Consider the following 230,686-nt stretch of genomic DNA (forward strand, 5'->3'; position numbering starts at 1 on the left):
GCTGGACGGATGCAAGGGTCCAGACGACACCTCTTCTCGATGACCCCCGCGCGTTCCTTTACCGCATGGCTATCAACCTCGTTGCCGATCATTACCGCACTAGACTTCGCCGGCAGCGGCGTGATGGCCTCTGGGTGGAGTGTACTGGACCAGTAGCAATCGGCAGTTTCGAAGCATCAGCCGAAACGACCTTGATCGTCCGCGAGCAACTCAGCGCTGTCGAAGGCTGGCTGACCACGATGGGCGCGCGCGCATCCGCCATATTCAAGCGCTATCGTATCGAAGGTGCCAGCCACGCCGAAATTGCACGGGAACGGGGCATCACGGTGAGCGGCGTCGAGAAGCACCTCTGCCGATGCTATCGCGCGCTGGAGCATTTACGCTGCGACCTCGCAGTTTAGATCCAGCGACAACGCCGCGGCGTACCTCGCATTACAGGGTTCAAGGATCGGGATATAAGGATGCCGCCCCCCAGCAAAACTGTACCAGCGCAGTTGCGCGCGATCCTTCAATTCGACGCGTATGCCGCCTTGATCCCTTTGCCGGGTATGGCGCTGCTGCTGTTCGGGGGAGTCCAGCTCCATGAGCAGATCGCCGCTGGAATTGCGGCGGGCGCAGCCTATTCCGTCGGCTTTGGCGTAACCAAGAAATTTTGGCGAAGTCGTAGCTACGCAGTGGTTCTTACCGGCACTGGTATGACGGCGGTGGCGTTCATTGGCACGCTTGTCGGCAATGACCCGATCGTCGAGCTTGCCGCCACCGCTATACTGGGCGCGTGCTGCGGCGCGCTATCACGCCGTAACGCAGACCATTGGTGGGCGTGCCTGCAGATCATCATCGCCTTTCTGCTGGCCGCAAGCTTCCCAGGTACGGTTACGGATGGGGCGCTTCGTGCCGCAATCGTTGCCGGAGGTGCGGCGCTTCAGTGCGTCAGCGTCATGGCGATGATACATCTCATTGGCGAACCCCGTCCGACAATTCCCGGCCCCGCCGATCATTCGAGCACGGTCGAAGTCCGATTTCACGCGTTGCGCGCGGCCATCTGCATATCGGTCGCACTCCTAGCAAGCCGAACGGCTGGCTTCGCCCACAGCTATTGGGCGCCCATGACCGCGATGCTCGTTCTGAAGCCGGGACTGCGTGATACCGCCGGCCAGGGACTGGAACGTATCGCCGGGACAATCGCAGGGATCATCGTTGCGTCGGGCCTGACGCGTATCGCACCCTCCGACGCCTGGACGGCAACCTTTGCAATCCTCACAGCGAGCGTTTCATTCGGTCTCCAGCAGGCACGATATGCCGTGTTTAGCGCAGCCATCACGACCAGCGTTCTTCTGATGATCGCTTTGGCGGGTGGAGCCTTACCAGGCGCAGACCGGGAAAGGCTGCTGGCCACGTTGCTGGGTGGGGCGATCGCCTTGGCCGGTGCCGCAATCGCCCCGCGCCGGCGCACCAACAAGAACAGCGGCGGCGATCACCTTTGAACGAACAGTCCATGCATGTGAGGAGACCGCAGCATCGACCCCCGTTCCAGTAACGGAGCACCGAGAGAGATGTACACCCCCACCGGACTCGTTCCGTTGCTGGAAACCCTACGCTGATACAAGATCGTGCTGACCGTATAATGAAATGCGTCGTTCCGAGGCGAACGACACGTATCGACGACGATCGGCACGAGATCGCCCTTTCATGCCTATCAATAGATTTTGCCTGATCACTATACAGGTTAGATTTTCAGATATGTTGATTGATATACCTTTGTATACTTGGGCAGCACCCGGACATTCTAATAGATGGAACCTATTAGCACGCATAACGGACGCAATCACACGCTTGCTAGTGATACCCACAACCGATACTTGGCCAAGAAAGATCATCCTCCATGAAATTCCGGTCCAAACTCGTGCTTGCAGCCAGTGCTTTACTGGCGACGACTCCAGCGGTGGCTAGCGCCGAAACCGTCAAGAACATCGTTCTTGTCCATGGCGCATGGGCGGATGGCTCGGGATGGAAACCGGTGTTCGATATCCTGACGCGCAAGGGCTATCACGTCACGATCGTTCAAGAACCGCTGACGGACTTTCATGCGGATGTCGCCGCAACCACGCGCATTCTGGCTGCCCAGGACGGGCCGACGATCCTCGTCGCGCATAGCTACGGAGGATCGGTTATCACCGTCGCGGGAATGGACTCGCACGTCGTGGGCCTGGTCTATGTCGCGGCACACGCGCCCGACGTCGGCGAGAACGAGGCCGCGATGGGTGCCAAGACGCCAAGTGCCTTGAAGAACTCGCCGGCAGCCACGCAAAAGACTGCGGACGGCTTCACGTATTTGACCCGGTCGATGTTCCCCGCATTCTTCGCTGCCGACCTGCCGCGCGAACAGGCCGTTTTCGAGGCGCAATCGCAGGTTCTGACGGCGGCAAGCGTCTTCACGACACCGATGACCGCCGCCGCATGGAGATCAAAGCCCAGTTGGGGCATCATTGCCGGATCGGACAAGATCATCAGTCCAGAATTGGAAGCATTCTACTATCGGCGCGCCAACAGCCACACCTCGACACTCGTGGGCGCCAGCCACTCGGTATACGAGTCTAGACCAAACGAAGTCGCAGCGGTTATCGAAGCGGCCGCGAAAGGCGCTTCAGGGAAGACGAGCGACGCCCGGCCTTGATAAGTGGCTTAGCGAGAAAACGTTCCTCGCGAAATCAGTTTGGCGGTTGCCATCATTCCGCTTGGTACAAGTCGCTCTTTGTCAGGCAGCAATACTGGTGCTGCACCATAGCGCGGTCGAGACTTACCACGATTTACGCCGTTGCTTCATGGCAGGAAAGTCTGAGCGGGTAATGCGATCGATCGCTGAGAAGCCACCAGATGCTGCAGACCGACGCCCCCCTTGATCCAGCCAAGGCGAGGTCCTCTCTTGGTCGCAGCAGAGTTGCCCTACCGCTGCTCGCGTTCGGGGCGGGTGCCGCAGATGCCTTTGCTTTCTCGATGTTGGGCGGAATCTTCACCGCGAACATGACTGGCAACGCCGTATTGGAAGCAATGTTCGAGCAACCGACTATGGCACGGTCTTGATCGACGCCTTTTCCGCAACAACTGGCTTCACCATTGCCCTTTCATTGGATTTCGGCTCACCCGTTCACGGCATGGCAACCCCGTCCATGCGGCACTAACGGCGGCGGCTGGATGCCATGTGATGGTAGCCCTGTTGTGGTGGTTTGGACCGCACACCCGCGGGTTCGTTTGCCTTCTGCTTTCTGGGTCCGCTGCTGGCATGGCCCTACAGACGGTTGCTGTGAAACGTGGCGGAGTCGAGCATGGCCCGCCAACGACGTATGTAACCGGTGTCCTGACGGATTTAGTACACGATATCGTCGACGGGAATGCTAGCTGGACGAACTCCCGATGGCTGCCGCTTGCCGCCTTGCCTTGCGGCGCAATCGCCGCTGTTCTGGTGACGACGGCGGCGCCCCTCACTGACGCCGCTCATCCCCACGCTGACTACTTTTGCGTGCATCGCGTTGATCTCGCGACATGTCGAGCCAGGACGGACGCCCCTCGGCCCTCAATCGCAATAGTCGTCGTAGACCTGATCGTCAGGGTCCCAATAGGGGCAGTTCTGATCGTCGCCGTACGGATAATATCCGCCATACCCGAGCAAGTTGACGCCAAATCCGTAACCCAGCGGATAGCCGGAATATCCACCATAGCCGTAACCCGGATAATAGCCGCGTCCATAGCCATCACGATACCCGTGCCCACCATGATATCCATGCCCCCCCGTTGGCAAATCCGTAGCCACCCCCAGGGTGGTATCCTCCACCGCCGGGCTGTCCACCATAGCCATGATTGCCACCACCATGGCCGTCACCACCGCCGCCGTGAAATCCTCCACCATCCGGCGCTCCCCCCGCGTGCGAACCACCGCCACCGTGCGAACCACCGCCACCATGCTGGGCCAGCGCTGGTGTTGCTATCAGAACCGCCAAACCGGATAAGGCGGCGAACAGGCCGTTGAATGTACGCATTTCCATTCCTTCATTTATCTCCCGATCGATCTACATAGGCAGTGCCGAACACCATAAACATGGAACGTGCTTCAGCTTTTCGTATAGTTGAATTAGTTCATACAGCGCCGGAATGTTTCTTCGCCAAACAATCGCGCAGGTATGTTCGCACATTACCGATGGCGGGATTCCATACTGGGTGCTTTAACTGATCGGCACGAGATTAGAACTAAACTGGTGGGACGCGAGAGTTTTTCCTTATCCGACCGGAAGAGTGCCGCACCAAGTACCCAAACGTTCGTATAGTGTCTTGAACGACATCATCGGCTCAAGGTCATCTTCAAACAGAGGATGTACCATGACCGAACGCCGTCCAGAGGGTATCCGAGAGTATGATGCGCCGGCCGGCGGCTGGGGATCGGTGCGGGCGCTGGCGCAGACGCTTCGACACCAGGACGTCGTCGTTCAGGGGATCAGTACGCTCCTGAAAGCGAACCAGCCGAACGGCTTCGACTGTCCCGGCTGCGCATGGCCCGACCCCAAGCATACGTCCTCGTTCGAATTCTGCGAGAACGGCGCAAAGGCCGTCACATGGGAGTCGACCGCACGTCGCATCGGTCCCGACTTCTTCGCGGAGCATACGGTCGCCGAACTCTGGGAGCGGTCCGACCATTGGCTAGAAGATCAGGGCCGCGTCACTCACCCGATGCGCTACGATGCCGCGACCGACCATTATCTGCCGATATCGTGGGACGCTGCGCTGGCGGAAATCGGTGCCGGACTGAGCGCGGTCGGCGATCCGGACCAAGTCGAGTTCTATACCTCGGGACGGACATCGAACGAAGCAGCGTTCCTGTTCCAGCTGTTCGCCCGGCTATACGGTACGAACAACTTCCCCGACTGCTCGAACATGTGTCACGAGGCGACGTCTGTCGGCCTCCCGAAGTCGATCGGCATCGGCAAAGCCACAGTCACGCTCGAGGATTTCGACGCTGCCGACCTGATCATCTCGATGGGCCACAATCCTGGCACCAACCATCTGCGGATGATGACACCCCTGCGCGATGCGTCCCGCAGGGGTGCGACGATCCTGGTCTTCAATCCGCTGAAGGAACGAGCGCTCGAACGGTTCGCGGCACCGCAATCGCCGATCGAAATGGCGACATACTCGTCGACGCCTATCGCGACGACATATCTTCAGGTGAAGGTCGGTGGCGATGCCGCAGCACTGAAGGGCGTCTGCAAGGCGCTGGTGGCAATGGATATCGCGGCTCGGGCGAACGACACCGCACCGGTTCTCGATCACGCCTTCATCGCTGGCCATACAGCGGGATTCGAGACGTACGCCGCGGATCTCGCGGCGACAGACTGGGCAGCGGTCGAACGCGCGAGCGGATTGCGTCGCGCCGATCTCGAGATGGTCGCCGTCGCCTATGCCAAGGCTGACGCGACCATTCTCTGCTACGGCATGGGGATCACGCAACACCGGACCGGTACTGAAAATGTGCAGCAGATCGCCAATCTGCTGCTGCTCAAGGGTAATATAGGCCGGGCAGGCGCCGGCATTTGTCCGCTTCGTGGACATTCGAACGTGCAAGGCGATCGTACGGTCGGCATCACCGAAAAGCCGTCGACCGCCTTCCTGGACCGGATGGCCGATGTCTTCGACTTCGAACCGCCGCGGCGGCACGGCCATTCGGTCGTCGAGGCGATCCAGGCCATGCTGGATGGCCGGTCCAAGGCGATCGTCTGCCTCGGCGGCAATCTGGCGGTGGCGGCATCCGATCCTCAAGCCTGCTTCAAGGCGTTCAGGCGCCTCGAACTGTCCGTCCACATCACGACCAAGCTCAACCGCACGCACCTGCTGACGGGGCGGGCGACCTACATCCTGCCCTGCCTTGGTCGTACGGAGGCGGATCTCCAGGCGACGGGGCCACAGGCGGTGACGGTGGAAGACTCCATGTCGATGGTGCATGCCTCGCGCGGGTTTCTGAAACCGGCCGGCGACCAGCTTCGCTCCGAGCCGGCGATCATCGCCGGGATTGCCAAGGCAACGGTCGGATCGCGAGCACGGGTCGACTGGGATGCGCTGGCCGGGGACTACGCCTTGATCCGGGAGGACATCGAAAAGGTCTTTCCCGAATTCGAGGCCTTCAACGATCGGATCCGGACACCTGGTGGGTTCCAACTGCCGAACTCGGCGGCAATGCGGGTGTGGAAGACGAAGACCGGCAAGGCCAATTTCCTGATCTTCGACGGACTGGAGGAAGATGCGCTTGTGTCGGAACCCGACGTCCTGCGACTGACGACGCTTCGATCGCACGATCAGTACAATACGACGATCTATGGACTCGACGACCGGTATCGCGGGGTGTTCGGCCGTCGCGATATCCTTTTCATGGGCACGACGGACATCGAACGGTTGGGGTTCGCCGAGGGTGACGTCGTCGATCTCTGGACCGCGCTGGATCATGCCCGACCTGACCGGGTCGTGCGCAATCTCACGATCGTCCGCTATGCTCTGCCCGACGGATGCTGCGCGTCCTATTATCCCGAGACGCAGCCGCTGATCGCGCTGGACCACAGCGATCCGCAAAGCCTGACGCCGTCCTACAAATCCGTGCCTGTCCGCCTGACGCGGTCCGCCGGGACCGAAGAACCGGACCGAATAGTGGGCCACGCCGGCGTATCGGGTCGCACCGTCAGCAAGGATCTTTGAGCATGTATCAGCCCAGCATCGTCCATTTCGCCGAGTTGGCCAAGGAAAAGGCGGCTGGCCTCAACCGCTCGCCCGTCGGCTTTTTCATCGGCGCCATGCTCGCCGGCAGCTATATCGGCATCGCCATGATCTTGTCGCTCAGCGCGGCTGCCGGGGTCCCGCCGGGCGTCCGGCCGCTGCTGATGGGAGCGGTGTTCGGCATCGGCCTGATCCCTTACTGTATTCGCGGGAGCCGAGTTGTTCACGGGTTACGTGATGTATGTAGGCTTCGGCCTCGCACGACGCAGCATTTCCTGGAATGATGCAATTCGCCTGATGATAGTGGTGTGGATGGGGAACCTTGCGGGTGCCTTGGTCCTCGCGGCCATATTCTCTGCAGGCGGCGGCGGCGCGATCTTTGCGGCGGGTGCGGAAAATCTGCACGCCTATGTCGCACACAAGGTCGAAGCCAGCGCGATGGCGCTCATTGCCAGGGGCATCCTCTGCAATTGGCTCGTGTGCCTCGCGCTTTGGACTGCGGTGCGGGTCGAGGGCGATACAGCCAAAATGGTGGCGCTGTCGTGGACGCTCTTCGCGTTCGTCACTGCTGGGTTCGAGCATTCCGTCGCGAACATGACGGCCTTGAGCCTTGGTCTCTTCGTTCCGGCAGCCACGATCGATCTCGTAGGCGCGGCACGAAACCTGCTGCTGGTGACCGTTGGTAACGTCGTTGGTGGCGTCGTATTTGTCACCGGCGCGTACCTCGCCGCCGCGCGAACCGATCCAGCGGGACGTCCCCAGCATGACGTAGGCCCACTACCTGTGTCGGCGCGCACCGGTTGAGTACGAACGTCACGCTTATCACGCGGATCACTCCGGCAAATACTGCTACACTTGAAAGACCGGCCCAGTCTGCACGGCACGCCCGTTGGCGATCACACGGAACTACGCCCTTTCAGGGCCGTACTTGAATAGGTAAATGGCGGAGAGGGTGGGATTCGAACCCACGGTACCCTCGCGGGTACGCCGCATTTCGAGTGCGGTACGTTCGACCACTCTGCCACCTCTCCGCAGGTCATCCGAAGCTCTGCGAACAGCGCCTCCGATCGGTCGAAGCGCGGCCTCTAATGAAAGGGCCCCAGCGATGCAAGAGGGTTTTGGAGCTCGAAGCGCCGCTCGACGCGTTTTCCTTGTGCGGCGCAAAACAAACCCTAAATTGGCCGATATGCCCCGACACGACAGTATCGCTCACGACATCACCCGCCCGATCGTGCCCGCCGAGGTGGTCGCACCGCCGATCTCGCACGCAAATTTCTCGATCGGCGACGTCGTGCGGCATCGGCTGTTCGATTTTCGCGGGGTGATCTTCGACGTCGATCCCGTGTTTGCGAACAGCGACGAATGGTATGCGGCGATCCCCGAGGACATCCGTCCGCGCAAGGACCAGCCTTTCTACCATCTGCTCGCGGAGAACATGGAGTCGAGCTACGTCGCCTATGTGAGCCAGCAGAACCTGGTGCCGGACGATAGCGACGAGCCGGTCGACCATCCGGCGATCGATGGGCTGTTCAGTGAATATGCGGATGGTCGGTACGCGCTGCGGCAGGTTCATCGGCACTAAGGGCGAATCACTTTGATCCAGTGAAGTTTGTTCTCCCGCGAAGACGGGCGGCCAGTCTGGGCCCCGCCTTCGCGGGGAAAATCTTGTGCAGTTGTGGTGGACGACCCTACGCGCCCCCTCTTTCCCGCCCCTTCGCGGTTGACAACTCTCCCCCCCTCGCTTAGCTGCCCGGCTTCTTCCGGCGGACCCTGCGTTCGTGGGATACACGTATTTGGAAAGTGACAAGGGCCATGTTCGCAGTCGTGCGCACGGGCGGCAAGCAGTATCGCGTCGCCGCCGGAGATAAGATCGTCATCGAGAAGATCGAGGGCGATGCAGGTGCGTCGGTGACGCTGGGTGACGTTTTGCTGGCGGGCGAAGGCTCCGAGCTGCGGTCCGTCGAGGGCTTCGTCGTCGCTGCAGAGATCATCGCGCAGGCGAAGGCGGACAAGGTCATCGTCTTCAAGAAGCGTCGTCGTCATAACTATCGTCGTAAGAACGGCCATCGCCAGCAGCATACGATCCTGAAGATCGTCAGCGTTGGTGGCCAGACCGCCAAGCAGACCGAGGCTGATGCCCCGGCCGCTCAGGCATAAGGAGTAGCTTCAGATGGCACATAAGAAAGCAGGCGGCTCTTCGCGCAACGGTCGCGATTCGGCCGGTCGTCGCCTCGGCGTCAAGAAGTTCGGTGGCCAGGCGTGCGTCGCCGGCAACATCCTCGTGCGTCAGCGCGGGACGAAGTTCTACCCGGGCACGAACGTCGGCATCGGTACCGACCACACGCTGTTCGCGCTGGTCGATGGCCGCGTCGTGTTCAGCCAGGGCAAACTCGGTCGCAAGTTCTGCTCGGTCGAGCTGGCAGCGAACGACACGGCAGAGATGCCGGTAGCAGCCGAATAACATCGGGTAACCATCCGGGTTGCCCACCAGGGTGACCCGGGTCGCGAAAGCGAACCTGAATAAGGGAGACGGGTCACCCCGGCTCCCTTTTTATTGCTCCCTCCACGCGGCTGTCGCGGTCCCGTCATCCCGACGTGGCATGCGCGCAGCCAATGACGCGATAGGAGAGAGCCGTGTTCGCGCGCACCAAGAGACTGACATTGCGGCCGGGTTGGCCGGAAGATGCGCCTGCATTGGCGCGGGCGATCGGCCATGAGTCGGTGGTCGCCAAGCTGGCGCGGGCGCCCTGGCCGTATGCGCTGGGGGATGCCGAGGCGTTTCTGGCGCAGCCGCGTGGGCCACATGATCCCCATTTCATGATCGAAGCGATGGAAGCGGGTACGCCGCGACTCGTCGGCGGGATCGGTATCCGCGCGGCGGATGCGGGGCATGAGCTTGGCTATTGGCTGGCGCCGGATGCCTGGGGCCGCGGGTATGCTACCGAGGCTGGTGAAGCCGTGGTGGCGATGGCGCGGCATGCGCTTGGTTTGCGGCGGCTGGATGCGTTTCATTTTGTCGATAACCCGGCGTCGGGGCGCGTGCTGGCTAAGCTCGGGTTTCGGCCGACTGGGCGGGTTGAGGCTCGGACCTCGCGCGGGCGTGGGGGTGAGGCTCCTGCGGTGATGTTCGAGCTGGATTTGGATAACGACCGATGTGCGCCGATGCCTTTGGCGGCGTAAGTCGGAGATTCGCTACCCTCTAAAGGTACGCCACCCCGGCGAAGGCCGGGGCCCAGTTGGGGGACGTCTCTAACAGAGGATATCCCTCCGTTACTGCAACCTTTCCAACTGGGCCCCGGCCTTCGCCGGGGTGGGGTGTATGTTTAGGCGGGCAGTTGCTCTTCACTAACTGTTCCCCCCGCGAAGGCGGGGCTCCAGGAATCACAGGCGGTGTCGTTTGGTATCCTGGGCTCCCGCCTTCGCGGGAGAACTAGGAGGGAAGGGAGAATTCGAAGCCCAAGGCTCAGGCCACCGCGACCACCCGCTTCGCCGATGGCAGAACCGCCGCCTCATACTCGCTCTCCGCCAAGCCGATCAGCGCGCGGTCGTCGTGCTTCCACGGATGGAAGCCCGGCAGGAAATACGCGGCCCAGACGCCCGCGATCTTGCGCGCCATCCCCGGGTTGCCGAACGCGTACCACGCCATCCGCGCCCAGACGCGAGGCCCGGTCAGCCCGTCCTGCCGCAACAATTCCGCCATACCCCTCGCGCGACCGGTGAAGAAGCGCCACGTCGTGATCAGCATCACCAGCGACTTCACCCGCCAGCGCGTGAAGCGCGGCCAATCGCGAGTTGCGTGCAGCCATGTGTCGTAGGCGACACCCTTGTGCTCGATCTCCTCGGCGGCATGCCATAGCCAGAGCGCCGCCGCCTGCTGGTCGCCACCCGCGAGGTGTTTCGGATTCGCGATCAGTTCGTGCGCCAGCATCGCGGTAAAATGCTCGAGCGCGGTGGTGGCGGCGAGGCTCGCGATCTCGGGGCGGCCCTTGGTCAGCGCCAGTGCCGCATCGACATCCACGATTAGCGGCGCGACGTCATAGCCCTGGTCGGTGACGTGCCGGTTGAACGCGACGTGCTCGCGGGTGTGGATCACCTCCTGCTTGATGAAGGCGTTGATCTCGGCATGGAGTTTCGGCGGCGTGCCTTCGCGAAACTTCCGGACGCTGTCGACGAAATAGCCTTCGCCCTTCGGAAACGTCACCGACAGCGCGTTGTAGAACGCGGTCGCAATGGGATCGTCGTTCAGCCACCAACGGCGAATCGCGGCACCGCGGCCGAAGCGGCGGTCGCGCGGGGTGATCGTCAGATCGGCAGGCGTGGTTGCTTTCGCCACGGAAACCTCCAAACAGGAATGAACACTCGTTACTTACATTGATGTAAATAGGTTTCCCGGTCCGTGACGTCAACACCGCGCAAGCGCCTCTCCCCCACCGAATCGCGTGAAGCTGCCGTCGAGGCTGCGCGGGCCCTGCTCGTCGAGAGCGGTCCCAGCGCCGTCACACTCAAGGCCGTGGCAGGCCGCGTCGGGCGGACGCATGCCAATCTCCTGCATCATTTCGGCTCGGCGGAGGCGCTGCATACCGCGCTGATCACGCGGATGGCGGCGGACATCGTCGGGACGATCGGCGCGGCGGTGCTGCGCGTGCGGGCGGGCGAGCTCGACCCGCGCGAGGTGGTGGAGATGACCTTCGATGCATTCGGCAAGGGCGGCGCGGGGGCGCTGGCGAGCTGGATGATCCTGTCGGGCAATACCAACGCGCTCGATCCGATCCTGACCGCGATCCACGATCTCGTCGACGAACTGGCGGAGGGCGACATGCCCGGCGACCAGCCTATCCAGGAACAGACGTTGACGCTGGTGCTGATGGCGCTCGGCGACGCACTGATGGGGGCACCGATGGCGCGCGCGCTCGGGCTGCCGGTCGGCAAGGCACGCGAACTGGCGCTTGACGCACTGCTCGCCAGCAAGGACGCCGCCGCCCCTCCCCGCTGCTGAGCGGGTCGAACCAGAGGGCAAATCGCGAGCCGAATCGCAGAGGGTGGAGATTTTCGCCAATTTCGCTATGGGGCGGCGATGCATTTTCTAGACCAAGCCAAGATCTACGTACGTTCGGGTGAGGGCGGCCCCGGTGCCGTCAGCTTCCGCCGCGAGAAATATATCGAATATGGCGGCCCCGATGGCGGCAATGGCGGCAAGGGCGGCGACATCGTGTTCGAATGCATCGCCGGCCTGAACACGCTGATCGACTTCCGCTACACGCAGCATTTCCGCGCGCCGCGCGGCTCGGGCGGGTCGGGTTCGAACCGCACCGGCGCGGGCGGCAAGGACCTCGTCATCCGCGTTCCGCTCGGCACGCAGGTGCTGGCCGAGGATAAGGAAGAGGTGCTGATCGACTTCACCGAGGTCGGCCAGCGCGAAGTGCTGTTCCGCGGCGGCGACGGCGGGCGCGGCAATGCGAGCTACAAGACCTCGACCAACCGCACCCCGCGCCAGCACGGTACCGGCTGGCCGTTCGGCGAGGCGTGGGTCTGGCTGCGGCTGAAACTGCTCGCCGACGCGGGCCTCGTGGGGCTGCCGAATGCGGGCAAGTCGACCTTCATCAACCAGGTGACGAACGCGCAGGCCAAGGTCGGCGAATATGCCTTCACGACGACGCGTCCGCAGCTGGGCGTGGTGCGCCACAAGCAGCGCGAGTTCGTGGTCGCGGATATTCCGGGGCTGATCCAGGGCGCGGCCGAAGGTGCGGGGATCGGCGACCGGTTCCTCGGGCATATCGAGCGGTGCCGGGTGCTGCTGCATCTGGTCGATGCGAACGACCGTGACGTGGCCGAATCGTACCGGATCGTGCGCGACGAGCTGGAGAATTACGGCGAGGGGCTCACCGACAAGAAGGTGATCGTCGCGCTGAACAAGATCGACATGCTCGATCCGGAACTGATCGCGGCGCTGTCGGCGGAACTGGCCGAAGCCAGCGGTGCCGAGGTGATGGCGATTTCGGGGGCGAGTGGCGCTGGCATCGAGGCAGTGCTGGACCAGCTGATCGAGGCGATTGGGCCGGCGCCGGGCGCGGCGAAGGAACTGGAAGAAGGCGAAGTGCCGGTCGCATGGTCGCCGCTGTAGGCGCCGTCTTGGCCCCTCTCCCCGCGGGGAGAGGGGTTGGCTTTCGATTTCTCCCCACCCGCTTGCGGGAGGGGGTCGGGGGGAGGGCTTTCTTGCCGACAGGTCACGCCCGCCCCTCCCCTAACCCCCTCCCGCAAGCGGGAGGGGAATGCATGATGTTTCCACCGTCGTCTTGCCCCCGGCTGATCGTGAAGATCGGATCGGCGTTGCTGGTCGATCGTGATGGGAGCGTTCGGCGGGAGTGGCTGACCGGTCTCGTTGCCGACATTGCCGCCCGGACTGGTGAAGGCCAGCAGGTCGCGATCGTGTCCTCCGGTGCGATCGCGCTCGGCGCGCGGCGGCTCGGCTTGTCGAAGGGCGGCCGAGCAAGTCTTGAAGACGCGCAGGCTGCGGCGGCCACGGGCCAGATCGCGCTCAGTCAAGTCTGGGCCGAACTGCTCGCCGCGCAGGGGCTTAACGCGGCGCAGATCCTCGTCACGCTGGACGACCTCGAAGACCGCCGCCGCTATCTCAACGCCGCGGCCACGCTCAACCGGCTGCTGTCGCTAAAAGTCGTGCCCGTCATCAACGAAAACGACAGCGTTGCGACCGCGGAAATCCGGTTCGGCGACAATGACCGCCTCGCCGCGCGCGTGGCGCAAGCCGCCAGCGCGCAGGGCGTTATCCTGCTGTCCGACGTCGATGGGCTCTACACCGCCAATCCGCATGTCGATCCGTCCGCGACTCATATTGCTAGCGTAGGCCGGATCGATGCGGTTGCGGGGATGGCGGACGACGGGTCGGGCTCGGGGATGGGTTCGGGCGGGATGGCCTCGAAGATCGCCGCGGCGCGGATAGCGACCGGCGCTGGTATTCCGCTGGCGATCGCGTCGGGGCGGATCGAGCATCCGCTGTCCACCCCCTGCCCGTCATACGATCTTTACGGCCGAGCGGACGGCGTCTGCACGGAAGGCTTGGCTGGCGGGGGGGCTGACCGCGAAGGGGGGCGATTCATGTCGATGCGGGAGCCGCGGCTGCGCTTGGACGGGGGGCGGAGTTTGCTCGCCACGGGCGCGACACGGATCGACGGCGGTTTCACGCGGGGCGACCTCGTGACGATCGAAGGGCCGGCCGGGACTGTCGCGCGGGGCCTTGCGGAGTATGACGCGGCGGACACAGCACGCCTGCTCGGACGTCATAGCGACGATCATGCGGCCATCCTCGGCTACGCTCCAAGATCCGCACTCGTGCACCGCAATCACCTAGCGCTCGTATGATGGGCCGCACCTTGTTCACCCGCGAAGGCGGGTGCCCAGACTGGGCACCCGCCTTCGCGGGTGAACATACTTCTACTGCTACCTCGGGAGCGCCGTCATGATCTTGGCAATCACCGGCGGCACCGGGTTCGTCGGCAGCCATTTGATCGATCATGCGCTGGAGACGGGGCACACGGTTCGTGCGCTCGCGCGGAAGCCACAGGCCAAGCGCATCGGCGTGACTTGGATCGAAGGTGCGCTCGATCGTCCCAAGAGCCTCGCGACCTTGGTCGAAGGCGCGGACGTGGTGATCCACGTTGCCGGTGTCGTCAACGCGGCCAACCGTGCGGGCTTTGCCGAGGGCAACGTCGCCGGCACCGAAGGCATCCTTCAGGCGACGCGAGCGGCCGGCATTCGCCGCTTCGTCCACGTCTCCTCGCTCGCCGCGCGCGAGTCGACGCTGTCGAACTACGGCTGGTCGAAGGCCGAAGCGGAGACGCGCGTCCAGACATCGGGGTTGGACTGGACCATCGTCCGCCCACCCGCGATCTTTGGTCCGCGCGATCATGATATTCTCGATCTCTTCAAGGCGGCCCGGTCGGGGTATCTGCCGATGCCCCCGGCAGGCACGCGCGTCTCGCTGCTATATGTCGAGGACCTGACCACGCTGTTGCTCGCGCTCGCCGAAAGTGCTGACGCGCCGTCTATCATGGAGCCCGACGACGGGGTGCCGAACGGCTGGGACAACCGCGACTTCGCACGCGCGATCGGCGTCGCGGTCGGCAAGCCGATAAAGGTGATCTCCACGCCCCGGGCCATCATGACGCTCGCCTCCGCCGCCGACCGGCTCATCCGGCGCGGCAAGGCCAAGCTCACGCGCGACCGGGTGAGCTATTTCTGCCACCCCGACTGGGTCTCGCACAAGCCGCCGCCGGCCGCGCTGTGGACGCCGTCCGTTCCGACCCCGCAGGCGCTCGCGCAAACCGCGGCGTGGTATCGCGCCGCCGGGCTGCTATAGCGCCGAAAAGCCGCCGCAATTCCCTGTCAGGACTGCGCCGACACTCGGAAGGATTACGATGAGCGACCGCCAGCAGATCTACGATACCGTCACCGCGCAGATCGAGCCGTTCAACAAGAAGGGCGTCGCCCTCGCCGATGCGACGACGTTCCAGGGCGACCTCGAGTGGGACAGCCTGACCGTCATGGATTTCGTCGCCGCGATCGAGGACGAATTCGACATCATCATCACGATGAACATGCAGGCCGAGATCGAGACGGTCGGCCAGCTGGTCGACGCGGTCGCGAAGTTGAAGGCCTGACCCCCCTTGCCGTTCGTGCCGAGTAGGGATCGAGCGTAGCCGAGAGCCCGTATCGAGGTACATGTCCTTCGATACGCCATCTCGACACGCTCGACGGCTACTCGGGACGAACGGTTGGGATACACATTCCAACCTCATGGAATCAATAGAATGACCGAAGCCGCCACCACCGCCCACGCCCTCCCCGTCGACGCTCCGGAGGTCGCCCCCGAACGCGACCTGATGTCGAAATTCGACGCGCTGATCGCTGAACGCGAGGCGCTGATCGCCAGTGGCGTGCGCAATCCGTTCGCGATCGTGATGGACGAGGTGAAGGGCCCGACGCAGGCGGTGATCCGCGGCAAGGACACGATCCTGCTCGGCACGTACAACTACATGGGCATGACGTTCGATCCCGACGTCATCCAGGCGGGCAAGGACGCGCTCGACGCGTTCGGGTCGGGCACCAACGGCAGCCGGATGCTCAACGGCACGTTCCACGACCACATCGACGTCGAACAGGCGCTGCGCGAATTCTACGACATGACCGGCGCGATCGTGTTCTCGACCGGGTACATGGCCAATCTCGGGATCATCTCGACGCTCGCCGGCAAGGGCGAATACGTCATCCTCGACGCCGACAGCCACGCGTCGATCTACGACGGCTGCAAGCAGGGCAATGCCGAGATCGTCCGCTTCCGCCACAATGACGTGACCGATCTCGACAAGCGGCTCGGCCGCCTGCCGAAGGAAGCCGGCAAGCTGGTAGTGCTCGAAGGCGTCTATTCGATGCTCGGCGACATCGCGCCGCTGAAGGAGATGGTCGCGGTCGCCAAGAAGCATGGCTGCATGGTGTTGGTCGACGAGGCGCATTCGATGGGCTTCTTCGGCCCCAACGGTCGCGGCGTGTACGAGGAGATGGGGCTGACCGACGAGGTCGATTTCGTCGTCGGCACCTTCTCGAAGTCGGTCGGCACGGTCGGCGGGTTCGTCGTGTCGAACCACCCGAAGTTCGAGATGGTGCGCTTCGCATGCCGTCCGTACATCTTCACCGCGTCGCTGCCGCCGTCGGTGGTCGCCACCGCCGCGACCTCGATCCGCAAGCTGATGACCGCGCACGACAAGCGCGCGCAGCTCTGGAAGAACGCACGCCGGCTGCACGGCGGGCTGAAGGCGATGGGCTTCAAGCTCGGCACCGAGACGTCCGACTCGGCGATCATCGCCGTGATCCTGACCGACCAGCAACAGGCGATCGCGATCTGGCAGTCGCTGCTGGAGGGCGGGCTGTACGTCAATATGGCGCGGCCGCCGGCAACGCCCGCCGGGACGTTCCTGCTGCGGTGCTCGCTGTGCGCGGAGCATACCGATGAGCAGATCACGACGATCCTCGGCATGTTCGAGACGGCTGGCCGCGCCGTCGGCGTGATCGGCTGACGGTTTCCCTCCTCCCGCGGGGAGGAGGAAACATCCGTGAAATGTTCGATCCGTACCGGCATTCCAGGTCATTGCGTGTGGGCAACGACGCGTTAGGATGCCGGCCGTGACGCAAGACGAGGTCGAGATGGCGGCCCAGGGAGGCGGGGCGAGATGGCGCATAGCCATGCTGGTCGTGATGGGCCTGCTCGGTGCGGCGGTGCTCATTGCGCTGATCGTGACGCTCGGCCACGCCAATCGCCAGCGCGACCGTGCGCTCGAACTACAGGCGCACAGCTATGACGTGATGATCCTCGCGCGGACGCTGTCCGGGACGATCGCGCGGTCGGAGGCGTCGCTGGGGCGGTACGTCATCAGCGGCGACAAGCAACTGGGGCAGCTCTATTTCGACGAATGGTTGCTCGCGGGGACGCAGATCGACCGGCTCGACCAGATCACCAACGACAATCCCGAGCAGCAGCCGCGAGTCGATCGGCTGCGTGCCGCCTATGACGCGCGCGGGCGGGAATTGTCGCTGACGGCGCTCAACACGCGCTACGGCAAGAACGGCCAGGCGCTCGCACGCTATTACCAAGGGCGAAAGGCGCCGACGCTCATCGAGATCAACACGACGCTCGATACGCTGATCGCACGCGAGCGCGCGTTGCTCGACGACCGGACGGCGGCGGCCTTGGGGTCGGTCGAGCGGTCGAGCTGGGTCGCGGGGGTGCTCGCCATCTTCGGTGTGCTGATCGTGCTCGGCGCGATCCTGCTCGGCTGGTTCACGATCCGCGCGGTCGGCGAGCGGGCGACCGCGCTGGCCGATGCGGAGCTGGAACGCGAGCGCGCGGACGAGCTGACCACCGCGGTCGCTGCCGCCACCGCCGAACTGCGCGTGCAGGGAGGCCAAGCTGCGCCAAATCCAGAAGATGGAGGCGGTCGGGCAGCTGACCGGCGGGATCGCGCACGACTTCAACAACATGCTGGCGGTGGTGCTGGGCGGCCTAGAACTGGCGCGCCGCAATCTCGCGAGCGATCCGGCCAGCGTACGCCGCCATATCGACAGCGCGACCGAGGGTGCGAACCGCGCCGCAGCGCTGACTCGCCGGCTGCTCGCCTTCAGCCGCGAGGATTCGCTGAAGGCCGAGACGATCGACGCGGCGGCGCTGGTCTCCGGGATGTCCGACCTGCTCGACCGCACGCTGGGGGACGCGATCACCGTTATCGTGCGCGACGATGCGGTCGGCGGGTGCGTCCGCGCCGACCGCGTCCAGCTGGAGAACGCGGTGCTGAACCTGGCGGTCAACGCGCGCGACGCGATGAACGGACGCGGCACGCTGACCGTCGCGACCGGCACGATAACTTTGGCAGCGGAGCAGGTCGGGCGGTGCGCGGCGGGCGATTACGTCACGATCATGGTCGGCGACGATGGCTGCGGGATGGCGCCCGACGTCGCCGAGCGCGTGTTCGAGCCGTTCTTCACCACCAAGGAAGTCGGCAAGGGCACCGGGCTCGGGCTCAGCCAGATCTTTGCGCTGGTCCAGCAGTTGCACGGCGAGGTCGGCATCGTTTCTGCGCCGGGCGAAGGGACGACCGTCACGCTCTATTTCCCGCGCGCCGCCGAGCTGGTCGCGACGCCCCTGCCGACCGTCCCGATCGCGATGGTCGAGCCGATCGCGCCGACGATGCCCGAGACGTTGCAGATCCTGGTGGTCGAGGACGATCCGCGCGTGCTGGCCGCGACGACCGGCGCGCTGGAGGAGATCGGGCATCATCCGATAGCGTGCGACGATCCGCTTGCGGCGCCGGCGCTGCTGGCGGCGAACCCGGGGATCGGGCTGATCATTTCCGACGTGCTGATGCCGCGCCAGACCGGACCGGAGATGATCGCCGCGCTCTCGCCGCTCTACCCGCACGTCGCGGTGCTGTTCGTCACGGGCTTTGCCGGCGAAGTGAACGTCGCGCAGTTCGGCGGACACGAGGTGCTGCGTAAACCGTTCACGCTCAACGGACTGGAGCGCGCGGTCATGACGGCGATGGCCACGGAGCGCCGCGAGACGAACCACCCGATCGCCGCGGAATGATCGTTCACTGACGCGTTGCGATTGAGGATGACGCCTCGCCCCGGCGCCCCTATACCCGCGCGACCCAGCATACCGAGCCCAACCCGCGCATGAAATCCATCGACCGCTACATGGCCCGGCTGATCGCGGTGCCGCTCTTTTCGACGCTGCTGATCGCCGTCATGCTGTTCGTGCTCGATCGCATGCTCGGGCTGTTCAATTTCGTCGCGACGCAAGGCGGGCCGATCAGCGTCGTGTGGCGAATGCTCGCCAATTTGCTGCCCGAATATTTGGGGCTCGGTATCCCGATCGGGCTGATGCTCGGCATTCTGCTCGCGTTCCGCCGGCTGTCGACCTCGTCGGAGCTGGACGTCCTGCGCGGCGTCGGCATGAGCTACAACCGGCTGCTGCGCGTGCCGTACATGTATACGATCGCACTGGCGCTGCTGAACCTTGCGATCGTCGGCTATGTTCAGCCGATCGCGCGCTATTATTACGAAGGCCTGCGGTTCGAGCTGCGCACGGGTGCGCTCGGCGCGTCGATCAAGGTCGGCGAGTTCACCAATCTCGGCGACCGCATGACGCTGCGGATCGAGGAGAGCAAGGACAAGGGCCGCGAGCTGTCCGGGATCTTCGTCCATGCGTCGAGCCAGAATGGCGACTGGCTGGGGGTGACCGCGGAGAAGGGCAAGTTCCTCGCGACCGACGATCCCAACGTCATCATCTTCCGCCTTGCGAACGGCACGCTGATCCACAACCGGCCCGAGTTCAAGACGCCGCGCGTGCTGACCTTCAGCAGCCACGATCTGCCCATCAACCTGCCCAAGTTCGAAAGCTTCCGCAGTCGCGGGGGGCGCAATCTCGAATATACGCTGCCTGAACTCGCCAAGCAGGGTCAGCGCGGCGCGACGCTGGAGCAGCGCGACGGCAGCCGGTCGGAGTTCCATTTCCGGCTTGCCGAGGTCGCGACGATGTTCCTGTTGCCGCTGCTCGCGCTCGCGCTCGGCGTGCCGCCCAAGCGATCCTCGTCCGCGCTCGGCGTGTTCCTGTCGATCGTGATGATCGTCACCTATCACAAGGTGAACCAATACGCGGCGGACGTCGGCGAACTCGGGCGGATCGATCCAATCATCGCGCTGTGGGTGCCGTTCACGATCTTCGCCGGGCTGATCCTGTGGATGTACTACACGATCGCCTATGTCCCCGGCGGGCAACCGATCGGTGCGCTCGAACGTGTCTTCTCGAAGACGTTCAAGGCGATCACCAAGCGTATCCCGGGCTTCCGTAAGAGCAAGGCCGCATGAACATCGTCAGCTTCTTCCCGTCGCGGACGGTCGCGATCTACATGGGACGGATGTTCCTGGTGCGGACGTTCGCGGTGCTCGCCGCGCTCGTGCTGGTGCTCCAGGCGCTCGACCTGCTGAGCAACTCCGGCGACATCCTCGCCTTTCCCGGCAATGGCGATGCGCAGGTCTGGCAATATGTGTCGCTGCGCGCGCCGCAGATCGTCTCGCGGTTCCTGCCGTTCTCGGTCCTGCTCGGCACCATCCTGACGCTGATCACGATGAACCAGAACAGCGAGATCGTCGCGCTGAAGGGCTCCGGCCTGTCCGCGCACCAGGTACTGGCGCCGTTGCTGGTCGCGAGCCTCGGTGTCGCGGTGATCAGCTTCGTGTTCAACGACCGCGTAGTGGCGCGCGCGACGGCGACGCTGAACCAGTGGCAGAAAGTGAATTACGGCAAGCTGCCGATCGATCGCGGCGACCGCGCGAACGTGTGGGTGCGCGACGGCGACGACCTGATCGAGGTCGCGCAGATCCGCGGGCGCGGCGACGCGACGCGGCTTGGCGGCATCACGCTGTATGATCGCACCGGCGGCAACCTCGTCGCGATCCTGCGGGCGGATCATGGCAGGCGCGTCGCGAGCGGCTGGGAGGTAAGCCCTGCGACCCGGTTCGACGTGAAGAGCGGCAACGTCCGCCCCTTGGGCGCGGTGGTGATCGCGAAGGACGTGCGGCCGGACCAGTTCACGCTGGCGAGCGTCGATGCGGACGGACTGTCGTTCGGCGCGCTGAAGGCGGCGATCGCCGACTTGTCCGACGCGGGGCGGCCGACCAAGGCGCTCGAAGGATCGTTGTGGCACAAGCTGTCGGGGCCGCTGTCGTCGGTGCTGATGCCGTTGCTCGGCGCGGTCGCAGCGTTCGGGATCGCGCGATCGGGCAAGCTGTTCGTGCGCGCCGTGATCGGCATGGGGCTCGGTTTCGCGTTCTTCGTCGCGGACAATTTCGCGCTCGCGATGGGCAATCTCGGCGCCTACCCGCCGTTCCTCGCCGCGTGGGCGCCGTTCCTGCTGTTCTTCTTCATCGGCGAGGCGGTGCTGATCCGGTCGGAGGAATAGGGCGCCGCCGGTCGGTCGTACCCTTTCACGCCACCGCCCCCGTCCCTATCTGCTGGTCCGAACAACCCTCGGAGCAAGCATGAAATACCTCCACACGATGATCCGCGTGACCGACCCGGCGAAGACGATCGCGTTCTTCGAGACGCTGGGGCTGAAGGAGGTCCGCCGGATGGAGAACGAGAAGGGGCGGTTCACGCTCATCTTCCTGTCGGTCCCCGGCGACGAGGGCGCGGAAGTCGAACTGACGCACAATTGGGATCCGGAGGAGTATGGCGAGGGCCGCAATTTCGGTCACCTCGCCTACCGCGTCGACAATATCTACGACACGTGCCAGCGGCTGATGGATTCGGGCGTGACGATCAACCGGCCGCCGCGCGACGGCCACATGGCGTTCGTGCGGACGCCCGACAACATCTCGATCGAGCTGTTGCAGGCGGACGGCGCGCTCGATCCCGCCGAGCCATGGGCGTCGATGCCCAACACCGGCAAGTGGTGACACGCTGATGCTCGATATCGTCCGCGTTCCGGTGCTGGCTGACAACTACGCCTGGCTGATCCACGACACCGTCTCAGGCGAGACGGTGGTGGTCGATCCGGGCGAGGCGGGGCCGGTGATCGCCGCCGCGAAGAAGCGCGACTGGCGCATCGACCGGGTGTGGACGACGCACTGGCATCCCGATCATACCGGCGGCAATGCCGAGATGAAGGCGTATGGTGCGACCGTCGTCGGGCCGGCGGCGGAGGCGGACAAGATCCCGACGCTCGACGAGCAGGTCGGCGAAGGCGATGTCGTCCGTCTTGGTGTACACGAGGCGAGTGTGATGACGGTGCCGGGGCATACGCAGGGGCATATCGCGTTCCACTTCGCCGACGATGCGGCGATCTTCACCGGCGACACGCTGTTCGCGATGGGCTGTGGGCGGCTGTTCGAGGGCACGCCGGCAGACATGTTCGCGAACATGCAGCGCTATGCGACGCTGTCGGACGAGACCGAGGTGTTCTGCGGGCATGAATATACGCAGAGCAACGGGCGCTATGCGCTGGTCGCCGAGCCGGACAATGCCGACATCGTCGCGCGAATGATCGAGGTCGATGCGGCGCGGGCGAAGGGCGAGCCGACCGTGCCGACGACGATCGGGCGCGAGCGGGCGACCAATCCGTTCCTGCGGGCGACGTCGGTCGAGCAGCTTGCGGGATATCGTGCGGCCAAGGATGCGTTTCGCGGGTGAAGCGCGTATAAGGGCGATGGGATTTTGAGGAGCGTTGCGATGCGTATGCGGACCCTGCCACTCTTGATGCTGCCGGCGCTGATGCTGGGTACGTGTACGCAGACCCAGGCGGAAGTCGAGCGCGCGCAGGTCCGCGAGGCGGGCGTGCAGGAGAAGCTGGCGAAGGAACTCGCTGGGCTCGTGCCGGGCAAGCCCGAGTCGTGCATCAGCCAGTTCCCGCAGAAGCAGAGTTCGGGTTACGGCGCGACGATCCTGTACCGGGTGAATAGCGGGCTCGTGTACCGCAGCGATACCGTCGGCGGGTGCGAGGGGATCGCGCGCGGCGATATCCTCGTGACGCGGACGCCAAGCGGGCAGCTGTGCCGCGGCGACATTGCGCAGACGTTCGACCAGGCCTCGCGCTTCCCGACCGGGAGTTGCAGCTTCGGCGACTTCGTCCCGTATCGGAAGCCGTGATGCGCGGGGCGGTTCTCGCGGCGGTGGCGCTGCTGATGGTGGGGGGTGCTCGGGGCTGGCAAGTCCGACCCGCTGGAGGGCCGGGTTGCGGGGGCGCCGGTGCGGTGCATCGACCTTCAGCAGCTCAATGGGCCTGAAATCGTCGACTCGCAGACGATCCTGTATCGGCAGTCGGGCAAGCGGATCTGGAAGACGGGGCCGGTCGGCGAGTGTCCTTCGTTGCGGCCATTGGATACGTTGATTGTCGATGTTTACGGCGGGCAATTGTGCCGAAACGATCGGTTCCGGACGGTGTCGGTCGGTATGTCAATTCCGTCTGGGTATTGCCGGTTCCGGGATTTCACGCCGTATGACAAGGTGAAGTAGACGCATCCACGCTACACATTCGCCACCCCGGCGGAGGCCGGGGCCCAGTTGGGGGACGCTGATGGCGTAAGACAGCGCTCCGTTACAACGACCTTTCCAACTGGGCCCCGGCCTTCGCCGGGGGTAGAAGTAGGGTTGAACGTCGCCCTTCTCTCGTCACCCTGACGGAAGGGTGGGCTCAGTCCGCGAACACTGCCGCCCGCTTTTCCATGTTGGCCCGCACCTGTTCTACTTGGTTCGGCGTGCGGATGACCTTGAGTTGCTCTTCGGTTTCCGCGTGCAGCACTGCCGCCGCGTCCGCATCCGCCGCGAGGTTATAGAGCGCTTTCGACCCGCGGATCGCGTGGGGGGTTCCTCGCCGCGATCTCGCGGGCGAGCATCATCGCCTCGCCGAGCGGGTCTTCGGACAGGCGCGTGACGAAGCCGTGCCGCAGCGCTTCCGCGCCATCGAACTCGCGGGCGGTGTAGGTGAGTTCCCGCAGCACGTCGTCGCGGGCGAGCGTGCGCCAAAGCGCGATGCCGGCCATGTCGGGGACCAAGCCCCAGTAGGTTTCGCGGATTGCGAAGCGGGCCCTCGGGTGAGCGATGCGGATGTCGGCGCCCGACATGATCTGGAAGCCGCCGCCGAACGCGACGCCGTGGACGGCGGCGATCACCGGCATCGGCAAGGTCCGCCAGCCCCAGGCGACCTGCTGGACGAGGTTGGCACCCTCCTCGGTCCGGTCGCCGAGCGCCAACCCGGAGCCACCGTTCGCCATCGATGCCATGTCGAGGCCAGCGCAGAACGCCTTGCCTTCGCCGGAGAGGACGACGCAGCGGACTTCGGTCATCCCCTTGAGTCGGTCGATCGCGGCGGCGATGCCCTCGAACATCGCCGGGTCGATCGCGTTCATCTTGTCGGCGCGCGCGAGGCGGACGTCGGCGATGCCCTCGGCGACGGTAATCGTGACCCGGTCGTTCATTCTGGCGATCCTCTCGATCTTTGCGCGGACGCTAACCGGCCCCGCCCTCCCCCGCAATGTTGCGCGCGGCCACCCGGCGTGTAGAGGCGGGCAATGGCTGGTTTTGATCCACAATGGTTTGCGACGCGCGGGTTCGGCGGGCACGGCGCCGCGCTGGGGATGCGCTATCATGCGCATGGCGACGACTGGGCGGAGCTTTCGCTGCCGTATGACGAACGGCTGATCGGCGACCGCGCGAGCGGCGTGATCGCGTCGGGGCCGATCATCACGATGATGGACATGGCGACGAGCCTCGCGATCTGGATCAAGCGCAACGCGTTCGTGCCGCACGCGACGCTCGACCTGCGGGTCGATTACCTGCGGCCGGCGACTCCGGGAAAGACGGTGATCGGGCGCGGTGAATGCTACCGGATCACGCGCTCGATCGCGTTCGTGCGCGGGCAGGCGCATGACGGCGACCCGAACGATCCGCTCGCGCATGTCGCGGGGACGTTCATGGTGGTGGGCGATGTCGCCGGCATGGGTCTCAACAGGAGGATCGAGGCATGACGATCGGCCTGCCGCCCTATGCGGAGATTCTCCGCGTGTCGGTCGAAGCCGAGAACGGCGCGCCGCCGGTATTGCTGATGCCGTTTGCCGACGACGTGCTGGGGCGGCCGGGGTTTTTGCACGGCGGCGCGATCTCGGGGTTGCTGGAGATGGCGGCGATCGCGGCTTTGCAGCATGCGCTGGAGGCCGAGGGTGGCGGGCGGATCAAGCCGGTCAACGTTACCGTCGATTTCATGCGGGGTGGTCGGGACAAGCCTACGCGGGCCGCGGGCGTGGTGACTCGGTTGGGCACGCGGGTGGCCAATGTCGAGGCGACCGCGTGGCAGGACGAGCGCGACAAACCGATTGCGGCTGCGCGGATGAACTACCTGATCGTGCGGGATTAGCGCACTTCTACTCCCCCTTCCGCTTAGCGGGAGGGGTCGGGGAGGGGTGTGCCTCACAGACCGGACGCCAGTACGTACGTCGCGCCCTCCCCTAACCCCCTCCCGCAAGCGGGAGGGGAATTTAGGTTACTTCGCGGTCAGTTTGATCAGGCGGCCTTGTGAGTCGCCGCCGTCTTCGAGGACCCAGATCGCGCCGTCGGGGCCTTGTTCGACTTCACGGATTCTTGCCCCCATGTCCCATTGGTCGCCCTTGGCGGCGTTGGTACCGGTGAGGTGGACGCGGACGAGGGACTTCGAGGACAGACCGCCGATGAACGCGTCGCCCTTCCACTCCGGGAACATGCTGCCCGAATAGATCATCAGGCCGCCGGGCGAGATCACCGGGTTCCAGAACACCTTGGGAGGTTCGTAGCCATCGCCGGGCTTGTGATCGGGGATATCCGAGCCGTCGTAATTGCTGCCGTTCGAGGCGTTGGGCCAGCCATAGTTGAGGCCGGGCTTGATGAGATTGACCTCGTCGCCGCCCTTGGGGCCCATCTCCTGCTCCCAGAGATTGCCCTGCGCATCGAACGCGATGCCAAGCAGGTTGCGGTGGCCGTAGCTCCAGATTTCGGGTGCAAAGCCCTTTGCCACGAGCGGGTTGCCGGGGGCGGGTTTCCCGTCGAGCGTCAGGCGCAGCACCTTGCCGAGCGTCATCTTCGGGTCCTGCGCAGGGGGTGAACTTCTGGCGCTCGCCGTTGGTGAAGAACAGGTATTTGCCGTCGGGCGAGAAGGCGATGCGGCCGGAGTAGTGGCCGTTGCCCTCCACGAACGGACGCGCACTGAACAGCGCTTCGATCTCGCCGAGACGCGTGCCGCCACCACCATCCGGACGCAGGCGGCCGCGCGCGAGGACGACGCCCTTGCCGCCCTCGCCTGCGGTCGAATAGCTGAAATACACGCGGTTGCTGGTCGCGAAATCGGGGGCGAGGACGACGTCCATCAAGCCGCCCTGCCCGGCCGAATCGACCGTGAGCGTCGCGACCGTCTGGCGCGACTTGCCGTCCGCGGAGACTAGCAGCATCTGGCCCTTCTTCTCGGTTACTAGCATGCGCTTGTCGGGCAGGAACGTCATAGCCCAGGGCGATTCGAAATCGGCGACTACAGTTTCCTTGAACGGCTTGCCCGCCGCGGCCGGTTGTGCCGAACAGGCGGTCGAAGCGAGCAGCGTGGTTGTCAGCAACCCAGTGGCGAACAGCGTTTTGCGAATCATGATCTTCTCCCGGAAATCCCTGCGCTAACGCAGCGTCCTAAACGAAGGTTGCTCCCGCTTGCGGAGCAGCGCCACCCCGCGTATAGAGGCACCACTTCTCTACATCGCCAGATGAAGAGGCTGCGGGGCTTGCTCCGCGGCGGCAATCACCTGTGCTTTGGCCCTGTTTGGAATTTCGATGGCGAATATCGCCCTGCTGACCGACCTGATCGAACCCGAGGCGACCGCGCTCGGCCTCAGCCTCGTGCGCGTGCGCATGCAGGGCGGCAAGTCCGATCCGACGTTGCAGGTGATGGCCGAGCGCCCCGACACCCGCCAGCTGGTGATCGAGGATTGCGCCGAGCTGTCGCGCCGGATCTCGGACAAGTTCGATGCGCTCGAAGCCGAGGGCAAGGATCCGGTCGGCGAGGACGCGTATCGTCTCGAGGTGTCGAGCCCCGGTATCGATCGCCCTCTGACCCGGCTCCAGGACTTTGCAGACTGGGAAGGCCAGGAGGCACGCATTCGCCTGGTCGAGCCGTTCGAGGACCGCAAGCAGATCTCGGGTAACCTGATGGGCGTCGAGGGGACGAAGATCACCGTCGACGTCAACAAGCACAAGCTCATGACGATCGACTTCAGCCAAGTCGCCGACGCCAAGCTCGTCATGACCGACCGTCTCATCGCCGCGACCGCGCCGCTTTCGATCGAAGGCGCGGACGAGGTTTTCTATCAAGATACGCCCACCGATGAGCCCGATGCTCACGAGGCCGACACCGAAGAAGGACAGCATTGATGGCCACGGCAGTCACCGCAAACCGCGCGGAACTGATCGCGATCGCGAATTCGGTCGCGTCGGAGAAGATGATCGACAAGGCGATCGTGATCGAGGCGATGGAGGACGCGATCCAGCGCGCCGCCCGCTCGCGCTACGGCGCCGAGAACGACATCCGCGCCAAGCTCGATCCGAACACCGGCGATCTGCGCTTGTGGCGCGTCGTCGAAGTGGTCGAGGCGGTCGACGATTATTTCAAGCAGGTCGACGTCAAGGGCGCACAGAAGCTCCAGAAGGACGCCGCACTCGGCGACTTCATCGTCGATCCTTTGCCCCCGATCGAGTTCGGCCGCATCGCCGCACAGGCCGCCAAGCAGGTCATCTTCCAGAAGGTCCGCGACGCCGAGCGCGAGCGCCAGTTCGAAGAGTATAAGGACCGCGCCGGCGAGATCATCACCGGCGTCGTCAAGCGCGTCGAGTTCGGCCATGTCGTCGTCGACCTGGGCCGCGCCGAGGGCGTCATCCGTCGCGACGCGCAGATCCCCCGCGAAGTGGTGCGCGTCAACGACCGCATCCGCTCGCTGATCCTCAACGTCCGCCGCGAGAACCGCGGGCCGCAGATCTTCCTCAGCCGCGCGCACCCCGACTTCATGAAGAAGCTGTTCGCGCAGGAAGTGCCCGAGATCTACGACGGCATCATCGAGATCAAGGCCGCGGCCCGCGATCCGGGTTCGCGCGCGAAGATCGGCGTCATCTCGCATGATTCGAGCATCGATCCGGTCGGCGCATGCGTCGGCATGAAGGGCTCGCGCGTCCAAGCCGTCGTGCAGGAAATGCAGGGCGAGAAGATCGACATCATCCCCTGGTCGCCCGACATCGCGACCTTCGTCGTCAACGCGTTGCAGCCGGCATCCGTGTCGCGCGTCGTGATCGACGAGGAAGAAGAGCGCATCGAGGTGGTCGTTCCCGATGATCAGCTTTCGCTGGCGATCGGACGTCGTGGCCAGAACGTGCGGCTTGCGTCGCAGCTGACCGGCAAGGCGATCGACATCCTCACCGAGGCCGATGCGTCGGAGAAGCGCCAGAAGGACTTCGTCGAGCGTTCGGCGATGTTCGAGAAGGAGCTCGACGTCGACGAGACGCTGGCGCAGCTGCTGGTTGCCGAAGGGTTCACGAACCTCGAAGAGGTCGCCTATGTCGAGGTCGAAGAGATCGCCGGCATCGAGGGCTTCGACGAGGATCTGGCGGGCGAGTTGCAGAACCGCGCGACCGAGGCTTTGGAGCGTCGCGACGCGGCGAGCCGCGAAGAGCGTACCGCGCTCGGCGTCGAGGACGCGCTGGCTGGCATGCCGTATCTCAACGAGGCGATGCTGGTCACGCTCGGCAAGGCGGGCATCAAGACGCTCGACGACCTCGCCGATCTCGCGACCGACGAGCTGGTCGAGAAGAAGCGCGTCGAGCCACGTCGTCGCAACGAGGACGCGCCGAAGCGGCCTGAGCCCAAGGGCGGGATTCTCGCGGAATATGGCCTGAGCGACGAGCAGGGCAACGAGATCATTATGGCCGCTCGCGCGCACTGGTTCGAGGACGAGGCTCCCGAGGCTTCGGCTGACGAAGTCGAGGCGGACGAGACTCCGGTGGAAGAGGCTTCGGCTGACCACGCTGCGGTCGAGGAGGCTGCAACTGAAGAGCCGACGGCCGACGATGCCGTGGCTGAGGACTCTTCGGCGGACGACGCTTCGGTCGAGGACGCTTCGGTTGAAGACGCGGCGGACAAGACCGACACGAAGAGCGAGGGCGACAAGGCCTGATGCCCTTCGTCAGCATCCGCATCTCGGGGTCCGCCACCAAGGACCAGAAGTCCGGCATCGTCGCCGACGTCACCCAGTCGCTCGTGCAGCGGCTGGGGAAGAACCCGGCTGCGGTGCAGATCGTGATCGAAGAGGTCTCGACCGAGAATTACGGCGCGGGCGGCCAGCTGCTGGTCGAGCGCGACGCTCCCAAATCTCCGGCGCAGGAGGACGCACATGCGGAACCCTCCCGATGACACTGCGCCGTTAAACTCCCCTCCCGCTCGCGGGGAGGGGTCGGGGAGGGCAGCCACGGCTGCCGCCCCTGCGGATAGCCCCCCCCCTGACCCCTCCCGCGAGCGGGAGGGGAATGAGCCCGTTCGCAAGTGCATTCTTTCCGGCGAGCGCGATGTGCGGCCGCATTTGGTGCGACTCGCGTTGTCGCCCGATGGCCAAATCCTTCCCGACGTGCGCGCCAAGGCTCCGGGCCGCGGCGCGTGGATCGGTGTCACGCGAGTCGAGCTCGAAGCCGCGATCAAGAAGGGCAAGCTCAAGGGCGCGCTCGCACGCGCGTTCAAGACCGGCGAGTTCACCATCGATCCCGAGCTTCCCGCCAAGATCGAAGCCGCGCTGGAGCGTAACGCGCTCGACCGGCTCGGGCTCGAATCGCGCTCGGGGACGGTGCTGATCGGCTCCGACCGGATCGAGCAGAACGCGCGCCAGGGCAAGCTGAAGGCGCTGTATCACGCGTCCGACGCCGCCGAGGACGGCAACCGCAAGCTCGATCAGGCGTGGCGCATCGGCAACGATGAAGAAGGCTCGGGTTTGCGGGGGTTGGCACTCCCTGTGTCACGCACCATATTGGCGTTGGCGCTGGGGCGGGAAAATGTGGTACACATTGGCCTGACCGACCGCGCTGCAGCAAAGCGGGTGAGCGAAGCGCTCGACCGTTGGCTGCATTTTATCGGCCCCGAACCTTCTTCCGTGTCTTGCGAAACGGCCTCGCAGGGCGCATCGGCGTCACCACAAAATGGGGCGCCACCGATACAACAGGCGTCCGGATCGACCGGAACACGCCCGGCCGTGGACATGACTGAGGAATTTGAGTGAGCGACACGGACAACGAGAAGCCGAAACTTGGCATGCGCGCACCTTTGGGTGTGAAGCGCACGGTCGAGACCGGCCAGGTGAAGCAGAGCTTCAGCCACGGCCGATCGAATACGGTGATCGTGGAAACCAAGCGCGCGCGCGTCCTGCGCCGTCCGGGCGAGCCCGACGTGCAGGTCGCGGATGCCGCACCGGTTGCCGCGCCCGCCCCGGCGGCTGCGCCCGCAGCCCCGGCACCGCAGGCGCGCGCACCGCAGCCTGCGCCTGCCCCCGTGCGTCAGCAGCAGAGCAATCTGTCGCCGCAGGAGCGCCAGGCCAAGCTGCTCCGCGAGGCCGAAGAGCAGCGCATGAACACGCTGGAAGAAGGGCGTCGTCGCCAGGAAGCCGAGCGCGCCAAGGCGATCGAAGACGAGCGTAATCGCGTCGCCGATCGTGCGCGTGCCGAGGCTGAGGCCAAGGCGCCGAAGCCCGTCGAAGCCCCTGCGCCCGCACCGGCCCGTGGGGTCGAAGCGGCTCCCGCTCCGGTCGCGGCTCCCACGCCAGCGCCTGCGCCGACTCCGGTCGAAGCCCCCGTTGCTGCAACTCCTGCGCCGGCTCCGGTTGCCGCGGCACCTGCGCCTGCACCGAAGCCGGCTCCGGTAGTGGCTGCTCCGGCGCCGGCTCCCAAGCCTGCGCCGGCACCCGTTACTCCGCCGGCACCGCCACCCGTCATCGAACTGACTCGCGATCCGGCGTTCCCGGCACCACGCCGGTTCTCGCCGGTGGCGCGTCCCGAGCGTCCCCCGCCGCCGCCAAAGCCTGTCGCAGCACCCGCTGCCGCAGCGCCGACCACGGCTGCGAATGCCGGCACGACCGCGGCGCGTCCCGGCGCGACCGGTGTCAATGCTCCGGCCGGTGGCGTCCGTCGCGACGCAGTGCCAGCACGTCCGCAGCAGCGTGACCGCAAGGGTGACGATCGTCGCACCTCGGGCAAGCTCACCGTCAACCGCGCGCTCGGCGATGGTGATGGTGCACGCGCCCGTTCGCTCGCCGCACTGAAGCGTGCCCGCGAGAAGGAGCGTCGTGGCACCGGTGGTCCGCGCGAGGCGCAGGCCAAGCAGATCCGCGACGTCGTCGTCCCCGAGGCGATCACGGTGCAGGAACTCGCCAACCGCATGGCCGAGAAGGGCGCCGACCTCGTCAAGGCGCTGTTCAAGATGGGCATGCCCGTCACGATGACGCAGACGATCGACCAGGATACCGCCGAGTTGCTCGTCACCGAGTTCGGCCACAACCTGACGCGTGTCAGCGATGTCGACCAGGATCTGGCCAACGACACGATCGACGATGCCGAGGAGACGCTGAAGCCACGTGCCCCGGTCGTCACGATCATGGGCCACGTCGATCACGGCAAGACGTCGCTGCTCGATGCCCTGCGCGGCACCGACGTGGTGCGCGGCGAAGCGGGTGGCATCACCCAGCATATCGGCGCGTATCAGGTTACGCTGAAGGACAAGTCGAAGATCACCTTCCTCGACACGCCAGGCCATGAGGCGTTCACGCAGATGCGTGCGCGTGGCGCGGACGTCACCGACATCGTCATCCTGGTGGTGGCGGCGGACGACGGCCTCATGCCGCAGACGGTGGAGGCGATCGCCCACACCAAGGCGGCGGGCGTGCCGATGATCGTCGCGATCAACAAGATCGACAAGGAAGGCGCCAATGCCCAGAAGGTGCGCGAGCGCCTACTGAGCGAGGAGATCGTGGTCGAGGACATGGGCGGCGACGTCCAGGACGTCGAAGTCTCCGCGACCAAGAAGATCGGTCTCGACGCGTTGATCGAGAAGATCCAGCTCCAGGCCGAACTGCTCGAACTGCGCGCCAATCCGGATCGCGCGGCCGAGGGTACGGTGATCGAGGCCAAGCTCGACAAGGGCCGTGGTCCGGTCGCAACCATCCTCGTCAACCGCGGTACGCTGCGGGTCGGCGACATCTTCGTGGTCGGTGGCGAGAGCGGCAAGGTCCGTGCGCTGGTCGACGACAAGGGCAAGCAGATCAAGGAAGCGGGTCCGGCGATGCCGGTCGAGGTGCTCGGTCTGTCGGGTGTTCCGCAGGCGGGCGATCCGTTCCAGGTCGTCGAGAACGAGGCACGGGCCCGCGAAGTCGCGGAATATCGTCGCAGCGTGAAGACCGACAAGCGGACCGCATCGGTTCCTGCCAGCCTCGAGAGCATGTTCTCGGCGCTGAAGGAAAAGCAGGCGATCGAATATCCGCTGGTCGTGAAGGCGGATACGCAGGGCACGGTCGAGGCGATCGTCGGGGCGATCAACAAGATCTCCACCGACCTGATCAAGGCGCGCGTGCTGAGCTCGGGCGTCGGCGGCATCACCGAGTCGGACGTCACGTTGGCGGCCGCATCGGGCGCACCGATCATCGGCTTCAACGTTCGTCCGAACGCGAAGGCACGCGAGATCGCTGAGCGCCAGAAGGTCGCGTTCAAATATTACGACGTGATCTACGACCTGATCGACGAGATCCGGGCCGGGATGGCAGGCGAGCTTGGGCCGGAAGCGTTCGAGACGGTCGTCGGTCGTGCCGATATCCGCGAGGTCTTCTCGGCGGGCAAGCACGGCAAGGCGGCGGGTCTGCTCGTCACCGAGGGCAACATCCGCAAGGCGCTCAAGGCACGTATCACGCGCAACGACGTCATCATCTACCAGGGCGAAATCGCATCGCTGCGTCGCTTCAAGGATGATGTCGCCGAGGTCCGTGCGGGGCTTGAGTGCGGCGTGACGTTCACGTCGAACTTCGTCGACATCAAGGCCGGCGACGTCCTCGAGACGTTCGAAGTCGAGATGCGCGAACGTACTTTGTAACTACTAAAGCCCTCTCCCCTGCGGGGAGAGGGTTGGGTGAGGGGCTGTCCCAGGCGCTGGCGTATGCGGCGCCCCTCACCCGCCCTCTCCCCGAGGGGGAGAGGGAGCTTAAGATGAAGACCGATACCCCAGAAGCAAAAGCCGTCCGCTCGCTACGAGTCGGCGAGCAGGCGCGCCATGCGCTGTCCGACATCCTCGCACGCGGCGACGTCCACGATCCGGTGCTTGAAAAGCACCTCGTGACGATCACCGAAGTCCGCATGTCGCCGGACCTCCGTCACGCTACCGTCTTCGTGAAGCCGTTGCTCGGCAAGGACGAGGAAAAGGTGCTGAAGGCGCTCCGCACCAACACCGCCTACCTCCAGCGCGAAGTCGCGAACCGGGTGCAGATGCGGTATGCCGCCAAGCTGAAATTCCTCGCAGACGAGAGCTTCGACGAGGGTACGCACATTGACCAGTTGTTGCGGGATCCGCATGTTGCGCGGGATCTAGCTGAAGATTGATTTTGAGGGGCTGCGAGTACCTCGCTTGCAGTCAGTAAGGGCTTTGCGGCGATTGGAATGAAGCGCCTCCTACGTCCTATCCCGTTCCGAACCTTCTGCGCTCCTCGTGCCCTTCCCCCTCCCCCCGTTCGTGGTGAGTAGAGACCGAGTAGGCTCGAAGAGCCGTATCGAGGGCTCGTATCGAAGCACAGGTCCCCCGCTCCAACCCATCCTTCGATACGCCGCTTCGACAAGCTCAGCAGCTACTCAGGACGAACGGATGGTGGTTGGGCAGCGGGTGGTGAGAGGTGGTCTTGCGGCAGCGGCATTGGGAATTCCAAGCCATAGTGCACCGCTCCTCTGGACATCCTCCCGCGTTCCCGCTCTTTGCCCCCCATGGCCAAGCTGTATTTCTACTACGCCTCGATGAACGCGGGGAAGTCGACGAACCTGTTGCAGGCGGACTTCAACTATCGTGAGCGGGGGATGCGGACGATGCTGTTTACCGCCGCGATCGACGACCGGTTCGCGGCGGGGACGATCACGTCGCGGATCGGGCTGGAGGCGCCGGCGATCGCGTTCGATGCGGGGACGGATATCGGGGCCTGCGTGGTTCGGCAGCATGGCGAGGACGCGATTTCGTGCGTGCTGGTGGACGAGGCGCAGTTTCTGACGTCTGCGCAGGTGGATCAGCTCGCGCATATCTGTGATGTGGTCGGGATACCGGTGCTGGCTTACGGATTGCGAACCGATTTCCAGGGGGGCGCTGTTTCCGGGGTCGGCGCGGTTGCTGGCGCTGGCGGACTCGCTGGTGGAGATCAAGTCGGTTTGCGGGTGTGGGCGGAAAGCTACGATGAACCTGCGGGTCGACGGGAACGGGCGGGCGATCGCCGAGGGGCAGCAGACCGAGATCGGCGGGAACGATCGCTATGTCGCGCTGTGTCGGCGGCATTTCTGCGAGGCTTTGGGGTAGCCCCCTTACCCACCCTCGTCATCCTGACAAAAGTCAGGATCCAGAGTTACGAACCGCAGCGGACATGGCTCTGGATCCTGACTTTCGTCAGGATGACGGAGTAGATGGGTGGCCCCTCCCGCCTCAATTGAATTCTAGGACTTATTCGCATGCATGGCTGGATCATTCTCGACAAGCCGCTGGGGCTTGGCTCGACGCAGGGCGTTTCGGCGGTGAAGCGTGCCTTGCGGAGCGGCGGGTATGGGAAGTTCAAGGTGGGGCATGGGGGGGACGCTCGATCCCCTCGCTACCGGGGTTTTGCCGATTGCCGTCGGGGAGGCGACCAAGCTGGCCGGGCGGATGCTCGATAGCGACAAGATCTATGATTTCACGGTGATGTTCGGGGTTCAGACGGATACGCTGGATGCTGAAGGCGTGGGCATCGCTACGTCCCATGTTCGGCCGACTCTGGCGGCGGTCGAGGCTGTGCTCGCGCAGTTTACTGGGCCGATTTCACAGGTGCCGCCGGCGTATTCCGCGCTGAAGGTGGATGGCGAGCGGGCTTATGATCTGGCTCGGGCTGGGCATGAGGTGGTGCTCGCGAGCCGGGATGTGACGATTCATTCGCTATCCTCCCCGGTACGGGGAGGGGGGACCAGCGCAGCTGGTGGAGGGGGCTTCCGCGAGCGTTCCGCTGTTGGCGAGTCCCCCTCCACCCCCGTCCAAGTGGACGGCGGCCCCCCTCCCCGTGCCGGGGAGGAATTGCGGGATGCGCCCCTACCCCATACTCCCCTTGAGGAAGTCACTCTCACCGCGCATGTGTCGAAGGGCACCTACATCCGCTCCCTCGCGCGCGACATCGCGATCGCCCTCGGCACCGTCGGCCACGTCACCATGTTGCGCCGCACCAAGGCCGGTCCGTTCGACCTCACATCCGCGATATCGCTGGACAAACTGGACGAACTCGCTAGAGGCAACGCGCTTGAAGATGTACTTCTGCCCTTGAGGGTGGCGCTGGACGACATCCCGGCTCTCTCCCCTCACCCCCGACCAGGCAGGGGCGCTCCGACAGGGGCGTATCTTGGCCGGGATCGCCGCAGACGATGGCCAATACTTCGCCGAACTGGACGCTGTCCCGGTCGCGCTGGTCGAGGTCGAGGACGGAGACGTCCGGGTCGTTCGCGGTTTCAATCTGTGATGTCGAGGACATGAATTCATGACGATTACCGCTGAACGCAAGACCGAGCTCGTCAAGGAGCATTCGCGCGCCGAGGGTGACACCGGTTCGCCGGAAGTCCAGGTCGCGATCCTGACCGAGCGCATCAAGAACCTGACCGAGCATTTCAAGGGCCACAAGAAGGACAACCACTCGCGTCGTGGTCTTCTCATGATGGTCAACAAGCGCCGGACGCTGCTGGATTATCTCCGTCACAAGGACGGCCAGCGCTATCTGGATCTGATCGCGAAGCTCGGTCTCCGCAAGTAACTTAGACGGCTCCCCTCGGGGGGCCGTTTTCGTATATAGGGTTTTGATTCCGCGCATTTCGCGCGGAGGCAAACGCCAGGACACAATTCGGTGCACTGGCAAGGAGCGACAACTCGCTCCACACCGCCGCGGGCCGGCTAAGCCCGCACACCAGGCTTCCATGAAAGTACTACTTTCATGGAGACCTCAACGGCCCCGTTCGCATCTGGCGACCGGAGTGAAGGAAAAAAGAATGTTCGATACCAAGACCGTAAGCGCCCAGTGGGGCGGCAAGACGCTGACGCTCGAGACCGGCCGCGTTGCGCGCCAGGCCAATGGCGCAGTGCTCGCCACCCTCGGCGAGACCGTCGTTCTGTGCGCCGTGACGGCTGCACGGACCGTCAAGGAAGGGCAGGATTTCTTCCCGCTCACCGTCCATTACCAGGAGAAGTTCTCCGCAAGCGGCCGCATTCCCGGCGGCTTCTTCAAGCGTGAGCGTGGCGCGACCGAAAAGGAGACGCTGACCAGCCGTCTCATCGATCGCCCGATCCGTCCCCCTCTTCCCAGAGGGTTTCTACAACGAGATCAACGTGATCTGTCAGGTTCTGTCGTATGACGGCGAGAACGAGCCGGACGTCCTCGCGATGGTCGCGGCCTCCGCAGCCCTGACGATCTCGGGCGTACCGTTTATGGGCCCGATCGGCGCGGCACGCGTCGGCTATGTCGATGGCGCGTACATCCTCAACCCGACTCTCGAGGAAGCCAAGGCTGGCGATCTCGACCTCGTCGTCGCCGCCACCGGCCAGGCCGTGATGATGGTCGAATCGGAAGCCAAGGAGCTCTCGGAAGAGATCATGCTCGGCGCCGTGCAGTTCGCCCACAAGGCCTGCCGCGAAGCCGCGAACCTGATCATCGATCTGGCCGAGATGGCTGCCAAGGATCCTTGGGAAATGGCCGAGCAGGCCGACCTCTCGACCGCCAAGGACAAGCTGAAGAAGCTGATCGGCAAGGACATCGCGGCCGCCTACAAGGTGACCGACAAGTCCAAGCGTTCGGACCTGCTGAACGCCGCTCGTGCGAAGGGCAAGACGGCATTCGCCGATGCCTCGCCGCAGGACCAGATGGCAGCCGGCAAGCTGATGAAGAAGCTGGAGGCGGAGATCGTCCGCGGCGCCATCCTCAAGGACGGCACCCGCATCGATGGCCGCACCACCACGCAGATCCGTCCGATCGAGGCGATGGTCCACTTCCTCCCGCGCACGCATGGCTCGGCCCTGTTCACGCGCGGCGAGACGCAGTCGATCTGCACCACCACGCTCGGCACGCGCGATGCGGAGCAGATGATCGATGGCCTCAACGGCCTGTCGTACGAAAACTTCATGCTGCACTACAACTTCCCTCCCTATTCGGTTGGTGAAGTCGGTCGCTTCGGTGCGCCGGGTCGTCGCGAGGTCGGTCACGGCAAGCTCGCATGGCGCGCGCTGCACCCGGTGCTGCCGACCAAGGAAGAGTTCCCGTACACGATCCGCGTCCTGTCGGACATCACCGAGAGCAACGGCTCGTCGTCGATGGCGACCGTCTGCGGGGGTTCGCTGAGCATGATGGACGCAGGCGTTCCGCTGAAGCGTCCAGTGTCGGGCATCGCGATGGGCCTGATCCTCGAGGGCAAGAACTTCGCGGTTCTCAGCGACATCCTCGGCGACGAGGATCACCTCGGCGACATGGACTTCAAGGTCGCGGGCACGTCCGAGGGCATCACCACGATGCAGATGGACATCAAGATCGCCGGCATCACCGAAGAGATCATGGGCAAGGCACTGGCGCAGGCCAAGGAAGGCCGCGCGCACATCCTGGGCGAGATGGCCAAGGCACTCGACCACACCCGTGAGGAACTCAGCGCCCACGCACCGCGCATCGAGAGCTTCCAGATCGACAAGTCGAAGATCCGTGAAGTCATCGGCACCGGCGGCAAGGTGATCCGCGAGATCGTCGCGCAGACCGGCGCCAAGGTCGACATCGACGACGAGGGCGTGATCAAGGTGTCGTCGTCCGACCCCGCGCAGATCGAAGCCGCGATCAAGTGGATCAAGGGCCTCGTCGAGGAAGCCGAAGTCGGCAAGGTCTATGACGGCAAGGTCGTCAACCTGGTCGATTTCGGGGCGTTCGTGAACTTCATGGGTGGCAAGGACGGTCTCGTCCACGTGTCCGAAATCAAGAACGAGCGCGTCGAGAAGGTGTCGGACGCCCTGACCGAAGGCCAGGAGGTCAAGGTCAAGGTTCTCGAGATCGATCCGCGCGGCAAGGTTCGCCTGTCGATGCGCGTCGTCGACCAGACGACCGGCGAAGAGCTGGAGGACACGCGTCCTGCACGCGAGCCCCGCGAAGGCGGTGATCGTGGTCCGCGCGGTCCGCGTCGTGACGGCGATGGTGGTCGTGATGCTGGCGGCAATGGCGGCGGCGGCGGCGGTGGCCGTGGTCCCCGCGGCGAAGGCGGCGGCGGTCGTGATGGGGGTGACCGCGGCTCGCGTGGCCCGCGTCGTGACGGCGATGGCGGCCGTGACGCAGGCGGCAACGGCGGTGGCCGTGGTCCGCGTCGTGATGGCGGCGGAAACGGCGGCGGCGAGCGCGCTGCACGCACCGACGGCGACAAGGCGCCGGAGTTCGCGCCGGCGTTCCTGACCGGCGATCGCGACTAAGCCTTTGCGGCCTAGCGGCGAAGGAGGAAGGGGCTCGGGAAACCGGGCCCCTTTCTCATGTCAGGCTCGCTTTGCCCCGTTATGCCTTGAGAACATGACTTATATTGGAACGGAGCGGCATGCCGGATGTTCGAACCGGTATGAATGCCATTGCGAAGTCCGTTATTCTCGTCGTCGATGACGATGCCCTCGTCCGGGTCCATTCCAACCTCGCGCTGGAGGATGCCGGCTATGAAGTCGTCGAAGCCAGCAACGCGGCCGACGCCTTGGCGAAGCTCGAAGAGCGGCCCGATATCGCCGCGCTGTTCACCGATGTCCGCATGCCCGGAGACCTGAACGGCATCGACCTTGCCAATGCCGTGCATGCGCAACGTCCCGATATTGCGATCCTGGTCACGTCGGGCGCCGACAACGGCACCACTGACGCGTTGCCCAAGGCCGCGCGTTTCGTGCAGAAGCCCTATACCGGCGCACAACTCAGCAAGCTTCTGCAACTCTGAGCAGTTTACGGACTGGAAGAGTATTCAGGATCTTACATCTACTAGTCTAGGCAGTCCTCATTCGTCATAAGTATTGCCCGTTATCAGTATTAGGGCCATCGTCCGTCGCTTGAGCATCGACTCGCGGGGGGCGGTCCAATGGCATCGTTAAATAGTGTACGGCCTGCGCAACGGACTGTCGTCGCGAGCGAGCGTCGCTTCTTCCTCGGCATGGCGATAGCGATCGCCGTCACGGTGATCTTCGGGTTCACGCTGAATGCCGCGCGGATGAACTGGACGTTTCTCGAACTGCCCTTGCAAGTTCATCTGCATGCCGCCGCCTTCCTGGCGTGGATCATTCTCTACGTCGTGCAGAACTGGCTGGTCGTTCGGGGGATCGATCACTTGGCATCGACAACTCGGCGTACTCGGCGCTGTTATTGCAGCGTCGATGGTCGTGCTGGGCATCGTCACCACCGTTGCAGCGATCCAGCAGCACCGCGTCCCGCCGTTCTTTCCGCCTGGGATATTCCTCGTGCTAGATGTGCTGGGTGTGATCGGCTTCGGTATCCTCACCGCCTGGGCGATCGCGCTGCGGAAACAGGCCGCGTGGCACAAGCGACTGATGTTGTGTGGCACGATCCTGGTCATGTCGCCGGCGCTCGGGCGGATCCTGCCGATGCCGCTGCTCGGCCCGTTCGCGCCGCTCGCGGTGTTCGCGTCGATGGCGGTGTTCGTCATCATGGCAATGATCTTCGACCTGCGCCTACGCGGGAAGATACATCCGGGCTATTACTGGGGTGGCGGCGTGCTGGTCGTGACTAACGTGCTGGTTGGTCCGCTCGGATTGAGCCCGCCGGTGCTGCGGCTGGTCGAGCGCCTTGCTGCCTGATCGGAGCTGCGTGATGAGACCAAGTGTCGGGTTAGTGGGGAGCTTCTGTTGCTCGGTGCCCCCCGTACCGCCGGTGTCCACTTCTGTTGCCCGGTGTGGCCCGAACCGCGCTTTCGTCCGTATAACCTAGGTCGTTAGACCGTCAGTTATGCGGCAATTGCGAGTGCTTCGTTATCGTTGGCACTTGTGTATGGGCCGTTGCGGTGGTCCCATTCCGAGCGAAACATAGCGTCGTTGAACACACGTCGATCCTAGTTCGACCCCGTCATCGTCCCCCTCTTTCGAAGAGGGCGGTGGTGGAGTCGCCGGGTACTGCCCCCGGGTCCGCTGTGTCTATGACACGCCACGGTTTATCGCCATAGCCGCCAAAAGAAGATTCCCCCCGACGGCATCAGCGATATAGGGGGGGCCGCATCGATCTGAAAAGCCCGGCCGAATGAAAAGACTGGCGCGATGGCAGCACCCTCCCGGATAAATCTCCGATGGGTCAGCACACAGCGTGCCAAACCGCCTTCCGCTCGCCACAAAGCGCGTGCATAGCAACCTGCATTATGTTGACGCAGCGCTCCCGCTACGCGCTCCGCGCGATGATCTTCCTTGGCGGCGCCCCCGTCGGTGGCCCTCCCATCCCGATGACCCGCATCGCCGCCGAGGCGAACGTGCCCCGCAAATTCCTCGAGCTGATCCTCGCCGACCTGCGCGAGTCCGGCCTGTTGCACAGCCATCGCGGCAAGATGGGCGGGTACCGCCTGTCGCGGCCGAGCCATCTGATCTCGCTCGGCGAGATCATCCGGATCATCGAGGGGCCGCTCGCCCTGGTACCGTGCGTAAGCCGGACTGCGTACCGCCCATGCCTCGATTGCAAGAGCGAGGCAGACTGCGCGATCCGCTTTGCGATGATGCGCGTGCGGGACGAGACCGCGCGGATTCTGGACGGGACTAGCTTGGCGGATGCGAACGCCGAGGAACTGGTAGCGGCGTAACCCTATCCTTCTTCCCTCGGGGGAGAAGGTGGCGCGGCAGCGTCGGATGAGGGGGAGTTGGGATGTAACGTCCCGAGCCTCAAGCCCCTCACCCTTCCGTCGCCTACGGCTCCTCCCTCCCTCTCCGCACAGGGGGAGAGGGACAGCAGGTCGCGTAACCCTATCCTTCTCCCCCCGGGGAGAAGGTGGCGCGGTAGCGTCGGATGAGGGGGAGTTGGGATGTGACGCTCCGAGCCTCAGGCCCCTCACCCTTCCGTCGCCTACGGCTCCTCCCTCCCTCTCCCCGACGGGGAGAGGGACAAAGCGATCACCCCCGCGCCTTCAGCTCGTCGCGGATCTCGCGAAGCAGCGCGATCTCGACCGGCTCCGGCGCAGGTGCGACGACAACCGCCTCTTCCTCGCGCTTCAACCTTGCCGTCTCGCGCTCGATCAGCGCCGCGGTCCGGTTCACCACACGCAGGATCATGAAGATGATCCCCGCGACGATCACGAAATTGACCAACTGCGTCGCGAACGCGCCATAGCCGAGCAGCGGCACGCCGGCCTTCTTCAACGCCGCGTAATCGCTGAGCGAACCTGCGTAGTTCGCCGGCACCGGCCCCATCCGCCAGAAATAGCTGGAGAAATCGAGCCCGCCGAAGATCTTGCCGATCACCGGCATCAGCACGTCGTCGGTCAGCGACGTGACGATCTTGCCGAATGCCGCGCCGATGATCACCGCGATGGCGAGATCGAGCACGTTGCCGCGCATGATGAACGCCTTGAATTCCTTGAGCATCTACGCCCCCCTCTGTTGCCCCACCGACGCTAACCATCGATTTCGGTTTCGCCAACCCTGCGGACTGTCCTATGAGGGTGACACAGGTATTTAGGAGAGCCCCGATGTCACGTGCCCCAATCGCCCGCGGTACCGCCGCGATCCTTCTCGCATCGGCGCTGGCCGGGTGCGGGATCAACAGCATTCCGACAGCCGAAGAGACCGCGAAGGCGCGCTGGGCGGACGTCCAGAACAATTATCAGCGCCGCGCGGACCTGATCCCCAACCTCGTCGCGACCGTGAAGGCGGCGGGCGCGCAGGAAAAGGACATCCTCGTCCAGGTGACGCAGGCACGCTCCGCCGCGAACTCGGTGCAGGTTTCGGCCGCCGATCTCTCCGATCCGGCGAAGATGGAGCAGTATCAGCGCGTCCAGGGTGCCGTCGGGCTGTCGCTGCAGCGCTTGCAGGAGGCGTATCCCGAGCTGAAGAGCCAGGGCAACTACACCACGCTGATGAGCCAGCTGGAGGGCACCGAGAACCGCATCACGATCGCCCGGCGCGACTACAACGGCGCGGTGCAGGCGTATAATACCAAGATCCGCACCTTCCCCGACGCGGTCGGCGCGAAGATCTTCTACGGCGCCAAGCCGATGGTGCCGTTTGCGGCGACCACGCCCGGCGCCGAGACCGCACCGACGGTGAACTTCGGCAACGCGAGCTGATCGGGGCATCATGCTCCGCCATCTCCTGACGCTGGCGTTCGCGGTGCTGCTCGGTAGCAGCGCGGCGACCGCACAGGCGCTTCCCAAGTTCACCGGCTTCGTCGTCGATGCGGCAAACGTGATCCCGCCCGATCAGGAAGCGGCGCTGACCAAGCGGCTCGACGATCTGCAAAAGGCGACCGGCAACCAGCTGGTGGTCGCGACCGTGACCGATCTCGACGGCTATCCGATCGAGGATTACGGCAATCGGCTGATCCGAAGCTGGGGAGTCGGTTTGAAGGACGCGAACAACGGCGCGATCCTGCTGGTCGCGCCGAACGACCGGAAGGTGCGGATCGAGGTCGGTTATGGCCTGGAGCCGGTGCTGACCGATGCGTTCTCCAGCGTCGTAATCAACCAGCAGATCCTGCCGCGCTTCAAGGCGGGCGACATCCCCGGCGGGATCGTCGCGGGGACGAACGCCGTGGCGGACCAGCTCGCGCTGCCCGATGCGGAGGCGCGCGCGAAGGTGACCGCAGCGGCGGCGGAGTATGACAAGACGCATCGTCGCTCGAACGCGGGTGGCGGCGGCGTGCCGATCGGGCTGATCTTCTTCGGGATCGTACTGGCGGCGATCGTCATTCCGATGATCTCGCGGCGCGCGGGCGGCAAGCATTACGTCGATGGCGGCAGGCGGAGCGGCGGCAGTGGCGCCTTGCCGATCGTGTTGTGGAGCATCGCCGACGCGATGACCCGTGGCGGCGGTGGTGGCGGCGGCGGAAGCTGGGGTGGTGGCGGCGACAGCGGTGGTGGCGGCTGGAGCGGCGGTGGTTTTGGCGGCGGCGGCGGTGGATCCGGCGGCGGCGGCGGCGCATCGGGGGGATGGTGACATGCGGTTGAGCGACACCGACCACGACCGCGTTACGGCGGCAGTCACCCAGGCGGAGACCGCGACGACCGGCGAGATCGTCACGATCGTCGCGCGGCAGTCGGATGCGTATCACGACGTGTCGATGCACTGGGGCGTGCTGGCGATGCTGCTGACGCTGGCGCTGCTCGCGTACCACCCGGTCGCGGCGGACCATATCTACGCGCGGGTCGATCCCTGGCAGGCGGCACCGCAGGGTGCGCTGTACGTGGTCGCGCTCGTGCTGGTGACCTTGGTGTTTCTGGCGGTGCGGCTGGTGCTGGCATGGACGCCGGCGCGACTCGCGCTGACGCCGGGCGCGACCAAGGCGCGGCGGGTGCGGCGGCGGGCTTTACTCCTGTTCCGTGCGGGCGCCGAGAAGCGCACCAAGGGTTCCACCGGCGTCTTGCTGTACCTGTCGCTCGCCGAGCACCGTGCGGAGATCATCGCCGACGATGCGATCCACTCGCGCGTGCCGAACGAAACCTGGGGTGCGGCGATGGCGGCGGTGCTGGCCGGCGTCCGCGACGATCGTCCCGCCGACGGCATGGCGGATGCCGTCGCGCAGATCGGCGCGGTGCTGGCCGAGCATTTTCCGCGGACCGGTGCGCCGGTGAACGAACTTCCGGACAGGCTGATCGAACTATGAGCAAGACCGTATGGGCCGGGAAATTCCTGACCGTGCAGACCGAGGGCACGTGGGAATTCGCCGCGCGCCAGGGCGAGATCGCGGCGGCGGTGATCATCGCGATCGACGACGGCGACGTGATCCTGGTCGAGCAGTTCCGCGTGCCGCTGGGCCGCGCCTGTCTCGAACTGCCGGCCGGGCTGGTCGGTGACGAAACCGCGGGCGAGAGCGTCGCGGTGGCGGCCGGCCGCGAGCTGGAGGAAGAGACCGGCTACCGGGCGGACGCGATCGAGGACCTGGGGGTGTTCTATTCGTCGCCGGGGATGACGTCGGAATGCTTCACGCTGGTCCGCGCCACCGGGCTGACGAAGGTGAGCGATGGCGGCGGCGATGGCGACGAGAACATCACCGTGCACCGGGTGCCGCTGGCGGACGTGCCGGCGTTCGTGGCCGAGAAGCGGAAGGCTGGCGTGGCGATCGACACCAAGATGCTGCTGATCCTGGCTGGGTCGATCCTCTAATCAGGACCTGTTTCCCCGCGAAGGCGGGGACCCAGACTGCGCTCCCGCCTTCGCGGGAGAACAAGGAGGTGCGGGAGGGCCTAGCGCCGCTCCCCAGCTTACTTGAAGTTATCCGCGTAGCTCTGCAGCTTCAGCGTCTTCTGCGGCGCCGGCACCACCGTGTAGCCGAACCCCTCGCGCTCGCAGTGCGCGATCGCCGCTTCGGCGGTCGGGAACAGCAGGCGCAGCTGGTCGCGCGTGTCGCCGCTGCCGGCCCAGCCGGTGAGCGGGTCGGGCCGCTTGGGCTCCGACGGTTCGAATTCGAGCTGCCAGGCGTCGGTCCGGTGCTTGCCGGACTGCATGGCGTTCTTGGGGCGCTGGAAGATACGGGCGGTTGGCATGAGCCCCCCTTATCGCGAACCGGCGGCCCTTGCATCCGCCTTTTTCGTGCGCAGCGTGGCGGACGCCGCGGCGGGGTCGTCGGGCCAGGGATGCTTGGGGTAGCGGCCGCGCATTTCCTTCGCCACCGCGGTCCAGCTGCCGGCCCAGAAACCGGGCAGGTCGCGCGTCGTCTGGATCGGGCGGCCCGCAGGCGATGTGAGGCTCAGCACCAGCGGTACGCGCGCCTCGCCGATCGTCGGATGGACCGCGAGGCCGAACAAGGTTTGCGCGCGGAGTTCGACCCGGGGGCCGCCTTCCGCAGCGTAGTCGATCGCGTGCGTGCTGCCGGCGGGGCTGGTGAAATCGGGCGGGGCCAGGCGGTTGATCGTCTGCATCGCGTCCCAGCCGAGCAGGTTGCGCAGCGCTTCGGCAAGCGCGCCGGGGGCGATCGTGTCGAGTCGGCGTTTGCCGGTTAGCAGGGGCGCAAGCCATTCGTCGGCGCGGTCGAGCAGGGCGGCGTCGTCGAGCGGGACGCCAGCATAGGCGGCGCGGTCGCGCAGCGCTTGGGCGCCGTCGCTCCAAGGTAGCAGCGCGAGGCCATGCTCGCGGACGCCGTCGATGAGTGCGGCAAGGATCGCGTCGGGGTCCGCGCCACTGTCGGGGCCACTCGACAGCCGGATCGCGCCAAGGCGGCGTTCGCGGAGGGCTTGGATGCCGCCGGTGGTTGGGTCGAACGCCACGGTACGGCGGGATTCGATACGGTCGGCGAAGAGGATTTCGATAGCGGCCTGGTCGATCGCCACGGCGGAGAGAATGCGCGCGCCGGCGGCCGAGCCCTGCGTGTCGGCGACGGCGAGCCATTCGGAGCGGGCGAGTGGCGAGGTGGGATCGAGCTTGAACCCTCGGCCGCCGACCGACGCCCAGGTTTCGCCGGACGGGTCGCGCCGTCGCGCGCGACGCGGTCGGGGAAGCCAAGCGCGACGCATACTTCTGCTCCCCTTCCGCTTGCGGGAGGGGGTCGGGGGAGGGGCTGACCCAGCAGTGCCGCGCGCTTGGGATATGTCGCGCCCTCCCCCGACCCCCTCCCGCAAGCGGGAAGGGAGCAAGGCGTGCCCACCTTTCGGCCATTGCTCTTGCCGCTTGCGCCTTGGGTCCGCGTTCGGTTTTCCAGCGGCGGAGGCGGGTTTCCAGATCGACGTCCTGTCCACCGATGCCGCGCTCGCCGAGCAGAACCGCGATTTGCGCCGCTACGTTCGCCAAGCCGCGTTCCCCCGCCCTCAGCAGCATATGCGCGAGTCTCGGCGGCATCGGCAGCTTCGCGATCGCGCGGCCGTGTGACGTCGGGCGACCGTCCTTGATCGCCTCCAACGTCGTCAACCGCGCCATCGCCTCGTCGATCGCGGCGGCGGGGGGGCGGGTCGATCCAGCGGAGGTCTCGCGGATCGCCGACGCCCCAGAGTGCGCAAGCCAGCACCAGCGCGGACAGGTCCGCCTCCAAGATTTCCGGCGGGTCGTAGCGCGGGAGGCCGGCGGTCGCCGCTTCCTCCCACAAGCGATACGCTACGCCCGGTCCTAGCCGCGCGGCGCGGCCGGCGCGTTGGGTAACGGCTGCCTGGCTCGCGCGCTCGGTGACCAGGCGCGTCATGCCGGCGGCCCGGTCGTAGCGCGGTCGCCTCGCTAGCCCGGAGTCGACGACGATGCGGATGCCGTCGAGCGTCAAGCTGGTCTCGGCGATGCTGGTGGCGAGCACGACTTTGCGCCGACCATCCGGCTCGGGGAGGACCGCGGCGCGCTGGGCTGCGGGGTCGAGGCTGCCGTGGAGCTCATGCAGTACGATGTCGTCGGACAGGTTGGTGAGGCGGTCGGCGGTGCGTTCGATCTCCGCCACGCCGGGGAGGAAGGCGAGCACGCCGCCCCCCGCTTCGCCGAGCGCGCGGCGGATGGCGCTAGCGACCGAGTCCTCGATGCGGAGTTCGGCTTGGCGACCGATGTGGCGAAGGGTGAGTGAATAGCTGCGGCCTTCGCTTTCGATGACGGGGGCGCCGTCCATCAAGGCTGCGAACCGTGCGCCGTCGAGCGTTGCGGACATCGCGACGATGCGGAGGTCGGGGCGAAAGCCGGCCTGGACGTCCAACGCCAGCGCGAGGCCAAAGTCGCCGTCGAGGCTGCGTTCGTGGACTTCGTCGAACAGGACCGCGGATACGCCGGTGAGTTCGGGGTCGGCCTGGATGCGCGCGACGAAGATGCCTTCGGTGATGACCGTCACGCGGGTTGCGGCAGAGCGCTTGCTGTCCATACGGGTGGCGTAGCCGAAGGTCTGGCCGACGGGCTCGCCAGCGGTGGAGGCCATGCGTTCGGCGGCCGCGCGGGCGGCGAGGCGGCGGGGGGAGAGGAGGAGGATCTCGCCGGTGCACCAGGGTTCGGTAAGGAGAGCCGGCGCTACTGCGGTGGTTTTGCCGGCGCCTGGGGGCGACGAGGACCGCGGAGGTGCGGTCGCGGAGGGTGGCGAGGAGGTCGGGGAGGACGGCTAGGATCGGGAGCGGCGGCGGCGTCATGCACGCCTGCTGCCACAGTAGCGGGGTTGGCGACAGGTTTTGCTTGGGCGGTCCCTTGGGAAGGTGCGGGTTCAAACCGATGATCGCGCGCTTTCGATCCTCCCCCGCTCTGGGGAGGTGGCAGGCACTTGCCTGACGGAGGGGGAGGTAAGGGAAACCGATGTTTCGTATCCTCCCCCTCCGTCGCTTGCGCCACCTCCCCCTGGCGGGGGAGGATCGCTGGGCTCGGTGGAAGTCGATGGCTTACCCAACCGCCAACGGCACCGCCCCGGCGAAGGCCGGGGTCCAATTGGGAAACGGCGGTGAAGGCCGTTGCGCTCCGTTACTGCCACCTCTCCAATTGGGCCCCGGCCTTCGCCGGGGTGGTGCGCATATGCGGACGGATCGGGCACCGAACGAGTTTTTCGCTGACGAACGCGTTGCGACAGCCGCCCCCGCCCCTATCCCACCGAAGGCTGGCAAGCGCCCGCGAACCTGCTAGACGCTCCACCAGTAATCATGGCGTCCGATCCCTCCCCCCACCTCGACGACGGCGACAGGCCGCACTTCCGACCGGCTGCGCGGCAGGGTCGCGCGTGCCTGGGCGAGTCGGTGGACCAAGGCGGCGCTGGTGCTGGTGGTGCTTGGCTTCGTCGCGATCTTCGCGTTCTGGTTCGCGGTCATGCGTGACCTGCCTTCCGTGGACACGTTGCGCACCTACGAGCCGCCGCTGCCGACCAACGTCCGCGGGATCGATGGCGCGCCGATTCATTCCTACGCACGCGAACGGCGCGTCGAACTGAGCTACGCCGAATATCCGCCGCTGCTGGTGAAGGCGTTCCTCGCTGCCGAGGACAAGTCGTTCTTCGAGCATCACGGCGTCGATTATCCCGGCCTCGCCGGCGCGGTGTATGATTATGCGACCAAGCTCGGCACCGGCAAGCGCGCCAAGGGCGGCTCGACGATCACGCAGCAGGTCGCCAAGAACCTGTTGATCGGCAACGCCTATTCCCCGTCGCGAAAACTGCGCGAGGCGGTGCTGGCGTACAAGATCGAGGATACGCTGACCAAGGAGCAGATTCTCGAGCTGTACCTGAACCAGATCGCGCTCGGCCGCAACGCGTTCGGCGTCGAGGCGGCGAGCCATGCGTATTTCGACAAGGAGCTCGACCAGCTCGATCTTGCGCAGATGGCGTATCTCGCGATCCTGCCCAAGGGTCCGTCGAACTACGACCCGGTGCGCAACACCGAGCGCGCGATGATACGCCGCAACTATGTGCTCAACCGGATGCTCGACAACGGCTTCATCACGCGCGCGCAGCATGACCAGGCCAATGCCGAGCCGCTCGGCGCGGTGATGCGGCGGACGCCAAAGTTCGAGAGCGTCGGCGGCTATTTCGTCGAGGAAGTCCGCCGCCAGCTGATGGCGAAGTTCGGCGAGAACGCGAAGGACGGACCCTACAGCGTCTATTCGGGCGGGCTGTGGGTGCGGACCTCGTTCGACGCGAAGTTGCAGGATCTGGCGCAGCAGGCCTTGCGTGACGGTCTCGTGCGGTTCGACAGCGGGCGCGGGTGGAACGGGCCGATCCGTCATGTCGAGATCGAGGACGACAACTGGCTCCAGCCGTTGCTCAACAGCAACATCGCGCTCGATTACCGCGATTGGGTCGCGGCGATCGTCACGGGCAAGGACGGCAATGCCTGGAGCCTCGGCTTCCGCACCGGCAAGACCGGCACGCTGCCGCGCTATGCTGCGCAGATGCCGGTGCGCGGCGAGGGCGGCAACGCGTTCGGTGCGATCGAGGTCGGCGACATCATCGCGGTGGCACCGGACGGTGGTTCGTTCGCGTTACGGGCGATCCCCAAGGTCTCGGGCGCGTTCGTCGTCGAGGAGCCGGCATCGGGCCGCGTGCTGGCGATGCAGGGCGGCTTCGACGACCGGTTGCAGGCGTTCAACCGCGCGACTCAGGCGATGCGCCAGCCGGGTTCCACGATCAAGCCGATCGTCTATTCCGCCGCGCTCGACAACGGCATGACGCCCGCCTCGATCATCATCGACGGGCCGTTCTGCGTCTATCAGGGCGCGCGGCTGGGCCAGAAATGCTTCCGCAACTTCGGCAATTCGCGCGGGTCCGGCCCGCACACGATGCGCTGGGGCATCGAGCAGTCGCGCAACCTGATGACGGTGCGCGCCGCCGCGCAGACCGGCATGCCGAAGGTCGTCGCGACGATCAAGAAGATGGGCGTCGGCGATTACGCGCCCTATCTTTCCTACGCGCTCGGCGCCGGCGAGACGACCGTCGGGCGGATGGTCAACGCGTATTCGATCCTCGCCAACAACGGCAAGGGCGGCCCGCCGTCGCTGATCGACTTCGTCCAGGATCGTCACGGCAAGGTGATCTGGCCCGAGAACTGGCGGCCCTGCGATCGCTGCAACGCGCCCGACTGGGACGGCAAGCCGATGCCGCGGCCGATCACGCGCCAGCGCCAGGTGCTCGACGCGATGACCGCGTACCAGATGGTCCACATCACCGAGGGCGTCGTCCAACGCGGCACCGCGGTGACGTTGCGCGATCTCGATCGGCCGATGTTCGGCAAGACCGGGACCAACAATGGCCCGACCGACGTGTGGTTCGTCGGGGGCACGCCGCAGTTCGTCGGCGGACTGTATATCGGGTTCGACACGCCAAAGAACCTCGGTGGCGCAGCACAGGGCGGCACGCTTGCCGCGCCGATCTTCAAGCAGTTCGCGGTCAAGGCGTATGAGGATTTGCCCAAGCTGCCGTTTCGCGCGCCCGCCGGGATTCGCATGGTGCGGATCGATCGCGGCAGCGGCCGGCCGGTCTATGGCACGTGGCCCGACACCAGTGATCCGAAGCCCGCGGTAATCTGGGAAGCGTTCAAGCCCGAGAGCGAACCGCGGCGTGCCGCACGACGCTCGGATGTCGCCCCCAGTACTGCTACGACGACGACCGCGGTGAAGAAGGCCGAAGCCCCGCGCGACAGCGATTTCTTGCAAAGACAAGGCGGAATCTACTAGCGCGCTTATATAGACGTCATCCCGGCGCCCGCCGGAGACCCGCCCCGCTCGCTTGGGACGGCGATCCCGGCCTCCGCTGGGACGACGGAATTTTTGGAGAATATCATGCGCGCCGAAGCGCAGGCTCACGTAGACACCATCAACGACGCGCTGGCGCTGCTGCGCCGCTTCCTCGACTGGGACCGCGCGCTGCGTCGTCTCGACGAGCTGAACGCGCGCGTCGAGGATCAGGCGCTCTGGTCCGATCCCAAGGCCGCGCAGGAGGTGATGCGCGAGCGTCGTCGTCTCGACGAGGCGATCAGCGCGACGCGCGCGATCCAGAGCGAATTGTCGGACACCGCTGAGCTGATCGAGATGGCCGAGGCTGAGGGGTGATACCGAGATGGAGGCGGACGGCGTTGCGTCGCTCGCCGAACTCGCCGCGCGTGCCGACAAGGACAAGATCAAGGCGTTGCTCGCGGGCGAAGCCGACGCGAACGACACCTATATCGAGGTCAACGCCGGCGCCGGCGGGACCGAAAGCCAGGACTGGGCGGGCATGCTCAGCCGGATGTATTCGCGCTGGGGCGAGCGCCACGGGCTGAAGGTCGAACTGGTCGACCAGCATTCGGGCGAGCAAGCCGGGATCAAGTCCGCCACGCTGCTGCTCAAGGGCGAAAACGCGTACGGCTATGCCAAGACCGAGAGCGGCGTGCATCGGCTCGTGCGGATCAGCCCGTACGACTCGGCGGCGCGACGGCATACGTCGTTCGCGAGCGTCTGGGTGTACCCGGTCGTCGACGACAATATCGAGGTCGAATACAACGAGAGCGACCTGCGCATCGACACCTACCGCGCGTCGGGCGCGGGTGGTCAGCACATCAACACGACCGATTCGGCGGTGCGCATCACGCACATTCCGACCGGCATCGTCGTGCAATGCCAGAACCAGCGCTCGCAGCACAAGAACAAGGCCGAGGCGTACAACCAGCTTCGCGCGCGTCTGTACGAGCGCGAACTGGCGATCCGCGAGACTGCGGCGAACGCCGAGAACGCGGGCAAGACCGATATCGGCTGGGGTCACCAGATCCGCAGCTACGTGCTCCAGCCGTACCAGATGGTGAAGGACCTGCGCACCGGCGTGGTGTCGACCAGCCCGTCGGACGTGCTCGACGGCGACCTCGAAATGTTCATGGCGGCGGCGCTGTCGCAGCGCGTGACCGGCGAGGCCGTCGAGGTGGAGGACGTCGATTGAGCTTGCGGGGTGCCCTTGCCCTGATGGTCCTGCCGATACTCGTTCTGGGGGGCTTGCGACGGCAGCAAGCCGCTGATCAAGCGCGAGCCCAAGGAGCCGGTGTTCCCCGCCGCCGACCGTCCGGTCGCGTCGATCGTCTCGACGCGCTGGTCGAACGAGGAAGCGCGCGACCGGCTGAACGAGGCCGGCGAGGTCATGAACAAGGGCGAGATCCGCAAGGGCATGACGGTCGCGGATATCGGCGCGGGCGAAGGCTATTACACGATCCGTCTCGCGGCCCGCGTCGGCAAGGACGGCCGTGTGCTCGCGGAGGACATCATCCCGGCGGTGCGCGACCAGCTCGCGGAACGCGTCGCGCGCGAGGATCTGGCGAACGTCAGCGTGAAGCTCGGCGAGGCGAACGATCCGAAGCTGCCCGAGGCGAGCTTCGACCGGGTGCTGATGGTCCACATGTACCACGAGATCGAGCAGCCCTACGAGTTCCTGTGGCGGCTGCGGCCGTCGCTGAAGCCCGACGGGCTGGTGGTGGTGGTCGATGCGAACCGCCCGACACAGAACCACGGCACGCCGCCGGCGCTGCTGAAGTGCGAGTTCGCGGCGGTCGGGTATACGCAGGTGGATACCGACGACATGCCCTCGGCCGGGGGCTATATCGCGACGTTTCGCGCCAGTGGGCCACGGCCAGCGCCGGAAGCGATCCGGGCGTGCCGGCTCGGGTGAGCTTTGGTTCGGGTCATGACTCAATCAATCACGCCACCCCGGCGAAGGCCGGGGCCCAGTTGGGAAGGCAGCGGTAACGGCGTTCGGCGCTAAGTTGGCGACGTCTCCCAACTGGGCCCCGGCCTGCGCCGGGGTGGTAAAATTAGGAGGCGAGCGCTCCTCACACCACGCCGACTGCCGCCGACTTGTAAACCGGCCGTATGCAATCCGACGGCAGCCCACACTTCCTTGTTCTCCCGCGAAGGCGGGAGCCCAGTCTGAGTCCCCGCCTTCGCGAGGAAACAAACTCTCTGCCTCCATCGGGAAACTTCGCTCAATAAGGTGATGTCGACCACAGGTCCGATGGGGATGGCCGCAGGACACTAAACCACCCCCATCGTGCGCAGGCTCGTCACCTGTTCCCCAGCGATCACTAGGTGATCGAGCAACATCACCTCCAACGTCCGCAACCCAGCGGCCAGCGCCCGTGTGAACGCCACATCCCGCGCGCTCGGCGTCGCGTCCCCGCTCGGATGGTTGTGCGCGATGATCACCCCGTGAGCACCGAACGCCAGTGCATCCACCGCGACCGTCCGGATCGAGATCACCACCTGATCCCGCCCCCCGACGACGTGCCGCATCCCGAGAAGCCTCCGATTCGGATCAAGATACGCCACCGCGACCGTCTCGACCGTGGCATTACGTAGCCCAGCGAACAGCGCGCGCGCCGCATCGAGGTCGGCAATACGAGGGGAAGGCACGGGCGACGGCGGCACATACCTGCCTGCCCCACGTCACCGGCGACCGCACGCGCAACTACATCCGCTTGAGCCCCCGCCCCCGCACCGCTACGCAAACCCGATGCGCCAATATCTAGACCTCATGGACCGCGTGCTCTCGACCGGCGTCGAGACGATGGACCGCACCGGCACCGGCACGCTCAGCGTGTTCGGCGCGCAGATGCGGTTCGATCTCGCGCAGGGCTTCCCCGTGCTCACCACCAAGAAGCTCCACCTCCGCTCGATCATCGTCGAACTCCTGTGGTTCCTCCGCGGCGACACCAACGTCCGCTGGTTGCAGGAGCGCAAGGTCGCGATCTGGGATGAGTGGGCGAACGAGAATGGCGACCTCGGCCCGGTCTACGGCAAGCAGTGGCGCGACTGGGTCGCCGCGGATGGACGCCACATCGACCAGATCGCCGAGCTGATCGCGCAGATCAAGACCAACCCCGCCTCGCGCCGCCAGATCGTCAGCGCATGGAATCCCGGCGACCTCCACGCGATGGCGCTCGCGCCGTGCCACTGCCTGTTCCAGACGCACGTCGCCAACGGCAAGCTCTCGCTCCAGCTCTACCAGCGCTCGGGCGACATCTTCCTCGGCGTGCCGTTCAACATCGCCAGCTACGCGCTGCTCACGCACATCCTCGCGCAGCAATGCGGGCTCGAGGTCGGCGAGTTCATCTGGACCGGCGGCGATTGCCACCTCTATTCGAACCACCTGGAGCAGGCGCAACTGCAACTGACGCGGTCGCCGGGGCCTCTCCCGCGCCTTGAGATTCTCCGAAAGCCGGCTTCGATCGACGCGTACGAGTATGAGGATTTCGTCCTCCACGACTACGTCGCGCAAGCGCATATCAAGGCGCCCGTCGCGGTCTGAACAGAGAGCGAATCGCAATAGGAACCCCGGGCAACGCACGCGGTTCTGATGCGCATGGATATCACACAGCTCATTCTCGACGAACACGCGCAGCAGCGCGCACTGTTCGCGCAGATCGATTCGATCGACGCCAAGGACACCGAGGCGCTGTCGGCGCTCTGGACCCGCCTCAAGAACCTGCTCGACGCGCATGCCGAGGCGGAGGAGCGCTTCTTCTACCCGCGGCTGATGAAGATCGGCACCGGCGGCAACGACGCCGACTCGGCCGCCGAGGAGACCGAGGATGCGATCGAGGATCACAACGACATCCGCGAGACGGGCGAAGCGGTCGACAAGCACCCGGTCGGATCGGACGCATGGTTCGCAGCGGTCGGCGAGTGCAACAAGGCGAATAGCGATCACCTGGCGGAGGAAGAACGCCAGGGCCTGACCGACTTCCGCAAGCATGCGACGCTCGAAGAGCGGCATGAGCTTGGCGTGCGGTTTGCAGCGTTCGAGGCGAACCACCTGAACGGGGTGAAGGTCGTCGAAAAGGATCCCGAGGCGTATGTGAAGGAGCATGCGCCGGGTTGACCAGATAGCTTACCACCCCAGCGAAGGCCGGGGCCCAGTTGGAAGTTCGGGAGTAACGGGGCTCAGTGCTAAGTTAGCGACGTCTCCCAACTGGGCCCCGGCCTCCGCCGGGGAGGCGCTGTGGGTTAGGTTTGGACGTGATTAACGGAGTAGTCCACCGCCCTCCAATCCCCCATAACCGCCGCCATGATAACCTTCTACCTCGCCCGCGCCAGCAACGGTGTCATCGGCCGCAACGGCCAGCTCCCTTGGCGCATCCCCGCAGACCTCAAGCGCTTCAAGGCGCTGACGATGGGCAAGCCGATGGTGATGGGGCGCAAGACATTCGAGAGCTTCCCGAGCCCCCTGCCCGGTCGTCGGCATATCGTCCTGACGCGGGGGGGCTTGGACGGCTCCAGGCGCCGAGGTCGCGCATTCGGTCGAGCAAGCACTGAAGATGGCGGGCGATGACGTCGCGGTGATCGGCGGCGCGCAGATCTATGCGCAGTTGCTCCCCCATGCAGACCGGATCGAACTGACCGAAGTCCATGACGAACCCGAGGGCGACGCTGTGGTCCCCGCGTTCGAGGGCTGGCGCGAGATCGCCCGCGAGGACCACCCAGGCGAAAAGCAACGGCCCGCTTATAGCTTCGTCACCCTCACCCGCCCCTGAGACGTGTTCTCCCGCGAAGGCGGGAGCCCAGGCTGGACTCCCGCCTTCGCGGGAGAACAAGAAGTGTAGCGCCGCCCTTCCGCCCCCCTATAGCCCGCCTCCATGCAGCGGCTCGACGGCGGCGCGTCCATTCCTTCGCATCTCGCGAACGGGATCGTCGCGCTGGGCAATTTCGATGGATTCCACCTCGGTCACCAGGCGGTGGTCGCGCGCGCGATCGCCTGGGCCAGAGCCGAAGGTCGCCCTGCGCTGGTGGCGACGTTCGATCCCCATCCGGTCCGCCATTTCCGCCCCGACACCGCGCCATTCCGCCTCACCACGCTCGACCAGCGCGAGCGGCTCTTCGCGGAGGCCGGCGCCGACGCGATGGTGGTGTTCCATTTCGACGGCGATCTCGCCGCGCTGACCGCCGAGGAGTTCATCGCCCAGCGGCTCGAGGACAATCTCCGCGTCGGCGGCGTTGTCACCGGCGAGGACTTCACCTTCGGCAAGGGCAAGGCCGGCACCGTCCACACGCTCGCCTCGCGCGGCCCGGTCCACGGGTTCCGCGCGGAGACCGTCGGCGCGGTCGCGCTGAACGGCGAGACCGTCTCGTCGACGCGCATCCGCGACGCGTTGCGCCGCGGCGACATGGCGACCGCGACGCGGCTGCTCACGCGGCCATTCGCGATCGAAGGCGTGGTGCAGCACGGCGACAAGCTCGGCCGCACGATCGGCTATCCGACCGCCAATCTCGACATGGGGAATTACCTCCGCCCTGCGTACGGGATCTATGCGGCGACCGGGCGGCTGGATGACGGCCGCGTGCTCAAGGGCGCGGCGAACCTCGGCATCCGCCCGAGCTTCGATCCGCCGAAGGAATTGCTTGAACCGTATTTTTTCGACTTCTCGGAGGATCTGTACGGCCGTCGCGTCGAGGTATCGCTGGTCGAGTATCTTCGGCCGGAAGCGAAGTTCGACAGTCTCGAAGCCCTGACGACCCAGATGGACTCCGACTGCGCGCGAGCCCGGGCGATCCTCGGTTCCTCCCCCTCCCTGAAAGGGGAGGGGGTTGGGGGTGGGTCGGTCGGTTGGCTTATGTCCGTCCCCGCCTCAAGCCGACCCACCCCCGGCCCCCTCCCTTCCAGGGAGGGGAGCAGAAGCCACCACAGCAACTACGCCCCAGTCTGATCCGCATCCTCCTCGCGGAGGGAGGAGGGATGGCAACGTGCGGCCCTGTCGGCTAAGTGCGCCGTACTTATGACCGATACCCCTGCGCCCGCCCGCGATTACCGCGACACCGTCTTCCTGCCGAAGACCGACTTCCCGATGAAGGCGGGCCTCGCCGCCAAGGAGCCGGCGATCCTGGAGCGCTGGGCCAAGCTCGGCATCTACGACCGGCTCCGCGAACAGCGGCTCGGGCGCGAGCGGTTCATCCTGCACGATGGTCCACCGTACGCGAACGGCGACATCCACATGGGCCACGCGATGAACAAGGTCCTGAAGGACATCATCGTCCGCTCGCAGTCGCTGATGGGCAAGGACGCGCCGTACGTCCCCGGCTGGGACTGCCACGGCCTGCCGATCGAGTGGAAGGTGGAGGAAGCGTACCGCGCGAAGAAGCTCAACAAGGACGACGTCCCCGTCGATCAGTTCCGCGCCGAATGCCGCGCCTATGCCGAGAAATGGGTGGCGGTGCAGAAGGCCGAGTTCGAGCGGCTCGGCGTGATGGGCGACTGGGCGGATCCGTACCTGACGATGAAATATGAGGCGGAAGCCGCCATCGTCGGCGAACTGCTGAAGTTCGCCGAGAGCGGCCAGCTGTACCGCGGCGCCAAGCCAGTGATGTGGTCGCCGGTCGAGAAGACCGCGCTCGCCGAGGCCGAAGTCGAGTATGAGGACATCGTTTCCACGCAGATCGACGTGGCGTTCGAGATCGTGGACGCGCCGAACGCGCCCGAACTGGTCGGCGCCTATGCGGTGATCTGGACGACGACGCCGTGGACGATCCCGGTGAACCAGGCGCTGAGCTATGGTCCTGAGATTGATTACGCCGTGTGCAAAGTCACAATCAGTGGCTCGTTAGTTGGCAACGTGGACGAGAACCTCGAACCACGGGTGATGGAAGCACAGCGATCACATCCTTGGCGGAACGTTGATCGCGTTATCGTTGCACAACCTCTCGTTCAGATGCTCCAAGAGCGCGCCAGAACAAACGATTTTTCAGTTTCGTTGGACGTTGAATCGATCATCCAGGGTTCGCAACTCGAAGGCGCAACCGCACGGCACCCGATGCACGCACTCGGCGGGTTCTTCGCGAAACCGCGCCCGTTCCTCCCCGGCGAGTTCGTCACGACCGACGCGGGCACCGGGCTCGTCCATATGGCGCCGGACCACGGCGAGGACGATTTCGAACTCTGCAAGCAATACGGCATCGACCCGGTCTTCGCGATCGACGGCGCCGGGATGTACCGCGCCGACTGGGCATGGCTCGGTGGCCAGGGCAGCGTCATCAACAAGAAGTTCGTGAGCGCCGACGGCCTGATCTGCACCGACCTGCGCGAAGCTGGCGCGTTGCTGGCCGCGAGCGACGACTTCAAGCACAGCTATCCGCATTCGTGGCGCTCGAAGGCGAAGGTGATCTTCCGCGCGACCCCGCAATGGTTCATCCCGATGGACTCGTCTCCTCCTGCTCCCTCTCCCCTCCGGGGGAGAGGGTCGGGGTGAGGGGCAGCCCAGCAATGCTGCGCCCGGAACAGCCCCTCACCCCAGCCCCTCTCCCCGACGGGGAGAGGGAGTCAAGCAACGGCGCCACCCTCCGCGAGATCGCGCTCGACGCGATCGCCGCCACCACCTGGATCCCCGCGCGCTCCGAAAACCGGATCACGTCGATGGTGCAGGGCCGCCCCGACTGGGTCATCTCGCGCCAACGCGCCTGGGGCGTGCCGATCGCGCTGTTCGTCGACCGCGTCACCGGCCAGTACCTCAACGACCCCGCCGTCAACGCGCGGATCGTCGAAGCCTTCCGCGAGAGCGGCGCGGATGCGTGGTACGCCGACGGCCACCAGGCACTGCTCGGCCCCGACTACGACCTCGCCGACTATGAGGTCGTGAAGGACATCCTCGACGTCTGGTTCGACTCCGGCTGCACGCACGTCTTCACCGTCGAAGCACGCTACGGCGAAGGAACGCGCGCGAACCTGTATCTCGAAGGCTCGGACCAGCATCGCGGCTGGTTCCAGTCGTCGCTGCTCGAAAGCTGCGGCACGCGCGGTCGCGCACCGTATGACGCGGTCCTGACGCACGGCTTCGCGCTCGACGGCCAGGGCCGAAAGATGTCGAAGTCGCTCGGCAACGTCGTCGATCCGCTCAAGATCATCGGCGAATCCGGCGCCGACATCCTCCGCATGTGGGTCGCCTCGACCGACTATTTCGACGACGTGAAGATCGGCAAGGAAGTGCTCGCCACCGCCTCCGACGCATACCGGAAGCTGCGCAACACGTTCCGCTACATGCTCGGCGCGCTCGAAGACTTCGATGAGTCGGAGCGCGTCGCCGTGTCCGACATGCCCGAGCTCGAGCGCTACGTGCTCCACCGCCTCGGCATGATCGACACCGAACTGCGCCAGGCGGCGGAAGCCTACGAGTTCAACCGCTACACCCGCCTGCTGACCGACTTCGCGAACGAGGACCTGTCCGCGTTCTTCTTCGATATCCGCAAGGACTCGCTCTATTGCGACGCGCCGAGCGACATCAAGCGCCGGTCGTACCGCACGGTGCTGGACGTGTTGTTCCACGCGCTCATCCGCTACGCCGCGCCGGTGCTCTGCTTCACCGCCGAGGAAGTGTGGCAGTCGCGCTTTCCGAGCGACGACAGCTCGGTGCACTATCTCGAATGGCCGTCGCTGCCCGAGGTGGAGGACGGCGTCGATGTCGGGAAGAAGTGGACGCGAATCCGTGCACTTCGCGAAACGGTTACCGAAGCCATCGAACCCATGCGTCGCGAAAAGACCGTGCGTTCGAGTTTGGAGGCAGAGGTTACGATCCGATCGATGTCGCCTCTCGCGCCGACTGAAGCAGCGGAATTGGCCGAGGCCTTCATCGTCGCCAAGGTTACGCCCGGCGACACGGTCACCGTGACGCGCACCGACTTCCGCAAATGCGGCCGCTGCTGGCGTCACCTTCCCGAAGTGAGCGTCGATGGCGACCTGTGCAACCGGTGCGACGAGGTGGTGGCCGATGCGTAACCTGCCAAAAGCCGGGTTCGGCGCGGCGATCGCGCTCTTCCTCGCCGACCAGCTCAGCAAATGGGCGGTGACCAAGCCGCTCGCGATCGATTCGCTCGGCGAGTCGCAGACGATCACGTCGTTCTTCGACCTGCGCTTCGTGCCGAACATCGGCATCTCGCTCGGGCTGCTGCCCGCCGACGGCCACCTGACCCGCTGGGCGCTGGTGCTGCTCACCGGCGCGATCGCGATCGGCGTCGCGGTGTGGATGACGCGCGAGAAGAACCCCGCCGATCAAGTCGCCTTGGGCTTCGTGCTCGGCGGGGCGATCGGTAATATCCTCGACCGGATCCGGCTCGGCTATGTGGTCGATTTCTGCGACCTGCATATCGGCGAATGGCGTCCGTTTTTGGTCTTCAATGTCGCCGATGCAGCGATTACTGTCGGCGTGCTCGTCCTGCTTGTTCGGGCGCTTCTCGTGCGCGAGAAGCCCCCTGTGGAGAATTCCCATGCGTAAGTTCGTACCCCTGGCCGCCGGCCTCACATGCGTCGCGCTGCTCAGTGGTTGCGGGGCAGGCCGAAGCCTCGACCGTGCACGCCCGGACGAGTTCGCCGTCGCGCGCCAGGCGCCACTCGTGATCCCGCCCGACTTCGCGCTGGTCCCGCCACAGCCCGGCGCCGCCCGTCCGCAGGACACCGCGGCCAACGCGCAGACGCTCGACGCGCTGTTCGGCGGGGCCGCAGCACGCAGCCCGGCCGAGTCGGGTGTCGTCGCTGATGCGGGCGCCGACAACGACGATCCCGGCATCCGCTCCAGCGCAGGCGATCCCGGCACGACGGTGGTCGACAAGGGTTCGACCACGCGCGACATCGTCGCGGCGCCGGAGGGCGACGGCCAGGACGCGAAGACCACCGCGAACTGATCGAGTCCTAGCGGCTGACGAAAATGGGCGGCTCCTCGCGGGGCCGCCCTTTTTCGTATCTGACGATCTCGTTCCGCTGCCACCCCCCGTCATCCTGACGAAAGTCAGGATCCAAAGCCATGAGCGCGACGCGTGCGGCTCTGGATCCTGGGTCGAGCCCAGGATGACGGGTCGGGTGGGGCGATCAAAAAAGTTGAAGGCCCTGACGCAAGCTCGGAGCGCCCTTCCTTGTTCTCCCGCGAAGGCGGGAGTCCAAACTGGGTCCCCGCCTTCGCGGGGAAACAAGCTTTCATGTTGGAGGGCGCGGAAAGCTCGCCGCGCCCCTCTCCTCAGGCGTTCAAAACGCCGCCGTCAGCGACACCAGCACCTTGCCGCCAGCAATCGAGCCGGTGCCGTCCTGGCCACGGCTGAAGCTCGGCTGGAGATACGCCGACTCGCGCTTCGAGATGTCGGTGTCGACATACGCCACGCCCAGCGTCAGCGGGGTCGTCGGGATCACGTAGTCCGCACCGAACAGCCAGTCCCAATACTCGCCGGTCGGCGACACGCTGGTCGCGAACGGCCCGAGGCCCTTGTTGCCGTTCGAATGGCCGACATGCGCCTTCACGGTCAGCCCGGTGTTGGGGATCCCGCTGCTGATATCGCCCCAGAGGTACAGATTGTCGTCCTTGGCGTTGACGCGGTCGTACACCCCGTTCGCAGCCGACGTGCCGTTGACATACCAAGGCCCGAGCGCCTGCTGCTTGGGCGCATAGGCGACGCCCGCGAGCAACGCGACCGGGCCGACGGTGCCCGACAGCTTGGCATAGGGCTCGATGAAGTCAGTGTTGTCGAAGCCGCCCGGATACATGTACCAGGTCGCGCCGACGTCGATCGCGCCGCCGCCACCGATCGGCGTCTTGTAGCCGGCGATCAGGTCGAGCTCCATGTTGGAACCGCCGAACGTGCCCCAGCCTGCGAGATTCGACCCCCAGGTGCCGATATACACGCCGCTCTTGTGCGCGATCGTGATGCCGCCCTGGACGGCGAGATTCTCGTCCGATTGCGACACGCCGCGAAAGCGATAGTCGTTGGTGAGGCCGACCGAGCCGGAGACGGTGACCTCCTTGGGAGGCGCCGTAGCCGCATCCTGTGCGAACGCTGGCGTAGCGACGGCAGCCAAAGCAATGCCGCCGAGAAGAAGTGTGGTGAAGCGCATCGTTTCCCTTTCGATACCGGAAGTCGATGTCCGCCCTGCATCCGTGGACGCCGCATCTTTCGGGGCCGAACCCCAGTGCGGTCTTTCCAACGGTGACACCGCGATGACAGCCCATGGTGCGCCGCACAAGCGAATCTTGCGTACAATCGGGCTTTGACAGCACGCATGTTGCGCAACCGCCACAGTGCCGCCGGACAGTTGAAGCGGTTATTTTGCGTGCCTCAGCGCACCACGATGTTGATCGAACGCCGTTTTTCCCAGCCTTCGCGCTCCAGTTCCGGCGCAATCGCCTCGATTTCGGGATATCCGACGCAAAGATAGGCCACGAGGTGCCAGGTCTCGGGCACGTCGAGAATCGTACGGATGTGCGAGGGGTCGAGAATCGAGACCCAGCCGAGGCCGACCCCTTGAGCGCGGGCGGCCAGCCACAGCGTATGGACCGCGATAACCGCGGAATAGGCGACGGCTTCGGGCATGGTCCGGCGGCCGAGACCGTGGCCTTGATCCGGATCGGGTTCGACGAACACCGCGACATGGCACGGCGCCCGTTCGAGCCCGGCAAGCTTCAGCCGCGCGTAGCTAGCGGCCCTCGCCCCCCTCCTCCGTCGTCAACGCCGCCGCATTGCACGCCTCGAAATCCGCGCGGACCGCGGCGCGGCGGGCGGGGTCGTCGACGGTGACGAACCGCCACGGCTGGCTGAGCCCGACCGACGGCGAGGCGTTGGCGATCTCCAGCAACCGGTCGAGCAACCCGGCCGGCAGCGGGTCGCATCGAAAATGCCGGACATCGCGGCGCCAGCGGAACAGCGTTTCCAGTTCGGCTTGAAACGCTGGCGCGAAGATCGGTGCTTCGGTAGTCGCCCCCGCGCGCGCGCCTTGGCCGGAAATCGCCTAGGTCCGCGCGGCAGAGAAGGCCGCGAGCCCGGCTTCGAGATCGGCGATCAGGTCGGCCGGGTCTTCGAGGCCGATCTGGAGGCGGACCATCGGGCCTGCGGCGTCGCGCTTCGTGACGCTGCGGTAGCGCTGCGGGTCGGCGGGGATGGCGAGGCTTTCGAAACCGCCCCAGCTATAGCCGATGCCGAATAATTGCAGCGTGTCGATCAAGGCGGCGCGCGATGTCTCGTCACCGCCGTTCAGGACAAACGAGAAGAGGCCGCTGGAGCCCTTGAAGTCGCGGACGAACAGGTCGTGGCCGGGGCAATCGGGGAGCGCAGGGTGGAGCACCTGCGCGACTTCGGGCCGCGACTGCAGCCATTTGGCGATGGTCAGCGCGCTCGACTGATGCTGCGCGAGGCGGACCGCCATCGTGCGCAGGCCGCGGCTACCAAGCCAGCAATCGTCGGGGCTGGCGACCTGGCCGAGCTGAAAACTCGTCTCGCGCAGTTTCTTGAAATGACCGGGCGCCGCGGTGACCGAGCCGAGCATGACGTCCGAATGGCCGACGACGTATTTCGTGCCAGCGAGGATCGTCAGGTCGACGCCGCGCTCGATCGCCGGGAAGAACAGCGGGGTGGCCCAGGTGTTGTCGAGCAGGGTGGTCACCCCCCTCGCCTTCGCGGCGGCGACGATCGCGGGGACGTCCTGGACCTCGAAGCTCAGCGATCCAGGGCTCTCCATGAAGATGGCGCGCGTCTTGTCGCCGATCAGGTCGGCGATGCCCGCGCCGATCATCGGGTCGTAATAGCGCGTGGTAATCCCGAACCGCTTGAGCAGCCCGCCCGCCATCCCGCGCGTCGGATCGTAGGCGCTATCGACCAGCAGCAGTTCGTCGCCGGGCGAGAGCACCGACAGCAGAGCCGCCGCGATCGCCGCGACGCCCGAGCAATAGAGGAACGTCCCCTCCGCGCCGGGCTCGAGCGAAGTCAGCGCGTCGGCGAGGCTCCACTGCGTCGGCGTTCCCTTGCGCCCGTAGAACAGCCGGTGATGCGTATCGCGCGTTGCGCTTTCGCGGAGGTGGCCGACCGAATCGTAGAGGATCGTCGAGGCGCGCCAGACCGGCGGGCTGACGATACCTTGAGTCCATTCCGGGCGACGACCTGCGAGGACGACCTTGGTCGCGTCGCCGACCGGCTTGTTCGTGTCGCTCATGCCGTGCCTGTCGCCTTTGGTGTCTCGGGATCGCCACCCCATTCGGACCAGCTGCCATCGTACAGCGCCGCGTCGCTACCGAGCAGGTGCGCGCCGAACGCGAGCACCGACGCAGTGATGCCCGAGCCGCAGGTCATCACGATCGGCTTCGCAAGGTCGATGCCAGCGTGCTCGAACTCCGCCTTCAACGCGTCGCCGGTCTTCCACGTCCCGTCCGCGTTGAACACCGCGCCCTGCGGCAGGTTCTTCGAGCCCGGAATATGGCCCGGTGCCGTGCCCGGCCGCGGGTCTTCCTCGGCACCGGTGAAGCGTGTCGCCGAGCGCGCGTCGAGCACCTGTTCCGCCCCGCTTGCGACGTTCGCCTTCATCTGGTCGAGATCGCGCACGCCCTTCAGGTCCGCCCAGGTCGTGAAGTGACGATGCCGCGGCGTCTCTTTCCCCGTCGCGATCTCGCGCCCCCTCGGCCTGCCATTTGGCAAGCCCGCCATCGAGGATCGCGACGTTATGCGCGCCGAACAGCCGCAGCAACCACCACGCGCGCGCCGCCGTATGCCAGGGCGAGCTGTCGTACAGCACGATCCGACTGCCATCGCCGAGCCCCAGCGTCTGCATCCGGCTCGCGAACTTTTCCGCCGACGGCAGCGTGTTGGGGAGGTCACTGTCGGTATCGCGCAATTCGCTGAGGTTCATAAACACCGCGCCGGGGATATGCGCCGCCTCATACTCCGCTGCCGCATCGCGGCCCTCGGCATAGGTCGCGTCGACGATCCGCAGATCGCTCGCGCCCAGTTCGTTCGCCAGCCATTCGGTGCTTACCAACGCGTCCATATGCCGCTCCTTGTGCTCGATCGGTCAGTAGCCAGCCGGGCCGCTCGCGTCGAGGGGAGGCGAGGAACCCCGCGGCCTGCGCACGCGTCGCCTCGCGGTCCGCCTCGGACTGTTTCGCCCAGTTGCGATACGGCATCGCCAGCCGGTTGTTGCGCCCCAGCTTGTCCTCGTGCCGCGCGAGGAAATCCCAATACAGCGCGTTGAACGGGCACGCATCGGGCCCGATCCGCTGCTTCACGTTGTACCGGCACGTCCCGCAATAATCGGACATCCGGTCGATATACGCGCCCGACGAGATATACGGCTTCGACCCCAACAAGCCGCCATCGCCGAACTGGCTCATCCCCAGCGTATTAGGCAACTCGACCCACTCGTAGGCGTCGACATACACCTCAAGATACCAGAGGTGCACCTTGGCCGGGTCCGCGCCGATCAGCAGCGCGAAATTGCCCGTCACCATCAACCGCTGGATATGGTGCGCGTGCGCGGTCTCCAGCGTCTGGCCGATCGCCTCGCGCAGGCAGTGCATGTCGGTCTCGCCGGTCCAGTACCAGCCGGGCAGCTCGCGGTGGTGGTCGAGGAAGTTGCGCTCGACATAGTCCGGTCCCTCGCGCCAGTAGATCCCGCGCATATATTCGCGCCAGCCGATGATCTGACGGATATAGCCCTCGACCGCGTTGAGCGGCGCACGACCGGCACGATATTCCGCCTCCGCGCGCCGGCACAAATCGAGCGGATCGAGCAGCCCCGAATTGATGTACGGCGACAGGATCGAGTGCCACAGATGCCGCTCGCCGGTGAGCATCGCATCCTCGTAGTCACCGAACTGCGCGAGCGCGTGCTTGAAGAAATTCGCCGCCTGCCGCTCCGCATCCTTGGCGGTCACGGCGTATTCGAACCCGTCGAGGCTCCCCCGGATGATCCGCGAACCGCTCCGCCACCAGCGCCAGCACACCTTGCGTGATCGCGTCCGGCTTGAACACCAGCGGACGCGGCATCAGCAGGTCGTTCTTCGCGGGCTTCCGGTTCTCCTTGTCGAAGTTCCAGCGATCACCCTCGGGCTTGCCGGCGGTCATCAACAGACCGGTGCGCGTCCGCATCTGGCGATAGAACCACTCCATCGTCAGCGACTTCCGCTCCGCCGCCCAGGTCTCGAAATCGGCATGGCTGGCGAGGAAGCGGTCGTCGCTGCGGATCTCGACGGGAATGCCGAACAGCGTCTCCCAGCTTTCGAGCATCGCCATCACGCGCCACTCGCCGCCCTCGGTGACGACGATCCGTTCGGGGTCATGCCGCTCGACCGCGCGCGCGATCTCGCCGGTGAAGCTGCCCGCATTGTCGGGGTCGTCGAGCTGCGTGTATTCGACTGACCATCCAGCCTCGCGCAGCGCCTCCGCGTGGTGCCGCATCGCCGACAGGATATACGCGATCTTGCGCTTGTGGTGACGGACGTAGGTCGTCTCCTCGTCGACCTCCATCATCAGCACGATCGTTGTCGCCGGGTCGCAGTCCCGCAACGAAGCGAGGTCGATCGTGAGCTGGTCGCCGAGGATCGGTACGAGTGTGGTTTTCTTGCGCGTCATCGCATCCTACATGGCGGCACATGACCGCTCCCCAGAACCCATTGCATCTCGGCCGGAACAGCGCCCCTCCCCGCCTCTCCAGAAGAGGCCGTGCTCGATTATGTTCCGAACCCGCGGCCGGGCCGGACGTATCTGGTGCGGTTCGCGGCGCCCGAGTTCACGTCGCTGTGCCCCGTCACCGGCCAGCCCGACTTCGCGCACCTCGTGATCGACTACGTCCCCGGCGAGACGATCGTCGAATCCAAGTCGCTGAAACTCTTCCTGAGCAGCTTCCGCAACCATGCCGGGTTCCACGAGGATTGCACCGTCGGCATCGGCGAGCGCCTGTTCGACGAGATGAAACCGGTGTGGCTGCGCATCGGCGGTTACTGGTATCCGCGCGGCGGAATCCCGATCGACGTGTTCTGGCAATCGAGTGCACCGCCGCAAGATCTGTGGCTGCCGGACCAGGGAGTCGCCTCCTATCGCGGTCGCGGATGAGGCACGCGTAAAACCGGTTTGATCTGGGTTGATAGTATTCCCGTGCTGCACTGCAGTATGTGATGAAACTTTATGCTACCTGAACCGTTCAAATGGATGCGCGACCGGGTTCTCCCAGAAGTGCGCGCTCAAACGAGGGACAGGGTATGGTGAAACCGGCGGACGGTGGGAATATCGCGCGACTGGCGCTGATCGGTAATTTCCTGCCGAGACAGTGTGGCATCGCCACCTTCACGACCGACGTTTTCACGGCCATGCGCGCGCGCTTCCCCGAGATCGCCGTCGACGTCTATGCGATGGACGATCATCCCGGCAAATACGACTATCCGGCCGAAGTCACCGGCACGATCCCCGAGCCCGAACTGTCGGCATACATCGACACCGCGCGGAAGATCGAGGCCAGCGGCGCACAGGCGATTTGGCTTCAGCACGAGTACGGCATCTTCGGTGGCCCGGCAGGCGAGCACATCCTCGCACTGCTCGATCGCACCACTCTGCCGGTCATCGTCACGCTGCACACGATCCTCGAAAAGCCCAACGCCGATGAGCGTCGCGTGCTCGAAGGCCTGCTGCGTCGCGCCGCCCGCGTGATCGTGATGGCCGAGCGTGGCCGCGACATTCTCCAGCGCGTCTACGGCGCCAATTCGCGCCAGATCGTCATGATCCCGCACGGCGTGCCCGATCGCGACCTGCTCGATCCGGCCGTGCTGAAGGACAAGTTCGGCTGGGAAGGCCGCAAGGTCATGCTGACGTTCGGCCTGCTCGCTCCCAACAAGGGGATCGAAACGGTCATCAACGCGCTCCCCGCGGTAATCGCGAAGCATCCCGACCTGTTGTACGTCGTGCTCGGCGCGACCCACCCGAACCTCGTCGCGTACGAGGGCGAGAAGTACCGCGACAAGCTGAAGGCGCTCACCGCCGAGAAGGGCGTCGCCGACAACGTCTCGTTCGTCGATGCCTTCCTCGAGCATGGCGAACTGCTCGATTATCTCCAGGCGTCGGACGTCTATGTGACTCCGTACACAAACCCCGCGCAGATCACGTCGGGCACGCTCAGCTACGCGATCGGCGTCGGCAAGCCCGTCATCTCGACGCCGTACGTGCACGCGACCGAGATCCTCGCGGATGGTCACGGTGTGCTCGTGCCCTTCGGCGATGTCGATGCGTTCGCGCGCGAGATCGATGCGCTGATGTCGAACGACCGCGATCGCAACCGTCTGGCCGAGCGTGCCTATGCGCGCGGCCGCACGATGATCTGGCCGAAGCTCGCCGAAGCGATGATGACGGAGATCCGTGCGATCGTGGCGGCGCGCCCTTTTCGCCTCGCCAAGGTGCCAGCCCCGCTAAAGCAGCTGACGCCTGATTTTGCCGCGGTCGAGCGGATGAGCGATTCGACCGGCATGCTCCAGCATTCAATCTATTCGATCCCCGATCGGCGCCACGGCTACTGCATCGACGATAACTGCCGCGCGCTGATGTTGATGAGCGCGATGCCGGGTCTCGACGACGTGACGCGCGACAAGTGGATGACGATCTACGCGTCGTTCGTGCAATACGCTTGGAACCCGGACACGCGCCGCTTCCGCAACTTCATGAACTTCGATCGCACCTGGTGCGAGGATTCGGGCTCGGAAGATTCGAACGGCCGCACGCTCTGGTCGCTCGGCGTCACTGCGCGCGATGCGCAGGCTGCCAAGCACCGCGACTGGGCGACCGCGATGTTCGATTCGACTGCGTCCATGGCGCTCGAACTCGGCTCCTTGCGTGCCCAGGCGTTCGCGATGCTCGGCGCGGCGGCGATGCTGGAGGCCAAGCCCGGTCATCAGCTGTCGCTGTCGATCCTCGAAGCGTTCCCCAAGGTCCATCTCGACCTGCTCGCCAAGGCACGTCGTCCGGAATGGCAGTGGTTCGAGATCGTCCTTGCCTACGACAATACGCGCCTCCCGCAGGCGCTGATCCGCGCAGGCCAGGCGCTCGGGCGTCAGGACCTGATCGACTGCGGCCTCGCCACGCTCGACTGGATCGTCGCCAAGCAGACCTCGCCGGAGGGTCGTTTCCGTGCGGTCGGGTCGGAGAGCTTCAACCGGCCCTATGCCGAGCCGTTGCAGTTCGACCAGCAGCCGCTGGAGGCGCAGGCCACCGTCGATGCGTGCGCCGCGGCGTATGACGCGACCGGCGACGTGCGCTGGCGTGACGAGGCGTTGCGCGCCTACGGCTGGTTCCTCGGCGTCAACGACCTCGACCTGCCGCTGGCGAGCGTCGCGGATGGCGGTTGCTATGACGGCCTGATGCCCAACGGGCTCAACCGAAACCAGGGTGCCGAGTCGATTTTGGCGCTCCAACTCGCAAGTTGTGCGATTTCAGGGGTATCAAAGGCAGCGCAAAGCGTGGCAGGAGCGGCGCGCGTCGTCGCCTAGCCACGCTAGAGACAGCCTGACAGGCGACGGTGCGCTGAGTGGAACGACGCGGGGCACTGCTACGATGGATCTGTTCAACCACCAGCTGCGGCTGCACGCGGACCCTTCGCGTGTCGTCGTGCGGCCGTTCCATATCGCCTGGGGCGGTCATGGCGGCGCACCGAGCCGCACCGAGCGGCTCGTCGGCGAAGTCCTGGAAATGTCGCCCGCACAGGCGCGCGCGCAGCTCGAGGTCGTGCTGAAGGATTTCGAGGCACGCCACTGGCAGACGCGGCGCGTGTTCATGACGCGCTACGACCAGATCGAGGACATGCTCGGGCTCAACGGCGCGGAGATCGGCGACGAGAAACGCCAGCTGATCGGCGCGTATTTCTGCCACGAATACAGCTATGCCGCCGCCGCGCTGATGAACCCCAGCGCGGTGCCGCATTTCGACCAGTCTGGCATGCCGCCGGGCTCGATGCGCATTCTCATGTCGTTGCGTGCGGTCGGCGAGGGTCACATCTCCTCAGTGGCGTTCCGCGAGGGCATCATCACCTGCGAAAACCAGATGAAGCTCGCGCCCGAGCCCCCGTTTGCGACTGCGACCGATGCGGTCGGCAGCGGCGAGGACGAGATGCCGATCGGCCCCGTCACCGTCTATCGCCACCGCGACAGCACGCTGAGCGGCACGGTGATCTTCCCGATCACGCAGGCGCAGTCGAAGGGCCTTGAGGATCTGCGCATCGTCCGCTTCCAGCACGAGGACGGCGACTATGAGTGGATCGGCACCTACACCGCGTACAACGGCTCGGTGATCCAGTCCGAACTGATGCGCACGCGCGATTTCCGCGCGTTCGACCTCGTGCCGATGACCGGCCCCGCCGCGCGCAACAAGGGCATGGCGCTGTTCCCGCGGAAGGTGAACGGCCAGTACATGATGATCGGTCGGCAGGACGGCGAGAATTTGTTCCTGCTAAAGTCGGACACGCTGACCGACTGGGACGACGGCGAGAAGATCCTGACGCCCGAATATCCGTGGGAGCTGGTGCAGATCGGCAATTGCGGCCCGCCGATCGAACTCGACGAGGGCTGGCTGCTGCTGACCCACGGCGTCGGCGCGATGCGCAAATACTCGATCGGCGCGGTGCTGCTCGACAAGGACGATCCGTCGAAGGTGATCGGCCGAACGAGCCAGCCGATTTTGGCGGCGAAGGATCAGGACCGCGAGGGGTATGTGCCCAACGTCGTCTATAGCTGCGGTGCGTTGAAGCATGGGGATACGATCTTCATGCCGTACGGGATCGCCGACAGCTCGGTCGGCTTCGCCTTCGTGCCGATCAAGGACATGCTCGCTGCGATGAAGTGAGCGAGGGCGTGGCTCAAATGGAGCGGGCGCTCACCCGTCCTCCGTTGCGCCCGTCCTCCGTTCCGTCTCCTCTTCCGTCCCCCTCTTCGTTCCCCCCTCTTCCGTTCGTCCTGAGTAGCCATCGAGTAGCTGCTCTTGCAGCGTATCGAGAGGGCGTATCGAAGGACAGGTTGGCGCGCGGAACGCATGCTTCGATACGCGCCCTCGATACGCTTCTTCGAAGCTACTCGGTCGCTACTCGGCACGAACGGGAGGGGGTCTGGTTATCCCGCGAAGGCGGGACCCCGGTCTGGATCCCCGCCTTTGCGGGGAAACACGCTCACTTACCCCCTCTCCCCTATGGGGAGAGGGAAGGGCCCCGCCCGGCACTTGCCGGGTGGGAAGGGGTGAGGGCACGTGCCTAGCGCGAAGCCGCCATAGTCCGCCGGTACATCACCCACGTCAGCACGGCGAACAACAGCGTCCCGCCAACCAGCGCCACGCTCGCGAACCCATCACCAACCAGCGCCAACGGCGTCTCCTTGTTGGTCAAATACACGATCCCCGCAAAGCCAACGCCCCACAACGACTCTCCGACGATCATTCCGGTAGCGGTCAGCACCCCCATCCGTTTCGCAAGCTCAGGATCCCGAGCCCGATCCGCCCAGCGATCATACGCAAACCCCACGACCGCCCCGATCGTGACCGGCAACGTAACCGACATCGGCAGATACACGCCGAGCCCAACGCCCAGCGGCGGCAACCGCAACTTCCCCGCCTTGCCGAGCAACTCGTCGACCGCGATCACGGCCACACCGGTAAGCGCCCCATACCCGATCATAGCCCAGTTGAGGTTCCCCCGAGCACGCCCTTCGCGAGCGCCGAGATCAACGCCGCTTGAGGCGCCGCCAGCGCATTCGGCCCCGCCCCCGGCGCACCCGCAAACCCCAGCGTGCTCCCGAGCAAGTTCAGCACCGGCGGCACGACGATCGACCCGAACACCACGCCGATCAGCAACGCCACCTGCTGCTTCCACGGCGTCGCGCCGACCAGCTGACCCGTCTTCAGATCCTGCAGATTGTCATTCGAGATCGTCGCGATTCCGAACACGATACCCGTGACTATCAGCCCGTAGGCGACCAACGCCTGCGTCGTCCCCGGCTCGACCGCGCGGCCAAACCACGACACCAGCAGGATCGACGCCGCCAGGATGGCCAAGATACCGATCCCCGACACCGGCGAGTTCGATGCACCGATCAGCCCCGCCATGTACCCGCAGACCGCCGCGATCACGAGGCCGATGACGAGGATGAACACCAGGCTGCCCGCGATCAGCCCGATCGCCGACGCCTCCAGCGGACCACCCTGAAGCACGGTCCACAGCAGGACACCGATCGGCACCAGCATCGCCAGCGAACCGATCCCGACGATCCCGATCGGAATGTCGCGCTCTTCGAGGGCCAGCACTTCGCCGCCCCGCTTCGCCGCCGACGCCGCGAGCGCCGAGCGGACACCGCCAACCACCGGCCCGGCGATCTTGAGCAACGTCCAGATCGCCGCGACACCGATCACGCCAGCGCCGAAGAAGCGGACGTCCGAGCGGAACACGGTGTTGGCGATCACCTCCGCGGTCCCAGTGACGCTGCCGCCTGAGGTCAGGATCGGCAGCAATATCCACCAGCCGATCACCACACCCGCGAACATCGCCATGCCGACCGAGATGCCGACCAGATGCCCCGCGCCGAGCAACGCGAACGACAGCCCGCCCGAGATCCCCGTCGCGCCCGCACCGACGCGAAACCACGTCGCGGCCTCCGCGGCGGCGAGCTTGGTCTGCGTCAGGATCGCGAACCCGGCCGAGACGACCGCGTTGGCGACGATGATGCCGAGCCCGCGCGCGCTTTCCTCGCCGCCTTCGCGACTGCCCGCGCCGACCTTCAGAACCTCGGCGGCCGCGCGGCCCCTCCGGGTACGGCAGCACGGTGTCGACAACGAGCGCACGGCGCAGCGGCACCGAGAACAGCACGCCGAGCACGCCGCCGAACATCGTGATCGCCGCGGTCGTGAAGAACGGAAAGCCCTGCCACCAGCCGATCATCACCAGGCCTGGCAACACGAAGATGATTGCCGCCAGCGTGCCCGCGGCGGACGCGATCGTCTGGACGATGTTGTTCTCGAGGATCGTCGAATCCTTGAACAGCCGCAGCACCGCCATCGAGATCACCGCCGCCGGGATCGACGTCGCGAACGTCAGCCCGATCTTGAGCCCGAGATAGACGTTGGCCGCGGTGAACAGCAGCGTGATGATCCCGCCGAGCACGATCCCGCGAAACGTAAGCTCGCGCATGCTGGTCTCGGGGCCCGTCTCGGTTACGCCCCGCGTCGCGTCGGTCATCTGATGTGTCCTGAAAATTCAGGTACCCGAATGCCGCGTAAGCTGTTGTAGCGCAACTACCGCCGCCCCTCCGTCATGCCGGGCTCGTTCCGGCATCCACCGTTCCGCAAGATTGAGAGACGTGAGTTCGCGGAACCGTGGACCCCGGAACAAGTCCGGGGTGACGAAGGGCTGAGGAATCCATTCGTGTATCAGAACAGGGAGGAAGGGACCGACCCGTCCTCGGAAGCGAACCCTACCGCGTTGCCATCCGCCGCGCGAAATGCACCTCGACCGCCCGCGTGACGCTCTCCGCGATCCGGTGCCGCCCTTCTTCGCTGTCGAGGAACGCCGCGTCCTGCGGGTTCGAGATATACCCCGTCTCGAACAAAATCGACGGCATGTCCGGCGCCTTCAGGACCATCAACGACGCCATCCGGTGGAAGTTCGCCTTCAACGGCATCAACGGCTTGGCCTCGCGCCCCAGCAACCGCGCAAACGTTGCCGACGCGTTCATCGTCTCGCGCTGCGTCAAGTCGATCAGGATCGACGACACGTCCGCCGGCGCCTCGCCGAGGTTCACGCCGGAGATCACGTCCGCCTTGTTCTCGCGCGCCGCCAGCCGTGCCGCCTCCTTGTCCGACGCCACCTCGGACAGCGTGTACGCAGTCGCGCCGGTAGCGTTCTCCGATCCCGTGCTGTCACAGTGGATCGAGATGAACAGATCACCCTTCAATCGCCGAGCAACCCCGTACCGCTCGCGCAAGATCAGGTAGCGGTCGTCGTTACGCGTCAGCGCCACGCGGACGCGCCCCGATGCGAGCAACTCGTCGCGGATCGCCTTGGCGACCTTCAGCGTCACGTCCTTCTCGCGCAGTCCGTTCGGCCCGATCGCGCCGGGATCGACACCGCCATGCCCCGCATCGATCACCACCAGCGGCCGCGTATCGTCGCCCTGCACGCGCGGCAGTTTCATGCCTCGCGCCTTGGGCGGCACCGGCACCGACACCCTGTACTTCGGCCGCGAAGCCGCCCCGAAATTGAACGGGAAGAAGTTCAGCGGCCCGGCGATCCCGGCTTCCGCGAACTGGTCGTAATCGACCGTGCGCAACGCCAGCGTCAGCTCGCGTCCGTCGGAGTCGAACCCGCCGTCGGTGACGATCGCCGGCTCGGCCAGATCGAACACCATCCGCATGCCCGACCGCCCGCTGCGCATCTGCGTGACGCCGGTCACCAACCCGCGCGCGGCGACCTCGCGCCCCGGCGTAGCGCCCGACACGTCGACCGCGATCTGGCGCGGGCCGGTCAGCACGCGGCTGGCGGCATCGCCGACCGCCTCGTCGAAGCGGATGACGATCCGCCCGTCCCGGATCGCGACGCTCTGCACGGTCGCTGCCCACGCGGGAACGCTCGCCAGCCAGCCGGCGATGAGGGCGATGACCGTCAACACCTCGCGTCTTTGCCGTGCGGCCCTGCCGCCGGTCCAGCGAAAACCCATGCTACACCCCTTTGATCGATACATCCGATCTCTGCGAGCGAGCGATAGCGCTTCGCATCACAAGACGCGGTTGCGCAGTGCGGTTAATTTGCCGTTTGCCACGTATTGGCCGGCAAGGCTCTGCCGCCCCGGCAAGTCTGCGTCCCCCCGCCCCTAATTCGAGCCGAAACGCCCGCGAAAGCGACGGTTCCGGGGCTAGTTGCGAGATCGGGTATGCAGTGCTAGTCCTGTCGTACAGCCGTGTGTCGCCTGGATTTTACCAGCGACGCGCCGGTCTCGACGCCCGCCAGCGGATTCTCGCCGGCGCGGCAATTCAGGTTGACGCTCGAATGACGCATTCCCCCCCGCCCCGCACTCCGACCGGCCTTCGCCGACGGACTCGCGGTCGTGCGGGCGCCGCAGGGAGAGTTCCCGCGGCATGCACTTCGCGCAGAGGCAGTTTCGCATACCATCCGCGAGTCCGGGCGTCCGTGCCCGACCGCACCACCATCAAGCGCGCGACGGCTGCCGACAGGCCCGGCGCGCGCGCGGAGAATCTATAATGACAACGCGCATGCTGATCGACGCACGCCACCGGGAAGAGACCCGGATCGCAGTCGTCAAGGGTAACCGGATCGAGGAATTCGATTTCGAGAGTGCCGAACGCAAGCAGCTCAAGGGCAATATCTACCTCGCCAAGGTCACGCGGGTCGAGCCGTCGCTCCAGGCGGCGTTCATCGATTACGGCGGCAATCGCCATGGCTTCCTCGCGTTCAGCGAGATCCACCCCGATTACTACCAGATCCCCAAGGAAGATCGCGACGCGCTGCTCCGTGAGGAGGCAGAGCATGCCGCCGAGGAAGCCGCCCTGCGCGCCGACTACGATTCGGACGACGAAGAGGGTGACGACGAGGACGACATCGAGCGCTTCGAGGACGATGGCGGGGTAGATCCCGACGTCGCCGAGGAACTCGAAGGCGGCGAAGCGGGCGAAGCCCCCCCGTCGCAAGCGCAAGCCGAGCGCCGACGATGCCGCGGTCGAGGACCTGCGCGAGCGTCGCATGAACCTGCGTCGCCGCTACAAGATCCAGGACGTGATCCATCGCCGCCAGGTGCTGCTCGTCCAGGTCGTCAAGGAGGAGCGCGGTAACAAGGGCGCGGCGCTCACCACGTACCTGAGCCTCGCCGGTCGCTACTGCGTGCTGATGCCGAACACGTCGCACGGCGGCGGCATCTCGCGGAAGATCTCGAACGCGGGCGATCGCAAGCGCCTCAAGACGATCATGGCCGACATGCAGCTGCCGCCGTCGATGGGCTGCATCGTTCGCACCGCGGGCCTCCAGCGCTCGAAGGTCGAGATCAAGCGCGACTTCGATTACCTCGCCCGCCTCTGGGACGGCATCCGCGAAGCCACGCTGAACGCGTCGGCCCCGGCGCTCGTCTACGGCGACAGCGACCTGATCAAGCGCGCGATCCGCGACATCTACAACAAGGGAAATCGAAGAGGTCATCGTCGAGGGCGAGGACGGCTATCGCCAGGCGCGCGAGTTCATGCGCCTACTGATGCCGACGCACGCGCGGCGCATCAAGCATTACGCCGACCCCGTGCCGCTGTTCCAGCGCGCCGGCGTCGAGGATCAGCTCGCCGCGATGTACCACCCCGTCGTCCAGCTGAAGTCGGGCGGCTACCTCGTCATCAACCCGACCGAGGCGCTCGTCTCGATCGACATCAACTCCGGCCGTTCAACGCGCGAGCACAGCATCGAGCAGACCGCGACCGCGACCAACCTGGAAGCAGCCCAGGAAATCGGCCGCCAGCTCCGCCTGCGCGACATGGCCGGGCTCGTCGTCATCGACTTCATCGACATGGATAACAATTCCAACGTCCGTAAGGTCGAGAAGGCGATGAAGGAGGCGCTCAAGAACGATCGCGCGCGCATCCAGATCGGCCGCATCTCGTCGTTCGGCCTCATGGAAATGAGCCGCCAGCGTCTGCGCACCGGCGTGCTCGAAGCGTCGACGCGCGCCTGCCCGCATTGCGAGGGCACTGGCCTCGTTCGCACCGCATCGTCGTCGGGCATCTCCGCATTGCGCCTGATCGAGGACGAAGCGGCACGTGGTCGCGGTTCGCTGCTCACCCTGCGCGCGAGCCAGGAAGCCGCGGTCTACATCCTCAACCGCAAGCGCGCCGACATCGCCGAGATCGAGGATCGCTACGGCGTGATCGTCGAGATCATCCCCGGCCAGGACGAGGAAGGCGCGCACATGACGGTCGAGGCCAGCGGCCCACCGCCCGCGCACGCGCCGAAGTTCGTCCAGATCATAGAGGAAGACGAAGACGACCTCCCCGAGGAGATCGAAGACGAGATCGAGGAAGAGGAAGTCGAGGAGGCCGAGGCTGAGCAGCCGCGCCGTCGTGAGGCTCGCGAAGGCAATGGCGAGCAGCGTGCGCCCCGTGAGGCTCGCGATGCGGATGGTGAAGGCGGCAAGAAGCGCCGCCGTCGTCGCGGTCGTCGCGGTCGTGCACGTCCCGGTGAGGAAGGTGCAGCAGAGGGCGTCAACGAGGACGGCACGTTCGAGGACGCCGACACCAACGTCGAGGAGATCGACGAGGTCGAGGGCGACATCGTCGAAGTCGGCGGTGGCGAAATGGTCTCGGCTGGTGCGCCATCCGGAGCAGGCCAACGGCGTCGAGGGCGAAGGCCGTCGTCGTCGCGGTCGTCGGGGACGTCGTGGCGGTCGCCGCAACGAGCAGGGTGCCGAGAACGGCCAGTCGGTCGCCGTCAGCAGCGTCGACGATGCCCAGCTGATCGCCGAGGCTCCCGGAGCCGGAACCGTATGAGCCGGTCGAGATCGACCTATGCCGAGCCGCCTTACGAGCCCGCGTTTGAGCCGGTCGTCGAGGAAACCCCGGTGGCGGAAGTCGCCGAGGGTCCGAAGATGCGCCGTCGTCCACGTGCCCGTGCGGCAGCCGCAGCGGCGAACATCGCCGAGGCGGTGGCCGATGCAGCACCCAAGGCACGCCGTGGTCGCAAGCCGCGTGCGGTCGAGGCGGAATCCGAGACGGTTGCACCGGAGCCGGTGGTTCCGGCGCCGATCGCTCCGGAGCCGGTCGCGGCCGAGCCGGCTGCACCGAAGCCCGGTCGTCGCCGCCGCGAAGCCGTTGCAGAGGCGACGATGGACGAGGTGAGCGCAACGCCCGCCGAGACCATCGAAGCGTCGGCGCCCAAGCCCAAGCGTGCGCGTCGCAAGGCGTCGGATGCAGTGGTCGAAGCCCCAGCGGTTGAAGAGGCGGTCGTCGAGGAAGCCCCCGTCAAGGTCGCCAAGCCCCGCGGTCGCCCGCGGAAGACGCCGATCGTCGAAGTCGGCGACGCTGCGCCGACCAGCGAGCCCCTCGCCGAGCCGATCGCAACCACCCCGCCCAAGGCCGAAGTCCAGCCCCAGGACGTCGCGACCCCCCGTACCGACGACGGCGCCAACGACGACCCCGACGGCGCCCCCCGCCGCGGCTGGTGGCAGCGCACCTTCGGCTAACGCCGCACGCTGTGACTAAAGAACGGGCGCGACCGAAAGGCCGCGCCCGTTTTCGTTTGTAGGGGGCGGGAGGGGCGTGAGACCGCACGCTATCCGTCACCATCCAAAGCTTCCCGTGGTAACGGCGAACAGCAAAAAGCTTGTATCCCCGCGAAGGCGGGGACCCAGACTGGGCACCCGCCTTCGCGGGTGAACAAGACACGAGAGCGACGCAAGGTTTGGGTTCCAGCGCCCAAAGTGAGACACTTCGGCTTTCCCTCACACCCAACCACCCCGGCGAAGGCCGGGGCCCAGTTGGAAAGGTGGCAATAACGGAACGCTACCCTCAGTTAGGGACGTCCCAACTGGACCCCGGCCTCCGCCGGGGAGGTGCCACATCATGGCGGCCCGAATCCCGCGAGCGCAGGCAAATACGAGCGAGCCGCGCCACAGCGCCCCCCGCAAACCCCTGTCCTACACACCCAAACCCTGCTCCCCTCCCCCAATGCCACCCACACTCCAACCAACCGCAAAGCCGCTCCCGGCGTCTGCACTTCCTATACTTCACTCCACCGCACGCCCGACCGCACGACCATTGCCCCCCCGCCCCCAATCGACGATACCCCGTAAAATGAAGCGCCTAGTAGCCGCCGCAGCCACCGCCCTCCTCCTCTGGACGACGCCCCTCCAGGCCCAGTCGATCCTCCGCGACGCCGAGACCGAAACCATGTTCGCGGAGATGTCCAACCCGCTGATCAAGGCGGCCGGGCTCTCGACGCGCGACGTGAAGGTCGTGCTCATCAACGACGAGTCGATCAACGCGTTCGTCGCCGGCGGGCAGACCGTCTACGTCCACTCAGGACTCATCCAGGCCGCCGACAATGCCAACGAAGTCCAAGGCGTCATCGCGCACGAGCTCGGCCACATCGCCGACGGCCATGTCGTCCTCGCCGATCGCGGCACCAAGCCGGCAATGGGCATGTACCTGCTCTCGATGGTACTCGGCCTCGCCGCGATGGCAGCCGGCAGCGGCGAGGCCGGCGCCGGCATCATGGCCGCGGGTCAGCAGGCGGCGATGGGCACCTACCTCTCGTTCAGCCGAGTCCAGGAATCGACAGCCGACGCGACCGGCGCGAAATTCCTCCGCGAGGCGAACATCTCCGGCCGCGGCATGCTCAGCTTCTTCAAGAAGTTGCAGCAGCAGGAATACCGCTTCGGCACCGCCAACATCGATCCGTTCATGCAGTCGCACCCGCTCTCGGGCGAACGCGTCGCGACGCTCACCGCCGACCTCCAAGCCTCGCCCGCCTGGGCCAACAAACCCGACGCGGCACTCGAGGAACGCTTCCGCCGCGTGAAGGCCAAGCTCGCCGGCTACGTCATGCCCGCCGACCAGACGCTACAAGCCTTCCCGCCTTCGAACCAGTCGATCTACGCCCACTACGCCCGCGCCTACGCGTATCACAAATCCGGCTACCCCGAGAAAGCCGACGCCGAGGCAAACGCCCTCGTAAAGGCCGAACCCACCGACCCGTATTTCCTCGAGATAAAAGGCCAGATCCTGCTCGAAGCGGGCAAGCCGGTCGACTCGCTCGTCCCCCCTGCGCGAAGCCACGGAGGGCTCGCGCAACAACCCGCTGATCGCCACCACCTTCGGCCACGCGCTGATCGCGACCGAGAACAAGGCGAACTACCCCGAGGCGACCAGGGTCCTGCGCACCGCGGTCGGCCGCGACGACCAGAACCCGTTCGCCTGGATGCAGCTAGGCACAGTCTACGAGCTGACCGGCGATACCGCGCGCGCCGCGCTCGCCACCGCCGAGCGCGCGAGCATGGGCGGCGACATGCGGACCGCGTCGGCGAGCGCGCAATATGCGCTGGCGAACATCCCGGCGAACACCACCGACTGGATCCGCGCGCAGGATATCGCGATGGCCGCGCAGAACGAGATGGACGACAACCCCAAGCAGTATAAGCGCCGCAAATGAGCAAACTTACATTCCCGGCGATCGCGGTCGCGGGCGCCGTCATCGGAGGCCTCGCGGTCTGGGGCTATGACCGCCAGGGCGGCGGCGTCGAGCGCGCGCAGGTCGAAGCGATCGTCCACGACTATGTCCTGGCGCACCCCGAGATCCTGCCCGAGGCGATGGAGAAACTGCGCGACCGCGAGTCGGGCAAGACGGTCACCGCCAACCGGGACGCGATCGTCACCCCGTTCGGCAGCGCCTGGGCCGGCAACCCCAAGGGCGACGTCTCGCTCGTCGAGTATTTTGATTACAATTGCGGATATTGCCGCGCGAGCCTGCCGATGATCGCCAAGCTGATCGCCGCCGACCCGAAAGTCCGCGTCGTCTTCCGCGAACTCCCGATCCTCAGCGCCGAAAGCCGCATCGCCGCGCGCGCCAGCCTGGCGGCCGCACAACAAGGCAAGTTCGCCACCTTCCACGACGCGCTCTACGCCGGCGGCCCCGTCAGCGACGCCTCGATCGCCGCCGCTGCGAGCAAGGCCGGGGTCGACACCACGCAGGCGAGCTTCACCAAGACCGCCGACGCCGAGATCGCCAAGAACATGGAAACCGCCGCGAAACTCGGCATGACCGGCACGCCAAGCTGGGTGGTCGGCGACCGAGTCCTGTCGGGCGCGTTGCCGCTAGAGGACCTGCAAAAAGCCGTAGCAGCAGCGCGCGCCGGTTGACGCCCCCCTCCTTGTTTCCCCGCGAAGGCGGGGACCCAGCCTGGGCTCCCGCCTTCGCGGGAGAACAAGAAGGCGCGGGAAGGCCTATCATTCACGCCCCGCCACCCCCATCTTCCCCTCACAAAAAGGGGTGCCAATGACCGAACCGATCCTGTCCATCGCGGGCGTCACCAAGACCTACAAGAGCGGCACCACAGCCCTCCACCCCGTCGACCTCGACATCCGGAAAGGCGAGATCTTCGCCCTCCTCGGCCCCAACGGCGCGGGCAAGACGACGCTGATCAGCATCATCTGCGGCATCGTCACGCCGTCCGCCGGGACGATCAAGGTCGCGGGCTACGACGCGATCCGCGATTATAAGCAGGCCCGCAGCCGCATCGGCCTCGTGCCGCAGGAACTCAACGTCGACATGTTCGAGACGGTGCTCGCCACCGTCACCTTCAGCCGCCGCCTGTTCGGCCGCTCGGGGCATAGCGCGTACATCGAACAGGTGCTCCGCGACCTCTCGCTCTGGGACAAGCGCGACGCGAAGATCCGCGAACTTTCCGGCGGCATGAAGCGCCGCGTGCTGATCGCGAAAGCCCTCGCGCACGAACCCGAAATCCTGTTCCTCGACGAGCCCACCGCGGGCGTCGACGTCGCATTGCGTCGCGACATGTGGAAGCTCGTCCACCGCCTGCGCGAAGGCGGCACGACGATCATCCTGACGACGCATTACATCGAGGAAGCCGAGGAAATGGCCGACCGCGTCGGCGTCATCGACAAGGGCAAGCTGCTCCTTGTCGACGACAAGGCGTCGCTGATGAAGAAGCTCGGCAAGCGCGAACTCGACATCGCGCTCCAGGACCCGATGATGGCGCTTCCCCCGGAACTCGCCGACTGGGACCTGTCGCTGGAAGACGACGGTAAGCGCCTGCGCTACGTGTTCGACGCGCAGGCCGACCACACCGGAATCCCGTCGTTGCTGCGCAAACTCAGCGAACTCGGCATCGGCTTCAAGGACCTCGAAACCAGCAAATCGAGCCTCGAAGACATCTTCGTCGATCTCGTCGGAGAACGCGCATGAATACCCACGGCATCTGGGCGATCTATCGCTTCGAAATGGCGCGCGCGCTGCGCACCCTGTGGCAGAGCCTCGTCACCCCGGTCCTAACGACGTCACTCTACTTCATAGTTTTCGGCGGTGCGATCGGGAGCCGCATGCAGCAGGTCGGCGGCGTCGGCTATGGCAGCTTCATCGTCCCCGGCCTGATCATGCTGTCGCTGCTCACGCAGAGCATCTCGAACGCGTCGATCGGCATCTACTTCCCCAAGTTCACCGGCACGATCTACGAACTGCTGTCGGCGCCCGTCTCGGCGATGGAGATGGTGATCGGCTATGTCGGCGCGGCGACCACCAAGTCGGTGATCCTCGGGCTGATCATCCTCGCCACCGCATCGTTCTTCGTGCCGCTGCGGATCGAACACCCGTTCGCGATGATCGCGTTCCTGATCCTGACCGCGGTCGCGTTCAGCCTGTTCGGGTTCATAATCGGTGTGTGGGCCAACGGCTTCGAGCAGCTGAACTTCGTCCCCGCGCTGCTGATCACGCCGCTGACGTTCCTCGGCGGCGCGTTCTACTCGATCGACATGCTGCCCCAGCCGTGGCGCACGTTCAGCCTGTTCAACCCGGTCGTCTATTTGGTCAGCGGCTTCCGCTGGAGCTTCTTCGGGGTCGGTGATGTCGCGGTCGGGGTGAGCCTCGCGGTCACGGCCGGCTTCCTCGCGGTATGCCTCATCGCGATCGCCTGGATCTTCAAGACCGGCTGGCGGATGAAGAACTGACCGAAGAACCATGTTTCCCCGCGAAGGCGGGGACCCAGTCTGGGCTCCCGCCTTCGCGGGAGAACAAGCTTTTTACCGCATAACCGGCAACGTGATCCGCGAGCCCGCACAAACCCTCTGCGTCGCCTTCACGTAATCCGCCGGTTTCGCCCGCGCGATATTCGGTACGAACGACTGCGGGTTGCGGTCGATCATCGGGAACCAGCTCGACTGCACTTGCACCATGATCCGGTGCCCCGCCTTGAACACATGGTCATGGTCGCGCAGCGGCACGTCCCACGCGACCACCTTCCCCGGCACGAGAGGCTGCGGCGCCGTATCGCTCGCCAGGAAGCGCCCGCGCCGCACCTCCATCGCGATCGGCAGCTGGTACCCGTTCAACGTCTTCGCGTAATCGCCAGGCCGGGCCTGAGACTTGTCGAACGCCTCGGTATCGTCGGGCAGCACGTCGATCAGCTTCACCACGAAATCGCTGTCCGTCCCGCTCGTCGAAGCCTGCAACGTCGCGGACAGTGCTCCCGTCACGGTCAGGTCCGTGGTCAGGGGTTCCGACACATACCCCAGCACATCGGGCCGATGATCGACGAAGCGCTGGTCGTCCGCCTCCCACCACGCCCAGTCAGGGCTGGCATAGGTCGCCGACATCGGGCGCCGGCGAAACGGCACCGGGTTCGCCGGATCGGACACGTAATCGCGACACCCCTCGCCCGCGGCCGGCGCGGTGAATGACAGGCTGCCGTCCGCATGCAGGTAAAGCTCGGTCGTCTTCGCGCCCGTCGGAGGCCAGGCGGCATAGGTCTTCCACACGTTCGACCCCGACTGGAACATCTTCGCCGCAAAGTCCGGCCGGGGGCCCTTGCCGTGCAGCCAGTATGCAAAGAACAGCGCCTGGATTCGCTCCTGGAACTGCGTGCCGCTCGCCGTGCCTAGCGGGATCGGCCCGAGATGATCCGCCACGCCCTGCCACCCGCCATGCCGCCACGGCCCCGCGACCATCTGCGCCAGATGATCCGGATCGTTGCGTTTCTGCCGCGCGTAGATCTGCCACGAACCCCAAGGATCCTCCTGATCCCAGAACCCGGCGACGTTCAGCGTCGGCACCGTCGTCTTGCCGAGCGCATCGGTCCAGCGCTGCGCGGTATAGAAAGTATCGTGATTGGGATGATCGAGCAGCGCCATGAACATCGGCACCCGCCCCTTGAAGACATTCCTGTCGATCGCCTCCGCCGAGCCAACCTTGAGGAAATAGTCGTAGGTATCGCTCGGATACGCGAAGTCGGAATTCTTCATCTTGTCGAGTTGCAGCGACGACACCCAGTCGGTCGCATAGCTCAGCCGCAGCGCGCCGTTGCGGTGGAGGTCGTCCGACTGCCAGTAATCGATCCACGCCGCTTGCGGGGAGACCGCCTTCAGCGCTGGATGCGGGTTCGCCAGCGCTACGGCGGCGGCGAACCCCGGATAGGACACGCCCCACATGCCGACCTTGCCATTGTTGGCTGGGACGTTCTTCACCAGCCAGCCGACGGTGTCGTAGGCGTCCGTAGCCTCGTCGACCGCTTTCGGATCGCCCGGGTGGACCGCGGTCGAGAGCGTGAAGACGCCGTCCGACTTGAACCGCCCGCGCATCGACTGGAACACGAAGATATAGCCGTCCTTCATCAACGGTCCGAAGCGATCGGCGGTGGCGAATGGCGCATCGGGCACGCCGTAGGGAGTCCGCTGGAGCAGGATCGGCAGCGGCCCGGTCATCCCGCGCGGCCGCATGATGACCGTCTGCAACTTCGCGCCATCGCGCATCGGCACCATCACCTCTTCGAAGGTAAAGGGGGATTGGGTCGCGGTTTGCGGCGCGGACTGCGCGAGCGTGGCGGCCGGGACAGCTGCGGTGACGGCAAGCGCAAACAGGAAAGCGTTACGCGACATGGAATTCCCTTCGTAGACCGTGCCACGATTGGACGAACCCGCGCCTGCGAAGTCAAGCCGCGCGCCACGCTCCGGTCAACATCGGGCGCAATACCAGCGAGTTGAGATCGATCAGCGCGTGCAGGACCATCGCCAGCCACAGCTCCCCGGTCATCAGATACACCGCCGCCATCAGCGCGCCGACGAGCGTGGTCGCGATCACGCCCGCCCGCCCCCTGATACAGATGCATCGCGCCGAACGCCGCCACCGCGACGCCGAACGCGACGAACGCGCTGCCGGAGACGAGCGCGACCAGCAGCGGCAGGAACAGGCGAAAAGCGAGCTCCTCGGAGATGCCCGCCGCGATCGACATGGCGGCGGCATGCGCGATCTCCCGCCGGTTGCGCGGGAGCAGCGAGCCGACATTGCCGATCGTCTTGAGGATACGCCAGTTGCCCCGCGTCGCGAGCACCGCGCCGACGATCAGGCCGCCAAGCGCACTGCCGCCGATCATGCCGAGCAGTTCTACGCGGCTGTCGCCTTCGAAGCTGGGGAGGAACGTGCGGAGGGCATCGAACTCGGGCGGCACCGTGACAAGCGCGTCAAGGCGTCCGAGCAGGGCTAGGCCGATCGCTGCCGGCAGGACGAAGGCGATCGCTGCCTTGGCGATCCACAGGCGGTAGGTCTTCTGGCGCGACGCGGTGTCGGGGAGGCGCTTGATACGGCGGTAGCCGAGGAGGTCGCCCTTGAGGAACCAGACGAGGCTCATGATCGTGACGATGAGGAGGGCGTTGGGAAGGATCATGCCGACACTTCGCCCTTCCTGCGTTCCACCGCTCGGCCTTTATGTTCTCCCGCGAAGGCGGGAGCCCAGTCTGGGTCCCCGCCTTCGCGGGGACACATTGTTGGCTGATGCGACATTCCACCGAAGGCGCCACCCCGGCGAAGGCCGGGGCCCAGTTGGGGGACGTTGCTAACTACGGACAACGCTCCGTTACTCCGACCTTTCCACCTGGGCCCCGGCCTTCGCCGGGGTGGCGCCCCTACTCAGTCGGCCAAATCAATCAGTCCGATGCTCACCCTTGACCCAACGCACCGTCCCCGAAGAAGCCCGCATTACCACGCTCTCGGTGGTCATCTTGCCCTTCTTCCGCTTCACGCCAGCCAGCAACGAGCCATCAGTAACCCCGGTCGCCGCAAAGATGCAGTCGCCCTTCGCCAGTTCCGACAGGTCATACTGCTTGTCGAGGTCCGTAATCCCCCACTTCGCCGCACGCCCGCGCTCGTCGTCGTTCCGGAACAGCAAGCGTCCCTTGAACTGCCCACCGACACAGCGCAGTGCCGCGCATGCCAGCACGCCCTCGGGGGCACCACCCGACCCCATATACACGTCCACCGTGGTCTCGGGATCGGACGTCGCGATCACGCCGGCGACGTCGCCGTCACCGATCAGCATGATCCCGCAACCGACCTGGCGCAGTTCGGCGATCAGCGCCTCGTGACGCGGCCGATCGAGCACGCACACGATCAGGTCGCGCGCGGGCACGCCCTTGGCGGCGGCGACGGCGTTGATGTTCTCGGTCGGCGTCTTGTCGAGATCGATGATGCCCTCGGGATAGCCCGGCCCGACCGCGATCTTGTCCATGTAGACGTCGGGCGCATTGAGCAGCCCGCCCTCTTCGGCGATCGCCAGCACGGCGAGGCTGTTCGGCCCCGCGGTCGCGCAGATCGTCGTGCCTTCGAGCGGATCGAGCGCGATGTCGATCTTCGGGCCCTTGCCGATTGCCGAGCCGACCTTCTCGCCGATGAACAGCATCGGCGCCTCGTCGCGCTCGCCCTCGCCGATCACGACGGTGCCGTCCATGTAGAGCGAGTTGAGCGCCTCGCGCATCGCCTCGACCGCGGCTGCATCCGCCGCCTTCTCGTCACCGCGCCCGACGAGCGTGGACGCGGCGATCGCCGCCGCTTCAGTCACGCGGACCATTTCGAGGACGAGTACGCGGTCGAGAACCTGGCTGGCGGCAGCGGTCAAAGTCTATCTCCTCGGTATGTTTCGACCCGGATAGGCAGCGCCTGCCGGGTTGTCGACCCGATCAGTCCCTCAGCAGGTCGTTGATCGAGGTTTTGGAACGAGTTTGCGCATCGACACGCTTGACGATCACCGCGCAGTACAGGGCTGGCTTACCGTCACCGCCACCGATCGAGCCCGGCACGACGACGGAATAGGGCGGCACTTCGCCCTTGAACACTTCGCCGGTCGCGCGGTCGACGATCTTGGTCGAGGCGCCCAGATACACGCCCATCGACAGCACCGCACCCTCGCCGACGCGGACGCCCTCCGCCACTTCAGCGCGCGCGCCGATGAAGGCGCCATCGCCGATGATGACGGGGTCGGCCTGCAATGGCTCGAGCACGCCACCGATGCCGGCGCCGCCGGACAGATGCACGTTCTTGCCGATCTGCGCGCACGATCCGACCGTCGCCCAGGCGTCGACCATCGTCCCCTCGCCGACATAGGCGCCGATGTTGACGAAACTCGGCATCAGGATCGCACCCTTGGCGATGAAGCTCCCGCGGCGAGCGACCGCACCGGGCACGACGCGGATGCCAGCCGTACGGAACTCGGTCTCGCCCCAGCTCGAGAACTTCGACGGCACCTTGTCGAACCCCGGGGACCCCGCCGAACCGCCATCGATCACGACGTTGTCGTTGAGCCGGAACGAGAGCAGCACGGCCTTCTTCAACCACTGGTTGACCTGCCAGCCATCAGCCGTCGGCTCGGCAACACGGGCCGTACCCGCGTCCAGCATCGCCAGCGCGGACTCGACGGCGTCGCGAACCTCGCCCTTGGTATCCAGGCCAAGGTTCGCGCGGTCGTCCCAGGCGGCGTCGATGATGGTCTGCAAGGTCATGATGTCTCCAGGATGGTTTCGAGCCATGGCGCAAGCACCGGCACGGTGAAATCGATGTGATCGCGCGCCGCATCGGGCGACTGCTCGGAGCCGTTGTCGATCCAGACTGTGGTCATCCCGATCGCCTTGGCCGGCGTCAAATTGCGCGCCATGTCGTCCGCGAACAGCGACTCTCGCGGATCGATGTCGAACGCAGCGCAGAACCCTGCATAGGCCGACGCATGCGGCTTCGGCATCAGGTTCATCGCGTGGATGTCGTGGATCGCCTCGAAGCTCTCGCTCAGCCCGAGCCGGTCGAGGATTTTCAGCGCATAGGGCTTGTCGCCATTGGTGAAGACGAGTTTCCGCCCCGGCAGCTTCGCGATCGCGGCGACCAGGGGCGCGTCGTGCTCCAACACGTCCATCTCGATGTCGTGGACATGCGCCAGGAACGCGTGCGGATCGACGTGATGCTCGGCCATCAGCCCCGACAGCGTCGTGCCGTGATTGTGGAAATACCCCTTCTGCACGCGCGCGCGCTCGTCATGCTCGAGCCCGAGCAGGTCCTGGATGAACCCGGTCATCCGCGCGTCGACCTGCGCGAACAGGTCCGCGCTCGCCGGGTACAGCGTGTTGTCGAGATCGAAGATCCAGTTGCGGACATGGTCGAGGCGGGGGGTCAAGGCGGGCAAGCATCGGCCGGAACCTCTACGGACCGCCGCGCGCGGCGACAAGCGGGGTGCGACACTGCCGACCTTCAGGGCCGATGTTTACGATCGCGTAAGGCTTTGCATTCCAGTATGTTACGGAAAATTACAAAAGGGCGGACTGGATGCGCGGCACGAAGGCGGGGCTGCTGAGAACGGCGGCGGTGGCAAGTGGCCTGCTGCTCGCCGCTTGCGGAGGCGGCGGCGGTGGTGGCGTCAGCAGCACGCCCGCCCCCCTCCCACGGTTTCCACCCCGACGCCGACTCCGCTTCCGACCCCAGCGCCCACCCCTGCCCCGACTCCCGCGCCAACACCGACACCGTCCAGCAACGACACCAGCGAATATCGCGCGACCGTCGGCGCGGTCTCGATGAACGCGCTGGCCGCGTACAATGTCGGCGCGACCGGCAAGGGGATCGGCGTCGGCGTGATCGACAGCGGCATCGACCTGCAAAGCCAGGAGTTCGGCAGCCGCGTTTCGTCCGCCTCGCAGGACGTCGCCGGCAATAGCTCGATCGACGACGAAGGCGGCCATGGCACCGCGGTCGCCTTCACGCTGGCGGGCCGGAGGAATGGCGCGGGCTCGCACGGCGTGGCGTTCGACGCGACGTTGATCGTCCTCCGCGCGGACCGCCCCGGTACTTGCGCCACCGCCAGCAAGGACGACGAGGATTCGGGCTGCAAGTTCGGCACCGACGCGATCACGCGTGGGCTCGATGCGGCACGCACGGCCGGTGCGAAAGTCGTCAACATCTCGCTCGGCGGCTCCGAGATGCCGCAAAGCCTGAAGGACGCGATCGGCCGCGCGACTGCCGCCGGGCTGGTCGTCGTGATCGCCGCGGGCAATGACGGTTCGGTCAATCCCGATCCGTTCACCAACGTCGCCGGCGAAGCGCAGGGCCGCAACCAGGTGATCATCGCCGGCTCGGTCGGCGCGAGCGACGCAATATCCACCTTCAGCGACCGCGCGGGGACCGGCGCCGCGCACTTCCTCACCGCGGTCGGCGAAAGCGTCCGTGCGCCCGACGCGACCGACACCGCCTATCTCTGGTCGGGCACGTCGTTCGCCGCGCCACAGATTTCCGGGGCTGTGGCGCTGCTAGCCCAGGCCTTCCCCAACCTGACCGGCGCGCAGATCGTCGACATCCTGTTTCGCAGCGCACGCGATGTCGGCGCGCCGGGAGTCGACGCGGTCTACGGCAACGGCGTGCTCGACCTGACGCGCGCGTTCCAGCCGCTTGGCATGACCTCGATCGCGGGGTCGAAAGCGGTCGTCTCGACGACCGGCAACGCTAGCCTGTCCGCGCCGATGGGCGACGCAACCCAAGGCGAACTCGGCGCGGTGATCCTCGACGGCTACAGCCGCGCGTTCGCGATCGACCTCGCCAAGACGATCGCGCGCCGCAGCCCGGAACGATCGCTCGGCGGCGCGCTCCAGTCACGGTTCCGCACGGTCGCGCTGGCGCAGGGCGGCATGACCGTATCGATGACGCTAGCGCCGCGCGCGAACGGCGACGTCGCGCTCGATCGCACCGCGCTGTCGAGCGCCGACGCGACCAGCGCGCGCGCGATCGCTGGGATGGTGACGCAGAAGCTCGGCAGCACTTTGTCGTTCGGCTTCGGCTTCGCGCAAGGCTCGGGCGCCCTCAGCGCACAGCTCTCGGGCCAGTCCGAACCCGCCTTCCTGATCGCCAACACCGGCGGCTTGGGCTTCGACAGCACCACGCGAGCGTCCAGCGCCATGCGGCAGAGCGTCGGCGGGTTCGGGTTCACCGCAGGCATCGAGAATGGCGACGTCCTGACACAGCGTGACAGCGATCTCCGCCTGCGCGACCGATGGCAACGCTCGGGCTACAACCGCGTCTCGCTTGCAGTCGACCGACGCTTCGGCGCGCTCTCGACGATGGTCGCCGCGACGCGGATGGACGAGCGCGACACCGTCCTCGGCGCGCGCTTCGACGCCGCGCTTGGCGGGGCGCGCGGAGCGACATGGTTCGTGGACACCAAGACGCGGTTCGATGCTGGCGACGGCTGGAGCATCGGCGGTTCGATGCGCCAGGGCTGGACACAAGCAGCCGTCCGCGGAGGGCTAAGCGGCGACGGCCTCGTCCGCACTAACGCCTTCGCGGCCGACATCGGCAAGGACGGCATCTTCGGGCACGACACGCTCGGCCTTCGCATCGCACAGCCGTTGCGAGTTGCGCGCGGCGGGATCGACCTCGGCCTGCCGACCTATTTCGACTACACGTCCGGTACCGTCACCGACTGGACCACGCAACGCCTCAACCTCGCCCCACAAGGTCGCGAACTCGATGTCGAGATGCGCTACGGCATCCCTGCATTCGGCGGTGGCCTAGACACCAACCTGTTCTACCGCCGTGACCCCGGCAACTTCGCCGCGCTCCCGAACGACTACGGCATGGCGATGCGGTACAGCCTGGGCTTCTGACTCCTTCCCCCCTCCCTGAAAGGGGAGGGGCCGGGGGTGGGTCGGCCCGATCGAGCCACTACCCGGCGAACATGCGGAACCCGACCCACCCCCAACCCCCCTCCCTTCCAGGGAGGGGAGCCGAAGCCAAACAAACCATTCGACCCAAACACTGGATAAGCTACCGCTCGGTACCTATCTCTGCCGCATGACACGCTATTCCCTGCTCGATCTGGTCCCCGTCATCGAAGGCGGCACCGTCTCCCAATCGCTCGCCAACGCGGCCGACCTCGCGCGGCACGCCGAGAGCGTCGGATTCCAGCGCTATTGGGTCGCCGAACACCACGGCATGACCGGTATCGCATCGGCCGCGACCGCCGTCGTGATCGCGCACATCGCCGCCGCCACGAAGACCATCCGCGTAGGCTCGGGCGGCATCATGCTCCCCAACCACGCGCCGCTGACGATCGCCGAGCAGTTCGGCACGCTCGACGCGCTGTTCCCTGGCCGCATCGACCTCGGCCTCGGCCGCGCACCAGGTTCCGACCAGCGCGTCGCGCGCGCAATGCGTCGCACGCTCGAAACCGACGCCAACGCCTTCCCGCAGGACGTCATGGAGCTCCAGAGCTACTTCGCCAACGACGGCCAGACCGGCATCGTCGCGACCCCGGGCGCAGGCGCGGACGTCGAGATGTGGATCCTGGGCTCCAGCACGTTCGGCGCGCAATTGGCCGCGGCGCTGGGCCTGCCCTACGCGTTCGCCTCGCACTTCGCGCCCGACGCGCTCGACGCCGCGCTCGCAATCTACCGTCGCGATTTCCGTCCTTCTGCGCGCCTGTCGAAGCCCCACGTCATGGCCGGCTTCAACGTGTTCGCAGCCGAGACCGATGCGGAGGCGGAACTGCTCGCCACCTCGCAGCAACAGTCGTTCGTCGCGCTCCGCACCGGCAACCCCGGCAAGATGAAGCCCCCCCTCGCCGGCTACCGCGAGTCGCTCGGTGCGCAGGGCAACCGGATCCTCGACCACGTCCTGCAATGCTCGGCAGTCGGCAGCCCGGCCAAGGTCGCGCGCGGGATCGCGGCGTTCGTCGAGCGGACCGGCGTCGACGAGGTCATGGTGACCAGCGCGATCTACGACCACGAAGCGCGCAAGCGGAGCCTCTCGATCACCGCCGACGTGATGCAGGACTTGAAGATCGCGGCGTAACACCGGGCCAGTGGTCACGGACTGAACGCGGATCACGCCGCGTTCAGTCCGCTCAGCCTCCACCAGCTTCGACATACTCGAAATAGCTGAAATCGGCCGGTTCGCCGGCTCCCGACATATCCTGGCACGCCATCCCGACAAAGGCACCGGTGAAGTTGGGCAGGCCCGGCAGAGTCGCCTCGTCCGACAGGATACTCGCGTCGAACCGGTCGGCGAGCCAGGTCCACGCGCTCGATCCCGCACTCCGGTAACCGAAGCGAAGGCTTTCGTGATCCACCTCGACCCGCAGTCCGATCGGTCCCGCGTCGATCGCGATCGGCTGGGTGATCACGCTGCTGCCGAGGGGAGTCGGGATCGCCGACAGCACCTGCAGCACGCGCCGGCCATCGTCGTCGGCGGTGACGTGCAGATAATGGAACTTGGTCGAATTATAGTAGCAGACCAGCCCCGCCGCCTGCTGGAAGTGACGCGGTTCGAACGTGACGAGCGTCTCGGCGACGTAGGCGAACGCCTGCTGCCGGCGCGCAACCAGCGACTGCGTGAAGTAGCTCCCGATCGTCTCGCGGCCGTAAAGGCGCAGATAGCCGGGACGCGCGGTCAGGCTGAACAACCGGTCGGCATCCGGGGTCCGCAGCCACTGGAAAGCCTCGGGCAGGGTCGCGGTATCGAACACACTACGCTCGCGCCGCGGTTCGGGCGCGGCCGACGCCGTGCCATCCTCCACGATCAGCGCCGGACTCGCGTCGCCATCGAGCGTCCGCAGCCAGCCGTCCTCGCCCCAGCGCATCGGCTGGATCGCGGTCTCGCGGCCCAGCACGCACCGATCACTGACGGGCAGCGGCCGCCCGCACAGATACACCATCCAGGTTTCGCCGGTCGGCGTTTCGACCAGATCGCCGTGCCCGGTTCGTTGCAACTGCACGCCCTGCTTGCCCGCCGCGGTCAGTACCGGGCCATCGGGATGCACTTCGTACGGGCCAAACAGCGACCGTGACCGCGCCATCACGACGGCATGGTTGCGCTCTGTGCCGCCCTCCGCGACCAACAGGTGATACCAGCCGTCGCGCTTGTAGAGGTGCGGGCCCTCGGTGAAGCCAAGCGACGTACCCTCGAAGATCATGCGACGGTCGCCGAGCATGTCGCCCGTCGCGAGATCGATCTCCTGCGCGACGATCCCGGCAAAGCGACGCCCCCCGGCCGGTGGTCCCACAGCATATTGAGCAGCCAGCTCCGCCCATCATCGTCATGAAACAGCGCCGGGTCGAAGCCACTGCTGTTGAGGTGGACGGGATCGGACCACGGTCCGTCGATATGCTCCGCCGTGACCCAGTAATTGTGGAAATCCCGCAGCGACGCGCCCCGCGCACCGTCGATCGTGGTCTGGCCGTAGCGCTTCACGTCGGTATAGATCAGGTGGAACCGGCCGTTCGCATGGCTCAGGTCCGGCGCCCATACTCCGCACGAATCCGGGTTGCCGCGCATGTCCAGCTGGCTCGCGCGGTTGAGCGGCCGCGTCACCAGCCGCCAGTTCGCAAGGTCGCGCGAGTGGTGGATCTGGACGCCGGGATACCATTCGAAGGTCGAGGTCGCGACGTAGTAATCGTCGCCGACGCGGACGATCGACGGGTCCGGATTGAAGCCGGGAAGGATCGGGTTGCGAATGGTCATGCGGGCTTTCGTATCAGGACCCAGAGGAGTGCGGCGCCGACCAGGTCGAGCAGTCCGAGCAGGATGAAGAACGGCTGGTAGCCGACCTCCGCGACCATCGAGCCGAGCACCAGCGTGAAGATCAGCACGCCGAGATTGGCGGCGGTGCCCGACATTCCCGTCGCGGTCGCCACCTGGTCCTGCGGGAACAGGTCCGACGACAGAGTGATGACCGTCACCGAAAGCGTCTGGTGCGCGAAACCGCCGAGGCACAGCAGCGCGATCGCTGCGATTGGGCTGGTCACCGTGCCGACGAACATCATCCCCGTCATCAGCACCGCACCTACCGTGAAGGCGCCACGCCGCGCATCGATCAGGTCGACACCGCGCCGTTGCAGCCACGCCACCACGATCGGCCCGAACAGGCATCCGAGGTCCGCCGCCAGGAACGGCAGCCACGCGAACATCGCAATCTGGCCGAGATCGAAATGGCGCACCTGCACCAGGTATAGCGGCATCCAGAACGACAGCATGCCCCACACGGGATCGGCGAGGAACCGCGCCGCCGCGATCGCCCACAGGTTACGACGCCGCAGCAGTTCGCCGAGCGGCGGACGCTTGCGATGCGTGGCGAGCGATGCCTCCTGTCCTTCGACGATCAGCGTGCGTTCCGCCGGCGACAGCCGTCGATGTTTTGCGGGCGGCGCATACCAGAACAGCCACGCGATCACCCACACCAGCCCGAGCGCGCCGGCGATGAAGAAGGCCGCGCGCCAGCTATGGTTGAGCACCGCCCAGGCCACCAGCGGCGGCGCGAACACCGCGCCGAACGAGGCCCCGATCTGATAGATGCCGCCCGCGACACCGCGCTCTCGTGCCGGAAACCATTCGGCGACCAGCTTCATACCCGCGGGCTGCGCCGATCCCTCGACCAGCCCCAGCGCGCCGCGCAGGCCGGCGAATCCCATCCAGCCGGTCGCCAGTCCGTGCGCCATCGTGATCAGCGACCAGACCGTGACGAACAGCGTGAAGCCGATCTTCAGCCCGACCACGTCGAGCACATAGCCGGCGAGCGGCTGGAACATGATGCCGATCTGGAATGCGCCGGTGATCCAGGAATATTCGGCCGCGCTGATATGCTGCTCGGCCATGATCGCCGGCGCCGCGACGCCGAGCACGCTGCGTGCGAGATAGTTGATAACCATCGCCACCACGAACAGGCCGATGATGGTCCAGCGGATATTCCTGAAGCGCCGCACCCTCACCCCCTCGGTAACGTTATCATCGCGTGGTAGCCGCCGACGCTCGCCTTAGGCAAGCATTGCTGCAGCAAAAACGCGTCGAAATGCGGTCGAGAGCTACTGGAGACATGCGCGGCGCGGTCGCGGTCCGGCTCAGTGCGCCGCCGCGATCGGCATTTCGTAAATCGCTGCGGAAATCGCCGGTACCATCACGGTGCGTGTCCCCGCCACCTTGCTTTCGGCGATCGTCACGCCGTTCGGGGAGGCGATCGTGTTCGCCGCCTCCACCGTCTTGCCCGTCATGACCCAGCGCCTGCCGCCGCCGCGCAGCCTCATGCCGGAAAGCGCAAGGTTCAGTCGCTGCGGCTGGACCGTCGCGTTCACCACTGCGAGGCGCAGTTTGGTGCCGTCCGGCGACAGCCCCGCGATCACGTCGAGCGGATAGGTCGGGCTGCCCGCGCGCACCTTGGGATGGGCATGGCCGACCGGGTATTTTGGCTCTGGTTGCGGTACATCGCCATCGACCTTCAGCGGAACCGTCCCGGCGCCGAAATGCTCGCCGTATAGCTTGAACACGGTGCCGGTGGCGTTGAGGGTCGCGGCGGATGGCGAGATGTCCATCGTCGAAACGCCGGTCGTGAACGCCGACATCGTCAGGAAATCGGTGTGGCGGAGCATCTCCTGGAATACCATCGCATAGGCCAGCGAGGATTTCAGCGTCGGCGGCCCCGCCATGTACGCGTGTTCGTCGATCGACAGGAACGTCTTGGCGGCGCGGATTCTCGGGAACTTCGTCTCGTAGATCGCCCATTCCTCCGCCTCCATGCGGACGTGGTTCGAGGGCGAACGGACGAACTCGATAAGCTCGTCGGCGGCCGGCGCATCGGGTCGTTTCTCCGCGCGATCATACCAATGCTCGGTGATGCCGTCGAAATTGCCCCATGCCTTGGCGAAGAAGCCACCGGTCCAGTCCTCCTCGGTACCGAACTTCGCCTGGATGCTCTCGATCGACGAGTTCTGCTGCACGCCCTTCGGATGCAACTGGTCGGGCATCGCGCCCGATGCGATCAGCGTTATCGACGGGTCCTTGGCCCGCATCGCCTTCGCGAATTCGTTGTGCTTGATCATGAAGTAATCGAGCGAGGTCTTGCCGATCTGCCACCAGCCGAACGGTTCGTTGCCGATGTTCCACCATTTGACGCGGTATGGCTCGGGATGACCGTTCGCCGCACGCTTGGCGCCCCATCCGGAGGTCGCCGCGCCGTTGAGATATTCGACCTCCTCCGCCGCCGAGTTCGCATCGCCCAGCCCGGCATTGACCGTGACATAGGGTTCGACGTCCAGGATACGCGTCAGGTCCATCCATTCGTCCATGCCTAAATCGTTCGGCTGCATCGCGCTCCAGGCGTGATCGAACATCGGCGGGCGTGCATCGCGGGGCCCGATCGCCTCGTGCCAGTCCCAGTCGGACAGGAAGTTTCCGCCAGGCAGGCGCCAGAAGCCCGAGTTCAGCGACTTCGCGATCGCAGTCGTATCCGCACGCCAGCCGTTGACGTTGTCCGCCGGCATCAGCGACACCACGCCGACCCGGAATGCGGCCGTACCGGTGGAGGGGCCAGTGCCGGTGATCTCCAGCCGTGCATCGGTCGCCGCCGCGGTCGGCGTGAACGCAAAGCTGGCCTCGCTCCAGTCCGCGCCGGGCGTCGGCAGCGGCACGACCTGCCGATCCTGCGGCCGATCGCCCCAGACCAACGCCACCGTCACCGCCACGCCCTGCTCGCCGCTCAGTCTAAGCTTGCCGACATACCGCCGGCCGCGGACGACCTCGATCCCGCTTTGGCCGATGCCGGTGACATGGTCGGCGGACACTGCGATCCGCGCGCTCTGCGTGCCGACGTACGGATGCTGCGTGTCCATCGTCACGGCCGCGTCGCCGCCGATCGGGCGCCATTTGCGGTAGACGACACCGGGCCGCCCTTCGGCGTTGACGGGTGGCGGCGCGTCACTCGCCGCAGGACCTATCGGGTAATAGAATTTCCGGTCGTCGAGCATCTCCGCCCACAGCGTCCGCGCGACCAGTCCGCCGATCGGCTCGATGAACATGCCGTATTCATAGGGTGTGACGGGCGCCGACCGAGCCGTTGCGTCGATCCGGACGGCGATCGGCTGCACCCTTTGTGCCTGGCTCGAGCCGGTGACCGTGACTTGACCCGCGAACAGGACGAACGCTGCGACGACCGGTTTCATCGACCTCTCCCCTTTTGTGCGTGCTCGCCATTGCGGCGATGATCGCGACGCGCCGGTTCGATCCCGACGTCGCAGTGCGTATCCCGATAGATTACGCAGACTAATGATAACGTCAACATGAGTGTTCGGCGGGTCGGCATACTTTGGTCGAGATCCGACCAACTTGCATCGCGGGGCCAAAGGTCTAGGTCGCTTCGTCGTGTATGGTTAGTATTGAGAGGCTCGACGTGACGATCGTCGGGCGGGGTTGAAGGGATCGGTGTGAAGGAACGCGCTCGGCGCTCGCGCAGCCCGACGATCATCGATGTCGCCGCGCAGGCCGGGGTATCGCCGATGACCGTGTCGCGCGTCATCAACGGCCGCGCCAGCGTCGATCCGACCACGCGCGCCAGCGTTCAGGACGCGATCGACGCGCTCGGCTACACGCCGAACCTCGCCGCGCGCAGCCTGGTCACGTCCACCGAACTCAAGATCGGCGTGATCTACGCCAACCCGAGCGCGGCGTTCATGAGCGACTTCCTCACCGGCGTGTTCGAGGAAGCCTCGATCCGCGGCGCGCGCCTGATCCTGCTGAAGGGCGAGGACGGCCGTCCGCCGAGCCCCGCCGCGCTGGAAAGTCTGGTCGCGTCGGGTATCTCAGGCATGATCTGCGCACCGCCGTTGAGCGAATCCGCGGCGGTCCTCGACGTGTTGCGCAAGGCGCGCGTGCCGGTGGCGGCGGTCGGCGCGCACGATGTCGACAACGTGATCTGCGTCCGTATCGACGATCGCCTCGCCGCGTACGAGATGACGCGCGAGCTTATCGCGATGGGTCACCGTCGGCTCGGGTTCGTCGTCGGCAACCCAGACCAGGTCGCCAGTCTGAAGCGGCTCGACGGCTTCTACGCTGCCGTCCGCGAACATCCGGGCGTTCGCGCGACGATCGCTCAGGGCGATTTCAGCTTTGCCTCGGGACTCGCCGCCGGCGACCAGTTGCTCCAGGCCGATCCGCCCCCCACCGCGATCTTCGCAAGCAACGACGACATGGCCGCCGCCGTCGTGTCGGTCGCACATCGGCGACAACTGGACGTACCGCGCGAACTGACGGTCGTCGGGTTCGACGATACCACCGCCGCCGTGATGCTGTGGCCGCCGCTGACGACGGTGCACCAGCCGGTCCGCCGACTCGCCGCGGAAGCGCTCGGCCTGCTGGTCGCGGAGATCGCCACGCCGCCGAGAACCCCTGCAAAGCGTGCCGACCGGGTGCTGGACCACGAAATCGTCAAGCGACAGTCGACGTCGCCCCCCGCAGGACGACGCCACGCCTTAACGCCGTCTGCCGTTTCTGCGGACGCCAACGATCTCCGCCTATTCCATCGATAGTATGAGTATTGACTCCTCCGCCATGTCGACGCATTCTTGCGTGGTAACGTTATCAAACAGCAACATCGAGTTGCGGGATGACGTTGCGGGAACGCCGGTAAATCGGTGCGCCGTAAAAGGGGGTAGGATGCAATGGTTTCCAGAATCACGACTCTGTCGGCTCACGTCCGCGCCAGCGTTTGGGCGCAAGAGACATCGCGTTTAACAACAGCGCCACGTTCGATTTCTACCATTTCCAGTCCGACTACACGGCAACGGCGCACCCTCATCGCCGGATCGAGCAGCATCGCCGCGCTTATCCTCTCGCTATACGCAGCGCCGTCTTTCGCACAGGTCGCCACTCCACAAACCACCGACACCGTCGCCTCCGCAGAGCCGGTCGCCGAGACGCCCAGGCCCGCAGAACCCGAAGCCGTCAGAACCGCCGACATCATCGTCACCGGCTCGCGGATCCAGTCGAGCGGCTTCACCGCCCCGACGCCGACCACGGTCATCAGCGAAGCCGACATCCAGAACAACGCGCAGCCCAACGTCTTCACGACGATCGCGCAGCTGCCGTCGTTGCAGGGATCGAGCGGCTCGACGACCAACACGTTCAGCACGTCGAGCGGCCAGCAGGGCCTGAGCTCGTTCTCGCTCCGCGGCCTGGGCACGATCCGCACGCTCACCCTGGTCGACGGCCAGCGCGTCGTCGGCGCCTATTATACCGGCGTCACCGATGTCAGCCTGCTCCCGCAATTGCTGATCAAGCGAGTCGACATCGTCAACGGCGGCGCGTCCGCATCCTATGGATCGGACGCGGTCGGCGGCGTCGTCAACTTCATCACTGACACCCATTTCCAGGGCTTCAAAGGCAACATTCAGGGCGGCATCACCAATTACGGCGACGACGGCCAGGGGCTTATCCAGCTTGCCGCGGGACGGAGCTACCTGAACGATCGGCTCCACCTCGTCGTCAGCGGCGAATATGCCAAGGAAGCAGGCGTCGGCCCCGGTGATTTCGGCACCGATCTCGCCGGGGGTCGCGACTGGTTCACGCAGACGACGATGATCAACCGCAACGTCGTCGACGACGGATCGCCGCAATATGTCCTGCGCGATTTCGCCCAGCCGTATAACTTCACGAAATACGGCCTCATCACCGCCGGTCCGCTGCAGGGCACCGCGTTCGACCAGAGCGGCCGCCCCTTCCAGTTCCAATATGGCTCGAATGGCGTGCCCGCCCGCGACAATTCCGGCGCAGTCAGGGGCTGCCTGCCCGGCTTCTGCGTCGGTGGCGACCTGTCGGGCAACATCGATACCGGCCGCACCTTGCAGTCGGCGATCCAGCGCCTCGATAGCTATGGTCGGATCGGCTACGACTTTGCGACCGACAACGAGGTCTATGTCAGCGTCAATGTCGGGCAGGTGAAGACCCACAACCAGCCGACCAACGGCGCCAACCGACCCGGCCTTAGGCTGCAGTGCGCCAACCCGTTCGTCCCGGCGTCGATCCAGGCGGCGTGCGCGACGGCGGGGATCACGGACTTCCAGTTCGGCGCCAGCGTCGCGATCCTGCCGAACACCATTGTCCATACCGACCGCCGCCAATACCGTGTCGTCGGCGGCCTGAAGGGCAAGTTCGATATCGGTGGGTCGCCCTGGACCTATGACGCCTATTACGAGCGCGGCATCACCGATACCGCGATCGACGTCGACGACATCGTCCTCACGCCGCATTTCAACCAGGCGATCCAGGCGATCACGCTCAACGGCGCCATCGTCTGCGCCAATCCGATCGCACGCGCCAATGGCTGCATCCCGCTCAACATCATCGGCGGCGCGACACCCTCCGAGTCGGCACGCCGGTATGCCCAGCCCGAGAACGGCCCGATCCAGCGCCTCCACTTGACGCAGGACGTCGCGAGCCTCGCCTTCTCGGGCACGCCCGTCGAGCTCTGGGCGGGTCCCCTGTCGGTCGCGTTCGGCGGCGAATATCGCAAGGAATTCTACAAGGTCCGCGCGGACGCATACGGCGCCGGCGTTTCCACGCTCAGTCCCTATACCAGCGAATACCCTGCCGACCCGACCCTGCTAACCGCGGGCAACAACTGGTATGCCGGCAACTACAAGAACGGCACCGGCGCCTACGACGTCAAGGAGGCGTTCCTTGAGCTCGACGTCCCACTCTTCAAGTCGGACATGATGGGCAGGGCCAACATCAACGGCGCGGCCCGCATCACCGACTACAGCACGTCGGGCCGTGTCTGGACGTGGAAGATCGGCGGGACATGGGACACGCCGCTCAACGGCCTGCGCCTGCGCGGCGTCACCTCGCGCGACGTTCGCGCACCCAATCTGTCCGAGCTGTTCGCCGCTCCGGTGACGACCACGCTGCCCAACTTCCTCGACCCCGCGCGCAACGTCAACGTCGTGGCGATCCAGAACGCGATCGGCAACCCGGCGCTCACGCCCGAGATCGCGCGCAATACCGAGGTCGGCGCGGTATACGCCAACCCGTCCTGGCTGCCGGGGTTCAGCGCTTCGGTCGATTACTATAACATCAAGGTCACCGACGTGATCTCCAGCCTTGGCGCCGCCCAAATCGTCGACCTGTGCTTCCGCAACATCCTGCCCGAAACGTGCAGCACGTATAATTTGAACAACACTGCCGGCCCCAATTTCATCAACACGCAGGCATTTAACCTCGCCTCGATCAAGACCGACGGCTTCGATATCGAGGCAAGCTATCGGTGGCGGCGCCCGCTCGGCATCGACGGCACGTTCACGCTCCGCGGCCTGGCGACGCACATCCGGAAGTTCGTGACGGATACCGGCCTGCCGGGGACGATTCCGACCGATGGCGCCGGCGTCAACCTCGGCGCCACCCCGCGCTGGAAGCTGCTCGCGGTACAGGCGTTCAGCAACGACCGCTTCAGCCTGACGGTGCAGGAACGCTGGTTCAGCGACGGCAATTACGGGAATCAGTACGTCGTCTGCGCGCCCGGAACCTGCCCCAAATCGACCACGACCGCGCCGACGATCGACCGCAACTTCATGCCCGGCGCCTTCTATCTCGACGTCGGCGGAACGTATACCATCACCAAACAGGTGTCCGGGTATTTCAAGGTCGACAACGTTTTCGATCACGACCCGGCCGCGTCGCCCCAAAGCGCCAACCCGGCCTTGTACGACATCGTCGGGCGCATCTACCGTGTCGGCGTCCGCTTCTCGTTCTGACGCCCCACGCCTACCAATACGGAGATCCAGCATGCGCGCTCTCGCCCTTCTGATTGCCGGCACGATGCTGGGTTCGCCCGCGATCGCGCAGACCGCTGACGGCGCGGCGGCGCAATCAGCGCCACTGGAACGCGGGTCGGGCACGTACCCCGCGATCTTCGAGGAACGAGCGGACCTGCCCGATCATGTCGTCTACCGCCCGGCGAATCTTGGTGCGCTGGGTCGGGCCAAGCTCGGGATCTACGTCTTCGGCAATGGCGGCTGCAGCGCAGACGGTACGAGTTCGCGCAACCACCTGCTGGAGATCGCCTCGCACGGTTACCTCGTCATCGCGTCGGGCACGATCCCCAAGCCGAAGTCCGACGCCGCGACCAAACCCGCCCAGACCCCCGCTCCAGCGCCCGGCACGAAGCTGACCTCGGCAACGCTGACACGCGCGCTGACCGACGCGATCGACTGGGCACAACGTGAGAATGCCCGCGCCGACAGTCCATTCAAGGGGCAGGATCGCCACCACCGAGATCGCGGCGTCTGGCTGGAGTTGCGGCGGCTTGCAGGCGCTATCCGCCGCACAGGACCCGCGCGTGACGACCGCGGTGATCATGAACAGCGGCTTCTTTCCCGAGGGCGCGAACCCGATCGGCGGCGTGGTGTCCGACAAGGCGTTGCTGAAGAGGCTGCACGGCTCGATCCTCTACGTCCTCGGCGGCCCGACCGACATCGCGGTCGCGAACGGTACCGACGATTTCCAGCGGATCGACCATATCCCCGCGGCGCTGGTCAACATACCGGTGGGTCATGGCGGCACCTATATGCAACCGCATGGCGGTATCGCGGCGGAAGTCGTGACTGCCTGGCTGGACTGGCGGCTGAAGAACGATCGCACCGCCGCCACACGCTTCGTCGGCAAGGACTGCGGGTTCTGTCAGGACAAGCGGATCACGATCGAGCGCAAGCACTTCGACTAAGCGAGCCGTCCGCACCATGACGGACGGAGGAGAGGGAAACCACGGTTCCCGAAGGTCGACGTCGGTAACCCAAACGAGGATGATCGCCGGGAGGACGCTGCGCCGTCCCGTCAGAACCAGCCGGTTCGACACCAGGGCGCGCGCTTGCCCCCCACCATAACGCCGCGCGAGCCCGGTTCGTACCAGCGCCTCGCCGAGCGATTTCCCGTCACGCTCGACGATGCGCAGTTTGCGGCCATAGCGATCGACGTCGCGCTTGATCGGGACCAGCGTGAAGGGGCCGGCGTTGAGCAGCGCCTGCATCTTGAGCGTGGCGGCCTTGCCGGCGCGGGCTTCGGACGCGCAACGGGGCGGATGGGTTTCGGGCGTGTCGATGTCGGCGATGCGGATCTTGGTACCTGCCATCCAGAAGGTGTCGCCGTCGACCATACAGTCAATCCGCTTGGCATGGCCGCATATCGTGAAGCGCGCGGATACCGCCTTGCCGCCCGACAGCGCGGAGGCGGCGGCAGCGGCGGTCGACGCCGCACTCGCGACGCCTGCCGCTGTGGCCAGCGCCCCGGTGGTGGTGGAAGCGGCGGCGGCGGCAGCGTTTGCCGAGGACGACGCGTCCGCCGCGGCAGCGTCCGCAGCCTTGCTCCAGCCGCCGGGCACACGCAAATGACCGGCGGGCCAGGCGATGCCGAACCCGCTGGGCCATTCGACCTTCAAACCCGGCGGCACCAAAGCGGCCCAGTCGATCTGGCGGATCACCGGCACCATCAGCCCGAGCAGCACGCCGTAGAATACCAGGCGGAGTTGCAGCAGGACTCCGGGCGCCGGGCGTCGACCGGATCCACCGCGGCGCGTGGCGCCAGCGCGATCGCCACTCAGCAACCGCATGAAATCAAACACATACTCCATCGTCCCTCGCGCGTACGCGCGCGCGCGACGATGTCACCTCGCGGCGGCGAAGGTTGCGACGGGCGGAGTCGGAAATAAGGCGAACGCATCGTGAACATCGCAAGGTACGTGTCTCGGGTGCGACAGCCGATGCGCATCGCGGCACCAGCGTCGTGGCGGAGCAACCTCAGGGTGGCGTTCAGCAACCCGAATGCGGACGACAACCCCAGTCGACGACCGCGCCACCCGCACGAGCGATGCTGCTGTCCTACATCGCCGAGCCGTGATCAGATGCGGCGTGAGCATGGCATCCATCCGCATCCGGACGACCGATTACGACGCTGTCGCGCGATGTGCACAACCGCGCCAGCGTGTGAACTTTGTGCACTTCCGCGCAATCCGGGCATCGGCAACACCGCGATGGCAAGCGTTCGAACCGCTCGATCTCGGCCCGAAAACCCAACGACTCCAGACGCACGAAGGGCGGGAAATGACCCTAGCCACTCCCCGCCCCCGTTACGCGTCCAGCATTTCCCTCTTGCGAGGCAAAGGCTTAGAAGTGCGTGATGATGCCGAGCATCGGACGGAAGCTCTGGGCGTCGCCGAAGGTGTTGACCTCGGCGCGGATGCGGAAGCCTGCGTTGCCGGTGATGCCCTTCAGGCCGATGTTCTGCGGACCGACTTCTGCGCCGATGCCGTAGGTGATCGCGCTGTAGTCACGACCGGTGTCTGCGACGACGTTAGAACGACCCGAGAAATGGTCGAAGTTGACCCACTGGTAGCCGACCTTGCCGTAGATCAGGCCGCTATCGCCAGCGCGGAAGCCGAAGCGGCCTGCTGCGCCGTATTCCCAATCGATGTTGCCATCGATGCCCTTGATCACGTTGCCTTCTGCGCCGACGAAGACCGGGCCGAGCGGCACGTTCACGCCGAGCACGCCCTGGACCAGCGAGCCCGATGGCTTGTAGCTGCGACGGGTCGAACCGTCAGCGTTGATCGCCTGCGGAATGCCGTGGCCGCGCTCGTTGTCGAACTGCTCCCAGCCGCCCATCACGCCGAAATACGGCTCGATGCCGAATGCCTTCGAGCCGTCGGGCGCTGCTGCTTCGCCGGGCTGTGCGCTGTTGTCGACAGGTGCCGGTGCCGACATGTCCTGCGCGAAGGCGGGAACTGCGACCGTTGCGGCGGCGAGGGCGATTGCCAGGGAAAGCTTACGCATGAGTTTGACCTTATACCGTGTTGTTGCGTGGATCGCCGACTGCACGGTGCGTCGGTTCGGTCCAGGCAAGCCAAACCGGTCGGCGAGCACATGGTTGCACAAAAAACGTCACATTCCGGGAACTGTTCCGCTGTGTTGCGTTACAGCAACGGTTCCTGTCATTTGGATGAACGAACCATGGCCGCGGCGGGGCGGACTAGGCATGAATACAGCGGAAAAGCGGCAAAAAGCAGCCGCGCTCGGTGTTAACGCCGTCCGTTTACCCTCTGGTGACAACCAGTGTGCGATGCAGCATCGATGGGGTTTTCACGCCTGTTCCGCAGCCGCTGGGCGGCGCTCTTCTGGTCGGCGGGAATCGTGTGGACGGCCTATGACGTCGCGAGCGACGCACCGGAACCGGCCGCAACAAACGCGACTTCGGGTAATACGGTGGAGCGACCGACCGACGCCGCCGGTGCTGCATTCAACGCAGACGATCTCGCGATCCTCGCGAATGCCGCCGGCTGAGAGCGACGCGCCTGTCAGAGGCGCGTCGCGGATAGTTCAGGGCTTCAGCGCGACGTCGTCGGCGTCCTTCAGGTCTTCATCGTCGTCGATCGTGTCGTCGTCGAGCTCGTCCTGGACGTCGTCCTCGTCCATGTCGGCTTCGTCCATCGTCACCGACGAGTCCGTCTCGCCGACTTCTTCCGAATCCATCTTGGTCTCGTCGATCGACTCGTCGTCGGTGTCGTCTTCGCCCAGATCGGGTTCGAGGTCGGTCAGGATGATACCGTCGCTCGGCCCGTTGCGCGTGGCCTCGAGGATCTCGGCGCGCTGGCTCTCGTCATAGCCCTCTTCGTCGTAGCCGTCGTCGCCCGATCCGGCACTCGGCACCTGATGTCCGCCCATGGTCACACTCCCTCGTTCCAGGACGCCCGCGTTTTGCAGGCCTACCAGATGCGAACGGTGGACGCGTGCGGTGGTTCCTTCAAGCGCGGACGGGCGCCGTCGATGCGGGCCGGAACAGCCGCCCGCGTTCGGTCACCAGAATCGACAGGAGTGCGGCGAGCCCTGCGAGCAGAAAACCGCCGACCAGCGGCACGGTGGTGCCGTTGAAGGCCTGGCCGATCAAGGCGCCGAACACCGCGCCAATGGTCACGCTCAAGAACCCCTGCACGCTCGACGCAGTCCCGGCGATCCGCCCCATATTCTCCATCGCCATCGCCGAGAAATTCGACGTCGCCAGCCCGAAACACCCAAGCGTCAAAGCCTGGAAGACGGCGAAGCTGACCAGCGTCTCGAACCCGACCTCGATCGCAAACAGGTGGACGAGCGACACCAGGATCATCAGCGACAGCGCACCATGGCTGATCAGCCGGGTCCCCAGTCGCATCACGATCCGCGAGTTGAGCAGGTTGCAGATCGCCATCGTCACCGACGTGGTGGCAAAGATCAGCGCCAGCAGCGACGGCTTGTGGAACACGTCCGCCATGATCTGCTGGATCGAATTGAGATAGCCGTACAAGGAGCCGAGCAGCGCGGTCGAGGCGAGCGTATAGCCAAGCGAATTGCGATCGCCGAGCGTCTGCCGCCAGTCGCTGAGGATCCGCCCCGGCGTAATCGGCAGGACGTTCTCGGGCGCCAGCGTCTCAGGCATCCGCAGGTAGAACCAGACCAACACCCCCAGCGTCAGCACCGCCACGGTCCAGAAGATCGCACGCCAGTCGCCGAACTGGAGCACCGCCCAGCCGAATGTCGGCGCCAATATCGGCACAATCATGAACACCATGAACGCGATCGACATGACCCGCGCCATCGCTCGCCCATGATAGCAGTCGCGAACCAAAGCGATCGTCGCAACCCGTGCCGCGGCGATCACCGCGCCACCAAACACGCGCGCCGTCAGCAACAGCGCGAAACTGCCCGCGGTCGCGCACGCGACGTTGGCGATGATGTACAGGACGAGCGACCAGAGCAGCACCGTCCGCCGCCCAAACCGATCCGCGAGCGGCCCGTGGACGAGCTGCGCCACGCCGAAACCGATCACGAACGCGGTCACCACGAACTGCCGGCCGTTCTCGGTCGTGACACCGAGCGAGTCGCCGATCGCCGGCAGCGCGGGCAGCATCGAGTCGATGCCGAGCGCGGTCAGCGACATCAGCGAGGCGACAAGCGCGACGAACTCGACGAAACCGATCGGCGCGCCGCGCATCGCTGGCGCGTCGGATTGGGGATCCTGGGTCTGCATGATGCGTGCGCCTTTACCCGCTCGGCCGGTCTTGCGGAACCCGCTAACCAGCGCAGGGCTGATGATTGCGCGATGCGCCGCCGCCCCCTATCTGTATTGTCAGAACAACACACTTCGGAGACAGCCATGATCCGTCCGCTCTTTCTCGCCACTGTCGGCCTTACCAGCGTGCTCGCTTTGTCCGCCTGCGATCGCTCGAACGAGGGCGCGTCGGTCTCGATCAACGCCGATGGCGGGAACGTCCTCGGCGCGATCAACGGCGAGACCGGCGAGATGAAGATCGACGTTCCCGGCTTCCAGGGCTCGGTGAAGCTGCCGAAGATCAAGATCGACACGGGCAATTTCGATCTCAACGGCGTGCGTCTGTATCCGGGGTCATCGATCAAGACGCTCAACATAGTCGGCGACGACAAGGCCGGCGGGTTGCGCGTCGCCTTCGCCAGCCCGGCAACACCCGCTGTCGTCCGCGACTGGTTCGCACGGCGGCTCGGCAAGGTCGGCTACCAGGTCCATCCCGAGGGCGCGAACCTGATCGGCACAACCGACGAGAACAAACCCTTCCGCCTCGAACTCGCTCCCGACGGCAAGGACAAGGCGACCGGCACGATCGTCATCAGCGGCTAGTCTACGATCGTCCCTCGCCAAGGGGGAGGATTGAAATCTCGCCCCACCCTAATCCAGGCATTTGGCACGCCACCCCCGATCGCCTATATCGGGCATCCCCCAAACCGGACACGCACCCCATGCTCGATACGCCCGCCGCCCAGGTCCCGACGCTCAGCCTTGCCACGCAGGACACCGACCCCGACGGTTTCGCCGCCGCGTTCGGCGAATCGTTCGAGCGCTACGGCTTCGCGATCGTCGCCGACCACGGCATCCCCGCCGACCTGATCGAGCGCGCCTGGGCCGAAACCAAGCTCCTGTTCGTCCTGCCCGAGGACGAGAAGCGCGGCTATCACATCCCCGGCGGCGGCGGCGCACGCGGCTACACGCCGTTCAAGACCGAGATCGCCAAGGACGCCAAGGTCGTCGACCTCAAGGAATTCTGGCACGTCGGTCGCGAACTCCCCGAGGTGCATCGCTACGCGGACACGATGGCGCCGAACGTTTGGCCGACGCGGCCCGAGGGCTTCAAACCGGTCTTCCTGGAACTGTTCGCCGCGTTCGACCGCGCAGGCGACAAGCTGCTCTCGGCGATCGCCCGCCACCTGAAGCTCAAGCCCGACTGGTTCGATCCCGCGGTCAATGACGGCAACAGCATCCTTCGCCTGCTCCACTACCCGCCGATCCCCGCCGACGCCGAGGGCGTCCGCGCCGGCGCACACGAGGACATCAACCTCATCACGCTGCTGCTCGGCGCCGAGGAAGCCGGGCTCGAACTGCTCGACCGCGCGAACGGCCGCTGGCTGTCGATCAAGCCGCCCGAGGGCGCGATGGTCGTCAACGTCGGGGACATGCTCCAGCGGCTGACCAACAACGTGCTGCCCTCAACCACGCACCGCGTCGTCAACCCGCCCCCCGAACGCCGCGGCCACTCGCGCTATTCGATGCCGTTCTTCCTGCACCCGGCGCCGGACTTCCTGATCGAGACGCTGCCCGGCACGATCACGCCGGACAACGCGAACCGCTATCCGAACCCGATCACCGCGCATGATTACCTGTACGAGAGACTGGTCGAGATCGGGCTGATCAAGAAGTAGAGGCATCTTGTTCTCCCGCGAAGGCGGGGATCCAGACTGGGCTCCCGCCTTCGCGGGAGAACAAGGTGGGGGCCTGGTGGGTCAGGTATCTTTCATCACATCTCCACCCCGGCGGAGGCCGGGGCCCAATTGTGGGACGGTGATAACGAAGCGCAGCGCGCCGTTACGACCACCTTTCTAATTGGGCCCCGGCCTTCGCCGGGGTGGTGTCCGCGCGGGACCGCTAAAAGCCAGCCAAACACCCCACCGCTTTTCTCCAGACCTGATACCCAACAACCACGCTTCGCCCATTGGTGCGGGCCCCCGCATCCGCTAGACCGCGCGCGATGCCCCATCTCTATCTCGTCGACGGCTCCGGCTATATCTTCCGCGCCTATCACCGGCTGCCGCCGCTCACCAACAAGCATGGCGAGCCGGTCGGTGCGGTGTACGGCTATACGACGATGCTGTGGAAGCTCGCCGACGAGGTCCACGCGGCCGACGGCCCCACGCACATGGCGGTCATCCTCGACAAGTCGTCGAAGACTTTCCGCAACGATCTCTACGACAAGTACAAGGCGCAGCGTCCGCCGCCGCCCGAAGATCTCGTCCCCCAGTTCCCGATGATCCGCGACGCCACGCGTGCCTTCTCGCTGCCGTGCATTGAGACCGAGGGACTCGAAGCCGACGACATCATCGCCTGCTATTCGAAGGCCGCGCTTGCCCAAGGCTGGGAAGTCACGATCGTCAGTTCCGATAAGGATCTGATGCAGCTGATCGAGCCCGGTCTCGACATGTACGACACGATGAACAACCGCCGGCTCGGCGCGGAACATGTCGCGGAGAAATTCCACGGCGTCACCCCCGCGCAGCTCGGCGACGTTCTCGCGCTGATGGGCGACAGCGTCGACAACGTCCCCGGTGTCCCCGGCGTCGGCCCAAAGACCGCGGCGAAGCTGATCCTCGAACACGGCGATCTCGAATCCGTGCTGGCGGCCGCCGACGGCATGAAGAAAGGCAAGCTGCGCGACAACCTGATCGAGCATGCCGAGATGGCGCGGCTGTCGAAGGTTCTCGTCACGCTCAAATGCGACGTCGCGCTGCCCGAACCGCTGGAGGAGCTCGAACTCAAGGGCATCCCCGACGCGCCCTTGCGCGCGTTCCTCGAACATCACGGCTTCAAGTCACTGATCGCCAAGCTCTCTGCGGTCGCCGAAGCCCCCGTCGCCGAGCCCGCGAGCACAGCCGAGTTCGACGAGGACGAGCCCTGCAAGCACGACGACTATGAAACCGTCGTCGACGAGGCCGCACTCGATCGCTGGATCACCGTGGCGAAACACCAGGGCTGGATCGCGATCGACACCGAGACCACCGGCATCGACGCGACGCGCGCGGACCTGGTCGGGGTGAGCATGGCGCTGCATCCGAACCTCGCCTGCTACGTACCTATCGCGCATGGCGGCACTGATTTGCTCGCAGAAAACCCGGTCCAGCTCGATCGCGCGCTCGTGCTGGAGAAACTGAAGCCGTTGCTGGAGGATCCGAGCGTCCTGAAGATCGGCCACAACCTCAAATACGACATGATCGTCCTCGGCCGCGCCTACGCGTCCACCGGCGGCGTGAACATCGCGCCGTTCGACGACACGATCGTGATGAGCTTCGATCTAGACGCGGGGCTGCACGGCCACGGCATGGACGAACTCGCCGCCACGCATCTCTCGCACAGCTGCATCGCGTTCAAGGATGTGGTCGGCACCGGCAAGACACAGCGCACCTTCAACGAAATCGACCTCAAGGCCGCGACGCGCTACGCCGCCGAGGATGCCGACGTGACGCTCCGCCTCTGGCGCCGGTTCAAACGCCGCCTGCCCGCGGAAGGCTCGACGCGCGTCTACGAGATGGTCGATCGTCCGCTCGTCCCCGTCATCGCGCAGATGGAGATGCACGGGATCAAGGTCGACGCCGCCAAACTGTCAAAGCTCTCGACCGAGTTCGCCGGCCAGATGGCGAGCCTGGAGACCGAGATCCACGCGCTCGCGGGCGCGCCGTTCACGATCGGCAGCCCAAAGCAATTGGGCGACGTGCTGTTCGAGAAGATGGGCATCAAGGGCGGCCGCAAGGGCAAGTCGGGCGTCTATTCGACCGACGTCAACGAACTCGAACGGATCGCCGCCGACAAGGACTCGCCCGGCGCGGTGATCGCGCGGAAGGTGCTCGACTGGCGGCAGTTGTCGAAGCTCAAATCCACCTACACCGACGCATTGCAGGCGCAGATCAATCCGGCGACGGGTCGCGTCCACACGTCCTACTCGCTGACCGGTGCGCAGACCGGCCGCCTGTCGTCGACCGATCCCAACCTCCAGAACATCCCCATCCGCACCGAGATCGGCCGCCAAATCCGCGACGCGTTCGTGGCCGAGCCCGGCAACGTCATCCTCGCCGCCGATTACTCGCAGATCGAGCTACGGCTGGCCGCGCACATGGCCAACGTCCCCGCGCTGAAGGCCGCGTTCGCGAACGGCGACGACATCCACAGCCTCACCGCGCAGGAGCTGTTCGGCGAGGTCAACCGCGACACCCGAGGCCGCGCGAAGACGATCAACTTCGCGATCCTCTACGGCATCTCGCGCTGGGGCCTCGCCGGGCGTTTGGACGTGTCGGCGGACGAAGCGCAAGCGATGATCGACCGCTATTTCGACCGCTTCCCCGGCATCTCGAACTACATCGTCGAGACCACCGAAAGCGTCCGCGCGAGCGGTTTCACAACCACGCTGTTCGGCCGAAAGACCCACTTCCCCCGCATCCGCTCGAAGATCCAGCACGAACGCCAGGGCGCCGAACGCGCGGCGATCAACGCGCCGATCCAGGGGACCAGCGCCGACATCATCAAGCGCGCAATGGTGCGGATGGGGCCGGCGTTGCTCGAAGCGGGTCTGCCCAATGTCCGCATGCTGCTTCAGGTCCACGACGAACTCGTGTTCGAATTGCCGGAAGGTGACGTTGAAGCTGCCAAGCCGGTCATCGAGCAGGTCATGGCGAACGCCGCGCAACCTGCGGTGACGCTCGACGTACCGCTCGGCATTGAAATCGGCACCGGCCTTAGCTGGGGAGCGGCACATTGAACGCGCAGGGCGGCAGCCGGCCATGTCCGGCTGACTCGCACCAGCGCGGCCGGCGGAGCCTTTGCTCCGACCGACGACGCGGCTTTGCCGCGGGGCGGTCCACGAATGGCGCAGCAGCGTGACCGAGGCCACGCAGGATATCGACACGCTCGCCAAGGGCGGCCGCACCAACATCGCCGGCTTCGTCCTTCGTCTCGCGGCGCGTATCCCGTTCCTATTCATCGCCGGCCGCATCTACGGCCCTGACCTCGTCGGCCGCTTCGCGATCGCGGTCGTGGTGGTCGAACTCGCCGCACTCCTAGCCACGCTCGGCCTCAAGCGCGGCCTCGCCCAGGCTCTCAGCAGCGCCGACCGCCCCCACGCCAACGTAGTCTGGGACGCAATGGCAGTCGCGTTCGTCGCCTCCCTCATCGCCAGTGCCGTGCTCTGCACCTTCCCGCAGATCATGTATCCGAACAGCGCGATTACCGGGCTCGACCGGTTCCTGCCGCTGATCATTGTCGCGGTCGCCTGGTCCGACGTCAGCCTCGCCGCGCTCGCCTACCGCCTCAACGTCAAGGCAGCGGTCACCGCGCGCGCAGTCGTCGAGCCTTGGACGATCTCGATCGCCGCCTGGGCGTTCTCATATTTCACGATCCGCGACGGCCTCGTGCTCAGCTACGTCGCGTCGATGACTGCCGCGCTGATCGCCAGCCTCGTGCCGTTCCTGCGCAGCTACGGCGTGCCGCGCGGCTGGAAGCCGCAGCTACGTCCGCTTTACGCGCTCGCCCGCGCCAACGTGCCGCTCGCCGGTGCGGACATCCTCGAATGGGGCAGCCGCAACGTCGACCGCTTCATCCTCGGCGTGATGTTCGAGCCCAAGATCGTCGGCATCTATTACATGGCACAGCAGGTCGCCAGCCTGCCGCAGAAGCTCAAGACCAGCTTCGACCCGATCCTCGGCCCTGTCATCACCCACAGCCTCGCGATCAACGACCGCGCGGCAATCGCCAACCAGGTCCGCCAAGTCGCGTTCTGGATCATGGCGGCGCAAGGCGGCCTTGCGCTGATGGGCTCGATCCCCGGCGAAGCGGTGATGGGCGTGGTCGGACCGCAGTTCGTCGCCGGCACCGCCGCGCTTGCGTTCCTGCTCACCGCCGAAGTGCTCGCCTCGACCGGCGCGGTCAGCGAATCCGCGCTTGTCTACATCGCCCGCCACCGCAATTTGATGATCTCCGCGGCAATGCTCGCGTTCCAGGTCGGCCTCAGTTTCGCGCTGATCTTCACGATCCGGGCACTGGGCTACCCCGTCAATTACCAGGCGGCAGGCCCGGCGATCGCGCTGATGCTGTCGGTGGGTCTGACCTCGATCATCAAGTCGAAGCTGCTCGGCCATCTGCTTGGGACAAGCGTCTCACCGTGGCGCTGGCCGCTGATCTGGGCCGCGCTGGCCGCGATCGTCGTCGGGGCTGGGTTCACCGCGCTGCCCAAACGCTACGAATGGGTCGAACTCGCGATCGGCGAACCCGCGATCGCCGCGACCTATCTCTACATTCTGTGGAAGTACGCGTTCGGCCCCGCGGACCGCGCCTTGTTTGGCAAATCGACACCGGTCGGCGAGGCGACGCTGCCGAATGCCGGATCACCGATCCGCTAAGACGATCAATATGCGCGGGCGACCGCGAACTCGACGGCTTCGATCATCGCGTCCTTGGCGGCGCCATTAGGGAAGCCGGCGATCGAGTCGATCGCGCGCTGGCCGTAATGCCGCGCGCGCGCGAACGTGTCGTCGATCGCTCGGGTCGAGCGGATCAGGCGGATCGCGTTCTGGAGATCGGCCTCGCTGTCACGGCGACCTTCGACCGCGTCTTTCCAGAACGCACGGTCCTCGTCCGAGCCACGCGCATAGGCGAGGATCACCGGCAGAGTCATCTTGCCCTCGCGGAAGTCGTCGCCCGCATCCTTGCCCATCGTATCAGCATCGGAGACGTAATCGATCGCATCGTCGACCAACTGGAATGCGATGCCCAGATTGCGGCCATAGGCGTCGAGTGCGGCCTCTTCCGCCTCGGGTCGTTCAGCTACCACGGCCGAAATCCGGCAGGCTGCCGCGAACAACGCCGCGGTCTTCGCGCCGATGATGTCGAGATAGCGCTCCTCGCCCAGATCGACGCGGCGCGCGGCGGTGAGCTGGTTGACCTCGCCCTCGGCGATGACCGCGCTGGTTGAGGACAGTATCTTCAGCGCCTTGAGGCTGCCGGCTTCGACCATCAGTTCGAAGCTGCGGCTGAACAGGAAGTCGCCGACCAGTACGCTGGCAGGGTTGCCCCAGATGATGTTGGCGGTGCGCTTGCCGCGGCGCAGGTCGGAGCCATCGACGACGTCGTCGTGGAGCAAGGTCGCGGTGTGGATGAACTCGACCGCGGCGGCGAGCAGGTGATGCTGCGTACCGGTATAGTCGATCAGTTGCGCGCTCGCGAGCGTCAGCATCGGCCGCATCCGCTTGCCTCCACCCGCGATCAAATGCCCCGCGAGTTCGGGGATCAGCGGAATTTCCGACTCCATCCGGCCGCGGATCACCGCATTGACCTGGTCCATGTCGCCACGGACAAGCTTGACCATCGGGTCCAGCGAAGGCTGGGACTCGGGCGTGGGACGAAGGGTGTCGAGGCGGTGGACGGTGGCGCTCATCTTCCCGAGCCTCTGACGCCTATGCCCCTGCAAAGCAACCCTTGCCGGGCGTCGAGCTGCCCCGGCTCGCCCCGATCTGCCGTGCGACGCCTTGCCGATCCGGTTGCACCACCGCAAAAGGCGCGCCGAACCAACGAAAGGGTATTTTGGTGGCTGACGACCTGTTGACCGGATACCGGCAGAGCATCGACAACATCGATGCGGCACTGATCCACATGCTCGCGGAGCGCTTCAAGGTGACGCAGGCGGTAGGCCGCCACAAGGCGACGCACGGCCTGCCCGCCGCGGATCCGGGGCGTGAGGAGCGCCAAATCGCTCGATTGCGGCATCTGGCGGCGGAAGCGCAGCTCGATCCCGAGTTTTCGGAAAAATTCCTGCGCTTCATCATCGACGAGGTGATCCGTCATCATGAGCGGTTGGCGCACGATCCGGTTTGAGGGGCCAGATGGGTTCTTCTCCCCCTCCCTGGAAGGGGAGGGGTCGGGGGTGGGTCGGTTTCCGCATATCAGACCGTTACGGCACGAGCGAGCCACCCCACCCCCAGCCCCCTCCCTGTCAGGGAGGGGAGCAGTGCGTGAAGAAAACTTCACTGTCGCTCCACGTGCCGATCACCTGCCGCGGTGCAATCGGTTGCGGATGACGTGGCTCTACCGATCCCTGCTCGCGCTGGTTCTGGCCGCTATTGTCGCGACCGGCTTCATGGGCTGGCTCGGCTATTTCGGTGGGCCGTTGTTCACCGATGTCTACCCGACCAAGCCGCAGCGGCCGTTCGCCGTCGTGCTTCTCACCGGCGACCTCGGCTACAAGATCGGCATGGCGCCGCAGATCGCGCGGCGGCTGGCGGCGGACGGCGTGCCGGTGGTCGCGGTCAACACGCTGACCTATCTGCGTACGACGCGGACGCCGGCGGACATCACGACGCTGATCGCGCGCGCCGAACAGCGCGCGTTGCGGCTCGGCCATGCCGACCGGGTGGTCCTGATCGGCCAGTCGTTCGGCGCGGACATGTTGCATGTCGGGCTGGTCGACCTTGCCCCCGAACTCCGCGCGAAGATTGCAAAAGTCGCGCTGATCGTACCCGAGGACAACGTCCAGTTCCGCGCGTCACCAAGCGAGGTCTTCGATCTCTGGACCCCGACCGTCGACGCGATGCCGACCGCGCGCCAGCTGACCTGGGCACCTCTGCTATGCGTCCAGGGCGTGGAGGAAGTTGGCAGCCTGTGCCCGTTGATGACCCAGGCCAATGCGACGCGGATCGCGTTGCCGGGCGGACACCCGCTTCACCGCGACGCCGATGCGCTCTACGAGGTGCTGGCGCGGTTCGTTTTCGCGGATTGAGGATCGACCGATGATTCCTGTGATGATGGCGCTCGCGATGGCCGTGGGCAGCCCGGCCCCTGCTTCCCCGTGGAAGGCATCTGGCACAATCCGAAGAACAGCGTGGCCGTGAAGACCGGCGCCTGCGGGGGACAGGCTGTGCGGCTGGGTGGTGCGGGCCAGCGATGAGGCGCAGGCCGACGCGCGCGATGGCGGCACGCCGAAACTGATCGGCACCGCCTTGCTTCGCGAATATCGCCCTAGCGGCCGCAGGAAATGGTCGGGCCAGATCTTCGTCCCCGACATGGGCCGCACCTTCGGGTCGACGCTGACGCTGGTCGACGCGAATACGATCGACGTGAAAGGCTGCCTGATCGGCGGGTTCCTGTGCAAGACGCAGACTTGGCACCGCGGTTGACCCGATGACGACTCGTCCGTTGATCATCCGGACCCGCGACTGGATCGCGCATCGCCGGGGCACGCTAATCGCGCTGGCAGTGTTGGTCGTCGCGGTGCTTGGCTTTGCTGCGATCCACAAGCTGACTGCCGAAATCCGTCTGTCCGAAGTGCGCGCCGCGTTCTCCGCGCTCGGTTGGCCGCAGCTCTCGGTGGCGATCGGGCTGACCGTCGTCAGCTATATCGCGCTGACCTTCTACGATTCGATTGCACTGAAAGTGATCGGCCATCCGCTGCCGTGGCGGACCGCTGCAGTCGCGTCGTTCACCAGCTACACGATCAGCCACAATCTCGGGCTGGCCATGCTGACCGGCGGCTCGGCGCGCTACCGCGTCTACAGCCGGGCTGGCCTCGACGAAGCCGCCGTGGCACGCGTCGTGCTGATAGCCGGCGTGACGTTCTGGGCGGGCGTAATCACGGTCGCGTGCCTGTCGATGGCGATCCATCCGGGGACGCTACCGATCGTGAGGTGGACGATGCCGCCTCTGCTGGAGCGCAGTGTCGGCATCGTCATCCCGCTCGTCATGCTGGGGGTCGTCCTGCGTCACCGGCAGGGGTGGATCGATCGGGCTGCTCGGCTGGCGACTGCCCCTGCCGAACTGGCGGCAGGCGCTCGCGCTCCTATTGGTCTCGACCGTCGACCTGGCCGCGGCAAGTGCGGCGTTGTTCGTGCTGCTCCCCAATGCCTCACCCGAACTCTATCCGGTGCTGTTCCTCGGCTACGCGGTGGCGATCGTCGTCGCGTTGATCAGCCATGTGCCGGGCGGGCTGGGCGTGTTCGAGGCGGTGATCATCGCGACGATGCCGCAGGACAATGCCACGGTCCTCGCAGCTTTGCTCGCCTACCGCATCATCTATTACGTCGCGCCGCTGATCCTGGCCGCGGTACTGATGGCGTTCCACGAGGGACGCCAGTGGCGCGGTCGAGGCACCGACCCGCTCGCCATCGCATTGCCGCTGGCCCCCTTACTGTTAGGCGTGCTGGTGTTCTTGAGCGGCGCGATGTTGCTCGTATCGGGCGCGCTGCCCGCTGCGCCCGGTCGCATGGATACGCTGGCGACGATCCTCCCGCTGCCGATCAGCGAGATGGCGCACGTCGCGGCGAGCCTCGTCGGCGTGATGCTGTTGCTGGTCGCACTCGGACTGTACCGGCGGCTCGACGGCGCGTTCTGGGCGGCGCGGACCCTGCTCGTCGCGGGTGCCCTGTTGTCGATCGCGAAAGGCCTCGATTACGAGGAAGCGACGATTTTGCTGCTTACCGCCGCCGCGCTGCAGTGGACGCGCGCGGCGTTCTATCGGCGGACGCGGCTGACCGCGGAGCCGTTGTCGCCTGAGTGGCTGGTCGGCGTTGGCGCCGCGATCGGGCTGTCGGTGCTGATCGGCTTTTTCGCCTATCGCCGCGTCGGCTATTCGAGCGACCTGTGGTGGCAGTTCGAGACCAACGCCAACGCCTCGCGCTTCCTGCGCACCAGCCTCGCAGTCGGGCTGTTGCTGATCGGCGCGGCGATCTGGCGACTGTTCGCCGCGGCACCCGTGCCGATGGTCCACGACATGCTGCCCAACGACGTCGCGACCGCCGCGCTCGCGCATGCCGACCGCACCGACGCGATGCTCGCTTTTTACTGGCGACAAGCGCTTCCTGGTCTCGGACAGCGGCGACGCGTTCCTGATGTACCAGGTCAAGGGCGCGAGCTGGATCGTGCTCGGCGATCCGGTCGGTCCGAGCGAGGCGTGGTCCGAACTGCTCTGGGCCATCCGCGCCCGCGCCGACGCCGCGCAGGGCCGGCTGTTGCTGTACCAGATCGGCCTGCGCATCGTGCCGATCGCGATCGAGATGGGGCTGAAGCTGGTCAAATACGGCGAGGGAGGCGACGGTCGAGCTCGACGGCTTCACGCTGGAGACGCCCGAGATGCGCAGCGTGCGGAAGGCCAGCCGTGTCGCCGAGCGGGCGGGCGCCCAGTTCGCGGTCGTGCCGGCCGCCGAAATGCCCGCGATCATTCCAGAACTGCAAGCGATCTCCGACTGGTGGCTCGCCGACAAGGATCATGCCGAGAAGAGCTTCAGCGTCGGTCGGTTCGAGCCGGGATATATGGCGAAGTTCGACTGCGCGGTGGTGCGGATCGAGGGCAGGCTCGTCGCCTTCGCCAACGTCTGGGGCACGCCGAACAGGCAGGAGCTGTCGGTCGACCTGATGCGCCACGCCGAGGACATGCCGCAGGGTGGCATGGATTTCCTGTTCACGCGGCTGATGCTGTGGGGCCACGAGCAGGGCTATCGCAATTTTTCGCTAGGTATCGCGCCGCTGTCGGGAATCGAGGCGCGGCGGCTGTCACCGACCTGGTCGAAGGTTGCCGCCTTCCTGTTCCGCCACGGCGAGCGCTTCTACGGGTTTGCTGGCCTGCGCGCGTACAAGGAGAAGTTCCGCCCGAACTGGACGCCTCGCTACATCGCCTCGCCGGGCGGCACGTCCCTGCTGCGCGGGCTGATCGATTTGCGGGCTTTGGTGAGCCGGTAAGCCTTGCTAGGGCAGACGCCATGAGCTTCCTCCTGGCAATCGAAGGCGCCGACGGCGCGGGCAAGGCCACCGCCTCGGCATTGGTGGTCGAGCAGTTGCGTGCCGCGGGCCGCACCGCCGACGTCGTGTCGTTCCCGCGCTATACCGAGACGGTCGGCGGCTGGGCACTCGGCGCGATGCTGGCGGGCACCCTGCCGCGTGGCACGTCGCCCAGGGCGGCGGCGGTGCTGTATGCGCTCGACCGGATGGAGTCGCGGGAGCACCTGCTGGCGACGATGGCGGCGAACGATGTGGTCGTGTTCGACCGGTATATCGCCTCGAACATGGCCTATCAGGCGGCGCAGGTTCCGGCTGACGAGGCTGACGCGATGATGGCGTGGATCGCTGATTTGGAGACGGGCTCGTTCGCGCTGCCGAAGCCTGACCTGTCGGTGTATCTCGACACGCCGGCCGACATCGCGCGTGGACTGATCCTGAAGAAGCGGAAGCGGTCCTACACCGACGATGCGTTCGACGCGTATGAGGCGGATACCGGGCTGCAGGACCGGGTGCGGACGAATTACACGGCGATGGCCGAGGCTGGGTTGCTGGGGCGCTGGGCGACCGTGTCGACGGTGGCCGATGGCGCGTCGCGCTTGCCCGCCGAAATTGCCGGCGAGATCGTGGCCCTCCTCGCTTAACGCCGCTGGCACCACCTCGGCGAAGGCCGGGGCCCAAGTGGAAAAGTAGCAGTAACAGCTTGCAACGCCCGCCAAGCGTCGTCCCCCAATTGGGCCCCGGCCTTCGCCGGGGTGGTGCGTGTGTCGGCGCGCGCGCATCCGCAAAACCCTCTATCCGTTTCAAAACTTCCCGTTATGTAGCTCGACTATATAACGAAGGGGGTGACGACAATGCGGGGACATGATTTCGCGCGGCTGAGTGCCGTGTTGCTGGCGACGACGTGCCTGCCGATCATGGCAGACGCGCAGACCAGCGCAGCCAATCCGGAACAGACCCGCACCGAGAGCAACGCGCAGCCGAGCACTGAACCCGACTCCTCGATGGAGGTGATCGTCACCGCCCGTCGTCGCGCCGAAAACGCACAGAAGATCCCCGGTTCGCTGTCCGTCGTCGGTGGCGCGCTGCTCGACCGGTCGTACACCGTGAACACGCAGCAACTGGCGCAGCTCGTCCCCGCGCTGAACTACAGCTCGGCCAATCCCCGCAACACCGCGTTCACGATCCGCGGGCTCGGCAGCAGCGTCGTCGCGGTCAGCCAGGCCAATGACGGTTTGGAGCCCGGCGTCGGCTATTATGTCGACCAGATCTATCACGCGCGCCCCGCCACCGCTGCGTTCGACTTCAGCGACATCGAGCAGGTCGAGGTATTGCGTGGGCCGCAGGGCACGCTGTTCGGCAAGAACTCCACCGCCGGCGCGATCAACATCACGACCCGAGCGCCGACCTTCACGACCGAGGGTGAGGCCGAGATCAGCTATGCGAGCTATAATTTCCTCCAGGTGAAGGGCGCCGTCTCCGGCCCGATCATCGGCGATACGCTCGCCGGCCGCGTGTCGGTGGTCAGCACGCGCCGCGATGGCGTGATCGATAACGTCGTCACCGGCCGCGACCAGAACACCATTGGCAACCAGGCGATCCGCGGACAATTGCTGTTCCGTCCCTCTGAGGTGTTCCAGGTGAAGGTCAGCGCCGACTTCACCAACTTCCAGAGCAACTGCTGCACGCAGGTCTATTACAACGTCGCCACACGGTCGGGTAGCGGCACCGACGGCCGTCTGTTCCGCACCGCCACGCGACAGTTCAGCGGCCCGACCGGCCTCGCCGCACAGTTCAACTACGCACCGCCCAGCACCAATCCGTACGACCGCAAGACCGACATCGACGCGGCGCTCGGTGTCGATACCAACGAGGGCGGCGTCGGCGTCATCGCCGACTGGAACCTGGGCGGTGCGACGCTCACCTCGGTCAGCGCGTGGCGCTTCTGGAACTGGGATGCCGACAACGATCGCGACTATACCGGCATCCCGATCCAGACCGAACAGCACATCCCCTCGCGCCAGGACCAGTATAGCCAGGAACTCCGCCTCGCCTCGAACGGCGACCACAAACTGAGCTATGTCGGCGGGCTGTATTTCTTCCGCCAGCGCGTCATCGGCCGCCCGATCTCGATCTACGGCCCCGCCGCCGCGCGCTACCTGATCGGGACGTCGACAGGCACGGGCGCCGCTGCAACCGCCGTCCCCAGCAACCTGCTCGACGGCTACGGCACCGACGGCCGCACCGATTTCCGCTCGGACAGCTATGCCGCGTTCGGCGAAGTGAACTGGAAGCCGGTCGACCGCCTGACGCTGACCGGCGGACTTCGGTACACCTATGAGGAGAAGGAGGGCACGTACGACACCTTCACCTTCGGCGGTTTGCAGACCACCAACGCCGCGCTTAACGCCGCCAAGCTGTCGATCCTGCGCGGCCAGAACTACGCCGCCAGCGACAAGGACGGTGCGCTGACGGGGCGCGGCAACATCGCGTACCAGGCGACCGATAACGTCCTCGCCTACGCCAGCTACGCGCGCGGCGAGAAATCGGGCGGTATCAACATGTCTGGCCTTCCGCTCAATGACCAGAACCAGCCCGCCATCGGTACCGCCGTCGTCCGTCCGGAGAAAAACACCGCGTACGAGATCGGCCTCAAGACGCAGCTGTTCGACAACCGCCTGATCTTCAACGTCGACGGCTATTATACGCGCGTCACCGATTTCCAGTCGAACGTCACCGACACCCGCGCCGCCGCCGCTTTGCGTACCTATCTCGCCAATATCCCGAAGGTCACCGTCCGCGGCTTCGAGGCCGACGCGACCGCACTCGTCACGCGCAACCTGTCGCTGCGCGGCAGCGTCGCCTACGCCGACGGCAAGTTCAATTCCTACCCGGCGGCCCCCTGCCCGATCGAGCGGATCTTCAACACTGCCGCGTTCTGCGATCTCAGCGGCCAGCGCCTGTCGAGCCTGCCCCGCTGGTCGTACACGCTCGGCGCCGACTACAACCAGCCGATCGCCGACATCGGCAGCGGCTTCGTCCATGTCGATTCGAACACGCGCACGCGGCAGTTCGGCGATCCCTCGGGGTCGGCGTTCACGGTCATCCAGGGCTACACGATTGTCAACGGCAGCATCGGCTTTCGCTCGAAGGACGGCTGGGAACTCGCCGTCTTCTCGCGCAACCTGCTGAACAAGGATTACATCCAGAACGTGACGATCCAGGCGGGCAATTCGGGCCTGATCCTCGCCACGCCGAGCGACCCGCGCACGATCGGGCTTACCTTCCGCATCAAGCAGTAGGTATGAGGGGGGGCCATGACGCTATCGCCGGACCCCGCCCTCCACGCCACGATCCTGCTCGCCAAGGACCAGACCGGCCGCGCCGGTGCCGACCGGATCGCGCTGCTCCGCGCGATCCGCGACGGCGGCTCGATCACCAGCGCCGCGAAGGTCGTCGGCCTCAGCTACAAGGCGGCATGGGACGCGGTGCAGGTGATGAACAATCTGTTCGACCGCCCGCTCGTGCTCCCTGCGGCGGGCGGCAAGGACGGCGGCGCGAGCCCGATCACCGAGGCGGGCGTGGCGGTGCTAGACGGCTATGCGGTCGCCGAAGCCGAACTCGCCAGCGCGATGGCACGGATCGAGGCGAGCGTGTCGAACGGGCTGTCGCTGAAGCCTTTGCTGTGGGGAATCGGAATGAAGACGAGCGCACGCAACGTCTTGCGCGGCACCGTGTCGCGCGTGACGCCGGGGACGATCGATGCCGAGGTTACGCTGGCGGTGGCGGACGGCGTGGAGATCGTCGCGACGATCACGCGCGGCAGTGCCGAGGATCTGGGACTGGTGCCGGGCGCAATTGCGCTTGCGCTGATCAAGTCGAGCTTCGTGATCCTTGCACGCGGTGACGAGAGCCTGCGAACATCGGCCCGCAACACGCTGGCGGGGACCGTGATCGCCCGCGAGGACGGCGCGATTTCGAGCGAAGTGACGCTGGAACTGACGCTCGGCAAGACGCTGACCGCAACGTTGACCAAGGAAAGTGCCGAGGCGCTCGACCTGCAGATCGGCACGCGCGCGCTGGCGTTGATCAAGGCCAGCCATGTGATTCTGGCGGTCGAGTAAGACCTCTTCGTCGAGCGGCACCACCCCGGCGGAGGCCGGGGACCAGTTGGGAAACGTCGCCAACTACCAGCTGCTCTCTGTTACGTCGGCCTCGCCAACTGGGCCCCGGCCTCCGCCGGGGTGGTACCAATTAGCGGGACCGGTTTCTAACATTTCCGTCACAAACCGATTCCGCATTGCAGCGCACGCAATCGCCATTACTTAGCACGCTAATGACCTCCCCTCGTGCCATCCTCGAGTCGTCCTACGCCCGCACCCTTCTACCGCTTGCGAAGATGTGGCGGCGGGCGGCCGATCGGGCGTTGCGTGACATGAACGTGTCGGCGTCGACCGGCTGGGCGCTCGTCCAGGTCGGGAGGCTCGGCGACGACGTCCGCCAGACCGATCTCGCCCAACAGCTCGACGTGACGCAGGCGTCGCTGGTGCGCTCGATCGACCAAATGTCGGCTGCCAACCTCGTCGAGCGTCGCCGCGACCCCGCCGACGCACGCGTCAGCCGTATTCGCCTGACCGATCACGGCCGCGCGCTCGTCACCACGATCGAGGCGAAGTTCGCCAGCCTGCGCGCGGGGATGCTCGACGACGTGTCCGACGACGATCTCGCCACCGCATTGCACGTCGCGGAGCGGCTCGGCGCGCGGTTCACGGCGGATCACGCGCGATGAGCCCGGCACGATGAACCTCACCCGGTTCGGCGGGAAGGAAGCGCTCTTCTCGGTCAAATGCCTGATCGCTGCTTTCCTCGCCTATTACATCGCGCTCAGGATCGGCCTGACGCGTCCTTATTGGGCGGTGACGACGTCGTACATCGTCGCGCAGCCGCTGGCGGGCGCGGTGCTGTCGAAGGCGGTGTTCCGCGTCGCCGGTACGGTGCTGGGCGCGGCTGCCGCGGTGGTGCTGGTACCGAATCTGGTCAACGCGCCCGAGCTTCTCTCGCTCGGCCTGGCGCTGTGGCTCGGGCTGTGCCTGTATATCTCGCTGCTCGACCGGACGCCGCGCGCCTATCTGTTCCTGCTCGCGGGCTACACCGCCAGCATCATCGGTTTTCCGTCGGCGACGACCCCAGGTGCGGTGTTCACGATCGCCGCGTTGCGCGTGCAGGAGATCACGATCGGCATCCTGTGCGGGAGCCTGATCCACGGCTTCGTCTTCCCGCAGACCGTGACCGCGACGCTGCTCGCGCGGATCGACGCGATCCTGGCCGATGCGGAGCGCTGGTCGCGCGATTCGCTGGCAGGAGCATCCGATGCCGCGCTCGACCGCGATCGCCGTCGCCTCGCGCTCGACATCAACGAGCTTCACCAATTGTCCATCCACCTGCCGTTCGACACCGCGCGCCTGCTTCCCCGCACGCGCACCCTACGCGCGCTTCAGGCCGAACTGTCGATGCTGCTGCCCCTGGCCAGCGCGGTCGACGACCGGATCGTCGAGCTGAAGCGCGGCGCCGATGCGCCCCGCCCCGAAGCGCTCGCGCTGATCGAGGACGTCCGCGAATGGCTGCGCGATCCGCCGGCCGTCGCGGATCGCGGTCCGACCGCAGATGCCTTGATCGAACGGGCGCGTGTCCTCGAACCGGTGGTGGGCGATACGCTCATCTGGCGCGATGCTTTGCGGCTCAGCCTGCTCGCGCGGCTCGGCGAACTGGTCGATGCGCACCGCAACGCACGCGACCTGCGCGACCAGATGCGATCGCCATCGCGCGCGCCGGTCACGCCTGCGGTCGCGCGGCTGCTCGCGCGGATCGCCAAGCGACCACTCCACCGCGACCGGGGTATCGCACTCCGCGCCGCCGCCGGCACCGTCGCGACCATTTTGCTCGGCTGCGTCTTCTGGATCGGTACGGGCTGGTCGGACGGCGCCGGCGCGGTGCTGATCGCGGGCGTGTGCTGCGCGCTGTTCGGCAACAGCGACGACCCCGCACCATCGATCCTGGCGTTCTTCTACGGCACCATCATCGGGCTGGTCATATCCGCCGTCTACGCCTTCGCCATCCTGCCGCGCGTGACCGATTTCGTGACGCTCGCCGCCGTGCTCGCACCGCCGATGCTGATCGGAGGGATGTTCCTCGCCCGTCCGGCAACCTTACTGATGACGCTCGGCGGGTTGCTTGGGGCGCTGAATACGGTGGGCCTCAACGACCGCTTCGGCGGAAGCTTCGACGCGTTCCTCAACGGCGGCATCGCCCAGTTGATCGGCACGCTGTTCGCGGTGGTGACGGTCGGCCTGTTCCAGACGATCGGCGCGGATACCAGCGCGCGGCGACTGATCCGCGCAGGCTGGCGCGAACTGGCGGCGCGCAGCGATTCGATGAGCCGTCCCGACGCCGCCGGCTGGATCGCCCGGATGCTCGACCGCATCGGCCTGCTCGCGCCGCGCCTCGCGTTGCAGGGCGAGGATCCGGGCAAGCCGCTGCTCGACGCGTTGACCGACCTGCGTGTCGGCGTCGCGGTCGGCGAACTCAAGCAGTTGCGGATCGATGGCTCCCCCGACGAGGCCGCGGTGATCACGCCGGTCCTTCGTGGTATCGGCGCGCATTACCGTGCGTTACGTCCGGATGAGCCCGCCCCACCCGAACCCGACCTGCTCGCCGGCATCGACGCCGCGATGACCGGTTTCGCGACCAGCACGCCCGATCGCCACCGCACCGGCGTGCTCGCCTTGACCTCGCTGCGCCGCAATCTGTTCCCCGCGGCGCCTGCTTACGGAGTGGCGGCATGACCGGCGAAATCTCGATCGGCGGCGTCTATCTGCCGAGCATCCTGCTGCTCGCGGTCGCCGCCGTCATCCTGACCGGCATCGCCACGCGGCTGCTCGCGTTCGCCGGCGCCTACCGCGTCGTGACGTATCGACCGCTCGTCGACCTCGCGCTGTTCATCCTCATCCTCGGGCTGCTCGCCCTGCTGACCGGACCTTCCGCATGACCTCTTCCCGCCTCAAATCGCTGTTCGCCCCGCTGGGTCGCTCGGCCGTCACGCTGATCATCGTCGCGCTCGCGGTGCTGGTCGCGCTGTGGCTGTGGAAACGGTACGAGACCGATCCGTGGACGCGCGACGGGCATATCCGCGCCGATATCGTCCGCGTGACGCCCGACGTCGCGGGTCTCGTCACGCAGGTCGCGGTGCACGACAACCAGGCGGTGAAGCCCGGCGACGTGCTGTTCGTGGTCGATCGCCCGCGCTTCCAGCTGACGCTGGCGCAGTCCGACGCGTCGATCGCGAGCGCCCGCGCGACGCTGTTGCAGGCACGGCGCGAGGCGCAGCGCGATCTCGCGCTCGGCGATCTGGTCGCGAAGGAAACGCACGAGCAGAACGTCGCGCGCGTTGCCACCGCATCGGCGGCGCTGGCGCAGGCGCAGAGCGCGCGGTCGACCGCGGCGCTGAACCTCGCACGAACGACGGTGCGCGCGACGGTGCACGGGATCGTCACCAACCTCGATCTCCACCCCGGCGATTACATCGCGACGGGCGCGCAGGCGATGGCGCTGGTCGACACCGACTCGCTCCGCGTCGAGGGCTATTTCGAGGAGACCAAACTCGGCAGCATCCGCGTCGGCGATCCGGTGATCGTCCACCTGATGGGGAACCCCAGGCGCTGCACGGCCGCGTCGACAGCATCGCCGCCGGGATCAACGACAGCGAGCGGACCAACACGACCAACCTGCTGCCGAACGTGAACCCGACGTTCAACTGGGTGCGACTGGCGCAGCGTATCCCGGTCCGGGTGAAGCTGACCAGCGTGCCGAAGGGGACGCAGCTGATCGTCGGCCGCACGGCGACGGTGACGGTAGTGCCACGCGCTACTCCGGGGACGACGGCGTGACGCGCGCTTCAGCTCACCGCACCCACTCCGTCACCCCGGGCTTGTTCCGGGGTCCACGGCTCCGCGCACTCACGAATCTTGGGTGTGCGGAACGGTGGATGCCGGAACGAGCCCGGCATGACGGGGGTTGGCGTGGACGCGTCTTCACCAGCGTAGCGCTGGCACTCGCCCTCGCCGCGTGCACGACGGCAGGCCCGAACTACGCCCTCCCCGAGTCCGCAGTCGTCAACCGCCCCCTCCGCCCAAGGCGCATTCGACAGCGGCCACGAGAAGGCGTTCGCCAACGCCCCGCTCCCCGACCATTGGTGGCAACTCTACGGCGACCCCCGCCTCGACGCGTTCGTCACCGAAGCGCTCGCCGCCAACACCGATCTCCGCGCCGCCGACGCCAACCTCCGCCGCGCCGATGCAGTCGTCGCCGAGGTCGCCGCCGGCCGCACGCTGTCGACCGTCCTCGGCGGCGGCACCTCGCTCGACCGCCCCTACACGACCGGCGGCAACCTCCCCGGCACGCTGGACTATAATCTCGGCATCACGCTAGCCTACCCGCTCGACCTGTCGGGCCGCATCCGCCGCGCGATCGAGGCGGCACAAGGCGACGCCGAGGCCGTCGCCGCCGCGCGCGACAACGTCCGCGTCACCGTCGCCGCGGAGACTGCGCGCAGCTACGCTACCGCCTGCACCGCCAACTCGGTGCTCGCCGCGAACAACCGCATTCTCGCACTGCAACGCCAGACACTGAACGTAACGCAGCGCCTGCAACGCGGCGGCCGCGGCACTGCGTTCGACGTGACCCGGGCAAGAACCGCGGTCGACCAGAGCGAGGCGCTGATCCCCTCGCAGGTCGCGACACGAACCGCCGCGCTGTACCGGTTGGCGACGCTGATGGGCCGCGCCCCCGCCGATTACCCAAAGGACGTCGCGACGTGCGCGCGGCCACCCGCGCTCTCCCGTCCGCTGCCGATCGGCGACGGGACCGCGTTGATCCTGCGCCGCCCCGATATCCGCCAGGCCGAACGGTCGCTCGCCGCCGCCACTGCGCGGATCGGCGTGGCAACCGCCAACCTCTATCCGCAGGTCAGCCTCGGCGGCTCGGCCGGGTTCACCGGGCCGGTCTCGTCGCTCGGCTCGACCAACGCATTCCACCTCGGGCTGGGGCCGCTGATCAGCTGGAGCTTCCCCAACCGCCCGGTCATTCGCGCGCAGATCGCCCAGGCCGGCGCCACCGCGGACCAAGCCCTCGCGCAGTTCGACTCGACCACGCTCGAAGCGCTCCGCCAGACTGAGACCGCACTCTCCGCCTATGCCCGCGAAGGCGACCGCAACGCAGCCCTCCGACGCGCGCAGTCCAGCGCCGCGCGCGCCGCGGACCAGGCCGGGACGCTGTACCGCTTCGGCCGCACCGATTTCCCTCTCTCTGCTGACCGCGCAGGCCGCGCTGACCACCGCGCAGGCAAACCTCGCCGCATCCGACGCGCTGCTGGTCGATCGCCAGGTCGACGTCTTCAAGGCGCTCGGCGGGGGGTGGCAGACTTGAGGCTGCGTCGCCGCGGGCTGGCGTCGATCAACAGCGAAATACGCGACGGCATCATGCCCGCCGCTGACACCATCGCGCGTGTCGCCAAGGACCCGGACGCGCTGCCGCACACGCCAAGCAACTACCGCGTCACCGCGCTGATCATCGCCTGCGCGCTGTTCATGGAGCAGATGGACTCGACCGTGCTCGCCACCGCGCTGCCGACGATGGCGCGCGATTTCGGCGTGCCAGCGACCAGCATGAGTTCGGCGCTGACCTCATACCTGCTGGCGCTCGCGATCTTCATTCCCGCGAGCGGGCGTCTCGCCGACCGGTTCGGCTCGCGGACGATCTTCCGCGCGGCGATCCTGATCTTCGTGGGTGGCTCGATGTTGTGCGGCCAGGCGACCAGCCTGCCCTTCATGATGGTCGCGCGCTTCCTGCAAGGGCTCGGCGGCGCGATGATGATCCCGATCGGCCGCCTCGTCCTGCTCCGCAGCGTCGCCAAGGAGGACATGGTCCAGGCGATGTCGTGGCTCATCATGCCCGCGCTGATCGGCCCGATCCTGGGCCCCCGGTCGGCGGCGCGATCGTCACCTATCTCGACTGGCGCTGGATCTTCTACCTGAACGTCCCGATCGGCCTGCTCGGCGTGATCCTGGTGACGCGCTTCATCGGCGAGGTCCGCGAGGACAAGCCGGCGCGCTTCGACGTGCCCGGCTTCATCCTGTCGGGCGTGTCGCTCGGCTGTCTGTTGTTCGGGTTCGAGATGACCAGCCGCACCGGCGAATTGTCGCGCGCCGTCGTGCTGATTGCGGTCGGGCTGGTCGCAGGCGTGGCCTATATGCGCCACGCGAAGCATCGCAGCGATCCGATCCTCGACCTTTCGCTGATGCGCATCCCGACCTTCCGCCTTTCGGTGATCGGCGGATCGCTGACCCGCATCACGCAGGGCGCGCAGCCATTCCTGCTGCCAATGATGCTCCAGCTTGGGTTTGGGATGACCGCGGCGGCTAGCGGCGCGATCACGATTGCGGGCGCGATCGGCTCGCTGATGATGAAGAGCCTCGCCCCGCGCGTGCTCAGGCGCTTCGGGTTCCGCAACAGCCTGATCGTCGGCGGTCTCTGCGCGAGTTCGGGCTATGCGGTCGCCGGGTTGTTCCGCCCCGACTGGCCGATCCCGGTGATCTTCGGCGTGCTGATGATCTCCGGCTTCTTCATGTCGTTCCAGTTCTCGGCGTACAACACGATCGCGTATGACGAGATTCCGTCGTCGCGGATGAGCAGCGCGACCAGCTTCTACGCGACGTTCCAGCAACTGATGCTGTCGCTCGGCATCTGCGTCGGTGCAGCGTCGCTGCATGTCGGGATGCTCGGGACGGGCGCGACCCGGCCGGCGCTGACGGACTTCACCCTGGCGTTCCTGGTGGTTACCGCGGTGTCGGCGTCGGCAACAATCTGGAACCGACGGTTCGCGGTGGATGCGGGTGCGGAGTTGAGCGGACACCGGGCATAGCAGGACCAACCTGCCCCCCTCCCTGAAAGGGGAGGGGGTTGGGGGTGGGTAGGCCAGCTTGTGGCGCGACCGTTCGGCGATACGGAAATCGACCCACCCCCGGCCCCTCCCTTCCAGGGAGGGGGGAAGTATTCGGCGTCAGACCTGCGTCGCTGGCAGCGAAGGCCGCGAGAGCACCGATACATGCTCGCCCGGCTCGACGAACATGCCGTGCGACAGCGCCCACCGCCCCGCCTTCTCGCTCGCCGTCAAAATTGTCAGGAACGGACTGAGCAACAGGCCCAGCGTCACCGGCGCGAGCCACGCCGCAGTGACCGGCGCGAACGGCGTCACTAGCAACAGTGCCACCCCCACCCCGACATGCCAGCGATAGCGCGGCATCACGTCCGCCAGCGACAGTTCGTGCGCATCGCGGTTCTGCGGCGCCCAACCGGACTTCCGCCCCATCAGGATCCCCGCGAGGTCCATCGTCTGCGTCAGCGCGATCACCGGCGCGGACAGCATCGAGAACGGTACGTCGACCAGCACCGACCTGACGATCCCGCGCCGCCCGCCGAACCCCGCACGCCGCTCTGCATTCGAGAACGCCCAGATCACGCTCAGCAGCTTCGGCCCGAACAGCAGCAGCAACGTGACGAACAGCACCTGCAGCGAGGTCTGCGCCTCGACGATGTTGCGCTCGCCTATCAGCGCCTGCACCACGCTCGTCGCGATCATCAGCAGCCACACCGGCGACGTGATGAACGCCGATGCCCCCATCAGCAGTTGCAGCCGGCTGATCCAGTGGAACCCCGACGACGTCAGCAGGCTGAGATGCTGGATATTACCCTGCGCCCAGCGCCGATCGCGCACCGCCGCGTCGATCAGCGTCGGCGGATATTCCTCGAACGTCTCCTCGGTCATCAGCATGTGCACGCGCCAGCCGCGCCTGCGGAGCAGCGCCGCCTCGACCATGTCGTGGCTCATGATGACGCCGCCGAACGGTGCTCGGCCAGGGAGATCGGGAAGCCCGCAACTCGAAGCGAATGCCTCGATCCGGATCATCGCGTTATGTCCCCAGAAGGTCGCTTCCGAACCCGACCACCATACGAGTCCGGCAGTCGAGATCGGACCATACAACCGGCTGGCGAACTGCATCCAGCGCTGGAAGAACGTCACGCCGTTGATCACCGCGGGCACGGTCTGGAGCAGCGCGACCGCGGGCCGCCGTTCGAGCACCTGCGCCATTCCGATGATCGTGTTGCCGCCCATCAGGCTGTCCGCGTCGAGCATCAGCATGTAGCGATAACCGCCGCCGAACCGCCGGATCCACTCGGCGACGTTGCCCGGTTTTCGCCCCACGTTCACGGTCCGGCGACGGTAATAGAGCGCGCAGTCGAGCGTCGGCGCGAGGCGCTCCCACGCCGCGACCTCGGCCGCCTCCGCCGCTTCGCCGGAATCGCTCAGGATGAAGATGTCGAACCGGTCGGCGACACCGCCCGCGGCGATCGCGCGCGCCATCCAGGCGATCCGCTCGAATACCGCATCGATGTCTTCGTTGTGGACCGGCATCAGGATCGCGGTGCGGCCCCTCGAGCGGTTCGGATTGGCGCGGCGTCGGGACGAACCCCGGATGCCCGCCGGTCATCAACAGCACGAAGCCGATCGCGGCGTTCATGAAGCCGAACGCGATCCACGCGAACAGCGGGAAGAACAGCGCGAGCAACGCCGCGTCCCAGAAGCTCAGTCCGTCGGCAAGCAGCGATTCCTGCACCGCCGACGACGCCGCGGTTGCGAGCAGCCCGGTCATCAGCACGAGGAGGATTCGGCGCGCGAGCATGTCGTCGGAGGATACGACCATGCCGGGGCCGGGCTCAGGCGCGGACCAGGGCGGCGGCGGGCCGTCGAAACGCTGCGGGGGCATCTCGATCGGTGTTTGGCCCGGCATCATGGGAAGCGCGGGCATCAGAATATCGGGGTCAGGACGGTTTCGCTGAGCGCGCGACCGCCGCGCGTAAGGAACAGCCTGACATCGGCGGGTCCTTGCGCGTCGGGGGCCACGTCGGCGGTGACACGCCAGCGGTTCTTCTGGCCCACGACGGGATAGGCCGCGTTGGCAAGCACCTTGCCGCGGACGACATCGATCTTGGCGGTTACGCCGCTCTGCCGGTCGAGCCCGGCAAGACCCTCGCCGATGAAATCGATCACGAGTTTCCGCGCGCCCTTGACCGGCTCGGCGCCCGGCCGGCCGGCGACGCCCTGCCAGCAATCGACGACGTGCGCCGTCGCGGCAACGGCGGTCGGATCGGTCGATTTCCACGACAGCGAGTAATCGAACTGCAATTGCTGCCCCGCTTTCGCAGGCGCGGCCGGGGTCCAGAACGAGACGACATTGTCGACCGTCTCGCTGTTGGTCGGGAACGCATAGAGCATCACCGCACCCTTGCCCCAATCGCCCTGCGGCTGGACCCACAGGTTTGGCCGGCGATCGTAGAACGCACCGTCATCCTGGTAGTGATCGAAATTCCGGTCGCGCTGGATCAGCCCGAAACCCTTGGGCGCCTGGTCCGCGAAGCTGTCCAACGTATCGTGCGGCGGGTTGTTGAGCGGCCGCCAGATGCGTTCGCCGGCACCGGTAAGCAGCGCCAGACCGTCCGAATCATGGATCTCGGGACGCCAGTCGACCGCGGCGGCGCGGTTGCCTTCGCCGTACCAGAACATGCTGGTCGCCGGCGCGATGCCGAGCCGCTCGATGTCGCGGCGGATGTTGAGGACGGACGAGACCTGCTGCTCGACGCCCGCGCCCGCAACATGCCGCGACTGGAACCGGTACGCGCCGGTGACGCTCGCGCCGTCCATCAGCGCGTAGATCGTGTACGCGTCCGCGCCGGTCCGCTCGATCCAGAATTCGGTGAAGTCGGGAAATTCCTCGCGGCCCGGCAGCCCGGTATTGATTGCGAGCCCGCGCGCGGACAGGCCATATTGGTCCTGCGCGCCGGCGGTGCGGAAATAGGATGCGCCCTGGAACGCCATCCAGTCGCTGGTGCCGCCCGGTGCCATCGCGCGGAATCCGGCGATGCCCAGCGCGGCGGCGTGGCCCCTCTTCGGCCTCGAACAGGTCGCGCGAGAACTCGATGCGACGCGCCTGACCGCCCTCGACGACGTTGATCGCGACCGGCATCGGCGCATAGCGGCCCAGCGGGAACAGGCGGATGCCACCGGCCAGCGTCTTATCGGCGCGGAAGCGGATGTTGCCGACCTTGTCGTAATCGATCGCGGCGGCGGCGGCGACCTTGGCGGGAGCGGCGTATGGCTTGGTGGCAAGCGTCGCGGCACGCTGCTGGAGCGTGTCCCAAGAGAACGGCTCGGCCTTGCCGGGCGCTGCACGCATTGCGGCTGCGGCCTGCGGGAGGACACCCAACAGACCCAGCGCGGTTACTACTTCGCGTCGACCGATCATGCAGAGCGCTCCCTTGTCGTCATCATGCTGCAGTGCGGTAGCATAGTGACGTCACGCGCGCGCGTCGACAGGTCCCGCCGCGGGCGCGCCTTATCGCGCGGCGCGTCGCCAGCGGGCGCTGATCCTGACCGGGTCGTAGATGTGTCCGCCAACGACCACCAACATCGCGCCGGCACTCGCGCAAACGAAGCCGGTCATGGCGAGTAGGAACGCAAGCGGGTCGGTTGCCGGGTGGAGGCGAGCGAGTGTGTGGATCGCAATAACGGCAATTGCGAGCGACAAGACACCGCTCGCGCGGAGGCTGAGATCGGTACGGAGGTGGCGGGCGTCGGTCATGCGACACGTCAGCTATCGCCTGCCGCATATGCGTTCGAGATCGATAACGAGGGGAGCCATAGTGTTCACATAGTGCGCAACCCCTTCATCCCGGCGAAAGCCGGGACCTCGCTCGGCAGGAGCGACCTGTTGCGGGGAGACACACTATCTTCTCGGTTCAGGCGTCGACGAGCAGCCGGTAGCCGATCCCGAGTTCGTTCGCGATGACCGTGCCGACTCCCCCCGTCCCCTCCAGCTTCTGCCGCAGGTTGCGGACGACGATGCGCAGATATTCGATCCGGCGGTCATGATCGGTCGGCCACGCTGCCTCCAGTATCCGCTGGTGCGTCACCACCCGCCCCGGATGCGCCGCCAGAGCCGACAGCACGTCGAACTCTTTCCGCGTCAGATGCGCCTCCTCATTCCCGCGCCGGACGAGACGATGCTCGAAATCGATCTCCACCCCATGCGCGCGCAGGACCGTCGGCCGAGACGTCGCCTCTCCGCGGCCACGCAGCGCGACGCGGAGGCGCGCGAGCAGCTCCTCCGTATCGAACGGCTTGGTCACATAATCCTCGGCCCCCAGATCGAGCGCAGCGACCTTCTGGTCGGTCGCCTCACGCGCGGAAACCACGAGGATGATCGGATCGCCCAGCTTCTTCAGCAACGGCACGAGTTCCAGCCCATCGCGGTCGGGCAACCCCAGGTCCAGCAGCACCGCAGTCAACGGCCGGCTCCCCGCGATCCGCAGCGCCTCACGCGCGTCGACCGCCTCGTCGACACCGTATCCCGCACGCTCCAGCGTATTCTTCAACAGCCGCCGGATGTGCAGTTCGTCGTCGACGATCAGCACCGTCTGCACGCTCATAGATTCGCTCCATCGGTGTCGCGGACGAGCAGGGTTATGGGGAAACACAGGCTGAATTGCGCGCCCGTGAGGTCTTCGCGGTTGCTGGCTTCGACGGTCATCCCCATCGCTCCGGCGAACGCTTTCACGATCGCAAGCCCGGAGCCCGGTGCCGCCGACCGCGCGGTCGGAGCCTTCGAGGCGGCGGAACGTCTCGAACACCTCCTTCTCGCGGCCTGGGGGGCAGGCCCGGTCCCTGGTCGATCACCGACAGCCTGAGCAGCCCGAACCGGTGTTCCGCCCGCACGACGATCGGCGTGCCGGGGTCGGCATAGCGCCCCGCATTGTCGAGCAGGTTAAGCAGGCAATGATGCAACAGTTGCGGGTCAACGCGAACCAGCGGCAGGTTCGGCGCAACGTCGAGTTCAATCGCATGGCCCTCTAGTACACGCTTCGTGTCGTGCACCGCGCCCGCCACCGCATCGGTGAGGTCGGTCGGTTCGAGCCGCAACCGGAGCGCGCCCGCCTCGACGCGCGCCATGTCGAGCAGATTGCCAACGAACCGATTGAGTCGCGCCGCCTCGGTCTCGATCGTGTCGATCAGCTCGGACGTGACGCCGCGGTGCAATTCCGCCGCCGCCGCCATCACCGACGTCAGCGGCGTGCGCAGGTCGTGGCTGACCGACGACAGCAACGCCTGCCGCAACCGATCACGCTCGCGCACCGCATCGACATCGCGCATCTCGACCTCGAGCCGCGCGCGTTCGAGCACCAGCGACGCCTGGTCGACCAGGCTCATCAGCAACGGCAACTGGTCCGAGCGCACCGGATCACCCCCCGCTTCCCGAGCCAGCCCAAGCACCGCCAGCGTCCGCTCGCCCGAGCGCAATGGCTGAAAGAACCACTCCGACGCCGCCAGCGTACTCGACCCGCGGCCCGCCGGTGCGCCCGTATCATAGGCCCATTGCGCGGCCGCCATCTCCATCGTCTCGAGCCGGTAATCCGCACCGTTCGCCGCCTGCACCGCGAGCCCCGGATCCTCCGCGACGAGGATGACCGCGCGCACGCCGAACAACCGGCCAATTTCCTCGCAGATCGCTCGGGCCAGCGCGACCGGGTCGTTGAGCGAGGTCAGCTGGCGCAGGAAGCCGGCAAGTGCTGCGTTGGTGCGCGCGCTGGCGGCGGCGATGTCGGCCTGCGCGCGGACCCGCGACGTAAGCTGGCTCGTCACGAACGCGATGCCGAGCAGCACGAGGATCGAGATCACGTTCTCGGGATTATTGATCGTCAGCGTGCCCGTCGGCGGCAGGAAGAAGAAGTTGTACGCGATCGACGAAACCACGCCTGCGAACAACCCGGTGCGCAGGCCGAACAGGCTCGCCGCAGCCATCACCGGCAGCAAATAGAGCAGCGCGACGTTGCCGAGGTTGAGGATGTGGAACAGCGCGCTCGCCACACCGGTGACACCCGCGACCATCGCCGTCGTCCAAGCGTACCCCGCCTTGCTGCCCCACCCGCCGGTCCGCACGCGCGTGCCACGGGGCGCGGTAGGCGGGTCCATCGGCAGGACGTGAACCGCGATGCCCGGCGACTCGCGGACCATCTGGTCGACGACGGAGCCGTGGCGGAGTTCGAACCAGCGCGAGCGGGTGGACTTGCCGACGACCAGCTGCGTCGCGCGGGCCTCGGCGGTGAAGGTCTTGAGGCCGTCGACCACCGACGTCGCGGGGACGGTCGCGACGTCGCCGCCGAGTTGGGTCGCCAGGTTGAAGACCGCGGCGAGCTGGCGGTGCTCGGGCTCGCCGAAGGTCTGCGCGCGCGGCGTCTCGATATACACTGCGGTCCAGGGCGCGTGCATCGCGTCGGCGATCCGCTTGGTCGCGCGGACGAGGCCAAGCGCGCCGGGCAGTTCGCTGATCGCGACGACGATCCGCTCGCCGCCCGCCCATGTGCCGCCGACTCCCAATGCGCGGACGTGTTCGAGCATCTGCGCATCGACGGCTTGCGCGGCGCGGCGGAGCGCGAGTTCGCGTAAGGCCGACAGGTTGGACTTGGAGAAGAAGTGCGCGAGCGCTCGCGTGGCTTCGTGGGGGGAGATAGACCTTGCCCGCCTTCAGCCGCTCGATCAATTCGTCGGGCGGAATGTCGACGACCTCGATCTCGGCGGCCTCGACGATGCTGTCGGGAACGGTCTCGCGGACGCGGACGCGCGTGAACGAGGCGACGACGTCGTTGAGGCTTTCGATGTGCTGGATGTTGATCGTCGAATAGACGTCGATGCCCGCCGCCAGCAGTTCCTCGACATCCTGGTAGCGTTTGGGGTGGCGGCTGCCGGGGGGCGTTGGTGTGGGCGAGTTCGTCGACGAGGACGAGCGTCGGCGCGCGCTCTAGGATAGCGTCGAGGTCCATTTCGTCGAGCGTGCGGCCTTCGTAGGGGATCGCTTTACGCGGGACGATCTCATGGCCCCGCGTGAGCGCTTCGGTTTCGACGCGGCCGTGCGTCTCGACGACGCCGATGACAATATCGACGCCCGCGCGGCGGCGTTCGGCGCCTTCGGAGAGCATCTCGTAGGTCTTGCCGACACCGGGGGGCGGCGCCGAGGAAGATCTTCAGACGGCCGCGCCCCCTCCTGCGACGCCTGTCGCAGAAGGGCCTCGGGTGATGGTCGTGTGTCGTCGTTCAACGTGCGCCCGCAGCCTGCTGTCCAGTTGCGTCCAGGGCGCGGTTGAGAGCGAGGACGTTCACGCGTGGCTCGCCGAGGATGCCGAGCAGCGGACCGTCGACGTTGGCGGTGACGAGCACGCGGACCTTGTCGGCGGGGAGGCCGCGGATGCGGGCGACGCGGGCGACCTGGGCATAGGCCGAGGCTGGCGACAGATCGGGGTCGAGACCCGAACCCGAGGCGGTGGCGAGATCGGCCGGCAGCGGTCCGGTCACGCCTTCCGCGCGACGTTTCGTGACGTCGGCCTTGGTGCGATCGACGAGCGCCTGGCTGGTCGGGCCGTAATTCGAGCCCGACGAGGCCAGGCCGTCATAGCCCTTGCCGGCGGCGGAGGGGCGCGTCTGGAAATAGCGATCGGTGGTGAAGGCCTGGCCGACGACGGTCGATCCGATCGCCTTGCCGTTGGCCATGACGAGGCTGCCGTTCGCTTGGCTGGGGAAGATGGCCTGTCCGATCCCGGTCATGGCGAGGGGATAGACGATCCCGAGCAGCAGCGCGAACAGGATCGTCATGACGAACGCCGGGCGGAGGGCGGAGGTGAAATCGGAGGTCATTCTGTCGTCTCCATGTGTCCCTGCGAAGGCGGGGACACAGTCTGGGCACCCGCCTTCGCGGGTGAACATTGCTTTGGGGTGAGGTCACACGTCGCATCTCGGCCGTGCCCGCCAGGCACTTCCCCGGCGGAGGCCGGGGTCCAGCTGGGGAACGTCGCTAACGGCGGGTGCGCTTCGTTACAGCGACCTTTCCACCTGGGCCCCGGCCTCCGCCGGGGTGGTGCAAGCTCTTGTTGTAAAGTTGCCCGCTCGGTCATCATGCCAGCCCCAGCGCACCGACGAGAATGTCTATCAGCTTGATCCCCACGAACGGCGCAATCAGCCCACCCAGGCCATACACGGCCAAATTGCGCGCGAGCAGCGGCCCCGCGGCCATCGGCTTGTACGCGACGCCCTTGAGCGCGAGCGGCACCAGCATGGGAATGATGATCGCGTTGAAGATGATCGCCGACAGGATCGCGCTTTCTGGCGAACCCAGCCGCATCACGTTGAGCACGCCGAGCCCCGGATAGAGCGCGACGAACATCGCCGGGATGATCGCGAAATACTTCGCCACGTCGTTCGCCACCGAGAAAGTCGTCAGCGCACCACGCGTCATCAGCAGCTGTTTGCCGAGGCCGACGATCTCGATCAGCTTGGTCGGATCGCTGTCGAGGTCGACCATGTTGCCCGCCTCGCGCGCGGCCTGCGTGCCGGTGTTCATCGCCACGCCGACGTCCGCCTGTGCCAGGGCCGGCGCGTCGTTGGTGCCGTCGCCGCACATCGCGACCAGACGTCCGCCCTGCTGTTCCTTGCGGATCAGGTCGAGCTTGTCCTCCGGTGTCGCCTGCGCGAGGAAATCATCCACGCCAGCCTCGGCAGCGATCGCGGCGGCGGTGAGCGGGTTGTCGCCGGTGATCATCACCGTGCGGATGCCCATCGCCCGCAGCTCGCCAAAACGCTCGCGGATGCCGGCCTTGACGACGTCCTTGAGGGAAGATCGCACCGAGCAACCGGCCATCGCGGGCGACTGCCAGCGGCGTGCCGCCTGCACGGGCGATCTCATCGGTGATACGGCGCAGTTCGGTGGCCGCGGCGGTTGCCCCTGCCCCCGGATTGGCCTTCAGGATCGAGTCCACGGCCCCCTTCTGGATCAGCGAACCGCCGACGATCACGCCCGAGATACGCGTCTGCGCGGTGAACGGAATGACCTCCGCATCGCCCGGCAGTTCGCTGGTCGTCACGCCGAACTTTTCGCGCGCGAGGACGACGATCGAGCGGCCCTCGGGCGTTTCGTCGGCGAGGCTGGCGAGCAACGCTGCCTCCGCCAGATCCTCGTCGCGTGTACCACCGACACTCCGGAACTCGCTCGCCTGACGGTCGCCGATCGTGATCGTGCCGGTCTTGTCGAGCAGCAGGACGTCGATATCGCCCGCCGCCTCGACCGCACGGCCGGACTTCGCCAGCACGTTGAAGCGCACCAGCCGATCCATCCCCGCGATCCCGATCGCCGACAGCAACGCCGCGATCGTCGTCGGGATCAGCGTGATCAGCAGCGCCGCAAGGATCGCAACCGGCACGCGGCCACCCGCATAGCTGGCGAAACCGGGGGATCGTGCCGACCGCGATCAGGAAGATGATCGTCAGGCCGACGAGCAGCAACGTCAGCGCGATCTCGTTCGGCGTCTTCTGCCGCTCGGCGCCCTCGACGAGTGCGATCATGCGGTCGAGAAAGCCTTCGCCGGGGTTGGCGGTGACCTTCACGCGGATCTCGTCGGAGATGACGCGCGTGCCCGCGGTCACCGCCGAGCGATCGCCGCCCGCCTCGCGGATCACCGGCGCGCTCTCGCCCGTGATTGCCGCTTCGTTGACGGAGGCCACGCCCCAGACGACTTCGCCGTCGGCGGGGATCAGGTCACCCATCGTCACCAGGACGATGTCGCCCGCGCGGAGCATGCTGGCGGGGACGGACTCGACCTGGTCCCCCTTCATGCGGCGGGCGGTCAGCTCGGCCTTGGTCGCGCGCAACGACGCGGCCTGCGCCTTGCCGCGCCCTTCGGCGAGCGCTTCGGCGAAGGTGCCGAACAGCACGGTCAGCCACAGCCAGATCACCAGCTGGATCTTGAAGCCGACCGAGAGCCCGTCGCCGCCGACATTGACGAGGATCGTCAACAGCGTGGCAACGACCGCGGTGACGAACATCACCGGGTTGCGGATCAACTGCCGCGGATCGAGCTTGCGGAAAGCGTCGCCGATCGCGGGAACGATCAAGTCGGCTGTGAACAGCGACTTGGTAGGGGTGCGTGCCATTTTGGCTTGTCCCGTCAAAGGTTTTGCCGCTGATCATCGCGAGATGATCGGCGATGGGACCGAGCGCGAGGCTCGGCAGGAAGGTCAGGCCACCGACGATCAGGATGATCCCGACCAGCAGGCCGACCCACAGTGCGCCCGTCGTCGGGAACGAGCCTGAGCTCTCCGGCGTGTACTTCTTGGCCGCGAGACCACCGGCGATGGCGAGCATCGGCACGATGATGAAGAAGCGCCCGAGCCACATCGCGACGCCCAGCAAGCCGTTGTAATAGGGCGTGTTGGCCGTCAGACCGGCAAAGGCCGACCCGTTGTTACCGACCGCGCTGGTGAACGCGTAGAGGATCTCGCTGAACCCGTGCGGCCCCTTGTTGAGCGGCCCCGCGAGCCCGTCGGGCAGCACGGCGCTGAGCGCGGTGAAGCCGAGGATGACGAGCGGCAGGATGGCGATCGCCAGCACCGCCAGTTTCACTTCGCGCGATTCGATCTTCTTGCCGACATATTCGGGCGTGCGGCCGACCATCAGCCCTGCGACGAACACGGCGAGGATGGCGAACAGCAGGAAGCCGTAGATGCCCGCGCCGACGCCGCCGATGACGACTTCGCCGAGCTGGATGTTGAGCAGCGGGATCATGCCGCCGAGCGCAGTGAAGCTGTCGTGCATGCCGTTGACCGCACCGCAGGATGCCGCCGTCGTGACGACCGAGAACAAGGCGGACGCGGCGATCCCGAAGCGGACCTCCTTGCCTTCCATGTTGCCGCCAGCGACGCCGATATTGTGGAGGATCGGGTTCCCCGCGGCTTCCTGCCAATAGGTGACGGTGACGCCGGCGAGGAACAGCACGAGCATCGCCGAGAGGATCGCCCAGCCCTGCCTGGTGTTGCCGACGGCCTTGCCGAACGTCCAGGTGAGGCCGAAGCCGATCAGGAAGATCGACAGCATTTGCACGAGGTTGACGAGCGCGGTGGGGTTCTCGAACGGATGCGCCGAGTTCGCGTTGAAGAAGCCGCCACCATTGGTGCCGAGCATCTTGATCGCTTCCTGGCTCGCCACCGGACCGAGCACCAGCGTCTGCTTGAGCCCTTCGAGCGTGGAGATGTCGACCGTGCCAGCCATCGTCTGCGGCACGCCGCTGGCGATGTAGAAGATCGTCACGACGACGCAGATCGGCAGCAGCAGGTACAGCGTGACGCGCGTCATATCGGCCCAGAAATTGCCGATCGTCGCGCTGGAGCGCCGCGCGAATCCGCGGAACAGTGCGAACGCGAGCGCGATACCGGTGGCTGCCGACAGGAAGTTGTGGATCGCCAGGCCGAACATTTGGCTGAAGTTCGACACAGTGGATTCGCCACCGTAGCTCTGCCAGTTGGTGTTCGTCGTGAAGCTGATCGCGGTGTTGAACGCGAGATGGGGGCTGAGCCCCGCCAAGCCCTGCGGATTGCCGGGGAGCACGCCTTGCAGACGCAACACCGCGTAGGTCAGCGCCATCAGCATCGCGTTGAACATGATCATGTGCAGCGCGTAACGGCGCCAGCCCTGCTCCGCCTTCGGATCGATGCCGCTGAGCTTGTAGAAGCCGGTCTCGACGGGGCCGAGGATCGCGTGGATCGGCGTGCGGCGGCCTTCGTACAAGGCGAACAGCCACATACCGACCGGTTTGGTCAACGCCAGCAATATGCCGACGAAGCCCAGGATGAGGATCCATCCTTCGAATGTCATGAGGACGCGCTCCTAAAAGCGTTCGGGGCGGATGAGCACCGCCACGAGGTAAAACAGCAGCCCGAGCGCGACGATCGCGGCGAGCCAGAGGTCGAGGGTCATGATGGTGTCCTCATGGGCTCAGGCGTTGTCGCACAGGCGGACATAGGCGAGCGTCGCCGCCACCAGTCCGACCATGAACGCTATCCAGAGTAGATCCTGCATCGGTCGATCCTTCAGAAGGCGGCGGTGAGCGAGGCGACGATCGTGCCGTCGGCGATCGATCCGGTTCCGTCCTGACCGCGGCTGAAGCTAGGCTGGAGATACGCAGCACTGCGACGCGTGATGTCTGTGTCGACATAGCTCACGTTCAGCGTCAGGTTTTTATACGTAGTGTCCGCACCGAGCGACCAATCCCAGTATTCGCCGGTGGGCGCCGCGCTGGTCGCGTTGGGGCCGAGGCCGTCATTGCCCCAGCTATGGCCGATATGCGCCTTGGCGGTGACTGGCGTACCGGCAATCGCGAACGCGCCGTCGCCGGTCAGGTAGAGGTTGTCCTCCTTGTCGCCCGCGTCGGTGTAGACGCCCGCGGCGGCATCGGCGCCGGTGCGATACCATTTGCCAAGCGCCTGCTGCTTCGGCGCATAGAAGGCGCTCGCGGTCAGCGTCGCCGGGCCGGTCGTGCCGCTGAGCTTCACATAGGGCTCGGCGTAATCGGTCTTCGAGGCGCCGCCCGGATACGTGTACCAGGTCAGGCCGACGTCGATCGTCGCGTTGTCCGCGAGCTTGTGCTTGTAGCCGCCGATCAGGTCGAGCTCCATGTTCGAGCCGCCGAACGTACCCCCAGCCCGACAGGTTCGATCCCCATGCGCCGACGTAGATGCCGCTCTGGTGCGCGATCGTCAGCCCGCCCTGGATCGCGCCGTCCTTGTCCGACTGCGACACGCCGCGCAGGCGGTAATCGGTCGCGAGCGTCGCCGAACCGGAGACGGTTACCGAAGACGGCGGCGCGGTGTCCTGTGCGAACGCGGGCGTGGCGATACCGGCGAGAAGTCCGGCGGCGGCGGTGAAACGAAGAATGTGCATTGCGGTCCCCATGCGCGCGCCGCCGGAAGGATGGCGGTTCGCGAGGACTGGCAATTAGGCTCCGGCGACGTAGCAATTCGAGATCGATTGCCGTGCCGGAGCATATGTTTCGCGTAGTATTGTCGGAATTATCGACGGCCACCGTACTGGCCGAGATGCACCACCCCGGCGGAGGCCGGGGCCCAGGTGATAAGGTCGCTGTGACGAAGCGCACACGCCGATGGCAACGTCGCCCAACTGGGCCCCGGCCTCCGCCGGGGTGGTGCCTGCCCAGCGCCGATCAGCATCACTGGCTCACTGTGCGGTGCGGCGAAGGATCAGCCAGCCCGCGATGCCCGACAGGATCGAGCCCGCGAACACGCCGACCTTCACCGCGTCCATCGCATGCGGCGCGCCGGCGAAGGCGAGCCCGCCGATGAACAGGCTCATCGTGAAACCGATCCCGCACAGCACCGCCATGCCGTACACCTGCGTCCAGCTTGCGTTCCTGGGCGCCTCGGCCAGCCGGAAGGTCACGAGCCCACGGATTGTCGCGAAGATGCCGATCTGCTTGCCGAGGAACAGCCCGAGCATGATCCCGACCGGCAGCGGCGAGATCACGTCCGCCGCCACCATCCCGCCGAACGCGATGCCCGCATTGGCGAACCCGAACGCCGGCACGATCAGGAAACTCGACCAGGGCTGGAGCGCGTGTTCAAGACGTTTCAGCGGCGGCTGGCCTTCTCCGGTCCGCAGCGGAATCGTCAACGCGACCGCCACGCCGGCGAGCGTCGCGTGCACACTCGACAACAAGACGCCGTACCAGATGCCGACACCGATCAGCAGGTACGGCACCAGCGACCGCACGCCCGACAGGTTCAGGATGACGAGCACGCCGAGGCCCGGCGCCCGCCGCAAGCAACGGCAGCAGCGCGATATGACCGGTGTAGAACAGCGCGATGACGAGGATCGCGAGCAGGTCGTCGATCACCGCGATCGCCGTCAGCAGCACCTTCAACGAGGTCGGGACGCGCGATCCGAGCAGGGCCAGGATACCGAGCGCGAACGCGATGTCGGTCGCCGCCGGGATCGCCCAGCCGCGCAGATTGGAAGGCGTTCCCATGTTGACGAGCACATAGAGGGCCGCCGGCACCGCCATGCCCGCGAGCGCCGCCGCACCGGGGAGAATGCGCTCGCCCCAAGTCGAGAGATGCCCCGAGACGAACTCGCTCTTCACTTCCAGCCCGATCAGCAGGAAGAACAGCGCCATCAAACCGTCGTCGATCCAGTGATGGACGCTCATCCCGCCGACGGCGTGGTGCAGTGTCGCGAAGTACGTTGGCGCGAGCGGTGAGTTCGCGACGATCAGCGCCGCTATCGCCGCCGCGAGCAGCACGATGGCGCCCGCCGCCTCGCCCGAAAAAAGCGCCGGATCGCGGTCAAAGACCTTCGCCGCCGACCCATTGCGCGTTGGACAGGCGCCGCGCGAGATCCCAGCTCTGGACGCGGATATCGGGCACCGCGACAACCTCCCACAGGCCGCCGCGAGTCATCGGCCCGATACAATGGATGCGGTCGTCGGGCGTCCCGTCTGCACGGATCGCGCGCGACTGCGCATCGACGTCGACGCCAAGCCGCAACGGATCGGGCCGGATCGCACCCGCTGCCAGCAGGTGCTTCACGAGCGGTTCCTCAGAGCGCAGCAGGTCACCCTGCGGCCCGGTGCAGTTCACGATCCGTGCCGCGCGCGTGACGACCGGGTCGGTCTCGCCGCGTGGTCGCCATGTCAGCTTCGCGTGCGTCCCGTCGGTGTCGGCGGACACGACCTTGCCCGCCGCGAAGGTAAGCCGCCCGGTCGCGACGAGTGCCTCGACCCGGTCCGCAACCGCCGGTGCGAGCCGGTGGCGGTGCACGTCCCAATACGGGCGTAGATGGCGAAGAAAGCGCCCGCGCACCTCCTGCGAAGCCGCCGACCACAGCATCTGCGTGACCGGACGAAGCTCGTCGACTGCACAGCGCCAACCTTCCTCCGCAGCGCGTGCACGAACATGGCGGACGAGGTCGGTCAGCCCGCCCTGCGGTTTGTCTGAGACACCGCGGTGCGCCGGCGCGCCATCGACATGCCGTCGCGGCGACAGCCCGCGTCGCGACATCGCCAGGATATGTCCGGCGAACCCCTGCGCATCGAGCAGCAACGCCGCGTCGATCGCGGTCAGCCCGGTCCCGACCAGCACGACGGTATCGTCCGCGCCCAGCCCCTCGGCGAGGTCGGCCGCCCAGGGGTCCGCGTAATAGACACCGGTCGGCAGCGCGTCCGGCTTCAGTCCCGGCGGGGTATGCGGTGGCAGGTTGCCGAGCGCGAGCACCGCGGTGTCGGCCGCGATCCTGCGCCCGTCCGCCATCGTCAGCGTCACGCCGTCGCCTTCGACCGGATCGATCGCGCAGACCTCGCCTTCGACATGCACCAGCCGGCCGTCCGACTCCGCGATCGCCGCATCGAGCAGTTCGCGCAGATACGCGCCATAAGTAGTGCGCGGGACGAAGGTCTTGCGGTCGCCCTTGCCATGCGCCTCCAGCCAGCGGACGAAGTGATCGGGATCATCGGGCAGCGCGCTCATGTTGCCCGCGCGGACGTTGAGCAGGTGATCCGGGTGCGCCGCGCTATACGCGACGCCCCGCGCAAGCTGCCGGTCGCGCCGCTCGATCAGCGTCACGCGCGGCCCCTCATGTCGCATCAGATTGACCGCGAACAGCGCGCCGGAAAAGCCGCCGCCGACCACGACGACATGATCCTCGGGCCCCGCAATACGCGGCATCGTCGCTCGGTCGTCCATCTGCTCGCTCACCTCGTTAGACGCTGGACGCCATGCCTGATCGACAGCGCCTAGCCTACCCCCGAGCGACATCGCCACTTCCGAACCAGTCACAATGCCCCTGTCCGGTCGCGCATCCCGAGCCGATTTACGACCACGTGATATCTGGCATTCCAACTGCAAGCCGAGCATGCTTGCGGGTGAACACGGCGCCCGCGCGGCCTGAGCTTACGGAAGATACGATACTATGCCGACCCTCCCTTCTGCCGCGCGCCTCCTGTTGATCGGCACGTGCCTGACGTCGGCAATCATGACGCATGCAAAGGCCGATCCGCTCGCGACGCTCGACCGCAACGGAAGCCTCGTCGCGATCGAGCCCTATGCGCCGAACATCGTCCGGGTCACCATCTCGCTCGACCGCGCGCTGGCCGATGCGCCACCGGGCGAAGGCCCCGACGCCAAGTCGGACGCGACTGGCTGGGCGCATCGCACAGATGCAAGCGGCGACGTATTCGCCTCAAGCGCAATGGCGTTGACGGTAAAGGCGCAGCCCTGGCCCAAGGCACCGTCGCAGATGCAACGCTATTTCGCGCCGTCGCTGCCACCCGTGTCCATCGCCGTGCGCAAGGCCGATGGTTCGACGATCGCCGAGATGACCGGCTGGGAGATGTCGCCGCAGACCGTCAATGGCGAGAAGACGTTCCGCGTCGGTGCGAGCTTCGCCGTGCAGCCTAACGAGCATTATTACGGGCTCGGCCAGAACCAGGAAGGCGTGCTCGATTTCAAGGGCCGGACGATCGATTGCCGCCATAATTACGACGCGCCTGCGGGCGAAACGGTGTGCGTGCCGTTCATGGTCACCAACAAGGGCTACGGCATCGTCTGGGACAACCCATCGGCGACCACCGTTTCCCCCGGCCTGTCAAACTCGACGCATTGGCAGTCGAACGTAGGCGAGCGCGTGTCGTTCTTCGTCATCACCGGCAACACCACCGACGAACTCTACGCCGGTTATGCCAAGCTGACCGGCGCGACGCCGCTGCCGCCAAAGGCCGCATTCGGGCTGATCCAGTCGAAGGCGCGCTACGAGACGCAGGCCGAACTGCTCGGAGTCGCCAACGGCTATCGCAAGCGCGGCCTGCCGCTCGACGTGATGGTGCTCGACTGGTTCTACTGGACGCGAATGGGCCAGCTCGACATCGACCGGACCTACTTCCCCGATCCCAAGGGCATGAACGACACGCTGAAGAGCATGGGGATGCATTCGATCATCAGCGTGTGGCCGCGGTTCGAGAAGGAATCACGCTATTTCAACTTCCTCGGCACCAAGGGGTGGCTGCTGAAGGACAAGGACGGCGGCGTGGTGGACGGCCTGCCGATCCGTTCGGACCGTGCCGGCGCGCTGCTCGATTCGACCAATCCGGATGCGCGCGGCTGGTTCTGGGACCGGATCCGCGACAATATCGCGAGCCAGGGCTTCGACTGGTTTTGGCTCGACGAGACCGAGCCGGATCTCGTGCCGGACGGCAATTTCTTCTCGATCGGGTCGGGCGACCGGTATCACAACCTCTATCCGCTGGTGCACACCAACAGTGTCGCGGAAGGCTCCGCGCGCGACCGGCCCGACTTCCGCAACCTGATCCTCGCGCGAGCCGCCTATCTTGGGACGCAGCGGAACGGCGCGCTGTTCTGGTCGTCGGACGTGCAGGCGAACTGGGAAACGCTGCACCGCCAGGTTCCCGCGGGGCTCGGCTTTACGGCGACCGGCATGGCGTATTGGAGCAGCGACACCGGCGGCTGGCAGTATCCGAACGGGCCGAAGGCGGAGCATGCGCCGTTGCTCGATCCGGGGGGTGCGACCGCGATGTCACCGAGCTACACCGACTATCCCGAACTGTTCACGCGCTGGTTCGCGTATAACAGCTTCACGCCGACGCTGCGCATTCACGGCCAGCGTCCGGCGACGGCGATCTGGGATTATGGTGCGGCGGCCGAACCGGTGCTCGCAGGCTTTCTGAAGCTGCGATATGCGCTGATCCCGTATCTCTATTCGCTCGGCTATCAGACCTACAAGACGGGCGCACCGTTCATGCGCGCGCTGTTCATGGACTTTCCGAACGACTCCGCCGTCGCAACGATCGGCGACGAATATATGTTCGGCCCGGCCTTCCTGGTCGCGCCGGTCACGGAACAAGGCGCCACCAGTCGCAAGGTCTATCTGCCGGCCGGGTCGGAATGGTATGATTATTGGACGGATCAGCGGTTTGCCGGTGGTCAGACGATCGTCGCCGCGACTCCGATCGACCGCATTCCGCTGTTCGTCCGCGCGGGTTCGATCGTGCCGATGGGCGTGCAGGTGCCGAGCACTGCGACGAAGCAGGCGCTCGAGACGATCAAGGTCTATCCCGGCCGTAACGCGAGCTTCACGCTGTACGACGATGACGGCGTGACCAATGGTTACAAGAAGGGCAGCGGATCCAGCGCTGTTCTTCGCTGGAACGATGCCGAGAAGACATTGACCACGTCCGGCCCCCTGCCGACCCGCCAGGCGGTCAATACGCTGGTGAAGATCGTGACGCCGCGCCAGCCGGCGGCGGCACGCTAGGGCCCGACGAAGGGCAGGTTCCGTCTCTTTAAAGGCGACCTGCCCTTCGCGTTCTCCTGCCCGGCTACGCGTCGATCAGGCGACCCAGCAGGTTCGCCATGCGCAGTCGACCGAGCGCGGTTAACTGAACATGCGATCGGCGGCCGTCGCGCGCGTCGCGAATGCGTTCGACCAGATCCGCTTCCTGCAACATCGTCAGATAGCGTAGCGCGGTGGCCGACGGCGCGCGTGCGCCGATGCAGACCGCCGAGACGCTCAGCCGGCGCTGCTCGTGTTCCGAAATGAACAGGTCGAGCAGGATGTCCCAGGCAGGTTCCGAGAACAGCGCGTCGCCGAGCATCGCATCCCGGACCTTGCGGAGTTCGTACAGCCGCCGGGCCATATCGACCAGAACGGTATCCGATACGGCGAACGGCGTCGCGCGCTTGGCGATATTGATCGGCGCCATGGCAAGTGCGTAAGTCATAAACGTCTTCCGAATTCGCTTATCGGATCGTGCGGTCCTGGCGACTCCAGTCGAGATCCCAGCCCTGGGCCTGGATCCGCCGCGAATGCCTGACCGTCCCGATCACGAGAAGCAGAACGATGGGATAACTCCAGACGGCAGAGAGGACGGCGTAGACGAGCCGGATGACGTCGGGGCTGATCGCCTTGGCCAGATGAGCCCCCGTCCCCAATGCGTGGAGCGCGGTGACCCAGGCTGGCCAGAAGCGATCGGCATGCAACGTGATCATGATCATCACGACAAGCAGGATCAGGTCGACGACCATGACACCGACCTCCATCCCGGCGAACAATACCGGGATGTCGCGCTGGATGACGCTGGTGGAAAGCGCTGCCAGCAACAGGGCCAGGCCCGTCAACCGCTCCGGTGCCCCGCCCCGCAGGAGCGCGTAGCCGGACGCGGTCAACTGTATCGCGTAGAACACCCAGACCCGATCCAACTCTTACCTCCGCAGGACCGTCAGCCGGTCGTTCAGGCGACCGCGGCCAGATGGAACGGCGTGTCGAAGTCGGCTCCCACCCGCAGCGCGCCCTCGTTCGGCGGGCATTCCGCGGTATCGCCGTAGCCGTAGAACTGGCCGAGACCGATCTCGGTACGGACGTCGACCAGCGCACGGTGCGCTTCAATGAAGCGCTGCCGAACGGCGACCATCTCGAACGACGCCTGCGAGACCATCTGCAACGCCGCGGCGCCGGTGCCGAGCGGCAGGTTCGCAGCGACGCGTTGCTGCATCAGCGTTGCCATACACGAGGCTGTGAGCATCGCAGCCTTGTCGACTGCCGCCTCTGCCTCGAGAAAGTCATTGGCTACCCTGTCGGCAGCGCGGCGGCGTTCTCTCAACATCGAAATTCCTCCCCCTTGGCACCGACGTTGCGGCGCCGTGTACGGGAGCGCTCTGGTCTCGGTTCGATCGTAACAGCGTCGTCAACGTCATCGCCATGTTGACGACCGCCATCGACGTGAAGGCAATCAGTCCCATGAGTGCGAGCAGTCGAAATATCCTGTCGCCGATCGAAAACCGGTTGCGCGCCACCCCCGTCAATCCGCTGCCACCGGATAACCCGAGGAAGCGGCGAACAAACCCCCGCGGCTCGCTCTGATCACTGCTTGCAGGCTTGGAGGGGCCGGGGGGAACGTCGAGTGGTTCGGATGGTAGCCGTTCGTACGCGGCGGCCGGGTCGGAAAGTGATGCTGGCTCGGCACGGGCGGCGGGGTAGGTGGGAAGGCGGTCGCGAACGAGCAGGGCGTCTTCGGCCCCACCGCGCTCGTGCTCCTGCAGGCGACGCGCCGCCTCGAACCGCGTCCCGACGCCGAGGATCTGGATCGCACGCTCGATCCGCTTGTCGATCGCGGACGGCGACACGCCGACGATCAGCGCGATCTCCTTCGAGTTGTGATGGGTCAGTACGAGCCGGAGACAGGCGCGTTGGGCTTCGGTCAACTGATCGATGCGTCCTGCGGTCATGGCGCGATGGTAGCGGGAACCCATGACGGTTGCACCTTCCGCGTGAGAGCGGAAGAAACTGAATTACAAACCTCTGAATTGGAAAGAATTTCTGGAGCCCAGTCGACGGACAGATCCTAGTATCGGCCCAAATAGAGAGGGTGCGATGATCGATGCTGCGGCAAACGCCAGGCTGGGCCTGCGCGTGGGGGAAAAGCAACGACTGAGGCGGGGCGGATTTCCACTGATTGCGGCGGCAATACTGTCCACGATGCTTACTGGTTGCGTCAATCCGGTTGGCCGTTCGCTGTACCAGCCTGCCCCGCTCGCGGCGACGCCGATATGGACCGGACGGACGCCGAGGCTGATCGAAGCAATCGCGGCTGACGGAGTTCATTTGCAGGGGCTGGTTCTGGCCGCCGGAAACACCGGACGGCGCGGTGCTGATCTATGTCCCAGGACGTGCGGGCAATCGCGACATCGCAGCGAGGGCCGCGCAGGCCTTCGCCCGTGACGGCCGAGGCGTGCTCGTCGCGTCGTATCGAGGCTATGGCGATAATCCGGGTGTTCCGGACGAACGCGGACTTTACTAGGATGGCCGCGCGTTCGTGGATTTGGCGGAACGGCTGGTGCCAGACGGCAAGCACTTCCTGTTTGGCGACGGACTCGGTGCCGCAGTGGCGTTGCACGTGGCCGCGGATCCATCGGCTGGAACAAGCGTCGACGGAGTCGTGACGCTCGGCGCGTTCGACTCTTTCGATCGGTTCGTGCCGAGTGTTGCGCGGGGGTTGTATGCGGATGCGTTCGACAATGCCGCGGCCATCCGGCGCGTGAAGGTGCCGGTGCTGCTAATGCATGGCCGCAAGGACGAGATCGTCCCGTTCGCGGCGGCGGAGCGGTTGCGTGCGGCGGCCGGCGGGAAGGCGATCGTCGTGCCGATCGACGGCGAGGCGTATCACAGCTTCGATTTGAGCCACATCGCGCCGGTGTGGCGAGCGCTGGACCAGATTGCGGCGGAGGAGGCGGTGGCCAAGTAGCGAGTTTAGTCGCGAGCGAAAATTTCGCTGTTGGGGATCGTTAGGCCGAGCGAGGGAATGACGAGGTGCAGAGAGGTCGAGAACAACGTCTCGATCCAGCCGCCCTCGATCCGCTGATGAACCGACAACGCTTCGGCATCGACATCGACGAAGGCGAGCGTGTCGATGGAATCGATCGCGCGGTATTCGTCTCTCTTGACGGTCAGGTCGAAGTGTCGCGTCGAGGGGGGAGAGGATCTCGATTATGACGCGCGGATCAGACAGGGTTAGATCGTTGGGCTGGTCGCCGGGCGCGCCGCAGTCGATGGTGAGATCGGGGTAGCGCACCGACCGGTCCTGCGTGCGGACTGCCATGTCGGAGCCGTAGGGTGTGCAGCCTGAGCCGCGCAGGGCAGACCGAACGAACGCGGTCAGGTTCACTTGCACCCGAGAATGCTCGCGGGTGCCGCCGGCCATCATGCGGATGACGCCGTTGTCGAGTTCGGCCTTCATGTCGGCGCCGAAATCGATCTGGAGGAATTCCTCGGCTGTCAGCAGCCGGTAGTGCGGGTCGCTCGCCATGTCGGGGACATACGCTGGTTGGGTAGACAAACAAAGGGCCGGGGATTGCTCCCCGGCCCTCTGCTTTGATCGGTGTTTGGCCTGGAACCGAGCATCGGCGAAGCCGCTGCTTTCGTCGAACGGGATCGGTGGCTTGCGCCGCCGACCCGCCGGCCGTCCTCGGCGAGTCCGTAGCCAGGGTGGCTACGGCCGCCCTTCGGATCAGAAGTCCATGCCGCCCATGCCGCCCATGCCGCCGCCGCCCATGGGCATGGCGGGCTTGTCTTCGGCCATTTCGCTCACGGCCGCTTCGGTCGTGATCAGGAGGCCTGCGACCGATGCTGCGTTCTGCAGCGCGGTGCGGACGACCTTGGTCGGATCGATCACGCCGGCTTCCACCAGGTTCTCGTAGGTGTCGGTCGCGGCGTTGAAGCCGATCGACGTGTCGTTGCCGTCGAGCAGCTTGCCCGAAACCACCGCACCGTCATGACCTGCGTTCTGCGCGATCTGGCGAACCAGAGCCGTCAGCGACTTGCGCACGATGTCGATACCGCGCGTCTGGTCGTCGTTCGCACCCTCGAGACCGTCAAGTGCCTTGGTCGCGTACAGCAGAGCCGTACCGCCGCCGGGGACGATGCCTTCTTCGACGGCTGCGCGGGTTGCGTGCAGCGCGTCGTCGACGCGGTCCTTGCGCTCCTTGACCTCAACCTCGGAAGACCCACCGACCTTGATCACGGCAACGCCGCCGGCAAGCTTGGCGAGACGCTCCTGGAGCTTCTCCTTGTCGTAGTCGCTGGTCGTGTTCTCGATCTGCTGGCGGATCGCTTCGGTGCGGCCCTTGATCGTGTCATGATCGCCGGCACCATCGACGATGACGGTGTTGTCCTTGTCGATCGTGACGCGCTTGGCGGTGCCGAGCATGCCGAGCGTGACGGTCTCAAGCTTGATGCCTAGGTCTTCCGAGATCATCTCGCCCTTGGTCAGGATCGCGATGTCCTCGAGCATCGCCTTGCGACGATCGCCGAAGCCCGGTGCCTTGACCGCTGCGACCTTCAGGCCGCCGCGCAGCTTGTTGACGACGAGCGTGGCCAGAGCCTCACCCTCGATGTCTTCTGCGATGATCAGGAGCGGACGACCCGACTGAACGACGGCTTCCAGGATCGGGAGCATCGCCTGCAGGTTCGAGAGCTTCTTCTCGTGGATCAGGATGTAGGGATCCTGAAGTTCGACGGTCATCTTCTCGGGGTTGGTGATGAAGTACGGCGACAGATAGCCGCGGTCGAACTGCATGCCCTCGACGACGTCGAGCTCGAATTCGAGACCCTTCGCTTCCTCGACGGTGATCACGCCTTCCTTGCCGACCTTCTCCATGGCTTCGGCGATCTTCTCGCCGACTTCACGGTCGCCATTGGCCGAGATGATACCGACCTGCGCGACTTCCTTCGAACCCGAAACCGGCTTCGAACGCGCCTTGACGTCCTCGACGACCTTGATGACGGCGAGATCGATGCCGCGCTTCAGATCCATCGGGTTCATGCCCGCTGCGACCGACTTCATGCCCTCGCGAACGATGGCCTGCGCCAGAACCGTTGCGGTGGTCGTGCCGTCGCCGGCGATGTCGTTGGTCTTCGAGGCCACTTCGCGCAGCATCTGCGCACCCATGTTCTCGAACTTGTCCTTGAGCTCGATCTCCTTGGCGACGGTGACGCCGTCCTTGGTGATGCGCGGTGCGCCGAAGCTCTTGTCGATGACGACGTTGCGGCCCTTGGGGCCCAAGGTCACCTTGACTGCGTCGGCGAGGATGTCGACGCCGCGGAGGATGCGCTCACGCGCGTCGCGGCCGAATTTTACGTCCTTGGAAGCCATGTCAGCTGCCCTTTCAAAAAGTGGAAGTTCACAAAGTGCAGACGCTGGCGCGGTTTTCGCCGCCAGCATTCCCTGGCCCGTTCACGTCAGTAATATCTGACGATGCCGAGCCCGTTGGCGTCAGCCAACGATGCCAAGGATGTCCGATTCCTTCATGATGAGGGAGGTCCTCACCGTCGACCTTGACCTCGGTGCCCGACCATTTGCCGAACAGGATCTTGTCGCCGGTCTTGACGTCGAGCGGGGTGATCGTGCCGTTCTCGGCGCGAGTGCCGGTGCCGATGGCGACGACTTCGCCTTCCTGCGGCTTTTCCTTGGCGGTGTCGGGGATGATGATGCCGCCAGCCGTCTTCTCTTCGGCTTCGAGGCGCTTCACCAGCACGCGATCATGCAACGGACGAAAGTTCATGGGGTCCATGTCCTTTTGGATTGTGACAGATTTCTGGCACTCGAGGTTATCGAGTGCCAACGGACGGCATATGTGCCTCGGGGTGGCCCATGTCAAAGGTTCCGGGGGGGCGAAATTTTTTCGGACGGGCGTGGTATTCGGGCACCTGCGCGTGTTTACCCAAAGGACCACCCCGGCGGAGGCCGGGGCCCAAGTGGCAAGGCTGCAGTAACGGCGCGCATCGCTCCATTAGCGACGTTCCCCAACTGGGCCCCGGCCTTCGCCGGGGTGGTGGAATTGGAATGCGCCTGGGCGCTTGCATTCGCGGAGAACAAGGCTGGGCAAACTTTCCCTTCTGCTCCCCTTCCGCTTGCGGGAGGGGTCGGGGGAGGGGGTTTCTCGGGCGGGGTGCCTGTGGGACGCCCCTCCCCTAACCCCCTCCCGCAAGCGGGAGGGGGACTGCGTGGTGGTTGGGGTAGATGGGCGGGCTAGAATGCTTCCTGTGTTGGACGCGTAATACAGGGCATTTACCTGTGCGCCCCGTTGCTCTAGCTCTCGTCCCATGACCGATACCGCTGCGCCGTCCTACGCCCCCCTCCTATGTCGACCCTGCCCGCCCGCCGCGGCGGAAATGGCGGCTCGTGCGGGGCGTGTGGAAGTTCCTCGTCGCGATCAAGGACGCGCTCGTCCTGATCGCGATGCTGTTGTTCTTCGGGCTGATCTTCGCGGCGCTCAATGCGCGGCAGAGCACGACGGCGATCAAGGACGGCGCGCTGGTGCTCGACCTCAACGGCTCGATCGTCGAGCAGCCCGAGGAACAGGCCGCGTTCGCAGCACTGTCGGGGCAAAGCCGGACGCGGCAGTTTCGCCTGCGCGATGTGGTCCGCTCGATCGACACCGCACGCACCGATGCGCGTGTGAAAGTGGTCGTGCTAGATCTCGACAGCTTCGGCGGCGCATATCCGGCAGCCCTCGGCGAAGTCGGCGATGCGCTGGCGCGGGTGCGGGCGAGCGGCAAGCCGGTGCTGGCTTACGCAACCGCGTACACCGATGGCGGCTATCGCCTCGCAGCGAACGCGAGCGAGATCTGGGTCAACCCGCTGGGTGGCACGATCTTCATGGGGCCGGGCGGCAACCAGCTCTATTACAAGGGCCTGATCGACAAGCTCGGCGTCAACGCACACGTCTATCGCGTCGGCCGCTACAAGTCGTTCGTCGAGCCCTACACGCGGGCGGACCAGAGCGACGACGCGCGCGCCGCCAGCACCGCGCTGTACGGGACGCTGTTCGCGCAGTGGCGCGAGGCCGTCGCGAAGGCCCGCCCCAAGGCGCAGATCGCGCAGTTCATGACCGCGCCCGACAAGGTGATCCCTCGCGTCTAACGGCAACATCGCAGAGGCGAATTTGCGCGCGGGCATCGTCGACAAGCTCGGCGACCGGATCAGCTTCGGGCGGCGCGTGGCGGAATATGCTGGCAGCGACGCCACCAAGCCGGCGGGCAACTACACCGCGATCAAGTACGACGCGTGGGTAAAGGCCAACCCCCTCCCCACCGCGGGCGATTCGATCGGTGTGCTGACCATCGCCGGCGAGATCGTCGATGGCGAGAGCGGCCCCGGCAAGGCGGCGGGCAAGACGATCGAGAAGGCGGTGCTCGACGGGCTCGCCAAGAAGACGCTGAAGGCGCTGGTGGTGCGCGTCGATTCGCCCGGTGGATCGGTGATGGCGTCGGAGCAGATCCGGCTCGCGATCCTCGAGGCCAAGCGGCAGAAGCTCCCCGTCGTCGTGTCGATGGGCGGACTCGCGGCTAGCGGCGGTTACTGGGTGTCGACGCCGGCCGACGTAATCTTTGCCGAGCCCGGCACGATCACCGGCTCGATCGGTATTTTCGGGGTGATCCCGACCTTCGAGAACGCGCTCGCCAAGATCGGCGTGACCAGCGACGGGGTGAAGACCACGCCGCTTTCGGGCCAGCCCGACATCACCGGCGGCACCACGCCGATGTTCGACGCGATCGCGCAGGCAGGGATCGAGAACGGCTATCGCCAGTTCGTCTCGCGCGTCGCGGCATCGCGGAAAATGACGCCGGCGCGTGTGGATGAGATCGGCCAGGGACGCGTCTGGGATGGCGGCACCGCGCGCCAGATCGGGCTGGTCGACCGGTTCGGCACGTTGCAGGACGCGATCGACGAGGCCGCCAAGCGCGCCAAGCTCGATCCGGCGAAGGTGCATGCCGAGTATCTGGAGAAGAAGCCGGGCTTCCTCGCGACGATCGCGCAGGATTTCGGCACTGATGGCGACGATGATGCAGGTGGTGGCGATGCGTTCGCGCATGTCGCGGCGGACCGGCGCCAGATGCTCGCGCGCGCCGTGGGCGACATGAAGCGGCTGGCGACGTCGGGCTCGATCCAGGTCCGCTGCCTGGAGTGCGGCGGGATGGGCCCCACGACCGCGGGCATCGGCGACGCCAAGCTGCTCGATCTGCTGCTGGCGCGGATCGGGTTCTGATGGTGGTCCCGACGTCTCGCGCCGCAACTGGCAACGGCGGCGGGATCGTCATCCGGGCGGCGGTGCCCGAGGACGCGGCGTCGATCGCGGCGATCTATGCGCCGCACGTGCTGGTCGGGACGGTGTCGTTCGAGACCGAGGCGCCCGATGCGCGGCAGATGCGCGCGCGGATGGCGGCGTCGGACGGGCTGTACCCGTGGCTGGTCGCGACGATCAGGGTGGAGGGCGGCACCGAGGGTGGCGTGCTGGCCTACGCCTATGCCTCGGCGTTCCACAAGCGCGAGGCGTACCGGTTCGCGTGCGAGACCACGGTGTATGTCGCGGACGCGGCGCAGCGACAGGGTGCAGGGCGACTGTTGTACGAGGCGCTGATCGATACGCTGCGGGCTCAGGGGTTTACGCAGGCGATCGGGGCGATTGCGCTGCCGAACGATTCTTCGATCAAGCTGCATGAGGCGGTCGGGTTCCGCCGGGCGGGGGTGTACCGCGAGGTCGGGTACAAGAACGGGCAGTGGATCGATGTCGGGCATTGGCAGTGTGAGTTGAACGAACCGGCGGTGCCGCCGGTGGAGCCGAAGCGGTTTGCGGATGTTGGGGTTGTGCGGGGGTAAAGCCTTCCTTGGGGTGGCATTGACCGTCGTCGGAGTGGCGAACCCTGGCGGAGGCCACCACCCCGGCGAAGGCCGGGGCCCAGTTGGGGAACGTCGCTGACGTGCGCTGCGCTCCGTTACTCCAACCTTTCCAACTGGGCCCCGGCCTTCGCCGGGGTGGTTTGGGGTGTTGGGTAGTGCTTTGCCAACCGACGGAGACCAGCCTCAGCATCAGAACGAGTAAGAGCGGGTCGTCCGTTCAAGTCCAACCACCAGCACTCCCCTCCTTGTTCTCCCGCGAAGGCGGGAGCCCAGACTGGGTCCCCGCCTTCGCGGGGACACAAACTGTTAGCGCGCGCGAAGTTAGCGGCGTCCACCATACGCAGGCAGCGCCAGATGAAAGCGAATCGCGGCCGCCCTCAACGTGAACCCTGCACTCGCCGCGATCACCGCCGCCAAGGCAAGCGGCACGCCCAGCAACACCAGCCCGACATAACTCGCCGCCGCGAGCGCCGCTGCGGTCACGTACAATTCCGGCCGCATTAGGATCGACGGCTCTCCCGCGAGCACGTCGCGGATGATACCGCCGACGCACGCCGTCATCACCCCCATCAGCGCCGCCGGTACCGGCGGCACGCCGTAGCCGAGCGCCTTCGCCGCGCCGTACACCGCATACGCTGCCAGCCCGACCGCATCGAACCAGCCGAGCGCCTCGTCCTTCCACCAGCGCTCGGGCGTCACCCAGATCAGCAGCGCCACGCCCAGGCACATGCTCGCCGCCCGCGCGTCGTGGACCCAGAACACCGGCGCGCCGATCAGCAGGTCGCGCACGGTGCCGCCGCCGACGCCGGTGATCAGCCCGAAGAACACGAGCGTCACGAACGTCTGGCCTCGCTTGGCGGCCGCCAGCGCACCTGAAGCGGCGAACACGGCCAAGCCCGCGAGGTCGAACCACGGCGCGGCGACGGGCAGGATCTCGACGGGCAAGGGCACGGGCAACATCGCGGCGGCGTAACCGGCCTGCCATCCAGCGTAAAGCGGGACCGCGGAATGACGTCGCTCGTGCCGAAAACGCAGTGGCTCGAATACCGGCAGCGAAGATGAACGCCAGCATGAACGCGGTGTTGTTTTCGGTTCATGCAACTGGCGGTATAGGGACATCGTTACATCAGCAGATCAATTCACTAGGGAGTTACACGATGCGTAAGTTCGTTCTGGCCATGGGCCTCAGCGCAATGGTCCTGCCGACCGTCCTCGTTCCCGTGTCGGCCGCCGATGCGCGCGATCGTCGCGAATGGCGTGGTCGTGACGGTCGGGTCTATTGCAAGAAGAACAACGGCACGACCGGCACGATCATCGGCGGCGTCGGCGGCGCATTGCTCGGTCGCACGGTCGACACCCGCGGCGACCGCACGGTCGGCACGCTGGGCGGCGCAGTCCTCGGCGGTCTCGCTGGTCGCGCGATCGACAAGGGCACGAGCAACAACAACCGTCGTTGCCGCTGACACTCATCGGCTAAATCAATGCCGCTATTTCGGTAGTTGCGCGTTGTGGAAGGGCGTCGTGGGAAACCGCGGCGCCTTTTTTCTTGTCCGATGAAGGATCAAAACGATGACCACACGCAGCGGTTCGGCAAAGTATGAAGGCCTCGGCAAGAGCGGCAAGGGCCATGTCTCGACCCAGTCGGGCGTGCTGTCCGACAGCCCGTACGGCTTCAACACGCGGTTCGAGAACGAGCCCGGCACCAACCCCGAGGAGCTGATCGCGGCCGCGCATGCATCGTGCTTCACGATGGCGCTGAGCTTCGCGCTCGCCGGCAAGGGGTATGAGGCGGGGACGCTCGAGACGTCCGCCAAGGTGACGCTTGACAAGGATGGCGACGGGTTCAAGATCACCAAGTCGGCGCTGACGCTGAACGCCAAGGTCGATGGCATCTCGAAGGAAGAGTTCGAGGCGATCGCCGCGGACGCCAAGGCGAACTGCCCGGTTTCGAAGGTACTCAACGCCGAGATCACGCTGGAGCATAATCTCGCCGCATAACCGCGGGTAATTATCGCAATCAGGAGGGCCCGGTGGAAACGCCGGGGCCCTTCTTGCGTCAGATGATGCCGCCGCCGAGACTGAGGCGGAGCGCGAAGATGATGATCAGGACGATGTTGAGATTGCGGCCGCCGCTGCTCGACGACAGCGCGCCGACCGCGGCGCCGACGATGCCGATCGGGATGACGAGCCAGTTCATCCAGCCGAGCAGCGGGATGAACGCGACGAGGCCTAGCACCAGGGTGACGAGGCCGATGAGGATCGAGACGATGTTCAGCATAGAGTGAACATGGCGAGTCGCATGGGTTCGGGCAAGATCGGCGTCACGCGCTCGACTCGGGACATGCGGAAAACGCTTTCTTCACCGTCTTTCGCGCATAGGATGGCGGTGATGAGTTTTCCCCCTGCGCCCCGCCCCTGATCCTTTTGCCGCTTGCGCTGGCCGCGTGCGACCGGTCGTCGACCGACCAGCAGGATCTCAACAGCCTCGATGCCGAGCTAACCAACGGCGCGGTGCGCGATCCGGCGCTGACGTCGTCGCTGGGGGGAGATCATGGTCGATCCGCGGCTGGCGCAGTCGTCGAACACCGATGCGGTGCGGCCACCGCCTCGGCCGGATAGTGGCGCAGTGCCGCCGGAAGGTCCGCTCAAGGCCGATCCGGTCGATCCGCGGACGCTGAAGCGCGCGCCGACGGCGTCGAACGACTGTCCGGAGTGCAAGACCGCGAACGGTGCGCTGACGCTGGGGGCATTGGCGGAGCGGCAGACGACGCCGAATGCGGGAGTCTGTGCGCAGAAGATCGGCTATTCGGCGGGGTGGGCGAACCGGTTGCCGGCGGACCTGCCGCTGTATCCGGCCGCGCGGCTGACCGAGGCTGCGGGGGCGGATCGCGACGGGTGTCGGTTGCGCGTGGTGAGTTTTGCGAGCGCTGCGCCGATGCAGAAGATGCTCGACTGGTATTTTACGAAGGCGACCGCGGCGGGGTATTCGGCTGGGCATAGCACGGACGGCAAGCAGCATGTGCTGGGCGGGGTTCGGGGAACGACGCTTATGTGGTGTATGTGACGGCGCGGGCTGGTGGCGGGAGCGATGTGGATCTGGTTTCCAACGCCGGGCGGTGAGTTCGCCAGCTAGAGGCACCACCCCGGCGGAGGCCGGGGCCCAATTGGAAAGGCTGATGTAATTGAGCGCCGTGCTCCGTTAGCGACGTCCCCCAATTGGGCCCCGGCCTTCGCCGGGGTGGTGGTGTGTTGGGGTGGCGTCGTTTTCCCTCTCCTTGTTCTCCCGCGAAGGCGGGAGCCCAGACTGGGTCCCCGCCTTCGCGGGGAAACACTTTGGGACAGGCTCGCACGATGATCTCGAAGTAACCCTGACGAAGCGCACACCCCTACCTCCAACCCCACCTTTCCGTTTTGCCCAATTCACGCTAGGGCGCGAGAATGCTTCCCCTTCTCTATGTCATGGTCGGTGGTGCGGTCGGATCCGGCGCGCGCTATCTGACTGGCCGCGCGATGCTGTCGTTGCTCGGCCCCGACTATCCCTTTGGTACGCTTGCCGTGAATTTGATCGGTGGGTTGCTGATGGGGGTGCTGGTTGGCGTGCTTGCCCGCAATACCGCTGCGGAAACGTGGCGGCTGTTGCTCGGCGTAGGCGTATTGGGGGGATTCACGACGTTTTCGGCGTTCTCGCTGGACGTCGTCACGATGATCGAGCGAGGCGCGATCGGCGTCGCGTTCGGGTATGTTTTGGTGTCGGTGATCGGTTCGGTCGCCGCGTTGTTCGCGGGTCTCTCCGCAGTAAGGGCCGTCGCATGACTGCGGGCAAAAGCGATAGCGATTCCGGCTTTCGGGAATTCAACGTCGGGTTCGACGATGACGGCATCCGGCTGGACCGGTGGTTCAAGCGGCATCTGCCGGATACGAGCTTCACGACGGTGGCGATGTGGGCGCGCACCGGGCAGCTCCGCGTCGATGGCGCGCGTGCGACGCCGGGCGACCGCATCGCGGCGGGCCAGATGCTCCGCGTCCCGCCGCCCGAGGCCGACAAGGCCGCTGCGGACGTGGATAAGCCCAGGCGCGTCCGCGAACGCGTGATCCTGTCGGACGAGGAAACCGAACTCGCGCAATCCATGGTCATCCACAAGGATTTCCAGGCGTTCGTGCTGAACAAGCCGCCGGGTCTCGCCACGCAGGGGGGCACCAAGACGACGCAGCATGTCGACGGGCTGCTCGACGGATTGCAGTACGACAATGAGGGGCGGCCGAAGCTGGTCCACCGGCTCGACAAGGACACCTCCGGCGCCTTGCTGGTGGCGCGGACGTCGCGCGCGGCGGCGTTCTTTGCGAAGGCGTTTTCGGGGCGGACCGCGCGGAAAGTCTATTGGGCGCTGGTGGTAGACGTGCCGTCGATCGAGGACGGCATGATCGAGCTGCCGATCGCCAAGCAGCCGGGCACCGGCGGCGAGAAGATGCACGTCGACGAGGCCGAGGGCGCGCCCGCGCGGACGCGGTACCGGGTGATCGAGCGTGCGGGCAACCGTGCTGCGTGGGTCGAGTTGCAGCCGTTTACCGGGCGGACACACCAGTTGCGCGTGCACATGGCGGCGATCGGGCATCCGATCGTTGGCGATGGCAAGTACGGTGGGGCCGCTGCGTTCCTGACGGGCGGGATCTCGCGGAAAATGCATCTGCACGCGCGGCGGATCAAGGTGGATCATCCGGATGGCGGATCGATCGACGTTACGGCCGAGCTGCCGACGCATTTCGCCGAGAGCCTCAAGCAATTGGGCTTCGAGGAGAAGCTGGGCGACGATCTGGTGCTCGACGAGAAGACCGCGCCGACGCGCGAGCAGATGAAGTCGCGGGCCAAGGCGCATGCGAAGTCGGTGCGGAAAGATCGTAAGGGTGAGCGGCGTGGGCGTGGGGTTGTCGAGGAGAAGGCTACGGGCAAGCCTGCGCCGAAGACGGGTGGGCCTCGGACCGGGGCTGGGTCGAAGTTCGGAGCGCCGCGGAGCGGGCCTCGGGTTGAAGGCGCCAAGCCTGCTGGGCGCGGGCGTCCGGGTGGAACTGGTAAGCCGGGTCCGCGGAGTGGGCCTGGGACCCGGTAGTTGGTGACTGCCGCCTAACGTGCCCTCACCCTTCCCACGGCCAAGCGGCCGCGGGCCCCTTCCCTCCCTCGAGGGGAGAGGGAGAAATGGTCAGACTGGGCGCTCAGGCCTAACCATTGCCCCACCCCGGCGGAGGCCGGGGCCCAGTTGGGGACGTTGCTAACGAAGGGCGGCGCTCCGTTATTGCCACCTTTCCAACTGGGCCCCGGCCTTCGCCGGGGTGGGGGTGGTTGGTTAGCGGTAGCTGCTTAGCACATACCGTTCCCCCGCGAAGGCGGGGGTCCAGGGGCTACGACCGTAACGCTGCTTGGTCCTGGGCCCCCGCCTTCGCGGGGAACTAGGTGAGCGCAGTTAGCCTACTTCAGCCAGCCCAGTAGCAACCGCCGCACGCCCTCCGTCACCGTCCCGAACACGATGTGCGACGCTGCACTGTAGAGATGCGTCGTCGGCGCAGTGTTCCACGGCGCATCGCCAAGCCCCACCGCCGGCACCGCCGCCTCGTCGAGCAACGCCGTCGTCGCCGCGGCGAACGCGGTGCCGTAGCCCGCGGTCACCGAAGGCCGGTATTCCGCCGCCACCGCGTAGGCGATCCCCAGCCCTGCCCCGAGCGCATAATGCACGACCTGTCCGGCGAGCGGCTTGCGATCGTCGGGGATGTCGTGGCCGACCACCGCCTGCGACACCTTGTCTGCCGCCTTCTCCGTCGCCGGTTCCGCATCGCTATCCGATGAGGACAGCGCGGCAATGCCGGCCTGGAACAGGTCCATCGCCAATGACGCGGCCAAGCCGGCGACGAGTCCCGCAGCGGCGGCGGCCCAGATGTTCGGGGTGTCGATCGGTGCGTGCGCCATCGTTGTGTCTCCAGAGCTATCCGACACGAACCGTTCGCAGGCGCGCGCGTTCCGGTTTGGCGTTTCCTCGCGTGCATGCGTGATCTACGAGGCGGCGATGCGTTGGAAAATCTCATGATCCGTCTTGCCGTGTTCGATTGCGACGGGACGCTCGTCGACAGCCAGGCCAATATCTGCGTCGCATGCGAGCGTGCGTTCGAGGGGGCCCGGCTGACCCCGCCGCCGCGCGCGGACATTCGGCGGATCGTCGGGCTTAGCCTCGTCGAGGCGATGCAGGTGTTGCTGCCGGAGGCGGACGACGCGCTGCATCGATCGCTCGCCACCGACTACAAGAACGCGTTCCATGCGATGCGGGCGAGTGGCGAACTTGCCGACGAGCCGCTGTTCGAGGGGATCGCCGAAGTGCTGGGAACGCTCGCCAATGACGGCTGGGCGCTCGGCGTGGCGACGGGGAAGTCCGACCGCGGGCTCGCGCATATCCTTACCGCGCACGGGATCACCGAGCGGTTCGTGACGTTGCAGACCGCGGACCGGCATCCGTCGAAGCCCGATCCGGCGATGCTGCTCGCGGCGATCGCGGAGGCTGATGCGAGGGTGGAGACGACCGCGATGATCGGCGATACGAGCTTCGACATGGCGATGGCCCGCGCGGCCGGTGTGCGCGCCGTCGGGGTCGCGTGGGGGTATCACGACGTGCACGAGCTTTCCGATGCGGGGGGCGGATGTCGTCGCGACGGCGGTGCCGGACCTGCTGCACATGGTGGCTACACGATGACCGACGCGGACAAATTGGCACAGCGACGCTGGTTCGTGCTGGTCGCAGTGCGGCTGGCGGGGGTTGCGGGTGCCCTGCTCGGGCTGATCCTGATCGCGCGCGCACATGATCTCGGACCGAAGATCCTCGGGACGGCGATCGTGCTGTCGGCGATGGCGATGATCGCGATCGTGCCGCGCAGTCTGGCGCATCGCTGGCGGAGTCCTGACGCGTGAAGCGGTTCTGGAAAGACGTCGCGATCGATGCGGATCGGGTGGTGACGCTCGATGGCAAGCCGGTGCGGACGCCCGGGCGGCGGCCGCTGGCGTTGCCGAGCGATGCGTTGGCCGAGGCGGTCGCGGCGGAATGGCGCGCGGTTGGGGAGACGATCGATCCGCGGACGATGCCGCTGACGGGCTTGGCGAACGCGGCGACCGATCCGATCGCGAACGATCCTGCGCAGTTCGCCGCGCGGCTGGCGGCGTATGGCGAGAGCGACCTGCTCTGCTACCGCGCGGAGGGGCCGCCTCTGCTGGTCGAGCGGCAGGCGGCGTCCTGGGATCCGCTGCTGACGTGGGCACGGGGGCGGTACGACGTGACGTTCGCGGTGACGGCGGGCGTGATGCACGTCGCGCAACCGGACGCGACGGTGGCACGGCTGCATGAGGCGGTGGCGGCGTATGACGATTTTCGGTTGGCGGGGTTGTCGCCGGTGGTGACGTTGACCGGGTCGCTGGTGATCGGGCTGGCGTTGATCGAGGGCGAGATCGATGCGGATGCGGCCTGGGCGGCCGCGGGGATCGACGAGGACTGGTCGGTCGAGATGTGGGGCGAGGACTGGCAGGCGACTCAGTTGCGCGAGTTGAAGCGCGAGGAGTTCGGGGTCGGGGTAGAGTTTCTGGGGCTACTCTAACCCCCCTCCCTGAAAGGGAGGGGGTTGGGGGTGGGTTGGCCTGTTGTCTGACGCGGCGATCCCCCAGCGGCCGACCCACCTCCGGCCCCTCCCTTTCAGGGAGGGGTGAAGACTAGCGGGTCAGCCTGCGAATGAAGCCAATCAACCCGGTCTGCCGCGAACGCTTGAGGCGTTCCGCGGCCAGGATCGTCTTCACCCCGCGGATGCAGCTGTCGACGTCGTCGTTGACCAGCACGTAATCATAGCCGTCCCAGTGGCTGACCTCGTTGGCCGCGCGCGACATGCGGGCCTCGATCACCTCGGTCGAGTCGGTGCCGCGGCTAGTCAAGCGGCGGTGGAGTTCTTCCATCGAGGGCGGGAAGATGAAGACGCGGACGACGTCGCCGCCGGCGATCTGGAACAGCTGTTGCGCGCCCTGCCAGTCGATGTCGAACAGCACATCCTTACCGGCGGCAAGTAGTTCCTCGACCTGCGCGCGCGGCGTGCCGTAGCGGTGGTTGAAGACGTGCGCCCATTCGAGGAACTCGTCCTTCGCGACCATGTCGCGAAAGCCCTCGAGGTCGGTGAAATGGTAATCTTTCCCATCGACTTCGCCGGGTCGCACCGACCGGGTGGTGACCGAGACCGACATTTCGAGTTCGTGCTCGTCCGCGAGCAATCTGCGCGCGATGGTCGACTTGCCGGCACCGGACGGTGAGGACAGGACGAACAGGACTCCGCGACGACGGAAACCATGCGGGTCGGACGGAAGTGTGTGGGGCATGCGCGCCCTTGCCGCGGACCGCATATGGGCGTCAACCCATGCGCGGCCCGCGCGTGGTATTACGAAGGCGGATTAATAGCCGGCCTTGCGGGCCTTGTTACGGTCATACGCCTTCTTGGCCGCATATCCGCCGCCGAGGATCATGCTGAGCGGGCCCATGCGACGCATCAGGCCCATCGCCACGACGCCCTTCACTGCGCCCGAAGCGCCGCCCGAACCGTCGCGACGGCCCATCTCGCGGCCGACCAATGCGCTGATAATACGTCCGATCATGCTTCTGACTCCCCGAAAACCTGGTCCTTGAGTTCCGCTGCACCGCGCAGCACTGCCCAGCCGATCGCGTATGTCACGGCTAGCGGCACGACGATCTTGAGTACGTTGGCGGTGATCGCACCGATGATCGCGCCGTCCGCGTTGCCGTCGTCGCCGCTGAGCGAGTCGATGCCTGCGCCGATCAGCGCGCCTATGGTCGTTGCGCCCACGTAATTTCTCCTGTCCGTGTGGCGGCTTAGCGTTTGACAAGGGATTGGGTTCCCGCGCGCCACCACCATCCGTCATCCTGACGAAAGTCAGGACCAGGATTGCCCAGCAGGCCGATCGTGGCTCTGGGTCCTGACTTTCGTCAGGATGACGGAATGAGCGCGGAAGGTCAGCGGCCGAGCATCGATTCGGGTTTGACGACGCGGTCGAAGGTTTCGGCGTCGACCAGGCCCAGCGCGAGCCCGGCTTCCTTAAGCGTCAGCCCTTCGGCGTGCGCGTATTTGGCAATCTTTGCGGCGGCGTCGTAGCCGATCTCGGGTGCTAGTGCAGTTACCAGCATCAGCGAGCGGTCGAGCAATTCCGCGATGCGGCCTCGGTTGGGTTCGATGCCGTCGACGCAGCGCTCCGCGAACCCTTCCATCGCCGTCGCCAGCAGGTCGATCGAGCGGAGGACGTTGGCGCCGATCAGCGGCTTGAACACATTCAGTTCGAGATGGCCCTGCATGCCGCCGACCGTCACCGCGACGTGGTTGCCCATCACCTGGCCGGCGACCATCGTCAGCATCTCGCACTGCGTCGGGTTCACCTTGCCGGGCATGATCGAGCTGCCGGGCTCGTTCGCGGGAAGGTCGATCTCACCGAATCCGCAGCGGGGGCCCGGAGCCGAGCAGGCGGATATCGTTGGCGATCTTGGTCAGCGCGACCGCCAGCGTGTTGAGCGTGCCCGACAGGTGGACGAGCGGGTCGTTCGACGCGAGCGCCTCGAACTTGTTGCGCGCGCTGACGAACGGCAGGACGGTGATCTGCGCGAGTTCATGCGCGATCGCGTCACCGAACCCGGCAGGCGCGTTGAGGCCGGTGCCGACCGCGGTGCCGCCCTGCGCGAGGATGACCATGCCGTGGCTGATCGCAGGCTCGATCCGGTGTCGACAGCGATCGAGCTGGTTCGCATAGCCGGAGAATTCCTGACCGAGCGTCAACGGGGTCGCGTCCTGGAGATGGGTGCGGCCGATCTTGACGATGTCGTCCCAGGCGTTGGCCTTGGCGTCGAGCGCGGCGTGCAATTTGTCGAGCGCGGGGATCAGGCGATGCGTGGTGGCGATCGCGGCGGCGATGTGGAGCGCGGTCGGGAAGCTGTCGTTGGACGACTGGCTCATGTTGACATGGTCGTTGGGGTGGACGGGGGACTTGCCGCCGCGGGTGCCGGTGAGGACTTCGTTGGCGCGGCCGGCGATGACCTCGTTGGCGTTCATGTTCGACTGCGTGCCGCTGCCGGTCTGCCAGATGACGAGGGGGAACTGGTCGTCGAGCTTGCCGTCGATGACTTCCTGCGCGGCGGAGTCGATGGCGGTGGCGATGGCTTCGTCGAGGCCGTGCGACCGGTTTACGCGAGCGGCCGCTTGTTTGACGAGGGCGAGGGCGTGGACGATCTCGATCGGCATGCGTTCGCGGGTGGCGAAAGGGAAGTTCTCGATCGAGCGTTCGGTTTGGGCGCCCCAGTATGCGGTGGCGGGGACTTCGATCGGGCCGATCGTGTCGGTTTCTGTGCGGGTGGTCATGGGGGGTCAACCTTCCGGGGCTTGCGTGGGATCCCTCGCCCCTCCGGGGGAGAGGGGAGGGAGGAGCCGTAGGCGACGGAAGGGAGAGGGGCCGTTGGGATGAACCGTACCGAGCCTCACTCCCCTCTCCCTTCCCACCGCAAGTGCGGCGGGCCCCTTCCCCCTCTCCCCGTAGGGGCGAGGGAGTTTGGGTCACTTCTTCCGCTTGAAATCCACGGCTACGACGTTGGAGCCGTCTTCGATCGGCACCGCGGTCGGGCCGTCGTTCTCAGCTTCGTCGTGGTCGCCGAGCGCGTCGTCCGCACCCTCCTGCGCCTGGAAGCGGAGTTCGAAGCTTACCGCGGGATCCTGGAACGCGGTGATCGCCGAGTATGGGATCACCAGCTTCGACGGGACCTGATTGAACGACAGCCCGATCGAGAAGCGCTCGTCGTCGACGATGAGGTCCCAGTAGCGGTTCTGCATGACGATCGTCATCTCGTCCGGGAAACGCTCGATCAGGCGCTTGGGGATGTCGACTCCCGGCGCCTGCGTCTTGAAGGTGATGTAGAAATGATGCTCGCCGGGAAGCCCGCCGGCCTCCGCGACGGAGCCGAGCACGCGGCCGACCACGGCACGCAGGGCTTCTTGTACGATCTCGTCGTACGGAATCAGGCTATCGGGCAGTCCATCGGTCATATCCCTTGGGTAGCGCCATTCGGATGCCGGTCAAGATTGCATGCGTCGTGGCGGACGTTTTGTGGGGGGTGGCATGCGCACCGCCACGATCACCCGCTCCACCGCCGAGACGGCGATCGACGTCACCGTGAACCTCGATGGGACCGGCGTGTACGACGTCGAGACCGGGGTCGGTTTCTTCGATCACATGCTCGAACAATTGTCGCGCCACTCGCTGATCGATCTCCGCGTACGGACCAAGGGCGACCTGCACATCGACGAGCACCATACGGTGGAGGATACCGGCATCGCGATCGGCCAGGCGTTCGCGCAGGCGCTTGGCGATAAACGCGGCATCGCGCGGTACGGCGATGCGTTGTCGCCGATGGACGAGACGCTGACTCGCGTTGCGCTGGATATTTCCGGGCGACCCTGGCTGGTTTGGAAGGACCTGTTCTCGCAGAAGCGTCTGGGCGGGATGGATACGGAGATGTTCGAGCATTTCTTCCACAGCTTTGCGCAGGCGGCGGGGATCACGCTGCATGTCGAGACGCTGTACGGGTCGAACAACCACCACATCGCCGAGGCGGCGTTCAAGGGTGTCGCGCGCGCGCTGCGGACCGCGATCGAGATCGATCCGCGCAAGGCCGACGCGATTCCGTCGACCAAGGGGATCTTGTGAGCGAGCCGTTTGCGCGGACCGACGCGCCGTTGTGCGTGGTCGTACTGACCTACGTCGCGCCACTGGACGCGATCGATGCGCAGATGAAGGAGCACGTTGCATGGCTCGCCAAGGGCTATGCGGAAGGCGTGTTCCTGGCGTCGGGTAGGCAGATTCCGCGTACCGGCGGCGTCATCCTGATCCGTGGCGAGAAGGCGGCGGTCGAGGCGGTGGTTGCGACCGATCCGTTCGTGAGCGGCGGACTTGCGACGCCTGAGATCACCGCGTTCACCGCGAGCATGGTCCTGCCGGGGATTGCGGAGTTGCTGGCGTGACGCTCGCGCTGATCGATTACGGTGCGGGGAATCTGCATTCGGTCGAGAACGCGTTGCGGACGGCTGGGTGTGTCGATCTGATCGTGACGTCTGACGCCGATGTCGTTGCGAAGGCTGAGCGAATCGTGTTGCCAGGGGTCGGGGCTTATGGCGCTTGTGCAGCGGCTTTGCGTGCTGTGCCGGGGATGGTCGAGGCGCTGAACCGACGGGTGCGCGACGAGGGTACGCCGTTTCTCGGCATTTGCGTCGGCATGCAGTTGATGGCCGATGCGGGGGAAGAGATGGGAACGCATGCAGGGCTCGGCTGGGTTTCGGGGCGCGTGCGCAGGCTCGAGCCAGGGACGATGGAGGCGAAGGTGCCGCATATGGGCTGGAACGACGTCGTTCCGTCCGTCGCGCATCCACTGATCGAGCCGGGCGAGGCGTATTTCCTGCATAGCTTCGCGTTCGAAGGCGCCGACGTCCTTGCGACCACCGATCATGCCGGTCCCGTCACAGCAGCGATCGGCCGCGACACGATGATCGGTGTGCAGTTTCACCCTGAGAAGAGCCAGCGCTACGGCCTGGCCTTGCTCGAACGTTTCCTGGAGTGGCGGCCGTGAGCCTGATTATCTTTCCTGCGATCGACCTCAAGGCGGGTCAGGTGGTGCGTCTCGCCGAGGGCGATATGGACCGGGCGACCGTGTACGGCGACGATCCGGCGGCGCAGGCGATGTTGTTCGCCGAGGCGGGCGCGGAGCATCTGCATGTGGTCGACCTCGATGGCGCGTTTGCGGGAGCTTCGGTCAACGGCGATGCGGTGCGGTCGATCGTGGCGCAATTTCCGGGGCATGTGCAGCTTGGCGGCGGCATCCGGACGCGGGCTAGCGTCGAGGGCTGGTTCGATCTGGGCGTGTCTCGCGTGGTGATCGGGACGGCGGCGCTGGAGGACCCCGAGTTCGTGCGCGGCGTGGCGAAGGATTTTCCGGGCGGGATCGTCGTCGCGGTGGACGCGAAGGACGGCATGGTCGCGACCAAGGGCTGGGCGGACGTGTCGACCACGAGCGCGGTCGATCTGGCGCGGCGGTTCGAGGATGCGGGGGGTGGCGTCGCTGCTGTTCACCGATGTCGGGCGCGACGGGATGCTGAAGGGGTGCAACGTCGAGGCTACGGTCGATCTGGCGCGGTCGGTGGACATTCCGGTGATCGCTAGTGGCGGGGTGAAGGGGATTGCTGAGATCCACGTGCTGGCTTTGCATGTGCGGGATGGTGTCGAGGGCGTCATTACCGGGCGGGCGTTGTACGACGGGCGGCTCGATCTCGCGGCGGCTTTGAGCGTGGCTAAGGCCGCATGATGGTTCACGCGGAGACGCGGAGACGCGGAGATAGTGGTTTCGCGCAGAGGCGCGGAGTACGCAGAGCGACTTGTGGCGCCGCAGGCAGGGATTTGTTCACGCAAAGGCGCAAAGGCGCGAAGAGTGAGCAAAAGGTAGGTCTGCCTCACTCTCTTACTCTTCGCGCCTTTGCGCCTTCGCGTGAATCATTCTTAGCGGCTCCGCCGCGTCTCCGCGTCTCCGCGTCTCCGCGTGAACAAAACCTACGGCGCAGCGCATGACGGTCCGCGCGCGCGTCATTCCGTGTCTCGACGTTGCCGATGGGCGCGTGGTGAAGGGCGTGAACTTCGTCGAACTGCGCGATGCGGGCGATCCGGTCGAACAGGCGCGGGCGTATGATGCGGCCGGGGCGGACGAACTGTGTTTCCTGGATATCGGTGCCTCCCATGAGGGTCGGGGGACGATCCCTCGACGTCGTGCGACGGACTGCGGCGGTGTGCTTCATGCCGTTGACGGTCGGCGGCGGTGTACGGACGGCGGACGATGCGCGCGCACTGTTGCTGGCGGGGGCGGACAAGGTGGCGGTCAATTCCGCGGCGGTGGAGCGGCCGGAACTGGTGGCGGATATCGCGGAGCGGTTCGGCAGCCAGTGCTGCGTCGCGAGTGTCGATGCGCGGCGTTCCGGTGAAGGGTGGGAAGTGTTCACGCATGGCGGTCGGCGCGCGACCGGGATCGATGCGATCACGCATGCGCTGAAGCTTGCCGAACTGGGCGCGGGCGAATTGCTCGTCACGTCGATGGACCGTGACGGCACGCGCAGTGGTTACGACCTCGACCTGATCCGGGCGATTTCCGACCGGGTGAGCGTACCCGTGGTGGCGAGCGGTGGGGTCGGTGGGCTCGACGATCTGGTGGCAGGGATCCGCGACGGGCATGCGAGCGCAGTGCTAGCGGCGTCGATCTTCCATTTCGGGCAGGCATCGATCGGCGATGCGCACGCCGCGCTGGCGGCGGCGGGGGATTCCCGTGCGCTCGCCGATGCGTCCGGCCTGATCTAATGATCGCACTGCCCTTCCTCGCGGTGCAATCGGGGCATAGCGGCATCGTTCATCCCCGCACCGGGCCCGAACTGTCGGACATCGCACTCTTCGGGTTTGCAGCGATCGGCGTGTGGCTGGTGCGGCGGGCGTTGCGGAAGCGGTTCGCGAAGACCAAACGACCCGCAGAGGATTGACCCGCCTGCGCACCTGCTCCAGCACGCCGCGCATGGACCCCGTATTCGACCGCCTCGAGGCGACCATCCGCGCGCGTCGCGATGCGCCCGCCGACACCTCGTACACCGCGAGCCTGTTCGCCAAGGGCCGCCCCAAGATCGCGCAGAAGCTCGGCGAGGAAGCCGTCGAGACGGTGATCGCGGCGTGCTCGGGCGATGAGGCGAGCATCGTGCCGGAAGCGGCGGACCTCATGTTCCATCTGGCCGTGTTGCTGGCGGATGCAGGGGCTGAGCCTCGACGACGTGCGCGCGGAACTGGAGCGGCGCGAGGGTGTCGGCGGACTGATCGAGAAGGCTGGGCGGACGGGCTGACCTGCTCCCCTTCCGCTTGCGGGAGGGGTCGGGGGAGGGCATGACGCACATGCTCCGCCGGGATCGGGATGGCCAAGCCCCCCCCCTAACCCCTCCCGCAAGCGGGAGGGGAATATATGCCGATCGACGCCACGCAGCCTTATGACGACCAGAACATCTTCGCGAAGATCCTGCGCGGCGAGATCCCGTCGAAGCGGGTCTATGACGACGACTTCGCGATCGCCTTCCATGACATCAATCCGCAAGCGCCGACGCACCTGCTCGTGATCCCCAAGGGTGCGTACGTGTCCTGGGACGATTTTTCCGCGCGTGCGCCAGACGCCGAGATCGCCGGATTCATCCGTGCGGTGGGCACCGTCGCACGCGCTGCGGGACTCGTCGAACCCGGCTATCGGCTACTCGCGAACATCGGGCAGGACGGACACCAGGAGGTGCCGCATCTGCATGTTCATGTCTTCGGCGGGCGCCCGCTCGGGCCGATGCTGGCGCGATAGGCCAGCTTCACCGCACTAAAGGATTGCGCGTAATAAAATTGCCATTAGGCTCGGGCGCTTGAGCAAAGGGGGCCATTTGACCCGGCCCTCGCTATCCCCGGGGGACACCGCGTTGATTTTTGGTCGCGTAAAATCGCTGGATGCCATTCTGGCGACGGCAGAGAAAAAGGGTCTGGCGCGAACGCTCAGCGCGTTCCAGCTGACTTTGCTGGGCGTCGGCGCGGTGATCGGCACGGGTATCTTCGTGCTGACCTCCGAAGCCGCGCAGAAGGCCGGGCCGGGCATGTTGCTGAGCTTCGTCGTCGCGGGCTTCGTCTGCGCGGTCGCGGCGCTCTGCTATTCCGAACTCGCGTCGATGGTGCCGGTGTCGGGCTCGGCCTACACCTATACCTATGCGGTGACGGGTGAGCTGCTCGCGTGGATGGTCGGCTGGGCACTGATCCTTGAATATGCGGTCGGCGCTAGCGCGGTCGCAGTCGGGTGGTCGAACCATCTGGCCGGGCTGCTCGACGGGATCGGCTTCCACATTCCCAACGGGTTGCGCAACGCCGATGCGCTGATGGCGAACGTCCAGGTCGCGTTCGGCGCGACGCCCAACGCCGATCTGCAGACCGCGATGACGGTCGGTGGGTTCATCAACCTGCCCGCGGTGATCGTCATCGCACTCGTCACGTGGCTGCTGGTGGTGGGCACGACCGAGAGCGCGCGCGTCAATGCGGTGCTGGTGCTGATCAAGATCGCCGCGCTGACTGCGTTCATCGCGCTGACGATTCCGGTGCTGAAGGCGGATAATTTCCATCCGTTCCTGCCCTACGGCGTCGGCAACCCGTTGGCTCGTCGGGCGTCGGCGTGCTGGGTGCGGCGGCGTCGATCTTCTTCGCCTATGTCGGCTTCGACGCGGTCTCGACCGCGGCCGAGGAAACCAAGAACCCGCAGCGCAACGTGCCGATCGGGCTGATCGCCAGCCTCGGCATCTGTACGCTGTTCTACCTGCTGGTCGCATCAGGCGCGATCGGTGCGATCGGCGCGAACCCGGTGACGACCGCCGATGGCGGCATCCTGGCACCGGGCTCCGCCGAGATGGCCGGACGTTGCGCGGCTATCGTCGCCGGTGGCGCGATGGAGCCATTGGTCTGCTCGAAGGAAGCGCTCGTCCACGTGCTTCAGGTCATCAACTGGCCGATCATGGGTCGCCTGGTCGGCCTCGCCGCGGTGCTGGCGCTGCCGTCGGTCGTGCTGATGATGATGTTCGGCCAGACCCGCGTGTTCTTCACGATGGCGCGCGACGGTTTGTTGCCGGCCAAGCTCGCGTCGATCCATCCTAAGTTCCGCACGCCACACGTCGTCACGGTCGTGACGGGTATCGCCGCGGCGATCGCGGCGGCTGTGCTGCCGGTAGGCAAGCTCGCCGATTATTCGAACGCTGGGACGTTGTTCGCGTTCATGATGGTGGCGATCTCGGTGATGGTGCTGCGCAAGACCGATCCCGGCCGCAAGCGTCCGTTCCGCACGCCGGCGGTGTACATCGTTGCACCGCTCGCGATCATCGGTTGCGTCGGGCTGTATCTGTCGCTGCCGCTGACGGCCAAGCTGGTGCTGCCGGGTTGGGGCGCGATCGGGTTGGCAATATACTTCTTGTATAGCCGCTCGCGCAGTCATGTCGGGCTGGGGCTCGACGATGGTGTAGCCGAGGATGACCGGACGCCTCCGGGCAGCCACTGATCGAGCCCAAGAAAAAGGGCCGCGGGAGGAAACTCCCGCGGCCCTTTATGCCTTCGCACCAAGCTTGTTCTCCCGCAAAGGCGGGAGCCCAGTCTGGGTCCCCGCCTTCGCGGGGACACGTGCCTCAGCCGATGTGCTTGGCGGCGAGCGCCTTCATGTCGACCATCGGGCGGGCGCCGACGTGGCTGATGATCTCGGCTGCGCAGACCGCGCCGAGCTTGAGCGATGCGTGCAGGTCGTAGCCCTGCGCCTGACCGTGGAGGAACCCCGCCGCGAACAAATCGCCGGCGCCGGTGGTGTCGACGACCTTGGCGATCGGCTCGGCCTTGACCTCGGCCCGCGCACCGTTCTGGATCGCGCAGGCGCCGTGCTCGCCGCGGGTGACGACCAGGGTCGGGACCTGGGCGGCAATCTTGGCGACCGCGGCGTCGAAGTCGTCGGTCTCGGCGAGCGCGGCGAGTTCGCTCTCGTTGGCGAACAGGATGTCGATCAGGCCGTCCGACAGCAGCTGGCGGAAATCGCCGCCGTGGCGCGAGATGCAGAACACGTCGCTGAGCGTGAAGGCGACTTTCCGCCCTGCCCCGCGTGCGCAGTCGATCGCGGCGCGCATCGCGGCGCGCGGCTCTTCGGGATCCCAGAGATAGCCTTCGAGATACAGGATCGCGCTGTCGGCGATCATCGCGGTGTCGATCGCCGCGGCGGGGAGGAACTGCCCCGCACCGAGGAACGTGTTCATCGTGCGCTGGCCGTCGGGAGTCACGAAGATCAGGCAGCGGCCGGTGGTCGGGTCGCCGGCGCGGACGGGGGTGGCGAACTCGATGCCGATGCTGCGGACGTCATGCGCGAAGACCTGGCCGAGCTGATCGTCGGCGACCTGGCCGATGAACCCGCATTTGCCGCCGAGCGCGGCGATGCCGGCGACGGTGTTGGCCGCCGAGCCACCGGAGATTTCCATGCCCGGGCCCATCTTGGCGTAGAGCGCATCGGCTTCTTCCGACGAGAACATGAGCTGCATCGAGCCTTTGGCGACGCCGATCTCGGTGATGAACGCGTCGTCGGCGGTGCTGAGGATGTCGACGATGGCGTTGCCGATCGCGACGACGTCGTAAGTGGGTGTGCTCAAGGGGAAACTCCGGGGGTGCGGGAAAGCCCTGCCGTAAATCGCGGGGGGGATTGGTGCAACTGGTGTGGGAGTCGAGGGATGCGCTCTCGCTGTTAGGCGGCAGGCCCTCCGATGGCAGTACCCCCGGCGGAGGCCGGGGCCCAGTTGGAAAGGTGGTTGTAATGAAACGTGATCCGTTATTACCGTCGTTTCCCAACTGGGCCCCGGCCTTCGCCGGGGTAGTGGCTTTGGTTGGGGGGCAGCGGTTACAACTGTTCGGACAGTTAGAGCGGCTCGCGCGGTTCTGACGGTCGTCGCGGCACAAATACCTACATTTCAACCGCACCGTCCTCTCCTGTTCCCCCGCGGACGCGGGGGTCCAGGGTCTCGGGCGGTGGCCTTGGTTTAGCTGGGCCCCCGCATCCGCGGGGGAACGGTGAGGAGCGGTATCCGCAGACGGGCCGACCCGTGACCGCTCGAGTCGCGTTGACCTTCGCCTGCCTCCACGGCATCCCGAGCCATGCTCCGCGCCCTCCCTCCTCTCGCTTGGCCAACTTACCGATCCGCCCGTGCTCCGGGTGTTCGTCAAGTCAATGGTCGTCACGCTGCTCGTCTTCGCGCTGCTCGGTGTCGGCACGTGGTGGGGTACGCAAGCCGCACTGGCTGCGTGGCTCGACTGGCATTCCGGCGAACTCGCGGCCGCGTTCGCGCTGTTCGTCACGATCCTGGCGCTGTGGCTGCTGTTCCGTGCCGTCGCGATCGCGGTCGTCGGGATCTTCGCGGATGAGGTCGTGGAGGCGGTCGAGGCGCGGCATTATCCCGAAGCGCTGGGCACCGCCCGACCGGTGCCATTTGCACGGAGCATCGCGATGGGGCTCCGGTCCGCGGCGCGCGTGGTGCTCGTCAACTTGGTGATGCTGCCCATCTATATCGCGTTGCTCGTCACCGGTGTCGGCACGGCGGCCGCGTTCTTCGTCGTCAATGGCTGGCTGCTGGGGCGCGATCTCGGTGACATGGTTGCGGCACGGCACATGGACGCGGCGGCGATGCGGGGCTGGCGTGCGACGACGCGGCCGGGGCGGTTCGTGCTGGGGCTTGCGAACACCGGGCTGTTCGTGGTTCCGGTCCTCAACATCGCCGCGCCCGTTCTAGGGGCCGCGATGGCGACGCATTACTTCCACAGCCAGTATTCTCGCAAAGGCCGACCATGACGCGATTGACCACTATAGCCGTCGCGCTGACGCTGGGCGGCGGATTGGCCGGCTGCGCGGCCCCGGTCGCAAAACCCGCGGTCGGCCGCCCGGCCGTTCCCTATACCAGTGTCGGGTTGGAGCGCGTGCTGGGCCAGGATGCCGCCGGCCTGACCAAGCTGTTCGGCCAACCCGACGCCGACGTTCGCGAGGGCAGCGCACGGAAGCTTCAGTTCCAGAGCGGGATCTGCGTGCTCGACGCGTATCTGTACCCCAAGGGGTCCGATGCCCCCCCGCGTGACGTATCTCGACGCGCGAGAACCCGACGGGAGCACGATCGACCGTGCGAGTTGCGTCGCGGCGCTGACGCGACGGGAAGGCGGGAAGTAAAGCACGGTCGCGCAGTAGGCTTGCACTTCTGCGGTCAACGCATCCGATAAAGATTAACCGCGCTGACCTCGTCGATGGGCAACGGGAGCGCGAGATCGGTTCACCGTGCCGTCGCGTGAAGCGATCGCATACGACCCGCCGACACTATGGACGTGCGCTCCATCACGCCGCACGACGGCGATCCACCCGGGGGCCGGAGTCAGTGATCGTGTTGAAGACCATGTGGAATATGCCCGCACAGGTAGTGCGCGAGCATGCGGCGAACGAAGAGGACATCGGCAAGTCCGTCGCCAGCGGATCTCTGCAAGAGATGGTCCGGGCGTTCGACGGGTATGACGACGTGGAAGCGGCGGACCTGATCATCCAGTGCGCGGGCCGCGACCGACCGATCACCTGGGACGAAATCCGGGATCTACGGCGTATCGAGGCCAAGAGCGCGGGAGACTGACACACGTCAATATCCTGCTCGTCATGGACTTGGTGCGACGGAGCGTTATGGGCGCCTGGAGACCCGATAGCGAAAGACGATCATGGCAACGACCGTAATTACCCCGAGCGGCCCCGGCGCGATGGAAGCCGGCCTGATTCTCGACGAAGACAGCCAGCGTTTCGTCGTGCTGACGTTCAAGGAACCGGAGGGCGAGCCGACGCTGGTCACCTTCACGGTTCCGATTTTCCAGCATTATGTCGAGCATCTTGTCCGCACTGCCGCATCGGCTGACGATGAGGCGAACTGGGCCATTCCCGGCTGAGCCTAGGCGGCGGGCAACTCGTCCGGAACAGGCCCTGCTTCAGGGCGCTGGCCGCTCCACCTGAGCCTCGGCCAGATACACGCCGAACAGACCTTCGGGATCGGTCCATGCCGCTACCGGTGTCCATCCGCCCGACCGCAGCAGTATCCGGGCGTCGCGCGCGCCGTATTTGTGGCTGTTCTCGGTGTGGATCGTCTCGCCCGCGGTCATTTCGAACGATCGCCCGTCGACGGTGAACGCGACGTCGCGCACCGCCTCCAGGTGCATCTCGATCCGAGCGCGATCATCGTTCCACACCGCCTTGTGGCGGAACGCGTCGACCGGAATTTCGCCGTCCAGTTCGCGGTTGATCCGCTCTAGCAGGTTCAGGTTGAACGCCGCCGTCACGCCCTGCGCATCGTCATACGCGGGCACCAGCACGTCCTCGCCCTTGATCCGGTCCATCCCGATCAACAGCATCGCGCCGACGCCGAGCGATGACCGCATCGCACGCAGCAGATCGACCGCCATCAGCGGGATCATGTTGCCGATCGTCGACCCCGGAAAGAAGCCGAGCTTGGGCGTATCCGCGATGGTCTTCGGCAGGCTCAACGGCCGCATGAAGTCCGCCTCGAACGGTAGTACCAGCAGATCAGGAAACTGCTCGCCCAGCACCTTCGACGACTCCCGCAGGAAATCGCCCGAGATGTCGATCGGCACATAGACCGACGGCGCCACAGCATCGAGCAGGATCGGCGTCTTGGTCGACGATCCCGAACCGAACTCGACCACCGCACGCCCTGCGCCCGCAAGAGTCGCGACTTCGGGGCACGCAGTCTCAAGGATCGAACGCTCGGTCCGCGTCGGATAATATTCGGGCAGATCGGTGATCTTCTCGAACAGCTCCGAGCCGCGCCGGTCGTAGAACCACCGTGCCGGGATCGCCCGCGGGCGCCGCGCAAGGCCGTCCAGCACGTCGGCACGGAATTGCGGGTCGGCGAGCGTCTGCTGGCCGTCCTCGATCTCAGGCTTCAACATCAGATATCTTTCGCGAGACGCACGCCAGTGAACTGCCACCGTTGGTGCGGATAGAAGAAATTACGGTAGCTCGCGCGTGCATGGCCGCGTGGCGTCGCACAGCTGCCACCGCGCAGGATGAACTGCGAGCTCATGAACTTGCCGTTGTATTCGCCGACGGCGCCGGCCGCGGTCACGAACCCGGGATAAGGCCGGTACGCGCTGCCGGTCCACTCCCATACGTCGCCGAAGAACGCCGGGCCATTCGCCGCAGGCCGAGGCTCGACCGGACCCGCCACGTCCATCTGGTTGCCGCCGCGCGCATCATGCGACGCTGCCGCCGCCTCCCATTCGAACTCGGTCGGCAACCGCGCGCCAGCCCAGCTCGCATACGCATCCGCCTCGAAGAAGCTGACATGCGTCACCGGCGCCGCCGGATCGATCGCGCGCCGGCCATCGAGACCGAACCGCGTCCAGCCAGCCTCACCCTGTTCCCAATACAGCGGCGCGACGATGCCCTCGGCCTTCACCCACGCCCAGCCATCCGCCAGCCAATGCCGCGCTTCGCTGTAGCCGCCATCCGCAATGAACGCCGCCCATTCGCCGTTCGTCACGGTCCGGTCGGCGATCGCATGCGGCACAAGCAAGGCGGCGTGACGCGGTCCCTCGCAATCGAACGCGAACCCGTCGCCGTCATGCCCGACCTCGACGATCCCGCTCTCGCGCGCGATCCAGCCGATCGGGCCCGGCATCTCGACCGGCACTTTCCGCGGCGCCGGCCACATCGCGGGCTCCAGCGGGTTCTCAGAAAACATATGGAGAATGTCAGTAACCAGCAGTTCCTGGTGCTGCTCCTCGTGATGACACCCAAGCGCTACCAGTGCCTGCGCATCCGCCGACAACCCGGGCAACGCGTCGAGCAACGCCGCATCGACATGCGCGCGGTACGCCCGTACCTCGTCGAGCGACGGCCGCGTCACCATTCCGCGCCGATCGCGCGCGTGTCGCCGCCCTTCGGCCTCGTAATAGCTGTTGAACAAAAACGGAAACCGCTCGTCGTGCAGCGCATAGCCGGCGACATGATCGCGCAGCACGAAGGTCTCGAAGAACCACGTCGTATGCGCCAGATGCCACTTGGTCGGCGACGCGTCGTCCATCGACTGCACCGTCGCATCGGCATCCGACAATGGCGCGGCCAGCGCCAGCGTCAGCGCACGTACGGCGGAAAAGCGCTCGCTCAAATCCGATGATGGAGCGGCGTTTGGATCAGGACGAACAGGCTGCGGCATCGATTATCCTTCAATGCGTCGCCCGGTACCGCAACGCTCGAACGCCGATCACGCCTGCGCGCGCGTAGCCCCCGGTCGCCATAGAACGTCGCCAGCCCCGTTTTGGTTCACAGCGCGCGATACCACGAACAGGAAATCAGATAGCCGGTTAACATACGCTAATGCCGCGGGATTCAGCGGCATATCGTGCGTCGCCGCGACCGCGGATCGCTCCGCGCGCCGCGAAATCGCCCGCGCCAGATGCAGCGCGGCGGCTTGCGGCGATCCGCCCGGCAGGATGAAACTGCGCAACGGCGCGAGATGCACGTTCATCGCATCGATCTCGCGCTCGAGTCGCTCGACCTGCGCCGGCACGATCCGCAACACCATCTCCGACGGCGCAAACCCGTTGTCGATCGCAGGCGTCGCAAGGTCGGCACCGAGATCGAACAGGTCGTTCTGGATTCGCTCCAGCGCAGCGGCGAGCGGATCGTCGCCAAGCGCCACCACCGCTACGCCGATCGCGGAGTTCGCCTCGTCGACATCGCCGATCGCCTGCATCAGCGCGCTGGCCTTCGACACCCGCGAGCCGTCGACCAGCCCCGTCGTGCCGTCGTCACCCGTTCGCGTGTAGATCTTGTTGAGCTTGACCATCGGTCGATTCCTTCTGTCCGACCATGCAGTGCCACAAGTCCGTCACCCCAGCGAAAGCTGGGGTATCCCTCGTGGCTCGCGACATCCGCCTAACGTCGAGATCCCAGCTTGCGCTGGGATGACGGTGGTTAGGAAAGCGCGTTAGACCCTAGTTCCGCCCCGCCGCGAATAGGATCACCACCACGATCAGGATCGCCAGCGCCTGGAAGAATATCCGCTGCTGCATCATGCGGTTCGATTTCAGCGACGCCGCGCTGGGGCCATTGCCGTCGCGGACTTGCGCCGTCCCCTCCTGCAGGAACGACACGACGCCCCGCACCAGAGCCACGACGGTCGCGATCATCGCCGCGATCAGGAGGATGACGAGGAATGTGTTCATGAAGGGAATGTAAGCGCACCGGATGCTGCTAGCAATGGCCGTAGCAGTGTTGCGGAACCCTTCGTGATGCGCGCAAATGCTGCATGTTATACTTGACGCTGAAAGCCTTGATTTCCGGCATTCTTATCGCCGCCGCCTCGGAGATCGCCAAGCGCTATCCCGGCTTCGGCGCGCTCGTGGCGTCGCTGCCGCTGGTGTCGGTGCTCGGCATGATCTGGCTCTGGCACGACAAGCCCGACCCACGGACGATGGCCGCACACGCCGGCGCGACCTTCTGGTACGTACTGCCGTCGCTGCCGATGTTCCTGCTGATCCCGGCGATGCTGCGCCACGGTGCCCTGTTCTGGGTGTCGCTGGTGGCAGGGTGCGTGCTGACGATCGCGCTGTATGTCGCGATGACGTGGGCCGCGCCAAGGCTAGGGATCGAGCTTTAGGGCACCTACTCCAAGCAAGAGCACCACCCCGGCGAAGGCCGGGGCCCAATTGGGAAGGCCGAGGTACTAAGCGATAAGCCTCATTATCACCGTCCCCCAATTGGGCCCCGGCCTTCGCCGGGGTGGTGGTACTGAGAGGACACCGCGCTTCCACCATGTTTCCCCGCGAACGCGGGGACCCAGACTGGGCTCCCGCCTTCGCGGGAGAACAAGGAGGCACGGGCTACGCTCCGTTTCTCAGCACACCTTGCGGCTGACTCGGACGTTGACGATCAGCACCGCGAGACAGCCGCGATCACCCCACTCCGTACCCGAGCCGCCAACGCCACCCCATCCTCCCCCCGCCGCCCGCATCTCAGCCAGCGACACTGCCCCTTCCCGCTTGGCCAACCGCCGCCCCGCCGCATCCACCACCAGCGGATGATGACGATACGCCGGCACCCCCAACCCCAGCAGCGCCTGCAAAACCCGGTGCACGTCGGTCGCCGCGAACAGATCCACCCCACGCACCACGTCCGTCACGCCCTGCGCCGCATCGTCCAGTGTCACCGCCAGATGATAGCTCGCCGGCGCGTCCTTCCGCGCCAGCACGACGTCCCCCCTGCGCCAACGGATCCGCCACGACGGTCCTGGCAATCGCATCATGCCACGCAAGCACGCCGGTAACCGCCACAGCCTTCGCCATATCGAGCCGCCAGCAATGCGCCAAATCCCCCGCGCAGCGACCTCCTCCGCGCTCAGATGCCGACACGTCCCCGGATAGACCGGCCCGACATCCCCCTGCGGCGCCGACGCGCTTGCCGCAATCTCCGCCCGCGTACAAAAACACGGATACACGAGCGCGCGTGCCTTCAACTGCTCCAGCGCAAGATCATACGTCGCCAACCGCTCCGACTGGAACACCAGCGAATCCCACCGCAACCCAAGCCACGCCAGATCCTCCAAAATCCCCGCCACGAACTCAGGCCGACTCCGCGTCCCATCGATATCCTCGATCCGCAGCAGGAACCGCCCGCCCCGCTCCCGCGCATAGTCATGCGCGCGGATCGCGGACACCGCGTGGCCCAGATGCAGCCGCCCCGTCGGGCTCGGCGCGAACCGCGTTACGACCGGTCCGTCGCTCAGCATGCTTGACCGACCGCCACGCGGCGTGCTGTCATGGCGGTGTCATCGCTGTCGTCCATAGGGCGCTCTGCGAAGCCTGAGTGGGAGGAGCCGTGTTTCACCCCGATCTGATGCGTCACCCGGATGGTTGTCCGGCGCTCGTGCTCAATGCCGACTACACGCCGCTCTCTTACTATCCGCTCAGCGTCTGGCCGTGGCAAACCGCGGTCAAGGCTGTCTTCCTCGACCGTGTCGACATCGTCGCCACCTATGAACGCGAAGTCCGCAGCGCCAATTTCGCGCTGAAGCTGCCCTCGGTGATCGCGCTCAAGCAGTTCGTCCGACCGTCGCAATTTCCCGCCTTCACTCGCTTCAACCTGTTCCTGCGCGACAAGTTTACCTGCCAATATTGCGGCAAGTTGCGCGATCTTACCTTCGACCATGTCGTCCCCCGCGCGCAAGGCGGTCGGACCACGTGGGAGAACGTTGTTACCGCCTGCTCGCCCTGCAACCTTAAAAAGGGCGGGCGCACGCCGAAACAGGCGGCGATGCCGCTGCATATCGAGGCGATCCGCCCGACCAACTGGCATCTCCAGGAACACGGCCGCAGCTTCCCCCCAACTACCTGCACGACACGTGGCACGACTGGCTCTATTGGGACATCGAGCTCGAGGCCTGACGGCGTCGACACGACGGGAGATTTTATGCAGGTGAAACTGGTAGCGGCGCTCGCCGCGACGGGAATTCTGGTGTGCGCGTGCAGCGACAAGGACGCGCCGCGCGCGCAGGCTGATCGCAATGCGGCCGGCTTCGTCCCGCCGTCGGTAACATCGCGGCTGGATTTCGGCGCGAGCATGGAACGCCGCTTCCGCACGCTCGACCGCAACGGCGACGACCGCATCACCAAGGACGAGCTCCCCTCGCCGAATGCACGGATCAAGGCGTTCGACCGCAACAAGGACGGTATCATCACTGCAATCGAATGGAGCGAAGGCACGCTCGCCTGGTTCGACAGGATGGACCTGAACCATGACGGCACGGTCACCTCGGAAGAGCGGGCGGAGTCGCGCAAGCGCTGATCAGCGCAATTAAGTGTCGACGACGACCGGTTCGACGCGACAAATATACCGCATGAGGTTGACCTGATCCCTGCCGCAGCGCAGCAGGGGAATCATGGCAAGCCTCCCCGCAATCGCGAACAATTCCGACATCCGCTTCCTCGGCAAACTGCTCGGCGACGTCATCCGCGCCTATGGCGGCGAGCGTCTGTTCGCGGCCACCGAGACGATCCGAAAAGCCTCCGTCGAGCGCCACCGCGACGTGTCCGAAGGAAAGGCTGCCGACAACACTGCCGTCAATCTCAGCCTCGAAAAACTCAGCCTCGACGAGACGCTCGATTTCGTCCGCGGCTTCATGCTCTTCTCGATGCTCGCCAACCTCGCCGAGGACCGCCAGGGCATCGCCGCGGAGGACGGCGCCGACCTCGCCTCCGCGATCGCGCAGCTCGAATCCGAAGGCATCGACCGCGCCCAGATCCGCACGCTGCTCGACCACGCGCTGATCGCCCCCGTGCTCACCGCGCACCCGACCGAAGTGCGCCGCAAAAGCATGATCGACCACCGCAACCGCATCGCCGAGCTGATGGGCCTGCGCGATCTCGGCCGCGATACCACGCCGGATGGCGACAGCGTCGACGACGCGATCCTCCGCCAGATCGCGCTGCTCTGGCAAACCCGCGTCCTGCGCCGCGACCGCCTCTACGTCACCGACGAAGTCGACACCGCGCTCAGCTACCTGCGCGACGTGTTCCTCCCCGCGCTCCCCGCGCTCTACCAGCGCTGGGACCGCGCCCTCGGCGAACGCACGCCTAGCTTCCTGCGCCCCGGCAGCTGGATCGGCGGCGACCGCGACGGCAACCCGTACGTCACCGCCGGCTCGCTCCGCACTGCGCTGTCGAAGGCAAGCGAAGCCGTGCTCGGCTATTATTGCGACGCAGTGCACGCACTCGGCGCCGAGCTCTCGATCTCGACCGAACACGCCCCCGCCGATGCCGCGGTGCAGGCGCTCGCCGACGCCAGCGGCGACGATGCCGCCAGCCGCAGCGACGAGCCCTATCGCCGCGCACTCTCCGGCATCTACGCCCGCCTGTCCGCGACGCACGACGCGCTTACGGGCAAGCACGCCCCCCGCCCCGGCCGCCTCGTCGGCGAACCCTATGCCAACCCCGCCGACTTCCGCGCCGACCTCGTCACGCTCGCGCACGGCCTCGGCATCGCGCTGAAGACCGGCGGCGCGCTCGGCCGGTTGATCCGCGCGGTCGAGACGTTCGGCTTCCACCTCGCCACCTTGGATCTCCGCCAGAACAGCGCCGTCCACGAACGCGTCGTCGCCGAACTGCTGAAAGTCGCCGGCGTAGAAGACGATTACCTCGCACTAGACGAAGACGCCCGCGTCGCGCTGCTCCGCCGCGAACTCGCCAACGCTCGCCCCCTCACCTCGCGCTTCGCCGAATACACCGACGAGACCGCGGGCGAACTCGCGATCGTCCAGGCCGCCGCCGACGCGCACGCCGCCTACGGCCCCGCGTGCATCACCAACTACATCGTCTCGATGGCGCAATCGGTCAGCGACCTGCTCGAAGTGAACCTCCTGCTCAAGGAAGTCGGCCTCTACCGCCCAGGCGACACGCCCACGGCAGCGATCATGGCCGTCCCGCTGTTCGAGACGATCGGCGATCTCGAAGCCGCCCCCGCCGTCATGACCGCCTGGTTCGCGCTACCCGAGATCGCGACCATCTCGAAGGCGCGCGGCCATCAGGAAGTGATGATCGGCTATTCGGACAGCAACAAGGACGGGGGATATCTCACCTCCACCTGGCAGCTCTCGAAAGCCTCGACCGCGCTCAAACCCGTCTTCGCCGCCGCCGGCGTCGGCATGCAGCTGTTCCACGGCCGGGGCGGCGCGGTCGGGCGCGGCGGCGGTTCGGCGTTCCGCGCGATCCGCGCGCAGCCCTCGGGCACCGTCCAGGGCCGCATCCGCATCACCGAGCAGGGCGAAGTCATCGCCGCCAAATACGGCACGCGCGACGCCGCGATGACCAACCTCGAAGCGATCGCGTCGGCCACGTTGCTCGCAAGCCTCGAACCCGAACGCCTGTCAAACGCCGACAACGCCAGCTTCTCTGCGGCAATGGACACGCTCAGCGACACCGCCTTCCACAGCTACCGCGACCTCGTCTACGGTACGGAAGGCTTCCGCACCTTCTTCCGCCAGATGACCCCGATCGCCGAGATCGCCGGCCTCAAGATCGGCAGCCGCCCCGCCAGCCGCACCAAGTCCGACCGGATCGAGGACCTCCGCGCGATCCCCTGGGTGTTCAGCTGGGCGCAGGCGCGCGTCATGCTCCCCGGCTGGTACGGGGTCGGCCGTGCGATCGCCGATTTCGAGGACAAGGCGCTGTTGAAGGACATGGCGCAAGGCTGGCCGCTCTTCGCCTCCGCGCTGGCGAACCTCGAGATGGTCCTCGCCAAGTCCGACATCGGTATCGCCGAACGCTATGCCGGGCTCGTCGAGGACGACAAGCTCCGCGAGATCTTCACCACGATCCGCGACGGCTGGCACCAGACCCACGACGGGCTCCTCACGGTAACAGGCCAGTCCCGCCTGCTAGAAAAGCACCCCGCCCTAGACGCCTCGATCCGCCTCCGCCTCCCCTACATCGAGCCGCTAAACCTCCTCCAGATCGAGCTAATCAAACGCCGCCGAGCAGGCGAGGACGACCCGCGGATAGGCGAAGGCATCCTCCTATCCATCAACGCCATCGCCACCGCGCTAAGAAACAGCGGCTAATCCTCCCCGGAACGGGGGGGGGGGACCAGCGAAGCTGGTGGAGGGGGCGGGCGGCAAAAGTACCAGCCGTAAGACTCGCCTTACCCGATCGCAGCGCCCGGTATCGCTCCGAAACAGCCGTAACGCTTGCGGCGCTCCCCTCCACCACGCCGCTACGCGTCGCGGTCCCCCTCCCCGTTCCGGGGAGGATAGAACGGCGCAGCCACATCCTCGCGCACCCGCATCAACCGCCCGGTCGCGCGATCCAGCAAAGCCCAAGTCGTAACCGCCTCGAGCTTCACCTTCCCGTCACCGCCCAAAAACCGAACATGCCGATCGAACCGAGCCCCCCTTAGGCGCCCCCTCGACCCAGGTCTCGCCGACAACCGTCTCCCCCCGCGATCACACTCCCGCGGTAATCGATCTCATGCCGCGTCACGACCCACACATACGCCAGCTTGTGCTCGGCCGGCGCCACAGCCTCCCAATGCGCAGTCGCGATGGCCTGGATCCACTGCACCCAGACCGCATTGTTCACATGCCCAAGCTCGTCGATATCCGCGTCCTGCGCCGTGATCGAGAGCGTGAACCGGCTCACCCCGCGACGCCCAGCTGCCACAGCACGAACGCATGCTCCTCCGCGCCCTCCCGCAGCGATTCGAACCGCCCCGACTTGCCGCCATGCCCCGCGCCCATGTTGGTCTTGAGCAGCAGCACATTATCATCAGTCTTCATCAACCGCAGCTTGGCCGCCCACTTCGCCGGCTCCCAATAGGTCACGCGCGGATCGTTCAGCCCGCCAGAAATGAACATCGGCGGATAGTCCTGCGCCTTCACGTTGTCGTACGGCGAATACGACCGGATCAGCTCGAACGCCGCCTTATCCTCGATCGGGTTCCCCCACTCAGGCCACTCGCCCGGCGTCAGCGGCAGGGTCTCGTCGAGCATCGTATTCAGCACATCGACGAACGGCACGTCGGCGATCACCGCGCCCCACAGCTCGGGATCGGAATTGACCACAGCCCCCATCAGCTCGCCGCCCGCGGACCGTCCGGCGATCGCGATCTTCCCCGCCGACGTCCACTGCGCATCGACCAGCGCCTTCGCCACATCGACGAAATCGTTGAACGTGTTCGCGCGCTTCTCCAGCTTGCCATCGAGATACCATTGCTGGCCGAGATCGTCGCCGCCACGGATATGCGCGATCGCATAGGCAAACCCGCGATCGAGCAGGCTCATCCGCCCGGTCGAGAAGCCCGGCGGGATCGCATAGCCGTACGCGCCATACGCATAGAGGAACAAAGGCGCCGACCCATCGCGAACGAACCCGGCCGGATACACGATCGAGACCGGGATCTCCGTCCCGTCCCGCGCGACGATCTTGAGCCGCTCGGTCGCATATTTCGCCGCGTCATACCCGCTCGGGATCTCCTGCACCTTGAGCATCGTCCGCTCACCGGTATCGACGTCATAGTCGTACACGGTGCCAGGCGTGACCATCGACTCATACCCAAGCCGCAGCACCGTCATGTCGTACTCGGGATTATCCCCCAGCCCTGCGACATAGCTCGCCTCGGGGAAGTCGATCCGCTTGCCCTCGGTCGGCGTCTCGTACCGGTGGATCGCGATCTGATCGAGCCCGTCCTCGCGCCCATCGACGACGAAGAAGTCCTGATAGCACTCGACCCCGGTCATGTAGAAATGCGGCGATGCCGGAATCAGCTCGCTCCACGCATCCGGCTCCTCGACCAGCGCAGTGCAAAGCCGGAAATTCGGATCGACGTCGTTGGTATGGATGAACAGCGTCCCGTCATGCTCGTCGACATCATATTCGCGGCCCACCTTCCGCGCCGAAACGAGGATCGGCACCGCCAGAGGCTCATGCGCTGGCAGCAGATACAGTTCGCTCGTGACATGGTCGCTGGTCGCGATCACGATCCACTTGCGCGAACTCGTCTCGCCGACACCGACGCGAAAGCCCTCGTCTTCCTCGTGGAACAGCACGACGTCCTCGGAGATCGGCGTCCCCAGCCGGTGGAACCGCGCGTTGTCGGTGCGCCACTGCTCATTCGCCAGCCCGTACAGGAAGCCCGCATCGTCCGCGGTCCAGACGATCTCGCTGAGCATCCCCGGGATCACGTCGGGCAGATGCTCGCCGGTATCCAGGTCCTTGACCCGAACCTCGAACCGCTCGCTCCCATTGTCGTCGATCGCATAGGCGAGATAGCGCCCGTCATTGCTGATCGAGAACGCCCCGAGCCGGAAATACTCATGCCCCTCCGCCAGCGCCGGTTCGTCGAGCAACAGCTCGTCGTCACCGCCCGCAACCGGCTTGCGCCACCATTTCTTGTACTGCCCGCCGGTCTCGTACGCAGTCCAGTAGAGCCAGTCGCCGTCCTTCTGCGGCACCGAGGATTCGTCCTCCTTGATGCGCGCCTTCATCTCTTCGTAGATCGTATCGGTGAGCGCTTTATGCGGCGCCATCCGCTCTTCGAAATACACATTCTCGGCAGCGAGATACGCCAGCACGTCGACGTCATCGACCTCCGGATAGTTCGGATCCTTCAGCCAGGCGTAGGGATCCTCGATCGTCACGCCATGCGTGGTGAAGCTGTGCGGGCGCTGTTCGGCGATGGGGGGCGTGGTCATCCCGGTGTGTTAGCCGTGCCCGGTGTGGATGCCAAACGCCGTGGCATCGGGGAGAACCGATCCCCGCCACAACCACCACCCCGGCGAAGGCCGGGGCCCAAATGGAAAGGTCGCAGTAACGGCGCGCAATCCCTCGTTACCACCGTCCCCCAATTGGGCCCCGGCCTTCGCCGGGGGCTGGTCCTGCGAACCTGCACCAAGCTTGTTTGCCCGCGAAGGCGGGACCCAGACTGGGCTCCCGCCTTCGGGGAGAACAAGGGGGCCGGCAGAATCGGTTCGCTCGTCTAGCGAACGTGCGTCCGGCGAGGTGTCGCCCCTCGCCGCTGTCCTACAAACCGCGTTTCTGCCACAACGCCCGGCATGACCCGGCAAACCCCGCTGCAATACCAACGGGACGCGCATCGCAACCTCGCCAGACTGTGAACTTTGTGAACTTCGGCCCCAACGAGAGACCCAAGACATGCCCCCCGCTGACCGACCGCCTCACCGCCCTCCGCACCCAACTCGCCGCGCAAAACCTCGACGGCTTCGTGATCCCGCTCACCGACGAGCATATGAGCGAATATGTCGGCGGCTATGCACAGCGCCTCGGCTGGCTCACCGGCTTTGGCGGATCGGCAGGCACCGCGGTTGTGCTGGCCGACCGCGCGGCGATCTTCACCGACGGGCGCTACACGATCCAGGTTCGCGAGCAGGTCGATGGTGCGCAGTGGGACTATGAGCCCGTGCCGCAGACCAGCCCCGCTGCGTGGCTTGGCAAACACGCCCCCGAAGGCGGTCGGATCGGCTACGACCCGTGGCTGCATACCGGGACCTGGGTCGCAGAGGCCACCACCGCTCTCGCCGAACGGGGCGCAACGCTGGTCGCGGTCGACGCCAACCCGATCGATGCGATCTGGACCGATCGCCCAGCCCCCTCGCCTGCAAAACTGACAGTCCAGCCGGACGAGTTCACCGGTGCATCTTCCGCCGAAAAGCGCGCGAAGATCGCCGACTGGCTGTCCGAGCAGAATGCCGACGCGGTCATCCTGTCCGCACTCGATTCGATCGCGTGGGCACTCAACGTCCGTGGCGGCGACGTCGATCACACGCCCGTCGCGCTGTCCTATGCGATCGTCGGCGCGGACGGCACGACCGACCTGTTCGTCGCACCCGACAAGCTCGACGACGCGGTTCGCCAGCATCTGGGCAACGCGGTCCGCCTTCATGACCGCACCGTGTTCGCCGCTGCGCTGGGCACCTATGCCGGCAAGCGCGTCGCCGCCGATCCCGAACGCGCGGTCGCCGCGATCACGCAGGCGCTGCAGGCGGGCGGCGCCAAGATCCTGCCGCTGCGCGATCCGGTCGTGCTCGCCAAGGCGATCAAGAACCCGGTCGAGATAAGCGGCCACCGGGCTGCCTCGGCCCGCGACGGTGCTGCGCTCGCGCGCTTCCTGCGCTGGGTCGAGAGCGAGTGCGTGAAGGGCGGCCAAACCGAACTCAGCGCCGCCGCCAAGCTGCTCGCCTTCCGCGAACAGACCGGCGTCCTCAAGGACACCTCGTTCGACACGATCTCCGCCACCGGTCCGCACGGTGCGATCCCGCACTACCACGTCACCGAGGAATCGAGCGCGCCGATCGAACCCGGCCAGCTCTACCTGATCGATTCAGGCGGCCAATATGCGGACGGCACCACCGACGTCACGCGCGTCATGCCGATCGGAGAACCGACCGAAGAGATGCGCGACCGCTTCACCCGCGTCCTGAAGGGGCATATCGGCATCGCCACCGCGGTCTTCCCCGACGGCACGATGGGCGGCCAGATCGACGCCTTCGCGCGCCGTCCGCTCTGGAAAGCCGGCCTGGATTTCGCGCACGGCACCGGCCACGGCATCGGCGCCTATCTGGCCGTCCACGAAGGCCCGCAGCGGATCGCCGCGCCCAACTACCCCGGCGGAGCCGCGATGGAGCCGCTACGCGCCGGCATGATGCTCTCCAACGAGCCCGGCTATTACAAGGCCGGCGAATACGGCATCCGCATCGAGAACCTCATCCTGATCGAACCCCGCACGATCCCCGGTGCGGACCGCGCAATGCTCGGCTTCGAGACGCTCACCTTCTGCCCGATCGAACGCACGCTGATCGAGCCGACGCTGCTGACGACCGAAGAGCGCCAATGGGTCGACGACTATCACGTAAAGGTGCTGGCGGTGCTGGCGCCAGAAATGACCGATGCGGAAGATCGTGCCTGGCTCATCGCAAAATGCGCGCCTCTCAGGTAGACGACTCATCCTTGGTCGCAGGCGCTGCCCCGACGGCACGCGCCTGCGCCTTACGCCGCCGCAGGTTCTCGCGCAGCGCGGCAGCCATGCGTTCGGCCTTCTCCGCCGCCTTTCGATCCCGATCATCCATAAATACGCCCTACATTGTGGCGGGACGCCTTGACAATCGTCCCGCCCTCGTCTCTTAGCCCCACTCCGCCGGCAGCGATGCCAGCGAGTGCTGCCGTAGCTCAGTGGTAGAGCGCATCCTTGGTAAGGCTGAGGTCGTGAGTTCAATCCTCACCGGCAGCACCATTTTTCAACATTTGATCGTCGTGACAAGCATCCCCTGCGGGGACACCGACTTCCGTCGGGGTCTGTATTGACGCTTCCGCGAACGTTCTAGAGCCCTAGCTCAGCCATCGTCACGACGCGGTGCTCGCGGGCACTGATCTCGGCGGCGGTGCCGATCGCGACGGCGCGCAGGCCATCCTCCGCGGTGACCTGAACCGGCCCCTCCCCGCGGACCGCGGCGGCGAACGCGGCGTGCTGGTAATAGGTCGCGCCTTCGTGCGAGCCGGCGGCCTTGGCAGCGGGGTCTACGGCAACGTGGGCACGCTCGACCTGCTTCGCGTTCAGGAAGCCGACACGGGGGGAATAGACCAGTTCGCCCGCGGGGATCAGCACGTCGAGGCGGGCGGCATCGCCGGTGGCGGACATCTCCCTCCTGATTCTCGGCACCGTCGGCGAACATGCTGAGGTCGAGCATCGCGCGCACCCCGTTGGCGAAGTCGACCGTGGTGAAGCTGTTGTCGATGATGTCGGGGCGCTGGCCGTCATAGCGCTCGTCGAGATGGTTCACGTCCATCGCGCCCGAGCAATACACGCGCACCGCTTCGGAGCCGACGATGAGACGCATCAGGTCGAAGAAATGGCAGCATTTCTCGACCATCGTGCCGCCGGTATTGGCCGAGAAGCGGTTCCAGTCACCGACCTTGGGCAGGAACGGGAAGCGGTGTTCGCGGATCGAGAGCATCTGGAGCCGGCCGACGCGGCCTGCGCGCACCTGATCGATGAACGCGGCGGCGGGGGGCATGAAGCGATATTCCATGCCGGTCCAGAACGGCTTCGCATGAGCGGCGGCGCGCTCGACGATCCAGCGCGCATCCTCGATCGTGGTCGCCAGTGGCTTCTCGCAGAGGATCGCGGCGTCCATGTCGAACAGTCGTTCGAGCACGTCGCGGTGCGTGTTGTTGGGCGAGGCGATGACGATCGCGTCGACGTCAGCACCCTTGGCGAACGCCTCGACGCTGTCGAACCGCGCGACAGTGGCGGCGCGGTCGCCAAGGGCATCGGTCGCCCAGTCGATCGAGGTCGCGACCGGATCGGCGATCGCGACGATCTCCGCGCCCGGCAGGATCGCCAAGTTGCGAAGGTGTTCGACGCCCATCATACCCGTTCCGACGACGCCGTATCTGATCGTGGCTACCAAGCTGTCATTCCCTATGCCATGGCCGCCTGCATGACGACGATCCGCCTTTCCAACGACCTTCGCCCGCTCGGCAAGAGCGAAATCCTTGTTTCGCCGATAGCCTGGGGCATGTGGCGGCTGGCCGGAGAGGTCGCCCCGGTCCACGCCATGATTGAGGCGGCCTTGGGGGCCGGGATCAACTTCTTCGATACCGCCGATATCTATGGCTGCGACGTGCCCGCCGGGTTCGGCTCGGCGGAGGAACTGTTCGGGCGTGCGCTGGCCGAAGACCGGTCATTACGTGCGAAAATGGTGATCGCGACCAAGGCGGGCATCCGTCCCGGCATCCCGTATAATTCGAGCGCGACGTATCTTGCCGATGCGCTCGACGCGTCGCTGACGCGGATCGGCGTCGAGCAAGTCGACCTGTACCAGATCCACCGTCGCGACTTCCTCACGCATCCGCACGAGGTGGCCGAAACGCTGACCCGGATGGTCGAGACGGGCAAGATCCGCAGCATCGGCGTGTCGAACTACAGCGTGGACGAGTTCGACGCGTTGCAGGCTTTCCTGAGCCAGCCGATCGTCAGCACGCAGCCTGAGTTCTCGCCGTTGCGGACTGCGCCGCTGTTCGACGGGACGCTCGATCAGGCGATGCGGCATGACGTGGCAGTGATGGCGTGGTCGCCGCTCGGTGGCGGGCGACTGGCGCAGGGCGATCATCCTGCGGGCAAGTTGCTGGCCGAGCATGGCGCGCGCTACGGCGTTGATGCGGCAACCGCGACGCTGGCGTGGATCATGGCGCATCCCGCGCGAATCATTCCTATTGTCGGGTCGCAGAATCCGGCGCGGATCGCGGCGTCGGCGGAGGCGTACAAGGTCGAGTGGACGCGGGCTGAATGGTATGCAGTGCTGCAGGCCGGTATGGGTGAGAATCTGCCATGACCGTCCTGCCCCCCTGCGAGATCAGCTGGTTCTCCGCGCTGTGCGACGACGATTACGAGTTTCTCGGCGTACCCGACGCGGCATTGAAATCGAGCTGGGAGCATTGCCGCGACATCGTGATGCAGGCCGAGACCGCCGGCTACGACAATATCCTGCTGCCGTCGGGCTATGCGCTGGGGATCGACACGACCGCGTTCGCGGCGGGGATCGCGCCGATGCTCAAGCGGTTGCGGCTGCTGATGGCGGTACGGATCGGCGAGAGCTGGCCGCCGCAACTCGCACGCCAGATCGCGACGATCGACCGGATGTTGGGCGGGCGGCTGGCGATCAACATCATCTCGAGCGACCTGCCGGGCGAGAAGCTGGAGAGCGCGCCGCGCTATGCGCGCACGGTCGAGGCGATGCACATCCTGCGGACGTTGCTCGATGGCAAACCGCTCGATCATGATGGCGAGTTCTGGAAGCTGAAGGTCGATCCGCCGCGCGTGACGACGGTGACGGGGACGTGTCCGGCGCTGTATTTCGGGGGCTTTCGGAGGCGGCGCGCGATGCGGCGGCGACCAATGCCGACGTGTATTTGATGTGGCCGGATACGATGGATGCGGTGCGGGCGATCGTTGCGGATTTGCGGTCGCGGGCGGCAAAGTATGGGCGGACGTTGCGGTTCGGATACCGAGTGCATGTCGTCGTGCGCGAGACTGAGGCGGAAGCCCGCGTTGCCGCCGACCTGCTACTCTCGAAGCTCGACGATGCCGAGGGTCGTGCGATCCGGGAGCGCTCGCTGGACTCGCAGTCGGCTGGCGTGCGGCGTCAGGCCGAGTTGCGCGAGGGGTCGGATGATGGGTATGCCGAGGCGAACCTGTGGACCGGGATCGGGCGGGCTCGGTCTGGGTGCGGGGCAGCGATCGTTGGCGATCCGGATCAGGTACTGGCTAAGCTGAATGCTTACCGGGCGGAGGGGATCGATGCGTTTATTCTATCCGGCTATCCGCATGCGGCGGAGGCGGATCTGTTTGCGCGGCATGTCTTGCCGCGGATCGAGCATGGACCGCTGGTGATTTGATTACGGGAGTTCCCGGGCGGTAGCACCACCCCGGCGGAGGCCGGGGCCCAGTTGGAAAGATCGCAGTAACAAAAGACTGCGCGCAGTTGGCACCGTCCCCCAACTGGGCCCCGGCCTTCGCCGGGGTGGTGTTTGGTTGGCGGTGCCCCTTCCCCTTCCTTGTTCTCCCGCGAAGGTGGGAGCCCAGTCTGGGTCCCCGCCTTCGCGGGGAAACAAGCGTGCTCGAAGGAGATGGCCGCGAAGCCAATCCGGAGTGAGCCCCACCCGCTGCAACCAAATAACCGGCTCCGCGAAGAGAAACTGGCTGGCCACCGCGCGCCTCTCGTCCATGTTAGGCTCGTATGACCAAGCCTACCAAGACCGTCGCGCAACTCAGCGCTCGTGCGCGCGCGCTGTTGTTCGCGCTCGTCGTCACCGCCGGCATCCTCAACCTCGTCGACCGCCAGATCATCTCCGTCCTGAAACCGACGATCGCCACCGATCTCGGCTGGAGCGACGACGATTACGGGACGCTCGCCGCATGGTTCCAGGGCGGCGCGGCGTTCGCATTCCTGTTCACCGGGTGGATCGTCGACAAGCTCGGCGTCAAATGGGCGAACCCGATCGGCGTCGCGGCGTGGAGCATCGCGGCGATGGCGCATGGTTGGGCGCGGTCGATGACCGAGTTCGTGATGATCCGTGTTAGCCTCGGCGCGACCGAGGCGATGGGGACGCCGACCGGGATCAAAACGATCGCCTCCGTGCTGCCCAAGAACTGGCGATCCAGCGGATTCGGCGCGACCAACGCCGCCAACAGCATCGGCGCGATCCTGGCACCGCTGGCGATCCCGGGCGTAGCGCTGCTGGTCGGGTGGCGCGGGACGTTCGTCGCGGCGGGCGCTCTAGGGCTCGTCTGGGCTGCGGTATGGCTGGTCGCGACACGGCGCGTGACTTTCTCCCCGCCCCGTCCGGTCGAGACGGATACCGCTCCCCTCGCCGAGTACGGTCCGATCCTGCGCAACCGCCAGACCTGGGCGATCGCGGTCGCCAAGATCCTGTCGGATGCGACCTGGTGGCTGCTGCTGTTCTGGCTGCCCGACTTCTTCCACCGGCAATACGGGCTGACCGGCGTCGCACTCGGCGTGCCGCTCGCCATTGCTTATGGTGGCGCGGCGGTCGGGTCGCTGCTCGGCGGCGGGGTTTCGACGCGGCTTCTGAGCCTCGGCTACAGCGTCAACGCTGTCCGCAAAGGCATCTTGCTGGTCGCCGCGCTGTGCGTGCTGCCGATCCCGCTGGTGCTCTACGCGGGCAATTATGCGGTCACGATCGGCCTCATGGCGCTGACCCTGGCAGCACATCAGGCATTTTCGACCAATCTCTTCGCGCTGATCGCCGACGTCGTGCCGCAAGACAAGCTCGGCCAAGTGACGGCGTTCGGATCGTTCAGCGGCAACGTCGGTGGGATGGTGATCGCCAAGGTCGCGGGGCTCGTGCTCACCGCAGGGCTCGGGTATCTCCCGTTATTCCTGTTCGCGAGCGTGTCGTACCTGCTCGCGGTCGGGTGGATCCAGCTGCTCTTGCCGAGGCTGCGTCCGATCGAGGCGCGCTAAAGCAGATACGACGTACCTGCATATCGTTCTTTATACCCATCGCGCGAATGGGATTTACAAGGCGGCATCAATTTCGGGGAGGGAACCCATGATCGATCCACGCATCCAGCGGCGCCATGTCGCGCTGTTCGCCGGCACCGCACTCGTCGCGCTCGTCACTCCGGCGACTGCGCAGGATATTCCCGCGACGACACCGGTGACTGCGCCGACCACCACGCCCGCCCCGGCGGCGCAGAGCGACGAAGTGATCGTCACCGCACGCTATCGCAACGAGACGCTCCAGTCGGTGCCGATCGCGATCACCGCGGTCAGCGGCAAGTCGCTCGCCGAGCGCCAGTTGAACACGGTCGAGAACATCGCCGCGACGATCCCCTCGGTCGGCTTCCGCAGCGGCGCGTCGAACAAGGATCGCACGATCTTCATCCGCGGCGTCGGCACGATCACGACCTCGCCCGGCGTCGAGCCATCGGTATCCACCGTGCTCGACGGCGTCGTCCTCACCCGCCCCGGCCAATCGACGCTCGACCTCGGCGAAGTCGAGCGGATCGAGGTGTTGCGCGGACCGCAGGGCACGTTGTTCGGCAAGAACGCCTCGGCGGGCGTGGTCAACATCGTCACCCGCAACCCGACCGACGAGTTCCGCGCGTTCGGCGAGGCCGGCATCACCTCCGACGAGGAATACCGGATCAAGGCCGGCATCTCGGGCGCGCTCGTCCCCGGCAAGGTACAGGCGCTGATCGGCGGTCTGTACGACGACTATAAGGGCAACGTCCGCAACGTCGCACGCAACCAGGACGTCAACGGATACCGGCGCTATGGCGCACGCGGCAAGCTGGTCGTGACGCCATCCGACGACCTGAAGTTCACGATCATCGGCGACTATCTCAACTCGCACGATACGACGCCGACCAGCGTCTATGCCACCACCAGCCGCACCGCCTATCCGACCGGTGTCGTCACCAACTCGCCCGACCTCGCCGCCGCGCTGGGCGCGAGCGGGATCGTCGCGGGACCAAGCAATCGCCGGACCAACAACAATACGATCACCGACGTGAAGGACGAAAATTACGGCGGGTCGTTTACCGGCGAACTCGCGCTCGGTGGTCACCACGTCACCTCGATCACCGGTTGGCGGCAATGGCTCAACAACCAGCGCCAGGACTACGACAGCGTCGCCGCGCTCTCGACCGCGTTCCCGTCGGGGCAGGACGCAGGCAGCGTCAATACCAAGCAATTCTCCGAGGAACTGCGGCTGACGTCGCCCAAGGGCGGGCTGATCGATTACGTCGTCGGCGCCTATTACCTCCACGCAGCGACCGACGAGCGATACCAGCGCACGCTGACCTCACTCGCCGCGGGTGGCGCGCAAAGCACGACGACGGGCGTCGCCAACTACGGCATCACCAACGACAATTACGCGCTGTTCGGTGAGGCGAACGTCAATTTCACGCCGAAATTCCGCGGTATTGCCGGCTATCGCTCGACCTGGGACAGCCTCGATTTCTACCACGTCCGCACCTCGACCGCGGATCCGCTCAGCACCGGCGCGGCGGCGCTCGATCGGCCCGGCGTCCGCGCCTATCACAACGCAACCGGCGGGATCGACAAGCGCGGCGACAGCTATCGCCTCGGGCTTCAATATGATCTCGGCGAGCATGCGCAGACCTATTTCACCTATTCGCACGGCTATAAGGGCCCGGCGTACAACGTATATTTCAACATGCGGTCTCTGAACGCGACGACGCCGCTCGACGAGGTGCCGCTGAGCCCGGAAACGTCCAATTCCTACGAGATCGGGCTGAAGGGCAGCACCGCGAACCGTGCGCTAAGCTACAGTCTGGCGGCGTTCACGACCAATTTCGACGGGTATCAGGCGAGCTTCAACGACGTCGTTGCGGGCGCGCAGGTCAGCCGGCTGATCAACGCCGGATCGGTCCGCTCGCGCGGGGTCGAGGCGGATGTGACCCTGCGCCCGACCAAGGGCCTGACGCTCGATATCTCCGCCGCCTATACCGACGCGACGGTCCGCAACTTCCTCTGCCCGACCGGCGCGCCGACGAGCTGCAACATCAACGGCCAGCCGCTCCCCTATGCGCCGAAGATCAAGCTGTACGAGAATGCGGCGTACAAGTTCGGGCTGACCGATACGCTGGCGCTGGAACTCCAGACCGACGTCACGTTCAGCAGCAAGGTGCAATATTCGCTCGCCGAGACGCCGAGCACGGTCCAGCCGTCCTACGCGATCTGGAATGCGAGCGTCGCGGTGCTGAGCGATACGTCCGGCTGGCAGCTGCGCGCGTATGTGAAGAACCTGACGAACACCTCCTATTCGTCGTTCCTCACCGCGGGCACGTTTGCGGGCACGGTGCGGTTCGTGCCGCGCGACGACAAGCGCTATGCCGGGCTGCTGCTGCGCAAGGACTTCTGATCGAGCCTCGATTCCGCCCCCTGCTGATGCGTTGAGGTTGGATCGCCCCCTTCAGTAGACAAGCCGCTGTAATTGCCGCGCCATGCAGTACGCGCGTTCTTCCTATCGAACGCGTTTTACCACATGGTGCCCGCATGCCGACGATACCCGCCGTCTCGACGATCGCCCAGACGATCCAGCTTTCGCTAGCGCCCGTGTTCATGCTGGCGGGTATCGGCCAGTTGCTGAACGTGCTGGCCGGCCGCCTGTCACGGGTGATCGACCGCGCGCGGAAGCTCGAACATCTCCACGCGAGCAGCACCGGGCCGGAGCATGTCCGCTTCGTCTGGGAACTGCGCCTACTCGACCGCCGGATGACGATCATCAACGCTGCGCTGTTCCTCGCGGTCTCCAGTGCGATCATGACGTGCATCCTGATCGCGCTGCTGTTCATCGCCGAACTCGCCAAGCTGCACTTCGGGACCTACGTCGCGGTGTGCTTCATTCTCGCGATGATCCTGCTGATCGCCGCGCTGATCTCGTTCATCTTCGAGGTGCGGATTTCGCTCCGCGCATTTCGTATCCGCCCCGAATTGCTGAGGCCCCTGCCATGACCGGCTCTATCGAGAAGCGCCTATTGCAGGCCGTGATCGCGGTGGCGTGCCTGTTGCCGCTGATCGTCGGCGGCCAGGGCGTCCTGCACGGCCCTGCGCCATTCGGGCATCTGGCCGATGTGCCGAGGGATCTCGACAGCCATTTCCGGTATATCTCGGGGATATTCTTCGCGACCGGGCTCGGGTTCGTCAGCTGCATCCCGAATATCGAGCGCAAGGGACCGCGGTTCCGGCTGCTCGGCGGGCTGATCTTCGTCGGGGGCGTATCACGGCTTATATCGTTGATCGCGGTCGGCGTGCCGTCGCAGGGCCATGTGCTCGGTCTGGGCATGGAGACGATCGTCGTGCCGTTGCTGATGCTCTGGCAATGGAATTTCGCGCGGCGGAATTTCGCGCGGCGGACCGCATCGCACGCTTGATCTGAACGATGATCGCCAGCGTGCGTTAGGGGCGACATCCAATCCCATGCAGACAGGAACGCCGTGACGAGACTATTGAAGATCGTCGGCGGTGCAATCCTGTTGGTGGTCGTGATCGGTGCGCTGATCGTGACGATCGTGCCGCAATTCCTCGACCGGATCTATTATCGCGGGTCGGCTTCGGCCCATTTCGACGGTGCGCGGTTCTTCAATCCCGATGGCGACGCGGATACCAAGCAGATCCAGCCCAAGGGCAGCGGCGGTGGCCGTGCGAGCTTCTTCTGGAAGTATTTCACCGGCAGCGATGGCCGGCCTGGGTGGCCGAAGTCGGTCGCGGTGAACCGCATCGCGCCGCCCGCGCGCGTCGAGGGCGAGCGGATGGTCGTGACGTGGGTCGGCCATGCCAGTGTGCTGATCCAGACGCAGGGGCTCAACATCCTCACCGATCCGGTCTGGGCGGAGAAGGCCGGGCCGCTGGGCACGGGGCCACGTCGTATCGCCGAGCCGGGGATCGCGTTCGATGCGCTGCCGAAGATCGACGTCGTGCTGGTCAGCCACAATCACTACGACCATCTCGACAAGGCGACGCTGAAGCGGCTGTGGGAGCGAGATCGGCCGCGGATCGTCACGAGTTTGGGCAATGACAGCGTGATCGGCCAGACCGGCGCGCAGGCGACCGCGCTCGACTGGGGCCAGCGGGTGGCGATCAAGCCCGGCGTCGACGTCGTCGTGACGCGCAACCATCATTGGGGCAGCCGCTGGTTTACCGACCGAAATCGCGCGCTGTGGTCGAGCTTCGCCGTCACGCTGCCGGGCGGGAACGTGTTCTTTGCGGGCGATACCGGGATGGGCGATGGCCAATGGCCGGTCGAGGCGGCGGCACTCGGGCCGATCCGGCTGGCGCTGATCCCGATCGGTGCGTTTCGGTTCGTCGATGGCCAGATGGAGTCCGGTAGCCATATCGGACCGGTCGACGCGGTCGAGGTCTATCGCCGGCTCGGTGCGGCGCACGCGATCCCGATCCACTGGGGGACGTTCCGGCTGTCGTTCGAGGGGGTATGATACGCCGCCTAAACTGCTGGCGGCGGCGATGCGGTGCACGGGGCAGACTGGGTTCGCGCCCGTTGCGATCGGGCGGCCGGTGGAGGTTGCGGGGTATGTGAAGCCGGTGACGGTAACGCCGATGGCTCGGGCGGCTTTGTTGCAGTGTCTCGATACGCCGACGGTGCGGGACTTGCGCTAAATTCTCCGTCAGCTCGAAACTGTTCGGCGGGTATCCCCTGTGACCAAGTAAGCCTGTTTCCCCGCGAAGGCGGAGACCCAGACTCGGCTCCCGCTTTCGCGGGAGAATAACGAGAGAGAAGCGTAACGCCGGCCCCCCATCCGACCACCCCGGCGAAGGCCGGGGCCCAGTTGGAAAGGTCGCAGTAACGGAAGACCGCGTTAAGTTAGCGACGTTCCCCAACTGAGCCCCGGCCTTCGCCGGGGAGGTGTACCCGCTCGGACGCGATAGGCGCCGAACACAGCCCGCACCTCACCCCATCTTGAACACGCAGAGCTTGTTGCCGTCCGGATCGCGGAAATATGCGCCGTAGAAGCCCATCTCCTCGGGTCCACGCGTGCCGGCAGCGCCTTCGTCCGCGCCGCCGAGTTCGATCGCCTTGGCGTAGACTTGGTCGACCTGCTCGCGCGAGTCCGCTGCCAGCGCGACCATCGTGCCGTTGCCCGCGGTCGCGGCCGCGCCGTCATAGGGCTTGCCGATCACGAGCATCGGCTTGTCGGGGCCCGCGCCGTAGAAGGTGAGCTGGCGTGCGTCGGGCATCTGCATCAGGCGCTTGCCGCCGACCGTCGCGAACAGCGCATCGTAGAAGGTGAGCGCAGTATCGATATCGTTGGTGCCGAGCGTCGCGTAGCCGATCATGGGTCTCTCCTCTTATGAATAAGGAGCGATATCGGCGGGTTACGCGGGGGACGCAACTAGCTGCTCCCTCGCGAAGGCGGGGGTCCAGGCCCGAACCCTCCCGGCATTCAACGGTGATGTAATCCCTGGGCCCCCGCGTTCGCGGGGGAACAGCTAGCGTTGCGGTCGTGGGTCAGCCGACGAAGGCGCGCTCGATCACGAACGTGCCCGGCTTAGAATTCGCGCCCTCCTCGAAGCCATTCGCCTCGAGCATCACCGCGAATTCCTTGATCATCTCGGTCGAGCCACACAGCATCGCGCGGTCGGTCTCGGGGTTGAGCTTCTGCTCGCCGCGGACCGGGTGGCCGAACAGTGAGGCATCCTCGATCAGCGCACCGATCCGCCGCGTGGTGCGGAACGGCTCGCGCGTCACGGTCGGGATGTAGTGGAACTGCGTCTGCGCTTCGTCGGCGATCAGCGGGTCCTCCGCCAGCAGGCCTACCATATCGTCGTGATAGGCGAGATCGCTCACGCGGCGCACGCTGTGCACGACGATCACCTGCTCATACGCCGCGTACACGTCGGGGTCGCGCATCAGGCTGAGGAATGGCGCGAGGCCGGTGCCGGTCGAGAACATGAACAACCGCTTCCCCGGCAGCAGCGCGTCGAGCACCAGCGTGCCCGTCGGCTTCTTGCCGAGATACACTTCGTCGCCGGGCTGGATCAGCTGGAGCTTCGAGGTCAGCGGGCCGTCCTCGACCTTGATCGACAGGAACTCGAGTTCCTCCGAATAATGCGGGGACGCGATCGAATAGGCGCGCATGATCGGCTTGCCGCCCTCCTGCGGAAGACCGATCATCACGAACTCGCCCGAGCGGAAGCGGAAAGTCGATGGCCGCTCGATCGCGAAGCTGAACAGATGTTCGTTCCAGTGACGCACCCACAGCACCTTGGCGTTGAGGAACGCGGGGGGTCTCGGGGATCAGCGCGGGCGCGCGGGTTGCTTCGACGGTCGGGGCGGTCATGCGTCTATTCCTTGGCCTACGCGCGGGCGCTGGCGGATCGATGGCTTGCGAAACGGTCGCATTATGGGCGCGAGCCGGACGGGTCAACAACAGCTAAACTTGGCGTTGCCCAAACCGCCGCATCGTATCTCCCCGTTCTCCTGCGAACGCAGGAGCGCAGGATCACGAACGGCGTACCCCGCAACCCTGGACTCCTGCGTTCGCAGGAGAACGAAGTTGGCTATCACCGGTGATCACTGGCCGTTGCCGACTCAGGCCATGTTCCCCATATTCCCCCTCGATGGCCATTCAGATCCGCACCAGCCTCGCCGAGCCCGAAACCGGCGAAAGCTTTGTCCCGCACCGCCCGACCGCGCGTCCCGACAAGGTCGAGGGGCGGCAAACGGTTCAACCTCGTCAGCGAATACGAACCCGCGGGCGACCAGCCGACTGCGATCGCCGAACTCGTCTCCGCGATCGGCGACGGGGAGAAGGACCAGGTGCTGCTCGGCGTCACCGGCTCGGGCAAGACCTTCACGATGGCCAGCGTCATCAACCGCGTCCAGCGCCCCGCGCTGATCCTCGCGCCCAACAAGATCCTGGCCGCACAGCTCTACGGCGAGATGAAGTCGTTCTTCCCCGACAACGCGGTCGAATATTTCGTCAGCTATTACGATTATTACCAGCCCGAGGCGTATGTCGCGCGCTCGGATACCTACATCGAGAAGGAATCGTCGACCAACGAGTCGATCGACCGAATGCGGCATTCGGCCACCCGCGCGCTGCTCGAACGCGACGACGTTATCATCGTCGCGTCGGTGTCGTGCCTGTACGGTATCGGCTCGGTCGAGACCTATTCGGCGATGATCTTCGACCTCAAGAAGGGCACGACGGTCGACCAGCGCGAGATCGTGCGTAAACTCGTCGCGCTCCAGTACAAGCGCAACGACGCGGCGTTCCAGCGCGGCAATTTCCGCGTGAAGGGCGATACGTTGGAGATCTTCCCGTCGCATTACGAGGACAGCGCGTGGCGCATCTCGTTCTTCGGCGACGATATCGAGGGAGATCATCGAGTTCGATCCGCTGACCGGCAAGAAGGTCGCGTCGCTGAACTCGGTGCGCGTGTACGCGAATTCGCATTACGTGACGCCCGGCCCGACGCTCAAGCAGGCGGGCGAGGCGATCAAGCACGAACTGGCCGAGCGGCTGAAGGAGCTGGTGCTGGAGGGCAAGCTGCTGGAGGCGCAGCGGCTTGAGCAGCGGACGAACTTCGACCTGGAGATGATCGCGGCGACCGGATCCTGCGCGGGGATCGAGAATTACAGCCGCTTCCTCACCGGCCGCATGCCGGGCGAGCCGCCGCCCACGCTATTCGAATATCTCCCCGACAACGCGCTGCTGTTCGTCGACGAGAGCCACGTCACGATCGGCCAGATCAACGGCATGTCGCGCGGCGATCACCGTCGCAAACTGACGCTTGCCGAATACGGCTTCCGCCTTCCGAGCGCGATCGACAATCGTCCGCTACGTTTCAACGAATGGGACGCGATGCGCCCGCCGACGACCTATGTCTCGGCGACACCCGGCAGCTGGGAAATGGAACAGACCGGCGGCGTGTTCGCCGAACAGGTCATCCGCCCGACCGGGCTGATCGATCCGCCCGTCGAGATCAAGCCGGTCGAGGAGCAGGTCCAGGACCTGATCGTCGAGGTCGGCAAGACCACGGCGCTCGGCTATCGCACGCTCGTCACCACGCTGACCAAGCGGATGGCCGAAGATCTCACAGAGTACATGCACGAGGCGGGGATCAAGGTCCGCTACATGCACAGCGACGTCGAGACGCTGGAACGCATCGAACTTATCAGAGATCTCCGTCTCGGCGTCTACGACGTCCTGATCGGCATCAACCTGTTGCGCGAGGGATTGGACATTCCCGAATGCGGGCTGGTCGCGATCCTTGATGCGGACAAGGAAGGCTTCCTGCGTTCCGAGACGTCCCTGATCCAGACGATCGGTCGCGCCGCGCGCAACGTCGACGGCCGCGTGATCCTGTACGCCGACCGCGTCACCGGATCGATGGAACGCGCGATGAACGAGACGTCGCGCCGCCGCGAGAAGCAGGTCGCGTACAACACCGAGCACGGGATCACCCCGACGACGATCCGCCGCAACATCGGCGATATCATCGCGCACGTCGCGAGCCAGGATCAGGTGACGATCCCGATCGACGAGGACCGCCCTCACATGGTCGGCCACAACCTGCGCGCGTATATCGAGGACCTCGAGAAGCAGATGCGCAAGGCGGCGAGCGATCTGGAGTTCGAGACCGCCGGGCGACTGCGCGATGAAATCCGCCAGCTGGAGAACGAGGGAGCTCGGCCTGCCAGTCGACCAGCAGAAAGCGCCTGTCATGGGGCGGTCCAACGAGGGCAAGCCCGGCACGCGCAAAACGCGTTACGGCAAGAGTCAGAAAATGCGGATGGGCGGTTCGCGATCGCGGTGATCGCGGACGTCACTGGTGCGGGCAACTTACCCGCACCGGTCGAAATGTAGCTTAGCCGACGACGAGGTCTTCGCTGCTCGACCCGTAATAGCTTGCGACGCGATCGGCATAAGCCTGGTCGAAGACGGGTGCGTTGTTCGCCCAGCTCGGGCCGCCTTCGAGGACGCGCTTGTCGATCGTGACCACGTAAAGGTCGCGGACCGCGTCGAACTGGAGGAGCGCGAACGGCAGCGGGTAGAAGCTCTTGCCCATCCCGAGGAAGCCGCCGAGGCTGAGCACGGCGTGGGTGACGCGGCCGGTGCCCTTGTGGACCATGAACGCGTGGACCGAGCCGACATTGTCGCCGTCGCGGCTCTCGACCTTCATCGTGCCGGAGATGTTCGACTGGACGAGCAGCTGGGTGGGCGTCTGGGCGGCGGTATCGGACATGGACGTTCTCCTGATTTCTTCCGTCGTTGAACCGGTATCACCGTGCGGCGGTTCCCGCCGGGCGCTCTTCGTCGTACTTGAGCGACCGCCGGGCGTGCCGCATAGCGATGCGATGCGCACTCCGTCCCCTCACCTCGTCGGCTTGCGATCGCTTGCCCGCCCTCTCGTCCTGGCGCGGCTTGCCGGTCTGGCGACGCTTGCGTCGATCGCGGGTTGCGTGCCGCCGCCGCGTGCGGAAGCGCCGCCCCCGCCGCGCACCGTGGCCCCGGCCCCTGCCCCGGAGCCGCGTCCGACACCGATTGCTGCCGACTGGCGCGACTGGCCGTATTCGCCGGGGACTTGGGTCTATCGCCGCGATGCGCGCGGCTCGATCGCGTTGTTCGGGCCTGCCAATGCCGACGCCTCGCTGACCGTGCGGTGCGACACCGCGGCGCGCCAGGTCTACCTGTCGCGCGCGGGGAGCACGGCGACGCCGCTCACAATCCGCACGTCGAGCGTGACGCGCGCCGTGTCCGTACAACCGACCGGGGGGCACGCCGCCCTATGTCGCAGCCGCGCTGATGCCGAACGATTCGTTGCTGGAGGCGATGGGGTTCAGTCGCGGGCGGTTCGTTGTCCAGCAGGCCGGACTGCCGCCGCTGGTCGTGCCCGCCTGGGCCGAAATAGAGCGGGTCACCGAAGATTGCCGCGGCTGATTTCGATGAACCGGCAGTCGCACAGGATTGCCCGAAAACTTCCGTAAAACAAGGCTTGTATCGCAGGCGCGGTCGGCACACATTGGCGTTGCGGTCAGGCTTGGCCGCGTTGTTTCAACAAGCGAAAGGAGGTGATCCGATGTCTCATGGTTCAGCAGTGAGTTCGGTTCGGTTCGTTCGGGGGACGCACCGCTAACGCCGCCGACATGCGTGGGGAGTATTCTCTCCCAGTCAACGCGTGTGTCACAGGATAAGCGGTACGCATGGTCCTCCGGGCTGGAGCTCTCCGGCCGCTGACCATGTCAGGAGGCTGTCGGTTCGTCGTCAGACGATCCGGCAGCCTCTTTTCGTTTGTGGGGGTGTCGGGTTGGGGCCGCTGGTCGATCCGGTGCTTTGAGACATTGCGTGAGCGGAACAGGTCCGCCGTTGTCGAACCACTCCGGCCCTTCCGACCTGACGATGTCGGCAGGCGTGGCTGAGTAGGTGCTTGCCTCACCCTAGGCACCGGTCATTTTCTGTAATCAGCTTTACGGTTGAGCACCCAAAGTCGAGCCCGCAACGGGCCAACGCTGAGCAGCCGAGAGCGCACACATGCATGCCCCCGCTCCCGCCGCATCCTGACGAAAGTCAGGATCCAGGGTCGCGAAGGGCTGCATTCGGTTACTCTGGATCCTGACTTTCGTCAGGATGACGAGGGAGAGACGGGACCAAGTGGGCTGCTGATGTAGGCACCTCGATCTACTACGCGTGTTGCCCGCGCCGCGCCCTTTGTCCGTAACGACCCCTACAGGAACGACTTCGCCCGGTTGAGGACGATGCTGCACATCCTCGTCTTCACCTGCCCGCCGAGAGCGTCGAGTGAAAACGCCTGGCCGTTTGGCGCCTGCACTTCGCCTTCCTGTCCCGCGGCATAGCCCGGCGACGTCTGCACACCCTGTCGTCCAGTCAGTCGCTGGAGGATCGATTGCGCGCCGGTGGCCGGGGCCTTCGCGCTGCCCGCTCGTGACGCTGCATTCCGCCCGCCAGTTAAGGCGCCAAGCGCACCGCCTTGCCCGAGCAGATTGTTCTTCAGGCAATAGCCGAGCAGGCCGGCAGCATTGCCCGCGCCGATCGATCCGACGTTCGGCAACGCGCCACCTAGCAGACCGCCGAGTCCCCCGAGGCTGCCCAGGCCACCCTGAGTCGACGCCGATTGCGGCGCGGTGGTCTGGGCCGAGGCCGTGGTCGCTAGGGCGAAGGCTGCGACGAGGGCGATTGCGGTCTTGGGCATGATGAGCGTGCTCCGATAAGGTCGTATTACTAACAGGACTGGCCGGGGTGCGTTCCGGGCTCGGCTTCGTTCAGCCGCCCGCGAAGAACGCGTCGACCGATCCGCGCTTTGCGCCCAACGCCGCCGCCACCCGTCGGCGAGCATCGTAATAGACCAGCGCCGGCGCGGCCGGATCGGTCTGTCGAAGGCGGGCGGCCTCCGCGTCCGTCAGGCTGCTCTCGCGCGCGACATGATCCGCATACCCCTCCTGCTGCCAGGTCGGGAGCATAGCACCGCGCAGTTCGCTAAGATGGTTGGCGATCATGATGTGCGTCGTCTCGTGCGCGATCACGCCGGACAGCGTCCGGGTACCACCGATCGCACGACCGTTCGTCACGCGGTCGGCGGCGACGTCGCTGCGGTTGAAAACGATCGCCGTGCTGAACGGCCGGCGGAACGCGAAGGCGCCCGGTGACTGGATCGCCAGAAGGCGCCACCGCCAGCCACCGTCCGTCAGGAACAGCGAGCGATCGAGCGGACCGGTGTAGAGCGGACTGGTGCGCAACAAGCCCTCGGCACGCGCCAGCTCGCTGCCGATCCGAGGATCGATCGGACGCTCGGCATAGACGGTGACGGTGCCGACGTGCTGCTTATACGGAAACGCGAGCAACTGCGGCGCGTGGACGACCGCGACGGCAAGCAGAAGGAGGAAGGCCACGACCCACCGGACGGGCCCCCGCCCCCTTCTGCCTGCGCGCGTCGTCATGCCGGCGTCAGCAAGCCTTCGCGCGCGATCTTATCACGCCAGACCAAAGGTGCGAGCTGGTGGACGTTCTCGCCGGCGGAATCGACCGCGACGGTCACCGGGAAGTCGCTGACCTCGAACTCGTAGATCGCTTCCATGCCGAGATCCGCGAAACCGACGACCTTCGATCCCTTGATTGCGCGCGCCACGAGATACGCCGCCCCGCCGACCGCCATCAGGTATGCAGACTTAGCCTCCGCGATTGCCTTGGTCGCATCGCCCCCCGCGCTCCGCCTTGCCGACCATCGCCAGCAGGCCCTGGTCGAGCATCATCCGCGTGAACTTGTCCATCCGCGTTGCCGTGGTGGGGCCCGCAGGTCCGACGACTTCCTCGCCGACCGGATCGACCGGCCCGACATAATAGATCACGCGACCCTTGAAATCGACCGGCAGCGGCTCGCCCGCATCGAGCATGTCCTTGATCCGCTTGTGCGCCGCGTCGCGCCCGGTCAGCATCTTGCCGTTGAGCAGCAGGCGGTCGCCATGCTTCCACGTCTGCACGACGTCCGGCGTCAGCGTGTCGAGATCGACCCGGATCGCGGCCTTGTCGGGCGTCCAGTTGACGTCGGGCCATTCCTCCAGCTTCGGCGCCTCCAGATACACCGGGCCCGGAGCCGTCGAGCACGAAATGCGCGTGGCGGGTGGCGGCGCAGTTCGGGATCATCGCCACCGGCTTCGACGCGGCGTGCGTCGGCCAGTCGAAGATCTTCACGTCGAGGATGGTGGACAGTCCGCCCAGCCCCTGCGCACCGATGCCGAGCGCGTTGACCTTGTCGTAGATCTCGATCCGCAGCGCCTCGATGTCGTTCTTCGGCCCGCGCGCCTTCAGCTGCGCCATGTCGATCGAGCCCATCAGCGACTGCTTGGCGAGGATCATCGACTTCTCGGCGGTGCCGCCGATGCCGATGCCGAGCATCCCCGGCGGGCACCAGCCGGCGCCCATCTGCGGGATCATCTCAAGCACCCAGTCGACGATCGAATCGCTCGGGTTCATCATCTTGAACTTCGACTTGTTCTCGCTGCCGCCACCCTTCGCCGCGACGTCGATCGAGACGGTGTTGCCCGGCACCATCTCCACATGCATCACGCTCGGCGTGTTGTCCTTGGTGTTGCGGCGGGTGAAGGCGGGGTCGGCGAGGATCGACGCGCGCAGCTTGTTCTCGGGGTTGAGATACGCCTTCCGCACGCCTTCGTCGACGACCTCCTGCAGGCTGCGGGTCGACTCGAGGCGGCAGTCCTGGCCCCATTTGACGAAGATCGTGACGATGCCGGTATCCTGGCAGATCGGGCGGTGCCCCTCGGCGCACATCCGGCTGTTAGTCAGGATCTGCGCGATCGCATCCTTGGCGGCGGGGCTCTGCTCGGCCTCGTACGCGACGCCCAGCGCGCGGATGTAATCCATCGGGTGGTAGTAGCTGATGAACTGGAGTGCGTCGGCGACGCTTTCGATCAGGTCGGCTTCGGTGATGACGGTCATGCAGCGCCTTTACGGATACAGGTTTGCAGCCGCCTTAGCGGTGATCGTGCGAATTTTGAAGACGGGGCCGTCGTGGTGATCCGGGCGCAAGCGGCCAAAGGTTACGATAAGGTCACACCAACGTGCCCTCGCGTATCCGATGCCACCAAACGAGAAAGGTCGGGATGGCCTTAGCGCCACCCCGACCTTTCCTAGTCATCTCAGAGTGTTAGTACGATTACATCGGCGGCGTCAGGCCGTCCTTGCCGACGGCGACCGACTTGGCGCCCTTGGAGTCGGTCGCAACGATCGCGAACAGCTTCTGGCCCTTGGCGAGGACAGTACGCTCGGCCGGCTCGAACCGGACGATCGGCGTGCCGACGGGAACGACGACCTGGGCCTTGCCGCCCTTGTACGAGATGCTCAGCTTGGTCTCGCCGGGCTTGCCTGCGCCACCGGTAACGGTGCCGTTGGTCATGCCGCTCTGTTGCGCGACCGTGCCGTTCGTCATCGCGCTTTGGCCATCGACCGTACCGTTGGTCATCGCGCTCTGCCCGTCGACGGTGCCGTTGGTCATTGCGCTTGACCCGCTCGTGCCGCCGCCCGCGGCCGCGACCGCGCCGGGGACGTCCCAGGGATAGTGCCCTTCGCCGGTGCCGCGCATCGCCTCGGGGAAGATGACCAGTTCGACCGCGCGCAACGCATTGTCGGGACCAGTCGTCGCGGTGCCGATGAAGTCGCCATCCTTGAGCGTCGACAGGTCGGACTTCACCACCCAGGCGAACTTGGTGTTGGGGTCGAGCGGCACGGTGGCCGACTTGCCGTCATAGGTCTGGACGGTCAGCGCATCGGTGCCGATCGCGGTGATCACGCCGCGGACGCGGTTTACGGCCGGGGTCGCACTCGCGGTGGTGTTGCCCATGGCGATGTTGGCGGTCGAGGTGTTCGAGTCTGTCGAAGTCGTCTGACCACAGCCGCCAAGGACCGCGACCACGCCGCTCAGCAGCATCAGCTTTTTCGTCAACATCGCATCGGATCCTTCAGTTCTGCCGGCCTAGACGCCGACATGGTACCTGCGAACGGGTCGCGGACGGCCACGGTGGCGTGGTCGATGCTGCTCAACGTCCGACAGGAGAAACCGGACGCATCGGTCCGATCGGATCACGCGATTGCGGCCCGTCCGCTTTTTCGAAGTCGAACGTCGGCGCGGCGGAGCGCGGCGGGGGACACTCCGCCCTGTGAAGAGGCGACGGCCGGGGCTGAGCCTATCAGCCCCTCACGATGCCGGATGCCCCCGCGCCATCAGCACGTCGATCTTGCTCTTGGGAAGATTGATCAAAAGCCCGTTCTTGTTTTTTGCAAAGGAGGTGAAGTCTACCTCGACGCTACCGATCGCGCTCGACACCGTCGCAAAGCTTTTACCGACAGACTCGACTTTGCCGATCACCAATCCCTTTGAATCGTGAACGTCCAGCCCCTGCCTAATTTCTCCCGGCAGCGTCGGAACAGGCCGCGTCGTCAATCGATTGGAGTCGGCAACGCCTACCTGGAACTCTTCGAAAACCCGCTGACGGTTTAAGTCTCCAGGACCGCTGTTGTTCGGCCCCGCTCCCGCGCCCGCTTGTTGAGCCTGTACTCCGGCCGCCGATGCGATGATTGAGACGATCATACCAAGCAGGACTCTACGCATTTCTTCATCCCCTAAACATTTTATACTTTCAGCTTATCCTGATTGCGGTCTATCGACAATACTTGGCTATTGCCGCCGTCGAGTTGGCGAGACTTGGTATTGCCCCGCTCCAAAGGGGAAAGGCTGCTTTCCACCACTTTCCGACATTCCGTCACTCGCGTATTCTGTCGCCATGCGCGATATCCAGAACATTGTAATCCTGACGGGCGCGGGCGTTTCCGCCGAGTCCGGCGTCCCTACATTTCGCTCTAAAGGCGGCATAACTTATTGGGATGTTTACGAAAATGATCTGGCTCCAAAAAGCTATAGGATCGAAGACGTGTGCACACCCGAGGCGCTCGCGGCGGATCCGGGACTGGTGCACCGGTTCTACGATCTGCGGCGCGCGGCTTTGGCGATGGTCGAGCCTAACGTCGCGCACCATGCGCTGGCGCGGCTGGATGCGGGTTGGGACGGCGAATTGCTGATCGTCACGCAGAATGTCGACGACCTGCATGAGCGGGCTGGGGCGACGCGGATGCTGCATATGCATGGTGAGTTGTTGTCGGCGCTGTGTGCCGTTTGTGGGGCGCGTGAGCCTTGGTCGGGGGCATTGCCGGAGGGGTCGGTGTGCGGCGCGTGCGGGGCGGCGGCGTTGCGGCCGGACATCGTGTTCTTTGGCGAGATGCCGTACCAGATGGAGCGGATCGAGGCAGCGTTGGCGAAGGCCGATCTGTTCGTTTCGATCGGGACTTCGGGCGCGGTGTATCCGGCGGCGGGGTTCGTGCAAACCGCGGCGTATCATGGCGCGCGGACGCTGGAGCTGAACCTCGATCCGTCGATGGGGAGCGTGTTCTTCGAGCAGACGCGGATCGGTGCGGCGGGCGTGCTGGTGCCGGCTTGGGTGGACGAGGTGCTCGGCTAGTCACCTGGTATCCACCCCGGCGGAGGCCGGGCCCAGTTGGGAAGGCCTGAGTAACGGAGCGCTGTCCGTCGTGACGACCGTCCCCCAACTGGGCCCCGGCCTCCGCCGGGGTGGTTGTGGGGGTGGCAGCGGACTGGTGCTGACCGATGTAGGAAAGATTGTTCTCCCGCGAAGGCGGGAGTCCAGTCTGGGCCCCCGCCTTCGCGGGGGAACAGTCTTTTGAACGAGGGTCAGTCGACCCAGTCTAGGCCCATGTCGCGGTAGACTTCGCGGTCTTCGTCCCAGCCGGGTTTTACCTTTACGTGCAGGTAGAGATGCACGGGCTTGCCGGTGATCGAGGCGAGTTCGATGCGGGAGCGGGCGCCGATCTCCTTGATGCGGACGCCGCCCTTGCCGAGCACGATCGCGCGCTGGGTGGGGCGTTCGACTAGGATCTGCTGGTGAATCTCCAACGAGCCGTCCTGGCGTTCGATATACTGTTCGGTCTCGATCGTGCTCGCATAGGGGAGTTCAGCGTGGAGCTGGAGGTACAGCTGCTCGCGCGTCACTTCGGACGCGAGCGCACGCTCGGTCGAGTCGGAGACCTGATCTTCGGGGGTAGTGCCACGGACCTTCTGGCATCGCCTTGGCGAGCTGCGTCTTGAAGTGGGCAAGGCCGTCGCCGGTGCCGGCGCTGATGAAGAACGTCTCGGCGAACGGGAGCAGTGCGTTGAGTTTCTCGGCGTGGATCAGCAGCTTGGTCTTGTCGGCGAGATCGACCTTGTTGAGGATCAGCCAGATCGGCTCGGTGCGGCCGACCAGCGACTCGACGATCGCGGTGACCTTGCCGCCGATGCCGCCCTTGGCGTCGACCACCAGCGCGATGATGTCCGACCCTTCCGCGCCACCCCAGGCAGCGGCGACCATCGCGCGATCGAAGCGGCGCTTGGGCTCGAAGATGCCGGGGGTGTCGACGAGCAGGATCTGCGTGTCGCCCTCGATCGCGACGCCCATGAGTTTCGCGCGCGTGGTCTGCGCTTTGGGGCTGACGATCGCGACCTTCTGGCCGACGAGCGCGTTGACGAGCGTCGACTTGCCCGCGTTCGGCGCGCCGACGATGGCGACGAGGCCGCAATGCTTGGGGGTGGAGATTTCCGGCGTGGTAGGTTCGGTCACTTAGGCTCTTTTCGGCATCGGGATATTCGGGGGACGGTCATACAGACAAAACGCCCTCGCGTCATTCCCGCCAAACTGCGGCCTCACTCGCCAGCGCGTCGGGCGCAGTCCGAGAAGAAAGAGTTTGTTCGCGCAGAGGCGCAGAGGACGCAGAGATGAAGTGAATGAGGGTCGCACCCGCTGAACCAAACGCCGCCGAATAATCGGTGTCTTGCCGGGCACGACCTTGCCCCGATCGCACCATCTCCGCGTCCTCTGCGCCTCTGCGCGAACAAAACCTTCTTAGCCGAGCTTCTCGAGCAATGCCTTGGCCGCCGCGGTTTCGGCTTCCTGTTTGCTGGAGCCCGTCGCGGTCGCTTCGGCGAGTTTGCCGACCGAGACGAGCATCGTGAATTTGGGGGGCGTGGCCGGGGCCGGTGCGTTCGACGATGATGTATTCGGGGGGCTTGCGGTTGTGGGCGGCGGCCCATTCCTGGAGGGCGGACTTGGGGTGTTGCGGGGCTTTTGCGCCGGCTTGCACCCTGTCTCCCCAGGCGCCGCGGACGAACTTGCGCGCGGCGTCTAGGCCGGCTTCCTGGTACCAGGCGCCGATCAGCGCTTCCATTACGTCGCCGAGTACGTTGTCGCTGTCGCTCGCGCCGTCGTCGCGGGCTTGCTTGCCGAGTTTCAGATGCGCGCGGACGCCGAGTTCGCGCGCTACGTCGGCGCAGACAGGACCGGTGACGAGCGCGTTGAGGCGTTTCGACAGCGAGCCCTCGGGGTCTGTGGCGAACAGTTCGTAGAGCCATTCGGCGATGATCAGGCCGAGGACGCGGTCGCCTAGGAACTCGAGCCGTTCGTAGTTCGCCGCCGCCTGGCTGCCGTGCGTCAGCGCGCGCTCATAGGGGGCGAGGTTGGTCGGTGCGCGGCCGAAGAGCGTCTTCAGCCAGCCGGCGAGGTCGCTCAAAAGCCTTCCCCGATACGGCTCCAGCGCGCGGCACTGACCCAGGTCCAGGGCTTCAGCCATTCGGCATCGCCGTCGGTCGAGAAGAAGTTGACGACCGCCTTGCCCTCGACGTTTTCGAGCGGGACGTATCCCATGCCCTGCGGCGCGGGGAACCGACTGTCGCCGCTGTCGTCGCGGTTGTCGCCCATCACGAAGATGTGGCCGGCGGGGATCGTGTAGAGCCCGGTGTCGTCGCGATCGGGGAGTTCGGCCTGGTCCAGGACTTCGTAGCTGCGGCCGCCGGGCAAGGTTTCGCGGAAGCGCGGGTACCGGCAGATCTGGACGTTTGCGACGACGTCGACGAACGGCGCGCCGCATTTCTCAGCGTTGAAATTCTCGGTCAGCGGGATCGTGAAGTCGGCGATGCGGAGCTTCGGGATTGCCTTGCCGTTGAGGTAGACAGTGCCCTGGCGCATCTGGACGGTCTCGCCGGGGGAGGCCGATGACGCGCTTGATGACGTCGTGGTCGAGCACTTCGGGCGCGCGGAAGACGACGACGTCGCCGCGGGTCGGCGTGCTGCCGAAGATGCGACCGGGGATCAGCGGGATACCGGCGGGAAGCGACCAGCGCGAATAGCCGTAGTTCCACTTCGACACGAAGAGATAGTCGCCGATCAGCAGCCGGGGCAGCATCGATTCGGACGGGATGCTGAACGGCGCGAAGATGAAGCTGCGCAGGATCAGCACGATCACGGCCAGCTTGAGCAGGAAGCGGAACGTTTCGCTCGTTTCGGAACGTACGGGTTTGGTCTTCACGTCATTTGCCATCCGCGCGGGTTTGCTCAACCTGCGCCTATCGTCAAGCGTGTGCGGGATACGTGTCACCGAAAGAGCGTTGTCGCGGTCTCGCGCTTGCAGCATGACCGGCGCGCACGTCTATTCGGAGAAGTAGCATGACCGCCGACTGGTCCAAGATCGAAGCCCTGCCCGCCACCAAGCTGACCGACCTGTTCGCAGCGGACTCGGAGCGTCTCTCGAAGCTGAGCCTCGATGTCGCGGGGATCCACTTCGACTGGTCGAAGACGCACCTGACGACGGACATGGTGACGGCGTTCGAGGAGATGGCGAAGGCACAGGACCTATCGGGCAAGCGCCAAGCACTGTTCTCGGGCGAGGTCGTCAACGTCACCGAGGGCCGCGCGGTCGAGCACACCGCCGAGCGCGGCGAGGGCAAGCCCGAGAGCGTCGCGATCGCGCAGGCGAGTCACCAGCGGATGCGGACGCTGATCGATGCTATCGAGGCGGAAGCGCTCGGCCCGGTGCGGCATATCCTGCACGTCGGGATCGGTGGGTCGGCGCTGGGGCCGCAGTTGCTGGTTGATGCGCTGGGGCGTGACGACAAGCGGTATGACGTGGCGATCGTCGCCAATGTCGACGGCGTCGCGCTGGAGGACGTGTTCGCGAAGTTCGATCCGGCGGCGACGTTGCTCGTGGTCGCATCGAAGACGTTTACCACGACCGAGACGCTGATGAACGCCGAAAGCGTGCTGCAGTGGATGACCGAGCATAATGTCGAGGACCCGTATGGCCGCGTGATCGCGCTGACCGCGTCGCCCGAAAAGGCGATGGAATGGGGTGTCGACGAGACGCGTATCCTGCCGTTCGCGGAGAGCGTCGGTGGGCGCTATTCGCTGTGGTCGACGATCGGTTTCCCGGCGGCGATCGCGCTGGGGTGGGACCGGTTCGAGGAACTGCTCGAGGGTGCGGCTGAGATGGATCGGCATTTCCGGCTGTCGGCGCTGCATGAGAACGCGCCGGCGCTCGCGGCGTTTGCGGACCTGTATTACACGCAGATCCGCCATGCCGAGACGCGTGCGCCGTTCGCGTATGACGAGCGGTTGCGGTTGCTGCCGAGCTATCTCCAGCAGCTGGAGATGGAGTCGAACGGCAAGTCTGTGACGGTCGACGGGCAGCCGCTCGGGCGTCCTTCGGCGGCGATCACCTGGGGTGGCGTCGGCACCGAGGCGCAGCATGCGGTGTTCCAGTTGCTCCACCAGGGTACGCATCTGGTGCCGGTCGAGTTCATCGCGGTGATCGAGCCGGGCGATACTTTGCCGGAAGAGCATCACCGGGCGCTGCTGCTGAACGCGTTCGCGCAGGGTGCTGCGTTGATGGCGGGCAAGCAGGTCGAGGATCCGGCGCGAAGCTATTCGGGCGATCGGCCGTCTTCGACGTTGCTGCTCGATGATCTGGATGCGCGGACGCTGGGGGCGCTGATCGCGTTTTACGAGCACCGGGTGTTCGTGAACGGCGTGCTGCTGGGGATCAATTCGTTCGACCAGTTCGGGGGTCGAGCTGGGGAAGGAAATGGCGAAGGCCGCGGAGAAGGGCGGGCAGACGTTCGATCCTTCGACGGACGACCTGATCAAGCGCGCCTTTGGGTAATTCCGGGAGGAAACCTCTTTCTTGTTCCCCCGCGGAGGCGGGGGCCCAGATACCAGCCACAGCGCTCGTGATCCTGGGCTCCCGCCTTCGCGGGAGAACTAGAGGGCGCGGGAGAACTGGAGGGGCTGAGGCGTTACATCCTCATGCCTCTACTCCTTGCCATCGCGCTCCCAGCCTCACCCACCGTCGCGCAGATGAAGTGGGAACGGCGGATATTGATTGTCTCCGCCGCGACCGCGGGAGACGCGGAGCTCGCCGAACAACGCCGCACCCTTGCTGCGTGGAAAACCAACGCCTCCGCCCGCGATCTCACTATCGTGGAAATCGTTGGGGACACGGTTCGTGGCGCGAGAGACCCAGCAGCAGCGCTTCGCCGCAAATACCACCTGCCCGCCACTTTCACCGCGATCCTCATCGGCAAGGACGGCGGCGAGAAACTGCGTAGCGCCAAGCCCTTCCCCGCCACGGCACTGGAGGCGACGATCGACGCGATGCCGATGCGCAAGGCGGGGCAGCGATAGGCTGAGGCGATCAGCGTGATCGCCGCGCTGGGGTTGCCGCCCCGCGCCCCCTGCCCCAGATGGCATGCAAAGCCGCCCCGCGGCACGCGACTTACGAGGACTGCCCGTGACCGACACCACATCCGCGACCGATACCCAATTCGACTACGACCTCTTCGTCATCGGCGCAGGCTCGGGCGGTACACGAGCCTCGCGCGTCGCCGCCGCGCACGGGGCACGCGTCGCGGTCGCGGAAGAGTATCGGGTCGGCGGCACCTGCGTTATCCGTGGCTGCGTGCCGAAGAAGCTGCTGATCTACGGCGCGCATTTTGCCGAGGACCTGAAGGACGCCAAGCGGTTCGGCTGGCAGGTGCCCGACAATTGCGCGTTCAGCTGGCCGACGTTGCGCGACAACGTGATGGAGGAGGTCGACCGGATCAACGGCGCCTACACGACCACGCTGCAGAACAATCATGTCGACATCATCCACCAGCGCGCGATCGTATCGGGGCCGAATGAAGTCACGCTCGCCGATGGCACCACGAAGACCGCCGCAAAGATCCTGATCGCGGTCGGTGCGCATCCCTTGACCCCGGAGTTCCCCGGCTCGGAGCACGGCATCACCTCGAACGAGGTCTTCCATCTCGACGACGTGCCGAAGCGGGTGCTGATCGCGGGCGCGGGCTATATCGCCAACGAGTTCGCCGGGATCTTCCACCAGTTCGGCTCGCACGTCACGTTGGTCAACCGGACCGACGTGATCCTGCGCGGCTATGACGAGATCGATCCGCGACCGGCTGCTCCAGATATCGATGAGCAAGGGCATCGATTTTCGGTTCAACGCTGCGTTCGAGAGCATCGAGAAGGACTCGGATGGCTGCCTGACGGTCAAGATGAGCGGGCACGAACCGATCGTCGTCGACCTCGTGATGTTCGCGACCGGTCGTTTGCCCAACACTAAGGGCCTCGGGCTCGAAACCGCGGGCGTCGAGATGGACGCAGCGGGCGCGGTGATCGTCGATGAGGACAACAAGTCGAGCTGCGCTTCGATCTTCGCGGTCGGCGACGTCACCAACCGGATCCAGCTGACCCCGGTCGCGATCCGCGAGGGGCAGGCGTTTGCCGATACCTTCTATGGCAACAAGCCGACGCGGGTCGATTATGCCAACGTGCCCGCCGCGGTGTTCAGCCATCCGCCGATGGCCGGCGTCGGCATGACCGAGTCGCAGGCGCGGGAAGCACTTGGCTCGGTAAGGGTGTATTCGAGCGACTTCCGGCCGATGAAGAACGTGCTGGCGGGCCGCAACGAGCGGTCGCTGTACAAGATGATCTGCGATGGCGAGACCGACCGGGTGGTTGGCATCCACATGATCGGGCCGGACTGTCCGGAGATCCTGCAATCGGCTGCGGTCGCGGTGAAGGCCGGGCTGACCAAGGCCGATTTTGATGCGACGGTCGCGCTGCATCCGACGATGGCCGAAGAACTTGTCTTGATGAAGTGAGGGGGCGACCCCGCTTCAAGCGTGTTCCCCCGCGAAGGCGGTAGCCCAGTCTGGGCCCCCGCCTTCGCGGGGGAACACGTCAGGTGGCGGTGAAATTGCCGGGACGGCGCTCGCTGACGGCGCGTACACCCTCGGCGAAGTCGTTGGTCTTTTTGCAACCAGGCCTGTTCGGCGAGTTCGTGATCGGTCTGTGACTGGACCAGCGCGAACAGGTCTCCGCGCATCGTCTTTCGGGTTGAGGCGACCGCCAGCGGCGCACCCGCCGCGATCTCCTTTGCGAGGGACAGCGCTTCCGCCCGCAACTGGTCCGCCGGAACGACTGCGTCCGCCAGCCCCCAGGCCTCCGCCTGCTCGGCGCGGATACGGCGCGCGGTCAGGGTCATCAGCAGCGCGCGCTGGCGACCGATCACGCGTTCCAGTACTGCGGAGATGCCGAAGCCGGGGTGGAAGCCGATCTGGACGAAGTTGGCGACGAACTTCACATCGGGCGAGGCCACGCGGAAATCGGCGACGAGCGCGAGGCCGAGCCCTGCCCCGACCGCGGCACCCTGGATCGCGGCGACGACCGGCGTCTCGACCGCGAACAGCTTGGCGGCGGCGACGTAGAACGGGTTGCGCTCGCCCTCGGGCCGCTCCGCGGCAACCGGATTGGCGTTGACGAGGTCCGCGCCCGCACAGAACACCTTGCCCTCGGATTGCAGCACGATCGCGCGCACGTCGCGGTCGGCATCCGCGGCGGCGAACGCGGCGCCGATCGCCTCGATCAGCGCGAGATCGGCAAAGTTGTGCGGCGGCCGCGCGAACGTGACGATCGCGACATGCCCGTCTCGGATGACGTCGACGCCGGAAAAACCCAAGGGATCATTGGTCATCTTCGGCCTCATTACTGTCGAACGCGGCTAATATGGGCCGCAAACATGGATTGTGGCGATTATGACACGGACCGTCGCCGAATCCACGCCCGACGTCTTCCAGCCATTGGCAGAGTTCGAGAAGCGAGCGTAGAGCCTCGATCCCGGCAGCGCGACAAAGATCATGGCGCCGGGGCCGTCTTCATCGGGAGCGGCAACCGGAGAGGTCCAGGGCATGGGGTCGCGACCGTCGCGAGCAGCAGCATTCGGCACTGCCATCGGCAGGACGGCCCCGATTGTGCCCAGCCATTTGCCGATCCCGTCCAGCACAGGGGACTATTCGACATGAAGACCATGATGGTCGCGGCGCTGCGCGCTGCGCTGGTGACGACGACGGTTCTTGGATCGGCAGTCGCCCTGCCGACCACCGCGACCGCGCAGACGACGACCGCCGCTATCCGCGGACAGGTCCGCGATGCGGCGGGCGCGGCAGTGGCCGGCGCTACCGTGGTGGCGGTGAATACCAGCACCAACCAGACCTTCCGCGCCACGAGCAGCGCGAACGGCAGCTACATCCTCAACGGCCTGCGCCCGGCGCCCTACACGATCACGGTCACCGGACCGAACGGCGACGTCTCGGTGCAACGGATCTCGGTCGGCGTCGGACAATCGGCGACGCTCGACGCCGTCCTGGCCGCACCCGCGCCCGCGTCCACCACGCAGACGGACGCGACCACCGGCGGTGCTGCCAATGACGGCGGCGACATCGTCGTCACCGCCGGACGCCTGGTCGAGACGAAAACGTCCGAAGTCGCGACCAACGTCAGCCAGAGCCAGATCCGCATCCTGCCGCAGGGCGACCGCAACTTCCTGACGTTCGCGGCCCTCGCGCCCGGCGTCCGCTACAACGACAGCGAGACCAACAAGGGCATTACCGCCGGCGCCTCTCCCGCCAGCCAGGTCAACGTCTTCATCGACGGCACCAGCCTGAAGAGCCAGACGCTGGGCGGGATCGCCGGCCAGACCGACAGCCGCGGCAACCCGTTCGGGCAGCTCGCGGTCGGCGAGTTCCGCGTGCTGACGCAGAACTACAAGGCCGAATACGAACAGGCCGGGTCGGCGATCATCACCGCGGTCACCAAGTCGGGCACCAACGATTTCCACGGCGAAGCGTTCGGCCAATATACCGATCGCAGCCTGACCGCGGCCAACATCCTCGATCAGCGTGCCGATCGCGGCAAGCCGAAGTTCGAACGCAAGCAATACGGCATCTCGCTGGGTGGCCCGATCATCAAGGACAAGCTGTTCTTCTTCGGCGCGTACGAAGGCAACGACCAGAACCGTGCATCGAGCGTGACGGTCGGCCAGCGCACACCGGAAAACCTCGCCCGGTTCGGCCAGTATGAAGGCACCTATGTCAGCCCGTATCGCGGCGATTTCTACTTCGGCAAGCTGACCTTCACCCCCGACGAGCGCCAGGTGTTCGACCTGTCGTTCAGCCGTCGCCAAGAGACCGACGTCTCGGGCTTCGGCGCCAATTTCGGCTCCGCCAACATCGCGTATTCGGCGGCGGTCAACAAGATCAACAAGACCGACACCTATACCTATAAATGGACGTACACCGGCGACAGCTTCGTCAACGAAGCTAACCTGACGTATCTCGATGCGGTATATAATCCTTCCTCGCTGAACCCCGACGATCCAAGCTTCGAATATCAGGGGCGTCATCACCTTCGGCGGCAAGGATTCGACGCAGCGGATCAGCCAGCAGAGCTATGTCCTGCGCGACGACCTGACGTATAACGGACTGCAGAACCACGCGATCAAGGGCGGCCTGCGGTTCGCATTCCAGGATTACGATTTCACCAAGAACTTCTTCGTCCAGCCGCGCTACTTCTTCCAGAACGACGCGACCAAGGGACTCGATTTCAGCTTCCCGGCGCAGGCGCAGCTTGGTGTCGGCAACCCGCGGATCATCGCCTCCAATTCGCAGCTGGGCGCGTACATTCAGGACGATTGGGACGTCACCGACAAGCTACAGATCAACATCGGCCTGCGCTGGGACTACGAGAGCAACCTGTTCAACAACAAATATCGCACCCCCGCAGCGGCGGTCGCGACGTTGAACGCCCTTCCGAGGACCGAGTATTTCGACCCGGCGAACTACATCACCGACGGCACCGATCGTCCGACGCGGAAGGACATGTTCCAGCCGCGGATCGGCTTCAGCTATGATTTCAACGATGACCAACGCACCGTGCTGTTCGGCGGCTATGGCAAATATTATGATCGCAACGTCTTCAACAACACGCTCGACGAACAATTCCGCCTGCAATACCAGACCGGCAACTTCAATTTCTCGCGCGATGGATTGCCGCGCGACGGCACGCCGACGGTCAAGTGGGACCCAAAATACCTGACCCGCGACGGCCTTCTGGCGCTACGCGATAGTGCGCAGACCGGGCAGCCCGATCTGTTCGCGGTCAAGAACAACGCCAAGGCGCCATCGACCGATCAGTTCAGCCTTGGCCTGCGCCAGAAGTTCGGCATCTTCCGCGCATCGGTGACGGGCTCGTACGTTCGCGGGCAGAACGGCTACACGCATTTGTTCGCGACGCGTAACGTCGACGGGTCGTGCTGCGATACCACCGTGCCGCGCGCGAACGGCTTCGGCAACGTGCTGATCGGCTATGACGGGCTGCGGACTCGCTACAAGGCGCTGCTCGTCACGATCGACAAGGATTACACGCCGTCGTCGGGTTGGGGTGTCAACATCGCCTACACGCTGTCGAAGGCCGAGCAGGACGGGGGCGACCTGTTCAGCCTCGATAAGGCGACGCCCGACCAATATGGCTGGCGGCCGATCGCCGGGCAGGACGAGCGCCACCGGATCGTCCTGTCGGGGATCGCCGATCTCCCGCTCGGCTTCCAGTTCTCGACGCTGACGACCCTGGGCAGCGGCACCGCGTTCCAGTTGCAGGATCAGTCGGCCGGTACCAGCGTCAACCAGCAGGTGATCCGGTCGCTGTATCGCCCCAAGAACTGCCTCGGCAGTCTGTTCGGCTTCTGCGAGGTCAATTTAACACTCCAGAACAACGTCAAGATCTTCAATACGCACAATATCAATCTCGCCGTCGACCTGCTGAACGCGTTCAACAACAAGAACTACGACGGCTATGCGGGCTATCTCGGGGTTGGCCAGACCTATTCGTTCGACCGCACGACCAACGCGCCGACCAACCTCCTGACCCTCCCGCGCCGGATCCAGTTCAGGGTTGGTTACAGGTTCTGATGCGTTAAGGACGGGCGACCCTTCCAGTCGCCCGCCTGACCTCATGGTCGTGGCGTTCCTTGATCAGGAGTTCGGATGCTTGATCGACGGCAGTTTCTCGGCACCGGGGCAATCTCGCTCGGTGGACTTGCCGCGGGATGCACATCGGTCGGGCGGCCGCTGGTCAAGGCGATCCAGAGCGTTACAGGCACGGCGCCGCCTGCACCGCCGCCGTCCGCCAACCCGCTGATCGACAATCTGCAGGAGCGGGCTTTCCTGTATTTCTGGGATACGACCGATCCGGTCACCGGGCTGGCGCTCGATCGCTGGCCGACGCCGTCCTTCTCGTCGATCGCCGCGGTCGGGTTCGCGTTGACCGCCTATCCGATCGGCGTCGTCAACGGCTGGATCACGCGCGAACAGGCGCGCAAGCGGACGCTGGCGACGATGGAGTTCTTCGCGATCGCACCGATGGGCCCCGAGCCGACCGGCAACAGCGGGTACAAGGGGATTCTTCTACCACTTCCTCGGCATCACCAAGGGCCAGCGGTTCGCCCGCGCGGAACTGTCGACGATCGATACCGCGTTGCTGCTCGGCGGGATGCTGTTCGCGCAGAGCTGGTTCGATGGCGATCACCCCGAGGAACAGCGGATCCGCGCGCTCGCCGACCAGATCTACGGCGCAGTCGACTGGACGTGGATCACGCCGCGTGCGCCGTTCCTGTCGATGGGCTGGCATCCCGAGAGCGGCTTCATCCCGAGCGACTGGAACATCTACAACGAGGGGATGCTGATGTATCTGCTCGCGCTGGGATCGCCGACGCATCCGCTGCCGCCGTCGACTTGGGGCGCGCTGACCGAGAAGTTCGAGCCGTCGTGGCGCGGCGATCATCTCCATTATCCGCCGATGTTCGTGCACCAGTACAGCCATGTCTGGGTCGATTTCCGCGATATCCGCGACGCGTATATCGCGACCAAGGGGATCGATTATTTCGAGAACAGCAAGCGCGCGACGATCGCGCAGCGCGACTATGCGATCGCCAATGCGGGTGGGTTCGCAGGCTATGGCCCCGACATCTGGGGACTGACCGCGTGCGACGGGCCGGGCGATTTCAAGGCAACGATCGGCGGGCGGGCGCGGGAGTTCTTCAGTTACTCCGAACGCGGCCCCGGCGCCCGTGACGACGGTACGCTCGCACCTACCGCTGCGGTCGGGTCGATCGTGTTTGCGCCGGATCTCGTCATCCCCACGATCACCGCGATGCACGATCGCTACGGCAGGGGGATCTACGGCAAATACGGGTTCTTCGACGCCTTCAACCCGACGCTGACCGAGATGGGCGAACCGCTCAAGCATGGTCGGATCGTGCCCGGCGTGGGCTGGGTCGACATCGACTATCTCGGGATCGACCAGGGGCCGATCGTCGCGATGATCGAGAATTGGCGAACCGGGCTGGTCTGGAACACGATGCGGCGGAACCCGCATATCCGACGCGGGCTGGACCGTGCCGGATTTACCGGGGGATGGCTCGCGCGCGTTCCTTAAGGGGTTTCGCCGTTGCGCCGGAACGCCTAGGTCGAGTGCATACCCGATCCTCGAAAGGTTCCAGCATGCGTGAAGCCGCCATCGTCTCGACTGCCCGTACCGCTATCGGCAAGGCGTATCGGGGTGCGTTCAACGCGACCGAGGCGCCGGTGCTGGCGGGGCACGTGATGAACGCCGTCGTCGAGCGCGCAGGGGTAGATCCGGCGCGGATCGACGAGGTGTTCTGGGGTGTCGGCAATCAATGGGGCACGCAGGGCGGCAACGCTGGGCGGATGGCGATCTTTGCAGGCGGGCTGCCGGAGTCGGTGCCGGCGTTCACGCTCGACCGGAAGTGCGGGTCGGGGCTGACCGCGGTGGCGCTCGCGGCGCGGACGATCATGTGCGACGAGGCGGATGTCGCGCTGGCGGGCGGGATGGAGTCGATCAGCTACACCGTGACGAAGGACGCGCCGCGGTTCGTCAATGCGAGCGTCGTGGCAAAGGAGCCGGCGGCGTATATCCCGATGATCGAGACCGCGGAGATCGTCGCGGAAAAATACGGTATCAGCCGTGAAGCGCAGGATGCCTATGCCGCGATGAGCCAGCAGCGAGCCGCCGCGGGACTGGAGAGCGGGGCATTTGCCGAGGAGATCGTGCCGATCACCGTCGAGAAGGCGCTGTACGACAAGCAGGGCGCGCATGCCGGGATCGAGAGCGTCACCTTGTCGCAGGACGAGGGCATTCGCGCGGGGACGACGCTGGATGGATTGCGCGGGCTGAAGACGGTTTGGCCGGGCGGCGAGTTCTCGGGGCCGGGGTCGAGCGTGACTGCGGGCAATGCGAGCCAGTTGTCGGACGGGGCTTCTGCGCAACTGCTGATGGATCGCAGGACCGCAGAGGCCGAGGGCAAGGATATCCTGGGGATCTATCGCGGGTTCCAGGCGGCGGGGTGCAGCCCGGCGGAAATGGGGATCGGGCCGATCTTCGCGATTCCGAAACTGCTCGAACGGGCGGGGTTGTCGGTCGGGGACATCGGGCTGTGGGAGCTGAACGAGGCGTTCGCGTCGCAGTGCCTGTATTGTCGCGATTTCCTCGGGATCGATCCGGAGAAGTACAACGTCAACGGTGGTGCGATCGCGGTGGGGCATCCGTTCGGCATGACGGGGTCGCGGCTGGTCGGGCATGCGCTGATCGAGGGACGCAAGCGCGGGGTGCGCTATGTCGTGGTGTCGATGTGCACCGCGGGGGGCATGGGCGCGGCGGGGTTGTTCGAGACCGTTTGACGCGGGCGCCCCTCACCCTTCCCACGGCGAAGAGGCCGCGGGCCCCTTCCCCTCTCCCCGATGGGAGAGGGTGTTGTTGCCAAGACATTGGCGGCGGCGCAGGTTCGTGGCTTCTCGGATGGGGATGCGAGCTATGACGACGGCATTGATCACTGGCGCATCGGCGGGGTTGGGCGAAGGCTTTGCGCGGGCGCTTGCGGCCGAGGGCAATGCGCTGATCCTGACGGCGCGTCGGGTCGATCGGTTGGAGGCGCTGGCGACCGAACTGCGTGCGGCGCACGGCGTTACGGTGCATGTGTTGGCCGCCGATCTTGCGGATCAGGCTGGTCCGGACACGCTCATTGCTGCCATCGCAGCCGCGGCGTTGCCGATCGACGTGCTGATCAACAATGCCGGGTTCGGTGCGCGGGGTGATTTCGCGGAGCTGGATAGCGCGCTGCAACTGGGCATGATCGACCTGAATTGCCGTGCGCTGGTGGCGCTGACGCATGCCGTGCTGCCGCAGATGATCGCGCGTGGATCGGGCGGGATCCTCAACCTCGCCTCGGTCGCGTCGTTCCAGCCGGGGCCGTGGATGGCGGTCTATTATGCGAGCAAGTCGTTCGTGCTGAGCTTTTCCGAAGCGCTGCACGAGGAGGTGAAGGGCAAGGGCGTGCGTGTGGCGGCGCTGTGCCCCGGGCCTACGCGGACCGAGTTCGCCGATGTGGCGGGGCTCGGCGATACCGCGCTGTTCGAGCGATTGGCGAGCGATCCGGCGGCGGTGGTGCGTGACGGGTTGGCGGCGCTGGCCGCAAACCGCGCGGTGAAGGTGTCCGGTGCGCTGAACTTCGCGATGGCGGCGGGGGATACGGTTTACGCCGCGGAGTATTGCGCGACGTATCGCGGGGTCTTTGCAGAAAGCTCGCGGGTGACTCGGGTTGAGGGGGCCTGAACATCGGCCTCGCGTGCCGCCCCCTCCGTCAGGCTTTGCCTGCCACCTCCCCCTGGCGGGGAAGGATTGTTTTGGCACTCACTTGGTAAGGCGTGGGCGGCCGGCGGTTAGCGGCTGACCATGCCGGTTATGGTGATCTGACCGCCATGATCGACGATCTCGCCGTCGACCATGCCGCTGACGAGCACGATCGCGCCGGGTTCGACGATCAGCGTGCCGTCGATAATCCCGGCGATCTCGGCGGTGGCGCCCGCCGGGACGATCGCGGTGCCGTCGAGCATGCCCTCGAATTTACCCTCGATCGTCAGGTCTCCGCGATGCATGCCCTTCATGCGCGCTCAGTCGGCGAAGAGCAGGACGGGGGTTTCGAGGTACTTCTTGAGACCCTGGACGAAGCTTGCCGCGTCCCAGCCGTCGACGACGCGGTGGTCGCAGCTGATCGACAGGTTCATGAGCTTGGCGCGGACTACCTCGTCGCCCTTGAAGACGGGGCGTTCGACGATCTTGTTGGGGCCGATGATCGCGACTTCGGGGCGGTTGATGACCGGGGTCGTGGCGATGCCGCCGAGCGGGCCGAGCGAGGTTACCGTGATCGTGCCGCCGCCCATCTCGCTGGGGGGCGAGCTTGCCGGCGCGCGCGGCTTCGGCGAGGCGGGTGATCTCGGTGGCGAGCTGCCAGACGTTGCGGTCCTGTGCGTCGCGGATCACGGGGACGGTGAGCCCGGCGTCGGTCTGTGCGGCCATGCCGAGATGGATGGCGCCGTGCCGCGTGACCACGCCGGCCTCGTCGTCGTAGCGCGCGTTGAGCATCGGGAAGTCGGGGATCGTCTTGCAGATCGCGACGATCATCAGCGGCAGCATCGTCAGCTTGGGGCGGCCGCCGCGGTTGGCATTGAGGTCGGCGCGCATCGCCTCCAGCGCGGTGACGTCGATCTCGTCGACATAGGTGAAGTGCGGGATGGCGCGCTTCGAGGCGGCCATGTTCTCGGCGATGCGACGACGCATGCCGATGACCTTGATGGGCTGGTCTTCGCGGGCGCGGCTGGCGTGCGGGGGGTGGTAGCCTTCGCCGGCGCCGTAGCGGAGGTAGGCGTCGAGGTCGGCGTGGCGGACTCGGTCGGAGTCGGATTTGACGGAGGCGAGGTCGATGCCGAGATCGCGGGCGCGGGCGCGTACCGCGGGTGACGCGAGCGCGTGCGCCTTTTTGCTCCGTGTCGCCTGCCGGAGTGGCGCCCTTCTGCTCCCTCTCCCCTGCGGGGGAGAGGGCTGGGGTGAGGGGCTGAGGCAGTTGCCGGCGTTTCCGCTTGGGGCTGCCCCTCACCCCGACCCTCTCCCCCGGAGGGGAGAGGGAGTTGCCTCGACTACCTCTTCGACGCCCGGGTTTTCGGCTTCGTATTGTTCGGCGGTTTCGGCCTGGGCCGAGGTCAGCGGCGCGGCGACGACTTCGTCCGCGGCGTCCACTGCGTCCGTCTCGATCACCACGAGCGCGGCGCCGATCGACACCTGATCGCCGACTTCGCCCGCGAGTTCGACGACGACGCCGGTTACCGGCGACTCCATCTCCACGGTGGCCTTGTCGGTCATCATGTCGGCGATCGGGGAATCCTCCTCGACGCGGTCGCCGATGGCGACGTGCCACGCGACGATCTCGGCCTCGGAGATGCCTTCGCCGATGTCCGGCAGCTTGAAGGTGAAGCGGGCCATTATGCGTCCTTCATGATCTTTTTCAGGGCTTCGCCGATGCGGACCGGCCCCGGGAAATAGGCCCATTCGAGGCTGTGCGGGTACGGCGTGTCGAACCCGGTCACGCGCTCGATCGGCGCCTCGAGATGGTAGAAACAGCGTTCCTGGACGATCGCCGACAGCTCCGCGCCGAAGCCGCTGGTGCGAGTCGCCTCGTGGACGATCATGCAGCGACCGGTCTTCTTCACCGACGCCTCGATCGTCTCGATATCGAGCGGGACGAGCGTACGCAGGTCGACGATCTCGGCATCGATCCCGGCCTCGGCGACGACGGCCGTGCAGACATGGACCATCGTGCCGTAGGCGAGGATGGTGAGCGCCTCGCCGGCGCGGACGATCTTCGCCTTGCCGAGTTCGATCTTGTAATAGCCGGTCGGGACTTCGCCGGCCGGATGCTTCGACCAGTTCTGCGACGGGCGATCCCAGTATCCGTCGAACGGGCCGTTGTAGATGCGCTTGGGCTCGAAGAAGAGCGTCGGATCATTGTCCTCGATCGCGGCGATCAGCAGGCCCTTGGCGTCATAGGGCGTCGACGGGATCACCGTCTTGATACCCGACATATGGGTGAAAAGCCCTTCCGGCGACTGGCTGTGCGTCTGGCCGCCGAAGATGCCGCCGCCGAACGGCGAGCGCACCGTGATCGGCGAGGTGAACTCGCCGGCCGAGCGGTAGCGCAGGCGCGCAGCTTCGGAGACGAGCTGGTCGAGCGCCGGGTAGATATAGTCTGCGAACTGGATCTCGGGGACGGGACGCAGGCCGTAGGCGCCCATGCCGACCGCGACGCCGATGATGCCGCATTCGGTGATCGGGGTGTCGAACACGCGCGTCTTGCCGTGCTTGGCCTGAAGCCCGGCGGTCGCGCGGAAGACGCCGCCGAAATAGCCGACGTCCTCGCCCATAACGATCACGTCGGGGTCGCGCTCCATCATGATGTCCATGGCGGAGTTGATCGCCTGGATCATGTTCATGCGCGTGGTGGGTTCGGCGTCCGTGGCCTCGGACTCGGGTCCCTTGATCATGTCGCTCATGCCTTGCGATCCCATGGACGGCCGCTGGCCGTTTCTTCATCGAGCATCTGCTGGCGCTGCTCCTTAAGATGCCACGGCAGTTCCTCGAACACGCCGTCGAACAGCGACTCCAGCGGCTGGTGCAGGCCGTGGCCGAGGATGCCGTTCTTCTCGGCTTCCTTCTGCGCAGCCTTGACCTGCTCGGCGAGCTCCTTGTCCTGTGCCGCGTGGCGCTCCTCGTCCCATTCGCCGATCGCGATGAGATGGTCCTTGAGGCGCTTGATCGGGTCGCCGAGCGGCCAGGCGTTGGGTTCGCCCTCGCTGCGATACTGGCCGGGATCGTCGGAGGTCGAATGGCCTTCCGCGCGGTAGGTGAAGTGCTCGATCAGCGTCGGGCCCTGGTTGGTGCGCGCGCGCTCGGCAGCCCATTCGGTCGCGGCATAGACTGCCAGCGCGTCGTTGCCGTCGACGCGGAGTCCGGCGATCCCGTAGCCGACCGCGCGCGCCGCGAACGTCGTCGCCTCCGCGCCAGCGAAACCGGAGAAGCTCGAGATTGCCCACTGGTTGTTGACGACGTTGAAGATCACCGGCGCGCGGTAGACCGCGGCGAACGTGCAGGCGGAGTGGAAGTCGCCCTCCGCGGTCGAGCCCTCGCCGCACCAGGTGGCGGCGATCCGCGTGTCGCCCTTGGCGGCGGACGCCATCGCCCAGCCGACGGCTTGTGGGTACTGTGTCGTGAGATTGCCGGAGATCGAGAAGAAGCCGGCTTCCTTGACCGAATACATGATCGGCAACTGCTTGCCGCCGAGCCTGTCCGCGGTGTTCGAATAGATCTGGTTCATCATGTCGACGAGGCTCCAGCCCCGTGCGATCAACAGCCCCTGCTGGCGGTACGAGGGGAAGCACATGTCCTCGTAGTCGAGCGCGTACGCCGCCGCGACCGCGACCGCCTCTTCGCCCAGCGCCTTCATGTAGAAGCTGGTCTTGCCCTGCCGCTGCGCGCGGAACATGCGTTCGTCGAACGCACGGAGCAGCGCCATGCTGCGCAACATGCGGCGCATCACGTCGGGCGAAAGCTTGGGGTCCCAAGGGCCGACCGCGTTGCCGTCGTCGTCGAGCACGCGGACCAGCGTATAGGCGAGATCGATGAAGTCGGAAGCCTTGTCCGCGGTGTCGGGACGGCGTGCCTCGCCAGCGGGCGGCACGTCGACTTCGGCGAAGTCCACCGCGTCGCCGGGGCGGAACTTCGGCTCGGGGATATGCAGCGTAAGTGGCTGCAAATTGGCGCGCGGATGCTCGCTTGCCATCGTCATTCCATCTCCATGAGGCCGCTGTGACCGCGGAACACTCTTACCGAGGCTTGTTATTAAATTTCAACGCAGATTGCGAGGGGGGAGTTGCGCATTCACGATGTGCCGCGCGGATTTTTTCTCCCCCTGTGTTGGAATCAGCCGCCGACGGTCTGCTCGATGACCCCGAAGATCGGATGGCGCTTGTCGTCCTCAGCCCATATCCGCACGACATCGCCCTGCTTGAGGAACGGCGTGACGGGCTTGCCGCCCTGGATCGTCTCGATCGTCCGGACTTCAGCGAGACAGGAATAGCCGACGCCGCCCTCGGCAACCGACTTGCCGGGCCCACCATCGGGGCCGCGGTTCGAGACGGTGCCCGAACCGACGATCGTTCCCGCGCCCAGCTTCCGGGTCTTGGCGGCGTGCGCGACCAGCGTGCCGAAATCGAAGGTCATGTCCTCGCCCGCCTCGGCGCGACCGAGCGGCTGCCCGTTGAGATCGACCATCAGCTTGCGATGCAGCTTGCCGTCCTTCCACCAGTCGCCGAGCGAATCGGGCGTGACGAAGACGGGCGAGAACGCGCTGGCCGGCTTCGACTGGAAGAAGCCGAAGCCCTTGCCGAG

General features: G+C 65.9%; 179 protein-coding genes, 2 tRNA genes, 1 other RNA gene and 50 pseudogenes (2 of these 232 cut by a window edge). 138 read left to right on the forward strand and 94 right to left on the reverse strand.

Annotation, left to right across the window (positions count from 1 at the left end):
* From NHF48_RS11290 to NHF48_RS25975, 5 genes and pseudogenes are all read left to right on the forward strand, one after another.
* A protein-coding gene (locus tag NHF48_RS11290; protein ID WP_253071170.1) for an RNA polymerase sigma factor crosses the window boundary here: on the forward strand, positions 1-401 show its 3' portion. Its footprint begins 91 nt before the window's first position; the window shows 401 of its 492 coding nt (coding positions 92-492); its start codon lies beyond the left edge, outside the window; its stop codon occupies positions 399-401.
* A gap of 60 nt (positions 402-461) precedes the next feature.
* Entirely contained in the window at positions 462-1,484 is a 1,023-nt protein-coding gene (locus tag NHF48_RS11295; RefSeq protein WP_253071171.1) for an FUSC family protein, read from the forward strand.
* 458 nt (positions 1,485-1,942) lie between these two features.
* The gene (locus NHF48_RS11300) at positions 1,943-2,674 is read left to right on the forward strand and encodes an alpha/beta hydrolase (RefSeq protein ID WP_253071172.1); all 732 of its coding nucleotides are present in this window, start codon (positions 1,943-1,945) and stop codon (positions 2,672-2,674) included.
* A 200-nt stretch (positions 2,675-2,874) separates the two neighbouring features.
* On the forward strand, positions 2,875-3,081 hold the full coding sequence (locus tag NHF48_RS11305; RefSeq protein WP_263816844.1) for a DUF1275 family protein: 207 nt from the start codon (positions 2,875-2,877) through the stop codon (positions 3,079-3,081).
* A 43-nt stretch (positions 3,082-3,124) separates the two neighbouring features.
* Positions 3,125-3,460: pseudogene (locus NHF48_RS25975) on the forward strand (DUF1275 family protein); the annotation flags it as partial.
* 111 nt (positions 3,461-3,571) lie between these two features.
* On the opposite strand, the gene NHF48_RS11310 reads toward NHF48_RS25975, so the two are convergent.
* Complete coding sequence (locus NHF48_RS11310; protein WP_253071173.1) at positions 3,572-3,904, reverse strand: hypothetical protein; 333 nt, start codon at positions 3,902-3,904, stop codon at positions 3,572-3,574.
* A gap of 467 nt (positions 3,905-4,371) precedes the next feature.
* Here NHF48_RS11310 and NHF48_RS11315 point away from each other — a divergent pair, with 467 nt between their 5' ends.
* The 3 genes from NHF48_RS11315 to NHF48_RS11325 are packed head-to-tail and all read left to right on the forward strand — an operon-like array spanning position 4,372 to position 7,554.
* Positions 4,372-6,732 carry an FdhF/YdeP family oxidoreductase gene (locus tag NHF48_RS11315; protein ID WP_253071174.1) on the forward strand — a complete coding sequence of 787 codons (2,361 nt, stop codon included), beginning with the start codon at positions 4,372-4,374 and terminating at the stop codon, positions 6,730-6,732.
* 2 nt (positions 6,733-6,734) lie between these two features.
* Positions 6,735-7,034, forward strand: a complete 300-nt coding sequence (locus tag NHF48_RS11320; protein WP_253071175.1) for a formate/nitrite transporter family protein — start codon at positions 6,735-6,737, stop codon at positions 7,032-7,034.
* Positions 6,970-7,554 carry a formate/nitrite transporter family protein gene (locus tag NHF48_RS11325; RefSeq protein WP_263816845.1) on the forward strand — a complete coding sequence of 195 codons (585 nt, stop codon included), beginning with the start codon at positions 6,970-6,972 and terminating at the stop codon, positions 7,552-7,554. Before NHF48_RS11320 ends, NHF48_RS11325 begins: the two co-directional genes overlap by 65 nt.
* A 137-nt stretch (positions 7,555-7,691) precedes the next feature.
* Here NHF48_RS11325 and NHF48_RS11330 read toward each other — a convergent pair.
* A tRNA-Ser gene (locus NHF48_RS11330) sits at positions 7,692-7,781 on the reverse strand.
* Positions 7,782-7,936: 155 nt separating this feature from the next.
* Between NHF48_RS11330 and hspQ the strand changes: the two genes are divergently transcribed.
* From hspQ to NHF48_RS11350, 4 genes are all read left to right on the forward strand, one after another.
* The gene (gene hspQ, locus NHF48_RS11335; protein ID WP_253071177.1) at positions 7,937-8,332 is read left to right on the forward strand and encodes a heat shock protein HspQ; all 396 of its coding nucleotides are present in this window, start codon (positions 7,937-7,939) and stop codon (positions 8,330-8,332) included.
* Between the two features lie 230 nt (positions 8,333-8,562).
* A complete protein-coding gene (gene rplU / locus NHF48_RS11340) occupies positions 8,563-8,907 on the forward strand; it encodes a 50S ribosomal protein L21 (RefSeq protein ID WP_056065957.1) in 345 nt (114 codons plus the stop codon).
* Positions 8,908-8,920: 13 nt separating this feature from the next.
* Positions 8,921-9,211 (forward strand): 50S ribosomal protein L27, encoded by a 291-nt coding sequence (gene rpmA / locus NHF48_RS11345; protein ID WP_132738101.1) that lies wholly within the window; start codon positions 8,921-8,923, stop codon positions 9,209-9,211.
* A 173-nt stretch (positions 9,212-9,384) separates the two neighbouring features.
* Positions 9,385-9,930 carry a GNAT family N-acetyltransferase gene (locus tag NHF48_RS11350; protein ID WP_253071178.1) on the forward strand — a complete coding sequence of 182 codons (546 nt, stop codon included), beginning with the start codon at positions 9,385-9,387 and terminating at the stop codon, positions 9,928-9,930.
* A 283-nt stretch (positions 9,931-10,213) separates the two neighbouring features.
* Here the strand turns inward: NHF48_RS11350 and NHF48_RS11355 are convergent, their stop codons facing one another.
* Positions 10,214-11,083 (reverse strand): metal-dependent hydrolase, encoded by an 870-nt coding sequence (locus NHF48_RS11355; protein ID WP_253071179.1) that lies wholly within the window; start codon positions 11,081-11,083, stop codon positions 10,214-10,216.
* Between the two features lie 63 nt (positions 11,084-11,146).
* On the opposite strand from NHF48_RS11355, the gene NHF48_RS11360 reads away from it, so the two are divergent.
* The 13 genes and pseudogenes from NHF48_RS11360 (at position 11,147) to NHF48_RS11420 (ending at position 23,329) form a co-directional block, all read left to right on the forward strand.
* Positions 11,147-11,746, forward strand: coding sequence for a TetR/AcrR family transcriptional regulator (locus NHF48_RS11360; protein ID WP_056489557.1), 600 nt, complete (start codon positions 11,147-11,149; stop codon positions 11,744-11,746).
* A gap of 78 nt (positions 11,747-11,824) precedes the next feature.
* The gene (gene obgE / locus NHF48_RS11365; RefSeq protein WP_253071180.1) at positions 11,825-12,871 is read left to right on the forward strand and encodes a GTPase ObgE; all 1,047 of its coding nucleotides are present in this window, start codon (positions 11,825-11,827) and stop codon (positions 12,869-12,871) included.
* Between the two features lie 152 nt (positions 12,872-13,023).
* Positions 13,024-14,127, forward strand: a pseudogene (gene proB, locus NHF48_RS11370) (glutamate 5-kinase).
* 97 nt (positions 14,128-14,224) lie between these two features.
* Positions 14,225-15,124: an NAD-dependent epimerase/dehydratase family protein gene (locus tag NHF48_RS11375; protein ID WP_253071181.1), complete on the forward strand. Its 900-nt coding sequence runs from the start codon at positions 14,225-14,227 to the stop codon at positions 15,122-15,124.
* Positions 15,125-15,182: 58 nt separating this feature from the next.
* Positions 15,183-15,425 (forward strand): acyl carrier protein, encoded by a 243-nt coding sequence (locus NHF48_RS11380; protein WP_056055832.1) that lies wholly within the window; start codon positions 15,183-15,185, stop codon positions 15,423-15,425.
* Between the two features lie 150 nt (positions 15,426-15,575).
* A complete protein-coding gene (gene spt, locus NHF48_RS11385; protein ID WP_253071182.1) occupies positions 15,576-16,838 on the forward strand; it encodes a serine palmitoyltransferase in 1,263 nt (420 codons plus the stop codon).
* A 97-nt stretch (positions 16,839-16,935) separates the two neighbouring features.
* Positions 16,936-18,901, forward strand: a pseudogene (locus NHF48_RS25980) (ATP-binding protein).
* Positions 18,902-18,990: 89 nt separating this feature from the next.
* Positions 18,991-20,184: an LPS export ABC transporter permease LptF gene (gene lptF, locus NHF48_RS11395; RefSeq protein WP_175518216.1), complete on the forward strand. Its 1,194-nt coding sequence runs from the start codon at positions 18,991-18,993 to the stop codon at positions 20,182-20,184.
* On the forward strand, positions 20,181-21,278 hold the full coding sequence (gene lptG / locus NHF48_RS11400) for an LPS export ABC transporter permease LptG (RefSeq protein ID WP_056489568.1): 1,098 nt from the start codon (positions 20,181-20,183) through the stop codon (positions 21,276-21,278). Before lptF ends, lptG begins: the two co-directional genes overlap by 4 nt.
* Positions 21,279-21,357: 79 nt before the next feature.
* Entirely contained in the window at positions 21,358-21,774 is a 417-nt protein-coding gene (locus NHF48_RS11405; RefSeq protein WP_093398802.1) for a VOC family protein, read from the forward strand.
* 7 nt (positions 21,775-21,781) lie between these two features.
* Positions 21,782-22,507 carry a hydroxyacylglutathione hydrolase gene (gene gloB / locus NHF48_RS11410; RefSeq protein WP_253071183.1) on the forward strand — a complete coding sequence of 242 codons (726 nt, stop codon included), beginning with the start codon at positions 21,782-21,784 and terminating at the stop codon, positions 22,505-22,507.
* A 39-nt stretch (positions 22,508-22,546) separates the two neighbouring features.
* Positions 22,547-22,963: a hypothetical protein gene (locus tag NHF48_RS11415; RefSeq protein ID WP_253071184.1), complete on the forward strand. Its 417-nt coding sequence runs from the start codon at positions 22,547-22,549 to the stop codon at positions 22,961-22,963.
* Between the two features lie 45 nt (positions 22,964-23,008).
* Complete coding sequence (locus NHF48_RS11420; RefSeq protein WP_253071185.1) at positions 23,009-23,329, forward strand: hypothetical protein; 321 nt, start codon at positions 23,009-23,011, stop codon at positions 23,327-23,329.
* Between the two features lie 178 nt (positions 23,330-23,507).
* Here NHF48_RS11420 and NHF48_RS11425 read toward each other — a convergent pair.
* Positions 23,508-24,291: pseudogene (locus NHF48_RS11425) on the reverse strand (crotonase/enoyl-CoA hydratase family protein).
* Positions 24,292-24,384: 93 nt separating this feature from the next.
* On the opposite strand from NHF48_RS11425, the gene NHF48_RS11430 reads away from it, so the two are divergent.
* Positions 24,385-24,840 carry a PaaI family thioesterase gene (locus NHF48_RS11430; protein WP_253071186.1) on the forward strand — a complete coding sequence of 152 codons (456 nt, stop codon included), beginning with the start codon at positions 24,385-24,387 and terminating at the stop codon, positions 24,838-24,840.
* Positions 24,837-25,226 (forward strand): PaaI family thioesterase, encoded by a 390-nt coding sequence (locus tag NHF48_RS11435; protein WP_253071187.1) that lies wholly within the window; start codon positions 24,837-24,839, stop codon positions 25,224-25,226. The genes NHF48_RS11430 and NHF48_RS11435 overlap by 4 nt, the downstream gene beginning before the upstream one ends.
* A 126-nt stretch (positions 25,227-25,352) precedes the next feature.
* Here NHF48_RS11435 and NHF48_RS11440 read toward each other — a convergent pair.
* Positions 25,353-26,478: pseudogene (locus NHF48_RS11440) on the reverse strand (PQQ-dependent sugar dehydrogenase).
* A gap of 178 nt (positions 26,479-26,656) precedes the next feature.
* On the opposite strand from NHF48_RS11440, the gene rimP reads away from it, so the two are divergent.
* The 11 genes and pseudogenes from rimP to NHF48_RS11495 all read left to right on the forward strand — a co-directional run bounded on the left by rimP (position 26,657) and on the right by NHF48_RS11495 (position 39,079).
* Entirely contained in the window at positions 26,657-27,253 is a 597-nt protein-coding gene (gene rimP / locus NHF48_RS11445; RefSeq protein WP_056051561.1) for a ribosome maturation protein RimP, read from the forward strand.
* Positions 27,253-29,043, forward strand: coding sequence for a transcription termination factor NusA (nusA, locus tag NHF48_RS11450; protein ID WP_253071188.1), 1,791 nt, complete (start codon positions 27,253-27,255; stop codon positions 29,041-29,043). Before rimP ends, nusA begins: the two co-directional genes overlap by 1 nt.
* Positions 29,043-29,279, forward strand: a complete 237-nt coding sequence (locus tag NHF48_RS11455; protein WP_253071189.1) for a tautomerase family protein — start codon at positions 29,043-29,045, stop codon at positions 29,277-29,279. Before nusA ends, NHF48_RS11455 begins: the two co-directional genes overlap by 1 nt.
* A gap of 154 nt (positions 29,280-29,433) precedes the next feature.
* Entirely contained in the window at positions 29,434-30,132 is a 699-nt protein-coding gene (locus NHF48_RS11460; RefSeq protein ID WP_446741148.1) for a DUF448 domain-containing protein, read from the forward strand.
* The gene (gene infB, locus NHF48_RS11465) at positions 30,129-32,984 is read left to right on the forward strand and encodes a translation initiation factor IF-2 (RefSeq protein ID WP_253071190.1); all 2,856 of its coding nucleotides are present in this window, start codon (positions 30,129-30,131) and stop codon (positions 32,982-32,984) included. The genes NHF48_RS11460 and infB overlap by 4 nt, the downstream gene beginning before the upstream one ends.
* Positions 32,985-33,097: 113 nt before the next feature.
* Entirely contained in the window at positions 33,098-33,487 is a 390-nt protein-coding gene (gene rbfA / locus NHF48_RS11470; RefSeq protein WP_107954753.1) for a 30S ribosome-binding factor RbfA, read from the forward strand.
* Between the two features lie 375 nt (positions 33,488-33,862).
* Positions 33,863-34,439: pseudogene (locus NHF48_RS11475) on the forward strand (thymidine kinase).
* A gap of 149 nt (positions 34,440-34,588) precedes the next feature.
* A pseudogene (gene truB, locus NHF48_RS11480) lies at positions 34,589-35,616 on the forward strand (tRNA pseudouridine(55) synthase TruB).
* Positions 35,617-35,634: 18 nt separating this feature from the next.
* Positions 35,635-35,904 (forward strand): 30S ribosomal protein S15, encoded by a 270-nt coding sequence (gene rpsO / locus NHF48_RS11485; protein ID WP_055881152.1) that lies wholly within the window; start codon positions 35,635-35,637, stop codon positions 35,902-35,904.
* Positions 35,905-36,136: 232 nt separating this feature from the next.
* A pseudogene (gene pnp / locus NHF48_RS11490) lies at positions 36,137-38,579 on the forward strand (polyribonucleotide nucleotidyltransferase).
* Positions 38,580-38,683: 104 nt separating this feature from the next.
* Positions 38,684-39,079: a response regulator gene (locus NHF48_RS11495; protein WP_253071191.1), complete on the forward strand. Its 396-nt coding sequence runs from the start codon at positions 38,684-38,686 to the stop codon at positions 39,077-39,079.
* Between the two features lie 147 nt (positions 39,080-39,226).
* Here the strand turns inward: NHF48_RS11495 and NHF48_RS11500 are convergent, their stop codons facing one another.
* Complete coding sequence (locus tag NHF48_RS11500; protein ID WP_253071192.1) at positions 39,227-39,463, reverse strand: hypothetical protein; 237 nt, start codon at positions 39,461-39,463, stop codon at positions 39,227-39,229.
* 46 nt (positions 39,464-39,509) lie between these two features.
* On the opposite strand from NHF48_RS11500, the gene NHF48_RS11505 reads away from it, so the two are divergent.
* Positions 39,510-39,950 (forward strand): hypothetical protein, encoded by a 441-nt coding sequence (locus NHF48_RS11505; protein WP_253071193.1) that lies wholly within the window; start codon positions 39,510-39,512, stop codon positions 39,948-39,950.
* Positions 39,951-40,022: 72 nt separating this feature from the next.
* Here NHF48_RS11505 and ssrA read toward each other — a convergent pair.
* Positions 40,023-40,379: a transfer-messenger RNA gene (ssrA, locus tag NHF48_RS11510) on the reverse strand.
* A gap of 122 nt (positions 40,380-40,501) precedes the next feature.
* Between ssrA and NHF48_RS11515 the strand changes: the two genes are divergently transcribed.
* Positions 40,502-40,933, forward strand: coding sequence for an RrF2 family transcriptional regulator (locus tag NHF48_RS11515; RefSeq protein ID WP_056065892.1), 432 nt, complete (start codon positions 40,502-40,504; stop codon positions 40,931-40,933).
* A 307-nt stretch (positions 40,934-41,240) separates the two neighbouring features.
* Here NHF48_RS11515 and mscL read toward each other — a convergent pair whose 3' ends face one another.
* Complete coding sequence (gene mscL, locus NHF48_RS11520) at positions 41,241-41,711, reverse strand: large conductance mechanosensitive channel protein MscL (protein WP_056065888.1); 471 nt, start codon at positions 41,709-41,711, stop codon at positions 41,241-41,243.
* A 104-nt stretch (positions 41,712-41,815) separates the two neighbouring features.
* On the opposite strand from mscL, the gene NHF48_RS11525 reads away from it, so the two are divergent.
* The 4 genes from NHF48_RS11525 to NHF48_RS11540 are packed head-to-tail and all read left to right on the forward strand — an operon-like array spanning position 41,816 to position 44,447.
* Positions 41,816-42,412 carry a LemA family protein gene (locus NHF48_RS11525; RefSeq protein ID WP_093398783.1) on the forward strand — a complete coding sequence of 199 codons (597 nt, stop codon included), beginning with the start codon at positions 41,816-41,818 and terminating at the stop codon, positions 42,410-42,412.
* Positions 42,413-42,422: 10 nt separating this feature from the next.
* Entirely contained in the window at positions 42,423-43,280 is an 858-nt protein-coding gene (locus tag NHF48_RS11530) for a TPM domain-containing protein (protein ID WP_253071194.1), read from the forward strand.
* Position 43,281: 1 nt separating this feature from the next.
* Positions 43,282-43,947, forward strand: coding sequence for a TPM domain-containing protein (locus tag NHF48_RS11535; RefSeq protein ID WP_253071195.1), 666 nt, complete (start codon positions 43,282-43,284; stop codon positions 43,945-43,947).
* The gene (locus NHF48_RS11540; protein WP_060526564.1) at positions 43,944-44,447 is read left to right on the forward strand and encodes an NUDIX hydrolase; all 504 of its coding nucleotides are present in this window, start codon (positions 43,944-43,946) and stop codon (positions 44,445-44,447) included. Before NHF48_RS11535 ends, NHF48_RS11540 begins: the two co-directional genes overlap by 4 nt.
* Positions 44,448-44,545: 98 nt before the next feature.
* Here the strand turns inward: NHF48_RS11540 and NHF48_RS11545 are convergent, their stop codons facing one another.
* The 3 genes and pseudogenes from NHF48_RS11545 to NHF48_RS11555 all read right to left on the reverse strand — a co-directional run bounded on the left by NHF48_RS11545 (position 44,546) and on the right by NHF48_RS11555 (position 48,025).
* Entirely contained in the window at positions 44,546-44,827 is a 282-nt protein-coding gene (locus NHF48_RS11545) for an ETC complex I subunit (RefSeq protein WP_056051595.1), read from the reverse strand.
* A 9-nt stretch (positions 44,828-44,836) separates the two neighbouring features.
* A pseudogene (hrpB, locus tag NHF48_RS11550) lies at positions 44,837-47,362 on the reverse strand (ATP-dependent helicase HrpB).
* 477 nt (positions 47,363-47,839) lie between these two features.
* The gene (locus NHF48_RS11555; protein ID WP_253071196.1) at positions 47,840-48,025 is read right to left on the reverse strand and encodes a hypothetical protein; all 186 of its coding nucleotides are present in this window, start codon (positions 48,023-48,025) and stop codon (positions 47,840-47,842) included.
* Between NHF48_RS11555 and NHF48_RS11560 the strand changes: the two genes are divergently transcribed.
* From NHF48_RS11560 to NHF48_RS11570, 3 genes are all read left to right on the forward strand, one after another.
* The gene (locus NHF48_RS11560; RefSeq protein ID WP_253071197.1) at positions 48,024-50,381 is read left to right on the forward strand and encodes a penicillin-binding protein 1A; all 2,358 of its coding nucleotides are present in this window, start codon (positions 48,024-48,026) and stop codon (positions 50,379-50,381) included. The genes NHF48_RS11555 and NHF48_RS11560 overlap by 2 nt on opposite strands.
* Before the next feature lie 105 nt (positions 50,382-50,486).
* A protein-coding gene (prfB, locus tag NHF48_RS11565) for a peptide chain release factor 2 (RefSeq protein WP_056051599.1) occupies positions 50,487-51,615 on the forward strand; the annotation gives its coding sequence in 2 pieces (ribosomal slippage) (positions 50,487-50,750 and positions 50,752-51,615; 1,128 coding nt in all).
* Positions 51,616-51,714: 99 nt separating this feature from the next.
* Entirely contained in the window at positions 51,715-52,335 is a 621-nt protein-coding gene (locus NHF48_RS11570) for a class I SAM-dependent methyltransferase (RefSeq protein WP_253071198.1), read from the forward strand.
* A 362-nt stretch (positions 52,336-52,697) separates the two neighbouring features.
* Here NHF48_RS11570 and NHF48_RS11575 read toward each other — a convergent pair whose 3' ends face one another.
* Positions 52,698-53,090, reverse strand: coding sequence for a JAB domain-containing protein (locus NHF48_RS11575; protein WP_253071199.1), 393 nt, complete (start codon positions 53,088-53,090; stop codon positions 52,698-52,700).
* A gap of 85 nt (positions 53,091-53,175) precedes the next feature.
* Between NHF48_RS11575 and NHF48_RS11580 the strand changes: the two genes are divergently transcribed.
* The 7 genes and pseudogenes from NHF48_RS11580 (at position 53,176) to NHF48_RS11610 (ending at position 60,323) form a co-directional block, all read left to right on the forward strand.
* Entirely contained in the window at positions 53,176-53,970 is a 795-nt protein-coding gene (locus NHF48_RS11580; protein WP_253071200.1) for a thymidylate synthase, read from the forward strand.
* 54 nt (positions 53,971-54,024) lie between these two features.
* Positions 54,025-54,543 (forward strand): hemerythrin domain-containing protein, encoded by a 519-nt coding sequence (locus tag NHF48_RS11585; protein ID WP_253071201.1) that lies wholly within the window; start codon positions 54,025-54,027, stop codon positions 54,541-54,543.
* Positions 54,544-54,729: 186 nt separating this feature from the next.
* Positions 54,730-55,195, forward strand: a pseudogene (locus tag NHF48_RS11590) (dihydrofolate reductase).
* 102 nt (positions 55,196-55,297) lie between these two features.
* The gene (locus NHF48_RS11595; protein WP_253071202.1) at positions 55,298-56,365 is read left to right on the forward strand and encodes a bifunctional riboflavin kinase/FAD synthetase; all 1,068 of its coding nucleotides are present in this window, start codon (positions 55,298-55,300) and stop codon (positions 56,363-56,365) included.
* Between the two features lie 69 nt (positions 56,366-56,434).
* Positions 56,435-59,421, forward strand: a pseudogene (ileS, locus tag NHF48_RS11600) (isoleucine--tRNA ligase).
* A complete protein-coding gene (gene lspA / locus NHF48_RS11605; protein WP_253071203.1) occupies positions 59,414-59,917 on the forward strand; it encodes a signal peptidase II in 504 nt (167 codons plus the stop codon). Before ileS ends, lspA begins: the two are co-directional and overlap by 8 nt.
* Positions 59,910-60,323 (forward strand): DUF3035 domain-containing protein, encoded by a 414-nt coding sequence (locus NHF48_RS11610; RefSeq protein ID WP_056065856.1) that lies wholly within the window; start codon positions 59,910-59,912, stop codon positions 60,321-60,323. The genes lspA and NHF48_RS11610 overlap by 8 nt, the downstream gene beginning before the upstream one ends.
* 337 nt (positions 60,324-60,660) lie before the next feature.
* Here the strand turns inward: NHF48_RS11610 and NHF48_RS11615 are convergent, their stop codons facing one another.
* The 6 genes and pseudogenes from NHF48_RS11615 to NHF48_RS11635 form a co-directional block, all read right to left on the reverse strand.
* Positions 60,661-61,521, reverse strand: a complete 861-nt coding sequence (locus NHF48_RS11615; protein ID WP_253071204.1) for a TorF family putative porin — start codon at positions 61,519-61,521, stop codon at positions 60,661-60,663.
* Between the two features lie 221 nt (positions 61,522-61,742).
* A complete protein-coding gene (gene bluB / locus NHF48_RS25030) occupies positions 61,743-62,090 on the reverse strand; it encodes a 5,6-dimethylbenzimidazole synthase (protein ID WP_342454744.1) in 348 nt (115 codons plus the stop codon).
* 10 nt (positions 62,091-62,100) lie between these two features.
* Positions 62,101-62,271, reverse strand: coding sequence for a nitroreductase family protein (locus NHF48_RS25035; protein WP_342454635.1), 171 nt, complete (start codon positions 62,269-62,271; stop codon positions 62,101-62,103).
* A gap of 141 nt (positions 62,272-62,412) precedes the next feature.
* A complete protein-coding gene (gene metC, locus NHF48_RS11625) occupies positions 62,413-63,609 on the reverse strand; it encodes a cystathionine beta-lyase (RefSeq protein ID WP_253071205.1) in 1,197 nt (398 codons plus the stop codon).
* Positions 63,606-64,437: pseudogene (locus NHF48_RS11630) on the reverse strand (sulfurtransferase). The gene metC and the pseudogene NHF48_RS11630 overlap by 4 nt, the downstream one beginning before the upstream one ends.
* 24 nt (positions 64,438-64,461) lie before the next feature.
* Positions 64,462-66,020 (reverse strand): annotated as a pseudogene (locus NHF48_RS11635) (cryptochrome/photolyase family protein).
* 20 nt (positions 66,021-66,040) lie between these two features.
* Here NHF48_RS11635 and queF point away from each other — a divergent pair.
* The 3 genes and pseudogenes from queF to NHF48_RS11650 all read left to right on the forward strand — a co-directional run bounded on the left by queF (position 66,041) and on the right by NHF48_RS11650 (position 70,265).
* Positions 66,041-66,500, forward strand: a pseudogene (queF, locus tag NHF48_RS11640) (preQ(1) synthase).
* A 146-nt stretch (positions 66,501-66,646) separates the two neighbouring features.
* Entirely contained in the window at positions 66,647-68,917 is a 2,271-nt protein-coding gene (locus NHF48_RS11645) for a glycosyltransferase family 4 protein (protein WP_253071207.1), read from the forward strand.
* Positions 68,918-68,981: 64 nt separating this feature from the next.
* Positions 68,982-70,265, forward strand: a complete 1,284-nt coding sequence (locus NHF48_RS11650; protein WP_056051630.1) for a glycoside hydrolase family 130 protein — start codon at positions 68,982-68,984, stop codon at positions 70,263-70,265.
* Between the two features lie 400 nt (positions 70,266-70,665).
* Here the strand turns inward: NHF48_RS11650 and NHF48_RS11655 are convergent.
* Positions 70,666-72,639, reverse strand: a pseudogene (locus tag NHF48_RS11655) (OPT family oligopeptide transporter).
* 235 nt (positions 72,640-72,874) lie between these two features.
* Positions 72,875-74,116 carry an N-acetylmuramoyl-L-alanine amidase gene (locus tag NHF48_RS11660; RefSeq protein ID WP_253071208.1) on the reverse strand — a complete coding sequence of 414 codons (1,242 nt, stop codon included), beginning with the start codon at positions 74,114-74,116 and terminating at the stop codon, positions 72,875-72,877.
* Between the two features lie 541 nt (positions 74,117-74,657).
* On the opposite strand from NHF48_RS11660, the pseudogene NHF48_RS11665 reads away from it, so the two are divergent.
* From NHF48_RS11665 to NHF48_RS11685, 5 genes and pseudogenes are all read left to right on the forward strand, one after another.
* A pseudogene (locus tag NHF48_RS11665) lies at positions 74,658-77,629 on the forward strand (Rne/Rng family ribonuclease).
* A gap of 610 nt (positions 77,630-78,239) precedes the next feature.
* Positions 78,240-79,596, forward strand: a pseudogene (locus NHF48_RS11670) (M48 family metalloprotease).
* Positions 79,593-80,303, forward strand: a complete 711-nt coding sequence (locus NHF48_RS11675; protein WP_253071210.1) for a DsbA family protein — start codon at positions 79,593-79,595, stop codon at positions 80,301-80,303. The pseudogene NHF48_RS11670 and the gene NHF48_RS11675 overlap by 4 nt, the downstream one beginning before the upstream one ends.
* A gap of 136 nt (positions 80,304-80,439) precedes the next feature.
* Entirely contained in the window at positions 80,440-81,369 is a 930-nt protein-coding gene (locus NHF48_RS11680) for an ABC transporter ATP-binding protein (protein WP_253071211.1), read from the forward strand.
* Positions 81,366-82,127 carry an ABC transporter permease gene (locus NHF48_RS11685; RefSeq protein ID WP_056065813.1) on the forward strand — a complete coding sequence of 254 codons (762 nt, stop codon included), beginning with the start codon at positions 81,366-81,368 and terminating at the stop codon, positions 82,125-82,127. The genes NHF48_RS11680 and NHF48_RS11685 overlap by 4 nt, the downstream gene beginning before the upstream one ends.
* Before the next feature lie 72 nt (positions 82,128-82,199).
* Here NHF48_RS11685 and NHF48_RS11690 read toward each other — a convergent pair whose 3' ends face one another.
* The 5 genes from NHF48_RS11690 to NHF48_RS11710 form a co-directional block, all read right to left on the reverse strand.
* Positions 82,200-84,050: a CocE/NonD family hydrolase gene (locus NHF48_RS11690; protein WP_253071212.1), complete on the reverse strand. Its 1,851-nt coding sequence runs from the start codon at positions 84,048-84,050 to the stop codon at positions 82,200-82,202.
* A complete protein-coding gene (locus NHF48_RS11695; RefSeq protein ID WP_253071213.1) occupies positions 83,933-84,835 on the reverse strand; it encodes a CPBP family glutamic-type intramembrane protease in 903 nt (300 codons plus the stop codon). The genes NHF48_RS11690 and NHF48_RS11695 overlap by 118 nt, the downstream gene beginning before the upstream one ends.
* Positions 84,836-85,090: 255 nt before the next feature.
* Entirely contained in the window at positions 85,091-86,062 is a 972-nt protein-coding gene (gene glpX / locus NHF48_RS11700) for a class II fructose-bisphosphatase (protein ID WP_056065803.1), read from the reverse strand.
* Between the two features lie 61 nt (positions 86,063-86,123).
* Positions 86,124-86,942: a 2,3,4,5-tetrahydropyridine-2,6-dicarboxylate N-succinyltransferase gene (gene dapD / locus NHF48_RS11705; protein WP_253071214.1), complete on the reverse strand. Its 819-nt coding sequence runs from the start codon at positions 86,940-86,942 to the stop codon at positions 86,124-86,126.
* Positions 86,939-87,604, reverse strand: coding sequence for a pyrimidine 5'-nucleotidase (locus NHF48_RS11710; protein ID WP_253071215.1), 666 nt, complete (start codon positions 87,602-87,604; stop codon positions 86,939-86,941). Before NHF48_RS11710 ends, dapD begins: the two co-directional genes overlap by 4 nt.
* A gap of 394 nt (positions 87,605-87,998) precedes the next feature.
* Between NHF48_RS11710 and NHF48_RS11715 the strand changes: the two genes are divergently transcribed.
* Entirely contained in the window at positions 87,999-90,077 is a 2,079-nt protein-coding gene (locus NHF48_RS11715; RefSeq protein WP_263816846.1) for a S8 family peptidase, read from the forward strand.
* A 187-nt stretch (positions 90,078-90,264) separates the two neighbouring features.
* Entirely contained in the window at positions 90,265-91,263 is a 999-nt protein-coding gene (locus NHF48_RS11720; RefSeq protein ID WP_253071217.1) for an LLM class flavin-dependent oxidoreductase, read from the forward strand.
* 52 nt (positions 91,264-91,315) lie between these two features.
* Here the strand turns inward: NHF48_RS11720 and NHF48_RS11725 are convergent, their stop codons facing one another.
* The 4 genes from NHF48_RS11725 to NHF48_RS11740 all read right to left on the reverse strand — a co-directional run bounded on the left by NHF48_RS11725 (position 91,316) and on the right by NHF48_RS11740 (position 96,398).
* Positions 91,316-92,473 carry a beta-xylosidase family glycoside hydrolase gene (locus tag NHF48_RS11725; protein WP_253071218.1) on the reverse strand — a complete coding sequence of 386 codons (1,158 nt, stop codon included), beginning with the start codon at positions 92,471-92,473 and terminating at the stop codon, positions 91,316-91,318.
* Positions 92,380-92,931, reverse strand: coding sequence for a family 43 glycosylhydrolase (locus tag NHF48_RS11730; RefSeq protein ID WP_253071219.1), 552 nt, complete (start codon positions 92,929-92,931; stop codon positions 92,380-92,382). The genes NHF48_RS11725 and NHF48_RS11730 overlap by 94 nt, the downstream gene beginning before the upstream one ends.
* On the reverse strand, positions 92,928-94,169 hold the full coding sequence (locus NHF48_RS11735) for an MFS transporter (RefSeq protein ID WP_235524769.1): 1,242 nt from the start codon (positions 94,167-94,169) through the stop codon (positions 92,928-92,930). The genes NHF48_RS11730 and NHF48_RS11735 overlap by 4 nt, the downstream gene beginning before the upstream one ends.
* Before the next feature lie 135 nt (positions 94,170-94,304).
* A complete protein-coding gene (locus tag NHF48_RS11740; RefSeq protein ID WP_253071220.1) occupies positions 94,305-96,398 on the reverse strand; it encodes an alpha-L-arabinofuranosidase C-terminal domain-containing protein in 2,094 nt (697 codons plus the stop codon).
* A gap of 261 nt (positions 96,399-96,659) precedes the next feature.
* On the opposite strand from NHF48_RS11740, the gene NHF48_RS11745 reads away from it, so the two are divergent.
* Both NHF48_RS11745 and NHF48_RS11750 read left to right on the forward strand, forming a co-directional pair.
* A complete protein-coding gene (locus NHF48_RS11745) occupies positions 96,660-97,760 on the forward strand; it encodes a LacI family DNA-binding transcriptional regulator (protein WP_253071221.1) in 1,101 nt (366 codons plus the stop codon).
* Positions 97,761-97,892: 132 nt separating this feature from the next.
* Positions 97,893-100,979: a TonB-dependent receptor plug domain-containing protein gene (locus NHF48_RS11750; RefSeq protein WP_253071222.1), complete on the forward strand. Its 3,087-nt coding sequence runs from the start codon at positions 97,893-97,895 to the stop codon at positions 100,977-100,979.
* A gap of 115 nt (positions 100,980-101,094) precedes the next feature.
* On the opposite strand, the gene NHF48_RS11755 is transcribed toward NHF48_RS11750, so the two are convergent.
* The 3 genes from NHF48_RS11755 to NHF48_RS11765 all read right to left on the reverse strand — a co-directional run bounded on the left by NHF48_RS11755 (position 101,095) and on the right by NHF48_RS11765 (position 104,048).
* Positions 101,095-101,583, reverse strand: coding sequence for a hypothetical protein (locus NHF48_RS11755; protein ID WP_253071223.1), 489 nt, complete (start codon positions 101,581-101,583; stop codon positions 101,095-101,097).
* Entirely contained in the window at positions 101,540-102,841 is a 1,302-nt protein-coding gene (locus tag NHF48_RS25040; protein WP_253071224.1) for a thermonuclease family protein, read from the reverse strand. The genes NHF48_RS11755 and NHF48_RS25040 overlap by 44 nt, the downstream gene beginning before the upstream one ends.
* Before the next feature lie 541 nt (positions 102,842-103,382).
* On the reverse strand, positions 103,383-104,048 hold the full coding sequence (locus tag NHF48_RS11765) for an outer membrane protein (RefSeq protein WP_056065788.1): 666 nt from the start codon (positions 104,046-104,048) through the stop codon (positions 103,383-103,385).
* Between the two features lie 297 nt (positions 104,049-104,345).
* Here NHF48_RS11765 and NHF48_RS11770 point away from each other — a divergent pair, with 297 nt between their 5' ends.
* Complete coding sequence (locus tag NHF48_RS11770) at positions 104,346-104,555, forward strand: hypothetical protein (RefSeq protein ID WP_136191234.1); 210 nt, start codon at positions 104,346-104,348, stop codon at positions 104,553-104,555.
* Between the two features lie 36 nt (positions 104,556-104,591).
* On the opposite strand, the gene NHF48_RS11775 is transcribed toward NHF48_RS11770, so the two are convergent.
* Both NHF48_RS11775 and NHF48_RS11780 read right to left on the reverse strand, forming a co-directional pair.
* Entirely contained in the window at positions 104,592-104,936 is a 345-nt protein-coding gene (locus NHF48_RS11775; RefSeq protein ID WP_056065779.1) for a hypothetical protein, read from the reverse strand.
* Positions 104,937-105,015: 79 nt separating this feature from the next.
* Entirely contained in the window at positions 105,016-106,275 is a 1,260-nt protein-coding gene (locus NHF48_RS11780; RefSeq protein ID WP_253071225.1) for a multidrug effflux MFS transporter, read from the reverse strand.
* A 126-nt stretch (positions 106,276-106,401) separates the two neighbouring features.
* Here NHF48_RS11780 and NHF48_RS11785 point away from each other — a divergent pair, with 126 nt between their 5' ends.
* The 4 genes from NHF48_RS11785 to NHF48_RS11800 all read left to right on the forward strand — a co-directional run bounded on the left by NHF48_RS11785 (position 106,402) and on the right by NHF48_RS11800 (position 112,712).
* Positions 106,402-106,899: a hypothetical protein gene (locus NHF48_RS11785; protein WP_253071226.1), complete on the forward strand. Its 498-nt coding sequence runs from the start codon at positions 106,402-106,404 to the stop codon at positions 106,897-106,899.
* Between the two features lie 119 nt (positions 106,900-107,018).
* The gene (locus NHF48_RS11790; RefSeq protein WP_253071227.1) at positions 107,019-107,975 is read left to right on the forward strand and encodes an isopenicillin N synthase family dioxygenase; all 957 of its coding nucleotides are present in this window, start codon (positions 107,019-107,021) and stop codon (positions 107,973-107,975) included.
* A 326-nt stretch (positions 107,976-108,301) separates the two neighbouring features.
* Positions 108,302-111,076, forward strand: a complete 2,775-nt coding sequence (gene polA / locus NHF48_RS11795; protein WP_253071228.1) for a DNA polymerase I — start codon at positions 108,302-108,304, stop codon at positions 111,074-111,076.
* A 118-nt stretch (positions 111,077-111,194) separates the two neighbouring features.
* Positions 111,195-112,712, forward strand: a complete 1,518-nt coding sequence (locus NHF48_RS11800) for a lipopolysaccharide biosynthesis protein (protein WP_253071229.1) — start codon at positions 111,195-111,197, stop codon at positions 112,710-112,712.
* A gap of 5 nt (positions 112,713-112,717) precedes the next feature.
* Here NHF48_RS11800 and NHF48_RS11805 read toward each other — a convergent pair whose 3' ends face one another.
* Positions 112,718-113,746 carry a polyprenyl synthetase family protein gene (locus NHF48_RS11805; protein ID WP_253071230.1) on the reverse strand — a complete coding sequence of 343 codons (1,029 nt, stop codon included), beginning with the start codon at positions 113,744-113,746 and terminating at the stop codon, positions 112,718-112,720.
* 149 nt (positions 113,747-113,895) lie between these two features.
* On the opposite strand from NHF48_RS11805, the gene NHF48_RS11810 reads away from it, so the two are divergent.
* From NHF48_RS11810 to NHF48_RS25045, 4 genes are all read left to right on the forward strand, one after another.
* A complete protein-coding gene (locus NHF48_RS11810) occupies positions 113,896-114,183 on the forward strand; it encodes a chorismate mutase (protein ID WP_107954710.1) in 288 nt (95 codons plus the stop codon).
* 133 nt (positions 114,184-114,316) lie between these two features.
* On the forward strand, positions 114,317-115,084 hold the full coding sequence (locus NHF48_RS11815) for a virulence factor (protein ID WP_253071231.1): 768 nt from the start codon (positions 114,317-114,319) through the stop codon (positions 115,082-115,084).
* 151 nt (positions 115,085-115,235) lie between these two features.
* A complete protein-coding gene (locus tag NHF48_RS11820) occupies positions 115,236-115,481 on the forward strand; it encodes a DUF2147 domain-containing protein (protein WP_253071232.1) in 246 nt (81 codons plus the stop codon).
* 19 nt (positions 115,482-115,500) lie between these two features.
* Positions 115,501-116,853 (forward strand): hypothetical protein, encoded by a 1,353-nt coding sequence (locus NHF48_RS25045; RefSeq protein WP_342454636.1) that lies wholly within the window; start codon positions 115,501-115,503, stop codon positions 116,851-116,853.
* Positions 116,854-116,925: 72 nt separating this feature from the next.
* On the opposite strand, the gene NHF48_RS25050 is transcribed toward NHF48_RS25045, so the two are convergent.
* The gene (locus NHF48_RS25050; RefSeq protein ID WP_342454637.1) at positions 116,926-117,120 is read right to left on the reverse strand and encodes a hypothetical protein; all 195 of its coding nucleotides are present in this window, start codon (positions 117,118-117,120) and stop codon (positions 116,926-116,928) included.
* Positions 117,121-117,188: 68 nt separating this feature from the next.
* On the opposite strand from NHF48_RS25050, the pseudogene NHF48_RS25055 reads away from it, so the two are divergent.
* The 11 genes and pseudogenes from NHF48_RS25055 to NHF48_RS11870 form a co-directional block, all read left to right on the forward strand.
* A pseudogene (locus tag NHF48_RS25055) lies at positions 117,189-117,317 on the forward strand (phosphatidylglycerol lysyltransferase domain-containing protein); the annotation flags it as partial.
* Between the two features lie 112 nt (positions 117,318-117,429).
* Positions 117,430-118,035 (forward strand): phosphatidylglycerol lysyltransferase domain-containing protein, encoded by a 606-nt coding sequence (locus tag NHF48_RS25060; RefSeq protein ID WP_342454745.1) that lies wholly within the window; start codon positions 117,430-117,432, stop codon positions 118,033-118,035.
* Between the two features lie 20 nt (positions 118,036-118,055).
* Positions 118,056-118,715 (forward strand): dTMP kinase, encoded by a 660-nt coding sequence (locus NHF48_RS11830; RefSeq protein WP_253071233.1) that lies wholly within the window; start codon positions 118,056-118,058, stop codon positions 118,713-118,715.
* Between the two features lie 210 nt (positions 118,716-118,925).
* Positions 118,926-121,373, forward strand: coding sequence for a TonB-dependent receptor (locus tag NHF48_RS11835; RefSeq protein ID WP_253071234.1), 2,448 nt, complete (start codon positions 118,926-118,928; stop codon positions 121,371-121,373).
* Positions 121,374-121,388: 15 nt separating this feature from the next.
* Entirely contained in the window at positions 121,389-122,195 is an 807-nt protein-coding gene (locus NHF48_RS11840) for a TOBE domain-containing protein (RefSeq protein ID WP_253071235.1), read from the forward strand.
* Between the two features lie 275 nt (positions 122,196-122,470).
* On the forward strand, positions 122,471-122,860 hold the full coding sequence (locus NHF48_RS11845; RefSeq protein WP_263816847.1) for a MarR family winged helix-turn-helix transcriptional regulator: 390 nt from the start codon (positions 122,471-122,473) through the stop codon (positions 122,858-122,860).
* A gap of 10 nt (positions 122,861-122,870) precedes the next feature.
* Positions 122,871-124,913 (forward strand): FUSC family protein, encoded by a 2,043-nt coding sequence (locus NHF48_RS11850; protein ID WP_253071237.1) that lies wholly within the window; start codon positions 122,871-122,873, stop codon positions 124,911-124,913.
* A complete protein-coding gene (locus NHF48_RS11855) occupies positions 124,910-125,116 on the forward strand; it encodes a DUF1656 domain-containing protein (RefSeq protein WP_056065737.1) in 207 nt (68 codons plus the stop codon). The genes NHF48_RS11850 and NHF48_RS11855 overlap by 4 nt, the downstream gene beginning before the upstream one ends.
* Positions 125,113-126,014: pseudogene (locus NHF48_RS11860) on the forward strand (efflux RND transporter periplasmic adaptor subunit). Before NHF48_RS11855 ends, NHF48_RS11860 begins: the two are co-directional and overlap by 4 nt.
* A gap of 98 nt (positions 126,015-126,112) precedes the next feature.
* Positions 126,113-127,551, forward strand: a pseudogene (locus NHF48_RS11865) (efflux transporter outer membrane subunit).
* A pseudogene (locus tag NHF48_RS11870) lies at positions 127,548-129,046 on the forward strand (DHA2 family efflux MFS transporter permease subunit). Before NHF48_RS11865 ends, NHF48_RS11870 begins: the two co-directional pseudogenes overlap by 4 nt.
* Positions 129,047-129,184: 138 nt before the next feature.
* Here NHF48_RS11870 and mdoH read toward each other — a convergent pair.
* Positions 129,185-130,597 carry a glucans biosynthesis glucosyltransferase MdoH gene (mdoH, locus tag NHF48_RS11875; RefSeq protein WP_253071238.1) on the reverse strand — a complete coding sequence of 471 codons (1,413 nt, stop codon included), beginning with the start codon at positions 130,595-130,597 and terminating at the stop codon, positions 129,185-129,187.
* Positions 130,598-130,701: 104 nt separating this feature from the next.
* On the opposite strand from mdoH, the gene NHF48_RS11880 reads away from it, so the two are divergent.
* Complete coding sequence (locus NHF48_RS11880; protein ID WP_253071239.1) at positions 130,702-131,022, forward strand: hypothetical protein; 321 nt, start codon at positions 130,702-130,704, stop codon at positions 131,020-131,022.
* Here the strand turns inward: NHF48_RS11880 and NHF48_RS11885 are convergent.
* The 12 genes and pseudogenes from NHF48_RS11885 to NHF48_RS11935 form a co-directional block, all read right to left on the reverse strand.
* Positions 130,991-132,485: pseudogene (locus NHF48_RS11885) on the reverse strand (glucan biosynthesis protein). The gene NHF48_RS11880 and the pseudogene NHF48_RS11885 overlap by 32 nt on opposite strands.
* A 90-nt stretch (positions 132,486-132,575) precedes the next feature.
* Positions 132,576-132,821, reverse strand: coding sequence for a hypothetical protein (locus NHF48_RS11890; RefSeq protein WP_253071240.1), 246 nt, complete (start codon positions 132,819-132,821; stop codon positions 132,576-132,578).
* Positions 132,822-132,978: 157 nt separating this feature from the next.
* Entirely contained in the window at positions 132,979-133,668 is a 690-nt protein-coding gene (locus tag NHF48_RS11895) for a response regulator transcription factor (RefSeq protein ID WP_253071241.1), read from the reverse strand.
* Positions 133,665-136,331, reverse strand: a pseudogene (locus NHF48_RS11900) (DUF4118 domain-containing protein). The gene NHF48_RS11895 and the pseudogene NHF48_RS11900 overlap by 4 nt, the downstream one beginning before the upstream one ends.
* Entirely contained in the window at positions 136,328-136,924 is a 597-nt protein-coding gene (kdpC, locus tag NHF48_RS11905; RefSeq protein ID WP_253071242.1) for a potassium-transporting ATPase subunit KdpC, read from the reverse strand. The pseudogene NHF48_RS11900 and the gene kdpC overlap by 4 nt, the downstream one beginning before the upstream one ends.
* Positions 136,925-137,180: 256 nt before the next feature.
* Positions 137,181-139,213, reverse strand: a pseudogene (gene kdpB, locus NHF48_RS11910) (potassium-transporting ATPase subunit KdpB).
* Positions 139,214-139,229: 16 nt separating this feature from the next.
* A pseudogene (gene kdpA / locus NHF48_RS11915) lies at positions 139,230-140,930 on the reverse strand (potassium-transporting ATPase subunit KdpA); the annotation flags it as partial.
* A gap of 12 nt (positions 140,931-140,942) precedes the next feature.
* Positions 140,943-141,032 (reverse strand): K(+)-transporting ATPase subunit F, encoded by a 90-nt coding sequence (gene kdpF, locus NHF48_RS11920; protein ID WP_055875324.1) that lies wholly within the window; start codon positions 141,030-141,032, stop codon positions 140,943-140,945.
* Between the two features lie 113 nt (positions 141,033-141,145).
* Positions 141,146-141,995, reverse strand: a pseudogene (locus NHF48_RS11925) (TorF family putative porin).
* A gap of 294 nt (positions 141,996-142,289) precedes the next feature.
* Complete coding sequence (locus tag NHF48_RS25065; protein ID WP_342454638.1) at positions 142,290-142,868, reverse strand: Na+/H+ antiporter NhaA; 579 nt, start codon at positions 142,866-142,868, stop codon at positions 142,290-142,292.
* 73 nt (positions 142,869-142,941) lie between these two features.
* Positions 142,942-143,370: pseudogene (locus tag NHF48_RS25070) on the reverse strand (Na+/H+ antiporter NhaA); the annotation flags it as partial.
* Positions 143,371-143,413: 43 nt separating this feature from the next.
* Positions 143,414-144,808, reverse strand: a complete 1,395-nt coding sequence (locus tag NHF48_RS11935; RefSeq protein WP_253072409.1) for an FAD/NAD(P)-binding protein — start codon at positions 144,806-144,808, stop codon at positions 143,414-143,416.
* A 289-nt stretch (positions 144,809-145,097) separates the two neighbouring features.
* Here NHF48_RS11935 and NHF48_RS11940 point away from each other — a divergent pair, with 289 nt between their 5' ends.
* Positions 145,098-147,392, forward strand: coding sequence for a glycoside hydrolase family 31 protein (locus NHF48_RS11940; protein ID WP_253072410.1), 2,295 nt, complete (start codon positions 145,098-145,100; stop codon positions 147,390-147,392).
* A 64-nt stretch (positions 147,393-147,456) separates the two neighbouring features.
* Here NHF48_RS11940 and NHF48_RS11945 read toward each other — a convergent pair whose 3' ends face one another.
* From NHF48_RS11945 to NHF48_RS11960, 4 genes are all read right to left on the reverse strand, one after another.
* Complete coding sequence (locus tag NHF48_RS11945; RefSeq protein WP_253071243.1) at positions 147,457-147,858, reverse strand: winged helix DNA-binding protein; 402 nt, start codon at positions 147,856-147,858, stop codon at positions 147,457-147,459.
* Positions 147,859-147,877: 19 nt separating this feature from the next.
* The gene (locus NHF48_RS11950) at positions 147,878-148,303 is read right to left on the reverse strand and encodes a hypothetical protein (RefSeq protein WP_165895259.1); all 426 of its coding nucleotides are present in this window, start codon (positions 148,301-148,303) and stop codon (positions 147,878-147,880) included.
* A gap of 65 nt (positions 148,304-148,368) precedes the next feature.
* Complete coding sequence (locus tag NHF48_RS11955) at positions 148,369-148,641, reverse strand: hypothetical protein (RefSeq protein ID WP_263816848.1); 273 nt, start codon at positions 148,639-148,641, stop codon at positions 148,369-148,371.
* 55 nt (positions 148,642-148,696) lie between these two features.
* Positions 148,697-149,386, reverse strand: coding sequence for a sigma factor-like helix-turn-helix DNA-binding protein (locus NHF48_RS11960; RefSeq protein WP_253071245.1), 690 nt, complete (start codon positions 149,384-149,386; stop codon positions 148,697-148,699).
* 395 nt (positions 149,387-149,781) lie between these two features.
* On the opposite strand from NHF48_RS11960, the gene NHF48_RS11965 reads away from it, so the two are divergent.
* A complete protein-coding gene (locus NHF48_RS11965) occupies positions 149,782-149,934 on the forward strand; it encodes a hypothetical protein (protein WP_253071246.1) in 153 nt (50 codons plus the stop codon).
* 15 nt (positions 149,935-149,949) lie between these two features.
* Positions 149,950-150,378, forward strand: a complete 429-nt coding sequence (locus tag NHF48_RS11970; protein WP_253072527.1) for an alpha/beta hydrolase — start codon at positions 149,950-149,952, stop codon at positions 150,376-150,378.
* A 5-nt stretch (positions 150,379-150,383) separates the two neighbouring features.
* Here the strand turns inward: NHF48_RS11970 and NHF48_RS25075 are convergent, their stop codons facing one another.
* The 4 genes and pseudogenes from NHF48_RS25075 to groES form a co-directional block, all read right to left on the reverse strand.
* Positions 150,384-150,506, reverse strand: coding sequence for a hypothetical protein (locus tag NHF48_RS25075; RefSeq protein ID WP_342454775.1), 123 nt, complete (start codon positions 150,504-150,506; stop codon positions 150,384-150,386).
* Positions 150,507-150,654: 148 nt separating this feature from the next.
* Positions 150,655-150,939 (reverse strand): annotated as a pseudogene (locus tag NHF48_RS11980) (Uma2 family endonuclease); the annotation flags it as partial.
* A gap of 201 nt (positions 150,940-151,140) precedes the next feature.
* Positions 151,141-152,784 (reverse strand): chaperonin GroEL, encoded by a 1,644-nt coding sequence (gene groL / locus NHF48_RS11985; protein ID WP_056065680.1) that lies wholly within the window; start codon positions 152,782-152,784, stop codon positions 151,141-151,143.
* A gap of 120 nt (positions 152,785-152,904) precedes the next feature.
* Positions 152,905-153,193: pseudogene (gene groES / locus NHF48_RS11990) on the reverse strand (co-chaperone GroES).
* A 677-nt stretch (positions 153,194-153,870) separates the two neighbouring features.
* On the opposite strand from groES, the pseudogene sppA reads away from it, so the two are divergent.
* Together sppA and NHF48_RS12000 are read left to right on the forward strand one after the other, a co-directional pair.
* Positions 153,871-155,680: pseudogene (gene sppA, locus NHF48_RS11995) on the forward strand (signal peptide peptidase SppA).
* Positions 155,680-156,291, forward strand: coding sequence for a GNAT family N-acetyltransferase (locus NHF48_RS12000; RefSeq protein ID WP_253071247.1), 612 nt, complete (start codon positions 155,680-155,682; stop codon positions 156,289-156,291). The pseudogene sppA and the gene NHF48_RS12000 overlap by 1 nt, the downstream one beginning before the upstream one ends.
* A 342-nt stretch (positions 156,292-156,633) precedes the next feature.
* Here the strand turns inward: NHF48_RS12000 and NHF48_RS12005 are convergent, their stop codons facing one another.
* Positions 156,634-157,272 (reverse strand): trimeric intracellular cation channel family protein, encoded by a 639-nt coding sequence (locus NHF48_RS12005; RefSeq protein WP_253071248.1) that lies wholly within the window; start codon positions 157,270-157,272, stop codon positions 156,634-156,636.
* Between the two features lie 197 nt (positions 157,273-157,469).
* On the opposite strand from NHF48_RS12005, the gene NHF48_RS12010 reads away from it, so the two are divergent.
* Positions 157,470-157,775: a glycine zipper 2TM domain-containing protein gene (locus NHF48_RS12010; RefSeq protein WP_056489725.1), complete on the forward strand. Its 306-nt coding sequence runs from the start codon at positions 157,470-157,472 to the stop codon at positions 157,773-157,775.
* 106 nt (positions 157,776-157,881) lie between these two features.
* Positions 157,882-158,310, forward strand: coding sequence for an OsmC family protein (locus NHF48_RS12015; RefSeq protein WP_056065668.1), 429 nt, complete (start codon positions 157,882-157,884; stop codon positions 158,308-158,310).
* A 58-nt stretch (positions 158,311-158,368) separates the two neighbouring features.
* On the opposite strand, the gene NHF48_RS12020 is transcribed toward NHF48_RS12015, so the two are convergent.
* Positions 158,369-158,590, reverse strand: a complete 222-nt coding sequence (locus NHF48_RS12020) for a hypothetical protein (protein WP_056052052.1) — start codon at positions 158,588-158,590, stop codon at positions 158,369-158,371.
* Positions 158,591-158,736: 146 nt separating this feature from the next.
* Between NHF48_RS12020 and NHF48_RS12025 the strand changes: the two genes are divergently transcribed.
* From NHF48_RS12025 to NHF48_RS12040, 4 genes are all read left to right on the forward strand, one after another.
* Positions 158,737-158,931 (forward strand): hypothetical protein, encoded by a 195-nt coding sequence (locus NHF48_RS12025; RefSeq protein WP_253071249.1) that lies wholly within the window; start codon positions 158,737-158,739, stop codon positions 158,929-158,931.
* The gene (locus NHF48_RS12030; protein ID WP_253071250.1) at positions 158,864-159,376 is read left to right on the forward strand and encodes a hypothetical protein; all 513 of its coding nucleotides are present in this window, start codon (positions 158,864-158,866) and stop codon (positions 159,374-159,376) included. Before NHF48_RS12025 ends, NHF48_RS12030 begins: the two co-directional genes overlap by 68 nt.
* A gap of 374 nt (positions 159,377-159,750) precedes the next feature.
* Entirely contained in the window at positions 159,751-160,125 is a 375-nt protein-coding gene (crcB, locus tag NHF48_RS12035; protein WP_253071251.1) for a fluoride efflux transporter CrcB, read from the forward strand.
* Positions 160,122-161,417 carry an RluA family pseudouridine synthase gene (locus NHF48_RS12040; protein ID WP_253071252.1) on the forward strand — a complete coding sequence of 432 codons (1,296 nt, stop codon included), beginning with the start codon at positions 160,122-160,124 and terminating at the stop codon, positions 161,415-161,417. Before crcB ends, NHF48_RS12040 begins: the two co-directional genes overlap by 4 nt.
* Positions 161,418-161,773: 356 nt before the next feature.
* On the opposite strand, the gene NHF48_RS12045 is transcribed toward NHF48_RS12040, so the two are convergent.
* On the reverse strand, positions 161,774-162,268 hold the full coding sequence (locus tag NHF48_RS12045; protein WP_253071253.1) for a DUF1440 domain-containing protein: 495 nt from the start codon (positions 162,266-162,268) through the stop codon (positions 161,774-161,776).
* A gap of 102 nt (positions 162,269-162,370) precedes the next feature.
* On the opposite strand from NHF48_RS12045, the gene NHF48_RS12050 reads away from it, so the two are divergent.
* Both NHF48_RS12050 and NHF48_RS12055 read left to right on the forward strand, forming a co-directional pair.
* Positions 162,371-163,258 (forward strand): HAD-IA family hydrolase, encoded by an 888-nt coding sequence (locus tag NHF48_RS12050; protein WP_263816849.1) that lies wholly within the window; start codon positions 162,371-162,373, stop codon positions 163,256-163,258.
* Positions 163,255-163,935, forward strand: coding sequence for an ATP12 family chaperone protein (locus NHF48_RS12055; protein ID WP_253071255.1), 681 nt, complete (start codon positions 163,255-163,257; stop codon positions 163,933-163,935). Before NHF48_RS12050 ends, NHF48_RS12055 begins: the two co-directional genes overlap by 4 nt.
* A gap of 112 nt (positions 163,936-164,047) precedes the next feature.
* Here the strand turns inward: NHF48_RS12055 and gmk are convergent, their stop codons facing one another.
* The 5 genes and pseudogenes from gmk to NHF48_RS12080 all read right to left on the reverse strand — a co-directional run bounded on the left by gmk (position 164,048) and on the right by NHF48_RS12080 (position 167,415).
* A complete protein-coding gene (gene gmk / locus NHF48_RS12060; RefSeq protein WP_056065649.1) occupies positions 164,048-164,698 on the reverse strand; it encodes a guanylate kinase in 651 nt (216 codons plus the stop codon).
* A gap of 72 nt (positions 164,699-164,770) precedes the next feature.
* Entirely contained in the window at positions 164,771-164,971 is a 201-nt protein-coding gene (locus tag NHF48_RS12065) for a hypothetical protein (RefSeq protein WP_253071256.1), read from the reverse strand.
* The gene (locus NHF48_RS12070) at positions 164,968-165,180 is read right to left on the reverse strand and encodes a hypothetical protein (RefSeq protein WP_056052081.1); all 213 of its coding nucleotides are present in this window, start codon (positions 165,178-165,180) and stop codon (positions 164,968-164,970) included. Before NHF48_RS12070 ends, NHF48_RS12065 begins: the two co-directional genes overlap by 4 nt.
* A 167-nt stretch (positions 165,181-165,347) precedes the next feature.
* Positions 165,348-166,737: pseudogene (gene fumC, locus NHF48_RS12075) on the reverse strand (class II fumarate hydratase).
* A 192-nt stretch (positions 166,738-166,929) separates the two neighbouring features.
* Positions 166,930-167,415 carry an SspB family protein gene (locus NHF48_RS12080; protein ID WP_056052087.1) on the reverse strand — a complete coding sequence of 162 codons (486 nt, stop codon included), beginning with the start codon at positions 167,413-167,415 and terminating at the stop codon, positions 166,930-166,932.
* Positions 167,416-167,488: 73 nt separating this feature from the next.
* Here NHF48_RS12080 and hisB point away from each other — a divergent pair, with 73 nt between their 5' ends.
* The 9 genes and pseudogenes from hisB to NHF48_RS12125 all read left to right on the forward strand — a co-directional run bounded on the left by hisB (position 167,489) and on the right by NHF48_RS12125 (position 173,504).
* Positions 167,489-168,076, forward strand: a complete 588-nt coding sequence (gene hisB, locus NHF48_RS12085) for an imidazoleglycerol-phosphate dehydratase HisB (RefSeq protein ID WP_107954675.1) — start codon at positions 167,489-167,491, stop codon at positions 168,074-168,076.
* Complete coding sequence (locus NHF48_RS12090) at positions 168,073-168,390, forward strand: YciI family protein (protein ID WP_253071257.1); 318 nt, start codon at positions 168,073-168,075, stop codon at positions 168,388-168,390. The genes hisB and NHF48_RS12090 overlap by 4 nt, the downstream gene beginning before the upstream one ends.
* Complete coding sequence (gene hisH / locus NHF48_RS12095; protein ID WP_253071258.1) at positions 168,387-168,992, forward strand: imidazole glycerol phosphate synthase subunit HisH; 606 nt, start codon at positions 168,387-168,389, stop codon at positions 168,990-168,992. The genes NHF48_RS12090 and hisH overlap by 4 nt, the downstream gene beginning before the upstream one ends.
* Positions 168,989-169,724: pseudogene (gene hisA / locus NHF48_RS12100) on the forward strand (1-(5-phosphoribosyl)-5-[(5-phosphoribosylamino)methylideneamino]imidazole-4-carboxamide isomerase). Before hisH ends, hisA begins: the two are co-directional and overlap by 4 nt.
* A 256-nt stretch (positions 169,725-169,980) precedes the next feature.
* Positions 169,981-170,761: pseudogene (gene hisF / locus NHF48_RS12105) on the forward strand (imidazole glycerol phosphate synthase subunit HisF).
* Positions 170,761-170,937: a hypothetical protein gene (locus NHF48_RS12110; RefSeq protein WP_200924200.1), complete on the forward strand. Its 177-nt coding sequence runs from the start codon at positions 170,761-170,763 to the stop codon at positions 170,935-170,937. The pseudogene hisF and the gene NHF48_RS12110 overlap by 1 nt, the downstream one beginning before the upstream one ends.
* 32 nt (positions 170,938-170,969) lie before the next feature.
* A pseudogene (locus tag NHF48_RS12115) lies at positions 170,970-171,288 on the forward strand (phosphoribosyl-ATP diphosphatase).
* Positions 171,289-171,404: 116 nt separating this feature from the next.
* Positions 171,405-171,782: a histidine triad nucleotide-binding protein gene (locus NHF48_RS12120; protein ID WP_253071259.1), complete on the forward strand. Its 378-nt coding sequence runs from the start codon at positions 171,405-171,407 to the stop codon at positions 171,780-171,782.
* Positions 171,783-171,894: 112 nt separating this feature from the next.
* Positions 171,895-173,504: pseudogene (locus tag NHF48_RS12125) on the forward strand (amino acid permease).
* A gap of 124 nt (positions 173,505-173,628) precedes the next feature.
* Here NHF48_RS12125 and NHF48_RS12130 read toward each other — a convergent pair.
* Complete coding sequence (locus tag NHF48_RS12130) at positions 173,629-174,627, reverse strand: adenosine kinase (protein WP_253071260.1); 999 nt, start codon at positions 174,625-174,627, stop codon at positions 173,629-173,631.
* 548 nt (positions 174,628-175,175) lie between these two features.
* Between NHF48_RS12130 and NHF48_RS12135 the strand changes: the two genes are divergently transcribed.
* From NHF48_RS12135 to NHF48_RS12150, 4 genes and pseudogenes are all read left to right on the forward strand, one after another.
* Positions 175,176-175,817, forward strand: coding sequence for an EI24 domain-containing protein (locus NHF48_RS12135; RefSeq protein ID WP_446741149.1), 642 nt, complete (start codon positions 175,176-175,178; stop codon positions 175,815-175,817).
* Positions 175,814-176,186, forward strand: a pseudogene (locus tag NHF48_RS12140) (hypothetical protein). Before NHF48_RS12135 ends, NHF48_RS12140 begins: the two are co-directional and overlap by 4 nt.
* A gap of 211 nt (positions 176,187-176,397) precedes the next feature.
* The gene (locus NHF48_RS12145) at positions 176,398-176,634 is read left to right on the forward strand and encodes a hypothetical protein (protein WP_263816850.1); all 237 of its coding nucleotides are present in this window, start codon (positions 176,398-176,400) and stop codon (positions 176,632-176,634) included.
* A gap of 82 nt (positions 176,635-176,716) precedes the next feature.
* Positions 176,717-176,938, forward strand: a complete 222-nt coding sequence (locus tag NHF48_RS12150) for a hypothetical protein (RefSeq protein ID WP_253071262.1) — start codon at positions 176,717-176,719, stop codon at positions 176,936-176,938.
* Positions 176,939-176,977: 39 nt separating this feature from the next.
* On the opposite strand, the gene egtD is transcribed toward NHF48_RS12150, so the two are convergent.
* The 4 genes from egtD to NHF48_RS12170 form a co-directional block, all read right to left on the reverse strand.
* Complete coding sequence (gene egtD / locus NHF48_RS12155; protein WP_253071263.1) at positions 176,978-177,955, reverse strand: L-histidine N(alpha)-methyltransferase; 978 nt, start codon at positions 177,953-177,955, stop codon at positions 176,978-176,980.
* Positions 177,955-179,223: an ergothioneine biosynthesis protein EgtB gene (egtB, locus tag NHF48_RS12160; RefSeq protein WP_253071264.1), complete on the reverse strand. Its 1,269-nt coding sequence runs from the start codon at positions 179,221-179,223 to the stop codon at positions 177,955-177,957. The genes egtD and egtB overlap by 1 nt, the downstream gene beginning before the upstream one ends.
* Before the next feature lie 48 nt (positions 179,224-179,271).
* Positions 179,272-179,856, reverse strand: coding sequence for a cob(I)yrinic acid a,c-diamide adenosyltransferase (locus NHF48_RS12165; RefSeq protein ID WP_253071265.1), 585 nt, complete (start codon positions 179,854-179,856; stop codon positions 179,272-179,274).
* 148 nt (positions 179,857-180,004) lie between these two features.
* The gene (locus NHF48_RS12170) at positions 180,005-180,235 is read right to left on the reverse strand and encodes a twin transmembrane helix small protein (RefSeq protein ID WP_056052241.1); all 231 of its coding nucleotides are present in this window, start codon (positions 180,233-180,235) and stop codon (positions 180,005-180,007) included.
* An 83-nt stretch (positions 180,236-180,318) separates the two neighbouring features.
* On the opposite strand from NHF48_RS12170, the gene NHF48_RS12175 reads away from it, so the two are divergent.
* Positions 180,319-180,669, forward strand: coding sequence for a DUF3147 family protein (locus NHF48_RS12175; RefSeq protein WP_253071266.1), 351 nt, complete (start codon positions 180,319-180,321; stop codon positions 180,667-180,669).
* Positions 180,670-180,906: 237 nt separating this feature from the next.
* On the opposite strand, the gene gluQRS is transcribed toward NHF48_RS12175, so the two are convergent.
* Positions 180,907-181,797 (reverse strand): tRNA glutamyl-Q(34) synthetase GluQRS, encoded by an 891-nt coding sequence (gene gluQRS / locus NHF48_RS12180; protein WP_253071267.1) that lies wholly within the window; start codon positions 181,795-181,797, stop codon positions 180,907-180,909.
* A gap of 89 nt (positions 181,798-181,886) precedes the next feature.
* Here gluQRS and NHF48_RS12185 point away from each other — a divergent pair.
* The 3 genes and pseudogenes from NHF48_RS12185 (at position 181,887) to ppc (ending at position 185,622) form a co-directional block, all read left to right on the forward strand.
* Positions 181,887-182,452, forward strand: a pseudogene (locus tag NHF48_RS12185) (HNH endonuclease).
* On the forward strand, positions 182,427-182,852 hold the full coding sequence (locus tag NHF48_RS25080; protein ID WP_342454746.1) for an EF-hand domain-containing protein: 426 nt from the start codon (positions 182,427-182,429) through the stop codon (positions 182,850-182,852). The pseudogene NHF48_RS12185 and the gene NHF48_RS25080 overlap by 26 nt, the downstream one beginning before the upstream one ends.
* A 94-nt stretch (positions 182,853-182,946) precedes the next feature.
* The gene (ppc, locus tag NHF48_RS12195; RefSeq protein ID WP_253071268.1) at positions 182,947-185,622 is read left to right on the forward strand and encodes a phosphoenolpyruvate carboxylase; all 2,676 of its coding nucleotides are present in this window, start codon (positions 182,947-182,949) and stop codon (positions 185,620-185,622) included.
* Positions 185,623-185,774: 152 nt separating this feature from the next.
* Here the strand turns inward: ppc and NHF48_RS12200 are convergent.
* Both NHF48_RS12200 and NHF48_RS12205 read right to left on the reverse strand, forming a co-directional pair.
* Positions 185,775-186,199, reverse strand: a pseudogene (locus NHF48_RS12200) (acyl-CoA thioesterase).
* Positions 186,196-188,250, reverse strand: coding sequence for a S9 family peptidase (locus tag NHF48_RS12205; protein ID WP_253071269.1), 2,055 nt, complete (start codon positions 188,248-188,250; stop codon positions 186,196-186,198). Before NHF48_RS12205 ends, NHF48_RS12200 begins: the two are co-directional and overlap by 4 nt.
* 428 nt (positions 188,251-188,678) lie before the next feature.
* Between NHF48_RS12205 and NHF48_RS12210 the strand changes: the two genes are divergently transcribed.
* A complete protein-coding gene (locus NHF48_RS12210; protein ID WP_253072414.1) occupies positions 188,679-190,511 on the forward strand; it encodes an aminopeptidase P family protein in 1,833 nt (610 codons plus the stop codon).
* On the opposite strand, the gene NHF48_RS12215 is transcribed toward NHF48_RS12210, so the two are convergent.
* Positions 190,504-190,641: a hypothetical protein gene (locus NHF48_RS12215; RefSeq protein ID WP_253071270.1), complete on the reverse strand. Its 138-nt coding sequence runs from the start codon at positions 190,639-190,641 to the stop codon at positions 190,504-190,506. The genes NHF48_RS12210 and NHF48_RS12215 overlap by 8 nt on opposite strands.
* 89 nt (positions 190,642-190,730) lie before the next feature.
* Here NHF48_RS12215 and NHF48_RS12220 point away from each other — a divergent pair.
* Positions 190,731-190,805, forward strand: a tRNA-Thr gene (locus NHF48_RS12220).
* A gap of 87 nt (positions 190,806-190,892) precedes the next feature.
* Here the strand turns inward: NHF48_RS12220 and NHF48_RS12225 are convergent.
* Positions 190,893-191,970, reverse strand: a pseudogene (locus NHF48_RS12225) (Gfo/Idh/MocA family protein).
* Positions 191,971-192,012: 42 nt separating this feature from the next.
* Between NHF48_RS12225 and NHF48_RS12230 the strand changes: the two are divergent.
* From NHF48_RS12230 to NHF48_RS25985, 8 genes and pseudogenes are all read left to right on the forward strand, one after another.
* A complete protein-coding gene (locus NHF48_RS12230) occupies positions 192,013-192,906 on the forward strand; it encodes an aldo/keto reductase (RefSeq protein WP_253071271.1) in 894 nt (297 codons plus the stop codon).
* Positions 192,903-193,969 (forward strand): annotated as a pseudogene (locus tag NHF48_RS12235) (LLM class flavin-dependent oxidoreductase). Before NHF48_RS12230 ends, NHF48_RS12235 begins: the two are co-directional and overlap by 4 nt.
* 341 nt (positions 193,970-194,310) lie before the next feature.
* The gene (locus NHF48_RS12240; RefSeq protein ID WP_253071272.1) at positions 194,311-195,558 is read left to right on the forward strand and encodes an MFS transporter; all 1,248 of its coding nucleotides are present in this window, start codon (positions 194,311-194,313) and stop codon (positions 195,556-195,558) included.
* Positions 195,559-195,646: 88 nt separating this feature from the next.
* Complete coding sequence (locus NHF48_RS12245) at positions 195,647-197,986, forward strand: TonB-dependent receptor (RefSeq protein ID WP_253071273.1); 2,340 nt, start codon at positions 195,647-195,649, stop codon at positions 197,984-197,986.
* Positions 197,987-198,120: 134 nt separating this feature from the next.
* Positions 198,121-198,579, forward strand: coding sequence for a DUF2721 domain-containing protein (locus NHF48_RS12250; RefSeq protein WP_056065567.1), 459 nt, complete (start codon positions 198,121-198,123; stop codon positions 198,577-198,579).
* A complete protein-coding gene (locus NHF48_RS12255; RefSeq protein ID WP_253071274.1) occupies positions 198,576-198,998 on the forward strand; it encodes a DUF4345 domain-containing protein in 423 nt (140 codons plus the stop codon). The genes NHF48_RS12250 and NHF48_RS12255 overlap by 4 nt, the downstream gene beginning before the upstream one ends.
* Before the next feature lie 63 nt (positions 198,999-199,061).
* A complete protein-coding gene (locus tag NHF48_RS12260) occupies positions 199,062-200,060 on the forward strand; it encodes an MBL fold metallo-hydrolase (protein WP_446741150.1) in 999 nt (332 codons plus the stop codon).
* A 28-nt stretch (positions 200,061-200,088) separates the two neighbouring features.
* Positions 200,089-200,241 (forward strand): hypothetical protein, encoded by a 153-nt coding sequence (locus NHF48_RS25985; RefSeq protein ID WP_446741151.1) that lies wholly within the window; start codon positions 200,089-200,091, stop codon positions 200,239-200,241.
* Positions 200,242-200,532: 291 nt separating this feature from the next.
* Here the strand turns inward: NHF48_RS25985 and NHF48_RS12265 are convergent, their stop codons facing one another.
* Both NHF48_RS12265 and NHF48_RS12270 read right to left on the reverse strand, forming a co-directional pair.
* Entirely contained in the window at positions 200,533-200,919 is a 387-nt protein-coding gene (locus NHF48_RS12265; protein WP_253071275.1) for a VOC family protein, read from the reverse strand.
* A 172-nt stretch (positions 200,920-201,091) separates the two neighbouring features.
* Positions 201,092-201,923: pseudogene (locus NHF48_RS12270) on the reverse strand (ferredoxin--NADP reductase).
* Positions 201,924-202,203: 280 nt separating this feature from the next.
* On the opposite strand from NHF48_RS12270, the pseudogene uvrB reads away from it, so the two are divergent.
* Positions 202,204-204,405 (forward strand): annotated as a pseudogene (uvrB, locus tag NHF48_RS12275) (excinuclease ABC subunit UvrB).
* Positions 204,406-204,456: 51 nt separating this feature from the next.
* Here uvrB and NHF48_RS12280 read toward each other — a convergent pair.
* Positions 204,457-204,834, reverse strand: coding sequence for a PRC-barrel domain-containing protein (locus tag NHF48_RS12280; protein ID WP_056065550.1), 378 nt, complete (start codon positions 204,832-204,834; stop codon positions 204,457-204,459).
* 112 nt (positions 204,835-204,946) lie between these two features.
* Between NHF48_RS12280 and NHF48_RS12285 the strand changes: the two genes are divergently transcribed.
* Positions 204,947-205,576 (forward strand): hypothetical protein, encoded by a 630-nt coding sequence (locus NHF48_RS12285; protein WP_342454639.1) that lies wholly within the window; start codon positions 204,947-204,949, stop codon positions 205,574-205,576.
* 737 nt (positions 205,577-206,313) lie between these two features.
* Here NHF48_RS12285 and NHF48_RS12290 read toward each other — a convergent pair.
* From NHF48_RS12290 to NHF48_RS12310, 5 genes and pseudogenes are all read right to left on the reverse strand, one after another.
* Positions 206,314-206,799 (reverse strand): DUF2501 domain-containing protein, encoded by a 486-nt coding sequence (locus NHF48_RS12290; protein WP_253071277.1) that lies wholly within the window; start codon positions 206,797-206,799, stop codon positions 206,314-206,316.
* A 70-nt stretch (positions 206,800-206,869) separates the two neighbouring features.
* On the reverse strand, positions 206,870-207,496 hold the full coding sequence (locus tag NHF48_RS12295; RefSeq protein ID WP_253071278.1) for a hypothetical protein: 627 nt from the start codon (positions 207,494-207,496) through the stop codon (positions 206,870-206,872).
* 44 nt (positions 207,497-207,540) lie between these two features.
* Positions 207,541-209,060, reverse strand: a pseudogene (locus tag NHF48_RS12300) (fumarate hydratase).
* A gap of 217 nt (positions 209,061-209,277) precedes the next feature.
* On the reverse strand, positions 209,278-210,066 hold the full coding sequence (locus NHF48_RS12305) for a hypothetical protein (protein ID WP_253071279.1): 789 nt from the start codon (positions 210,064-210,066) through the stop codon (positions 209,278-209,280).
* Positions 210,067-210,315: 249 nt separating this feature from the next.
* Positions 210,316-210,729, reverse strand: coding sequence for a hypothetical protein (locus tag NHF48_RS12310; RefSeq protein ID WP_253071280.1), 414 nt, complete (start codon positions 210,727-210,729; stop codon positions 210,316-210,318).
* Between the two features lie 172 nt (positions 210,730-210,901).
* Here NHF48_RS12310 and NHF48_RS12315 point away from each other — a divergent pair, with 172 nt between their 5' ends.
* Positions 210,902-211,633 (forward strand): NAD-dependent deacylase, encoded by a 732-nt coding sequence (locus tag NHF48_RS12315; protein ID WP_253071281.1) that lies wholly within the window; start codon positions 210,902-210,904, stop codon positions 211,631-211,633.
* Between the two features lie 230 nt (positions 211,634-211,863).
* On the opposite strand, the pseudogene era reads toward NHF48_RS12315, so the two are convergent.
* The 3 pseudogenes from era to lepB all read right to left on the reverse strand — a co-directional run bounded on the left by era (position 211,864) and on the right by lepB (position 214,541).
* A pseudogene (era, locus tag NHF48_RS12320) lies at positions 211,864-212,788 on the reverse strand (GTPase Era).
* Positions 212,789-213,070: 282 nt separating this feature from the next.
* Positions 213,071-213,794: pseudogene (gene rnc, locus NHF48_RS12325) on the reverse strand (ribonuclease III).
* Positions 213,731-214,541, reverse strand: a pseudogene (gene lepB, locus NHF48_RS12330) (signal peptidase I). The pseudogenes rnc and lepB overlap by 64 nt, the downstream one beginning before the upstream one ends.
* A 125-nt stretch (positions 214,542-214,666) precedes the next feature.
* Between lepB and pgi the strand changes: the two are divergent.
* The 3 genes and pseudogenes from pgi to gorA all read left to right on the forward strand — a co-directional run bounded on the left by pgi (position 214,667) and on the right by gorA (position 218,160).
* Positions 214,667-216,158: pseudogene (pgi, locus tag NHF48_RS12335) on the forward strand (glucose-6-phosphate isomerase).
* 143 nt (positions 216,159-216,301) lie between these two features.
* On the forward strand, positions 216,302-216,679 hold the full coding sequence (locus NHF48_RS12340) for a DUF4174 domain-containing protein (RefSeq protein WP_253071282.1): 378 nt from the start codon (positions 216,302-216,304) through the stop codon (positions 216,677-216,679).
* 106 nt (positions 216,680-216,785) lie between these two features.
* Positions 216,786-218,160: pseudogene (gene gorA, locus NHF48_RS12345) on the forward strand (glutathione-disulfide reductase).
* 182 nt (positions 218,161-218,342) lie between these two features.
* Here the strand turns inward: gorA and NHF48_RS12350 are convergent.
* Positions 218,343-219,044, reverse strand: a pseudogene (locus tag NHF48_RS12350) (enoyl-CoA hydratase/isomerase family protein); the annotation flags it as partial.
* A gap of 15 nt (positions 219,045-219,059) precedes the next feature.
* Complete coding sequence (locus tag NHF48_RS12355) at positions 219,060-219,341, reverse strand: hypothetical protein (RefSeq protein WP_253071283.1); 282 nt, start codon at positions 219,339-219,341, stop codon at positions 219,060-219,062.
* A gap of 15 nt (positions 219,342-219,356) precedes the next feature.
* On the opposite strand from NHF48_RS12355, the gene NHF48_RS12360 reads away from it, so the two are divergent.
* Positions 219,357-220,814 (forward strand): TonB-dependent receptor, encoded by a 1,458-nt coding sequence (locus NHF48_RS12360; protein WP_253071284.1) that lies wholly within the window; start codon positions 219,357-219,359, stop codon positions 220,812-220,814.
* Positions 220,771-222,303, forward strand: coding sequence for a TonB-dependent receptor domain-containing protein (locus tag NHF48_RS12365; RefSeq protein ID WP_446741213.1), 1,533 nt, complete (start codon positions 220,771-220,773; stop codon positions 222,301-222,303). The genes NHF48_RS12360 and NHF48_RS12365 overlap by 44 nt, the downstream gene beginning before the upstream one ends.
* 359 nt (positions 222,304-222,662) lie before the next feature.
* On the opposite strand, the gene NHF48_RS12370 is transcribed toward NHF48_RS12365, so the two are convergent.
* Entirely contained in the window at positions 222,663-222,788 is a 126-nt protein-coding gene (locus NHF48_RS12370) for a hypothetical protein (RefSeq protein ID WP_263816851.1), read from the reverse strand.
* Between the two features lie 80 nt (positions 222,789-222,868).
* Between NHF48_RS12370 and NHF48_RS12375 the strand changes: the two genes are divergently transcribed.
* The 3 genes from NHF48_RS12375 to NHF48_RS12385 all read left to right on the forward strand — a co-directional run bounded on the left by NHF48_RS12375 (position 222,869) and on the right by NHF48_RS12385 (position 226,021).
* Complete coding sequence (locus NHF48_RS12375; protein WP_253071285.1) at positions 222,869-223,828, forward strand: glucoamylase family protein; 960 nt, start codon at positions 222,869-222,871, stop codon at positions 223,826-223,828.
* Positions 223,829-223,893: 65 nt separating this feature from the next.
* Positions 223,894-225,090, forward strand: a complete 1,197-nt coding sequence (locus tag NHF48_RS12380) for a thiolase family protein (RefSeq protein WP_253071286.1) — start codon at positions 223,894-223,896, stop codon at positions 225,088-225,090.
* Positions 225,091-225,223: 133 nt separating this feature from the next.
* Entirely contained in the window at positions 225,224-226,021 is a 798-nt protein-coding gene (locus NHF48_RS12385) for an SDR family NAD(P)-dependent oxidoreductase (protein WP_253071287.1), read from the forward strand.
* Between the two features lie 107 nt (positions 226,022-226,128).
* On the opposite strand, the gene NHF48_RS12390 is transcribed toward NHF48_RS12385, so the two are convergent.
* From NHF48_RS12390 to NHF48_RS12410, 5 genes and pseudogenes are all read right to left on the reverse strand, one after another.
* Positions 226,129-226,353, reverse strand: a complete 225-nt coding sequence (locus NHF48_RS12390) for a hypothetical protein (RefSeq protein WP_253071288.1) — start codon at positions 226,351-226,353, stop codon at positions 226,129-226,131.
* A gap of 6 nt (positions 226,354-226,359) precedes the next feature.
* A pseudogene (locus tag NHF48_RS12395) lies at positions 226,360-227,725 on the reverse strand (dihydrolipoamide acetyltransferase family protein).
* The gene (locus NHF48_RS12400; protein WP_253072416.1) at positions 227,725-228,732 is read right to left on the reverse strand and encodes an alpha-ketoacid dehydrogenase subunit beta; all 1,008 of its coding nucleotides are present in this window, start codon (positions 228,730-228,732) and stop codon (positions 227,725-227,727) included. The pseudogene NHF48_RS12395 and the gene NHF48_RS12400 overlap by 1 nt, the downstream one beginning before the upstream one ends.
* Positions 228,733-228,788: 56 nt before the next feature.
* Entirely contained in the window at positions 228,789-230,078 is a 1,290-nt protein-coding gene (locus tag NHF48_RS12405) for a thiamine pyrophosphate-dependent enzyme (protein WP_056490339.1), read from the reverse strand.
* A gap of 140 nt (positions 230,079-230,218) precedes the next feature.
* Positions 230,219-230,686, reverse strand: partial view of a fumarylacetoacetate hydrolase family protein gene (locus NHF48_RS12410; protein WP_253071289.1) — the 3' end only. It continues 552 nt past the right edge of the window; only the last 468 of its 1,020 coding nucleotides appear in the window; the start codon falls outside the window, past its right edge; it ends in the stop codon at positions 230,219-230,221.

Source organism: Sphingomonas sp. H160509 (genome assembly GCF_024124765.2).
Lineage (GTDB): Bacteria > Pseudomonadota > Alphaproteobacteria > Sphingomonadales > Sphingomonadaceae > Sphingomonas.

Excerpts from the sequence above, each read along its gene's own strand:
- NHF48_RS11295 (WP_253071171.1), top strand. The coding sequence starts at position 462 with ATGCCGCCCCCCAGCAAAACTGTACCAGCGCAGTTGCGCGCGATCCTT.
- NHF48_RS11305 (WP_263816844.1), top strand. The coding sequence starts at position 2,875 with ATGCTGCAGACCGACGCCCCCCTTGATCCAGCCAAGGCGAGGTCCTCT.
- NHF48_RS11310 (WP_253071173.1), bottom strand. The coding sequence starts at position 3,904 with ATGGTGGAGGATTTCACGGCGGCGGTGGTGACGGCCATGGTGGTGGCA.
- NHF48_RS11315 (WP_253071174.1), top strand. The coding sequence starts at position 4,372 with ATGACCGAACGCCGTCCAGAGGGTATCCGAGAGTATGATGCGCCGGCC.
- NHF48_RS11320 (WP_253071175.1), top strand. The coding sequence starts at position 6,735 with ATGTATCAGCCCAGCATCGTCCATTTCGCCGAGTTGGCCAAGGAAAAG.
- hspQ (WP_253071177.1), top strand. The coding sequence starts at position 7,937 with ATGCCCCGACACGACAGTATCGCTCACGACATCACCCGCCCGATCGTG.
- rplU (WP_056065957.1), top strand. The coding sequence starts at position 8,563 with ATGTTCGCAGTCGTGCGCACGGGCGGCAAGCAGTATCGCGTCGCCGCC.
- rpmA (WP_132738101.1), top strand. The coding sequence starts at position 8,921 with ATGGCACATAAGAAAGCAGGCGGCTCTTCGCGCAACGGTCGCGATTCG.
- obgE (WP_253071180.1), top strand. The coding sequence starts at position 11,825 with ATGCATTTTCTAGACCAAGCCAAGATCTACGTACGTTCGGGTGAGGGC.
- NHF48_RS11375 (WP_253071181.1), top strand. The coding sequence starts at position 14,225 with ATGATCTTGGCAATCACCGGCGGCACCGGGTTCGTCGGCAGCCATTTG.
- NHF48_RS11380 (WP_056055832.1), top strand. The coding sequence starts at position 15,183 with ATGAGCGACCGCCAGCAGATCTACGATACCGTCACCGCGCAGATCGAG.
- spt (WP_253071182.1), top strand. The coding sequence starts at position 15,576 with ATGACCGAAGCCGCCACCACCGCCCACGCCCTCCCCGTCGACGCTCCG.
- lptF (WP_175518216.1), top strand. The coding sequence starts at position 18,991 with ATGAAATCCATCGACCGCTACATGGCCCGGCTGATCGCGGTGCCGCTC.
- lptG (WP_056489568.1), top strand. The coding sequence starts at position 20,181 with ATGAACATCGTCAGCTTCTTCCCGTCGCGGACGGTCGCGATCTACATG.
- NHF48_RS11405 (WP_093398802.1), top strand. The coding sequence starts at position 21,358 with ATGAAATACCTCCACACGATGATCCGCGTGACCGACCCGGCGAAGACG.
- gloB (WP_253071183.1), top strand. The coding sequence starts at position 21,782 with ATGCTCGATATCGTCCGCGTTCCGGTGCTGGCTGACAACTACGCCTGG.
- NHF48_RS11415 (WP_253071184.1), top strand. The coding sequence starts at position 22,547 with ATGCGTATGCGGACCCTGCCACTCTTGATGCTGCCGGCGCTGATGCTG.
- NHF48_RS11430 (WP_253071186.1), top strand. The coding sequence starts at position 24,385 with ATGGCTGGTTTTGATCCACAATGGTTTGCGACGCGCGGGTTCGGCGGG.
- NHF48_RS11435 (WP_253071187.1), top strand. The coding sequence starts at position 24,837 with ATGACGATCGGCCTGCCGCCCTATGCGGAGATTCTCCGCGTGTCGGTC.
- rimP (WP_056051561.1), top strand. The coding sequence starts at position 26,657 with ATGGCGAATATCGCCCTGCTGACCGACCTGATCGAACCCGAGGCGACC.
- nusA (WP_253071188.1), top strand. The coding sequence starts at position 27,253 with ATGGCCACGGCAGTCACCGCAAACCGCGCGGAACTGATCGCGATCGCG.
- NHF48_RS11455 (WP_253071189.1), top strand. The coding sequence starts at position 29,043 with ATGCCCTTCGTCAGCATCCGCATCTCGGGGTCCGCCACCAAGGACCAG.
- rbfA (WP_107954753.1), top strand. The coding sequence starts at position 33,098 with ATGAAGACCGATACCCCAGAAGCAAAAGCCGTCCGCTCGCTACGAGTC.
- rpsO (WP_055881152.1), top strand. The coding sequence starts at position 35,635 with ATGACGATTACCGCTGAACGCAAGACCGAGCTCGTCAAGGAGCATTCG.
- NHF48_RS11505 (WP_253071193.1), top strand. The coding sequence starts at position 39,510 with ATGGTCGTGCTGGGCATCGTCACCACCGTTGCAGCGATCCAGCAGCAC.
- NHF48_RS11515 (WP_056065892.1), top strand. The coding sequence starts at position 40,502 with ATGTTGACGCAGCGCTCCCGCTACGCGCTCCGCGCGATGATCTTCCTT.
- mscL (WP_056065888.1), bottom strand. The coding sequence starts at position 41,711 with ATGCTCAAGGAATTCAAGGCGTTCATCATGCGCGGCAACGTGCTCGAT.
- NHF48_RS11525 (WP_093398783.1), top strand. The coding sequence starts at position 41,816 with ATGTCACGTGCCCCAATCGCCCGCGGTACCGCCGCGATCCTTCTCGCA.
- NHF48_RS11530 (WP_253071194.1), top strand. The coding sequence starts at position 42,423 with ATGCTCCGCCATCTCCTGACGCTGGCGTTCGCGGTGCTGCTCGGTAGC.
- NHF48_RS11535 (WP_253071195.1), top strand. The coding sequence starts at position 43,282 with ATGCGGTTGAGCGACACCGACCACGACCGCGTTACGGCGGCAGTCACC.
- NHF48_RS11540 (WP_060526564.1), top strand. The coding sequence starts at position 43,944 with ATGAGCAAGACCGTATGGGCCGGGAAATTCCTGACCGTGCAGACCGAG.
- NHF48_RS11545 (WP_056051595.1), bottom strand. The coding sequence starts at position 44,827 with ATGCCAACCGCCCGTATCTTCCAGCGCCCCAAGAACGCCATGCAGTCC.
- NHF48_RS11560 (WP_253071197.1), top strand. The coding sequence starts at position 48,024 with ATGCGTGACCTGCCTTCCGTGGACACGTTGCGCACCTACGAGCCGCCG.
- NHF48_RS11555 (WP_253071196.1), bottom strand. The coding sequence starts at position 48,025 with ATGACCGCGAACCAGAACGCGAAGATCGCGACGAAGCCAAGCACCACC.
- NHF48_RS11580 (WP_253071200.1), top strand. The coding sequence starts at position 53,176 with ATGCGCCAATATCTAGACCTCATGGACCGCGTGCTCTCGACCGGCGTC.
- NHF48_RS11585 (WP_253071201.1), top strand. The coding sequence starts at position 54,025 with ATGGATATCACACAGCTCATTCTCGACGAACACGCGCAGCAGCGCGCA.
- NHF48_RS11595 (WP_253071202.1), top strand. The coding sequence starts at position 55,298 with ATGCAGCGGCTCGACGGCGGCGCGTCCATTCCTTCGCATCTCGCGAAC.
- lspA (WP_253071203.1), top strand. The coding sequence starts at position 59,414 with ATGCGTAACCTGCCAAAAGCCGGGTTCGGCGCGGCGATCGCGCTCTTC.
- NHF48_RS11610 (WP_056065856.1), top strand. The coding sequence starts at position 59,910 with ATGCGTAAGTTCGTACCCCTGGCCGCCGGCCTCACATGCGTCGCGCTG.
- NHF48_RS11615 (WP_253071204.1), bottom strand. The coding sequence starts at position 61,521 with ATGCGCTTCACCACACTTCTTCTCGGCGGCATTGCTTTGGCTGCCGTC.
- metC (WP_253071205.1), bottom strand. The coding sequence starts at position 63,609 with ATGAGCGACACGAACAAGCCGGTCGGCGACGCGACCAAGGTCGTCCTC.
- NHF48_RS11645 (WP_253071207.1), top strand. The coding sequence starts at position 66,647 with ATGGTGAAACCGGCGGACGGTGGGAATATCGCGCGACTGGCGCTGATC.
- NHF48_RS11650 (WP_056051630.1), top strand. The coding sequence starts at position 68,982 with ATGGATCTGTTCAACCACCAGCTGCGGCTGCACGCGGACCCTTCGCGT.
- NHF48_RS11660 (WP_253071208.1), bottom strand. The coding sequence starts at position 74,116 with ATGGGTTTTCGCTGGACCGGCGGCAGGGCCGCACGGCAAAGACGCGAG.
- NHF48_RS11675 (WP_253071210.1), top strand. The coding sequence starts at position 79,593 with ATGAGCAAACTTACATTCCCGGCGATCGCGGTCGCGGGCGCCGTCATC.
- NHF48_RS11680 (WP_253071211.1), top strand. The coding sequence starts at position 80,440 with ATGACCGAACCGATCCTGTCCATCGCGGGCGTCACCAAGACCTACAAG.
- NHF48_RS11685 (WP_056065813.1), top strand. The coding sequence starts at position 81,366 with ATGAATACCCACGGCATCTGGGCGATCTATCGCTTCGAAATGGCGCGC.
- NHF48_RS11690 (WP_253071212.1), bottom strand. The coding sequence starts at position 84,050 with ATGTCGCGTAACGCTTTCCTGTTTGCGCTTGCCGTCACCGCAGCTGTC.
- NHF48_RS11695 (WP_253071213.1), bottom strand. The coding sequence starts at position 84,835 with ATGATCCTTCCCAACGCCCTCCTCATCGTCACGATCATGAGCCTCGTC.
- dapD (WP_253071214.1), bottom strand. The coding sequence starts at position 86,942 with ATGACCTTGCAGACCATCATCGACGCCGCCTGGGACGACCGCGCGAAC.
- NHF48_RS11715 (WP_263816846.1), top strand. The coding sequence starts at position 87,999 with ATGAACGCGCTGGCCGCGTACAATGTCGGCGCGACCGGCAAGGGGATC.
- NHF48_RS11720 (WP_253071217.1), top strand. The coding sequence starts at position 90,265 with ATGACACGCTATTCCCTGCTCGATCTGGTCCCCGTCATCGAAGGCGGC.
- NHF48_RS11730 (WP_253071219.1), bottom strand. The coding sequence starts at position 92,931 with ATGACCATTCGCAACCCGATCCTTCCCGGCTTCAATCCGGACCCGTCG.
- NHF48_RS11740 (WP_253071220.1), bottom strand. The coding sequence starts at position 96,398 with ATGAAACCGGTCGTCGCAGCGTTCGTCCTGTTCGCGGGTCAAGTCACG.
- NHF48_RS11750 (WP_253071222.1), top strand. The coding sequence starts at position 97,893 with ATGGTTTCCAGAATCACGACTCTGTCGGCTCACGTCCGCGCCAGCGTT.
- NHF48_RS11755 (WP_253071223.1), bottom strand. The coding sequence starts at position 101,583 with ATGATCACCGCGGTCGTCACGCGCGGGTCCTGTGCGGCGGATAGCGCC.
- NHF48_RS11765 (WP_056065788.1), bottom strand. The coding sequence starts at position 104,048 with ATGCGTAAGCTTTCCCTGGCAATCGCCCTCGCCGCCGCAACGGTCGCA.
- NHF48_RS11770 (WP_136191234.1), top strand. The coding sequence starts at position 104,346 with ATGGGGTTTTCACGCCTGTTCCGCAGCCGCTGGGCGGCGCTCTTCTGG.
- NHF48_RS11775 (WP_056065779.1), bottom strand. The coding sequence starts at position 104,936 with ATGGGCGGACATCAGGTGCCGAGTGCCGGATCGGGCGACGACGGCTAC.
- NHF48_RS11780 (WP_253071225.1), bottom strand. The coding sequence starts at position 106,275 with ATGCAGACCCAGGATCCCCAATCCGACGCGCCAGCGATGCGCGGCGCG.
- NHF48_RS11785 (WP_253071226.1), top strand. The coding sequence starts at position 106,402 with ATGATCCGTCCGCTCTTTCTCGCCACTGTCGGCCTTACCAGCGTGCTC.
- NHF48_RS11790 (WP_253071227.1), top strand. The coding sequence starts at position 107,019 with ATGCTCGATACGCCCGCCGCCCAGGTCCCGACGCTCAGCCTTGCCACG.
- polA (WP_253071228.1), top strand. The coding sequence starts at position 108,302 with ATGCCCCATCTCTATCTCGTCGACGGCTCCGGCTATATCTTCCGCGCC.
- NHF48_RS11805 (WP_253071230.1), bottom strand. The coding sequence starts at position 113,746 with ATGAGCGCCACCGTCCACCGCCTCGACACCCTTCGTCCCACGCCCGAG.
- NHF48_RS25060 (WP_342454745.1), top strand. The coding sequence starts at position 117,430 with ATGCGCAGCGTGCGGAAGGCCAGCCGTGTCGCCGAGCGGGCGGGCGCC.
- NHF48_RS11830 (WP_253071233.1), top strand. The coding sequence starts at position 118,056 with ATGAGCTTCCTCCTGGCAATCGAAGGCGCCGACGGCGCGGGCAAGGCC.
- NHF48_RS11835 (WP_253071234.1), top strand. The coding sequence starts at position 118,926 with ATGCGGGGACATGATTTCGCGCGGCTGAGTGCCGTGTTGCTGGCGACG.
- NHF48_RS11840 (WP_253071235.1), top strand. The coding sequence starts at position 121,389 with ATGACGCTATCGCCGGACCCCGCCCTCCACGCCACGATCCTGCTCGCC.
- NHF48_RS11845 (WP_263816847.1), top strand. The coding sequence starts at position 122,471 with ATGTGGCGGCGGGCGGCCGATCGGGCGTTGCGTGACATGAACGTGTCG.
- NHF48_RS11850 (WP_253071237.1), top strand. The coding sequence starts at position 122,871 with ATGAACCTCACCCGGTTCGGCGGGAAGGAAGCGCTCTTCTCGGTCAAA.
- NHF48_RS11855 (WP_056065737.1), top strand. The coding sequence starts at position 124,910 with ATGACCGGCGAAATCTCGATCGGCGGCGTCTATCTGCCGAGCATCCTG.
- mdoH (WP_253071238.1), bottom strand. The coding sequence starts at position 130,597 with ATGCCGGTCCACAACGAAGACATCGATGCGGTATTCGAGCGGATCGCC.
- NHF48_RS11880 (WP_253071239.1), top strand. The coding sequence starts at position 130,702 with ATGAAGCCGAACGCGATCCACGCGAACAGCGGGAAGAACAGCGCGAGC.
- NHF48_RS11890 (WP_253071240.1), bottom strand. The coding sequence starts at position 132,821 with ATGACCGACGCCCGCCACCTCCGTACCGATCTCAGCCTCCGCGCGAGC.
- NHF48_RS11895 (WP_253071241.1), bottom strand. The coding sequence starts at position 133,668 with ATGAGCGTGCAGACGGTGCTGATCGTCGACGACGAACTGCACATCCGG.
- kdpC (WP_253071242.1), bottom strand. The coding sequence starts at position 136,924 with ATGACCTCCGATTTCACCTCCGCCCTCCGCCCGGCGTTCGTCATGACG.
- kdpF (WP_055875324.1), bottom strand. The coding sequence starts at position 141,032 with ATGACCCTCGACCTCTGGCTCGCCGCGATCGTCGCGCTCGGGCTGCTG.
- NHF48_RS11935 (WP_253072409.1), bottom strand. The coding sequence starts at position 144,808 with ATGGACGACCGAGCGACGATGCCGCGTATTGCGGGGCCCGAGGATCAT.
- NHF48_RS11940 (WP_253072410.1), top strand. The coding sequence starts at position 145,098 with ATGACGCATGCAAAGGCCGATCCGCTCGCGACGCTCGACCGCAACGGA.
- NHF48_RS11945 (WP_253071243.1), bottom strand. The coding sequence starts at position 147,858 with ATGACTTACGCACTTGCCATGGCGCCGATCAATATCGCCAAGCGCGCG.
- NHF48_RS11955 (WP_263816848.1), bottom strand. The coding sequence starts at position 148,641 with ATGGCAACGCTGATGCAGCAACGCGTCGCTGCGAACCTGCCGCTCGGC.
- NHF48_RS11960 (WP_253071245.1), bottom strand. The coding sequence starts at position 149,386 with ATGGGTTCCCGCTACCATCGCGCCATGACCGCAGGACGCATCGATCAG.
- groL (WP_056065680.1), bottom strand. The coding sequence starts at position 152,784 with ATGGCTTCCAAGGACGTAAAATTCGGCCGCGACGCGCGTGAGCGCATC.
- NHF48_RS12000 (WP_253071247.1), top strand. The coding sequence starts at position 155,680 with ATGGTGGTCCCGACGTCTCGCGCCGCAACTGGCAACGGCGGCGGGATC.
- NHF48_RS12005 (WP_253071248.1), bottom strand. The coding sequence starts at position 157,272 with ATGTTGCCCGTGCCCTTGCCCGTCGAGATCCTGCCCGTCGCCGCGCCG.
- NHF48_RS12010 (WP_056489725.1), top strand. The coding sequence starts at position 157,470 with ATGCGTAAGTTCGTTCTGGCCATGGGCCTCAGCGCAATGGTCCTGCCG.
- NHF48_RS12015 (WP_056065668.1), top strand. The coding sequence starts at position 157,882 with ATGACCACACGCAGCGGTTCGGCAAAGTATGAAGGCCTCGGCAAGAGC.
- NHF48_RS12020 (WP_056052052.1), bottom strand. The coding sequence starts at position 158,590 with ATGCTGAACATCGTCTCGATCCTCATCGGCCTCGTCACCCTGGTGCTA.
- NHF48_RS12030 (WP_253071250.1), top strand. The coding sequence starts at position 158,864 with ATGGTCGATCCGCGGCTGGCGCAGTCGTCGAACACCGATGCGGTGCGG.
- crcB (WP_253071251.1), top strand. The coding sequence starts at position 159,751 with ATGCTTCCCCTTCTCTATGTCATGGTCGGTGGTGCGGTCGGATCCGGC.
- NHF48_RS12040 (WP_253071252.1), top strand. The coding sequence starts at position 160,122 with ATGACTGCGGGCAAAAGCGATAGCGATTCCGGCTTTCGGGAATTCAAC.
- NHF48_RS12045 (WP_253071253.1), bottom strand. The coding sequence starts at position 162,268 with ATGGCGCACGCACCGATCGACACCCCGAACATCTGGGCCGCCGCCGCT.
- gmk (WP_056065649.1), bottom strand. The coding sequence starts at position 164,698 with ATGCCCCACACACTTCCGTCCGACCCGCATGGTTTCCGTCGTCGCGGA.
- NHF48_RS12065 (WP_253071256.1), bottom strand. The coding sequence starts at position 164,971 with ATGATCGGACGTATTATCAGCGCATTGGTCGGCCGCGAGATGGGCCGT.
- NHF48_RS12080 (WP_056052087.1), bottom strand. The coding sequence starts at position 167,415 with ATGACCGATGGACTGCCCGATAGCCTGATTCCGTACGACGAGATCGTA.
- hisB (WP_107954675.1), top strand. The coding sequence starts at position 167,489 with ATGCGCACCGCCACGATCACCCGCTCCACCGCCGAGACGGCGATCGAC.
- NHF48_RS12110 (WP_200924200.1), top strand. The coding sequence starts at position 170,761 with ATGATCGCACTGCCCTTCCTCGCGGTGCAATCGGGGCATAGCGGCATC.
- NHF48_RS12120 (WP_253071259.1), top strand. The coding sequence starts at position 171,405 with ATGCCGATCGACGCCACGCAGCCTTATGACGACCAGAACATCTTCGCG.
- NHF48_RS12150 (WP_253071262.1), top strand. The coding sequence starts at position 176,717 with ATGGCAACGACCGTAATTACCCCGAGCGGCCCCGGCGCGATGGAAGCC.
- egtD (WP_253071263.1), bottom strand. The coding sequence starts at position 177,955 with ATGTTGAAGCCTGAGATCGAGGACGGCCAGCAGACGCTCGCCGACCCG.
- egtB (WP_253071264.1), bottom strand. The coding sequence starts at position 179,223 with ATGCCGCAGCCTGTTCGTCCTGATCCAAACGCCGCTCCATCATCGGAT.
- NHF48_RS12165 (WP_253071265.1), bottom strand. The coding sequence starts at position 179,856 with ATGGTCAAGCTCAACAAGATCTACACGCGAACGGGTGACGACGGCACG.
- NHF48_RS12170 (WP_056052241.1), bottom strand. The coding sequence starts at position 180,235 with ATGAACACATTCCTCGTCATCCTCCTGATCGCGGCGATGATCGCGACC.
- NHF48_RS12175 (WP_253071266.1), top strand. The coding sequence starts at position 180,319 with ATGTTATACTTGACGCTGAAAGCCTTGATTTCCGGCATTCTTATCGCC.
- gluQRS (WP_253071267.1), bottom strand. The coding sequence starts at position 181,797 with ATGCTGAGCGACGGACCGGTCGTAACGCGGTTCGCGCCGAGCCCGACG.
- ppc (WP_253071268.1), top strand. The coding sequence starts at position 182,947 with ATGGCAAGCCTCCCCGCAATCGCGAACAATTCCGACATCCGCTTCCTC.
- NHF48_RS12205 (WP_253071269.1), bottom strand. The coding sequence starts at position 188,250 with ATGACCACGCCCCCCATCGCCGAACAGCGCCCGCACAGCTTCACCACG.
- NHF48_RS12215 (WP_253071270.1), bottom strand. The coding sequence starts at position 190,641 with ATGGATGATCGGGATCGAAAGGCGGCGGAGAAGGCCGAACGCATGGCT.
- NHF48_RS12230 (WP_253071271.1), top strand. The coding sequence starts at position 192,013 with ATGACGACGATCCGCCTTTCCAACGACCTTCGCCCGCTCGGCAAGAGC.
- NHF48_RS12240 (WP_253071272.1), top strand. The coding sequence starts at position 194,311 with ATGACCAAGCCTACCAAGACCGTCGCGCAACTCAGCGCTCGTGCGCGC.
- NHF48_RS12245 (WP_253071273.1), top strand. The coding sequence starts at position 195,647 with ATGATCGATCCACGCATCCAGCGGCGCCATGTCGCGCTGTTCGCCGGC.
- NHF48_RS12250 (WP_056065567.1), top strand. The coding sequence starts at position 198,121 with ATGCCGACGATACCCGCCGTCTCGACGATCGCCCAGACGATCCAGCTT.
- NHF48_RS12255 (WP_253071274.1), top strand. The coding sequence starts at position 198,576 with ATGACCGGCTCTATCGAGAAGCGCCTATTGCAGGCCGTGATCGCGGTG.
- NHF48_RS25985 (WP_446741151.1), top strand. The coding sequence starts at position 200,089 with ATGCGGTGCACGGGGCAGACTGGGTTCGCGCCCGTTGCGATCGGGCGG.
- NHF48_RS12265 (WP_253071275.1), bottom strand. The coding sequence starts at position 200,919 with ATGATCGGCTACGCGACGCTCGGCACCAACGATATCGATACTGCGCTC.
- NHF48_RS12280 (WP_056065550.1), bottom strand. The coding sequence starts at position 204,834 with ATGTCCGATACCGCCGCCCAGACGCCCACCCAGCTGCTCGTCCAGTCG.
- NHF48_RS12285 (WP_342454639.1), top strand. The coding sequence starts at position 204,947 with ATGCGCACTCCGTCCCCTCACCTCGTCGGCTTGCGATCGCTTGCCCGC.
- NHF48_RS12290 (WP_253071277.1), bottom strand. The coding sequence starts at position 206,799 with ATGCCCAAGACCGCAATCGCCCTCGTCGCAGCCTTCGCCCTAGCGACC.
- NHF48_RS12305 (WP_253071279.1), bottom strand. The coding sequence starts at position 210,066 with ATGTTGACGAAAAAGCTGATGCTGCTGAGCGGCGTGGTCGCGGTCCTT.
- NHF48_RS12310 (WP_253071280.1), bottom strand. The coding sequence starts at position 210,729 with ATGCGTAGAGTCCTGCTTGGTATGATCGTCTCAATCATCGCATCGGCG.
- NHF48_RS12315 (WP_253071281.1), top strand. The coding sequence starts at position 210,902 with ATGCGCGATATCCAGAACATTGTAATCCTGACGGGCGCGGGCGTTTCC.
- NHF48_RS12340 (WP_253071282.1), top strand. The coding sequence starts at position 216,302 with ATGCCTCTACTCCTTGCCATCGCGCTCCCAGCCTCACCCACCGTCGCG.
- NHF48_RS12360 (WP_253071284.1), top strand. The coding sequence starts at position 219,357 with ATGAAGACCATGATGGTCGCGGCGCTGCGCGCTGCGCTGGTGACGACG.
- NHF48_RS12380 (WP_253071286.1), top strand. The coding sequence starts at position 223,894 with ATGCGTGAAGCCGCCATCGTCTCGACTGCCCGTACCGCTATCGGCAAG.
- NHF48_RS12385 (WP_253071287.1), top strand. The coding sequence starts at position 225,224 with ATGACGACGGCATTGATCACTGGCGCATCGGCGGGGTTGGGCGAAGGC.
- NHF48_RS12390 (WP_253071288.1), bottom strand. The coding sequence starts at position 226,353 with ATGAAGGGCATGCATCGCGGAGACCTGACGATCGAGGGTAAATTCGAG.
- NHF48_RS12400 (WP_253072416.1), bottom strand. The coding sequence starts at position 228,732 with ATGAACATGATCCAGGCGATCAACTCCGCCATGGACATCATGATGGAG.
- NHF48_RS12405 (WP_056490339.1), bottom strand. The coding sequence starts at position 230,078 with ATGGCAAGCGAGCATCCGCGCGCCAATTTGCAGCCACTTACGCTGCAT.